This is a genomic window from Nonomuraea sp. WAC 01424 (genome assembly GCF_003947315.1).
GTDB lineage: Bacteria > Actinomycetota > Actinomycetes > Streptosporangiales > Streptosporangiaceae > Nonomuraea > Nonomuraea spiralis.
The window spans coordinates 56768-279573 of the sequence record NZ_QHHZ01000017.1 but is presented as its reverse complement, the minus strand read 5'-3'; the positions used below and the strand labels follow the sequence as shown (position 1 = coordinate 279573).

General features: G+C 69.9%; 226 protein-coding genes, 1 tRNA gene and 1 pseudogene (2 of these 228 running past the window's edge). 143 read left to right on the top strand and 85 right to left on the bottom strand.

The annotated features are described in order from the left end of the window. Together DMB42_RS40105 and DMB42_RS40100 are read left to right on the top strand one after the other, a co-directional pair. A protein-coding gene (locus DMB42_RS40105; protein ID WP_125644163.1) for a flotillin family protein crosses the window boundary here: on the top strand, nucleotides 1-159 show its 3' end. The gene continues 1308 nt to the left of window position 1, outside the view; 159 of the gene's 1467 nt are visible here — the last part of the coding sequence; its start codon lies beyond the left edge, outside the window; the stop codon is at nucleotides 157-159. A gap of 116 nt (nucleotides 160-275) precedes the next feature. Next, entirely contained in the window at nucleotides 276-917 is a 642-nt protein-coding gene (locus DMB42_RS40100; protein ID WP_125644161.1) for a hypothetical protein, read from the top strand. A 6-nt stretch (nucleotides 918-923) separates the two neighbouring features. Here the strand turns inward: DMB42_RS40100 and DMB42_RS40095 are convergent, their stop codons facing one another. Both DMB42_RS40095 and wecB read right to left on the bottom strand, forming a co-directional pair. Continuing rightward, nucleotides 924-2960, bottom strand: a complete 2037-nt coding sequence (locus DMB42_RS40095; protein WP_125644159.1) for a glycosyltransferase — start codon at nucleotides 2958-2960, stop codon at nucleotides 924-926. Nucleotides 2961-3014: 54 nt separating this feature from the next. Continuing rightward, nucleotides 3015-4145, bottom strand: coding sequence for a non-hydrolyzing UDP-N-acetylglucosamine 2-epimerase (gene wecB, locus DMB42_RS40090; RefSeq protein WP_185845115.1), 1131 nt, complete (start codon nucleotides 4143-4145; stop codon nucleotides 3015-3017). 56 nt (nucleotides 4146-4201) lie between these two features. Between wecB and DMB42_RS40085 the strand changes: the two genes are divergently transcribed. The 7 genes from DMB42_RS40085 to hisC all read left to right on the top strand — a co-directional run bounded on the left by DMB42_RS40085 (nucleotide 4202) and on the right by hisC (nucleotide 12487). After that, a complete protein-coding gene (locus DMB42_RS40085; protein ID WP_125644157.1) occupies nucleotides 4202-5872 on the top strand; it encodes a glycosyltransferase family 4 protein in 1671 nt (556 codons plus the stop codon). 133 nt (nucleotides 5873-6005) lie between these two features. Continuing rightward, nucleotides 6006-7253, top strand: coding sequence for a nucleotide sugar dehydrogenase (locus DMB42_RS40080; protein WP_260478214.1), 1248 nt, complete (start codon nucleotides 6006-6008; stop codon nucleotides 7251-7253). A gap of 19 nt (nucleotides 7254-7272) precedes the next feature. Then, a complete protein-coding gene (locus DMB42_RS40075; protein ID WP_125644153.1) occupies nucleotides 7273-8361 on the top strand; it encodes a glycosyltransferase in 1089 nt (362 codons plus the stop codon). Between the two features lie 43 nt (nucleotides 8362-8404). Beyond that, nucleotides 8405-10201, top strand: coding sequence for a DUF4434 domain-containing protein (locus DMB42_RS40070; protein ID WP_125644152.1), 1797 nt, complete (start codon nucleotides 8405-8407; stop codon nucleotides 10199-10201). Between the two features lie 30 nt (nucleotides 10202-10231). Then, nucleotides 10232-10888: an NrtR DNA-binding winged helix domain-containing protein gene (locus DMB42_RS40065; protein ID WP_125644150.1), complete on the top strand. Its 657-nt coding sequence runs from the start codon at nucleotides 10232-10234 to the stop codon at nucleotides 10886-10888. Between the two features lie 4 nt (nucleotides 10889-10892). Further along, nucleotides 10893-11369, top strand: a complete 477-nt coding sequence (locus DMB42_RS40060) for a GNAT family N-acetyltransferase (RefSeq protein ID WP_125644148.1) — start codon at nucleotides 10893-10895, stop codon at nucleotides 11367-11369. A gap of 59 nt (nucleotides 11370-11428) precedes the next feature. Then, the gene (gene hisC / locus DMB42_RS40055; protein ID WP_185845114.1) at nucleotides 11429-12487 is read left to right on the top strand and encodes a histidinol-phosphate transaminase; all 1059 of its coding nucleotides are present in this window, start codon (nucleotides 11429-11431) and stop codon (nucleotides 12485-12487) included. Here the strand turns inward: hisC and DMB42_RS40050 are convergent. Further along, nucleotides 12484-13422, bottom strand: coding sequence for an EamA family transporter (locus tag DMB42_RS40050; RefSeq protein ID WP_125644146.1), 939 nt, complete (start codon nucleotides 13420-13422; stop codon nucleotides 12484-12486). The two genes, hisC and DMB42_RS40050, sit on opposite strands and share 4 nt — an antisense overlap. Before the next feature lie 159 nt (nucleotides 13423-13581). Here DMB42_RS40050 and DMB42_RS40045 point away from each other — a divergent pair, with 159 nt between their 5' ends. Further along, the gene (locus DMB42_RS40045) at nucleotides 13582-14088 is read left to right on the top strand and encodes a rhodanese-like domain-containing protein (protein WP_125644144.1); all 507 of its coding nucleotides are present in this window, start codon (nucleotides 13582-13584) and stop codon (nucleotides 14086-14088) included. Between the two features lie 315 nt (nucleotides 14089-14403). On the opposite strand, the gene DMB42_RS40040 is transcribed toward DMB42_RS40045, so the two are convergent. From DMB42_RS40040 to purD, 4 genes are all read right to left on the bottom strand, one after another. After that, nucleotides 14404-15693, bottom strand: a complete 1290-nt coding sequence (locus DMB42_RS40040) for a GTP cyclohydrolase IIa (protein ID WP_125644142.1) — start codon at nucleotides 15691-15693, stop codon at nucleotides 14404-14406. Between the two features lie 201 nt (nucleotides 15694-15894). After that, on the bottom strand, nucleotides 15895-17160 hold the full coding sequence (gene murA, locus DMB42_RS40035) for a UDP-N-acetylglucosamine 1-carboxyvinyltransferase (RefSeq protein WP_125644140.1): 1266 nt from the start codon (nucleotides 17158-17160) through the stop codon (nucleotides 15895-15897). A gap of 77 nt (nucleotides 17161-17237) precedes the next feature. After that, nucleotides 17238-18074 (bottom strand): phosphoribosylaminoimidazolesuccinocarboxamide synthase, encoded by an 837-nt coding sequence (locus DMB42_RS40030; protein WP_125644138.1) that lies wholly within the window; start codon nucleotides 18072-18074, stop codon nucleotides 17238-17240. Then, on the bottom strand, nucleotides 18071-19288 hold the full coding sequence (purD, locus tag DMB42_RS40025; RefSeq protein WP_125644136.1) for a phosphoribosylamine--glycine ligase: 1218 nt from the start codon (nucleotides 19286-19288) through the stop codon (nucleotides 18071-18073). Before purD ends, DMB42_RS40030 begins: the two co-directional genes overlap by 4 nt. Nucleotides 19289-19738: 450 nt before the next feature. On the opposite strand from purD, the gene corA reads away from it, so the two are divergent. Continuing rightward, nucleotides 19739-20755: a magnesium/cobalt transporter CorA gene (gene corA, locus DMB42_RS40020; RefSeq protein ID WP_260478213.1), complete on the top strand. Its 1017-nt coding sequence runs from the start codon at nucleotides 19739-19741 to the stop codon at nucleotides 20753-20755. 7 nt (nucleotides 20756-20762) lie between these two features. On the opposite strand, the gene DMB42_RS40015 is transcribed toward corA, so the two are convergent. Continuing rightward, nucleotides 20763-21671, bottom strand: coding sequence for a glycerophosphodiester phosphodiesterase family protein (locus DMB42_RS40015; protein ID WP_125644132.1), 909 nt, complete (start codon nucleotides 21669-21671; stop codon nucleotides 20763-20765). Between the two features lie 267 nt (nucleotides 21672-21938). Here DMB42_RS40015 and DMB42_RS40010 point away from each other — a divergent pair, with 267 nt between their 5' ends. Beyond that, complete coding sequence (locus tag DMB42_RS40010; protein ID WP_125644130.1) at nucleotides 21939-22487, top strand: GNAT family N-acetyltransferase; 549 nt, start codon at nucleotides 21939-21941, stop codon at nucleotides 22485-22487. Nucleotides 22488-22569: 82 nt separating this feature from the next. Here the strand turns inward: DMB42_RS40010 and DMB42_RS40005 are convergent, their stop codons facing one another. The 3 genes from DMB42_RS40005 to fbaA all read right to left on the bottom strand — a co-directional run bounded on the left by DMB42_RS40005 (nucleotide 22570) and on the right by fbaA (nucleotide 25439). Next, nucleotides 22570-23853, bottom strand: a complete 1284-nt coding sequence (locus DMB42_RS40005; RefSeq protein WP_125644128.1) for an adenylosuccinate synthase — start codon at nucleotides 23851-23853, stop codon at nucleotides 22570-22572. A 118-nt stretch (nucleotides 23854-23971) separates the two neighbouring features. Continuing rightward, nucleotides 23972-24382 carry a DUF3151 domain-containing protein gene (locus DMB42_RS40000; RefSeq protein WP_221762553.1) on the bottom strand — a complete coding sequence of 137 codons (411 nt, stop codon included), beginning with the start codon at nucleotides 24380-24382 and terminating at the stop codon, nucleotides 23972-23974. Nucleotides 24383-24416: 34 nt separating this feature from the next. After that, a complete protein-coding gene (gene fbaA, locus DMB42_RS39995; protein ID WP_125644124.1) occupies nucleotides 24417-25439 on the bottom strand; it encodes a class II fructose-bisphosphate aldolase in 1023 nt (340 codons plus the stop codon). Between the two features lie 126 nt (nucleotides 25440-25565). Here fbaA and DMB42_RS39990 point away from each other — a divergent pair, with 126 nt between their 5' ends. Continuing rightward, on the top strand, nucleotides 25566-26276 hold the full coding sequence (locus tag DMB42_RS39990; RefSeq protein ID WP_125644122.1) for a DedA family protein: 711 nt from the start codon (nucleotides 25566-25568) through the stop codon (nucleotides 26274-26276). Between the two features lie 50 nt (nucleotides 26277-26326). Further along, the gene (locus DMB42_RS39985; RefSeq protein WP_125644120.1) at nucleotides 26327-26755 is read left to right on the top strand and encodes a hypothetical protein; all 429 of its coding nucleotides are present in this window, start codon (nucleotides 26327-26329) and stop codon (nucleotides 26753-26755) included. On the opposite strand, the gene pyrE is transcribed toward DMB42_RS39985, so the two are convergent. Then, nucleotides 26730-27263 (bottom strand): orotate phosphoribosyltransferase, encoded by a 534-nt coding sequence (pyrE, locus tag DMB42_RS39980; protein WP_125644118.1) that lies wholly within the window; start codon nucleotides 27261-27263, stop codon nucleotides 26730-26732. The genes DMB42_RS39985 and pyrE overlap by 26 nt on opposite strands. A 192-nt stretch (nucleotides 27264-27455) precedes the next feature. Between pyrE and DMB42_RS39975 the strand changes: the two genes are divergently transcribed. Then, nucleotides 27456-29792 (top strand): sigma-70 family RNA polymerase sigma factor, encoded by a 2337-nt coding sequence (locus tag DMB42_RS39975; RefSeq protein ID WP_260478212.1) that lies wholly within the window; start codon nucleotides 27456-27458, stop codon nucleotides 29790-29792. A gap of 186 nt (nucleotides 29793-29978) precedes the next feature. Then, nucleotides 29979-31226, top strand: a complete 1248-nt coding sequence (locus DMB42_RS39970) for an NYN domain-containing protein (protein ID WP_125644114.1) — start codon at nucleotides 29979-29981, stop codon at nucleotides 31224-31226. 123 nt (nucleotides 31227-31349) lie between these two features. On the opposite strand, the gene DMB42_RS39965 is transcribed toward DMB42_RS39970, so the two are convergent. Both DMB42_RS39965 and DMB42_RS39960 read right to left on the bottom strand, forming a co-directional pair. After that, nucleotides 31350-31979 carry a two-component system response regulator gene (locus tag DMB42_RS39965; protein WP_125644112.1) on the bottom strand — a complete coding sequence of 210 codons (630 nt, stop codon included), beginning with the start codon at nucleotides 31977-31979 and terminating at the stop codon, nucleotides 31350-31352. A gap of 3 nt (nucleotides 31980-31982) precedes the next feature. Continuing rightward, nucleotides 31983-36176: a HAMP domain-containing protein gene (locus DMB42_RS39960; protein ID WP_125644110.1), complete on the bottom strand. Its 4194-nt coding sequence runs from the start codon at nucleotides 36174-36176 to the stop codon at nucleotides 31983-31985. A 384-nt stretch (nucleotides 36177-36560) separates the two neighbouring features. Here DMB42_RS39960 and DMB42_RS39955 point away from each other — a divergent pair, with 384 nt between their 5' ends. Continuing rightward, complete coding sequence (locus tag DMB42_RS39955) at nucleotides 36561-37841, top strand: PP2C family protein-serine/threonine phosphatase (RefSeq protein ID WP_260478211.1); 1281 nt, start codon at nucleotides 36561-36563, stop codon at nucleotides 37839-37841. A gap of 49 nt (nucleotides 37842-37890) precedes the next feature. Here DMB42_RS39955 and DMB42_RS39950 read toward each other — a convergent pair whose 3' ends face one another. From DMB42_RS39950 to rho, 3 genes are all read right to left on the bottom strand, one after another. After that, complete coding sequence (locus tag DMB42_RS39950) at nucleotides 37891-39657, bottom strand: prolyl oligopeptidase family serine peptidase (protein ID WP_125644265.1); 1767 nt, start codon at nucleotides 39655-39657, stop codon at nucleotides 37891-37893. A gap of 145 nt (nucleotides 39658-39802) precedes the next feature. Continuing rightward, entirely contained in the window at nucleotides 39803-40822 is a 1020-nt protein-coding gene (locus tag DMB42_RS53725) for a putative RNA methyltransferase (protein ID WP_185845113.1), read from the bottom strand. Between the two features lie 20 nt (nucleotides 40823-40842). Then, nucleotides 40843-41955, bottom strand: a complete 1113-nt coding sequence (rho, locus tag DMB42_RS39940) for a transcription termination factor Rho (protein ID WP_125644108.1) — start codon at nucleotides 41953-41955, stop codon at nucleotides 40843-40845. A 391-nt stretch (nucleotides 41956-42346) separates the two neighbouring features. On the opposite strand from rho, the gene DMB42_RS53720 reads away from it, so the two are divergent. Genes DMB42_RS53720 through DMB42_RS39925 form a run of 4 tightly spaced genes read left to right on the top strand, consistent with a single transcriptional unit; the run spans nucleotide 42347 to nucleotide 44618 of the window. Beyond that, the gene (locus tag DMB42_RS53720) at nucleotides 42347-42487 is read left to right on the top strand and encodes a hypothetical protein (RefSeq protein ID WP_185845112.1); all 141 of its coding nucleotides are present in this window, start codon (nucleotides 42347-42349) and stop codon (nucleotides 42485-42487) included. A gap of 9 nt (nucleotides 42488-42496) precedes the next feature. Beyond that, entirely contained in the window at nucleotides 42497-43237 is a 741-nt protein-coding gene (locus DMB42_RS39935; RefSeq protein WP_260478210.1) for an MBL fold metallo-hydrolase, read from the top strand. A 24-nt stretch (nucleotides 43238-43261) separates the two neighbouring features. Further along, nucleotides 43262-44125 carry a PD40 domain-containing protein gene (locus tag DMB42_RS39930; RefSeq protein WP_125644106.1) on the top strand — a complete coding sequence of 288 codons (864 nt, stop codon included), beginning with the start codon at nucleotides 43262-43264 and terminating at the stop codon, nucleotides 44123-44125. A gap of 10 nt (nucleotides 44126-44135) precedes the next feature. Continuing rightward, on the top strand, nucleotides 44136-44618 hold the full coding sequence (locus DMB42_RS39925; RefSeq protein ID WP_125644104.1) for an NUDIX hydrolase: 483 nt from the start codon (nucleotides 44136-44138) through the stop codon (nucleotides 44616-44618). On the opposite strand, the gene DMB42_RS39920 is transcribed toward DMB42_RS39925, so the two are convergent. Then, nucleotides 44577-46478, bottom strand: a complete 1902-nt coding sequence (locus DMB42_RS39920) for a nitrate- and nitrite sensing domain-containing protein (protein ID WP_125644102.1) — start codon at nucleotides 46476-46478, stop codon at nucleotides 44577-44579. The genes DMB42_RS39925 and DMB42_RS39920 overlap by 42 nt on opposite strands. A gap of 62 nt (nucleotides 46479-46540) precedes the next feature. On the opposite strand from DMB42_RS39920, the gene DMB42_RS39915 reads away from it, so the two are divergent. Beyond that, nucleotides 46541-46954, top strand: a complete 414-nt coding sequence (locus DMB42_RS39915; RefSeq protein ID WP_185845111.1) for a hypothetical protein — start codon at nucleotides 46541-46543, stop codon at nucleotides 46952-46954. A 2-nt stretch (nucleotides 46955-46956) separates the two neighbouring features. On the opposite strand, the gene DMB42_RS39910 is transcribed toward DMB42_RS39915, so the two are convergent. Continuing rightward, nucleotides 46957-47358: a hypothetical protein gene (locus DMB42_RS39910; RefSeq protein WP_125644100.1), complete on the bottom strand. Its 402-nt coding sequence runs from the start codon at nucleotides 47356-47358 to the stop codon at nucleotides 46957-46959. Nucleotides 47359-47432: 74 nt separating this feature from the next. On the opposite strand from DMB42_RS39910, the gene DMB42_RS39905 reads away from it, so the two are divergent. Continuing rightward, nucleotides 47433-47960 (top strand): DUF6886 family protein, encoded by a 528-nt coding sequence (locus DMB42_RS39905; protein ID WP_125644098.1) that lies wholly within the window; start codon nucleotides 47433-47435, stop codon nucleotides 47958-47960. Here DMB42_RS39905 and DMB42_RS39900 read toward each other — a convergent pair. Genes DMB42_RS39900 through lysS form a run of 4 tightly spaced genes read right to left on the bottom strand, consistent with a single transcriptional unit; the run spans nucleotide 47926 to nucleotide 51855 of the window. Beyond that, on the bottom strand, nucleotides 47926-48897 hold the full coding sequence (locus DMB42_RS39900; protein WP_125644096.1) for a ketopantoate reductase family protein: 972 nt from the start codon (nucleotides 48895-48897) through the stop codon (nucleotides 47926-47928). The genes DMB42_RS39905 and DMB42_RS39900 overlap by 35 nt on opposite strands. A 19-nt stretch (nucleotides 48898-48916) precedes the next feature. Further along, nucleotides 48917-49645: a glycosyltransferase family 2 protein gene (locus DMB42_RS39895; RefSeq protein WP_125644094.1), complete on the bottom strand. Its 729-nt coding sequence runs from the start codon at nucleotides 49643-49645 to the stop codon at nucleotides 48917-48919. A 60-nt stretch (nucleotides 49646-49705) separates the two neighbouring features. Then, nucleotides 49706-50245 (bottom strand): AAA family ATPase, encoded by a 540-nt coding sequence (locus tag DMB42_RS39890; RefSeq protein WP_125644092.1) that lies wholly within the window; start codon nucleotides 50243-50245, stop codon nucleotides 49706-49708. Continuing rightward, nucleotides 50242-51855, bottom strand: coding sequence for a lysine--tRNA ligase (lysS, locus tag DMB42_RS39885; protein ID WP_125644090.1), 1614 nt, complete (start codon nucleotides 51853-51855; stop codon nucleotides 50242-50244). The genes DMB42_RS39890 and lysS overlap by 4 nt, the downstream gene beginning before the upstream one ends. Nucleotides 51856-51945: 90 nt before the next feature. Between lysS and DMB42_RS39880 the strand changes: the two genes are divergently transcribed. Then, nucleotides 51946-52461 (top strand): DinB family protein, encoded by a 516-nt coding sequence (locus DMB42_RS39880; protein WP_125644088.1) that lies wholly within the window; start codon nucleotides 51946-51948, stop codon nucleotides 52459-52461. A gap of 3 nt (nucleotides 52462-52464) precedes the next feature. On the opposite strand, the gene DMB42_RS39875 is transcribed toward DMB42_RS39880, so the two are convergent. Beyond that, on the bottom strand, nucleotides 52465-53577 hold the full coding sequence (locus DMB42_RS39875; protein WP_260478208.1) for an ROK family transcriptional regulator: 1113 nt from the start codon (nucleotides 53575-53577) through the stop codon (nucleotides 52465-52467). Nucleotides 53578-53666: 89 nt separating this feature from the next. Between DMB42_RS39875 and xylA the strand changes: the two genes are divergently transcribed. From xylA to DMB42_RS39860, 3 genes are read left to right on the top strand one after another with little or no spacing between them, the layout of a single operon-like run. Beyond that, nucleotides 53667-54818 carry a xylose isomerase gene (gene xylA / locus DMB42_RS39870; RefSeq protein WP_125644084.1) on the top strand — a complete coding sequence of 384 codons (1152 nt, stop codon included), beginning with the start codon at nucleotides 53667-53669 and terminating at the stop codon, nucleotides 54816-54818. Further along, complete coding sequence (locus DMB42_RS39865) at nucleotides 54815-55558, top strand: sugar phosphate isomerase/epimerase (protein WP_125644082.1); 744 nt, start codon at nucleotides 54815-54817, stop codon at nucleotides 55556-55558. Before xylA ends, DMB42_RS39865 begins: the two co-directional genes overlap by 4 nt. Further along, on the top strand, nucleotides 55555-56658 hold the full coding sequence (locus DMB42_RS39860) for a Gfo/Idh/MocA family protein (RefSeq protein WP_125644080.1): 1104 nt from the start codon (nucleotides 55555-55557) through the stop codon (nucleotides 56656-56658). Before DMB42_RS39865 ends, DMB42_RS39860 begins: the two co-directional genes overlap by 4 nt. A 28-nt stretch (nucleotides 56659-56686) precedes the next feature. Here the strand turns inward: DMB42_RS39860 and DMB42_RS39855 are convergent, their stop codons facing one another. Then, the gene (locus DMB42_RS39855; protein ID WP_125644078.1) at nucleotides 56687-57967 is read right to left on the bottom strand and encodes an esterase-like activity of phytase family protein; all 1281 of its coding nucleotides are present in this window, start codon (nucleotides 57965-57967) and stop codon (nucleotides 56687-56689) included. Nucleotides 57968-58168: 201 nt separating this feature from the next. Here DMB42_RS39855 and DMB42_RS39850 point away from each other — a divergent pair, with 201 nt between their 5' ends. The 4 genes from DMB42_RS39850 to DMB42_RS39835 all read left to right on the top strand — a co-directional run bounded on the left by DMB42_RS39850 (nucleotide 58169) and on the right by DMB42_RS39835 (nucleotide 59692). Beyond that, a complete protein-coding gene (locus tag DMB42_RS39850) occupies nucleotides 58169-58429 on the top strand; it encodes a hypothetical protein (RefSeq protein ID WP_125644076.1) in 261 nt (86 codons plus the stop codon). 71 nt (nucleotides 58430-58500) lie between these two features. Continuing rightward, nucleotides 58501-58863, top strand: a complete 363-nt coding sequence (locus tag DMB42_RS39845; protein ID WP_185845110.1) for a nuclear transport factor 2 family protein — start codon at nucleotides 58501-58503, stop codon at nucleotides 58861-58863. 74 nt (nucleotides 58864-58937) lie between these two features. Further along, a complete protein-coding gene (locus tag DMB42_RS39840) occupies nucleotides 58938-59321 on the top strand; it encodes a hypothetical protein (RefSeq protein WP_125644072.1) in 384 nt (127 codons plus the stop codon). A 17-nt stretch (nucleotides 59322-59338) separates the two neighbouring features. Further along, nucleotides 59339-59692, top strand: coding sequence for a YbaB/EbfC family nucleoid-associated protein (locus DMB42_RS39835; RefSeq protein WP_125644070.1), 354 nt, complete (start codon nucleotides 59339-59341; stop codon nucleotides 59690-59692). 22 nt (nucleotides 59693-59714) lie between these two features. On the opposite strand, the gene DMB42_RS39830 is transcribed toward DMB42_RS39835, so the two are convergent. Both DMB42_RS39830 and DMB42_RS54445 read right to left on the bottom strand, forming a co-directional pair. Continuing rightward, entirely contained in the window at nucleotides 59715-60596 is an 882-nt protein-coding gene (locus DMB42_RS39830; protein ID WP_125644068.1) for a hypothetical protein, read from the bottom strand. Between the two features lie 78 nt (nucleotides 60597-60674). After that, on the bottom strand, nucleotides 60675-61157 hold the full coding sequence (locus tag DMB42_RS54445; RefSeq protein ID WP_221762552.1) for a hypothetical protein: 483 nt from the start codon (nucleotides 61155-61157) through the stop codon (nucleotides 60675-60677). Between DMB42_RS54445 and DMB42_RS39820 the strand changes: the two genes are divergently transcribed. The 6 genes from DMB42_RS39820 to DMB42_RS39800 all read left to right on the top strand — a co-directional run bounded on the left by DMB42_RS39820 (nucleotide 61146) and on the right by DMB42_RS39800 (nucleotide 66470). Further along, nucleotides 61146-61628, top strand: a complete 483-nt coding sequence (locus DMB42_RS39820) for a hypothetical protein (RefSeq protein WP_221762549.1) — start codon at nucleotides 61146-61148, stop codon at nucleotides 61626-61628. The genes DMB42_RS54445 and DMB42_RS39820 overlap by 12 nt on opposite strands. A gap of 65 nt (nucleotides 61629-61693) precedes the next feature. Next, nucleotides 61694-62830 carry a ring-hydroxylating oxygenase subunit alpha gene (locus tag DMB42_RS39815; RefSeq protein ID WP_260478207.1) on the top strand — a complete coding sequence of 379 codons (1137 nt, stop codon included), beginning with the start codon at nucleotides 61694-61696 and terminating at the stop codon, nucleotides 62828-62830. Between the two features lie 76 nt (nucleotides 62831-62906). Further along, nucleotides 62907-63320 (top strand): RNA polymerase sigma factor, encoded by a 414-nt coding sequence (locus DMB42_RS39810; protein WP_125644062.1) that lies wholly within the window; start codon nucleotides 62907-62909, stop codon nucleotides 63318-63320. After that, complete coding sequence (locus DMB42_RS39805; RefSeq protein WP_125644060.1) at nucleotides 63317-64168, top strand: hypothetical protein; 852 nt, start codon at nucleotides 63317-63319, stop codon at nucleotides 64166-64168. Before DMB42_RS39810 ends, DMB42_RS39805 begins: the two co-directional genes overlap by 4 nt. Then, nucleotides 64165-64602 (top strand): hypothetical protein, encoded by a 438-nt coding sequence (locus tag DMB42_RS55475; protein ID WP_260478206.1) that lies wholly within the window; start codon nucleotides 64165-64167, stop codon nucleotides 64600-64602. The genes DMB42_RS39805 and DMB42_RS55475 overlap by 4 nt, the downstream gene beginning before the upstream one ends. Further along, entirely contained in the window at nucleotides 64599-66470 is a 1872-nt protein-coding gene (locus DMB42_RS39800) for a S8 family serine peptidase (protein WP_260478224.1), read from the top strand. Before DMB42_RS55475 ends, DMB42_RS39800 begins: the two co-directional genes overlap by 4 nt. 38 nt (nucleotides 66471-66508) lie before the next feature. Here the strand turns inward: DMB42_RS39800 and DMB42_RS39795 are convergent, their stop codons facing one another. Next, entirely contained in the window at nucleotides 66509-67516 is a 1008-nt protein-coding gene (locus tag DMB42_RS39795) for a YafY family protein (RefSeq protein ID WP_125644056.1), read from the bottom strand. Nucleotides 67517-67620: 104 nt separating this feature from the next. On the opposite strand from DMB42_RS39795, the gene DMB42_RS39790 reads away from it, so the two are divergent. Continuing rightward, complete coding sequence (locus tag DMB42_RS39790) at nucleotides 67621-68466, top strand: SDR family oxidoreductase (protein WP_125644054.1); 846 nt, start codon at nucleotides 67621-67623, stop codon at nucleotides 68464-68466. A gap of 13 nt (nucleotides 68467-68479) precedes the next feature. On the opposite strand, the gene DMB42_RS39785 is transcribed toward DMB42_RS39790, so the two are convergent. Then, nucleotides 68480-69058, bottom strand: a complete 579-nt coding sequence (locus tag DMB42_RS39785; protein ID WP_125644052.1) for a LysR substrate-binding domain-containing protein — start codon at nucleotides 69056-69058, stop codon at nucleotides 68480-68482. Nucleotides 69059-69072: 14 nt separating this feature from the next. Here DMB42_RS39785 and DMB42_RS39780 point away from each other — a divergent pair, with 14 nt between their 5' ends. Together DMB42_RS39780 and DMB42_RS39775 are read left to right on the top strand one after the other, a co-directional pair. Next, complete coding sequence (locus DMB42_RS39780; RefSeq protein WP_125644050.1) at nucleotides 69073-69609, top strand: erythromycin esterase family protein; 537 nt, start codon at nucleotides 69073-69075, stop codon at nucleotides 69607-69609. A 980-nt stretch (nucleotides 69610-70589) separates the two neighbouring features. Continuing rightward, entirely contained in the window at nucleotides 70590-71336 is a 747-nt protein-coding gene (locus tag DMB42_RS39775) for a hypothetical protein (RefSeq protein WP_125644048.1), read from the top strand. Between the two features lie 257 nt (nucleotides 71337-71593). Here DMB42_RS39775 and DMB42_RS39770 read toward each other — a convergent pair whose 3' ends face one another. The 3 genes from DMB42_RS39770 to DMB42_RS39760 form a co-directional block, all read right to left on the bottom strand. Continuing rightward, nucleotides 71594-72046, bottom strand: coding sequence for a hypothetical protein (locus DMB42_RS39770; RefSeq protein WP_125644046.1), 453 nt, complete (start codon nucleotides 72044-72046; stop codon nucleotides 71594-71596). Nucleotides 72047-72193: 147 nt separating this feature from the next. Further along, nucleotides 72194-72267: transfer RNA gene (locus tag DMB42_RS39765), tRNA-Pro, on the bottom strand. Between the two features lie 64 nt (nucleotides 72268-72331). After that, on the bottom strand, nucleotides 72332-73195 hold the full coding sequence (locus DMB42_RS39760; RefSeq protein WP_125644257.1) for a metallophosphoesterase: 864 nt from the start codon (nucleotides 73193-73195) through the stop codon (nucleotides 72332-72334). Between the two features lie 89 nt (nucleotides 73196-73284). Here DMB42_RS39760 and DMB42_RS39755 point away from each other — a divergent pair, with 89 nt between their 5' ends. Beyond that, on the top strand, nucleotides 73285-73740 hold the full coding sequence (locus DMB42_RS39755) for a GatB/YqeY domain-containing protein (protein ID WP_125644045.1): 456 nt from the start codon (nucleotides 73285-73287) through the stop codon (nucleotides 73738-73740). Nucleotides 73741-73999: 259 nt separating this feature from the next. On the opposite strand, the gene DMB42_RS39750 is transcribed toward DMB42_RS39755, so the two are convergent. Continuing rightward, nucleotides 74000-76270: a transglycosylase domain-containing protein gene (locus DMB42_RS39750; protein ID WP_229823859.1), complete on the bottom strand. Its 2271-nt coding sequence runs from the start codon at nucleotides 76268-76270 to the stop codon at nucleotides 74000-74002. Between the two features lie 244 nt (nucleotides 76271-76514). Between DMB42_RS39750 and DMB42_RS39745 the strand changes: the two genes are divergently transcribed. Further along, entirely contained in the window at nucleotides 76515-76811 is a 297-nt protein-coding gene (locus DMB42_RS39745) for a WhiB family transcriptional regulator (RefSeq protein WP_090771382.1), read from the top strand. Between the two features lie 53 nt (nucleotides 76812-76864). Here the strand turns inward: DMB42_RS39745 and DMB42_RS39740 are convergent, their stop codons facing one another. Together DMB42_RS39740 and DMB42_RS39735 are read right to left on the bottom strand one after the other, a co-directional pair. Next, nucleotides 76865-77992: an ArsA family ATPase gene (locus DMB42_RS39740; protein ID WP_125644041.1), complete on the bottom strand. Its 1128-nt coding sequence runs from the start codon at nucleotides 77990-77992 to the stop codon at nucleotides 76865-76867. Beyond that, nucleotides 77989-78993, bottom strand: coding sequence for an ArsA-related P-loop ATPase (locus DMB42_RS39735; protein ID WP_221762547.1), 1005 nt, complete (start codon nucleotides 78991-78993; stop codon nucleotides 77989-77991). The genes DMB42_RS39740 and DMB42_RS39735 overlap by 4 nt, the downstream gene beginning before the upstream one ends. Nucleotides 78994-79126: 133 nt before the next feature. Here DMB42_RS39735 and DMB42_RS53715 point away from each other — a divergent pair, with 133 nt between their 5' ends. Genes DMB42_RS53715 through DMB42_RS39720 form a run of 4 tightly spaced genes read left to right on the top strand, consistent with a single transcriptional unit; the run spans nucleotide 79127 to nucleotide 81390 of the window. Continuing rightward, a complete protein-coding gene (locus DMB42_RS53715) occupies nucleotides 79127-79282 on the top strand; it encodes a DUF4177 domain-containing protein (protein WP_157549052.1) in 156 nt (51 codons plus the stop codon). Next, complete coding sequence (locus DMB42_RS39730; protein ID WP_185845108.1) at nucleotides 79279-79737, top strand: RidA family protein; 459 nt, start codon at nucleotides 79279-79281, stop codon at nucleotides 79735-79737. Before DMB42_RS53715 ends, DMB42_RS39730 begins: the two co-directional genes overlap by 4 nt. 49 nt (nucleotides 79738-79786) lie before the next feature. Continuing rightward, complete coding sequence (locus DMB42_RS39725) at nucleotides 79787-80605, top strand: NUDIX hydrolase (protein WP_125644037.1); 819 nt, start codon at nucleotides 79787-79789, stop codon at nucleotides 80603-80605. Next, on the top strand, nucleotides 80602-81390 hold the full coding sequence (locus DMB42_RS39720; protein WP_125644035.1) for an MBL fold metallo-hydrolase: 789 nt from the start codon (nucleotides 80602-80604) through the stop codon (nucleotides 81388-81390). Before DMB42_RS39725 ends, DMB42_RS39720 begins: the two co-directional genes overlap by 4 nt. Here DMB42_RS39720 and DMB42_RS39715 read toward each other — a convergent pair. Together DMB42_RS39715 and DMB42_RS39710 are read right to left on the bottom strand one after the other, a co-directional pair. Next, nucleotides 81372-82052, bottom strand: coding sequence for a Crp/Fnr family transcriptional regulator (locus DMB42_RS39715; protein ID WP_125644033.1), 681 nt, complete (start codon nucleotides 82050-82052; stop codon nucleotides 81372-81374). The two genes, DMB42_RS39720 and DMB42_RS39715, sit on opposite strands and share 19 nt — an antisense overlap. 133 nt (nucleotides 82053-82185) lie before the next feature. After that, the gene (locus tag DMB42_RS39710; protein ID WP_125644031.1) at nucleotides 82186-82614 is read right to left on the bottom strand and encodes a hypothetical protein; all 429 of its coding nucleotides are present in this window, start codon (nucleotides 82612-82614) and stop codon (nucleotides 82186-82188) included. Nucleotides 82615-82689: 75 nt separating this feature from the next. Between DMB42_RS39710 and nth the strand changes: the two genes are divergently transcribed. Further along, a complete protein-coding gene (gene nth / locus DMB42_RS39705; protein WP_125644029.1) occupies nucleotides 82690-83412 on the top strand; it encodes an endonuclease III in 723 nt (240 codons plus the stop codon). Between the two features lie 48 nt (nucleotides 83413-83460). Then, complete coding sequence (locus DMB42_RS39700; protein WP_185845107.1) at nucleotides 83461-84147, top strand: CoA pyrophosphatase; 687 nt, start codon at nucleotides 83461-83463, stop codon at nucleotides 84145-84147. On the opposite strand, the gene DMB42_RS39695 is transcribed toward DMB42_RS39700, so the two are convergent. After that, the gene (locus DMB42_RS39695) at nucleotides 84131-84643 is read right to left on the bottom strand and encodes a HEAT repeat domain-containing protein (RefSeq protein ID WP_125644027.1); all 513 of its coding nucleotides are present in this window, start codon (nucleotides 84641-84643) and stop codon (nucleotides 84131-84133) included. The genes DMB42_RS39700 and DMB42_RS39695 overlap by 17 nt on opposite strands. 82 nt (nucleotides 84644-84725) lie before the next feature. Here DMB42_RS39695 and DMB42_RS39690 point away from each other — a divergent pair, with 82 nt between their 5' ends. After that, on the top strand, nucleotides 84726-85916 hold the full coding sequence (locus DMB42_RS39690) for a MarP family serine protease (protein WP_125644025.1): 1191 nt from the start codon (nucleotides 84726-84728) through the stop codon (nucleotides 85914-85916). Here the strand turns inward: DMB42_RS39690 and DMB42_RS39685 are convergent. From DMB42_RS39685 to acs, 4 genes are all read right to left on the bottom strand, one after another. Beyond that, a complete protein-coding gene (locus DMB42_RS39685; protein WP_125644023.1) occupies nucleotides 85913-86356 on the bottom strand; it encodes a DUF309 domain-containing protein in 444 nt (147 codons plus the stop codon). The two genes, DMB42_RS39690 and DMB42_RS39685, sit on opposite strands and share 4 nt — an antisense overlap. 16 nt (nucleotides 86357-86372) lie before the next feature. After that, nucleotides 86373-87290 (bottom strand): alpha/beta fold hydrolase, encoded by a 918-nt coding sequence (locus tag DMB42_RS39680; protein ID WP_125644021.1) that lies wholly within the window; start codon nucleotides 87288-87290, stop codon nucleotides 86373-86375. Next, on the bottom strand, nucleotides 87280-87720 hold the full coding sequence (locus DMB42_RS39675; protein ID WP_125644019.1) for a phage holin family protein: 441 nt from the start codon (nucleotides 87718-87720) through the stop codon (nucleotides 87280-87282). Before DMB42_RS39675 ends, DMB42_RS39680 begins: the two co-directional genes overlap by 11 nt. Before the next feature lie 189 nt (nucleotides 87721-87909). Continuing rightward, a complete protein-coding gene (gene acs, locus DMB42_RS39670) occupies nucleotides 87910-89883 on the bottom strand; it encodes an acetate--CoA ligase (RefSeq protein ID WP_125644017.1) in 1974 nt (657 codons plus the stop codon). Nucleotides 89884-90163: 280 nt separating this feature from the next. On the opposite strand from acs, the gene DMB42_RS39665 reads away from it, so the two are divergent. From DMB42_RS39665 to DMB42_RS39615, 11 genes are all read left to right on the top strand, one after another. Continuing rightward, entirely contained in the window at nucleotides 90164-90943 is a 780-nt protein-coding gene (locus DMB42_RS39665) for an oxidoreductase (RefSeq protein WP_185845106.1), read from the top strand. Nucleotides 90944-91716: 773 nt separating this feature from the next. After that, complete coding sequence (ssd, locus tag DMB42_RS39660; RefSeq protein ID WP_125644015.1) at nucleotides 91717-92757, top strand: septum site-determining protein Ssd; 1041 nt, start codon at nucleotides 91717-91719, stop codon at nucleotides 92755-92757. After that, nucleotides 92754-93917 carry a TadA family conjugal transfer-associated ATPase gene (locus DMB42_RS39655; RefSeq protein WP_125644013.1) on the top strand — a complete coding sequence of 388 codons (1164 nt, stop codon included), beginning with the start codon at nucleotides 92754-92756 and terminating at the stop codon, nucleotides 93915-93917. Before ssd ends, DMB42_RS39655 begins: the two co-directional genes overlap by 4 nt. Before the next feature lie 10 nt (nucleotides 93918-93927). Further along, nucleotides 93928-94641, top strand: a complete 714-nt coding sequence (locus DMB42_RS39650) for a type II secretion system F family protein (RefSeq protein WP_125644011.1) — start codon at nucleotides 93928-93930, stop codon at nucleotides 94639-94641. A 164-nt stretch (nucleotides 94642-94805) separates the two neighbouring features. Further along, nucleotides 94806-95585 carry a type II secretion system F family protein gene (locus DMB42_RS39645; RefSeq protein ID WP_125644009.1) on the top strand — a complete coding sequence of 260 codons (780 nt, stop codon included), beginning with the start codon at nucleotides 94806-94808 and terminating at the stop codon, nucleotides 95583-95585. 301 nt (nucleotides 95586-95886) lie between these two features. After that, nucleotides 95887-96381, top strand: coding sequence for a DUF4244 domain-containing protein (locus DMB42_RS56140; RefSeq protein WP_312024790.1), 495 nt, complete (start codon nucleotides 95887-95889; stop codon nucleotides 96379-96381). Continuing rightward, nucleotides 96378-96758: a TadE family type IV pilus minor pilin gene (locus tag DMB42_RS56135; protein WP_125644007.1), complete on the top strand. Its 381-nt coding sequence runs from the start codon at nucleotides 96378-96380 to the stop codon at nucleotides 96756-96758. The genes DMB42_RS56140 and DMB42_RS56135 overlap by 4 nt, the downstream gene beginning before the upstream one ends. A gap of 646 nt (nucleotides 96759-97404) precedes the next feature. Beyond that, the gene (locus DMB42_RS39630; protein WP_125644005.1) at nucleotides 97405-97776 is read left to right on the top strand and encodes an Rv3654c family TadE-like protein; all 372 of its coding nucleotides are present in this window, start codon (nucleotides 97405-97407) and stop codon (nucleotides 97774-97776) included. Between the two features lie 172 nt (nucleotides 97777-97948). Continuing rightward, the gene (locus tag DMB42_RS39625) at nucleotides 97949-98443 is read left to right on the top strand and encodes an AAA family ATPase (protein WP_125644003.1); all 495 of its coding nucleotides are present in this window, start codon (nucleotides 97949-97951) and stop codon (nucleotides 98441-98443) included. Nucleotides 98444-98768: 325 nt separating this feature from the next. Then, nucleotides 98769-99737, top strand: a complete 969-nt coding sequence (locus tag DMB42_RS39620) for a LysR family transcriptional regulator (protein ID WP_125644001.1) — start codon at nucleotides 98769-98771, stop codon at nucleotides 99735-99737. A 270-nt stretch (nucleotides 99738-100007) separates the two neighbouring features. Further along, a complete protein-coding gene (locus tag DMB42_RS39615) occupies nucleotides 100008-101834 on the top strand; it encodes a hypothetical protein (RefSeq protein ID WP_125643999.1) in 1827 nt (608 codons plus the stop codon). Here DMB42_RS39615 and DMB42_RS54440 read toward each other — a convergent pair. Then, the gene (locus DMB42_RS54440) at nucleotides 101831-104221 is read right to left on the bottom strand and encodes a DEAD/DEAH box helicase (RefSeq protein ID WP_396985161.1); all 2391 of its coding nucleotides are present in this window, start codon (nucleotides 104219-104221) and stop codon (nucleotides 101831-101833) included. The genes DMB42_RS39615 and DMB42_RS54440 overlap by 4 nt on opposite strands. Before the next feature lie 220 nt (nucleotides 104222-104441). On the opposite strand from DMB42_RS54440, the gene DMB42_RS39600 reads away from it, so the two are divergent. The 5 genes from DMB42_RS39600 (at nucleotide 104442) to DMB42_RS39580 (ending at nucleotide 111371) form a co-directional block, all read left to right on the top strand. Beyond that, the gene (locus tag DMB42_RS39600; protein WP_043629845.1) at nucleotides 104442-104792 is read left to right on the top strand and encodes an STAS domain-containing protein; all 351 of its coding nucleotides are present in this window, start codon (nucleotides 104442-104444) and stop codon (nucleotides 104790-104792) included. Nucleotide 104793: 1 nt separating this feature from the next. Further along, a complete protein-coding gene (locus tag DMB42_RS39595; protein ID WP_125643997.1) occupies nucleotides 104794-105219 on the top strand; it encodes an ATP-binding protein in 426 nt (141 codons plus the stop codon). A gap of 1097 nt (nucleotides 105220-106316) precedes the next feature. Continuing rightward, complete coding sequence (locus DMB42_RS39590; protein ID WP_260478203.1) at nucleotides 106317-108632, top strand: sodium-translocating pyrophosphatase; 2316 nt, start codon at nucleotides 106317-106319, stop codon at nucleotides 108630-108632. 219 nt (nucleotides 108633-108851) lie between these two features. Beyond that, nucleotides 108852-109319 (top strand): histidine phosphatase family protein, encoded by a 468-nt coding sequence (locus tag DMB42_RS39585; protein WP_260478202.1) that lies wholly within the window; start codon nucleotides 108852-108854, stop codon nucleotides 109317-109319. Between the two features lie 15 nt (nucleotides 109320-109334). Continuing rightward, entirely contained in the window at nucleotides 109335-111371 is a 2037-nt protein-coding gene (locus DMB42_RS39580; protein WP_125643995.1) for an FUSC family protein, read from the top strand. On the opposite strand, the gene serB is transcribed toward DMB42_RS39580, so the two are convergent. The 4 genes from serB to DMB42_RS39560 form a co-directional block, all read right to left on the bottom strand. Continuing rightward, the gene (serB, locus tag DMB42_RS39575; RefSeq protein WP_125643993.1) at nucleotides 111361-112578 is read right to left on the bottom strand and encodes a phosphoserine phosphatase SerB; all 1218 of its coding nucleotides are present in this window, start codon (nucleotides 112576-112578) and stop codon (nucleotides 111361-111363) included. The two genes, DMB42_RS39580 and serB, sit on opposite strands and share 11 nt — an antisense overlap. A 79-nt stretch (nucleotides 112579-112657) precedes the next feature. Next, nucleotides 112658-113233: a DUF11 domain-containing protein gene (locus tag DMB42_RS39570; protein WP_125643991.1), complete on the bottom strand. Its 576-nt coding sequence runs from the start codon at nucleotides 113231-113233 to the stop codon at nucleotides 112658-112660. A 95-nt stretch (nucleotides 113234-113328) separates the two neighbouring features. Then, nucleotides 113329-114339, bottom strand: a complete 1011-nt coding sequence (locus DMB42_RS39565; RefSeq protein WP_125643989.1) for an S-adenosylmethionine:tRNA ribosyltransferase-isomerase — start codon at nucleotides 114337-114339, stop codon at nucleotides 113329-113331. Beyond that, complete coding sequence (locus tag DMB42_RS39560; RefSeq protein WP_125643988.1) at nucleotides 114336-114992, bottom strand: SDR family oxidoreductase; 657 nt, start codon at nucleotides 114990-114992, stop codon at nucleotides 114336-114338. Before DMB42_RS39560 ends, DMB42_RS39565 begins: the two co-directional genes overlap by 4 nt. Before the next feature lie 99 nt (nucleotides 114993-115091). On the opposite strand from DMB42_RS39560, the gene DMB42_RS39555 reads away from it, so the two are divergent. Beyond that, nucleotides 115092-116210 carry a GAF domain-containing sensor histidine kinase gene (locus tag DMB42_RS39555; RefSeq protein WP_221762546.1) on the top strand — a complete coding sequence of 373 codons (1119 nt, stop codon included), beginning with the start codon at nucleotides 115092-115094 and terminating at the stop codon, nucleotides 116208-116210. Continuing rightward, nucleotides 116207-116830: a response regulator transcription factor gene (locus tag DMB42_RS39550; protein WP_125643986.1), complete on the top strand. Its 624-nt coding sequence runs from the start codon at nucleotides 116207-116209 to the stop codon at nucleotides 116828-116830. The genes DMB42_RS39555 and DMB42_RS39550 overlap by 4 nt, the downstream gene beginning before the upstream one ends. A gap of 8 nt (nucleotides 116831-116838) precedes the next feature. Here the strand turns inward: DMB42_RS39550 and DMB42_RS39545 are convergent, their stop codons facing one another. Further along, a complete protein-coding gene (locus DMB42_RS39545; protein WP_125643984.1) occupies nucleotides 116839-117519 on the bottom strand; it encodes a hypothetical protein in 681 nt (226 codons plus the stop codon). A gap of 169 nt (nucleotides 117520-117688) precedes the next feature. On the opposite strand from DMB42_RS39545, the gene DMB42_RS39540 reads away from it, so the two are divergent. Continuing rightward, nucleotides 117689-120208, top strand: a complete 2520-nt coding sequence (locus DMB42_RS39540; protein WP_185845104.1) for a serine/threonine-protein kinase — start codon at nucleotides 117689-117691, stop codon at nucleotides 120206-120208. A 3-nt stretch (nucleotides 120209-120211) separates the two neighbouring features. Here DMB42_RS39540 and DMB42_RS39535 read toward each other — a convergent pair whose 3' ends face one another. Continuing rightward, a complete protein-coding gene (locus tag DMB42_RS39535) occupies nucleotides 120212-120931 on the bottom strand; it encodes a hypothetical protein (RefSeq protein WP_185845103.1) in 720 nt (239 codons plus the stop codon). 69 nt (nucleotides 120932-121000) lie between these two features. Between DMB42_RS39535 and DMB42_RS39530 the strand changes: the two genes are divergently transcribed. The 3 genes from DMB42_RS39530 (at nucleotide 121001) to DMB42_RS39520 (ending at nucleotide 123095) form a co-directional block, all read left to right on the top strand. Beyond that, the gene (locus DMB42_RS39530; RefSeq protein WP_125643980.1) at nucleotides 121001-121789 is read left to right on the top strand and encodes an ABC transporter ATP-binding protein; all 789 of its coding nucleotides are present in this window, start codon (nucleotides 121001-121003) and stop codon (nucleotides 121787-121789) included. 95 nt (nucleotides 121790-121884) lie between these two features. Continuing rightward, nucleotides 121885-122811, top strand: coding sequence for an SPFH domain-containing protein (locus DMB42_RS39525; RefSeq protein ID WP_125643978.1), 927 nt, complete (start codon nucleotides 121885-121887; stop codon nucleotides 122809-122811). A gap of 53 nt (nucleotides 122812-122864) precedes the next feature. Next, on the top strand, nucleotides 122865-123095 hold the full coding sequence (locus tag DMB42_RS39520) for a hypothetical protein (RefSeq protein ID WP_125643976.1): 231 nt from the start codon (nucleotides 122865-122867) through the stop codon (nucleotides 123093-123095). A gap of 50 nt (nucleotides 123096-123145) precedes the next feature. Here DMB42_RS39520 and DMB42_RS39515 read toward each other — a convergent pair whose 3' ends face one another. The 6 genes from DMB42_RS39515 to DMB42_RS39490 all read right to left on the bottom strand — a co-directional run bounded on the left by DMB42_RS39515 (nucleotide 123146) and on the right by DMB42_RS39490 (nucleotide 128748). Continuing rightward, a complete protein-coding gene (locus DMB42_RS39515; RefSeq protein ID WP_125643974.1) occupies nucleotides 123146-123985 on the bottom strand; it encodes an SDR family oxidoreductase in 840 nt (279 codons plus the stop codon). A gap of 29 nt (nucleotides 123986-124014) precedes the next feature. Beyond that, the gene (locus DMB42_RS39510; RefSeq protein WP_260478201.1) at nucleotides 124015-124836 is read right to left on the bottom strand and encodes a Rieske (2Fe-2S) protein; all 822 of its coding nucleotides are present in this window, start codon (nucleotides 124834-124836) and stop codon (nucleotides 124015-124017) included. Between the two features lie 120 nt (nucleotides 124837-124956). Beyond that, the gene (locus DMB42_RS39505) at nucleotides 124957-125568 is read right to left on the bottom strand and encodes an HD family hydrolase (protein WP_125643970.1); all 612 of its coding nucleotides are present in this window, start codon (nucleotides 125566-125568) and stop codon (nucleotides 124957-124959) included. Nucleotide 125569: 1 nt separating this feature from the next. After that, complete coding sequence (locus tag DMB42_RS39500) at nucleotides 125570-127759, bottom strand: molybdopterin-dependent oxidoreductase (RefSeq protein ID WP_125643968.1); 2190 nt, start codon at nucleotides 127757-127759, stop codon at nucleotides 125570-125572. A gap of 124 nt (nucleotides 127760-127883) precedes the next feature. Beyond that, nucleotides 127884-128531, bottom strand: coding sequence for a hypothetical protein (locus DMB42_RS39495; RefSeq protein ID WP_125643966.1), 648 nt, complete (start codon nucleotides 128529-128531; stop codon nucleotides 127884-127886). A 1-nt stretch (nucleotide 128532) separates the two neighbouring features. Then, nucleotides 128533-128748, bottom strand: a complete 216-nt coding sequence (locus tag DMB42_RS39490; RefSeq protein WP_125643964.1) for a hypothetical protein — start codon at nucleotides 128746-128748, stop codon at nucleotides 128533-128535. 672 nt (nucleotides 128749-129420) lie between these two features. On the opposite strand from DMB42_RS39490, the gene DMB42_RS39485 reads away from it, so the two are divergent. Together DMB42_RS39485 and DMB42_RS39480 are read left to right on the top strand one after the other, a co-directional pair. Continuing rightward, nucleotides 129421-130284, top strand: coding sequence for a helix-turn-helix transcriptional regulator (locus DMB42_RS39485; RefSeq protein WP_125643961.1), 864 nt, complete (start codon nucleotides 129421-129423; stop codon nucleotides 130282-130284). A gap of 55 nt (nucleotides 130285-130339) precedes the next feature. Beyond that, on the top strand, nucleotides 130340-130564 hold the full coding sequence (locus DMB42_RS39480) for a DUF397 domain-containing protein (RefSeq protein ID WP_125643959.1): 225 nt from the start codon (nucleotides 130340-130342) through the stop codon (nucleotides 130562-130564). A gap of 233 nt (nucleotides 130565-130797) precedes the next feature. Here DMB42_RS39480 and DMB42_RS39475 read toward each other — a convergent pair whose 3' ends face one another. Together DMB42_RS39475 and DMB42_RS39470 are read right to left on the bottom strand one after the other, a co-directional pair. After that, nucleotides 130798-132249, bottom strand: a complete 1452-nt coding sequence (locus tag DMB42_RS39475) for a catalase (protein ID WP_125643957.1) — start codon at nucleotides 132247-132249, stop codon at nucleotides 130798-130800. A gap of 91 nt (nucleotides 132250-132340) precedes the next feature. After that, complete coding sequence (locus DMB42_RS39470) at nucleotides 132341-133741, bottom strand: MFS transporter (RefSeq protein WP_125643955.1); 1401 nt, start codon at nucleotides 133739-133741, stop codon at nucleotides 132341-132343. Between the two features lie 109 nt (nucleotides 133742-133850). Between DMB42_RS39470 and DMB42_RS39465 the strand changes: the two genes are divergently transcribed. The 5 genes from DMB42_RS39465 to DMB42_RS39445 all read left to right on the top strand — a co-directional run bounded on the left by DMB42_RS39465 (nucleotide 133851) and on the right by DMB42_RS39445 (nucleotide 138954). After that, nucleotides 133851-134687 (top strand): helix-turn-helix transcriptional regulator, encoded by an 837-nt coding sequence (locus DMB42_RS39465; protein WP_125643953.1) that lies wholly within the window; start codon nucleotides 133851-133853, stop codon nucleotides 134685-134687. Between the two features lie 59 nt (nucleotides 134688-134746). Continuing rightward, nucleotides 134747-135820 carry a CapA family protein gene (locus DMB42_RS39460; protein ID WP_125643951.1) on the top strand — a complete coding sequence of 358 codons (1074 nt, stop codon included), beginning with the start codon at nucleotides 134747-134749 and terminating at the stop codon, nucleotides 135818-135820. 41 nt (nucleotides 135821-135861) lie between these two features. Beyond that, entirely contained in the window at nucleotides 135862-137556 is a 1695-nt protein-coding gene (locus DMB42_RS39455) for an SDR family NAD(P)-dependent oxidoreductase (RefSeq protein WP_125643949.1), read from the top strand. A 122-nt stretch (nucleotides 137557-137678) separates the two neighbouring features. Beyond that, nucleotides 137679-138269 (top strand): TetR/AcrR family transcriptional regulator, encoded by a 591-nt coding sequence (locus tag DMB42_RS39450; RefSeq protein ID WP_125644240.1) that lies wholly within the window; start codon nucleotides 137679-137681, stop codon nucleotides 138267-138269. A 70-nt stretch (nucleotides 138270-138339) separates the two neighbouring features. Further along, entirely contained in the window at nucleotides 138340-138954 is a 615-nt protein-coding gene (locus tag DMB42_RS39445; RefSeq protein ID WP_125643947.1) for a hypothetical protein, read from the top strand. Here the strand turns inward: DMB42_RS39445 and DMB42_RS39440 are convergent. After that, entirely contained in the window at nucleotides 138932-139297 is a 366-nt protein-coding gene (locus DMB42_RS39440; protein WP_125643945.1) for a hypothetical protein, read from the bottom strand. The genes DMB42_RS39445 and DMB42_RS39440 overlap by 23 nt on opposite strands. Before the next feature lie 238 nt (nucleotides 139298-139535). On the opposite strand from DMB42_RS39440, the gene DMB42_RS39435 reads away from it, so the two are divergent. Then, nucleotides 139536-139994: a tetratricopeptide repeat protein gene (locus DMB42_RS39435; RefSeq protein WP_260478200.1), complete on the top strand. Its 459-nt coding sequence runs from the start codon at nucleotides 139536-139538 to the stop codon at nucleotides 139992-139994. Nucleotides 139995-140149: 155 nt separating this feature from the next. On the opposite strand, the gene DMB42_RS39430 is transcribed toward DMB42_RS39435, so the two are convergent. From DMB42_RS39430 to DMB42_RS39400, 7 genes and pseudogenes are all read right to left on the bottom strand, one after another. Then, nucleotides 140150-140803 carry a hypothetical protein gene (locus DMB42_RS39430; protein ID WP_125643943.1) on the bottom strand — a complete coding sequence of 218 codons (654 nt, stop codon included), beginning with the start codon at nucleotides 140801-140803 and terminating at the stop codon, nucleotides 140150-140152. A gap of 219 nt (nucleotides 140804-141022) precedes the next feature. Next, complete coding sequence (gene clpB, locus DMB42_RS39425; RefSeq protein ID WP_125643941.1) at nucleotides 141023-143593, bottom strand: ATP-dependent chaperone ClpB; 2571 nt, start codon at nucleotides 143591-143593, stop codon at nucleotides 141023-141025. 32 nt (nucleotides 143594-143625) lie between these two features. Further along, a pseudogene (locus DMB42_RS39420) lies at nucleotides 143626-143949 on the bottom strand (heat shock protein transcriptional repressor HspR); the annotation flags it as partial. 3 nt (nucleotides 143950-143952) lie between these two features. Beyond that, entirely contained in the window at nucleotides 143953-145140 is a 1188-nt protein-coding gene (gene dnaJ, locus DMB42_RS39415; protein WP_125643939.1) for a molecular chaperone DnaJ, read from the bottom strand. 20 nt (nucleotides 145141-145160) lie between these two features. Further along, nucleotides 145161-145763: a nucleotide exchange factor GrpE gene (gene grpE, locus DMB42_RS39410; protein WP_125643937.1), complete on the bottom strand. Its 603-nt coding sequence runs from the start codon at nucleotides 145761-145763 to the stop codon at nucleotides 145161-145163. Next, complete coding sequence (gene dnaK, locus DMB42_RS39405) at nucleotides 145763-147634, bottom strand: molecular chaperone DnaK (RefSeq protein WP_125643935.1); 1872 nt, start codon at nucleotides 147632-147634, stop codon at nucleotides 145763-145765. Before dnaK ends, grpE begins: the two co-directional genes overlap by 1 nt. A gap of 203 nt (nucleotides 147635-147837) precedes the next feature. After that, nucleotides 147838-148293, bottom strand: coding sequence for a hypothetical protein (locus DMB42_RS39400; protein ID WP_260478199.1), 456 nt, complete (start codon nucleotides 148291-148293; stop codon nucleotides 147838-147840). A gap of 81 nt (nucleotides 148294-148374) precedes the next feature. Here DMB42_RS39400 and DMB42_RS39395 point away from each other — a divergent pair, with 81 nt between their 5' ends. The 5 genes from DMB42_RS39395 to DMB42_RS39375 are packed head-to-tail and all read left to right on the top strand — an operon-like array spanning nucleotide 148375 to nucleotide 153435. Continuing rightward, nucleotides 148375-149256 (top strand): proline dehydrogenase family protein, encoded by an 882-nt coding sequence (locus tag DMB42_RS39395; RefSeq protein ID WP_125643933.1) that lies wholly within the window; start codon nucleotides 148375-148377, stop codon nucleotides 149254-149256. Nucleotides 149257-149305: 49 nt separating this feature from the next. Continuing rightward, complete coding sequence (gene proC, locus DMB42_RS39390; RefSeq protein ID WP_125643932.1) at nucleotides 149306-150100, top strand: pyrroline-5-carboxylate reductase; 795 nt, start codon at nucleotides 149306-149308, stop codon at nucleotides 150098-150100. Between the two features lie 38 nt (nucleotides 150101-150138). After that, the gene (locus DMB42_RS39385; RefSeq protein WP_185845101.1) at nucleotides 150139-151485 is read left to right on the top strand and encodes an efflux RND transporter periplasmic adaptor subunit; all 1347 of its coding nucleotides are present in this window, start codon (nucleotides 150139-150141) and stop codon (nucleotides 151483-151485) included. Further along, nucleotides 151482-152198, top strand: a complete 717-nt coding sequence (locus tag DMB42_RS39380; protein WP_125643928.1) for an ABC transporter ATP-binding protein — start codon at nucleotides 151482-151484, stop codon at nucleotides 152196-152198. The genes DMB42_RS39385 and DMB42_RS39380 overlap by 4 nt, the downstream gene beginning before the upstream one ends. Before the next feature lie 52 nt (nucleotides 152199-152250). Further along, nucleotides 152251-153435, top strand: a complete 1185-nt coding sequence (locus tag DMB42_RS39375; RefSeq protein ID WP_125643926.1) for an ABC transporter permease — start codon at nucleotides 152251-152253, stop codon at nucleotides 153433-153435. A gap of 4 nt (nucleotides 153436-153439) precedes the next feature. On the opposite strand, the gene DMB42_RS39370 is transcribed toward DMB42_RS39375, so the two are convergent. The 4 genes from DMB42_RS39370 to DMB42_RS39355 all read right to left on the bottom strand — a co-directional run bounded on the left by DMB42_RS39370 (nucleotide 153440) and on the right by DMB42_RS39355 (nucleotide 156857). Continuing rightward, nucleotides 153440-154183, bottom strand: a complete 744-nt coding sequence (locus DMB42_RS39370) for an ABC transporter permease subunit (RefSeq protein ID WP_125643925.1) — start codon at nucleotides 154181-154183, stop codon at nucleotides 153440-153442. After that, the gene (locus tag DMB42_RS39365) at nucleotides 154180-155070 is read right to left on the bottom strand and encodes an ABC transporter ATP-binding protein (RefSeq protein WP_125643923.1); all 891 of its coding nucleotides are present in this window, start codon (nucleotides 155068-155070) and stop codon (nucleotides 154180-154182) included. The genes DMB42_RS39370 and DMB42_RS39365 overlap by 4 nt, the downstream gene beginning before the upstream one ends. Before the next feature lie 81 nt (nucleotides 155071-155151). After that, nucleotides 155152-155811 carry a response regulator transcription factor gene (locus tag DMB42_RS39360; RefSeq protein ID WP_125643921.1) on the bottom strand — a complete coding sequence of 220 codons (660 nt, stop codon included), beginning with the start codon at nucleotides 155809-155811 and terminating at the stop codon, nucleotides 155152-155154. Beyond that, nucleotides 155808-156857: a sensor histidine kinase gene (locus DMB42_RS39355; RefSeq protein WP_125643919.1), complete on the bottom strand. Its 1050-nt coding sequence runs from the start codon at nucleotides 156855-156857 to the stop codon at nucleotides 155808-155810. The genes DMB42_RS39360 and DMB42_RS39355 overlap by 4 nt, the downstream gene beginning before the upstream one ends. Before the next feature lie 205 nt (nucleotides 156858-157062). Between DMB42_RS39355 and DMB42_RS39350 the strand changes: the two genes are divergently transcribed. From DMB42_RS39350 to DMB42_RS39310, 9 genes are all read left to right on the top strand, one after another. Continuing rightward, complete coding sequence (locus DMB42_RS39350; protein ID WP_125643917.1) at nucleotides 157063-158226, top strand: acetoin utilization protein AcuC; 1164 nt, start codon at nucleotides 157063-157065, stop codon at nucleotides 158224-158226. 40 nt (nucleotides 158227-158266) lie between these two features. Continuing rightward, nucleotides 158267-159058: a phosphatase gene (locus DMB42_RS39345; RefSeq protein ID WP_125643915.1), complete on the top strand. Its 792-nt coding sequence runs from the start codon at nucleotides 158267-158269 to the stop codon at nucleotides 159056-159058. A gap of 312 nt (nucleotides 159059-159370) precedes the next feature. Continuing rightward, nucleotides 159371-159574 (top strand): helix-turn-helix domain-containing protein, encoded by a 204-nt coding sequence (locus DMB42_RS39340; RefSeq protein WP_026214222.1) that lies wholly within the window; start codon nucleotides 159371-159373, stop codon nucleotides 159572-159574. 175 nt (nucleotides 159575-159749) lie between these two features. Continuing rightward, on the top strand, nucleotides 159750-159848 hold the full coding sequence (locus DMB42_RS39335) for a 30S ribosomal protein bS22 (RefSeq protein ID WP_018654693.1): 99 nt from the start codon (nucleotides 159750-159752) through the stop codon (nucleotides 159846-159848). A gap of 22 nt (nucleotides 159849-159870) precedes the next feature. Next, nucleotides 159871-160866 (top strand): NAD-dependent epimerase/dehydratase family protein, encoded by a 996-nt coding sequence (locus tag DMB42_RS39330; protein ID WP_125643913.1) that lies wholly within the window; start codon nucleotides 159871-159873, stop codon nucleotides 160864-160866. Next, nucleotides 160863-161765 carry a lysophospholipid acyltransferase family protein gene (locus DMB42_RS39325; RefSeq protein ID WP_125643911.1) on the top strand — a complete coding sequence of 301 codons (903 nt, stop codon included), beginning with the start codon at nucleotides 160863-160865 and terminating at the stop codon, nucleotides 161763-161765. Before DMB42_RS39330 ends, DMB42_RS39325 begins: the two co-directional genes overlap by 4 nt. A gap of 69 nt (nucleotides 161766-161834) precedes the next feature. Then, the gene (locus tag DMB42_RS39320) at nucleotides 161835-162620 is read left to right on the top strand and encodes an SDR family NAD(P)-dependent oxidoreductase (protein ID WP_125643909.1); all 786 of its coding nucleotides are present in this window, start codon (nucleotides 161835-161837) and stop codon (nucleotides 162618-162620) included. Between the two features lie 58 nt (nucleotides 162621-162678). Beyond that, entirely contained in the window at nucleotides 162679-163260 is a 582-nt protein-coding gene (locus tag DMB42_RS39315; RefSeq protein ID WP_125643907.1) for an RNA polymerase sigma factor, read from the top strand. Between the two features lie 2 nt (nucleotides 163261-163262). Beyond that, nucleotides 163263-164276: an LCP family protein gene (locus DMB42_RS39310; RefSeq protein WP_125643905.1), complete on the top strand. Its 1014-nt coding sequence runs from the start codon at nucleotides 163263-163265 to the stop codon at nucleotides 164274-164276. 39 nt (nucleotides 164277-164315) lie between these two features. Here the strand turns inward: DMB42_RS39310 and DMB42_RS53710 are convergent, their stop codons facing one another. Further along, nucleotides 164316-164456 (bottom strand): hypothetical protein, encoded by a 141-nt coding sequence (locus DMB42_RS53710; protein ID WP_185845100.1) that lies wholly within the window; start codon nucleotides 164454-164456, stop codon nucleotides 164316-164318. A gap of 41 nt (nucleotides 164457-164497) precedes the next feature. Between DMB42_RS53710 and DMB42_RS39305 the strand changes: the two genes are divergently transcribed. After that, entirely contained in the window at nucleotides 164498-165208 is a 711-nt protein-coding gene (locus DMB42_RS39305) for an alpha/beta fold hydrolase (protein WP_396985051.1), read from the top strand. Between the two features lie 22 nt (nucleotides 165209-165230). On the opposite strand, the gene DMB42_RS39300 is transcribed toward DMB42_RS39305, so the two are convergent. Genes DMB42_RS39300 through DMB42_RS39290 form a run of 3 tightly spaced genes read right to left on the bottom strand, consistent with a single transcriptional unit; the run spans nucleotide 165231 to nucleotide 167467 of the window. Next, on the bottom strand, nucleotides 165231-166091 hold the full coding sequence (locus tag DMB42_RS39300; RefSeq protein WP_260478198.1) for an HAD family phosphatase: 861 nt from the start codon (nucleotides 166089-166091) through the stop codon (nucleotides 165231-165233). A gap of 26 nt (nucleotides 166092-166117) precedes the next feature. Then, a complete protein-coding gene (locus DMB42_RS39295; RefSeq protein WP_125643899.1) occupies nucleotides 166118-166768 on the bottom strand; it encodes a DUF5667 domain-containing protein in 651 nt (216 codons plus the stop codon). Nucleotides 166769-166828: 60 nt separating this feature from the next. Beyond that, nucleotides 166829-167467, bottom strand: coding sequence for a sigma-70 family RNA polymerase sigma factor (locus DMB42_RS39290; RefSeq protein WP_125643897.1), 639 nt, complete (start codon nucleotides 167465-167467; stop codon nucleotides 166829-166831). Between the two features lie 214 nt (nucleotides 167468-167681). On the opposite strand from DMB42_RS39290, the gene DMB42_RS39285 reads away from it, so the two are divergent. Beyond that, nucleotides 167682-169067, top strand: a complete 1386-nt coding sequence (locus DMB42_RS39285; protein WP_125643895.1) for a putative quinol monooxygenase — start codon at nucleotides 167682-167684, stop codon at nucleotides 169065-169067. Here DMB42_RS39285 and DMB42_RS39280 read toward each other — a convergent pair. Next, entirely contained in the window at nucleotides 169064-169300 is a 237-nt protein-coding gene (locus DMB42_RS39280) for a glutaredoxin family protein (RefSeq protein ID WP_125643893.1), read from the bottom strand. The two genes, DMB42_RS39285 and DMB42_RS39280, sit on opposite strands and share 4 nt — an antisense overlap. A gap of 117 nt (nucleotides 169301-169417) precedes the next feature. Between DMB42_RS39280 and DMB42_RS39275 the strand changes: the two genes are divergently transcribed. From DMB42_RS39275 to hemL, 7 genes are all read left to right on the top strand, one after another. Beyond that, the gene (locus tag DMB42_RS39275; protein WP_185845099.1) at nucleotides 169418-170095 is read left to right on the top strand and encodes a redox-sensing transcriptional repressor Rex; all 678 of its coding nucleotides are present in this window, start codon (nucleotides 169418-169420) and stop codon (nucleotides 170093-170095) included. Beyond that, on the top strand, nucleotides 170092-171348 hold the full coding sequence (locus DMB42_RS39270) for a glutamyl-tRNA reductase (RefSeq protein WP_125643889.1): 1257 nt from the start codon (nucleotides 170092-170094) through the stop codon (nucleotides 171346-171348). The genes DMB42_RS39275 and DMB42_RS39270 overlap by 4 nt, the downstream gene beginning before the upstream one ends. Next, entirely contained in the window at nucleotides 171345-172250 is a 906-nt protein-coding gene (hemC, locus tag DMB42_RS39265; RefSeq protein ID WP_125643887.1) for a hydroxymethylbilane synthase, read from the top strand. Before DMB42_RS39270 ends, hemC begins: the two co-directional genes overlap by 4 nt. A gap of 35 nt (nucleotides 172251-172285) precedes the next feature. After that, nucleotides 172286-173791, top strand: a complete 1506-nt coding sequence (locus DMB42_RS39260) for a bifunctional uroporphyrinogen-III C-methyltransferase/uroporphyrinogen-III synthase (RefSeq protein ID WP_125643885.1) — start codon at nucleotides 172286-172288, stop codon at nucleotides 173789-173791. Beyond that, the gene (gene hemB / locus DMB42_RS39255; protein WP_125643883.1) at nucleotides 173788-174771 is read left to right on the top strand and encodes a porphobilinogen synthase; all 984 of its coding nucleotides are present in this window, start codon (nucleotides 173788-173790) and stop codon (nucleotides 174769-174771) included. The genes DMB42_RS39260 and hemB overlap by 4 nt, the downstream gene beginning before the upstream one ends. Nucleotides 174772-174900: 129 nt before the next feature. Next, nucleotides 174901-175530 carry a bifunctional DNA primase/polymerase gene (locus DMB42_RS39250; RefSeq protein WP_125643881.1) on the top strand — a complete coding sequence of 210 codons (630 nt, stop codon included), beginning with the start codon at nucleotides 174901-174903 and terminating at the stop codon, nucleotides 175528-175530. A 48-nt stretch (nucleotides 175531-175578) separates the two neighbouring features. Further along, nucleotides 175579-176868 (top strand): glutamate-1-semialdehyde 2,1-aminomutase, encoded by a 1290-nt coding sequence (hemL, locus tag DMB42_RS39245; protein ID WP_125643879.1) that lies wholly within the window; start codon nucleotides 175579-175581, stop codon nucleotides 176866-176868. Here the strand turns inward: hemL and DMB42_RS39240 are convergent. Beyond that, a complete protein-coding gene (locus DMB42_RS39240) occupies nucleotides 176810-177709 on the bottom strand; it encodes an EamA family transporter (RefSeq protein WP_125643877.1) in 900 nt (299 codons plus the stop codon). The two genes, hemL and DMB42_RS39240, sit on opposite strands and share 59 nt — an antisense overlap. A gap of 183 nt (nucleotides 177710-177892) precedes the next feature. Here DMB42_RS39240 and DMB42_RS39235 point away from each other — a divergent pair, with 183 nt between their 5' ends. Further along, nucleotides 177893-178813 (top strand): LysR family transcriptional regulator, encoded by a 921-nt coding sequence (locus DMB42_RS39235; protein ID WP_125643875.1) that lies wholly within the window; start codon nucleotides 177893-177895, stop codon nucleotides 178811-178813. Between the two features lie 68 nt (nucleotides 178814-178881). On the opposite strand, the gene DMB42_RS39230 is transcribed toward DMB42_RS39235, so the two are convergent. After that, a complete protein-coding gene (locus DMB42_RS39230; protein ID WP_125643873.1) occupies nucleotides 178882-179742 on the bottom strand; it encodes a DMT family transporter in 861 nt (286 codons plus the stop codon). Nucleotides 179743-179983: 241 nt separating this feature from the next. Here DMB42_RS39230 and DMB42_RS39225 point away from each other — a divergent pair, with 241 nt between their 5' ends. From DMB42_RS39225 to ccsA, 5 genes are all read left to right on the top strand, one after another. Beyond that, entirely contained in the window at nucleotides 179984-180622 is a 639-nt protein-coding gene (locus DMB42_RS39225) for a histidine phosphatase family protein (protein WP_125643871.1), read from the top strand. 72 nt (nucleotides 180623-180694) lie between these two features. Further along, entirely contained in the window at nucleotides 180695-181258 is a 564-nt protein-coding gene (locus DMB42_RS39220) for a TlpA disulfide reductase family protein (protein ID WP_125643869.1), read from the top strand. Next, the gene (locus tag DMB42_RS39215) at nucleotides 181251-181973 is read left to right on the top strand and encodes a cytochrome c biogenesis CcdA family protein (RefSeq protein ID WP_125643867.1); all 723 of its coding nucleotides are present in this window, start codon (nucleotides 181251-181253) and stop codon (nucleotides 181971-181973) included. The genes DMB42_RS39220 and DMB42_RS39215 overlap by 8 nt, the downstream gene beginning before the upstream one ends. Then, nucleotides 181973-183535: a cytochrome c biogenesis protein ResB gene (locus DMB42_RS39210; RefSeq protein WP_125643865.1), complete on the top strand. Its 1563-nt coding sequence runs from the start codon at nucleotides 181973-181975 to the stop codon at nucleotides 183533-183535. The genes DMB42_RS39215 and DMB42_RS39210 overlap by 1 nt, the downstream gene beginning before the upstream one ends. After that, entirely contained in the window at nucleotides 183525-184487 is a 963-nt protein-coding gene (ccsA, locus tag DMB42_RS39205) for a cytochrome c biogenesis protein CcsA (protein ID WP_125643863.1), read from the top strand. The genes DMB42_RS39210 and ccsA overlap by 11 nt, the downstream gene beginning before the upstream one ends. Here the strand turns inward: ccsA and DMB42_RS39200 are convergent. Next, nucleotides 184484-184771: a PLD nuclease N-terminal domain-containing protein gene (locus DMB42_RS39200; RefSeq protein ID WP_125643861.1), complete on the bottom strand. Its 288-nt coding sequence runs from the start codon at nucleotides 184769-184771 to the stop codon at nucleotides 184484-184486. The two genes, ccsA and DMB42_RS39200, sit on opposite strands and share 4 nt — an antisense overlap. 124 nt (nucleotides 184772-184895) lie before the next feature. On the opposite strand from DMB42_RS39200, the gene DMB42_RS39195 reads away from it, so the two are divergent. Then, on the top strand, nucleotides 184896-185897 hold the full coding sequence (locus DMB42_RS39195; protein WP_125643859.1) for a hypothetical protein: 1002 nt from the start codon (nucleotides 184896-184898) through the stop codon (nucleotides 185895-185897). A 10-nt stretch (nucleotides 185898-185907) separates the two neighbouring features. Beyond that, nucleotides 185908-186150 (top strand): hypothetical protein, encoded by a 243-nt coding sequence (locus tag DMB42_RS39190; RefSeq protein ID WP_125643857.1) that lies wholly within the window; start codon nucleotides 185908-185910, stop codon nucleotides 186148-186150. 180 nt (nucleotides 186151-186330) lie between these two features. Here the strand turns inward: DMB42_RS39190 and DMB42_RS39185 are convergent, their stop codons facing one another. Continuing rightward, on the bottom strand, nucleotides 186331-186552 hold the full coding sequence (locus DMB42_RS39185; RefSeq protein WP_026214226.1) for a BldC family transcriptional regulator: 222 nt from the start codon (nucleotides 186550-186552) through the stop codon (nucleotides 186331-186333). Nucleotides 186553-186809: 257 nt separating this feature from the next. Here DMB42_RS39185 and DMB42_RS39180 point away from each other — a divergent pair, with 257 nt between their 5' ends. After that, the gene (locus tag DMB42_RS39180) at nucleotides 186810-187028 is read left to right on the top strand and encodes a DUF4229 domain-containing protein (RefSeq protein ID WP_125643856.1); all 219 of its coding nucleotides are present in this window, start codon (nucleotides 186810-186812) and stop codon (nucleotides 187026-187028) included. Here the strand turns inward: DMB42_RS39180 and DMB42_RS39175 are convergent. Continuing rightward, a complete protein-coding gene (locus tag DMB42_RS39175) occupies nucleotides 187025-188230 on the bottom strand; it encodes a hypothetical protein (protein WP_125643854.1) in 1206 nt (401 codons plus the stop codon). The two genes, DMB42_RS39180 and DMB42_RS39175, sit on opposite strands and share 4 nt — an antisense overlap. Nucleotides 188231-188402: 172 nt before the next feature. Here DMB42_RS39175 and DMB42_RS39170 point away from each other — a divergent pair, with 172 nt between their 5' ends. From DMB42_RS39170 to DMB42_RS39080, 19 genes are all read left to right on the top strand, one after another. Then, entirely contained in the window at nucleotides 188403-189119 is a 717-nt protein-coding gene (locus tag DMB42_RS39170) for a demethylmenaquinone methyltransferase (protein ID WP_125643852.1), read from the top strand. Between the two features lie 227 nt (nucleotides 189120-189346). Further along, nucleotides 189347-190225, top strand: coding sequence for a helix-turn-helix transcriptional regulator (locus DMB42_RS39165; protein WP_125643850.1), 879 nt, complete (start codon nucleotides 189347-189349; stop codon nucleotides 190223-190225). Between the two features lie 98 nt (nucleotides 190226-190323). Then, entirely contained in the window at nucleotides 190324-190530 is a 207-nt protein-coding gene (locus DMB42_RS39160) for a DUF397 domain-containing protein (RefSeq protein ID WP_125643848.1), read from the top strand. 188 nt (nucleotides 190531-190718) lie between these two features. Then, nucleotides 190719-191972 carry a geranylgeranyl reductase family protein gene (locus tag DMB42_RS39155; RefSeq protein WP_125643846.1) on the top strand — a complete coding sequence of 418 codons (1254 nt, stop codon included), beginning with the start codon at nucleotides 190719-190721 and terminating at the stop codon, nucleotides 191970-191972. A gap of 64 nt (nucleotides 191973-192036) precedes the next feature. After that, nucleotides 192037-192432 carry an NADH-quinone oxidoreductase subunit A gene (locus DMB42_RS39150; protein ID WP_125643844.1) on the top strand — a complete coding sequence of 132 codons (396 nt, stop codon included), beginning with the start codon at nucleotides 192037-192039 and terminating at the stop codon, nucleotides 192430-192432. A gap of 2 nt (nucleotides 192433-192434) precedes the next feature. After that, the gene (locus tag DMB42_RS39145; protein WP_125643842.1) at nucleotides 192435-192986 is read left to right on the top strand and encodes an NADH-quinone oxidoreductase subunit B family protein; all 552 of its coding nucleotides are present in this window, start codon (nucleotides 192435-192437) and stop codon (nucleotides 192984-192986) included. After that, nucleotides 192983-193690 (top strand): NADH-quinone oxidoreductase subunit C, encoded by a 708-nt coding sequence (locus DMB42_RS39140; RefSeq protein ID WP_125643840.1) that lies wholly within the window; start codon nucleotides 192983-192985, stop codon nucleotides 193688-193690. Before DMB42_RS39145 ends, DMB42_RS39140 begins: the two co-directional genes overlap by 4 nt. Beyond that, complete coding sequence (locus tag DMB42_RS39135) at nucleotides 193687-195012, top strand: NADH-quinone oxidoreductase subunit D (protein ID WP_125643838.1); 1326 nt, start codon at nucleotides 193687-193689, stop codon at nucleotides 195010-195012. The genes DMB42_RS39140 and DMB42_RS39135 overlap by 4 nt, the downstream gene beginning before the upstream one ends. After that, a complete protein-coding gene (nuoE, locus tag DMB42_RS39130) occupies nucleotides 195009-195665 on the top strand; it encodes an NADH-quinone oxidoreductase subunit NuoE (RefSeq protein WP_125643836.1) in 657 nt (218 codons plus the stop codon). Before DMB42_RS39135 ends, nuoE begins: the two co-directional genes overlap by 4 nt. After that, complete coding sequence (gene nuoF, locus DMB42_RS39125) at nucleotides 195662-196954, top strand: NADH-quinone oxidoreductase subunit NuoF (RefSeq protein WP_125643834.1); 1293 nt, start codon at nucleotides 195662-195664, stop codon at nucleotides 196952-196954. The genes nuoE and nuoF overlap by 4 nt, the downstream gene beginning before the upstream one ends. Beyond that, nucleotides 196951-199338, top strand: a complete 2388-nt coding sequence (locus DMB42_RS39120) for an NADH-quinone oxidoreductase subunit G (RefSeq protein ID WP_125643833.1) — start codon at nucleotides 196951-196953, stop codon at nucleotides 199336-199338. Before nuoF ends, DMB42_RS39120 begins: the two co-directional genes overlap by 4 nt. Continuing rightward, nucleotides 199335-200639 carry an NADH-quinone oxidoreductase subunit NuoH gene (nuoH, locus tag DMB42_RS39115; RefSeq protein ID WP_125643831.1) on the top strand — a complete coding sequence of 435 codons (1305 nt, stop codon included), beginning with the start codon at nucleotides 199335-199337 and terminating at the stop codon, nucleotides 200637-200639. The genes DMB42_RS39120 and nuoH overlap by 4 nt, the downstream gene beginning before the upstream one ends. Then, the gene (gene nuoI, locus DMB42_RS39110; protein WP_125643829.1) at nucleotides 200626-201141 is read left to right on the top strand and encodes an NADH-quinone oxidoreductase subunit NuoI; all 516 of its coding nucleotides are present in this window, start codon (nucleotides 200626-200628) and stop codon (nucleotides 201139-201141) included. The genes nuoH and nuoI overlap by 14 nt, the downstream gene beginning before the upstream one ends. Continuing rightward, a complete protein-coding gene (locus DMB42_RS39105) occupies nucleotides 201134-201919 on the top strand; it encodes an NADH-quinone oxidoreductase subunit J (RefSeq protein ID WP_125643827.1) in 786 nt (261 codons plus the stop codon). The genes nuoI and DMB42_RS39105 overlap by 8 nt, the downstream gene beginning before the upstream one ends. After that, entirely contained in the window at nucleotides 201916-202212 is a 297-nt protein-coding gene (nuoK, locus tag DMB42_RS39100; RefSeq protein WP_125643825.1) for an NADH-quinone oxidoreductase subunit NuoK, read from the top strand. Before DMB42_RS39105 ends, nuoK begins: the two co-directional genes overlap by 4 nt. Before the next feature lie 10 nt (nucleotides 202213-202222). Further along, entirely contained in the window at nucleotides 202223-204136 is a 1914-nt protein-coding gene (nuoL, locus tag DMB42_RS39095; RefSeq protein ID WP_185845098.1) for an NADH-quinone oxidoreductase subunit L, read from the top strand. Then, nucleotides 204136-205695, top strand: coding sequence for an NADH-quinone oxidoreductase subunit M (locus DMB42_RS39090; protein WP_125643823.1), 1560 nt, complete (start codon nucleotides 204136-204138; stop codon nucleotides 205693-205695). The genes nuoL and DMB42_RS39090 overlap by 1 nt, the downstream gene beginning before the upstream one ends. Beyond that, nucleotides 205692-207281 carry an NADH-quinone oxidoreductase subunit NuoN gene (gene nuoN / locus DMB42_RS39085; RefSeq protein ID WP_125643821.1) on the top strand — a complete coding sequence of 530 codons (1590 nt, stop codon included), beginning with the start codon at nucleotides 205692-205694 and terminating at the stop codon, nucleotides 207279-207281. Before DMB42_RS39090 ends, nuoN begins: the two co-directional genes overlap by 4 nt. Before the next feature lie 11 nt (nucleotides 207282-207292). Further along, nucleotides 207293-208282, top strand: coding sequence for a polyprenyl synthetase family protein (locus tag DMB42_RS39080; protein ID WP_125643819.1), 990 nt, complete (start codon nucleotides 207293-207295; stop codon nucleotides 208280-208282). On the opposite strand, the gene rarD is transcribed toward DMB42_RS39080, so the two are convergent. After that, on the bottom strand, nucleotides 208244-209173 hold the full coding sequence (rarD, locus tag DMB42_RS39075) for an EamA family transporter RarD (RefSeq protein WP_125643817.1): 930 nt from the start codon (nucleotides 209171-209173) through the stop codon (nucleotides 208244-208246). The genes DMB42_RS39080 and rarD overlap by 39 nt on opposite strands. Nucleotides 209174-209342: 169 nt before the next feature. Between rarD and msrA the strand changes: the two genes are divergently transcribed. Further along, nucleotides 209343-210005: a peptide-methionine (S)-S-oxide reductase MsrA gene (gene msrA, locus DMB42_RS39070; protein WP_125643815.1), complete on the top strand. Its 663-nt coding sequence runs from the start codon at nucleotides 209343-209345 to the stop codon at nucleotides 210003-210005. 873 nt (nucleotides 210006-210878) lie between these two features. Here msrA and DMB42_RS39065 read toward each other — a convergent pair. Next, nucleotides 210879-211094, bottom strand: a complete 216-nt coding sequence (locus DMB42_RS39065) for a hypothetical protein (RefSeq protein ID WP_125643813.1) — start codon at nucleotides 211092-211094, stop codon at nucleotides 210879-210881. A 113-nt stretch (nucleotides 211095-211207) separates the two neighbouring features. Between DMB42_RS39065 and DMB42_RS39060 the strand changes: the two genes are divergently transcribed. The 3 genes from DMB42_RS39060 to DMB42_RS39050 all read left to right on the top strand — a co-directional run bounded on the left by DMB42_RS39060 (nucleotide 211208) and on the right by DMB42_RS39050 (nucleotide 213856). Continuing rightward, nucleotides 211208-211984 (top strand): hypothetical protein, encoded by a 777-nt coding sequence (locus DMB42_RS39060; protein ID WP_125643811.1) that lies wholly within the window; start codon nucleotides 211208-211210, stop codon nucleotides 211982-211984. Nucleotides 211985-212232: 248 nt separating this feature from the next. Next, entirely contained in the window at nucleotides 212233-212709 is a 477-nt protein-coding gene (locus DMB42_RS39055; protein ID WP_125643810.1) for a hypothetical protein, read from the top strand. Nucleotides 212710-213460: 751 nt separating this feature from the next. Next, nucleotides 213461-213856: a DUF5655 domain-containing protein gene (locus DMB42_RS39050; protein WP_125643808.1), complete on the top strand. Its 396-nt coding sequence runs from the start codon at nucleotides 213461-213463 to the stop codon at nucleotides 213854-213856. Between the two features lie 75 nt (nucleotides 213857-213931). On the opposite strand, the gene DMB42_RS39045 is transcribed toward DMB42_RS39050, so the two are convergent. Beyond that, nucleotides 213932-214618, bottom strand: coding sequence for a hypothetical protein (locus DMB42_RS39045; RefSeq protein WP_125643806.1), 687 nt, complete (start codon nucleotides 214616-214618; stop codon nucleotides 213932-213934). Between the two features lie 224 nt (nucleotides 214619-214842). Between DMB42_RS39045 and DMB42_RS39040 the strand changes: the two genes are divergently transcribed. Further along, nucleotides 214843-215994 (top strand): sensor histidine kinase, encoded by a 1152-nt coding sequence (locus DMB42_RS39040; protein WP_185845097.1) that lies wholly within the window; start codon nucleotides 214843-214845, stop codon nucleotides 215992-215994. Continuing rightward, nucleotides 215991-216647, top strand: a complete 657-nt coding sequence (locus DMB42_RS39035) for a response regulator transcription factor (RefSeq protein ID WP_125643803.1) — start codon at nucleotides 215991-215993, stop codon at nucleotides 216645-216647. The genes DMB42_RS39040 and DMB42_RS39035 overlap by 4 nt, the downstream gene beginning before the upstream one ends. Before the next feature lie 407 nt (nucleotides 216648-217054). Here DMB42_RS39035 and DMB42_RS39030 read toward each other — a convergent pair whose 3' ends face one another. After that, nucleotides 217055-217282, bottom strand: coding sequence for a hypothetical protein (locus tag DMB42_RS39030; protein WP_125643801.1), 228 nt, complete (start codon nucleotides 217280-217282; stop codon nucleotides 217055-217057). 323 nt (nucleotides 217283-217605) lie between these two features. Here DMB42_RS39030 and DMB42_RS39025 point away from each other — a divergent pair, with 323 nt between their 5' ends. The 3 genes from DMB42_RS39025 to DMB42_RS39010 all read left to right on the top strand — a co-directional run bounded on the left by DMB42_RS39025 (nucleotide 217606) and on the right by DMB42_RS39010 (nucleotide 219432). After that, the gene (locus DMB42_RS39025) at nucleotides 217606-218205 is read left to right on the top strand and encodes a GNAT family N-acetyltransferase (RefSeq protein WP_260478197.1); all 600 of its coding nucleotides are present in this window, start codon (nucleotides 217606-217608) and stop codon (nucleotides 218203-218205) included. A 162-nt stretch (nucleotides 218206-218367) separates the two neighbouring features. Further along, complete coding sequence (locus tag DMB42_RS39015; protein WP_125643797.1) at nucleotides 218368-218676, top strand: hypothetical protein; 309 nt, start codon at nucleotides 218368-218370, stop codon at nucleotides 218674-218676. A gap of 321 nt (nucleotides 218677-218997) precedes the next feature. Continuing rightward, on the top strand, nucleotides 218998-219432 hold the full coding sequence (locus DMB42_RS39010; RefSeq protein ID WP_221762544.1) for a nuclear transport factor 2 family protein: 435 nt from the start codon (nucleotides 218998-219000) through the stop codon (nucleotides 219430-219432). Between the two features lie 64 nt (nucleotides 219433-219496). On the opposite strand, the gene DMB42_RS39005 is transcribed toward DMB42_RS39010, so the two are convergent. Continuing rightward, nucleotides 219497-219931, bottom strand: a complete 435-nt coding sequence (locus DMB42_RS39005; RefSeq protein WP_221762543.1) for a MarR family winged helix-turn-helix transcriptional regulator — start codon at nucleotides 219929-219931, stop codon at nucleotides 219497-219499. A 69-nt stretch (nucleotides 219932-220000) separates the two neighbouring features. Here DMB42_RS39005 and DMB42_RS39000 point away from each other — a divergent pair, with 69 nt between their 5' ends. Next, nucleotides 220001-220390 carry a PPOX class F420-dependent oxidoreductase gene (locus DMB42_RS39000; RefSeq protein WP_125643793.1) on the top strand — a complete coding sequence of 130 codons (390 nt, stop codon included), beginning with the start codon at nucleotides 220001-220003 and terminating at the stop codon, nucleotides 220388-220390. A gap of 15 nt (nucleotides 220391-220405) precedes the next feature. On the opposite strand, the gene DMB42_RS38995 is transcribed toward DMB42_RS39000, so the two are convergent. Then, nucleotides 220406-220987, bottom strand: a complete 582-nt coding sequence (locus DMB42_RS38995) for a helix-turn-helix domain-containing protein (RefSeq protein ID WP_125643790.1) — start codon at nucleotides 220985-220987, stop codon at nucleotides 220406-220408. Between the two features lie 104 nt (nucleotides 220988-221091). Between DMB42_RS38995 and DMB42_RS38990 the strand changes: the two genes are divergently transcribed. The 3 genes in view from DMB42_RS38990 to DMB42_RS38980 are tightly spaced (at most 26 nt apart) and all read left to right on the top strand, a layout consistent with a single transcriptional unit that may run on beyond the window. Then, nucleotides 221092-222033: an NAD(P)/FAD-dependent oxidoreductase gene (locus DMB42_RS38990; protein WP_260478196.1), complete on the top strand. Its 942-nt coding sequence runs from the start codon at nucleotides 221092-221094 to the stop codon at nucleotides 222031-222033. 26 nt (nucleotides 222034-222059) lie between these two features. Further along, nucleotides 222060-222419 carry a co-chaperone YbbN gene (locus DMB42_RS38985; RefSeq protein WP_125643786.1) on the top strand — a complete coding sequence of 120 codons (360 nt, stop codon included), beginning with the start codon at nucleotides 222060-222062 and terminating at the stop codon, nucleotides 222417-222419. Beyond that, nucleotides 222416-222806: the beginning of an MFS transporter gene (locus DMB42_RS38980; protein ID WP_125643784.1), read on the top strand. Its footprint extends 818 nt past the window's final position; only the first 391 of its 1209 coding nucleotides appear in the window; the start codon lies at nucleotides 222416-222418; the stop codon falls past the right edge of the window. Before DMB42_RS38985 ends, DMB42_RS38980 begins: the two co-directional genes overlap by 4 nt.

Here is a 222806-nt window from a genome sequence, read left to right as displayed (position 1 = left end):
GCCCAGGGCGTGGAGGAGTTGCTGGCCAAGGCGCTCACGCTCGGCGGCACCGGGCTCGGCCTGGCCAGGGCGCTGCTCAACGGCGGATCTCCGAACGGCGGAACTCCGAACGGCGCCGAACCCGAAATTATCCGCGAATCAGCTCAATCCCGCGAATAGCGACGTTACTCGGCTCCTTACTTCCCGCGTCCTCTAGCGTTTTCAAAAATGCCGCTAGAGCAAGGGGAGAATTCGTGCTTAAGGCAATTTCGGGGGCATGTCTGAGCATGATGGTCTTGGCCGGATGTTCCTCCGGCGAGTCCGCGGACCAGGCCGCCGGATCGGCCACGCAGCCAGCCGCGTCCGCCTCGTCCGCGGAGTCGGCCAGGTTGCGTGCCGCCCTGCTGCCCGTGCCCAAGGGCATGCGCATCGCGTACGGGCCGGAGCTGGGGGCGTACGGCTCGCTCAAGTCCACCCAGCAAGGGCTGGAGGCCATGCGCCAGGCCAAGCTGGAACGTCCGGAGTGCGCCGGGGCCGCCCAGCTCGACGCCACCGAGCCGGAGGTCGCCCGGGCGCCCGCCGCCGTGATCGCCTTCTCGGCCGCCCGCGGTTCGATCACACAGGCCGTCATGTCGATGCCGTCGGCGTCCCTGCCCGCGCCGCTGCCGCCGCAGTGCTCCCTGTACAAGGCGACCGTCGGCGGCTCGGAGGTGACCTACCGCACCCAGACGCTGACCATGCCGACCAAGGGGCAGGAGTCGCGGGCGTACCTGACGACGGCCTCCGGCGGCGACAAGCACGCGCAGATCGGCACGGTGATCATGCGGCGCGAACACCTGATCATGAGCATGCTCGTGGTCGGCGAGAAGGTGAAGCCGGCCGGCATGTTCGAACTCGCCCGCCTCGCCGACCAGAACCTGGCCAGGGTCACCCGCTGAGGCGGTTCAGATGAGGACGTGCGCGTCCGGGCGGCCGACGAAGGAGAACTGGGCGTTGCGGGTCAGCTTGATGTGGTCGGCCTGCCAGGTGTGCATGGAGGCGTCGGCGCTGCGCCAGTAGACGAAGTTGAAGCGGTCCGCCGAGTAGATCTTGACGGAGTCCTCCTTCAGCCGGCGTACGAGGTGCGTGTCCTCTCCCCGCGTGATGTCGGCGAAGCCGTACGAGCGGAACATGTCCGCCTTGCCGAGGAACGTGCCGCCCTGGACGAGGAAGGAGTACCGGTGCTCCAGGCCGGGCAGGCGGAGCATGGTGGTGTTGCTCCCCTCGAAGTACGCGTAGTGCGCCCCCTTGCCGACCAGTTCGGCGTCGGAGTAGTCGAACGCGCGCACCAGGTCCGACAGATAGTGCTCGCCGTAGAGGTTGTCGTCGTCCATCTTGGCGATCAGGTCGCCCTCGGCGGCCGCGATGCCCAGGTTCATGCAGGCGCCGAGCGAGAGCTCCGGGGCGGCGGGCAGGACGACGACGTCCGTGATGCCGGCCATGCGGGCCTTGTCGGCGACGACCACCGGGTCGATGTCCAGCCCGTGCAGGACCATGATCAGCTGGAGCGGCCGGTGGAGCTGCCGGGCCACCGACGAGATCGCGTGCTCGATCTGCGAGGCGCGGTTGGTCGGCAGCACGACCGAGATCGACCGTGACCGGGGCTGGGTGGCCTGGCCGAGGTTCTGCAGGATCTGGTCCACCCGGTGCGAGAACAGGTGTTTGTCGAAGACCTCGCGCATGGCCAGGTGTCCCATCCTGGCCCGCAGCTCGGGGCTGTTGATCAGGTGCAGCACCTGGTTGTACGACTCGATCGGCTCCCGCGCGATCGGGATCAGCTCGCCGAACGTCTCCTCGATCGCCCGCGACCACCCCGTCACCACCGGGGTCGCGCACGCCGACAACTCGAAGACGCGGCGGGCGCACATGGTCGGCGAGTCGAGCACCGAGTTGACGTTGAGGAAGACCTTGTACATCCGGTACGCGGCCAGCATCTGGTCGTAGGGCAGCTCGCCCACGATGTGCGGCCGGTACTTCTCCGGCCAGGCGTACTTCTCGTCCACCTCGCCGTTGCGGGCGAAGATGTGCAGGCCCAGCTCGCGTACCGGGTCGAGCACGGTCTCCATCTGCTCGCGGCGCTCGGGGTGCTTGTCGCGGAAGTACATGCCGGCGAACACGACGTCGTGCAGGCGGCCCTGCTTCTGCTGGATCGGGTTGTGCACACGCGGCTGGGCGGCGAACTGCAGCACGTCCACCCGGTCGTGTCCCAATACTTCGCGATATTTCGGCACCATGTCGCCGTCGCAGGTGAACACGTAGTCGAACAGCTTGGCCGTGTCGATGAAGAAGTCGAAGTTCGGCGGGTCCTCCTTGTTCCAGAAGACCGTCGGGATGCCCTCTGCGCGACACCAGGCGACCAGGTCGCGCAGGGGGTCCTTGGGGGCGTTCGTGCCGGTCATCTGGTAGCGCCAGCGGCCCTGGTTGCCGTGCCAGGCGGACTCGCAGAACAGCAGGTCGGGGCGCTTCTCGGCGAAGATCTCCGGCCAGTCCTTGAGGCCGAACTCGATCTGGTCCCACTCGTACCTGAAGGCCATCCTGGAGAAGTCGTCCAGGATCACCGCGACCTTGAGGTCGGGGCGGTTGACCGGGCCGAGCGGCCACTTCGCCGTGGGCACCTCGACCAGCGGGGGCCGGTGGTTGGCGACCTCCGCGGCCTCGGCGACCGGCATGGGCGGCTTGGGCGCCTTGTCCTTCGACCTGACCGCCTCGACGATCTTCCCCGGGCTCTTCGAGCCCAGGGCCTCGCCGAGCTTGAACGTACGCTTGGCCTGCGTCGCCTCCAGCTTCCAGCCCGCGTACGCGGCCTTCGCCTCGGCGATCTCCAGCCGCCGCCGCAGTTCCTTGACCTCGGCCTCGTACCGCTCGACGAGCTTGCGCTCCTCGGGCAGCCAGTTGACGGGACCCAGTCGCTGGAATGCGGGGGGCTCGGGATTTTCGGCCATGGTGATACGCCTATCGCTCAGCGGAGGTATGTCATAGTACGGCGGATTCAGCCGCTATTCGGGGCGTTTGGCCTGGGAAGCAGGCGCCAGGTTGTCGCCCTTCAGCCACGCCGCGATCACCGTCGCGATGCGCGGCCCGGCCTTGCCGTCCCACATCACCGGCAGCTCGCCGGCCGGCGTCGCGGCGCCGTCGGCGAGGGCCTTCTCCGCGGCGGCGGGCAGCAGCGCCGGCGTGACCAGGCGGTTCGTGCCGTGCGTGATCGTGATCGGCCGCTCGGTGTTGGGCCGCAGCGTCAGGCAGGGGACGCCCAGCATCGTCGTCTCCTCCTGCACGCCGCCCGAGTCGGTGATGACCAGGGCCGCGCCCCGGACGAGTGAGAGGAAGTCCACATAGCCCAGCGGTTCGATCACCTTGATCGTCTCGCCGTCGACCAGGCCCGCCTCGGCCAGCCGCGCCTTGCCGCGCGGATGCACCGGCACCACGACCGGGGTCCGCCGCGACACCTCCAGCACGGCCTCGACCAGTTCCCTCGCGGCCTCGGCGGTGTCCACGTTGGCCGGGCGGTGCAGGGTCGCCACGGCGTACCGGGAGGGCAGGCCCAGCCGCGCCACCACCGGCGCCGGGTCCAGCGCCGGGAGCGCGGCGAACAGGCTGTCGATCATCGGGTTGCCCACCAGGTGCACCTTCGCCGGCGGCACGCCCTCCGACGCCAGGTACGCAAGGGCCTCGGGCGAGGTGACGAACAGCAGGTCGGCCAGCGCGTCGGTGACGACCCGGTTGACCTCCTCGGGCATCCCGCGGTCGAACGAGCGCAGCCCGGCCTCGACGTGCGCCGTACGGATGCCGAGCTTGGCGGCGACCAGGATCGCGGCCAGCGTCGAGTTCACGTCGCCGTAGACCACGACCAGGTCGGGCTCCTGGGCGAGGAAGACGTCCTCCAGGCCCACGAGCAGGGCCGCGGTCTGCCTGGCGTGCGTGCCGGAGCCCACCGCCAGGTTGGCCACCGGCTCGGGCAGCCCGAGGTCGGCGAAGAAGACGTCCGACATCAGCGCGTCGTAGTGCTGACCGGTGTGGATGATGCCCTGCCGCACGCCGAGTTCACCGAGTGCACGCACCACCGGAGCCGCTTTCACGAAATTGGGACGAGCACCCAAAACGTGCAGGACCAGGGGGTTCTCCCTCATTGACCTCGCCTTTCGGAGCGGAAGGGAAAAAACGCTGCCTATGGTACGGTCCCAGCGTGGCATCCGACGCCAGTCGTCAAGACTCCTCCAAGGTTTCCGCGAAGTCCGCCCGGGCCGGCGTCGGGGGACTTCTCAAAGGCTTCGTCCAGCACCCCGTCATCGTTTCCCGCGTCGTCGTGACGAAGGTCAAGTCCGACCCCGTCCGCGTGGCGCAGGCAGCCGCCGACGCGCTCCCGCCCAAGCTCCGCCCGTTCGTCGGCAGTGTGGCCTGGCCCGCCGCCCGTGGCGCCCGGCGCATGGTCCGCAAGCTCGGCATGCGCATGATCAAGGCGCCGTGGAACGAGGCGAAGGAACACTGGGACGCCGGCCGGGTCTCGCAGGCCGCCGACGTGCTCGAAGCCCACACGAAGTACCCCTTCGTCAAGCGCAGGGCCGCCTACTACCGCGGCGAGCTGGCCGCCATCAGCCCCGACCCGATCCCGCCCGCGCCGAAGATCGCCATCGGCGAGCGCGTCGCGGGCCGCGTGCTGCACCTGGTGACCAACGCGCTGCCGTACACGCAGGCCGGTTACACCGTGCGCACGCATCGGATCGTCTCCTCCCAGAAGGCGGCCGGGCTCGACCCGCACGTGGTGACGAGCTGGGGCTGGCCGATGCTCCAGGGCCACGCCGACGCGCCTCCGCACGAGGAGATCGACGGCATCCCGTACTACCGCCTGCTGCCCGACGGGCACGGCGAGGTGCCGTTCGAGATGCGCGGCCGCATGGTCAAGGGCGCCGAGGGCGTCACCAGGCTGGCCGAGAAGCTGCGGCCGCAGGTCCTGCACGCCGCCACCGACCACCGCAACGGCTCGGTCGCCCACGCCGTCCGCGACAGGACGGGCACCCCCTTCGTCTACGAGGTACGCGGCTTCCTGGAGGAGACGTGGGCCTCCCGCGACCCGATCCGGGTCGGCAGCCAGCGGCACGTGCTCCAGCGTGAGCGCGAGGCGTTCCTCATGCGCGAGGCCGACGCCGTGGTCACGCTGGCCGAGACGATGGCCACGGAGATCGTCGAGCGGGGCGTGCCCAGGGAACGCATCCACCTGGCCCCCAACGCCGTGGACGACACCCTGCTGTCGGCCCAATACGACGGCGCCTCGTTCCGCAGCACGTACGACATCGCCCCCGGCGAGATCGTGGTCGGATCCGTGTCCAGCATCGTGGCGTACGAGGGTTTCGCGACCCTGCTGCGCGCGGCGGCGCTGCTGCGCGACGACGGCACGCCGGTCCGGGTGCTCATCGTGGGCGACGGCGCCGAGCGGGAGAATCTGCTCGCGCTGGTCGAGGAGCTGGGCCTGCGCGACGCCGTGCTGCCCGGACGGGTCGGCCCCGACGAGGCGCTCCAGGCCCAGGACGCGATCGACATCTTCGCCTGCCCGCGCGAGGACCTCCGGGTCTGCCGGCTCGTCACGCCTTTGAAGCCCGTCGAGGCGATGGCGCTCGGCAAGCCGGTCGTGCTCAGCGACCTGCCCGCGCTGTCCGAGCTCGTCGGCTCCGACGGGGCCGGTCTGCTGGTGCCGCCCGGCGACCCGGCCGACCTGGCCAAGGCGATCGCCGGACTGCGCGAGGACCCGGCCAGGAGGGCGGAGATGGGTGAGGCCGGACGTGCGGAAGTGGCGGCGAAGCGGACCTGGAGCCGTGTTGCCGAGACTTATCAAGCCCTATACCGATCGCTTGCCGAATGATGACCTCCGGATTGGCTGTCTGTTGCGACCGGTTCGGTCGCATTAGGCGTGAGCTAGGTGGACTTGAGATAACCTTTGCGACCATGAAGTGTTGTTTCCGGCTCTCGAAGGCACTGCTGTGACAGAAATCGACTTGGCTGTCATCGGCCTCGGCTACGTCGGCATGCCGCTCGCGAAGGAAGCGGTGGCCGCCGGGCTGCGGGTCGTCGGCGTGGACGTCGACCCCCGGAAGGTCGACGCGCTCAACGCCGGGCAGTCCTACATCGATGACCTGACCGACGCTGACCTCGATCACATGCTGGCGAACGGATTCAGCGCGACGCTGGACGAGTCCGTGCTGGCCAGAAGCAACACGATCGTCATCTGCGTTCCCACCCCGCTGGACGAGGACCACCGTCCCGACCTGTCCGCGGTCGAGGGCGCGACCCAGACCGTCGCCCGCAACCTCAGCAAGGGCACGCTCGTCGTCCTTGAGTCGACCACCTGGCCCGGCACCACCGACGAGGTGGCCCGCCCGCTGCTGGAGCAGTCGGGCCTGACGGCCGGCGTGGACTTCCACCTGGCCTTCTCGCCCGAGCGCATCGACCCGGGCAACCCGAAGTTCGGGCTCAAGAACACCCCCAAGGTCGTGGGCGGCTACACGCCGGTCTGCCGCGACCGGGCGACGGTGTTCTACAAGCAGTTCATCGAGCAGGTGGTGCCGGTCAGCGGCACCCGCGAGGCCGAGATGGCCAAGCTGCTGGAGAACACCTACCGGCACGTCAACATCGCCCTCGTCAACGAGATGGCGATCTTCTGCGACGAGCTCGGCATCAACCTGTGGGAGTCGATCGAGGCCGCGGCCACCAAGCCGTTCGGCTTCCAGAAGTTCCTGCCGGGGCCGGGTGTCGGCGGTCACTGCATCCCCGTGGACCCCTCGTACCTGTCGTACACCGTGCGCAAGCTCGGTTACCCGTTCAGGTTCGTGGAGCTGGCCCAGGAGATCAACGAACGCATGCCGTCCTACGTGGTGGCCCGCGTCCAGCGACTGCTGAACAGACATAAGAAGGCTGTAAACGGCGCAAGAGTGGTTATGCTCGGCGTCACGTACAAACCGGATATCGCTGACGAGCGGGAGACTCCGGCTCTACCTGTGGCGCGTGCGCTGCTGGAGCTGGGGGCCGAACTCTCGTTCGCCGATCCGTACGTCAAGGAATGGTCGGTCGACGGCACTCCGGTGCCGCGCGAAGAGGATCTGGCCACGGCCGTGGTCAACGCGGACGTCACGCTGCTGCTGCAGCAGCACGCCGCGTTCGACTTGGCCATGGTCGAGGCTAAGGCCAGGCTCGTGCTGGACACCCGCGGTGTGCTCACCGAGGGTGAACGCGTCGAGCGGCTGTAGCGACGGAGGGCTGCGCGCAGTGCACGTGCTCGTCATGACGGTGGTGCATAACCCCGAGGACGCGAGAATTCTGCATAGGCAGATCCGTGCCCTCGTGGATGCCGGTCATGAGGTCACGTATGCCGCCTCTTTCACGGCTCACGGGGTCGTACCGCGTCCATGGGTCACCGGCGTCGATCTGCCCAGGGCCGCCCAGCGGAAACGCATGGCGGCTGTCTGGGCTGCCCGGCGGCTGTTCAAACGTATGCGGAACAAGGTCGACCTGGTCCTGATCCACGACCCGGAGCTGCTGTTCGCGGTCTGGGGCGTGCGCAACCGGCCGCCGGTGGTCTGGGACGTGCACGAGGACACCCCGGCGACGCTCTCGCTCAAGCCGTGGCTGCCTTCGTTGCTGCGCCCGCCGGTACGCTTCTTCGCCCGCATGCTGGAGGGCACCGCCGAGCGGCACATGCACCTGCTGCTGGCCGAGACCGCGTACGCGGGCCGGTTCAAGCACGCCCACCTGATCGTGCCGAACGAGACCTGGGTGCCGGACTCGGTGACGCCGCCGGGCGACGACCGGGTGGTCTACCTCGGATGGTTGTCACGGGCGCGCGGGGTGTTCGAGGCCGTCGAGGTGGCCAAGCTGCTGCAGCCGTACCGGGTGGCGGTGGAGCTGATCGGGTACGCCGACCCGCAGAGCCGTCCCATCCTCAACCAGGCCGTCACCGACGGCCTGCTGGAGTGGCGCGACTTCATGCCCAACGACGAGGCGCTCAAGCGGCTCGACGGGGCGCTGGCCGGGTTGTCGCTGCTGCACGACGAGCCCAACTACCGGCACTCGATGCCCACCAAGATCGTGGAGTACATGGCGCACGGCATCCCCGTCATCACGACGCCGTCGCCGCGCGCGGTCGAGCTGGTGGAGCGGTACGACAGCGGGATCGTGGTGCCCTGGGAGGACCCCAAGGCCGTCGCGCAGGCGGTGCTGACGCTGCGGGACGACGTACGCGAGCGGCGGGCGCAGGGCGCGCGCGGTTACGCGTCGGCCCGTGCGAACCATCACTGGCCGAACTCGGCCAAGCGGTTCGTGACCCAGCTTGAGGCATGGGCCGGGATCACGCGATAGCGGTTTATCTCCGGCAGATCACGAGAGCGGTAGGTTCCTGAACGTGCGATGGCTCTTCCTGCTCGTGGGCGCAGCCGTCCTGGCCATGGTCGCGGTCGCGATCATCCTCTTCCCGTCGTCGTCCGAGCGGCCCGTCGCGTCCTTGTCGAGCAAGCCCAAGCCGTCCAGGACCGCCACCTCGCCGGCGCCGCCGAAGGTCAAAGAGTTCACCGACCCCTGTGGAACGTTCGACACCACCACCAAGAACTTCTACGCCGTCACCGGCTACTGGATCACGCCCAAGTCGAACCCCTGCACCTGGCGCCACCAGCTCCAGGAGATCCACCGCGCGGGCGGCGACACGATCATCAGGATCGGGTACGGCCTGCAGTACCGCGGCGTGTCCGACTCGGGCGAGGTCCTGTCGAAGGACGGGACGCTCGACCCGCTCTACAAGGCGTGCGAAGAGGACGGCCTGAGCTGCCACGACGCCGCCGAGCGGGACCTGAGGAAGGCCAACCCCGGCAACCGGATCGGCCGCACGTACGTCTACAGGACCGACGAGGCGTTCGGCGACGACCTGTTCCGCTGCCCCGGCATGGAACACCGCGTGAAGGTCGGCGACCGGATCTACTACCGGATGGTCGCCCCTCCCGACGGCTCCGACGACGCCACCTGCGACTTCGCGAAGAAGGCCACGTCGTACGACATGATCCTGGTGGCCGGCTCGGCCAAGGACAGCCTGAAGGAACTGCTCGACCTGGCCGACCAGTTCAGCATGCAGGTGTTCCCCGCGCTGCCGCTGGCGCCGCGCGACCCCGAGACGCCGACCAGGGCGAACAGGAAGCACATCGGCACCCTCACCACCCTGACCCGCCGCATCCTCCAGGACTACGGCGTGCGTTTCGCCGACAGGAGGGCGCTGGGCGGCGTCTACCAGCCGTTCGAGGTGCAGATGGGCTCGACGCTGGCCACCAACCCCACCCTTGAGGTCTACGCCGACCAGCACCGGATCGTCGAACAGGAGCTGAGCAAGCCGATCCTGATCAGCCCGTACCTGGACGCGCGCAAGCGGGTCGGCTTCGGCCAGACGCCGGCGCAGGTCGCCGAGGCGTTCAAGGCGCTGGCCCGTACCGGCGTCGGCATCATCGCCCCCCAGGACAGCCGGGGCACCGGCAAGGTCGGCCTGTTCTGGCCGGACGAACGCGAGACCGAGGTGGACGAGCGGCTGCGGTCGGTCGTGGGCGAGGCCGCGTACGGCACGGCCTACCACGGCTCGACCCGCGACTACTACCGGGAGATGGCCAAGGCCCGCGAGGAGATGATCCAGGCCGGTCACCAGGTGGAGTTGTGGGCGAACGTGGAGGCGTTCGAGCCGTCCGGCAAGGAGCCGTGCGCGCCGCAGGGCACCCGGGGCCAGACGGACAAGAAGCGCCTGGACCAGGCCGTGACGATGGCCGGCCGGTACGTCCAGAAGATCGTCTCCTACATGTGGAGCGACTTCATGACCTGCGGCGACCCCTCGCTCCAGGACGAAATCGCCTCCGACTGGCAGCGCCCGATCGCCGTGGACGCCATCAGGCGGGCCCGTGACCCCCAGGACGGCGTCGAGGTGCGCGGCTACAACCTGGACGGCAGCACCGTCCTCGTCGAGTGGTCCGGCGGGACGAAGGAGCTGGTGGTCGCGGCCGTCGGCTGGCTGGACAAGGACCCGCTGGACGAGCACCCGGCCCGGATGTCGACGGCCTGGGTGCCGTTCGACTGGAACCAGGTGCCGCCAGGGGAGTGGGTCAGGATCCGGGTCAAGGGCGAGTCGGGCAAGCAGACGACGACGCCGCTCCACGTACGCGTGTCCGCCTAGGCAGACGGGACTCCGTGTAACGTGCCGTCCATGGTCCCGAGCATCCCGGTCAGCGTCGACCTGGTCGTGCTCACCGTACGCAACCACGCGCTCAGCGCCCTGGTGTGGCGCCGCGACAACCCGCCGTTCCTGCGGCGCTGGTCGCTGCCCGGCGGCTTCATCCAGCTCGACGAGGACCTGCCGGCCGCCGCCCACCGCATCCTGGCCGAACGGGCCGGCCTGCCGGGCGCCCCCGTGCACCTGGAGCAGCTCCAGACGTACGGCTACCCCGACCGCGACCCGCGTCAGCGGGTCCTGAGCGTCGCCTACCTGGGTCTGGCCCCCGACCTGCCGGCCTCGGAGAAGGCCCACATGAGCTGGCAGCCGGTCGAGGCGTTGGCCGTGATGGCCTTCGACCACCGCCGCATCATGTTCGACGGGGTCGAACGCGCGCGGGCCAAGCTGGAGTACACCTCGCTGGGCGCGGCCTTCTGCCCGCCGGAGTTCACGGTGGCGGACCTGCGGCGGGTGTACGAGATCGTCTGGGGCCGCGTCCTCGACCCGCGCAACTTCCACCGGAAGGTCACCAAGGCCGAGGGTTTCCTGGTGGAGACAGGCGCCACGACCACCCGGGACGGCGGCCGCCCCGCCAAGCTCTACCGCCGGGGCCCGGCCGAGCTGCTCCACCCGCCCATGCTCCAGGAATGAGCCCATGGACATCGTCGAGACCTCTCGCCTGAGCCTGCTTCCCCTGCGGGTCGAGCACGCCGAGGAGATGGCCGCCGTTCTGGGCGACCCGCGCCTGCACACGTTCACCGGGGGTGTCCCCCTCACCGCCCCCGAGCTGCGCGCCCGCTACGAACGCCTGGTCGTGGGCCCGCCGAACTGGCACAACTGGGTGCTCAGGCTGCGTGCGGACGGGTGCCTGACCGGCTACGTGCAGGCGACCGTCGAGGAGGACACCGCCGAGATCGCCTGGGTGGTCGGCGTTCGCTGGCAGGGACGCGGCCTGGCCGCCGAGGCCGCCCGCGCCCTGGTCGGCTGGTGCGACGACCGGGGCATCGGCACGGTCGTCGCCCACGTCCACCCGGACCACGCCGCCTCCGGAGCGGTGGCCGCCCACGCCGGCCTGCGTCCCACCACGCACGTCCACGACGGCGAGCTCCGCTGGGAACGAACCCGTCCATAGGGCGGTGGACAGGCCACCTGTGTGATGCTTCACGAGGTCCGGCCTCTTAAGGTGGTCTCATGCCTCGTTTCCGCCACATCCTGGACACCATGCCCCCCTACAAGCCGGGCAAGGCAGTGGTCTCCGCCGACGGCCGGTCGTACAAGCTCTCCTCGAACGAATCCCCCTATGACCCGCTGCCCTCCGTGGTCGAGGCCGTCGCCGAAGGCGCCCGGCAGATCAACCGCTATCCCGACCCGGGCGCGGTCAAGCTGACCGAGGCCATCGCCGAGCGGTACGACGTGCCGTTCGAGCACATCGCACTCGGCGCGGGCTCGGTCACGGTCGCCCAGCAGCTCTTCGAGTCGGTCGGTGAGCCCGGCGTCGAGGTGGTCTACGCGTGGCGGTCGTTCGAGGCGTACCCGCTGCTCGCCGACCTGGCCGGGGTCACCTCGGTACGGGTGCCGCTCGCGGGCGAGGATCACGACCTGGACGCCATGGCGGAGGCGATCAACGACCGGACCCGCATGGTCTTCGTCTGCAACCCCAACAACCCCACCGGCACCTCGATCCGCCGCGACGCGCTCGTGCCCTTCCTCGACCGGGTGCCGGAGAACGTGCTGGTGGTGCTGGACGAGGCCTACCGCGAGTACGTCCGCGACGAGGACGTCCCCGACGGCCTGACGCTCTACCGCGACCGGCCGAACGTCTGCGTCCTGCGTACGTTCTCCAAGGCGTACGGGCTGGCGGGCCTGCGGGTCGGCTACCTGATCGGCCAGGAGCCGGTGGCGGCGGCCATCCGCAAGACGATCATCCCGTTCGCCGTCAACCACCTCGCGCAGATCGCCGCCGTCGCCTCCCTCAAGGCCGAGGACGAGCTGCTGGAGCGGGTCGAGCCGGTGGTCAAGGAGCGCAGCCGGGTGCGCGAGGCGCTGATCGAGCAGGGTTGGACGGTCCCGCCGACCGAGGCGAACTTCGTCTGGCTGCGGCTCGGCGAGCGCACCCTCGACTTCGCCGCCGCCTGCGCCGTGGAGGGCGTGGCCGTACGGCCGTTCGCGGGTGAGGGGGCCCGGGTCTCCATCGGCGACCCCGAGGCCAACGACGCCTTCCTCGCCGCGGCCAAGGAGTTCCGCGGCTAGGCGGTGACCTCTTCGCCCAGGGCGGCCGGTCTGGTCCTGGCGCGTCGCTCGGTGGAGACCACCAGGGCGACGCCCACCAGGATCACCGCGCCGCCGGCGATGATCTGCGGGGTCACGTGCTCGTTCACGACCAGCACGCCGAGGAGCACGGCGACGACCGGGTTGACGTAGGCGTACGTGGAGACCAGCGAGATCGGCGCGTTCCCCAGCAGCCAGGTGTAGGCGGTGAAGCCCACCAGCGAGCCGATCAGCACCAGATACGCCAGCGCCGCCCAGGAACGTCCGGAGATCGCCGTCAGGTCGAGCCGTTCGCCGAGGGACACGCCGGTCACGGCCAGGCCCGCGCCGCCGACCAGCATCTCGATCGTGCTGGCCGCGAACGGGTTGGCGGGCATCGGGATGCGCGCCGACAGGAACGAGCCGACCGACCACGAGAACGAGGCCACCAGGATCACCACGATCCCGCTGGTGTCGACCGACTGGCCGCCGGTCAGCGACAACGCCGCCACCCCGGCGAACCCGACGAGCACGCCCGCCGTCGTCAGCACGGCCGGCCGGTCCCTGACCACGAGCCTGAACACGACCAGCCAGAGCGGCACCGAGGCCACGAGCAGCGCGGCCAGGCCGCTGGAGATGTGCTGCTCGGCGACGGCGACCAGGCCGTTTCCGCTGGTCAGCAGCAGCAGGCCGACGAGCGCCGCGCCGCCGAACTGCCGCCACGACATCCGGAACGGCTCCAGGCCCTTCCTGATCACCAGGAACCCGCCGAGGAGCAGCGCGGCCGTCACGAACCGCAGCGCGCCGCTGAGCATCGGGGGCATGGTCTCGATGGCGATCCTGATGCCGAGGTAGGTCGAGCCCCACACCACGTACACGATCGCCAGGGCGCTCCAGACCAGGACGGGAGCGCGGCTGTCAGTGGTGTTTGCACTCATGGGTCATGACCCTACCGGGGGAGTCCGACATAACGCCTGCGGGTATCGGACTCCGGACTTGGCGGGATATTAGCGGTCAGCGGCTTTTGCGCCACTGTCGTGGCGGCCGGGCCGCTGGGACGATCGTGGCTGTCCGGAAAAGAAGGGATAAAGCCGCAAATGTCCACCAGCGCCAGCCCCGCCGCCAGCCCTGCCGTCACCCCTGCCCTCGCTGCTGTCACCGCTGTGCCCGCGGCGGCGAGTGCCGTCGCGGTCGCGCACTTCGCCGGGCGGCTCGCGTTCGAGACCGACGTCTCCGACGTGGCCGCCGACCTGGCCGCCGGCTCGCCGGGCGTCGTGGTCGTCGACTCCCGCAGCCGGGAGAGCTGGGACCAGGGCCACATCCAGGGCGCCGTCCACCTGCCCACCGCCGAGATCCCCGCGCGGGCGACCGCCCTCGTCCCGGAGGGCGTCACCGTCGTCACCTACTGCTGGGGCCCCGGCTGCAACGGCGCCACGCGCGCCGCCCTGGAGTTCGCCAAGCTCGGTTACCCGGTCAAGGAGATGCTCGGCGGCTTCGAATATTGGGCCAGGGAGGGTTTCCCGGTCGAGACCGCCTCCGGCATCACCCGCCACCCGGTCGACGCGCTGACCGCTCCGGTGTCCGGAATCGCATGTGCGTGCTGAGAGCGTCCCTAGATCGAGCGAAGTGACCGGCTATATCAGGACTTGTCCGCTGCCCCATTGGTGCCGCCACGTGGCCCACAGCCCCTCGCAGAGCCCTTCCCGTACGCGTGGCCCGGCTGAGAAGTCGGAAAGGGCGGAAAGTTTGGCGCCCCCGTCCGAATCCCGTCGATCGGGGGCGTGGGTGAACATACCCGTATCTACTCGGGTCAACCAATAAGTTCCCAAGAGTCAAGGGGATTGTCCGTAACCTTTGACTTCCCAGGTCAAGTACCGGGCACCCGTCGCCCCTGGAATGGGACGACGGGCCCCGTACGGTCATCGTGGCCCGAGCTTCTCCACGATGAGCCGGTAGAGCTGACGCGGGCGCCCCGGCTGCGGGGTGCGGTTCGGCGGGAGCGGCCACGCGAGTCCCTCGTCAACCAACGTGCGCAGCAACCGCCGAGCCGTGCGTGGCGTCACCCCGAGCATCTTGCCCGCGCCCTCGGCGTCGACCACCGTGTCGCCGCCTTCGAGCTTGGCCGCCAGCCTGGCCAGTACCTCCACGCCCTTGGGTTTGAGCGCGGTCGACCCGGTAGGTGGCATCCGGGGGGCCGGGATGAGGGCCCGGCCCTCGCGGTCCACCGCGAACCCTTGTGCCTGTTTGCCCGCCTGCGTACGGGCCAACGCGGCCCGTGCGTGCGACTCCGCGTCGTGCGTCGTACGCCCCATCCCGACGCCCACCTCGACCGCCAGCCCCAGCTCGTCCCGGATCCTCGCCGCGAAGGGCAACACCCTGAACCCGTCGGTGGCCGCGGCGATCGAGCCCCTGGTCGCGGTGACCAGGTAGCTGTGATCGTCGATCGGCCAGACGGTCGCGTTGATCCGGTTCGCCTCCTGGACCAGCAGCCGGTGCAGCGACAGCCGCAACTCGTCGCGCCAGTAGCGTGGTGCCGCGCGCCGCACGGGTTCGCGCAGCGTCGGCACCTCCACCAGCACAACAGTGAGCTGCGACTCCTCCAGCCGGTGATGCGCCCCGAGCAGCGCCGCGGTGTGCAGCGCCGTCCGGACCGCCGCGGAGGTCGGCCTGATCCTGATGACCGGGACGCCCGCGGCATGCAGGCGTTCGGCCACCGCGGGCAGGCACGTCAGTGCTCCCGAGGTGGCGCCCTGTCGGGCCAGCCGTTCGTGGTAGGCCGCGATCGTGCCCGTGGCTCCGGGCTCGTCGCGGCTGTGCACGTCCGTGGCCGGTATGCCGAGGTCTGTGTACGCCTCCTCGACATCCGCCCTGCTGACCACGTCCACGCTGACCCGTTGCGGGTCCATCCGAGTGTCCAGTGCGGCCTTGGCCAACGCCGCCACCAATGCAGCTCCACCGAGTTGCACGTAGGTCGCGGGCATCGTCAGCACACCGGATCGCCTGGCCAGGTCATAAGGGACCGGGCTGGCGAACAGGCATGCGTCGACACCGGGACCGAGCCGCGTCACCTTGTCGGGCGCCTCCTGCTCATCGCGGTAAGCGGCCGCGACCAGGCGACACGGCAGCGGAGCCGCGGCGTGACCCATCAGCATGACTCGCTCGACCAAGTCGTGTGGTCCGACCACGCCGATGGTGAGGTCCGGTGTCATAGCGCCCGGGCGTGACACTCGGGGAGTTTCTTCGGCCCTCTCGACCAATGTTCGTCCCATCCTGCCGTCCGTTGCAGTGCTCTCTTTTGGAACGATCGCTCGCGGGGGCCGTAATGTCACGCCCGACTTTTCCGGAAAGTCGTTCTGGTTGACCGCCCGACAAGATGTCTCAGCAGCTCAACGAGGTTTTTCTCGCGTTTTTTAGCGCTCGGAAATCTCTCGTGTAATGTCCGCGCCGAGCGCGCGCATTCGTGCCGCGAGATGTGCGTGGCCGCGATCGATGAGGTATCCCGACTCGATCACGGTCTCTCCTTCGGCGGCCAGACCGGCGAGTACGAGTGCGATACCGGAGCGCAGATCGTGGGCCGTCACCCGGGCGCCCGTCAGCGGCGTGCGGCCGTGTACGACGGCCCGATTGCCGTCGACCTCGACGTTGGCGCCCATCTTGTTGAGCTCGCCGGCCAGGGCGAAACGGCCGTCGAAGATGCGCTCGTGGATGTAGCTGGTGCCGTCGGCCAGGGCGGCCACGGTCATCATCGGCGACTGCAGGTCGGTCGCGAACCCGGGATAGGTGTCGGTGATGATGTTGATGGGCCGCAGCGGGCGGTCGCAGCGTACGTGCAGCACCGCGCCCTGCCGGGCGAAGTCGACGCCCATCTGCTCCAGCTTGTAGCGGACGACGCCCAGGTCGAGGCCGGTGCCCACGAGGCTCAGCTCGCCCCCGGTGATCGCCGCGGCCATCGCGAACACGCCCGCGTCGAGCCGGTCGGGCATCACGGTGTGCTCGACGGCGTGCAGCTCGTCCACGCCCTCGACGGTGATGAACCCGGTGCCGCCGCCGCTGATGCGCGCGCCCATCTTGGTGAGCATGTCGATGACGTCGAGCACCTCGGGCTCAAGGGCGGCGTTCTCGATCACCGTGGTGCCCTTGGCCAGGGCGGCGGCCATGATCAGGTTCTCGGTGCCGGTGTGGGAGGGCGTGTCGAGGTAGAGCGTGGCGCCGGTCAGGCCGCTGGCCTTGACGTGGATGACGGTCTCGCCCTCGTCGACGACCGCGCCGAGCCGCTTGTAGCCCAGGTAGTGGAAGTCGAGGTTGCGGCTGCCGAGGTTGCAGCCGCCGACGCCTTCCACGATCGCCTCGCCCAGCCGGTGGAGCAGCGCCGGGGTGAACAACACCGAGCCGCGGAACCGGCGTGCGATCTCGGCGGGCAGCACGGGGCTGCTCAGCCGGGAGGCGTCGATGACCAGCGTGCGCTCGGACTCGTGCAGCTCCACGTACGCGCCGATGGTCTCGGCCAGTTCGACCGCGCGCCGGACGTCCTCGATGATCGGTACGTTCCGCAGGACCGTACGACCCCTGGCGGCCAGCAGAGCCGCGCCGATCATGGGAAGCACGGCGTTCTTCGCGCCCTGGATGAACGCGGTTCCACGCAGTGCGTTGCCACCGCGCACGCGGTAACGGACCATTTCGTGCGGCTCCTTGAATCAACGGTGAGGCTCGATCGGGCCAACAGTAGTCGCTAACACCACATGGCCCAGCCGAATCATCCGCTAAAGGAAGCCCCCGTGACGCGCTCATACGCTTCTAGGTATCGCTGTCTGGTGCGCTCGACCACGTGGTCGGGAAGTCGAGGTGGGGGGTTTCCGGAGGATTTGTCCCATCCAGATTCGGGCGAGAGTAGCCAATCACGTACATATTGCTTGTCAAAAGAGGGTTGTGCCCGGCCCGGTTTCCACTCATCGGCCGGCCAGAATCTGGACGAGTCCGGCGTCAGCACCTCGTCGCCCAGCGTCAGGACACCCTCGGAGTCCCAGCCCAGCTCGATCTTGGTGTCGGCCAGGATGATGCCGCGCTCGCGGGCGATCTCGGCGCCGCGCGTGTAGACCTCCAGCGTGATGCGCCGCAGCTCCTCGGCCGTCTCCGCGCCGACCTCAGCGACCACCCGCTCGAAGGGGATCGGCTCGTCGTGCTCGCCCAGGGGGGCCTTCGTGGAGGGGGTGAAGATCGGCTCCGGCAACCGCGAGCCGTCCTCCAGCCCTTCGGGCAGCGGCACCCCGGAGACCGCGCCGGTCGCGCGGTATTCGGACAGGCCGCCGCCCGCGAGGTAGCCCCGGGCCACGCACTCCACCTGGACCATGCGCAGCGGCTTGCACAACACGCTGCGCGCGTCGTCGCCCCTGGCCAGGATGTGGTTGGGCACGACGTCCTTGAGCTGGTCGAACCACCACAGGGACATCTGCGTGAGGATGGCCCCCTTGTCGGGGATGTCGGGCTCCAGCACGTAGTCGAAGGCGGAGAGCCGGTCGGAGGCGACCATCAGCAGCCGGCCGTCGCCGGTCTCGTAGAGGTCGCGGACCTTGCCGGAGTGCAGGTGTCTCATCGGGCGATGTCCGTCCTGTGGTGCGAGCCGCGCAGCTCGACGCGGCCGACGAGGTCGTAGGCGTTGCGGCGGGCGATCTCCTGGTCGGGGCCGTTGCCGACGACGGTCAGCACGCGGCCGCCGTTGGAGACGACCTCGCCGCCGGGGCCGCGCCGGGTGCCGGCGTGGATCACGTACGCGTGCTCGGTCTCGGCCAGGCCCGTGATCACGTCGCCCTTCACCGGCGCGTCGGGGTAGTTCTCCGCGGCGATCACCACGGTCACCGCCGAGCCGTCCTTGAACACCGGGTCGAGGCCGAGCTCGCCGGTCGCGCACGCCATCAGCAGCCCGCCGAGCGGCGTCTCCAGCCGGTCGAGCAGCACCTGCGTCTCGGGGTCGCCGAAGCGCGCGTTGAACTCGACCACCTTCGGCCCCTTCTGGGTCAGGGCCAGCCCCACGTAGAGCACCCCCTGGTACGGCAGCCCGCGCCGGGCCAGCTCCCCGATCGTCGGGTGCACGACCTCGCGCATGACCTGCTCGGTGAGCCCCTCGGGAGCCCAGGGGAGCGGCGTGTACGCCCCCATGCCGCCGGTGTTGGGCCCCTCGTCGCCGTCGTAGGCCCGCTTGAAGTCCTGGGCGAGCTGCAACGGGACCGCCGTGCTGCCGTCGCAGAGCGCGAACAGCGAGACCTCGGGCCCGTCGAGGTACTCCTCGATCACCACCCGCTCGCAGGCCCGCGCGTGCTCCAGCGCCTGGTCGCGGTCGCGGGTGACGACCACGCCCTTGCCCGCCGCCAGCCCGTCGTCCTTGACGACGTAGGGGGCGCCGAACTCGTCGAGCGCCGCCGCGGCCTCCGCCTCGGTCTCGCACGTATGCGCCCGGGCGGTCGGTACGTCGGCGGCCTTCATGATCTCCTTGGCGAACGCCTTGGAGCCTTCGAGCATGGCCGCCTCGCGGGTCGGCCCGAAGCAGGCGATGCCGGCCTCGCGTACGGCGTCGGCCACGCCCGCGACGAGCGGCGCCTCCGGCCCGACCACGACGAGGTCGGCCCCCAGCCGCCCGGCCAGCGCGGCCACCTGGGCGGGATCGACGGGATCGACGGGATGGACGGTCGCGACGTCCTCGATGCCCGCATTGCCGGGGGCACAGTGGAGCTCGCTGACCTGGGGATCGAGTTTGAGCGAACGGCACAGGGCGTGTTCACGCCCGCCGGAACCGATGACTAGAACGCGCACGTGCCCCATTGTCGCAGGCCCCCCGCCCTGGCCCGGCGCGGGTCTCCGGCACATCCATGCCGGAACGGGCCCGCATCTTTGTGTGGTTCTACCTGATCCGAGGGCCCTCCGGCGGGTATCGTCGTTTGGGTTCACCCGCCTGTGGTAGGTTAAGGCGGCTTTGCGGCGTCTCTTGTGATTGGAGGTGGTCCGGGATGAATCCTGGTGATCCCAGCAGTACGTGCTCTTCCACGTACGCCCCAGCAACCCCCGACCACTCCAATCCGGCAGCCTGATCGTGCCTCCACGCATTTGTGTCGATTGAGGTGACTTTTCATCGCGCGTGGAGCGTGCCAGGTCGGGCGGAAAGGGACTGCCATGCGCTCGTCCACGCTTTTCCGTCGTATCAACCGTCACCCTGTTCAGCCGCGCGCCGCGCACTCGCTCACCAAGCCGGTGCGTGAGGTCTGCGTGCCCCCTGTCGACTCCATCGTCGAGTACGGCGCCTACATCCAGGGCAAGAAGGTCTGCGCCCCGGGCATCGTCGAGTCCCTCGAACTCGTACGTGAGCACAACAAGAACTCCGACGGCGTGAACGCGTTCGTCTGGGTCGGGCTGCACGAGCCCGAGGCGCCCGAGGTGGAGTGGCTGTCCGAGGTCTTCGGCCTGCACCCCCTGGCCGTCGAGGACGCGGTCAAGGCCCACCAGCGTCCCAAGGTGGAGCGCTACGGCGAGTCCCTGTTCATGGTGCTGAAGACGGTCGCCTACCTCGACCACGACGAGCTGACCGCCAACAGCGAGATCATCGCGACCGGCGAGATCATGGTGTTCCTCGGCGTCGACTTCGTGGTGACCGTGCGCCACGGCGAGCACTGCCCGCTCACCCTGGTCCGCGAGCGCCTTGAGGACAAGCCCAAGCTGATGAACCGCGGCCCGGCCGGCGTGCTGCACGCCATCGCCGACCACGTCGTCGACCAGTACCTCCAGGTGGCCGACCTGATGCAGCTCGAACTCGAAGAGGTCGAGGCGACCGTCTTCGCCGACGTCAGCTCCCGCGACATCAACCGGATCTACCAGCTCAAGCGGGAGATGCTCGAGATGAAGCGGGCGGTCACGCCGCTGCAGTCACCGCTGTCGGCGCTGCCGCAGCGCCGCGTCATCCCCTCGGAGATGCGCGAGTACTTCCGCGACGTCGGCGACCACCTGTCCCGCGTCTGCGAGCAGGTCGAGGCCTCCAACGAACTGTGCAGCTCGATCCTGCAGGCCGCGCTGGCCCGCTCGAACGCGCTGGCCAACGAGGACATGCGCAAGATCTCCTCGTGGGTAGCCATCCTGGCCGTCCCGACGATGATCGCCGGAATCTACGGCATGAACTTCGACTTCATGCCCGAGACCAAGCAGGTCTGGGGTTACCCCGCGGTGCTGGCCGTCATGATCACGGCCTGTGTGCTGCTGCACCGCGGCTTCCGCCGTAACGGCTGGCTCTGAACCGCGCTCAGACGCTCACGGGCCTGAGCGGCCGGACGCCCTCCGGCAGCTCGTGGCCGCGTTCGCGCCACAACTCCCGCATGCGGTCGGGGTAGTCGGTCACGATCCCGGCCACGCCGAGGTCGAGCATCCGCCCGGCCAGGGCCTGGTCGTTGACCGTCCACACCGCCACGTCGAGGTCCGCCGCGGCGGCCTGGGACATCAGCTTCTCGTCGACCATCACGTGCTCGGGCGAGAGCGTGGTGGCTCCGGCCTCGCGGGCCGCGGCGGGGATGTCGTCGCCCAGCCCGCCCTCGTGCCAGTGGAGGGTGTCGAGCTCGATCAGCGCGAACCGCCGGGCCGCCGGCGCGAGCCGGGCCGCGTGCGTGATGACGCGCCAGTCGAAGCTGAGCACGGCGGCGTTGGTGAGCCTGCCGTGGCGGTCGAGCTCCTCGACGACCAGCTCGGTGAACATCTCGGGGTCGGCGGTCAGCTCCGGCCTGGTCGGGTCGGACTTCAGCTCGACGTGCAGCCGTACGTTCTCGGCCTCGTAGGCGTTGACCAGCCCGAGCACCGCGCCGAGCGTCGGCATCCGGGTCTCCGGCATGGCGACCTGGGTGAGCGCGAACGGGTCGTCGAGGTGACGCGGCAGGCGCACGCCCACGTCGAGGGTGCGCAACTGGGCGAGGCTGAGCACGTTGATCGGCTTGCCGACGTACGGGAAGAGCGGATCGCCCTGGCGCAGCGGCCGGCGGTCGGCACTGGTGACGGCCGAGACCGTGAGGTCGTGCGTGAGCACGAGGCGGCGATCGGCGGTGAGGGCGACGTCGAACTCGAGCGCGTGGACGCCGAGCTCCATCGTGCGGCTCAGCCCTGGCAGGGTGTTCTCCGGCCACAGGCCCCGCGCTCCCCGGTGACCATGAATCTCAACGCGCACACGGGGGACACTACCTGGCGGAAGGCCCGCTGAGGCAGTGCCACGCCGTGTCCTTTTTATCCTGCTACGCCCTGGTCGAAGGTCGATGGTCGCCGGGGGGCTCTCCGACCGCTTTATTGCTGATAAATGCAACTACCTTGCAATAAGCTGGAACTCATGACGGAGGTTCGCAAACTAGCCCATACGGCAACAGTCCGGGCATGGGCGGACGGCTGGGCGATCTCCCGCAACGCCCCTCGGCCCGTACCCGAACCGTGGGGCCTCAGAGTGGACGTCGGCCTCCCCGGCCACGTGACGCGGCACATCGTCCCCGCCCCCACCCCGGAGCTCGTGGCCGGTCTGACCGGCGCCCTCACCGCCCCCGGCACCTGGCTCAAGCTCTGCGCCGCCGCCGAGGAGGTCGCACCCGTACTGTCCCCGAGCTGGACCGTGCAGGAGCAGGAGTTCATGATGACCACCGCCACCCTGCCCCGCATCACGCCGAAGGCCCCTTCCGGCTACACCCTGGCGATCACCACAAGGGCCGGCGTCACCGTGGCCCGGCTGCTCACGGACTCGGGCGAGGTGGCCGCCCGCGGCCAGTTCGCCCTCGCGGGCGGCGCCGCCGTGGTCGACCAGGTGGAGACGGCCGCCGGGCACCGCAGGCGCGGCCTCGGCACGGTCGTCATGACCGCGATCGCCGCCCCGGCCGTCTCCCGGGGGGCCCGGAGCGGCGTCCTGGTCGCCACCGCCGAAGGCCAGGCCCTTTACGAAACCCTCGGCTGGACCTTGCACACCCCGATGACGGCCGCCGTTCTCGCCGCGGCGGACAACTGAAGCCCCCACCAGACCTGCGTCGTCGCACGACGAGGGGCCCGGCGCGTGTCGCGCCGGGCCCCTCGTCCGCTTGACGTGCCGGTCAGACCAGCGAGCGAACCACCACGGTCTGGTCACGCCCCGGGCCGACGCCGATCGCCGAGATGGGCGCCCCGCTCATCTCCTCCAGCGCCCGCACGTACGACTGCGCGTTGGGCGGCAGGTCGTCGAACGACTTGGCGTTGGAGATGTCCTCCTTCCAGCCCGGCAGCTCCTCGTAGACCGGGACCGCGTGGTGGAAGTCGGTCTGGGTCATCGGGATCTCGTCGTGCCGCACCCCGTCGACCTCGTACGCCACGCACACCGGGATGCTCTCCAGCCCCGACAGGATGTCGAGCTTGGTGAGGAAGTAGTCGGTGATCCCGTTGATCCGGGTCGCGTAGCGGGCGATCACCGCGTCGAACCAGCCGCAACGCCGGTCGCGGCCGGTGGTGACGCCGTACTCGCCGCCGGTCCGGCGCAGCCACTCGCCCGTCTCGTCGGTCAGCTCCGTCGGGAACGGCCCCGAGCCCACACGGGTCGTGTACGCCTTCAGAATCCCGATGATCTTCGTGAGCCGGTTCGGCGGGATGCCCGCCCCGGCGCACGCGCCGCCCGACGTCGGCGACGAGGAGGTGACGAACGGGTACGTGCCGTGGTCGATGTCCAGCAGCGTGCCCTGACCGCCCTCCAGCAGGACGAACTTGCCCTCGTCCAGCGCCTTGGACAACACGAGCGAGGTGTCGGCGATGTGCGGCTTGAGCCGTTCGGCGTAGGCCAGGTACTCCTCCAGCACGGCGGCCGGATCGATGCCGCGCCGGTTGTAGACCTTGGTCAGCACCTGGTTCTTCTCGGTCAGGGCGACCTCGATCTTCTTGGCCAGGATGCCCGGGTCGAGCAGGTCCTGGACGCGTACGCCCATCCGGGCGATCTTGTCGCCGTACGCCGGGCCGATCCCGCGCCCGGTGGTGCCGATCTTGGCCTTGCCCAGATAGCGCTCGGTGACCTTGTCCAGCGCCTTGTGGTGAGGCATGATCAGGTGCGCGTTCGACGAGATCAGCAGGCGCTCGGCGGAGATCCCCCGCTTGGCCAGCCCGTCGATCTCGCTCAGCAGCACCCCCGGGTCGATCACCACGCCGTTGCCGATCACCGGTACGACCTCCGGCGACAGGATCCCCGTAGGCAAGAGATGCAGCGCGTATTTCTGGTCACCGATGACGACGGTGTGTCCCGCGTTGTTGCCACCCTGATAACGGACGACGTAGTCGACGTCGCCACCGAGCAGGTCGGTGGCCTTGCCCTTGCCCTCATCGCCCCACTGGGCCCCAACGAGAACGGCAGCCGGCATTGTTCAGTCTCCCGAGCACAAAACGAAAACCCCTGGCGCAAGTGCGACAGGGGCTCTTGCGTAGAGAGACTACCCGAGTCTGCCCATTCGTCCCAAGACGCGTGGCCCGAATGAGCTGCTAACCCTTGGCCAGCGCCTCGTATCCGGCCTCGGTGCTGTCCTTGAGGAACTGCAGACAGCGCTCGGCTTCGTCCTTCTCACCGATGGACTGCGCCGCCCTGGACAGGGCGTACAGGCAGCGCAGGAAGCCGCGGTTGGGCTCGTGCTCCCACGGGACCGGGCCGTGGCCCTTCCAGCCGCTCCGGCGGAGCTGGTCGAGGCCGCGGTGGTAGCCGGTGCGGGCGAAGGCGTAGGAGGTGACGGCATGGCCCTGCGCGAAGTATTCCTCCGCGAGCGCGGCCCATGCCCCCGGATAGGCGGGGAAGCGGGCGGCCACGTCGGCGGCCTTGGCTCCTGATTCGAGCGCCTCCCTGGCCTCGGGCAGGTCCGGCAGGTGAGTCGGGGGCGGCCCGGCGAGAAGGTTATCCATAGGACAAGTCATACCCGCCGTGCCGCCCAAGTGGCTAGGAGATCTTCGTCCCAGTCGACTTGAGGTTGTGGCAGGCCTCGACCACGCGGGCCGCCATGCCGGTCTCGGCGCTCTTGCCGTAGGCGCGCGGGTCGTACGCCTTCTTGTTGCCGACCTCGCCGTCGACCTTCAGGACGCCGTCGTAGTTGCGGAACATGTGGTCGGCGATCGGCCTGGTGAAGGCGTACTGGGTGTCGGTGTCGACGTTCATCTTGATCACGCCGTAGGAGATGGCCTCGTGGATCTCCTCCAGCAGCGAGCCGGAGCCGCCGTGGAAGACCAGGTCGAACGGCTTGTCCTTGCCGTACTTGGCGCCGACGGCCTCCTGGATGTCCTTCAGCACGCTCGGGCGCAGCTTCACGTGGCCCGGCTTGTAGACGCCGTGCACGTTGCCGAACGTGGCGGCCAGCATGTAGCGGCCCTGGTCGCCGACGCCCACGGCCTCGGCCGTGGCCAGCGCGTCCTCGGGGGTGGTGTAGAGCTTCTCGTTGATCTCGCCGACGACGCCGTCCTCCTCGCCGCCGACCACGCCGATCTCCATCTCCATGATGATCCGGGCGCGGGCGCACTTCTCCAGGAGCTCCTTGGCGATCTCCAGGTTCTCCTCCAGCGGCACGGCCGAGCCGTCCCACATGTGGGACTGGAAGAGCGGGTCGAGGCCCTTCGCCACTCGTTCGAGCGAGATGTCGATCAGCGGCCGCATGTAGCCGTCGAGCTTGTCCTTCGGGCAGTGGTCGGTGTGCAGCGCCACCGTGACCGGGTATTTGGCGGCCACCACGCGGGCGTACTCGGCCAGGGCGGTCGCGCCCGTCACCATGTCCTTGACCGTGGTGCCGGACAGGAACTCCGCGCCGCCCGTCGAGACCTGCACGATGCCGTCGCTCTCGGCTTCGGCGAACCCGCGCAGCGCGGCGTTCAAGGTCTGGGACGAGGTCACGTTGATCGCCGGATAGGCGAACCCGCCCGCCTTGGCACGGTCGAGCATCTCGGCGTAGACCTCTGGAGTCGCGATGGGCATAAGTCATCTCCCTGAGAAGTACGGCTTCGCGCTTGCCCAGTATCCCGGCTCGCAACCGCAACTGGTAGTGACAACGCCAGCCGGATGGCCACATCCGATCGGCTCCGCTCCGGGTAGGCTCACGGGGTGGACTGGCTCTGGAATCTCCTCGACCCGACGTGGTGGCTCACGATCCTCGGCGCCTTCGCCACGATCGGCGTCCTGGCCATCATCTTCGCCGAGACGGGTCTGCTGCTCGGTTTCTTCCTGCCGGGCGACTCGCTGCTGGTGGCCGCGGGGATCTTCAGTTCCGCGTCGCTGGTCGTGGGCGAGGCGCCGCCGATCTCCTTCCCCGTCCTGGTCATCGGCACACCGCTGTGCGCCATCGCGGGCGCCCAGCTCGGCCATTTCCTGGGGGCCAGGTTCGGCAGGAGGATGTTCGACAAGCCGGACTCACGGCTGTTCAAGCGCGAACACGTGATGCGGGCCGAGGAGTTCTTCCAGAAGTTCGGGCCGGCCAGGGCGGTCGTGCTGGCGCGGTTCGTGCCGATCGTCCGCACGTTCATGAACCCCGTGGCCGGCGTGCTGGAGATGCCGGCCAGGCGCTTCTTCCTGTGGAACGTCATCGGTGGCGTGGTGTGGGTCGAGGGCCTGGTGCTGCTCGGCTACTTCCTCGGCAGCAAGGTCGATCCCAAGCAGATCGACAAGTACATCCTGCCGGGCGTGTTCATCATCGTCTTCATCTCGCTGATCCCGATCATCATCGAGTTCGTCAAGAAGCGCCGCGAGCGCAAGCGGCTGCCCGTGCCCAACGGCAAGCACCACCGCGTGCCCTCCAGCACCGACCCCCAGCCCTGACCCCTCGGCGCTGACCGGGCCCGGGGTTACCGCCGGGTACAGTGCCCCCTGTGGGACGCCACAGGTCAGCTCCGCTGGGAAGAATCGTCCGGTCAGCCCTCATCGTCCTGGCGGTGGGGGCCGTGGCGACACTGCTGGTCGTCGGCGTACGCGCGCTGATCGGCTCGCCCGGCGCGCAACCGGAGCGGCCCGCGTCCACCGCCACCGCCCTCGCCCGGCCGAGCGAGGCCCGGGTGCCCACCGTACGCATCGAGTGCGTGGCCGACGTCTGCCCGACGGTCACCGTACGCGTCCCCGGCGGCGACGTGCTCCAGCACCGGGAGATGAGCGGCGGCGAGGAGGTCAGCTACTTCGAGCCCGAGCTCGACGTCGTGCTCGGCGGCGCGGGCACCGTCCGCGTCACCGAGAACGGCAGCCCCCGCGCCCCGAAGGAGAAGGGCACGAGGGAGTCCTTCACAGTCCGAGGTCCTGGAGGCTGAAGGCGGTGCGGTAGTCGAGCCCTTCCTCCGCCATCCGCGCGCCCGCGCCCCGGTCGACGATCGTGGCCACGGCCACCACCTCCGCGCCCGCCTCCCGCAGCGCCTCGACGGCGGTCAGCGGCGAGCCGCCGGTCGTCGAGGTGTCCTCCACGACCAGCACCCGGCGACCCTTGACCTCGGGGCCCTCGATCCTGCGCTGCATCCCGTGCGCCTTCTGCGTCTTGCGCACCACGAACGCGTCGAGCGTGCGCCCGCGCGCCGCCGCCGCGTGCAGCATCGCGCAGGCCACCGGGTCGGCTCCCATCGTGAGGCCGCCCACGGCGTCGAAGTCGAGATCGTCGGTCAGGTCGAGCATCACCCCGCCGACGAGCGGCGCGGCCACCCCGTCGAGCGTGATGCGCCGCAGGTCGAGGTAGAAGTCGGCCTCCTTGCCCGAGGAGAGCGTGACCTTGCCGTGGATGACGGCCTTGCGCTTGATCTCGGCCAGCAGGTTGTCGCGGTCTGTCATGCGCCCAAGCTTAGGGTCCCGGGCTCGGCGCGGGCGGCGCGGCGTCTCGTCCCGGTGAACGCCCGGCACGTCCTCGTCCATGCGTCTCCCGAAGGTCCCCGGAGGTAAAGGCGGAGCTTCGGTTTAGTCATGACGGTAGATGCGGAATGATTGCGCGGGGCAACCCGGCGTAATCGTGAGGTCACAATGAGTGTGGAATCGCCGCTAAGCGATGCTGACCTGCTGAAGGAGGTCAGGGCGGGAGACGCGGCCGCCTACGGACGGCTCTACGAGCGTCACGTCGCCGCCGCGCGTGCCCTGGCCAGGCAGTTGGTCAGGGGCGAGTCCGAGGTCGAGGACGTCATGGCGGAGTCGTTCACGAAGATCCTCGACCTGGTGGGCCGGGGCGGCGGGCCGGAGTCGGGCTTCCGCACCTACCTGCTGACCGTCGTGCGCCGTACGGTCTACGACCGCCACAGGGTCGAGAGCCGCCAGGTGACCACGGGCGAGATCGAGCAGTACGACCCGGGCGTGCCCTTCGTCGACCCCGCGCTCGTCGGCCTTGAGCGGTCGATGATCTCCCGGGCGTTCCTGTCGCTGCCCGAGCGGTGGCGGGCGGTGCTCTGGCACACCGAGGTGGAGAAGTGCAAGCCGGCCGAGGTCGCGTCGCTGCTCGGGCTGTCGGCCAACGGCGTGGCGGCGCTCGCCTACCGGGCGCGCGAGGGGCTGCGGCAGGCGTACCTCCAGATGCATCTGCGCGCGGCGCCGGCGCACGAGTGCCGTCCGGTGATCGGCAAGATGGGCGCCTACGTCCGGGGTGGGCTGGCCAGGCGCGACTCCCGCACGGTCGACGAACACGTCAACGACTGCGAGGAGTGCCACGGTGTGCTGCTCGAACTGGCCGACGTCAACCGCGGCCTGCGCGTCATCGTCGGCCCGCTCGTCGCCGGTCCGGTCTTCGCGGGCTACGCCGCGGCGCTGGCCAAGGCGGGTTCGGCCGCCGGCGGCGCGGGCTGGTTGTCGCGGTTGTCCGGCCGGTTGCGGCGCACGCCGTCCCGGCAGCAGGTCTTGACGGCGGGCGGCGTCGCGGTCGCGTCGGCGGCGGTGGCGGCGTTCGTGCTGGTGTCGGGGGAGGAGCCGGCGACCAGGCCGCCCGCCGCCGCCGCGCCCCTGGCCCAGCCGGCGGCGTCGGTGCAGCCGGTGCCGATGCCCGTGCCGAGCGAGCCGCCGGCGCGGGTCCCGCCGCCCAGGAGGGAGCCGCCGGGCAGGCCCCGGCTGCGCGCCACGATCGACGCGCTCGGCGCCCTCGTACGCGCCCAGCCCGGCATCGTCGGCCTGCGCCTGCGCAACGACGGCGACGGCCCGAGCGGCGAGCTGGCCGCGACCGTGGAGCTGCCGCCCGGCGTGACCCTCCTCCCACCCGCCAGGCGCGGCCACGGCGTCGCGCTGCTCGCTCCCGTGGGTACCGTCGACGGCTGGTCCTGCCGCCAGGCCGGTCTGGGCGCGCGGTGCGTCAGGCAGCCGCTGGCGGCCGGGCAGGGCACGGCGGTGTTCCTGCGCGTGCTGGTGTCCGAGCAGGCCCCTGAGGGCGCCGGTCCCGCCGTGCTCGTGGACGGCGGCGGGCCGCGCGTCAGGGCCAGGGCCGAGCAGGGGGTCCGTACGGTGGGGGCGTCGGCCAGGTTCGCCACCGAGGGCAGGGTGGCCGTCCGGGCCGTCGGCAACACGCTGCTGAGCTGTTCCGAGGAGCACGACGGCTGCGCGGAGGCCAGGCGCCGCCAGGGCGACCGGCGTGACAACGATCTTTGGCCGATGACCGCACTCGACCAGGACTCCAGCCCGGCCACCACCGCCTCCAGCGCGGCCAGGCTCACTCTGCCCAAGGACAGCCGGGTCGTGTGGGCCGGCCTCTACTGGTCGGCGAGCGGCACGGAGGCGGGGCCGATCAAGGTCAGGGCGCCGGGCCGCCGCACGTACGTGTCGGTCCGTCCCGACCACGTCACGACCCTCGCCATGCCGCTCGGCCCGGCCTACCAGGCCTTCGCCGACGTCACCGCGCTGGCCGGGCAGGCACGTCCGAACGGCTTCTGGTGGGCGGCCGACGCGCCGATGGCCGAGGGGGCCTCCAACCATGCCGGGTGGAGCCTGGTGATGATCGTGACCGGGCCGCGGCAGCCGTACAGCCAGGCCGTGGTGCTCGACACGGCCACTGTCGTCGGCGGGCCGACCAGGATGATCCACCTGCCGCTCGGCGGCCTGAGCCCGGTCGCCGCGCCCGCCAGGGCCGAGCTGGTGACCTGGGAGGGCGACGCCGACCTCGGGGGCGACAAGGTCTCGCTGGGCACCGGCGCGATCAGGCCCGGGAGCGGCGACCGCGACCGCGACAACGTCTTCGACGGCTCCGCCAACGGCGCCGCGGGCATGACCTTCGGCGTGGACGTCGACACGGTGGCCGCCGAGCTGGGCCGCCGCGATCCGGGGCTGACGATCGCGGCCGACAGGGACGTCGTGCTGTTCGGGGTCGCCGCACTGAGCGTCAGGGCGCGCTCGTGACCACGAACGGGACAAACTGGTACGGTCTGCCTAAATGGTCCGGCTGGACGGCGGCCTGCGGTCGAATCGTCGGGATTAACCCTCGCACGATCACCAGCTTTCATTACCCTGAGAGAGGGCCGCCGAGTCCGGTCTCTGACGGTGCAGAGCCAGCAAGGTCGGACCACCATGAAAGGGGCGGTGTCAGTGGATCGCTGTGCGCTGTTCGTGGACGCTGGCTATCTGCTGGCAGACGGAGCGATGGCCGTGCACGGCACTCGCCATCGAGAAGCCGTCGCCTGGGACTATCCCGGGTTGCTCCAGCTGATGACCAACCTGTCGCGCGAGCGCACGGGCCTGCCGCTGCTGCGGTGCTACTGGTACGAGGCGACCGTCGAAGGCCGCCGCACCCCGGAGCACGACGCACTGGCCGACATCCCGGGCCTCAAGCTCAGACTCTCGCGCATCCGGCCGGGCCGCCGCGAAGGCGTCGACGCCCAGGTCCACCGCGACCTCATGACCCTCGCCCGCAACACCGCCATCTGCGACGCCGTCGTCGTCAGCGGCGACGAGGACCTCGCCCAGGTGGTGTGCGACGCGCAAGACCTCGGCATCAGGGTCACCGTCATCCACATCGCCGCCGACGGCGGGTGGGCCGTGTCCCGGTCGTTGCGGCAGGAGTGCGACGACCTGGTCGAGCTGGGCGGCGTCCACCTGCGGCCCTACGTCACCATGGTGTCCGGCGCCACCGAGTCCTCCAACGGCCACCACCAGCCGCTCAGCAACGGGCACGCCGCCCACTCGCTGCCGCCCGCCCCGGTGTCCGCGCCGCCGTCCTCGCCGGCCTCGCTACCGCCGGCGCAGTCCACGGGCAGCCATGCGGCCAGCCCGTCCTCCTCCGGCAGCCACGCGGCCTCGGGGCAGCCGTCCGCCAACGGGCCGGTGTCGTCGCGGGGGCAGTCGTCCTCGCCGCCGGTGTTGCCCTCGTACTCGGGGTACCAGGAGCAGCCGCCGTCCATCCCGCCGTCCGTGCCGCCGTCCGCCACGCCGGCGACCGGGCCGCTGCAGCAGCCGCAGTCGGCCTCGCCAAGCACCGGTCAGTTCGCGACGCCGTCCTCGGGGGGCACGTACCAGGCGGCGCAGCTCGGGCCGTACACCGGGCCGCAGCCCGCGCCGGTCTCACCGCCGCCCGCCGCGACCGCCGGCGCCACCACGCTGGCCGACGCCGTGAAGGCCGCCCACCGCGAGGGGCACGACTTCGGGGAGTCCGTGGCCCGCGACGCGCCCGCGCTGTGGCTGGAGGCGGTGCTCGCCCGCAAGCCGCGCATGCCCTCCGACCTGGAGGCCCGCCTCTTGCAGGGCTCCTCGCTGCCGATCGACTTCCTCCTGCACGACGAGGTCCGCCACGCCCTGCGCCGCGGCTTCTGGGACGCCCTCGAACGCGCCCGCCACTGACCCCGCCCCGCCGTCTTCCGCCGCCTCTCGCGGCCCATCCCCGTGCCCCCGCGCTGCCCGCGGGAAAAGAGGGACGCCCGGGCGCCGATGGGCGGTCCGGGCGTCGGGTGGTGCGGGGGGAAGTCAGGAGAGCGCGTCGAAGCCGGCGCGCAGGTGGGTGAGCCGGTCCGTCAGGTCGGCCAGCGGTACGGCGAGCGCCGGATCCTGCGACTTGCGGGCCAGCTCCCGAACCCGGGCCAGCTCGTCCTCCACGGCCGTGAGCCGCCGGGACAACTCCGGCAGGACGGAGGCGTGATCCCCGGCTCCGGGCGGCAACTCGCCGGTCAGCCGCTCCCGGAGCAACGACGCCTGCTCGGCCAGGCGCTTGTTCATGTTGTAGAGCTCGGTGAACACCGACACCTTCGCGCGCAACACCCACGGGTCGAACGGCTTGGTGAGGTAGTCGACCGCGCCCGCCGCGTAGCCGCGGAAGGCGTAGTCGGGAGCGCTGTCGACCACGGTCAGGAAGATGATCGGGATGTTCCTGGTCCGCTCCCGCCGCTTGATGTGCGCGGCCGTCTCGAACCCGTCCATGCCCGGCATCCGGACATCGAGCAGGATCAACGCGAACTCGGTGTTGAGCAGCGCCTTGAGCGCCTCCTCACCCGACCTGGCGCGTACGGGCACCAGGTCGAGCGAGCTGAGGATCGCCTCCAGGGCGATCAGATTCTCCTCGCGGTCGTCGACCAGGAGGATCTTGGCACGGTCCGGCATCGATCACGACCCTTCGGCAGATGAGGGCGACGAGTCGGTCGTGGCCCCTCGCCCACGGCTGAGCCATCCGCGCAGCCGTTCGAGCAGGCGATCGACATCGACCGGCTTGGGCACGTAGTCGGACGCGCCCGAGGCGATGCTCTTCTCGCGATCACCTCGCATGACCTTAGCGGTCAGCGCGATGATCGGCAGGTCGGCGAACTGCGGCATGCGCCGGATGGCCGAGGTCGTGGCCCAGCCGTCCATCTCCGGCATCATGATGTCCATCAGCACGAGCGCGACGTCCTCGTTGCGTTCGAGCTGCTCGATGCCCTCGCGGCCGTTCTCGGCGTAGACGACCGTGGAGCCGTGTCGTTCCAGCACGCTGGTGAGGGCGAACACGTTGCGGATGTCGTCGTCCACGATGAGGATCTTGGCGCCGTTGAGCGGGTCGTCGCCCTGCCACTGGGCGGGCGTCTCCACCGGCGCGTCGACCAGCTCGGGCATCGGCAGGTCGAGCGGCATCGGCGGCTCCGGCATGGTCGCGGCGGCGGCCTGTTCCTCGGCGGGCGAGGTCATGAGCTGCCGGCGCGGGGCCGTGCTGCCGTCGGTGGCCGCGAGCGGGCCGGTGTAGGAGGCGGGCAGGTAGAGCGTGAACGTGCTGCCCCTGCCCAGCTCGCTCTCGACGTGGATCTCGCCGCCGAGCAGGCGGGCGATGTCGCGGCAGATGGCCAGGCCGAGGCCGGTGCCGCCGTACTTGCGGCTGGTGGTGCCGTCGGCCTGCCTGAACGCCTCGAAGATGACCTCGCGTTTGTCGGGCGCGATGCCGATGCCGGTGTCGATCACCTGGAAGGCCAGCAGGTCGCTGGCGTCGTGCAGAGTGTCGTCGTCGAAGTCGACGCCCCGGGGCGCCGCCGCGACCCGCAGCTTGACCTCGCCCTTCGGGGTGAACTTCACCGCGTTGGACAGCAGGTTGCGCAGCACCTGCTGCAGGCGCTGCTCGTCGGCCCGCAGCTCGCTTGGCACGTCGGAGGCCACCTCGACGCTGAACGACAACCCCTTGTCCTGGGCCAGCGGCGCGAAGGCCGCCTCCAGCAGGTCGACCATCTTGGGCAACGACACCTGGATCGGATGGATGTCCATCCGGCCCGCCTCGACCTTCGACAGGTCGAGCATGTCGTTGATCAGCTGGAGCAGCGCCGACCCCGCGCTGTGGATCGTACGGGCGAACTCGACCTGCTGGGAGGTCAGGTTGCCCTCGGCGTTCTCGGTCAGCAGCTTGGCCAGCACCAGCAGGCTGTTGAGCGGGGTGCGCAGCTCGTGGGACATGTTCGCGAGGAACTCGGACTTGTACCGCGAGGAGACCGCGAGCTGCTCGGCGCGCTCCTCCAGGGTGCGGCGGGCCTGCTCGATCTGGAAGTTCTGGATCTCGATCGCGCGGTTCTGCTTGGCCAGCAGCGCCGCCTTGTCCTCCAGCTCGGCGTTGGACCTGCGCAGCTCCTCCTGCTGCCGCTGCAGCTCGTCGGAGCGCTCCTGCAGCTCGCGGGTGAGCCGCTGGGACTCGGTCAGCAGGTCTTCGGTACGGGAGTTGGCGATGATCGTGTTCATCGTGACGCCGATGGTCTCGACCAGCTGCGTCAGGAAGTCGAGGTGCACCTCGCCGAACGGCGTGAACGAGGCCAGCTCCAGCACGCCGAGCACGCGGTTCTCGAACAGGATCGGCAGCACCACGATCTGCGCGGGCGTGGACTGGCTGAGCCCGCTGTCGATGGTGATGAACTGCGGCGGCACGTCGTCGAGGATGATGTGCCGGCCCTCGGCCGCCGCCTGGCCGACGATGCCCTCGCCGATCGCGAAGCGCCGGCGCGGCCCCCGGTCGGGACGTACGCCGTAGCCGCCGATCAGCGTCAGCTCGTGGTCGCCCTCGGGGTCGATGCCGTAGAAGGCGCCGTAGCGGGCCGAGACCAGCGGCGTCAGCTCGCTCATCGTCAGCTTGGCCACCTCGAACAGGTCGCGGTGACCCTGCATGAGCCGGGAGATGCGGGCCAGGTTGGACTTGAGCCAGTCCTGCTCCTGGTTGGCCTGGGTGGTCTCGCGGAGGTTGGCCACCATCGAGTTGATGTTGTCCTTCAGCTCCGCCAGCTCGCCCTGGGCCTCGACGGCGATCGACCTGGTCAGGTCGCCCCGGGCCACGGCGCTGGTCACGGTCGCGATGGCGCGCACCTGCGTGGTCAGGTTGCCGGCCAGCTCGTTGACGCTCTCGGTGAGCCGCTTCCAGGTGCCCTCGACGCCCTCGACCCGGGCCTGGCCGCCGAGCTGGCCCTCCGAGCCCACCTCGCGGGCCACCCGGGTGACCTCGGAGGCGAACGAGGAGAGCTGGTCGACCATCCGGTTGATGGTGGTCTTCAGCGCCAGGATCTCGCCTTGGGCGTCGACGTCGATCTTGCGGGTCAGGTCGCCGTTGGCGACGGCCGTGGTGACCTCGGCGATGTTGCGCACCTGATAGGTCAGGTTGTTCGCCATGAAGTTGACGTTGTCGGTGAGGTCCTTCCAGACGCCCGACACGCCCTGCACCCGCGCCTGGCCGCCGAGCTGCCCCTGCGTGCCCACCTCGCGGGCCACCCGGGTGACCTCGTCGGCGAACGACGAGAGCTGGTCGACCATGGTGTTGAGGGTGTCCTTGAGCTGGAGGATCTCGCCCTGGGCATCGACGGTGATCTTCCTGGACAGGTTGCCCTGCGCCACCGCGGACGAGACGGCCGCGATCTGGCGCACCTGCGAGGTCAGGTTGTTGGCCATCGAGTTGACGTTGTCCGTGAGGTCCTTCCAGACCCCGGACACACCGCGTACCTGTGCCTGGCCGCCGAGCTGGCCCTCGGTGCCCACCTCGCGGGCCACGCGGGTGACCTCGGAGGCGAACGAGGACAGCTGCTCGACCATCGTGTTCATGGTCGACTTGAGCTCCAGGATCTCGCCCTGTGCGTCGACGTCGATCTTGCGGGTCAGGTCGCCGTTGGCCACGGCCGTGGTCACCTGGGCGATGTTGCGCACCTGATAGGTCAGGTTGTTGGCCATCGAGTTGACGTTGTCGGTGAGGTCCTTCCAGACGCCCGACACGCCCTTCACCTCGGCGCGCCCGCCGAGCTTGCCTTCGGTGCCGACCTCGCGGGCCACGCGGGTGACCTCGTCGGCGAACGATGAGAGCTGGTCGACCATGGTGTTGAGGGTGTCCTTGAGCTGAAGGATCTCGCCCTCGGCGTCAACCGTGATCTTCTTCGACAGGTTGCCCTGGGCGACCGCCGTGGCCACGGTCGCGATCGAACGCACCTGTGAGGTCAGGTTGTTGGCCATGAAGTTGACGTTGTCGGTGAGGTCCTTCCAGACGCCCGACACGCCCGTCACCTGCGCCTGGCCGCCGAGCTGGCCTTCCGTGCCGACCTCGCGGGCGACCCTGGTGACCTCCTCGGCGAAGCCCGAGAGCTGGTCGACCATCGTGTTGACGGTGTTCTTCAGCTCGAACATCTCGCCCACGGCGTCGACCGTGACCTTGCGGCTCAGGTCGCCCTTGGCGACCGCCGTGGTCACCACGGCGATGTCGCGGACCTGCGCGGCCACGCGCGAGGACATCGTGTTGACGGCCTCGGTGAGGTCGCGCCAGCTTCCCGACATGCCGCGCAGGTTGGCGCTGCCGCCCAGCCTGCCCTCGGTGCCCGCCTCGCGGGCCACGCGGGTGACCTCGGAGTTGAACAGGGCGAGCTGGTCGACCATGCCGTTGATGGCCTTGCCCAGGCGGCGTACCTCGCCGCGGGCCGAGCGGTCGAGGTCGATGCGCCGCGACAGGTCGCCCTTGGCCACCGCGTCGATCACGTCGGCCGTCCCGCTGACCGGGCTCACCAGCGCGTCGATCAGCATGTTGACCGACTCGACGCTCTCCGACCACGCCCCGACCCCGGGGCCGGGCGTCAGCCGTTCGCCGAAGCGGCCTTCCTTGACGACCTCCTTGCGAACTCGTGCCAGCTCGTTCGCGAGGTGTTCGCGGCGGTCGGCCACTTCGTTGAGCAACAGACGCACTTCGCTGAGGATGCCGGGGGGCGCATGCGGGACCCGACGCCGGAAATCGCCATCACGCCAAGAGAAAAGAGTCTCCAGGACGGGAACGAGATCCGATTCTGTATAGGTCCTCTCCTCCGGACTTGTTACGGCCTTGGCCGTGGTCATGTGGCCTCCTTCACTCGCGGCGGGTCCCGGCGAGTGATTCAAGTCTGTCACGATGAGTAGCTCGCAGTCCTGCCCTTGGATTTACCCCAAGTCAGCGAGAAGTGTGGTAGGCACGTTGGGATGACTGCATCTCCCCATGCGGTGCTGGCTGCGACCTTCGCGCCGGGCGAGACCGCTGTGACGGCTGCGATGAGGTTCACGCGTGAGGTGATGACCGCGTGGGCCACCGTCGGCGTGCTCCACACCGCCGAACAGGTGGCCGGTGATCTCGCGGAGCAGGTCTCTGACGAGCCGTTTGAGGTGATTTGGAAGCATTACGGCGATGCCGTCCAGGTCGAACTGCGACAACGGATCAACTCCCACGGCGATCCGAAAGCTCCCTCCGTGAACGTGGAAGAGTGGGGAGTCACCTTCGCGGGCGATTCCCGTGTCCATTGGGCAAGGCTCACGCTACCCGGCTCGGCCGACCGCGTGGCCGCCGAATGGCTGGAGGAGAGCGCCAGGGGCCCCCACTGGCTGGGTTTCCTGGCCGACGCGAGCGACCTGCTGGCCGGCACCCTCGACCCCGACATGGTTCCGGCGATCATCGCGCAGATCGTCGTGCCCCGCCTGTCGAGCTGGTGCGCCGTCTACACCGCCGACAGCTCGATGGGGCCGTTGCGGCTGGTCTACCTGTGGCACGCCGACGAGGCCCGCATCGCCGGCCTGCGCGAGCAGCTCGCCGGCATGGACGTGGGCGCGGCCGACACCAGGGTCACCTCCACCATCCACCTGACCGACTCCCAGGTGCTGGCCGTGCCGCTCACGGCGCGCGGCCGAGGGCTCGGCATGATGTGCCTGGGCCGCTCCGACCGGTTCCCCGACGAGGTCATCCAGTTCGCCGAGGACATCGGCCGGCGTGCCGCGCTCGCCATGGACAACGCCCGGCTCTACGCCCAGCAGGCCGCGGCCAACCGGGCGTTGCAGCGCAGCCTCCTGCCGCCCAACGAGCCCGAGGTGCCCGGCCTCGACTACGGCGTCATCTACGAGCCCGCCGGCGAGGCCAACGAGGTCGGCGGCGACTTCTACGACCTGTACAAGGCGGGCGACGACTCCTGGCGCTTCGCGATCGGCGACGTCTGCGGCACGGGCCCCGAGGCCGCCGCGGTGACCGGCCTGGCCCGCCACACGCTGCGCCTGCTGGCCCGCGAGGGCTACGGCGTGGCCGCCGTGCTCGGCCGGCTCAACCAGGCGATCCTGGAGGAGGGCGAGCGGGCCAGGTTCCTCACGCTGCTCCACGGCGACATCACCCCCGTGAAGTCCGGCCTGGAGGTGCGGCTGGTGTCGGCGGGCCATCCCGAGGCCCTGCGGCTCAAACCGAGCGGCAAGGTGGAGGCGGTGACCACGCCCCAATCGCTGCTCGGCGTCTTCCACGAGGTCGTCTTCGAGGCCGACACCATCCACCTCGACCACGGCGACGTGCTGCTCGCGGTGACCGACGGCGTGACCGAGCGGCGCTCGGGCGGGCGGCTGCTCGACGACGACGGCGGCCTGGCCAAGCTGCTGGCCGAGTGCGCCGGGTTGTCGGCCAGGGCAGTGGCCGAGCGCATCCGCAGGGGCGCGGCGGAGTTCGCCTCCGAGCCGAGCGCCGACGACCTCGCGATCGTGGTCCTGCGCGCCCGCTGACCGCGCGGGAGCGCCCCGCAGGAGCGCTCCCAAAACGTGCGCGAGTCAGTCAGCCGATGTGTACGTGCTTGCGGGCGAACTCCAGTTGCAGGGCCGTCTGCGCGATGCGTTCGGCGACCACGAGCGAGCCGCGGATGGCGCCGTAGGTGTAGAGCTCGTGCTCGCGTCCGTGCTCGGCCAGTTTGGCCACGTACTTCTCGATCTGGCGCAGCGGGCAGCGGGTGTCGTTCTCGCCGGCGAGGATCAGCAGCGGGCTCTTGATCTGGTCCACGTACGTGATCGGCGAGCAGAAGGCGTAACGCTCGGGCTGCTCGTCGGGGGAGCCGCCGAGCAGGGCGCGCTGGTAGGCGCGCAGGCTCTCGGCCTCGTCCTCGTAGCAGGTCTGGTGGCAGGCGATGGGCACCGCGGCGATGCCCGCGGCCCACAGGCCGGGCTGGACGCCGAGGCCGAGCAGCGCGAGGTAGCCGCCCCAGGCGGTGCCGGCCAGGACGAGCCGGGCGGGGTCGATCGTGCCCCGGTCCACCAGCAACTGGCGTACGGCGTCGATGTCGGCCAGCTCGATGTGCCCCACGTCGCCGTGCAGCGCGTCCCGCCAGGCCGAGCCGTAGCCGGTCGAGCCGCGGTAGTTGACGCGGACGACGGCGAAGCCCGCGTCCACCCAGGCGGCGACCTCGGGGGAGAAGGAGTCGGTGTCGTGGGCGGTCGGGCCGCCGTGCATGAGGAAGATCGCCGGGTACGGCGCCGCGCCGGTCTCGGGCTTGGACACCAGGGCGTGGATGCGGCCGCCTGGGCCCTCGACGTCGACGTCCTCGACGGGGACGCTGGGCGGCGCGGACGGCCCGCCGGGGTTGAGCACGACCTGGCCGTTGCTCGACCGGATGACCGGCGGGCGCGAGCCGCTGGACCAGGAGTACTCGATGTGGCCGCCGGGGCGCGGCGCGGCCTCGTCGATCACGCCGTGCGGGGTGTCGATGAGCGTCAGGACGCCGCCCGCCAGGTCGTAGCGGTGCAGGTAGCTGCGGGCGCGGTGGTCGCGCACGATGAGCAGGCCGCGGCCGTCGTCGAACCATTCGGCCGCCAGGTCGCCGGGGTCCTTCAGCCAGATCTCGCGCTGCTCGCCGGTGACCGGGTCCCAGACGAGGGGCTCGTGGCGCTGGCGGCGTTCGTGCAGGGTCAGCAGGCGGCGGTCGCCGACGACCGGGGCGAAGCTGAGGCCGTGCACGCCCTTGTCGGGGCCGTCGTAGAGCTCGCCGACGGTCTCGCCGTTCTGGTCGACGACGCGGAGCGCCGGGCGGCGGAAGTCGCCGTACTCGCCGTGGTTGATGGCGATGAGGGAGCCGTCGAGGGACATGTCGGTCACCCAGGCGGCCTCGGCGTGCTCGTACAGCAGCTTGGCCGGTGCTCCCGGGCGTACCAGGTGGATCCGGAACGTGCCCTCGCTGGCCAGGCTGATGGCGGCCATGCCGGTCGCCGACAGCGCGATGCCGCCCGGCTGGCCCGGCGGCAGGCCGGGGGCGGCCAGCTCGCTCGGCCCGCCGTTGAACGGCTGACGCCACCAGCTCCCGAACTCGTCGCCGTCGGTGTCGGCGAACCAGTAGATCCACTGTCCCGCCGGGTCGATCGCCGCGTGCGCGGTGCCCTTGGGCCGGTCGGTGACCTGGCGTACGGCGCCCGTCACCCGGTCCCAGGCGTAGACCTCCCACGTCCCTGTGGCGTTGGAGCGGTAGATGGAGCGGTTCGGGGCCTGGCGTGCCCAGGTCGGCAACGTCATGCGCGACGCACGGAACCTGGCCTGCCAGCGTTCCTCCGCCTTCATCCGGCGCGCCCCCTCCCATCGATGGCCCACGCCCTCTGGGTGCGGGATGCCGTCCAGTATTGCGCCTGAGTCGGGGAAATACTCGGGGAATGTGGGGGAATTTCGGACTAAATGCCCCATCAGTAACACCAGTCGCAGACGCCCGTCAAGGAACAGGTCTTGATTCGGGCTCAGGCTCGAAGATAGACAGATGAAACGCGGCTCTGACCGTAACTTTATTCTGGCCATTCTCGGCACGTCGGCTGAAATATCCGGATATGCGGGCTTCTAGCTCGGCGGGATCAGTGTGCCACGCGCTCGGGCCCATTCCCACGACCTGGACCATCTCGTCCTGTCCGAGTCTCATGTCGAACTCGATCGTGTGCCGCCCGGTCTGTGCGAACCCCTCCATGCTGCGGGCCACGCGGCGATCCTTCTCCTCGTCCACCGAGAGCAGCCCCAGCTCCTCGACCAGCGGGCTCAGATGAGCCGCGGCCGGCGTCGCGACGATCGCCGCACCGCCCGGGCGCAGGATCCTGCGGAACTCGGGCCCGTTCCTGGGCGCGAACACATCGATCACCACATCGGCCACCCCATGCCGGATCGGGAGCGGCCGCCACACGTCCGCCACGAACGCCCCCAGCCTCGGATGCGCCCGCGCTGCCCGCCGTACGGCGTGCTTGGACACGTCGAACGCCATCCCGATGCCACCGTTCACCGCATTCAGCACGGCCGCCAGGTAGTGCCCGGTGCCCGTACCGGCGTCGACGATCACTGGTGCGACCCTGCCCGCCGCGCCACGACCTTCGACGATCACCGGTCCAACTCCTGGACCGGCCTCCACACCCGCCCCACGGTACGCTCTCGGCCCGGTTCCGTCATTCGATTCAGTAGAAGATTCACGTTTTTCTGGGGCGCTCCCGGCATCCGTACGCGCCCGCACGGCCTCCGCCAGCGCCGCGGCCAGCGGATCGTAGTGGCCGGCCTCCAGGAACGCGGCCCGCGCGGCCACCATCGCGGGGCTGTCGGCGGTGCCGGGCGGTCGTGAGCCGGTGAGCAGGCTGACGTATCCCTGCTTGGCCACGTCGAAGGAGTGCCCGCGCGCGCACCTCAGGGTGCCGTCGGCGAGCTCCACGTCCGCACGGCAGACGGGGCAGATCAGGTGTTCGACGATGTCGGCCAGCATGCGCCCATTCTCCAGGGGCCTCAGGCGGCCGCGCGCAGCGCCTCCAGCAGGAAGGCGGCGTTGGACGGTGTCGTACGCAGCTTGCCCATGAGCGTCTCCAGGGCCTGCCGGCGGTCGAGGCCCGCCAGGGTGCGGCGCAGCCGCCAGATCACCTGCCGCTCCTCGGGGTGCAGGAGGATCTCCTCGCGCCTGGTGCCGGACGCCTCCAGGTCGACCGCGGGGAACAGGCGGTGCTCGGCCAGGTCGCGGGCGAGGTGGAGTTCCATGTTGCCGGTGCCCTTGAACTCCTCGTACAGGCTGTTGTCCATGCGGGAGCCGGTGTCGACGAGGGCGCTGGCGAGGATGGTCAGCGAGCCGCCGCCCTCGACGTTGCGCGCGGCGCCGAAGAAACGCTTGGGCGGGTAGAGGGCACGGGCGTCGATGCCGACGGTGAGCACCCGGCCGCCGCCGGGCGCGAGGTTGTTGTAGGCCCGGCCGAGCCGGGTCAGCGAGTCGAGCAGCAGCACGACGTCGCGGCCGGTCTCCACCAGGCGCTTGGCGCGCTCGACGGCCAGTTCGGCGACGGCGGCGTGGTCACGGTCGGGGTGGTCGAAGGTGGAGGCGAAGATCTCGCCCTGGATGGAGGCGCGCATCTCGGTCACCTCCTCGGGCCGCTCGCCCACGAGCACGACCATGAGGTGGACCTCGGGATGGTTGCGGCTGATCCCGGCGGCCAGCGCCTGGAGGACCATCGTCTTGCCGGCCTTGGGCGGCGCCACGACGAGTCCGCGCTGTCCCTTGCCGATCGGCGCGACCAGGTCGATGACCCGGGTGCTGAGCGACTCGGTCTCGGTGACGAGCCGTTCGTCCGGATGTACGGGCGTCAGCTCTTCGAAGTGCGGCCGGTGCCGCCAGTCGGTCAGTCCGTTGACGGACACGACGGCGGCGAGCTTGCCCCCGGCCGCGGAGGCGACGACGTGGTCGCCGCGCCGCAGGCCGATCTGCTTGACCTTCTCGGGCGGCACCCGGACGTCACCGGGCCCCGGAAGGTGTTCCGCGCGGATGTGGGCGGACTTCTCGTGCACGTCGAGGAGGCCGCTCACCTGCCGTACGGGCGTTTCCGCGCGTTGTTGCGGAATGGTGTGAACAGTCATGATGAGCCCCTTTGGGGGAGATACGCCGAGCAGAGATCGGCGAGTTCGATGAGAAGCCGGGCCCGGAGAACCTGGGCGGGGCTTGATGAGGAAGACCAGCGGAGCTGAAGCTCAACGCTTGTGGGGAAGATACCACACGTTCCGCCCCATCAAACGCCTAGCCCTCTTGGACTATTCCCGGACGGTTCTGGTGTGTTCTCCCGCGCGTCCCGGCCCGTACGCGTGACAATGTTCTTCATCGCACCGAGCCGTGAGGAAAACTACCGGCCACCGGTGTAGCGAAAGGCACAGAACCCCCAGAAAAGCAGCGGCATCGTGTCAAGTGACATGCAGGACCCCTGCAACTCGACGGGGGTTCCATAGAGACATCCGAACTCCTTGGGGGATCACCATGCAGACCGTCCACTGCCCGCAGTGCCACCACACACTCGACGAGGGCCCGATCATGTACCGCTGCGCCCACTGCCGCCGCGCGGTCTTCGCCGCCGATGTCGAGAACGAGTACGTTCCGCGCCAGCCCGTGGCCGCCTAGCCTGGCGGGATGAAGCACAGCCCCATCACCGTCTCGGGCGTCGAGGTGACGCCCCTCTGCGACGCGGTGGGCCCGATGGGCCCCGCGATCCGCCTTCCGCTCGCCGAGATGTTCCCCGGCTCCAGCCCCGATGACGATCAGTGGGTCCTGCACTTCCACTGCTACCTGCTGCGCGACGGCGCAGGCCGCCTCACCCTCGTCGACACCGGCATCGGCGGGGAGGACTCCCCGGCGGCCGGCTGGGCGCCCGTTCCCGGCGTACTGATCGGTGAGCTGGCGGCGGCGGGCGTCGTGCCCGCCGACATCGACACCGTCATCCTCACCCACCTGCACAGCGACCACGCGAGCGGCGCGGTCGCGGACGGCGGGCCCGTGTTCGAGAACGCCCGCCACGTGCTCCAGCGGGCCGAGGTCGACGGCGCCTCCGGCGTCGCGCTCGACCGGCTCCTGACGCCGCTCAAGGGCCTGCTCCACGTCGTGGACGGCCAGGCCGAGGTCGCGCCGGGCATCCACGTCCAGCACACGCCCGGACACACCCCCGGCCACCAGATCGCCCGGGTCGGCGACCTCGCGATCACTGGCGACCTCGTGCTCCACCCGGTGCAACTGGCCGATCCGGGCGTCCACTACGTCTACGACGACGACCAGGAGACCGCCGCGCGCACCCGCGCCGACGTCCTGGCGGCGCTGCGCGCCGAGCGCGCGACGATCGCGACCGCGCATTTCAGCGAGCCGTTCATGCGTCTTTGATCTGCTACGGCACCATAGGCTGTCATGAAGATTCGTGTTGTGGCCGGTGTCGCTCTCGGCGCCGTACTGGTGGCCCCCGCCGTGGCGTCGGCGGCCACCGCGCCCGAGCTCACGGGCGCCGCCGTCTACGCAAGCGCCGGCCACCAGCTCACCCGCTACGAAGCAGGGGAGTGGAGCACCCTCGCCAAGATCGGCGCGCTGCCGCAGTTCGCGGCCTCGCCGGACGGCAGGAAGGCCGCCTGGGTGACCGACGGCGGCAACCTCCAGGTCAAGGACGGCGCCAAGACCGTCACCGCGGCCACCAAGCTCCAGGGCGGCACGCCGTGCCTGACCCCCGTCTGGTCCCCCGACTCCACCCAGATCGCCTACGCCAAGGGCGAGACCATCATGGCCGTCAGGGCCGACGGCACCGGCGCGCGCCGGCTCGGCACCTCCAAGGGCGTGTGCCACCTGGCCTGGGCGGCGGGCGGGCGCTACCTCGCGGGGTACACCGGCGAGGCCGACGCCGTCTACCGGCTCGACGTCAAGACCGGTAAGTCCGTCAAGGCCAAGGGCGTCAAGCTCGTCACCCACGTGCAGAGCCTGTCGCCGAACGGCCGCAACGCGGTCGTGGAGTTCCCCGCCAACCCCGAAGCCCTGGGCGACGGGAGCTGGCCCGCGGCCTTCAAGCCGGCCGTCGTCGACCTGGTGACCGGCAAGCAGCTCACCCCGGCCGTCAAGGGCAGGCTGATCGGCGCGTTCTACCTCGCCGACGGGCGGCTGGTCGTGCGGGTGGCGGGCAGCGCGCACAACACCCTGGTCGTGCTGGACGCGGCGGGCAAGGAGGCCCAGCGGGTCGAGGAGCCGGCCAAGGCCAGGACCCAGGCCCTGCTCCAGGTGCTGCCGTAACGTTGACCCGGTGAACGATTTCTGGTCCACGGTCAACCGGGTCGTCACCGGGGCCGCAGCGTACATCACGGACGAGCGGGGCCGGGCCCTGCTCGTCAAGCCCAACTACCGCGACCACTGGTCCTTCCCCGGCGGCATCATCGACGCCGGCGAGCACCCGGCGCAGGCGTGTGCCAGGGAGGTCGCCGAAGAGCTCGGCCTGGTGCTGGAGGTCGGCAGGCTGCTCGCCGTGAGCTGGGTCGACGGGCTGGCGTACGTGCCGTACGCGATGGTCAACTTCATGTTCGACTGCGGCGTGATCCCGTCGGGCACGGCGATCACGTTGCAGGCCGAGGAACTGGACGAGTACGGCTTCCACACCCACGAGGAGGCCGCCCGCCTGCTGCCGCCCCACGCCCACAGGCGGCTGCTGGCCGCCGCGCGGGCGCGGGAGTCGGGTGGGATGGCGTACCTAGCTCCCGGCGAGGACCGGCTGGTCGGCCAGGAGGGCTGAGGGCAGGAAGGCCATCGCCGTCAGGCCGCCGTAGGGCGAGGCCGTCAGGGTGACCTTGATGTCGTGCCGGGCGGCCAGGCGGCCGACCACGAACAGGCCCAGCCGGTCGCTCTGGGCCAGGTCGAACTCCGGCATCTTGGCCAGCCGGTCGTTGAGCTCGTCCAGCTCGACCCGTGGCAGCCCGAGGCCGCGGTCCTCGATCTCGATCATCAGGCCGTTCGGGGTGCCCGCGGTGCGTACGTCCACCCTGGTCTGCGGGGGTGAGAAGAGCGTGGCGTTCTCGACCAGCTCGGCCAGCAGGTGGGCCACGTCCGTGACCGTCGCGCCGAGCAGCGCGGCCTGCGGCGGCTGGTGGATCTCGACGCGCTCGTACTCCTCGACCTCGGCGACCGCGGCGCGCAGCACGTCGAGGATCGGCACCGGGTTGCGCCAGCCGCGTCCGGGGGCCTGGTCGGACAGGATGATCAGGCTCTCCGCGTGCCTGCGCATGCGGGTGGTCAGGTGGTCCAGCTTGAACAGGTCGGCCAGGATCTCGGGCTCCTCGGTGGCCCGCTCCATGCTGTCGAGCTGGAGCAACTGCCGGTGCAGCAGCGACTGGTTGCGCCTGGCCAGGTTGACGAAGACCTGGCTGACGCCGTGCCGGAGCCTGGCCTGGTCGACGGCGGCCTCGACGGCCGTGGACTGCACGTGGTTGAAGGCCCGTACGATGTCGGCGACCTCGGAGGTCTCCGTCCTGACCTCCAGCGGCGCGATCTCGGCGGTCGTGGGCGGGCGCGTGTTCGTACGCAGCCGCTCGACCAGCCCGGACAGCCGCACTTCGGCCAGTTCGGCGGCCGCGTCGCGCAGCCCGGCCAGCTCGCGGACCAGGCGCTTGCGGAACCGCAGCGACAACAGGATCGAGGCGAGCACGGCGAGCAGCCCCACGCCGCCGGCCACGCCGATCTTGATGAGGATGGTCGAGGCCGCCGGGTTCACCCGGTCCACGATGCCCTCGACGATCCCGGCCTGGTTGCGTTCGAGCGCGGTCCACAGGTTCTGGCCGTCCACCTCCCAGGTGGCGGCGGTGGCGGGCAGGCCGTTCATCGCGGCCTGGCCTCTGATGGCGTCCTCGGCGTCGAGGAACTCCTTGTAGACGGGCGAGCCGGCCAGCGCCTCGTACGGGCCGCGCAGGCTGCTGTCCAGGTGCGAGAGCGCCTGCGCGTACAGCAGCCGCCGGGTCGCCACCATCCCGGTGAACGCCTCGCGCTCGACGGCCTCCACCCGCCCTCTGGCCAGCACCACGACGACCATGGCGCGCTCGCGCGAGAGCAGGTCCTTGGCCTCGCCGAGCATGGTGACGGCCCTGGCCTGCCGGTAGAGCGACATGTCGGGCACCAGGACCATGGCGTCGTACATGCGGAAGGAGGCGTCCACGATCTGGCTGTAGCCGTCGATCACGGCGAGCGGGGCGACCGTCCGGTCGTCCACCTCGGCGCGGATGCCGCCCAGCAGGTCGAGCTTGCCGTTCAGGGCGTCGAGCTGCGAGCTCATCTCGGGTGACATGCCGCGCTGGTCCTTGGCCAGCTTGCGGAAGGCCGCCACGGTCCGGTCGGTCTGCCCGCGCTGCCTGGCCAGCTTGTCCCCGCCCCGCCGCGTGACCAGGAACTCGACCGAGGCCAGCCGCTCGTTCTGAAGCTGGACGTTGACCCGCTCCGACGGGGTGGCCAGGTGCGAGGCCAGCTTGTTGATCTCCAGCAGGCGCAGGCCGTCGCCGCCGGTCAGACCCGCCGCGAAGGCCCACAGCCCGACCAGGGACAGCAGCGGCACGAGCAGGAGGATGAGGAGTTTCAGAGCAATGGGACGGCCACGCGTGGGGGGCATGCGACCTCCGGGTGCATGATGAGAGCGCCTCGCAGATTACACCCCCCTTTGGAAGGATTTCTGTGCGTCTTCCGCGTTCTTCCGCCGGTTGGACCATCGGCGTCTTCGGCCTGCTCGCCTTCGTACTCGGGCTCTTCGGGTTGCTCTCGCCGAACTCTCTGCTGGTCCTACTGGGTTTCGAGGTGCTCGACGTACGCCCGTCCGGTGACTACACGCTGGTCTACATGGCTGCTTCGTCCATGGCAGCGGTGAACATGGGCGTCTATTACGTTTTCGCGGCTTCCGCCGACTACACGCCGTTCTTTCGATGGACCGTGCCATTCAGGCTCGTGACGTTCGCGGTGTTCACCACGCTGGTGCTGACGGGGGCGGCGCCGGGCAAGTTCTTCGGCGTGGGGCTCTGGGAAGGGGTGGGGGCGCTGGTCACCGGGTTCGCGCTCTGGCGCGAGGGCAAGTTGCTGCCCTCGCGCCCCTGAGCTCACGGTCTGGTGTCGTCGGTACGGCCCGCCACGAGCCGGTCCCCGTCGACCGGTTCGCCCGCGGTCCGGTCGTTCGCGGCCCGGTCGCCCGTCACGCGGTCGCGTTCGAGTTGCCGTTCCAGGTTGCGCTTCTCATCCTCCAGCCGGGAGACCCGGTCGGAGGCCTCGGCCCGTGCGGTACGCAGCCTGCGACGCTTCCTGGCGGTCCTGCGCGACCCGGAGCCGATCATCCAGAGTCCCGCCAGCAGTGCGGCCGCGGTGACCGCTCCGGCGAGGAACATCTGCACGTGATCGAGCTGGTACGTGTTGCCGAACAGGATGTACCTGGAAGTCTCCTCGGTCGCCACCAGGGCGACGGCGCCGCCGGCGAGCAGGACCAGGATCAGACCCAATAAGACCATCCGAACTCACCCCTTGTCGTCAGAGCGCGTTTCTTCTGCCCTGACGCGGGCGGGGTATGCGCATGATGGCGGTTATGAGACCCGAGCCTGGCCAGGTGCTGCATTTCTCCGAGGACCCGACCATCGAGCGGTTCGTGCCCCACGTCGCGGTGACGTCGGCGCTGGGGGAGCCGTACGTGTGGGCCGTGGGCCACGACCGCTGTCCCGACTACTGGTTCCCGCGCGCCTGCCCCCGGGCGATGGCGTGGCGGGGGCCGGACACCTCGGACGAGGACGTCGCCCGGATCGCCGGCGCGGGCTGCGGCGAGCGCGTCCACGCCGTCGAGTACGGCTGGCTCAGGGCCATCATGGACGTCCGGCTGTACGCCTACCGCCTGCCCGCGGCCGAGTTCGCGCCGATCGGTGACCCGCCGCACGCGGTGGTGTCGAAGGCCCCGGTCGTCCCGATCGGCCCGCCCGAACCGGTGGGCGACCTGTTCGAGCTGCACGAGCAGGCGGGCATTCAGCTACGCCTGCTGGACAACCTGTGGTCGTTCTGGCACGAGGTGACGGGCAGCAGCATGCAGTTCAGCGGGATTCGGCTGCGCAACGCGCGTCGATGAGCGCGGCCAGCTTCTCCACCGGCATCGAGCCGGGCGGCAGCTTCTCGCGGGCGTGCCGGTCGGCCTCGCGGCGCAGCACCTCGTTGACCGGCGTCGGCACGCCGTGCTCGCGGCCGAGCAGGACGATCTCGCCGTTGAGGTAGTCGGCCTCGATCGAGCCGCTGCCTCTGGCCAGGCTCTGCCACGACGATCCGCCGCCGCGTTCGACGCCTTCGACGGGGACGACGTCCACCTGGTGGCCGCGGACCCGCTGCTCGTCCTCGGCGGTGGAGTAGGGGATGCCCACGTGGTCGAACACGCGGACGGCCTCGGCGCGGGCCCGTTCGATGAGCGCGTACATGCCGTCGGCGTGCCCGGCGAGGGCTTCGACGGCGTTGCCGAGGTTGTTGAGGAGTTTGCCGTGCTTCCAGCGCATGACGTCGGGGGTGGCGCGGGCGAGCAGGCCGTACTTGCCGAGGTCGTCGGCGATCTGCCCGGCGAGGTCGTCCACACCCTGGGGATAACGCCCGACGTGCAGCAACCCGGAGTACGGGCGGGCGTAGGCGACCACGACGCCGGGTTCGAGGTGCTCGGCGGGCAGCCACACGCACATGCCGTAGACCCGCTCGAACCTACGCAGGACAGTACGTTCGTTGGCCACGCCGTTCTGGGCACACACGACCGGGACGTCCACCGGCCAGGGGGCGAGTGCGGCGAGGGTGTCCTGCGACTTGGTGGCCAGGATCAGCACGTCGTCGTCGCGGGTGGGGATGGGGCCGGGAGCCGCGGGGATGTGCAGGGTCTCGTCGGATTCGGGGGTGATCAGGCGGAGTCCGTCACGTTTGAGCGCCTCGTAGTGCGCCCCTCTCGCGACGAGCACGACGTCGTGCCCGCCTTGATGAAGGCGGGCGCCGATGGTGCCGCCGACTGCTCCTGCTCCGATCACTATGTAGCGCATTGTCCGAGAATGTCACTTCTTACTTCGCGAGCGCCACTTCGGTCTGCGGGATCAGGGCGGTCCCGCGCGTACGCTCCCGCATGATCGTCTTGAGCACGCGCCAGCCGTCGCGTACGGCGTGCAGGTTGCTCGCGCCGTGGATCCTGGAGCGCTCGTGGCTGGGCACCTCGTGGATGACCAGGCCGGCCTGGGCGGCCCGGACGTTCATGAGGGTCTCGATCTCGAAGCCGTCGCAGTCGAGGTCCATCGCGTCCAGGTGGTCGCGCCAGAAGGCGTTGTAGCCGTAGCACAGGTCGGTGAAGCGGGTGCCGTACAGCAGGTTGGTCAGGCCCGTGAGGAACTTGTTGCCGAGCGAGCGGATGGGGCTGAGGTCGTCGGAGCCGCCGCCGGGGGCGTACCGGGAGCCCTTGGCGAAGTCAGCGCCGTCAATGAGGGTCTCGACGAAGGAGTGGATCTCCTTGCCGTCGGTGGAGCCGTCGGCGTCGATCATGACGATGATGTCGCCTCGGGCCGCCTGGAAACCCTCGATGAGAGCGTTGCCCTTGCCGCGCCGGCTCTGCACGACGACCCGCAGGTCGGGGCGCAGCCTGCGCGCCACGGCGACGGTGTCGTCGGTCGAGTTGCCGTCGACCAGGATGACCTCGTCGATCCAGGCGGGCAGCGTGGCGAAGACGTGGGGAAGGTTCTCGGCTTCGTTCATCGCGGGGACGATGACACTGACACTGGCGGCGAAGGGCTGCTTGTTCATGGCTACAAGGTGCACCTGCACACATGCAGCCCACTTGACACTGCCTTGCAGTGATCCTACTTATATGCGATCTCCACCGACCAATGCCTCGTCCGAGCGTGCGACGATCTCGTCGACGGTCTCCTCGGGGGTCTGTCCGGAGGTGTCCAGCCACAGGCCGATCCTCGGCGTCTCGGCCCGCAGAGCGGCGTCGAGCTGGGAGATCGTCCAGGTGCCGTAGCCGGTTTTGGCGCGTTCGCGTTCGCGGCGCTCGACGGCGGCGGCGTCGGGGGCGAGTACGACCACCCGGAGCGGACGGCTTCGGACCCACTTGGTGAACCGCTCCAAGTCAGCCCCAAGAACCACATCTTGCACAATAGACGTGAATCCGGCTTCGAAATACAAGTCCGCCGTCTGGGCCGCGAGCCGGTAGCGGAGGTGGAGCTGGCGCACCGCCTCCTCCTCCGAACCGGGCGCCATCTCGGCCCGCCCGCCCACCACCATCCGGCGGAAGGCGTCGCCCCGGACGTGCGCCGAGCGCGGCAGGCGTTCGGCCAGGGCCTGGGCGACCGTGGACTTGCCCGAGGCCGAGATGCCGGTGATCAGGACGACGCCCTTCACCCGCCGACCAGCTTCCGTACCCTTTCCGCGCCCACGGCCATGAGCAGCGTCGGCAGCCGCGGCCCGGTGTCGCGGCCCACCAGCAGCCGGTAGAGCAGGACGAAGAACGCGCGCTGGGCCGCCTTGAGCTCCGGCGTGGGCTTGGCGTCGGCGGCCAGGCCGACCTGGAGCTTCGGCACGCCGTAGACCAGGCTGGTCAGGCCGTCGAGCGTCCAGTCGTCGAGGCCCTCGGCCAGCAGCCGCAGCGACTCCCGTTCGGTCTGGCCGAGCGAGTCGAGCAGCTCCTGGTCGGGTGTCTCGCGTACGTGGGTGCGCTGGTCGGCGGGCAGGTGGTCGGCCACCCAGCGCTGCGCGCGGTCGAGCCGGGGGCGGGCCTGGGCGAGCTCCTCGACGGCGTCGAGGTCGCGCAGGATGCGTAGCGCCTGCTCGTCGTGGCCGGTGGTGATGTCGACGATCGAGGCCAGCGTCCGGTAGGGCACCGGGTGCGGCGTGGCCGGCAGCGGCCCGGCGGCGGTGCTCACGGCGCGGTTGTGGGCGGCCAGCTCGGCGGGCTGCGCCTGGCCGAGGCCGACCTTGCGGCCCAGGGCGTCCCATTCGTCGTAGAGGCGCTGGATCTCCTGGTCGAAGGCGATCTTGAAGGACTGGGCCGGCTTGCGGCGGGCGTACAGCCAGCGCAACACCGGCGCCTCCATGATCTCCAGCGCGTCGGCCGGGGTCGGCACGTCGCCCTTGGAGCTGCTCATCTTGGCCATGCCGGTGATGCCGACGAAGGCGTACATCGGGCCGATCGGCTGCTCGCCGCCGAACACCTCGCCCACGATCTGGCCGCCGACGATCCAGGCCGAGCCGGGGGAGTGGTGGTCGACGCCCGACGGCTCGAAGACCACGCCCTCGTACGCCCACCGCATCGGCCAATCGACCTTCCACACCAGCTTGCCGCGGTCGTGCTCGGCCAGGCGCACGGTCTCGCCGAACCCGCACTCGCAGGTGTAGGCCAGCTCGGTCGTCTCGTCGTCGTACGCGGTGACCCGCGTGAGGTCGCGCTCGCACAACTCGCAGTACGGCTTGTACGGGAAGTAGTCCTCCACCTCCCGCACGCCCTCCTTGGTCCGGTACCGGTCGAGGATCGCGTCGATCCTGGACCGCTCGCGCACGGCCAGCAGGATCTGCTCGCGGTAGGCGCCGGAGGTGTACTGCTCGGTCTGGCTGATGCCCCGGTAGTCGATCCCCAGCTCGGCCAGGGCGGCGACCATCGGGGCCTTGAAGTGCTCGGCCCAGTTGGCGTGCGGGCTGCCGGGCGGGGCGGGCACGGAGGTCAGCGGCTTGCCGATGTGCTCGGCCCAGGCCGGGTCGACGCCCGCGGGCACCCTGCGGAAACGGTCGTAGTCGTCCCAGGACAGCAGGTGGACGCAGTCGAGGCCGCGCCGCCTGATCTCGTCGGCGACCAGGTGGGGGGTCATGATCTCGCGCAGGTTGCCGAGGTGGATGGGGCCCGAGGGGCTGAGCCCGGAGGCGCAGACGATCGGTTTGCCCGGGGCACGACGCTCCGCCTCGGAGATCACCTCGTCCGCGAACCTGGAGACCCAGTCGGCCTCTGCACTTTCCGCCATCGCGCCATTGTCGTGGCTCGCCGGGCTTCTGCGCCAACCAGCGGAAAATACGGTGCGTTGCCGGACGGGCCTGAAGTAGTCTCGGCGCCCATGACGCCTTCTCGTGTACGTCCGCCTTTCGTGGCCGACGAACGTACCCAGCTCGTCGGCTGGCTGGACATGCAGCGCGCGATCGTCCACTGGAAGTGCGAGGGCCTGTCCGAGGCGGACGCCCACCGTGTCGTCCTGCCCAGCTCGCCGCTGATGACGATGGCCGGGCTGGTCTCCCACATGCGCTGGACCGAGCACTGCTGGTTCGAGGTGCTCTTCCTGGGCGGCAGCTCAGAGGGCAACCCGCAGTTCCTGGAGGAGCCCGAGGACGCCGACATGCTGGTCGAGGGCGTCACGCTGGCCCAGCTCCTCGACGACTACGCCAAGCAGTGCGAGCGCTCCAACGAGATCGTGGCCGCCCACTCGCTCGACGACGTCGGCAAGCACCCCGACTTCCGGTCGGCGGCGTCCTCGCTGCGCTGGGTGCTGATCCACATGGTCGAGGAGACCGCCAGGCACGCCGGCCACCTCGACATCGTCAGAGAGCTGGTCGACGGGAACAAGGGCTACTACTGACCCTCACAGGCCCAGCACGTCCGCGGGGTCGGCGACGATCCGCTGGATGATCAGACCGGCGGCCCCGAGCACGGCCGCGTCGGCGCCGTTGGCCGAGACCGCCAGGGCGGGCGGCGTGCCGCGCATCTGCCGCAGCCTGGCCGCCAGGGCGCCGCGTACGGATGACTCCAGCCACGGGAACAGCGGCGCGAAGATCCCGCCCAGCACGATCCTGCCGGGGTCGAGCAGGTGCACCGCCGAGGTGAGCGCCACCCCCAGCGCGTCCCCGGCCCGTCCGCAGGCGTCCAGTGCGCGCCGGTCGCCCTCGGCCAGCGCGGTCACCAGGGCGGCGACCGAGTCCAGCTCGCCGAGCAGGGCGTCCTGGCCCGCGTACACCTCCAGGCAACCCCGGCCGCCGCAGCGGCAGGCGGGGCCGTCCGGGGTGACGACGACGTGGCCGAGCTCGCCGGCCAGCCCGTACGTGCCCCTGAACACCGTCCCGTCCACGACCAGCCCGGCGCCGACGCCGATCTCGCCGGAGACGTAGAGGAAGTCGGCCGCCCCCGAGCCGAACCACAGTTCGCCGAGCGCCGCCAGGTTCGCTTCATTGTCGACCGCGCACGGCAGGTCGAGCAGGTCGGCCACCCGTACGTCCCGCCAGCCCAGGTGGGGGGCGTTGCGCAGCAGGTCGCCCTCGACCGTGCCGGGCACGGCCAGGGCGGCGCCGATGATCCGCAGCCCGGCCCCCTCTGCTTCGGCGGTGACCTCCTTCACCAGGTCGCGCAGCCTCTGGAGCACTTCTGCCGGGTCGGAGCCGCGGTTGTCGGCCGGGCGGGTGCGGCGCAGGCGTACGGACCGGGTGAGGTCGACCACGCAGGCGGCCAGGTAGTCGATGTTGACCTCCAGCCCGAGCGCCGCCACGCGATGCCCGCTCAGCGCCACGGCGACCCCGGGCCGCCCGCGCTCGCCGTCGCGCACGGCGCCCGACTCGCTCACCGCCCCGGCCTCCAGCAGGGCCCCGACCAGGCTGGACACGGTGGTCTTGGTCAGCCCGGTGAGCTCGGCCAGCCCGGCCCTGGTGAGCGGCCCGTCACGGTGGACGGCCTGGAGTACCACGGCCAGATTTCGGGCACGCATGGAATCATGCCGGACCCCCCTTGACGCCGCCATGCGTGCCTCCTCAGGATTATGTGCAGATTATGGACTAAAGGTAGGGGACGCCCACAATGCCATCCTTCACTCCCACACCTGCCGATCGCTTCACCTTCGGACTCTGGACGGTGGGCTGGCAGGCCCGCGACCCGTTCGGCGACGCGAGCCGTCCTCCGCTCGACCCGGTCGAGAGCGTGCACCGGCTGGCCGAGCTCGGCGCGTACGGCGTCACCTTCCACGACGACGACCTGCTGGCCGTCGAGCCCGACCGGGACAAGGCGATCGCCGCCTTCCGCAAGGCGCTGGACGAGACCGGGATGAAGGTCCCGATGGCCACCACGAACCTGTTCACCCACCCGGTCTTCAAGGACGGCGCCTTCACCAGCAACGACCGCGACGTCCGCCGGTACGCCCTGCGCAAGGTCATCCGCAACATCGACCTGGCCGCCTCGCTCGGCGCGACCACGTACGTGTGCTGGGGCGGCCGCGAGGGCGCCGAGTCCGACGCCGCGAAGGACGTCAAGGCGGCCCTCGACCGCTACAAGGAGGGCCTGGACCTGCTCTGCCAGTACGTCCTCGACCGCGGCTACGACCTGCGCTTCGCCCTGGAGCCCAAGCCCAACGAGCCGCGCGGCGACATCCTGCTGCCCACCATCGGCCACGCCCTGGCGCTCATCAATGATCTGGAACACCCCGAGATGGTGGGCCTCAACCCCGAGGTCGGCCACGAGCAGATGGCCGGGCTGAACTTCGTCCACGGCATCGCCCAGGCCCTCTGGCACGGCAAGCTGTTCCACATCGACCTCAACGGCCAGCACGGCCCCAAGTACGACCAGGACCTGATCTTCGGCCACGGCGACCTCAAGAGCGCCTTCTTCCTGGTCGACCTGCTGGAGAACGGCGGCTACGACGGCCCGCGGCACTTCGACTACAAGCCGCTGCGCACCGAGGACCCCGACGACGTGTGGGACTCGGCCGCCGCGAACATGCGCACGTACCTGATCCTGAAGGACAGGTCGCGCGCCTTCCGCGCCGACCCCGAGGTCCAGGAGGCGCTGCGCGCCTCCCGTGTGGACGAACTGGCACAACCCACGCTCGCTCCGGGCGAGACCTGGCAGGACCTGGCGGGCGACGACTTCGACCCCGAGGCGGCGGCCCGGCGCGGCTTCCACTTCACCCGGCTCAACCAGCTCGCGCTGGAGCACCTCATGGGGGTCCGTGGATGACCCGGCCCATCAGCGTCCAGCTCTACACCGTCCGGGACCAGCTCGCCGCCGACCGCGACGGCACGCTGGAGCGCATCGCCGGTATCGGCTACGGCGCCGTCGAGCCCTTCGACCCGACCGCCGACCCCGAGGGGTTCCGCCGGGTGATCGACGACCTGGGCCTCGCGGTGTCCAGCACGCACGCGTACGCGCTGCTCGACCGGGAGCCCGCGGAGGTCCTCGACGCCGTCGCCACGGTCGGCGCCGACCTGGTGATCATCCCCGGCGGCATCCCGGAGGCCGAGTTCACCACCCGCGACGGCCTCGCGCGCACCGCCGACCTGCTGAACGGCCTGGCCGAACAGGCGGCCGGGCACGGCATGCGCCTCGGCTACCACAACCACTGGTGGGAGATCGAGCCCAGGATCGACGGCCGCCACGCCATCGAGGCGCTGGCCGATCTGCTCGCCCCCGAGGTGTTCCTGGAGATCGACACGTACTGGGCGGCCGTGGGCGGTGCGGACGTGCCCGCCCTGCTCGGCCGCCTGGCCGGTCGTACGCGGGCGCTGCACGTCAAGGACGGGCCGGTCGTCAAGGGCGAGCCGCACACGGCGGTCGGGGCGGGGGCGATGCCCGTGCCCGAGATCCTGGCCGCCGCGCCGGACGCCTGGCGCATCGTCGAGCTCGACACGTGCGCGACAGACCTGTTCACCGCCCTCGCCGACAGCCACGCCCACCTCACCCGTCTGGAGGGCTCATGAACGGCGGACCCGTCGGCGTCGCCGTCGTCGGCGCCGGGGTGATCAGCGGCCAGTACCTGCGCAACCTCACCGCCTTCCCTGACGTGCGGGTGCTCGGCGTCGCCGACCTCGACGCCGGCCGGGCCGCCGCCGCGGCCCGCGAGCACGGCGTGCCCGCCTCGGGCAGCCTGGCCGAGATCCTCGCCCTGCCCGAGGTCGAGATCGTGGTCAACCTGACGGTCCCGGCCGCGCACGCGGCCGTCGCGCTGGAGTCCCTGCGCGCCGGCAAACACGTGTACGGCGAGAAGCCGCTCACCCTGAACCTGGACGAAGCGGCCAAGGTCATGGCCGAGGCCGCGAACCGCGGACTGCGCGTCGGCGGCGCCCCCGACACCTTCCTCGGCCCCGGCCTCCAGACCGCCGCGCACACCCTGCGCTCCGGCCTGATCGGCGAGCCGGTGGCGGTCACCGTCGCGTTCCAGAACCTGGGCCCGGAGTCCTGGCACCCCGATCCCGAGTTCTACTACCGGCCCGGCGGCGGCCCGCTGTTCGACATGGGCCCCTACTACCTGACCGCGCTCGTCTCCCTGCTCGGCCCCGTCGCCCGGGTCGCGGGCAGTACGCGCAGGGCGCGCGCCGAGCGGGTCGTCGGCTCGGGGCCCAAGGCCGGCACGCTGTTCCCCGTGGACGTCCCCACCCACGTCAACGCCCTGCTGGACTTCCCCGGCACGGCCACCGCCACCGCGACCTTCAGCTTCGACTCGCCCGTCGGCCGCAAGTTGATCGAGGTCATCGGCACCGAAGGCGCCCTGCTGCTGCCCGACCCCAACACCTTCGGCGGCCCGCTGCTCGTCCGCGGCCCGCACGACGCCGACTGGCGGGAGGTGCCCGTCGCCGAGAGCACCGCCGGGCGCGGCGTCGGCGTGCTCGACCTGGCCAGGTCGCTGCGCGCGGGCACGCCGCACCGGGCCTCGGGCGAGCTGACGCTGCACGTGCTGGAGCTCATGGAGGCCATCACCGAGTCGGGCGAAAGCGCCGAGTTCCGTACGGTCACCTCGGCCGTGACGGCTCCTGAGCTCCTGCCCGGCGGCTGGGACCCGTACGCGAGCACGTTGTCCTGACGCCGGGGCCCGTCCCGTCGAGGAGGGTTCAGAAGAGCGGCTTGGCCAGGCGGATCGTCAGGATCCGGCTGGTCACGCCGGAGTCGACCAGGCGGCCGTCGGCGTCGAAGGTGCCGAGGCCGAAGTCGTTGTCGTTGGCGATGGCGAGCGTCACCGGGTCGAGCAGCGCCACGCCCTCGATCTTGCCGGGCAGGCCGGGGATCGCCGCCAGGTCCACGGCGAGCGTCTTGGGCGCGACGGTGACGTTCGCCGGCAGCGACGCCTCCAGCGAGGGCGTGGTGGCCGGGTCGTCGTGCGGGCCGCCGAGCAGGTTGGTCGCCCTGCGCAGGTCTACGGTGTAGAGGCGGGCCACGGCGTCGGTGCGCTCCTGGAGCAGCAGGCGGCCGGGGCTCAGCACGTTCAGGGCGGAGATCTTCATGTCGCCCTGCTCGGCCGCCGGGTCGAAGGTGGCCACGTTCTCCATGGTGTAGGCCCACTCGCCGGTCGGGCGGCCGGTACGCAGGTCCACGCGCAGGATGCGGGCGGTGTTCGAGGCCTTGCCGGTCTTCTTGTCAGGGTTGGCGAGCGGGCTCTGCACGGCCAGGTACAGGGCGCGTTCGGACTGGGAGACGCCGAGCGCCTCGATGCCGCGGTTCTGCTGCCGGGTGGCGAAGATCGCGGGCAGCGTCTCGTGGACCGGGTAGCCGGTGCCCGTGAGGTTCAGGCCCTTGGGGACGTACCTGGCGAGGACGCGGCCGTCGCCCGCCACGTGGAGCAGCGACGGGGAGTACTCCTCGACCAGCCAGAAGCCGCCGCGGCCGTCGGTGACGATGTCCTCGGTGTCCAGGCCGTTCGGGTCGTACGGGAGCTGCGTCAGGCCGTCCCAGGTGTAGGGGGTCTCGTCGTGGCCGGGCTGGTTGGACAGGCCGGTGATCGGGGTGCCGTCGGAGGTCTTCAGCGGGATGCTCTCCACGATGCGCGCCGTGTCGTGCCGTACGGCGACGCGGACGATCGCGGGCGCGAACTCGGGCAGCGGGAACGTGCGCCGCTTCTCCCCGTTGACCTTGGGCTCGCCGTTCGGGCCGCGGTCGGTGACCATCCAGTACTCGCCGGAACGACGGGCCGGGAACAGGCCGCTGCCGACGCCGCCCAGCTTGACGCCGCGCGAGTCCTTGACGATGCCCGGCTCGAAGGCGGCCAGGTCGGGGGCGGGCAGCGTCACGTCGGACAGGATGCGCGGCTGACGCCCCGAGGCGGCGTCGGCGGGTGCGGCGACGGTGGTGGCGAGGGCCACGGCGACGGCCAGCACGGCGATGAACGAACGAGACATGACGCTTCCCTTGGCAGCAAACTTCCAGATAGGGGTCGAAAGGTATCGACGCTTGATGACGGGCTGCTGAAGCGCACATGACTTCACACGAAATTTCGTGCCGATGGGTGACATTTCGTGATGCGCGTGGGTGCTCCTTGCCTGCCGGTGAGGTCGCCGATCCGGCCGTTCCCTCCCTCCCGTGTCGGGCAGGAAAGAACTATGGCCCAAGACCCATTCGAACCACCCGGAACCGGACTCACCACCTCCTGGATCGCCCTTCTCGACAACGCCCGCCACGAGAACCGGGTCATCTCGGTACACCTGCTGAGCGGCGACTCCTTCACCGGCCACGTCACCCGTAGAGGCGACGCCCTGGTCACCGTCGAGTCCTCGGACCCGGCGACCGGCGGCGCCCGAGAGCACAACCTCGCCATCCACGCGATCGTCTCGATCTCCTACGAGTCCCCGGCCGCCGGCTGACCCATCGTCAGGGAACGCGTCGTCCCGTATCGTCCCCAGCAGCGACCCCGTACACGTGAGGAATGATCGACATGTCCCACGAGGTGGTACGACGCGTTTTCAGCACGGTCGACTCGTTCGACCCCGACAAGTTCGCGCAACTCCTGGCCGAGGACGCCTCCTTTGTGTTCGGCAACGCCGAGCCCGTGGTGGGGCGCGAGGCCGTGGCCGCCGGGCTGCGGACGTTCTACTCGACCATCGGCGGCCTGCGGCACCGGATCGTCAGGGGCTGGCAGGTCGAGGGCGACACCATCGCCGAGACCGAGGTGACGTACCAGCGGCTCGACGGGAAGGAGGCCGCCGTCGTGGCCGTGTCGATCTGGCGTACCCGTGACGACGGCCTGATCTCCGACTACCGCATCTTCGCCGACCTCGCCCCCGTCTACACCCCATAGTCGAACCCAGTAATCCTGTCGGTATTGTAGGAAACTCGCCTTTCCGGCGACGGCGTACCGACAGGAGGAAAGCCATGCCCACTCCGGATCCCCCCGCACCGCCCGGCCTGCCGATCACCGATGTCCGCGGCGGCACCTTCACCAAGGCGGCGGGCGCGTTCCTCGCGGAACACAACGAACTGAACACGGACACCCGCCGGATCCTCGACGCCCTGGCCGCGCTCGGCGACTTCGCCGGCACCGACGAGACCGGGAACACGTTCAGGAAGAACTACTCCACGGCCCTGGAGAAGGCCGAGACCTACGTCAACGCCCTGCGTGACGTCTATCCCGCGGTGGCCGACCGCCTGGCCGACATGAAGACCAGCTTCGACATCGCGAACTGGGCAACCATCGAATCCCTGCCGAAAGTGTCCGACCCGCCCAAGCTCGTCCCGCAGACCGCAAAGCCCACCTGACACCCCGGAGCCAGCCGATGACCGCCCAGGAAGACCCCACCCCCTACCTCGACGAGGAGATGCGCGGCCTGCTCGCCCAGTTCCAGGCCGACGTGCGCCCGCTGGAAGAGCTGCAGGAGAGCCTGGACGCCGTCCGCGGCCGGGGCGAGGCCGCCGACGGCCAGGTGCGGGCCGAGGTGTTGCCGACCGGCGCGCTCGGCGGCCTGCGCATCGACCCGCGGGCCATGCGGCTCGGCGCCGACGCCGTGGCGGAGGCCGTACTCGCCGCCGCGGGCGCCGCCGCCGAGGACCTCGCCGCCCAGATGGCCGGCCTGATGACGACCGGTCTGACGCCCTTCGCCGACGAGGTCCGGCGCTTCACCCGGGACTGACCGACTTCGTGATCGCCCTTCCTCAGTACCTGCGCCAGCGCCTGAACTGGTCCTGGCCCGCGGCCACCCCCAGCTTGGCGAGCATCTGCTGCCAGGTCGGCAACAGGCTGACCGGATCGTCCGCCACGTCGCCGGGCCTGTTGAGCGCGTTCGCGGTGGTGGTGAAGATGCTGGATCCGGTCAGGAACACGACCGCGTTCCGGGCCGCCGGGTTCTTCGGCAAGACGTTCGCGGCCTTGCCGAAGTTGGCGGGATCGACATGGTAGAAGACCATGGCCGCGGCGAAGTTCTTCAGCATGTACTCGCCGCGGTCCCCCCAGGAACCGGTGTCCTCGCCCCTTGCCAGCTTGAGCCCGTCGACGACCGCCTGGTCGAGCACGGTGTAGGCGAGGCTGCCGCCCAGGGCGTAGATGAACCGCTTGCCCACCGCGTTCTCGAACATCTTGAGCAGCAGGCGTGCCTGCGACCTGCGGATCGCCCAGTTGATCATCACCTGGACCTTCTTGTCGATCGCCGGCCAGCAGAAGAACATCAGCAGTTCCAGCCACTGGATCATGGCCATCGTCCGCAGCGTGTGCTGCGTCTGCTCCAGCAGGTTCGCGTAGTCGTCGACAGCGTCCGCCAGCCCCCGGATGTAGGCCGACACCCGGGGCGGATAGGGCGCCACCTCCTTGGTGAAGTACGTCCTGAAGGCGTCGATGCCCACACCGGAGCTCGGCGGACGCCAGACCCGGGCCGCCACCTCCTCCACGTCGTCCAGGCTCACGTCCACCCGTCCGGCGAGCTGCCGCAACAACTCCGCGGCGGCCAGGTCCTTGGCCGGGTCGCCATCGGGATAGGCCACGCTCAACATCTGCAGAACCACGCCACCCACCCCGGCGGCCGAGAACATGAATCCCGCCATCGGAAGCGCCTTGGAAGACGGACTCACCCGACACCTCTTTTCTCGTCGATCAATTGTCCGATCATCCCACCAATTTACTCAAAAACACCACCCCGATTTCTGCTCACCCCCGAATGTCGGCATGGATAAAGCTGCCCTTCGCCCATCGCGTACCCGTCGCAGTTCGGCGCGCTCGCGCTGAAATTCACCGCGTCGGTCGGCGCGATAATCACCAAGGCCGAGCAGACCGCCGTGTCGCAGCTCGACGACATCGACATGGCCCTGAAGGACATCGAGATCAGCGAGCGAAATGGAGAATGCGCTGGTCGTTCCTTGAACGAGAACCGGTGGCCATCCTCCTCCGGCGCACGAGCGAACGGCAATCAATCCCATAAGCCACTCCGGACGCCCCCCGAGATAGCGACACCCGCCGTATCTTGGGGCAGCATGGCGGAGAACGAGCGGGTTTTCGAGAATCTGTGGAAGGACGCGGTCGGGCCCGGCGGAAAGGCCGACCGTGATCGGTGTGACTGTTTCGACCAGCACAGGCGGCAGCGGCAGCCGAAGGACGTGCGATTCCATGCCGAGCGACAGGACACCTCGGCGCATCTCGTGCTCTACGGGAGCAATCTCGTACGGATCCCGCCGGAGATCGGCGCGATGGCCGGCCTGGAGGAGTTCACCCCGTACACCTCCCACCGCCTGCACTGGTTCCCGTACGAGCTGACCAGGTGTGGCGGGCTGCGGCGCAGTACGGTCAGCACCCGCTCGCTCTACGGGAACTTCAAGCTGCGCCCGCCGTTCCCCGAACTGCGGCCACGCCCGGACGCGACCGGCGAGCCAGATCCCGGGGTCTGGGGTGCCACGGTCATCCGTACGTGCAGCGTCTGCGACCGGCCGATCGGCGAGGCCGGTCCCTCGCAGCTGTGGATCTCTCTGCGGGTCGCCACGGACGTCCTGCCGCTGCTGGTCAACGCCTGTTCGCCGGCCTGCATTCAGGCACTTCCTCCGGCTGCTGAGGGGTATGGCGCTGGGCCCTTGAATCCTCCCTGAAAGGATCATTAGCCTCGATGCCGGTAGCGCGGTCTTTCGCGCTTGTGCTCTGCATCGGAGGTACGGTGACCTCGACCCCCGCATTCGATCACATCTCCGCCGGATACCACCCCGATCCCGCCCTGTCGATGTCCCTGCACGCCGACGCCTACACCGACCCGAAGTGGTACGACATCGACCAGCGGGCCGTCTTCGCCCGTACGTGGCAGTGGTTGTGTCACGTGGAACGGCTGCGGCAGCCGGGCGGGTACGTGACGGGCACGGTGGCCGGTATGCCCGTCGTCGCCGTCCGGGACGAGGCCGGCACGCTGCGCGCGTTCTACAACGTGTGCAAGCACCGGGCACACGAACTGCTGTCCGGTTCCGGCGTCCGGCGCAGCATCGTGTGCCCGTACCACGCCTGGAACTTCGACCTGACCGGCCGCCTCAGGCGCGCGCGCAACACCGGCGGAATGCCGGGCTTCGACCCCTCCGCGGTGTGTCTGGACCAGGTCGAGGTCGCCGAGTTCGGCGGCATGGTCTACGTGAACCTCGACCCCGGCGCGGCCTCCCTGTCCGAGCAGGCCGGGGATCTGGAGGCGGACATCGCGGCGCGGGCGCCGGACGTGGCCGAGCTGACCCTTGCCCGCCGGCTCACCTACGACATCGCCTCCAACTGGAAGAACGTCGTGGACAACTTCCTGGAGTGCTACCACTGTCACGTGGCCCACAAGGACTTCGTGTCCCTGGTCGACATGAGCACCTACAAGGTCACCACGTACGGGATCCACTCCAGCCACATGGCCCAGGCGGGGAAGGCGGAGAACTCCGCGTACGACGTGTCGGGCGCGACGGTCACCGAGCACGCGGTCTGGTGGTTGTGGCCCAACACGTGCCTGCTCCGCTACCCCGGCCGCGGGAACTTCATGGTGCTCCAGATCATCCCGGACGGTCCGGAGTGTACCCGTGAGATCTGGGACTTCTACCTGGAGACCGCCGAGCCCGACGAGGCCGAGCTGGACAGCATCCGGTACATCGACGAGGTGCTCCAGGTGGAGGACATCGCCCTGGTGGAGAGCGTCCAGCGCGGCATGCGCACACCCGCGTTCAGCCAAGGAAAGATCGTTTACGACCCGGACGGCTCGGGGTTGTCGGAGCACGCCGTCCATCACTTCCACGGCCTGGTCCTGGACGCCTACCGCCGGCACCTGAACCAGGGGTGACAGGAGGGGCTGTCACGCTCGGAGGCGTCCGGACACCTTCCATGATGTGACACACCCCTACGGAAGGGACGACCGCGTGGGCCCTCCGAACCCCAGGCAACGCTTCGAGGAGCTCTACACCGAGCACTACGCGGCCGTCTCCGGCTATGTCCGGCGTCGTACCGACGACCCCCACGACACCGCGGACGTGATCGCCGAGACCTTCACCACCGCGTGGCGGCGGCGCGGCTGCTGGCCCGCCGGCGACCGCGCCCGGCTCTGGCTGTACGGCGTGGCGCGGCGCACCCTGGCCAACCACCGCCGCGGCGAGTCGCGCAGGGAGGGGCTCGGCAACGCCGAACTGGCGCAGGTGCTGGGCTGCTCGCGCATCGCCGTACGTCAGCGGCTGCACCGCGCCCGCAAGCGCCTGGCCACCGAACTCGCCGCCGACGACCCCGACCTCGCCCGGTACGGCTCGCGCGCCGTCAGCCTCGCCAAGGAGACCTCATGAACCGACAGGTCGACGACGTCGTCAGGCGTCTCGCCCCGGCGCCCGGGCCCGGTCTGACGGCCGGAGCGCGGGAGACGATGTACCAGATCATGGAGGAGGAGCCGGATACGGCCCTGCCCGTACGCGGGAGGCGGCGACGCGGCCTGATCGCGTTGCCGATCGCCGCGGGCGCCATCGCGGCGTCCCTGGCCGCCTTCCTGGCCCTCGCGCCCGCCGCCGCCTCGGCCCTCGACATCAAGGAGGAGGACGGCTACTACCTCGTCGAGGTCAAGGACGTGTTCGCCGATCCGGAGGCGTATCAGCGGCAGTTGCGCGAGGCCGGACTCGACATCACGCTGCGGATGTTGCCCGCACCGCCCAGCCAGGTCGGGACGTTCGACCCGACCGCGAGCGAGCCGGACGGGATCGAGGTGATCAGACAGGACGGATGCGAGCGACGGGAGGGCTGCCCGATCCGGATGAAGGTCCGGCGGGACTTCGCGGGCTCGGCCGAGATCATCCTCGGGCGGCAGGCCCGCCCCGGCGAGGAGTACGAGATCAACATCGGCTTCGACTCGCCCGGCGAACCCATGCACTGCGTGCCGTTCCACAACAGCCCCGTCAGCGAGGTGCGCGGCCTGCTGAAGGCACGCGGCCTGGACGTCCAGGCGTTCGACGTCCTTGGTCCCGCCTTCTGGACGAAGGGGGGCAAGGACACCCCGCCGGAGACCAAGACGTCGGTGCCTGAGTCCACGCACGTCGTAGGCGGCTACCTGACGATGCCCGGCAAGGCGACGCTCCAGGTCAGCGACTCGGACCTGCCCGACGACCTGGTACGGACCCTGAAGGCGAAGGCCGGCTGCCCGTGATCGCGAACAAGGCAATGGCCGCCGTCCTGGTGGCCACGACGGTCGGCGTCGTGCCCGTACCGGGCAGTCAGGCCGATCTCAGGCAGGGGCCGGACGCGGCGGGCGTCACGTTGATCACCGGGGACCGGGTCGTGGTCACGGGCCGCGGATTCCGTGTGCTGCCGGGGCCGGGCAGGCGGGTCGGGTTCACCCACCAGGTCCAGGACGGGCACCTGTACGTGATCCCGTCCGACGCCCGGCCGCTGGTCGCGGCGAACACGTTGGACCGGCGGCTGTTCGACGTCACCCAGCTGCTGGCGTGGCGGTACGGCGACGCAGCGCCCGCACGCTCAAGGCCGGCGCCACCAAGCTCTGGCTGGACGGCCGCCGCTCGTACACCCTCGACCGGAGTGCCCGGCAGATCGGCGCCACCGAGGCGTGGAAGCAGGGCATGACGGGCAAGGGCGTCACGGTGGCCGTCCTGGACAGCGGGTACGACCCTGACCACCCCGACCTGAAAGGCGTGGTGGCCCAGGAACGGAACTTCACCGACGATCCCGACATCCGCGACCGGACCGGGCACGGCACCCACGTGGCCTCGATCATCGCGGGGGCCGACGTGAACTACCGCGGGATCGCGTCCGGCGCGAGACTCGCCGTCGGCAAGGTCGGCACCGAGCTGGGCCTGACGGAATCGGCCATCCTCGCCGGTATGACGTGGGCCGCCACCGAGGTCAAGGCCAAGATCGTCAACCTGAGCTTCGGCGCGCCAGACACCCTTGACCTCGACCCGGTCGAGCAGGCGGTGAACACGTTGTCGGAACGTACGGGCACGCTGTTCGTCGTGGCCGCGGGCAACGCCGGCACCGAGGTCTTCAGCCCCGGCAGCGCCGACGCCGCGCTCACCGTCGGCTCCGTCGACCGGCAGGACGGGGTCGCCGTCTCCTCCGGCAGCGGACCCCGTACGGGCGACCACGCGATCAAGCCGGACATCACCGCGCCCGGCGTCGGGATCGTGGCCGCGAAGGCGGGCGGGACCGGGGGCGACGCGCACGTGGCGATGTCCGGGACCTCCATGGCGGCGCCGCACGTGGCGGGCGCCGCCGCGATCCTCGCCCAGCTGCACCCGGACTGGACCGGGCAACGGCTCAAGGCCGCGCTGACCGGCGCCGCCGCGGCCACGCCCGGTGTGACGCCGGACCGGCAGGGGACCGGGCGGGTGGACGTCGTGCGTGCGCTCGCCCAGCAGGTCGTCGCCGTACCGGATCGTCTGTGGGCGTACTTCCCCTGGGACGGCCCGGACGGGCGGGTGACCACCGGGACCGTCAGCTACGAGAACGCCGGTGACACGCCCGTCGACCTCGACCTGACCGCCGACGGCGACGTGCTGCGGCTCTCCGCCCAGCAGCTCCGCGTGCCCGCCGGGGGCCGGGCGACGGTCACCGTGACGATCGACGGCAAGGACAGGGCGACGGGCGAACACGTGGGGACGATCGTCGCCCGCTCGGGCGCGACGGTGATCCGTACGCTCGCCGGCGCGTTCGTCGAGCCCGAGTCCCACGACGTGACCATCAGGGCCGTGGACCGGAACGGCGGACCCGCCGAAGCCGCCTTCGCCCAGCTGTACGACCCGCGGACCGGCGACACCCGCGAAGTCCGCTTCACCGACGGCGTGGCCCGGCTCAGGCTGCCGAAGAGCGAATGGAGGTTGTACACCGAGATCGAGGACGGCACGTCGGGCACCACCATGGCCCACCTCCGGCTGGACCTCGGCGCGGACCGGCAGGTGACGATCGACGCCCGCGAAGGCAGGCGAGCCGCCTTCAGCGTGGACGATCCGGACGCCACACAGCGCGACCTCGTCGACGTCGGGCTCGCCGACGGCGTCTGGCAGTACGGGTACACCTCGTGGAAACGGCCGGGCCTCGGGACGTTCGTCATCCCGGCGCGCGCGCCGGGCCTGCGGTACATGATGCGGACATTGTGGGACAGCCGGACCCGCACCCCGAGCCCGTACGTCTACGACCTGGTGAAGACGTACGCCGACGGCCTGCCGGGCGACCCCGCCTACGCCGCCAGGCGTGCGGATCTCGCCAAGGTGACGGCGACCTACCGGGCCTCGGCCACGGCGGCGACGGGCACACCGTTCTTCGGCGCCAGGTTCGCCGAGGACAAGGCCGTGTTCATGGAGTCCCCGGCCCAGGACGTGCGGCTCCCGGGCACGCTCGTCCACTACCGGACGCCGGGATTCGTCTCCCTGCGCGCGACACTCCCCGGCGACCGCCTCACGCAGACGATCATCCGGGCGTACGCGGTGAGCTGACCGGCCCTTCGAGGTGGCGGGCCCCTTTGCCAGGACCTTCAGCGGGGGCCGGCGGCGAAGGCGAAAGCCGCGGCCCGGTCCCGCAGCAGGGCGGCGAGCTCGGGGGAGTCGACCACCTCGAAGGGCCATCGCACCCAGAGCAGTCCACCGGCCAGGACCTCAAGGCGTACGTCGGCGATGCGCCAATGTGTCGCCGTCTGGCCGGTGGCGGTGGTCGTCGGGGCGAAGTCCGCGGCGAACCCACCCATGTACGCCTGTACCTGTTCGATCGGGGCGTGGATCAGGATCGTCGCCGTGTGTTCGCGGGGCGGAGCGCCGAGCCGGCTGGTGACGAACGCGACCGGGTCGCCTCCGGGGACCTCCTGCGGCTCGAAGCGCACGCCCGTCGCCGACGCCCACGTGATCCGATCGACGCGCAACACCCGCCAGCCGTGGTCGAGGTCGCGGCACACGAGGAACCACCGGGTCTCCCGAGGTACCAGGGCGGCGGGCTCGACGTGGCGCGCGGACTCCCGTCCGGCGTCGGTGCCCTCGGTGTTCATCACGCGCAGCCGGACCTGCTCCGCGTCCCGGCACGCCAGCGCCAGGACCGCCAGCACGTCGGCGTTCAGCGGAGCCGGATACGCCCCTGCCACCGCGTTCGGGGTGTCGCCCAGGGCGACCGAGGAACGTAGTGCGCGTACCCGCCGGCGTACCGCCGAGGGCATCACCTGTTCCATCTTGGCCAGGGCGGTGAGCGCGACCTCACCCCCGCCGGCGGCGCCGTTGGCAGCCGAGGAGGCGAGGGCGGCGGCCACGGCGAGCGCCTCGTCCGGGGTGAACACCAGCGGCGGCAGGTCGCTGCCCGTGGACAGCCGGTAGCCGCCGTCGGGGCCGCGACGTGCCTCGATGTGATAGCCGAGGCTGCGCAGCCGTTCCACGTCCCGCCGGAAGGTGCGGCCGTCGACGCCGAGTCGGTCGGCGAGCTCGCCGCCGCTCCAGGACCGGCGGGCCTGCAACAGCTCCAGCAGGCGCAGCGCCCGCTCGGTCGTGGTCTGTTCCGACATGGTCGCCGAGTCTAGGAGAAATAGGGACAGTAATTGCCCTAAACCCTTCCTAGGTTGGAGTTCGAGCCGGACAGACCGGCATCGAATTCCCTGAGGTGAGCATTTTGATCATTCTTGTCACCGGCGCGACCGGAGCCGTCGGCCGTCACCTTGTCACGACCCTGCTCGCCCGCGGCGCCACCGTACGCGCGCTGACCCGCAAGCCCGAGGACGCCGACCTGCTGGCCGGGGTCGAGGTCGTCGCCGGTGACCTGGCCGACGCCGCCACGCTCGGGTCGCGGGTGTTCGACGGTGTCGATCGCGCCTTCGTCTTCCCCGCGGAGGGGGTCGAGGCGTTCGTCACCGCGGCCGTCGCGCACGGCGTACACCGTTTCACCGTGTTGTCCTCGCTGGCCGCCGCGAAGGAGTTCCGGCGTGACCACGGCTCGGCGAGCCAGCTCCACCACACCGCGGTCGAGGCCGCCGTGACGGACCATACCGATGCCTGGACGATCCTGCGGCCCGGCACCTTCGCCGGCAACCTGCTCTCCTGGGCCTGGCAGATCCGCTCCGGCGCGCCGATCAGGGCGCCGTACCTGGCCTCGGCCCAGGCTCCCGTCCACGAGTACGACGTCGCCGAGGCCGCCGCCGAGACCCTCCTCTCCGACGAGCACCTGGGTACGGCGATCCCGCTCACCGGCCCGGAGGCCCTGACCCGCGCCGAGCAGGTGGCGATCATCGGCGAGGCCCTGGGACGGGAGATCCCGCTGCTGGAGATCACGCCCGAGGAGTTCCGCGCCGAGACCGCGCAGTTCATCCCCGAGCCCGTGATGAGGATGTTGCTCGACTACTGGCACGACACCCTCACCGTCCCCGACGTCCCGCGTCCTGTCACGGTGGTGACCGGGCGGCCGGGCCGCACCCTGGCGGAGTGGGCCGCCGACCACCGCTGCGACTTCGGCGCCGCCTGACGCTGCGGTCGCTTCAGATGCTGAGCAGGTCGAGAGGGCCGAGGTCGCGGACGGTCTGCGCGAGGGCGCGGATCATGTCGTTCTCCGCCCCGGCCGACCACACCAGCGCGTACTTCAGCGGATCGTCGTCCCGCAGAGGCAGGTAGGTGATGTCGGGCCGGAGGTAGTAACGCCGCATGTGGTGGGCGACGAGGCTGACGGCCTCCCCGGTGGTGACCAGGGAAAGGATCTCCTCGGTGTTTCGCGCCAGAGGGCCGCGCTCGATCCGATGGCCCGCGGGGGTCCGGGACGGGAGGAAGCCGTCCGCCCAGTAGTCGGGTCTGGACGGAGCGTCCACGTGCGGGAAGTCGGCGAGCATCTCCAGCAGGCCGGTCGTGTGCCGGGTGAGTTCGTGATCGGTGGCCACGGCCAGCAGGCGCGGGTCCGTGAACAGGACCGGCCCCGTGATCAGGTCGGGCTCTTCGACGGGCAGCCACGCGACCAGTACGTCGATGTCATCGCGGCGCAACCCGGCGAACGGGTCGGCGAAGGGGGAGATCCGGATCTGCAGCTTCCACTCGGGATGTCGGTTGCGGAAGGCGTCAACTCCCACGACCTGCGGCGCTTCTGGAGGCCACCGCGGACGGCCGCCGCCAGGCCCAGGAGTACCGCGACATCGTGCTGGCCGACAACGTGGCCTGGTGGAACGCCACCACCGGAGCCGAGATCCAGATGTCCGGACTGAACGCGCACCTGAGCTACACCCCGATCGACACCGCGTACGTGCCGGCCCCGATGGGCGGCGTACTGCGCAAGCGGCTCGGCGACCGCTTCGTCACCGTCGGCACCAGCTTCGACCAGGGCGGCTACAACTTCAGCGCCGAAGGCGCCTGCCCGGACGACGCCAAGCCCGCCGAACGGCCGATGACGTGCAAGGGCCAGGTCCCGGCCGCGGGCGCCGACTACAACGAGTACGTGCTGGACCAGGTCCGCTACCGCGACTTCATGCTCGACACCCGCACCGCGCCGGCCGCCGCCAAGGCGTGGTTGTCGCAGGCCCGGAACACCCGCCTGATCGGCGGCGGGTTCTGGTCACCCTCTCAGGCCGTACAGGCCGCCCTGGGACGCTCCTTCGACGTGGTCATCCACCTCCACCAGGTCTAGGCCGCCCAACTCCTCCCCTGACCTCCAACCGCACGACCGACCGGCGTTCTTCTCCAGCTCCTTCACCCACCACCGCAAGGAGTGCCCGTCCGGCCTTCGTAGTGGTGGGCGGCACCCGACCGGCCCACCACAAGCAAGTCGGCCATGGACAAGCAAGCCCGAGTCGTGCCGCGAGGCAGGGCTGTTCCTCATCCGTCACCACAGCAAGGAGCACGGATAAGAGGAGACCACCCAAGGACGCCACTGCTCGCCTTGGGGCCGCGCTGATCGCCACGCACAAGCACGTCGGCGCGCCGGCCGCAACGATGCTCTTGACAGGGACCCTGCGCGAACCCGGGCGCTGCCAGCGATACGTGGTCCCGTGGGGTACCGAAGGCGTACTCACGCAGACAATCGCTCAGGAACAAGAGAGGCCGCTTCCGATCTGCGGAAGCGGCCTTCTGCGTGCGGCAATACTGTCGGGGTGGCGGGATTTGAACCCGCGACCTCTTCGTCCGCTCAATTACTTATCGAGTCTAAACGGTCAAGAAATCTATGTATTGTTCCAAAGCGCCACAAGATGCACAGAGAGAGTGGGGCTGATGTATAAGGTCGACTTACAATCCGTAGAGAACGATGATTGCTTCGGCTTCAAGAGTGGAGATATGATTTCTGTAAGATTCCGGAAAATCTCATTAGCGCTGCCGGCGAAGCAGGAACCGAATTTAGTGAACCTTTTATGGGGCAACTAGGTTTGCCGGGCAACTGGTCATATTCCCGTCTTCCGGGACCGGGGTTATCGTATACACGGACGGTGTCTTTCATCGGCTCTGCGAAGGCGTCCACCAAATACCCCTCCCCTAAGGTGGGGAATACCCTCAGTAGGCGAGGTTGTGAGGTGTTTACGATCGAAGGGAATGTCATACAGTACAGGGTGCATGCTCCCCGTAGTTTCGGTGGGTCACCGCTCACGCCGCTGCCCGCACTCCAAGAAGACGACGATGATTAGACTCTTCGAAGGCTTCGACAAATATAACCTCCAGGCAAGGATCTACCCTGCGTTGATCACTTTCCTGCCGGTGATGGCTTCAGTCTTTTTGCTGTGGTCTAAGACATTTCCTCAGCAGACGGTGGCCGCCTTCGTCACCGCTGGCGGAGCATTTTTGGTGGCCAATGTCGTTCGCGGACTTGGCAAGAGCCTGGAGAAGCGCCTGGTTGTGCGGTGGGACGGTCTTCCGACCACGCACATGTTGAGATACAGGAATAACTCTAATATTCCTCTTCTTAAGAGAAGAAGAGAGGCGCTCCAGAAAATTACGCACCTCAGATTCCCCGCAGAATCCAAGGAGCGGCTCGACCCTCAACGGGCGGATCAAATTTATATTGCAGCTACACGCGTACTGATTATCCATGTCCGCGATAAGAAAGGGCGTTACGATCTCGTTCATGACGAGAACATCAACTACGGCTTCCGGCGCAACCTCCTCGCTCTGAAACCTCTGGGGATAGCCGTCGCCTTGCTGTGCGTGATTTCCGACGCGGCCTGGTGGCAGCTTAATAAGGTAGCGGCCTATCCTCTCATCATAAGTGTTCTTCTGAACGCCGCCTTGCTCGCCGCATGGATCCTTCTCATAAGGCCGCAATGGGTGTGGCAAGCTGGGGAGGCGTACGCGGAACGGCTTTTCGACACGCTGGAAGATCCCACCCTTCTTCCTGGCGACAGCGAGCCTTCGGAGACTCAGACGTGAGCAGGAACACCAGAGGGACCGTACCGCTCGTGATCGATGTTCCAGCCCCCTTGGGGGACCGCACGGATATCGCGTCCCCGCTGGTTTCGAGGATTCCGCAGTTCAATGAAGGATGAGGGACAGCGAGGACAGCAGGGACTGGCTACGGCCTTGAGCGTCTCAAGGAGTCTTTGACGGACTGAGCGCCCGGGAGCGCTCGCCGAGGCCGAGGCCCTGGGCGGTGCTGTGGAGTTCGGTCACGGCGTAAGTGTTGAACGCTATGGCGTCTCCGGGGCGACGTTCAGAGCTGTGGCGACTGCGGCTTCGGCGTCGCCTTGGAGAGCCTGGGCGCGGGCGAGGCAGGCTCCGAACCAGGCCCTGTCGCGGCGGTAGCGGTCGGGCAGGGTGGACAGGCCGCGTTCGAGGTAGTCGGTGGCGCGGCGGCCGTCGCCGAGTTCAAGTTCGGCCATGCCGCGTTGCATGAGGAACCAGCCTTCGTCGTAGAAGTACATCCAGGGTGGTTCGTTCTCGGGGTGTTCGGCGGCGCGGATGAGGTCTTCGGCTTCGGCCAGGCGGATGCAGCGCTGGGCGTCGCCGAGACTCCACGCTTGGTGGGCACGCATGTTCAGGGTGGTGGAGGCGAGGCAGGCGTCTCCGGCCTCGACGGCCCAGGCGTGGGAGCGGTCGTACCAGGCCAGGGCGGCGGCGTGCTGGCGGGAGTCCTGGCACATCCAGGCGAGGAGTTGGGCGTACTGGGCCAGGGCGGCTACGGCGAGGGAGGTAGGGCACCGAAGGCGTAGTCACGCAGTCAATCGCTCAGAAAACAAGAGAGGCCGCTTCCGATCTGCGGAAGCGGCCTTCTACCTGCGGCAATACTGTCGGGGTGGCGGGATTTGAACCCACGACCTCTTCGTCCCGAACGAAGCGCGCTGCCAAGCTGCGCTACACCCCGGTGCACGCCCGTCTTGCGCGTGCTTGAGAAAGTCTAGCGGACTTCGCGGGTACTCGTGACAGTCTCAGCGTCGCGGAACCAGCGTGAGCAACGACGCCTCCGGGAAGCACGCGAAACGGGCCGGTGCGTACGGCGAGGTGCCGAGGCCGGCGGACACGTGCAGCCAGGCGCTCTCGTGGCGGTTCAGGCCCTTCACGCGGGCACGGTCGATGCCGCAGTTGGTGACCAGGGCGCCGTAGAACGGGATGCAGAGCTGGCCGCCGTGGGTGTGGCCGGCGAGCAGGAGCTGGTAGCCGTCATCGGCGAAGCGGGTCATGTTGCGGGGCTCGGGGGAGTGCATGACGCCGAGGCGGAGGTCGTGCTCGGCGGGGGCCGGGCCGGCGACCAGGTCGTAGCGGTCGCGGGAGATGTGGGAGTCGTGGATGCCCGCCACCGCGACGTCGAGGTCGCCGATCTTGACGCGGGCGGTGGTGTTGTTCATGTCCAGCCAGCCTTCGGCGGCCATGCCGGCGCCCAGTTCCTCCCAGGGGAGGTTGGGGATGTGCTGGCGGCGGTCGTTCTTGGACGTACGCCAGAGGTAGCGGGCCGGGTTCTTGGGCTGGGGGGCGTAGAGGTCGTTGGAACCGTAGACGAACAGGCCGGGACGGGACAGCAGGGGCTCCAGGGCGTGCAGGAGCGCCGGGACCGCTTCCGGGTGGGCGATCGAGTCGCCGGTGTTGACCACGAGGTCGGGCTCCAGGGCGCCCAGGGAGCGCACCCAGTTGATGAGCATGGTGCGCCTGGGGGTCAGGTGCAGGTCGGACAGGTGCAGCACGCGGACGGGACGCTGACCGCGCTCCAGCACCGGCACGTCGAAGCGGCGCAGGCGGAACCAGTTGCGCTCCACGACGGAGGCGTAGCCCAGCCCGGCCAGGCCGAGACCGATCATGGACAGGGGCACTGCGACGGCTTTCCTCACGTACTCATGATGCCTGACAACGGGCACGAGGCGTCCCGGCAGACGGCAAGATGGACCGCATGAGCGCAATGAAGGACAAGCTGAAGGCCGATCTCACGGCCTCGATGAAGAGCCGGGACGAGGTCCGTCTCCGGACGATTCGGATGGCTCTGGCGGCCGTCAACGTCGAGGAGGTCGCGGGCAAGGAGGCCAGGCAGCTCAGCGATGACGAGGTCATCAAGGTGCTGACCAAGGAGGCCAAGAAGCGGCGCGAGGCCGCCGAGGCGTTCCAGAACGCGGGACGCGCCGAGCAGGCCCAGGCGGAGCTGGACGAGCAGGCGGTGCTGGAGGAGTACCTGCCGGCGCAGCTCTCCGACGAGGAGCTGGCCCAGATCGTCGACGCGGCCGTGGCCGAGACCGGCGCGTCGGGACCGCAGGCCATGGGGCAGGTCATGAAGGTGGTCAACCCCAAGGTGGCGGGCAAGGCCGAGGGCGGCCGCGTCGCCGCCGTCGTACGCGCCCGCCTGACGGCCTGAGGTCACGGCGCCCGCTCGTCCCGGGCCATGGACGCGGGACGGTTCCTGAGGGGGCCGTACGGGCTTGGAAGGGCCGTTGGAGGGCCTGCGCGTTGAAACGCGGGCAATCGCAGGCGTAGGCCCTCCGAAGCCGCGTAGCGCCGCCAGGCGGCCGCCGTGCACGGCCCACGCCCGCTCGGGGCGAGGGCCGACACGCCGAAGGTCGACACGCCGAAGGTCAGTACGCCAAGGTCAGTACGCCGAAGGCAGCGGGCCGGGGTCAGCGGGCTCGGGTGGCCGGGGTGGTGAGGCCGGTGGTGCCCTGGCCGCCGGGGCCGTCCCCGTGCGAGTCGTCGGGCCCAGGCCCGTCGCCCTGGTCGTTGTTGTCGCCGAAGAAGTCCTCGAACGGGTCGCCGCCTCCCCGCCGCTCGTCGTCGTGCTTCTTCTTCTTGGGCTTGGGCGCGCACTTGTCGGAGCAGCCGCCGAACCGCGAGTGGTCCACCGGCGTGAACTCCGCCGGCTCCACCCCCTTGAGCGCCTGCATCATCGCCTGCTTCCAGATGGGCCCGGAGATGGACGCGCCGTACACGTACGGGAAGTAGTTCCCGCCGATCGTGACCCCGATCAGCTTGTGGGTGGAGGCGCCGCGCGGGTCCCCGAGGCTCACGGCGGAGGCCAGGTTCGGGGTGTACCCGGCGAACCAGGCGGACATGTAGTCGTCGGTCGTGCCGGTCTTGCCCGCCGCGTCCCGTCCGATGCCGCCCACCTCGCGCATCGTGCCCTTGGTGAACACGCCCGAGAGGATCCCGCTGACCGCGTCGGCGACCTCCTCCTCCATGACCTGCGAGCACTTCGGCTTGTACTGCTTGGCGTTGCCGTTGCGGTCCTTGATCTCGGTGATGGCCAGCGGCTTGCAGTACTGGCCGCGCGAGGCGAACACCGCGTAGGAGTTGGCGATCGTCACCGGGTCGACCTCGTTCACGCCGAGCGTGAACGTCTCGACCTCGCGCAGCTTGCCGCCGTCGGCCCGCTTGACGCCGAGGCGCTTGGCCAGCTTGACGACCTTGCAGAGCCCGACGTCCTGCTCCAGCTTGAGGAAGAACGTGTTCACCGAGCCCCACGTGCCGGACTGCAGGGTCTTGAAACCGCCGCCGCCCTCGCTGGAGTTGTGCGCGGTGTGCGAGGGGTCGCCGACGTTCTCGCCCTTGCAGTTCTTGAACGAGTTGTAGCCGCTCGCGGTGAACCCGGCCGGGGCCGGGAAGCCGTCCTCGTACTTCAGGCCCTCCTCGAGCGCCGTGGCCAGCGTGTACGCCTTGGCCGTCGAGCCCTGCTGCAACCCGCGTCCGCCGCCGTGCTCGGCGTCGGCGACGATGTTGTAGCTCATCTCGTTCTTCTTCTTGCTGCCGCCGAACTTGCGCGAGGCCGCCATCGCCTTGATCTCGCCGGTGCCGGGCACGACCATGGCCTGCGAGGCCACCGGCTTGTCCTTGGGGCTGACGTACTTCTTGATGGCCTTCTCGGCGGCCTTCTGCATCTTGGGGTCGAGCGTGGTCTTGATCGTCAGGCCGCCGCGCTGGAGCAGCTTCCTGCGCTCGTCCTGGTTCTTGCCGAAGTCCTCGTTGCCGAGGATCTCGTACTGGACGTAGAGGCAGAAGTACGGGACCTTGCTGGCCTCGCAGCCGCCGGGGAACTTGACGTCCTTGTAGCCGAGCTTCTTGGCCTTGGCCTCGGTGGCCTGCGGCCAAGTGATCTTGCCGATCTCGGCCATCCGGTCGAGCACGGTGTTGCGGCGCATGAGCAGCCGCTCGCGCGCCTCGGGGCCGACGTTGGGGTCGGTGCGCGCCGGGTTCTGCACGGCGCCGGCCAGCGTGGCGGCCTCCCAGAGGCTGAGCTCGGAGGCGGGCTTGTCGAAGAAGCGCCTGGCCGCCGCCTGGACGCCGTGCGCCCCCGCGCCGAAGTAGGCGATGTTGAGGTACTTCTCCAGGATCTGCTGCTTGCTGTACTTCTGCTCGATCGCCATGGCGTACCGCAGCTCCTGGAGCTTGCGGGAGAGCGTCGGGGCGATGGCCGCCTGCTGCTCCTCGGGCGTCTCCGCCTTGTTGACCAGCACCTGCTTGACGTACTGCTGGGTGATCGAGGAGCCGCCCTGCATGACGCCGCCGCCGGTGAAGTTCTTCACCAGGGCGCGGGCGGTGCCCTCGACGTCGATCGGGCCGTGGTCGAAGAAGCGGAAGTCCTCGATCGCGATCAGCGCGTTCTGCATGATGGGCGCGACCTTGTCGAGGGTCACGGACTGCCGGTTCTCGTAGTAGAACTGGGCGATCTGCTTGCCGTTGGCGTCGACCAGCTTCGTGCGTTCGGGCAACGGAGGCTCGTCGAGATCTCTAGGCTTGAGTTCGAGTCCGTCCATGGCGGTCTTGGCCGAGACCCCGGCCCCGCCGACCGCGGGCAGCGCCACCGCTGCCGCCAGAACACCCGCCGCCGTCCCGGCGATGATCAGACGCAGGACGCTGAGGAGCGGGTGGGAGCGGTCTTTGCCCTTCGCTTGCACGCTCCCAAGGGTACGTCGAAACACTGTCCTTATCGGTAACACGACACCATTTCGCCTTGACTGGGAGGGGTGACTAGTCATTCCCGGTCAACAGTCCGGCGAGAAATTGGTCCTCTGGGGTCTGTCGGCCCGAACGTGAAGTTGCGTACGTTCTTCCTCTGCGGCAACTGAATACGGAGGCTCGGCGCCCGCGCCCGTCGGCCCCAAATGACGACTGACCACCTAAGGGGAGTGGGGTCGAAAAATGTGGATCACGGATTGGACCTCCCGTGCCGCCTGTAAGGGTGCGGACCCGGACGCGCTGTTCGTCCAGGGCGCCGCACAGAACAGGGCGAAGTTGATCTGTCGAGGGTGCCCGGTCCGTACCGAATGCCTCGCCGATGCGCTGGACAACCGCATCGAGTTCGGGGTGTGGGGCGGTATGACCGAACGCGAACGACGTGCGCTGCTCAGGCGCCGGCCCGACGTGGACTCGTGGCGCGACCTGCTCGAGTCCGCGAAGGAAGAGTACGAACGGACCAATGAGCTGATCGCGGGCTGACCTGGCCCGCGGCGGGAGAGCACGGCCGGCGCCGCCCGTCGGCCGTGCTCTCTCTACGCGCTCGCCAACAAGTTCCCGATCTGCCGAAGTCCGGCCAGATCGTGGACGTCCCCGGACATCGCACGCACCTGTGCCATGGGCACCGTGGGATGAGCCGAGACGAAATGCTCCTGCTCGCGGCTCTCGCGGGCGGCGAGCTGCATCCGGCCGGTGTGCAGCCGCAGCACAGCGGCCGTCAGCTCGTGTTCGCCCTTGGACTCCAGGTCCTCGGCCGCGGCGGCGCTACGTGCCGCTGAGAGCGCCGAGCCGGGCGACACGTGCACCCGGTTCACCACCAGCCCGGCGAGGGGCATGCGCTCCTCGGCGAGCCGTTCGACGAAGTACGAGGCCTCCCGCATCGCGTCGCGCTCCGGCGCGGCCACGACGAGGAAGGCCGTGCCCGGCGCCTGCAACAGCTTGTACGTCATCTCGGCCCGCTGCCTGAACCCGCCGAACACGGCGTCCAGCGCGGACACGAACGTCTGCAGGTCCTTGATCACCTGTGCGCCGAGCAACTTGGTCATCGCTCCGGCCACCAACCCGAACCCGGCGTTGAGCAGCCGGAAAGCGCTGCGTCCGCCCGCCTTGGCGGGTGCGGTCAGCAGCCGGATGAACCGTCCGTCGAGGAAGCGGCCGAGCCGCTCCGGCGCGTCGAGGAAGTCCAGCGCCGACCGCGAGGGCGGCGTGTCCACGATGATCAGGTCCCACTCGTCGGAGCGGCGGAGCTGGCCGAGCTTCTCCATCGCCATGTACTCCTGCGTGCCCGAGAAGCTGGAGGACAGCGACTGGTAGAAGGGGTTCGACAGGATCTGGCGGGCCCGCTCGGGATCGGCGTGCGCCTCGATGATCTCGTCGAACGTGCGCTTCATGTCGAGCATCATGGCGTAGAGCTGGCCGTCGCCCTCGGGCGAGCTGACCAGGCGTGGCGTGTTGTCCAGCTCGGTCAGGCCCATCGACTGGGCCAGGCGGCGCGCCGGGTCGACGGTCAGCACGACCGCGCACCGGCCGCGTTCGGCGGCGCGCAGGCCGAGGGCCGCGGCGGTCGTGGTCTTGCCGACGCCGCCGGAGCCGCAGCAGACGATGATCCGGGTGCCCTTGTCGTCGAGGATCGCGTCGATGTCGAGGGGGATGTGCTTCTTCACGCTGCTCCCCGGTGGGTGCGGATGGTTTCGGCCAGCTCGTACAGGCCGGCCAGGTCGACGCCGTCGGCCAGCAGCGGCAGCTCGAGGCGCGGCAGGCCGGCATCGGCCAGGGACTCGCGTTCGGCGCGCTCCAGCTCGGTGCGGCGGGCGTGCTCGACGACCTCCTCGGCGAGCGCCTCGGCCATGGCGGCGGCGTCGGAGGTGTCGGCGAGCCCGGCGGCCTTGAGCCCGAGCGCGAGGTCGCCCACGTCGAAGCGGCCCTTGACAGCCATGTCAAGAGCGGCCTGTGGAAGCAGTGATTCACGCATCATGTTGATGAAAACGCAACCTGGGGGCAGCCCGGCAGAACGCAATTCGGCGACCCCGTCGAGGGTCTCCTGCACCGGCATCTCCTCCAGGAGGGTCACGAAGTGGACCATCGTCTCCCTGGATTTCACGACACCGTTCACCAGTTCGGAGTGGTTCTTGATCGGCCCGACCTTGGCCAGGCCGGCGACCTCCTGGGTGACGTTCAGGAAGCGGGCGATGCGGCCGGTGGGCGGCGCGTCGAGGACGACGGCGTCGTAGACGCGGCGGCCGTTCCTGCCCCGCCTGCGTACGGCCTCGGTCGTCTTGCCGGTGACCAGGACGTCGCGGAAACCGGGGGCCACGGTGGTGGCGAAGTCGACGATGCCCATCTTGGTCAGCGCGCGGCCGGCCCTGCGCATGCCGTAGAACATCTCCATGTATTCGAGCATGGCCTCTTCGGGATCGATGGCCAGCGCGTACACGTCGCCGCCGGAGGGCGCCACGGCGATCTTGCGCTCCTCGTAGGGCAGCGGGGGCAGGTCGAAGATCTGGGCTATGCCCTGCCTGCCCTCCACCTCCACGAGCAGCACCTTGCGCCCGCCCGCGGCCAGCGCGAGGGCGAGGGCGGCGGCGACGGTCGTCTTGCCGGTGCCGCCCTTGCCGGTGACGACGTGCAGGCGCACGTCGTCCCATTCCGTGTCCGGAGAGTCCACGTTTCGAGGCTACCGAACGGTTACTTGTCGAAACCCGACGGCCACCGTTTGAGATTGCTCACATTGCGGTCACCGCCGCTCAGATGGGTGGGGTAACAGGCCGTGGAGCGGGTTTCCATGAGATCGTCATGCCATGAAGAAATGGGAGTACCTCACCGCTCCGGTGCTGATCCACAACACGAAGATGATCCTCGACAACTTCGGGGCCGACGGCTGGGAGCTGGTCCAGATCGTCCAGGGCGCCACGCCCGAGCAGCTTGTCGCCTACTTCAAGCGGGAGAAGCCGTGACCCCCGAGGAACGCATCGCCGAGCTCGGGTTCGAGCTGCCCCAGCCCGTGACGCCGCTGGCCGCGTACGTGCCGACCGCGCGCACCGGCGATCTCGTCTACACCTCCGGCCAGGTGCCCATGCTGGAGGGCAAGCTGCACCAGACCGGCAAGCTCGGCGTCGACCTCGGCGTCGACGAGGGCAAGGCGCAGGCCCGCATCTGCGTGCTCAACGCGCTGGCCGCGCTGAAGGCCGAGCTGGGCGAGCTGTCCAGGGTGCGCAGGATCGTCAAGGTCGTGGTCTTCGTGGCCAGCGCGCCGAGCTTTACCGAGCAGCCCCAGGTGGCCAACGGCGCCAGCGACTTCCTGGCCGAGGTGTTCGGCGACGCCGGCAAGCACGCCCGCAGCGCCGTGGGCGTGGCCGCGCTGCCGCTGGACGCTCCCGTGGAAGTGGAGCTGATCGCGGAGGTCTCCTGACCGCGGGGATGTGTCACCATGACCGAGTGATGTTCTAGTAGGAGGTCAGGTGGCCGGTCTTCCCCTTCCCGACGAGCTCGCCGCGCGAGCCAGAGAGATCATCGCCGGGCGGGTCGAACCCGTCCCGGCGCGTGACGCCGCCACGGTGGTGATCCTGCGCGGCTCGGGTCCGCGTGGCGGGCCCGAGGTCTACCTGCTCAGGCGCAAGTCCACGATGGCCTTCGCGGCGGGCGCGTACGTCTTCCCCGGCGGCTCGGTCGACCCCCGTGACACCGACCAGGCGGTCGCCTGGGCCGGGCCGTCGCCCAAGGAGTGGGGCGAGGTCTTCCACGCCGATGAGAACCTCGCGCGCGGGCTGGTGTGCGCGGCCGTGCGGGAGACGTTCGAGGAGTCCGGGGTGCTGCTGGCCGGGCCGGGGCCGGACAGCGTGGTCGAGGACACGACGGGCGACGACTGGGAGGCCGACCGGCTGGCGCTGATCGACCGGAGCCTGGCCTTCGCCGACTTCCTGGCCGGGCGCGGCCTGGTGCTCCGGTCCGACCTGCTCAAGCCGTGGGCCCACTGGATCACGCCGGTGATCGAGCAGCGCAGGTTCGACACCCGGTTCTTCGTGGCGGTGCTGCCCGAGGGGCAGCGTACGCGCGATGTCGGGGGCGAGGCCGACCACGTGGTGTGGCGGCGACCCGTCGAGGCGGTCGAGCTGGCGCGCAGGGGAGAGATCTTCCTGATGCCGCCCACCTACCGCACGCTCGACGAGCTGGCCGGGCACGACAGCGTGGCCTCCGTGCTGGCCGAGGAGCGGCACATCACCGCCATCCTGCCGGAGGCCGTGGAGGTCGAGGGAGAGATGAGGTTGATGACGCCGTGAGCGGCCTGCACATCCCGCTCGACACGCCTGACGGATCCCGTACCGAACACGCCGAGAACCTGCTCGCGCCCAACCCGTCCGCCATGACGCTGGACGGCACCAACACCTGGGTCATCGGCACCCGCGACGCGGTCGTCGTCGATCCCGGGCCCGACGACGAGGCTCATCTGCTCCGCGTACGCGACCATCTGGGCGGGCGGCGGGTCACCCAGATCCTGCTCACGCACGGTCATCACGATCACAGCGGCGGCGCCAAGCGCTTCGCCGAGCTGGTCGGCGCCCCCGTACGCGCCCTCGACCCGCGCCACCGGCTGGGCGACGAAGGGCTCGGCGACGGGGACGTGATCACCGTGGACGGCCTGGAGCTGCACGTGTACGGCACGCCCGGCCACTCGTTCGACTCGCTCTGCTTCTGGCTGCCGCAGGACCGGGCCATGCTGACCGGCGACACGATCCTGGGCAGGGGCACCACGATCATCGCCCAGGACGGCGGCCTGGGCGACTACCTGCGCAGCCTCGACCGGCTCAGGGCGGCGGCCGAGGGCCTGGGGGCGCGGGCGCTGCTGCCCGGCCACGGCCCGGTGCTGCCCGACCCGATCGGGGTCCTCGACGCCTACATCGCCCACCGGCGGCAGCGGCTCGACCAGATCAGGGCGGCGCGGGCGCGGGGCGCGCGCACGCCGCGCGAGATCGTCGAGGACGTGTACGCCGGCGTCGACAGGTCGCTCTGGCCCGCCGCGGAGGTGTCCGTGCGGGCCCAGCTCGACTACCTGGAACGGTTGTAGAGCCGGTCCATGTCGAGGATGACCACGGCCTTGGCCTCGATGCGCAGCCAGCCGCGCTGGGCGAAGTCGGCCAGGGCCTTGTTCACCGTCTCGCGCGAGGCCCCGACGAGCTGGGCCAGCTCCTCCTGGGTGAGGTCGTGGTGCACGCGCATGCCGTCGTCGGTCTTGGTGCCGAACCGCTCGGCCAGGTCGAGGAGCTGCTTGGCGACCCGTCCGGGCACGTCGGTGAAGACCAGGTCGGCCAGCACGTCGTTGGTCCGGCGCAGCCGCTGGGCCAGGGCGCGCAGCAGGTGCAGCGCCACCTCGGGGCGGCCGGTCAGCCACGGGCGCAGGTCGTCGTGGCCCAGCCCGGCCAGGCGCACGTCGGTCAGCGCGGTCGCGGTGGCCGTGCGCGGACGCGGGTCGAACAGCGACAACTCGCCGAACATCTCGCTCGGGCCGAGCACGCTCAACAGGTTCTCGCGGCCGTCGGGCGAGGTGCGGGAAAGCTTGATCTTGCCTTCGAGCACGACGTAGAGCCGGTCGCCGGTCTCGTTCTCGTGGAAGAGGGTCTGCCCCTTGGACAGCTGGACCTCGGTGATGCTCGTACGCAGCGCCGCGGCGCTCTCGCGGTCGAGCGCGGCGAACAGGGGGGCCTTGCCCAGCACATCTTCGGTGTTCACTCTGCCTCCTCTGCTGCCATTGTGACTCACCCCACTCCGGGCGGCACACACAGGCTATGGGAATGCCCGCATTAGGTGGGGAATGCCCTGGTGTGTGGCGCACTGAAGTGTATGAACAAATCGGGTGACCTGCTTACTTCCGCAGGAGGTCGTCCACTGAGGCGACCGCCGTCGCCATCGTGTGGTCCAGCAGGACGCGTACGACATGGGCCGCCGAAGGGCGGGCGGCGGGCTCGGGACGGCGGCAGCGCTCGACCACTCCGCGCAGCGGATGCGGCAGCGTGCCGGGGCCGCTCGCGTACCTCACCAGCTCGGCCCAGTCCCGTACGTCACCCGCCGGGCCGCCGCGGCCGGGCGAGCCCTGAACGCCCACCAGCACCTGGCCGCGCGTGCCGAGCGCGACGTTGTCCGGGGTGAGCCGCAGGCCGGTCACGCCATGGGCGTGCATCCTGGCCATGGCCGCGGCGCTGCCCAACGCCAGCCGGTGCAGCGCGGCGCCGCTCAACGGGCCGCCCGCGCGTACGAACTCGGTCAGTGTCTCGCCCTTGTGCTGATCGCCCATGATCGCCGCCCTCCACGCGCCAGGTTGTACGCGAACGCGGCGGAGAAGGTTCAACCGTTCCCATAGTCTTGCGGCATGGCCACGAACGCGGCGGGCCGCAAGCCGGAGACCCAGCTCGCACTGGTACGGCGGGCGCGCAAGATGAACCGCATCCTCGCCGAGACCTACCCCGACGCCCACTGTGAGCTCGACTTCCGCAACCCGCTGGAGCTCCTGGTCGCCACCATCCTCTCGGCCCAGTGCACCGACAAGCGGGTGAACATGGTGACCCCCACCCTGTTCGCCAAATACCCCACGGTCGAGGACTACGCCGCCGCCGACCGGGCCGAGATGGAAGACATCATCCGCTCGACCGGCTTCTTCCGCGCCAAGACCAACAGCATCATCGGCATGGCCCAGGCCGTGTGCGAGCGCTACCGCGGCGAGGTGCCCGGCCGGCTGAAGGACCTGGTCACGCTGCCCGGTGTGGGCCGCAAGACCGCGAACGTGGTGCTCGGCAACGCGTTCGGCGTGCCTGGGCTGACCGTCGACACCCACTTCCAGAGGCTCGTGCGCCGCTTCGGCTGGACCGAGGAGACCGATCCCGTCAAGATCGAGCACGTCGTGGCCGAGCTACTGCCCAGGCGCGAGTGGACGATCTTCTCCCACCGGGTGATCTGGCACGGCCGCCGCATCTGCCACGCCCGCCGTCCGGCCTGCGGCGTGTGCCCGCTGGCGAGCCTGTGCCCCTCCTTCGGCACCGGGCCCACGGGCGAGGCGGAGGCGGAGAAGCTGGTCAGGCCCGGTCCCTTCTCCTGAGCGCCACGCGCGGGAAGTGAACGGGGCCGTACCGTGTTGGAGGTTGGCGTGACAGAAGTGCCCGACTGGCTCGAACGGCTGGCGGCGCAGGCCGCCGGGATCACAGTGCCCCGCTACCTGCGGCCCCCGGCCGACGGCGGGCGCCTGGCCGCGGTGCTGATGTTGTTCGGCGAGGGGCCGTTCGGTCCCGACGTGCTGCTGATCCAGCGCAGCTCACGCGGTCGCCGGCACGCCGGCCAGCCCGCCTTCCCCGGCGGCGGCGTCGATCCCGGCGACGGCGGCCCGGTAGGCGCGGCCCTGCGCGAGGCGGAGGAGGAGACCGGCGTCGACCCGCGCGGCGTACGCGTCCTCGGCACCATGCCCGAGCTCTACCTCGACCACAGCGACAACCGGGTCACGCCGGTGTTCGGCTGGTGGCACACGCCTTCGGCGGTGCACGCCGCCTCGCCCGACGAGGTCGAGTCCGTCGAACGGGTGCCGATCGTGGAGCTGGTCGACCCGGGCAACCGGGTCATGCTGCGGCATCCCAGCGGCCTCGCCGGTCCGGCCTTCCACGTACGGGGCATGCTGGTGTGGGGGTTCACCGCGATGGTGCTCGACACCGTGCTGCGCGAGGGCGGCCTCGAACGCCCGTGGGACCCCGCGCGGATCGAGGACCTGCCGGCCGAGGTCGTCAGGATGGGCCTGCGCGAGCGGATCACCCCGACGCCTCGAATCGTTACTCCGCAGCCCTGAGCGAGACGCCGAGCGAGGCCCAGTTGGCCACGTCGGCGTCGGCGTCGGCGGCCAGGGTGCGCAACATCTCCAGGCCCGCCCGGTCCGGCGGCTCGCCGAGCACGTGCTGCAGCGCGTACGCGGCGCCGTACCTGACTCTGGCGTCGTCGTGACAGGCCAGGTCGATCACCGAGGGCAGCGAACGTGGGTCGGCCAGATGGCCGAACGCGATCAGGATCGAGTACAGGACCATGGCGTCGTCCTCGCTGGCCGCGAGGTAGCGCAGCACCGGCAGCGTACGGTCCACGAACGGCCGGAGCATGCCCATGATGTCCACCCCGAGCAGGCGCTCGGCCACGTTGTCCGCGGCGCACAGGCGGCGTGCCTCGATGAACGACTCAAGGTCGGCCCGCTGGCGCAGCAGGCAGATCACGTGCCAGCGCAGTGGGCCGTCCGGGTCGGTGTCGCTGAGGGCTGCCTGGATGAGATCGCGCACTGTTCCCTCGGCCGGCGGCATAGCGCCCAAGATAGCCAGGCGGGTGACGTCGTCCTGGCGGAAGACGTGCACACTTGACCGTATCGCTGGCTACCTTTGAAGCGTGCGCGGTGATCTGCTTGACCTCATATTGATCGGCCTCGTGATCGCCTTCGGCGTATCCGGGTACCGGCAGGGCTTCATCATCGGCGCGATGAGTTTCGTGGGGTTCGTGGGCGGCGCCGTCCTGGGCATCTTCATCGCCCCGCCGATCGCCAAGGCGGTCGTCGACGGCGACACCCCGCAGGCGCTGCTCGCCATCGTGATCGTGTTCCTGGCCGCGACGATCGGCCAGTTCGCCTCCTCCACGGTCGGCGCGGTCGTACGCAGCCACGTGACGTGGGAGCCGGCCAAGATGGCCGACGCCGTGGGCGGCACGTTCGCGAGCGCGCTGTCGGTGCTGGTGATCGCCTGGCTGATCGGGTCGCTGATCGTCTCGACGACGTTCACGCCGCTGGTCGACCAGGTCAAGAACTCCGCGCTGCTGACCACGGTCGACGACGCGATCCCGCAGGCCGCGCGCAACTGGCAGCAGCCGTTCAAGAAGTTCGTCGACAGGTCGGAGTTCCCGCCCGTCTTCGACGCGATCGGCGCCGACACGCTGATCGACGTACCGCCGCCCGCGCAGAGCATCCTCCAGGGCGCCAAGCTGGGTCGCGCCCAGCGGGCCATCGTCAAGGTCCAGGGCAACGCCGAGAGCTGCAACAAGCACATCGAGGGCACCGGCTTCGTCTACGCCGGCAACCGGATCATGACGAACGCCCACGTCGTCGCGGGCGTCACCCGCGACCTTGAGGTCATCGACTACCGCAACGTGCGCCACGCGGCCACGGTCGTGCGCTACAACCCCCAGCGCGACATCGCGGTCCTCTACGTGCCCGGCCTCAATCTGCCGCAGCTCAGCTTCGAGGCCGACGGCGAGCGCGGCGCCAACGCCATCATCGCCGGCTTCCCGCGCGGCAAGGGCTTCACCGCCGAGCCGGCCCGCATCGGCGGCCGCCTCGACGCCGAGGGCCCCGACATCTACCACGGCCCCAACGTCAGGCGGAAGGTCTACGCGATCCGCGGGAAGGTGTTGCCGGGCAACTCCGGCGGCCCGCTGCTCACCGTCGACGGCCGCGTCTACGGCGTGATCTTCGCCGCCGCCGTCAGCGAGAAGGACACCGGTTACGTGCTGACCGCCGAGGAGGTCGCGCCCGACGCCGGCCAGGGCCGGAACGACACCACTCCGGCCAGCACCCAGGAGTGCGACTAGTCCGGCAGCTCGCCCAGGATCAGGGCGACGGCCTCGCCGGGGTCGCTGTCCTGGGTCAGGCCGGTGGCCGCCCTGCCGACGGCGTCGTAGTCGCCGCCGTACGCCTGCGCCCTGGCCGCGCCGCGGCTGAGGAGGGTCACCGCGCCGCGGCCGTTGCCGCGTTGCAGGTGCGTCAGCCCGACGCAGATCTGCGCGAGCCCCTGCCACAGCTCGCGCTCGTCCTCGGGAGCGCACTTCCAGCGGCCCTCGAAGACCTCGTGGGCGTTGAACGGCAACCCTTCCCGCAGGAAGCGCCGCGCGTCGGCGAGCGCCTGCGCGGCGGTGGGGGCGTAGTCGTCGGGGACCCGGTCGACGCCGGACGAGCCGTAGGGGAGCGGCCTGCCGTACGCGTCGCGTGGCCTGGCGTTGCGCGGCTTGCCCTGGGGGTCGCGGTCTCTCATCGCTCGAGGGGCTCTCTCATCGGTCGGGTTCGGGGTCGGCCAGCCAGCCGAGCAGCTCGGTGTCGAACACGTCGGGGATCTCTTCGTGCGGGAAGTGGCCCGCGCTTTCGAGCAGCCGCCAGCGGTAGGGGGCCGCGACGTACCGGCTGGAGCCCTGGGCGGTGCGGGGCAGCACCCACGGGTCGAGCGCGCCGTGCAGGTGCAGCGTCGGCGCCTCGATCTCGGTACGCATGACCCTGGCGTAACGTCGCCCGTCGGGCCGGAGCTGGGAACGGCCGAACCAGCGGTGGTACTCCAGCGCGGAATGGGCCACGGCGGGGATGCCGAACGCCTCCCGGTAGGTGCGCGCGGTCTCCGCGTCCGGCCAGCCGGGGGCCGACCACTCCGCCAGCAGCCTGCCGACCTGGGCGGCGTCGTGGCGGGTGAGCCGGCGTTCGGGCAGCAGGGGGAGCTGGTAGCCGAGCCCCCGCCGGGCGGCCCTGAGCTGGCCGAGGTCGGTCACCAGCGAGTGGCGCAGCCGCAGCGGATGCGGCGCGGACACCACGACCAGCCGGCGTACGCACTTGGGGTCGAGCACGGCCATCGTCCAGGCCAGCAGGCCGCCCCAGTCGTGGCCGACGACGACCGCGCCGGTCTCGCCGAGCGCGCGGATCAGCCCTGTCGCGTCGGCGGCGAGGGTGGGCAGGTCGTAGCCGCGCGGCGGCTTGTCGCTGCCGCCGTAGCCGCGCAGGTCGGCGGCCACCGCGCGGAAGCCGGCCGCGGCGAGCGAGGTGAGCTGGTTGCGCCAGGTCCACCAGAACTGCGGGAACCCGTGCAGCAGCAGCACCAGCGGACCCTCACCGGCCTCCACGACGTGGAAGCGGGTGCCGCCGGCGTGCACGGCCCGGTGTGTCCACGGGCCGTCGATCTGGACGACCGTCTCGTCAGGTGCCATCACGGCTCACCGGCCGGCTGTCGGAACTGGGCACCGGAAGCGTCTGCTCCTCGGGGGCGGCGATCTCCTTGAGCCCCTTGATCGACCTGGCCGTACGCTTCATCCCGGCCAGCCCCTTCAGCCTGCGTACGCCGACCAGCACCAGCAGGCCCGCGGCCACCAGGTAGAAGACGGTCACGATGAGGAAGGCCGCCCAGTTGGGCAACCACTGGGCCAGCACGTACGCGATGGTGAACGAGGCGAGGATCAGGCACAGGTGGGCCATGAACGCGGCGGCGGCGAACAGGCCGGCGGCGGTGCCCACCCGCTTGGCGTCGAACTTGAACTCGGCCTTGGCCAGCTCGATCTCCGAGCGGACGAGGTCGGAGATGTGGCTGCTGGCCTGGGCGACCAGCGAGCCCAGGGATTCTTCCTCGGGAGTCTGCGGCATGAACGTCTCCTATCGAGGCCTGGTGGCCGTGTCAAACATCCCGTACTGACGGCTGGGCGCCACCGAACACGCGGAGGACGCTGCTACCCACAGAACTACCCGATCACCCACGATAACGCCGTCCACCGCAGACGCATGAGGCGCATGCCCCAAAAGGGGGGCATGCGCCTCATGTGGTGTTACGCCTGATCAGTCCTCGGACTTGGCCGAAGGCAGTTTCTCGGAGATGAGGTTCATCACCGTGCTGTCGGCGAGCGTGGTGACGTCGCCGATGCTGCGGTTCTCGGCCACGTCGCGCAGGAGGCGGCGCATGATCTTGCCGGAGCGCGTCTTCGGCAGCTCGGGCACGACCAGGATCTGCCGCGGCTTGGCGATCGGGCCGAGCGTCTTGGCCACGTGGTCACGCAGCTCGGCGGCGATGTCGTCGCTCTCCTCGACGCTGCCGCGCAGGATCACGAACGACACGATGGCCTGGCCGGTCACCGGGTCGGTCGCGCCGACCACGGCCGCCTCGGCGACCTTGGGGTGGCTGACCAGCGCGCTCTCCACCTCGGTGGTGGAGATGTTGTGGCCGGAGACGAGCATGACGTCGTCGACGCGGCCGAGCAGCCACAGGTCGCCGTCCTCGTCCTTCTTCGCGCCGTCGCCGGGGAAGTACATGCCCTCGAACCGCGACCAGTACGTGTCGATGTAGCGCTGGTCGTCGCCCCAGATCGTGCGCAGCATCGACGGCCACGGGTCGCGCACCACGAGGAAGCCGCCGCCCCCGTCGGGCACGCTGTTGCCCTGGTCGTCGACCACGTCGGCGGTGATGCCCGGCAACGGCCGCATCGCGGCGCCCGGCTTGGCCGAGGTGACGCCCGGCAGCGGGCTGATCATGATGGCGCCGGTCTCCGTCTGCCACCAGGTGTCCACGACCGGGCAGCGGTCGTGGCCGATGTGCTCGCGGTACCAGACGTACGCCTCGGGGTTGATCGGCTCGCCGACCGAGCCCAGGACGCGCAGGCTGGACATGTCGAACTTGGCGGGGATGTCGTCACCCCACTTCATGAACGTCCGGATCGCCGTGGGGGCGGTGTAGAGGATCGTGACCTTGTACTTCTGCACGATCTCCCAGAACCGCCCGCGGTGCGGGGTGTCCGGGGTGCCCTCGTAGATGACGCTGGTCGCGCCGTTGGCGAGGGGGCCGTAGACGATGTAGGAGTGGCCGGTGACCCAGCCGATGTCGGCCGTGCACCAGTAGATGTCGGTCTCGGGCTTGAGGTCGAAGACCGCGTGGTGCGTCCAGGCCGTCTGGGTGAGGTAGCCGCCGGTCGTGTGCAGGATGCCCTTGGGCTTGCCGGTGGTGCCGCTGGTGTACAGGATGTACAGCGGGTCCTCGGCGTCGTGCGCCTCGGGGGTGTGCTGGTCGCTCTGGCGCTCGACCAGGTCGTGCCACCACACGTCCTTGTCGCCCACCGCGACGTCCTGGCCGGTACGCCGTACGACGAGGACGTTCTCGACCTGCGGGCACTCGGCGACGGCCTCGTCCACGGTCGGCTTGAGGGCGCTCGGCTTGCCGCGCCGGTAGCCGCCGTCGGCCGTGATGACGAGCTTGGCGTCGGCGTCGTCGATGCGGCTCTTCAGGGCGGCGGAGGAGAAGCCGCCGAACACCACCGAGTGGATCGCGCCGAGGCGGGCGCAGGCCAGCATCGCGATCGGCAGCTCGGGGATCATCGGCATGTAGATGGCGACCCGGTCGCCCTTGCGCACGCCGAGCTCCAGGAGGGCGTTGGCGGCCTTGCTGACCTCGGTCTTGAGGTCGTTGTAGGTCAGCGTGCGGCTGTCGCCCTCGGGCTCGCCCTCCCAGTGGTAGGCGATCTTGTCGCCGCGTCCCTCTTCGACGTGCCGGTCGACGCAGTTGTAGGCGACGTTGAGCTCGCCGCCGATGAACCACTTGGCGAACGGCGCGTTCCACTCCAGCGTCGTGTCCCACCGCCTGGCCCAGGTCAGCCGCTCGGCCGCGCGCTCCCAGAAGGCGAGACGGTCGGCATTGGCCTCGGTGTACGCGGCGGCGGTCACGTTCGCGGCCGCCGCCAGCTCAGCCGGTGGTGCGAACCGGCGCTTTTCCTGTAGCAGGTTGGACAGCGCCTGGGTCTCGTTGCCAGGGGTCTCCGGGGCCACTTCGTGCTCCTTCTATGGCCAGGTTGGACAGGTCGTGTCCCACTTCACCAGCTCACGGCCTCCCCACACAAGAGGTCTAGACAGGTCTGTACCGATTCGCGTGGGTGGCCGTTCGATTATCAGCTCGCATGACAAACGCAATTGAACTGTTGTCATCCTGAAATCAGGAGAATATGCGGCCCGGCGTGGCGGGAAAAAGCGGGGGGTGCCGTAGCGCCTTATACGGCGGCGGTCCGGTCCATGGCGGGGCATGGCGTACCCGCCGGTAAGGTCGGTTTTCGTGAGTGACCCATTGGCCGTCATCGCGCGGTTCCCAGGCGTGTCCGAGGCTGTGGACGAGGCGCGGCAGGCCGTCGACAGGCTCTATCGGCATCGTGTCCTGCGGCGGGCGAGCCCGGCGGTGTCCACCGAGTCGTCCCTGCGCGGCGCGCGGGCCTCGGCCGCGATCGAGGGCGCGGACGTGTCCCTCGACGCGCTGCGCCGCGACGAGGTGCACGACCCGCTCGTCCAGGGGGCGCTGCGGGCGTCGGCGGAGATGGGCCGGCTCGGGCCCACCTGGCGGAAGGCGCCCAGGCAGGTGCTCGCCCGCCTGCACACCGTGGCCGCCGCCGGGCTCGCCGAGGAGGACGCGCTGGGCCGGCCTCGTACCGAGGACACGGCTCCCGACCCGCTCGGGCTCGGTCCGGCGCCGGGCGCCGCGGAGACCGCGACGCGCATGGACGCCCTGTTCCGGCTGCTGGAAGGTGCGGGCAAGGCGCCCGCGATCGTGCTGGCCGCCGTCGTCCACGCCGAGCTGGCGGTGCTGCGGCCGTTCGGTACGTGCGATGGCGTCGTGGCCCGTTCCGCCGGACGATTGACGCTGGTCGAGTACGGGCTGGACCCGAAGTCGCTGGTCGCGGTCGAGGTGGGGCACCGGGAGCTGCCGTACGCGGAGGCGCTGAGGGCGTACCTGAGCGGCACCCCGGAGGGGGTCGGCCAGTGGGTACAACACTGTGCCTCGGCGGTAAGCCTGGGGGTCCGGGAGACGGCCGCCATCTGTGAAGCGATGCAGCGGGGCTGACGGACGGGCTGGTCACATAGCTGACGGCGTCTCGGTCGAGACGCCGTCCGCCGGTGCATCACACCGGGTTACCAAGCGTGCACCTCAATTTCGTCGGTACGGGTCAAGCCCGCCACGACGCGCCTCCCGCGGCTGGTCGCGCGTGGGTGCCCGGCTGATGCACCCGGACAAGTGGTCCGTAACACCTTTCTACGTCGGATTCGTCCTGATGGGAACCCCTCGTACCAAGACCTTTGCCGAGGCGTGGGACGGGCGGGAGGGTGCCGTTGCGATCACGATCTGCCGCAACCCGTTACCTACCTGTGATGATTACGGAACGTGACGGTCTTTATGTGATCGTTATGGGACGGCGAAAAAACTTGGCGAAAATGGCAGATTACTGCTCGACGAAACTCGAGTGGATCGGGCAGCATACGGAGGTATCGCCCGAAACTGGAGCGTCTGTGCGAGGGATTGCTTTGCAAGTCTCTTGCCTGCTCTGGTGAAGTGATGAAAGCTTTCTTCTGAAACGGGACCGGCTCTACCCCCCCGGAGCCGGACCGATCAGGCGACCCCCGCTCTCCCCCCCGGCGGGGGTCGCCCCTTTTCCACCCCAATCTCGCGCCCGCGGACCCTCCCCGCCCTCGCGCACCCCCCGCCACTCGTCTGCGTGCTGGTTGTCCACAGGCGGCCCGTGGTCCGAGCCCGTGCTCCACAGAATCTCGTTCGCCCCCTCCCGCTCGCCTCCTCCCCAGCAGGGTTGACCTCCCACGTCCCCGCAGGAGGAGAACCCCGTGCACCGCCCCCTGGTCATCACCGAGGACCACGACCTCCTCGACGACCTCGTCCGCATCGCAGCCGTGCCCGGCGGCCAGCTCGACGTGGCCCACACTCCGGCCCACGCCCGCCCGTACTGGAACCTCGCCCCCATGGTCGCCATCGGCCCCGACCAGGCCGACGCCGTCTCCGCCACCTCACCGCCCACCCGAGACCAGGTCCTCCTGGTGACCCGCGACCCCGACGACCCCGACGCCTGGCGCAAATGCGTGGCGGTGGGAGCCCAAGCCGTGGTCCGCCTCCCCGGCGACGAACGCCACCTCGTCGAACGCTTCGCCGACGCCATGGAACCCGAGCCCCGCTCCGGCGCGGTGACCTGCGTGATCGGCGGCCATGGCGGAGCGGGCGCGAGCGTGGTGTCCGCCTGCCTGGCCCTGCGCGCCTCGGGCGACCGTCTCCGTACGCTCCTGGTCGACGCCGATCCCCTCGGCGGCGGCATTGACGCCCTGCTCGGCCACGAGGAGGCGGCAGGCGCCCGCTGGGGCGACCTCGTGGCGAGGGAGGGAAGGATCAGCTCCAGCGCACTGCGGGCGGCGCTCCCGTCGTTCGGCGACCTCGCGGTCCTGTCCTTCCACCGCGGCGAGGTGGCGGCGATCCCGCCCCAGGCCATGCGTTCGGTCCTGGAAGCGGGCAGACGCGGCTTCGACCTGATCGTCGTCGACCTCCCGCGCCACCTCGACCCGGCCGCCGTCGAAGCCCTCACCAGGGCGAACACCACCCTGACGGTCACCACGGCAGACCTGCGCGGCATCCTGTCCACCGTCCAGGTCCTGGGCGAGCTCGGCAAACACGCCTCTGACCTGCGTGCCATCCTGCGTCCCGGAGTTCTCGACGAGGAGACGGCGGCGCAATCCCTCGGCATCCCCGTCGCCGCCCGCCTGCCCGACCATCCGGGGCTCACCGCCACCCTCAACCGCGGCGAGCTGCCCAAACTCGGCCCACGCACGGTTCTCGGCACCCTGTGCGTCTCCCTGCTCCAAGACCTCCTCCCGGCATGAGCGCCGCAGAGGAGGTCTCCCCGGAGCTGGTGGAGGCCGTACGCGTCCGCCTGGCCAGGGCGGGAGTGGAACCGACGGCGGCCCAGGTGGCAGTCGCCCTGAGAGCCGAACGTTCGGTCTACGGAGACGCCGAGATCCTCGCGGTGGCCCGTGCCCTGTGCGCCGACCTGATCGGGGCGGGCCCGCTCGAACCGCTCCTGGCCCGCTCCGACGTCACCGACGTCCTGGTCAACGGCCCACGGGAGGTGTGGATCGACGACGGCGTCGGCCTGCGCCGCACCTCCGTCACGTTCACCGACGACGGGGCGGTCCGCAGGCTGGCCCAACGCCTCGCGGCCGCCGCCGGTCGCCGGCTCGACGACGCCTCGCCGTACGTCGACGCGAGGCTGGCCGGTGGCGTCCGGCTGCACGCCGTACTGCCGCCGATCGCGTCCGGCGGCACGTGCGTGTCGCTCCGCCTGCCGCCGCGCCGCACCTTCACCCTGTCCGACCTGGTGTCGGCCGGCACGATCGCCCCGGCGGCCGTCACGGTGCTGACGGCGATGGTCGAGGCCAGGCTCGCCTTCCTCGTCACGGGAGGCACCGGCACCGGCAAGACCACCCTCCTGTCGGCGCTCCTGTCGCAGGCCGACCCCGCCGAACGCCTCCTCCTGGTGGAGGACTCCGCCGAGCTACGCCCGCTGCATCCACACGTCGTCCGTCTGGAGACCCGACCGGCCAACCTGGAGGGCGCGGGCGGAGTGGGCCTGCGCGACCTGGTACGCCAGGCGCTGCGCATGCGTCCCGACCGCCTGGTGGTGGGCGAGGTCAGGGGAGCGGAGGTCGTCGACCTGCTCGCCGCCCTGAACACCGGCCACGAAGGCGGTTGCGGCACCTTGCACGCCAATGCCGCGGCCGACGTACCGCCCCGGCTGGAGGCCCTGGGCTGCGCGGCCGGCCTGAGCCGGGAGGCCGTGCACAGCCAGCTCGCGGCGGCCCTCGACGTGGTCGTCCACCTGACCCGCGCCCGCGCCGACGGCCGAAGGCGGGTCGCCGAGATCTGCCTGCTCTCGCGCACCCCGAGCGGCCTCGTCGAATCGGTCCCCGCCCTCACCTTCGCCCCGAACGGCACCTCCCACGCCGGCCCCGGCTACGAAACCCTCCTGCGAAGAACGTCCTGAAGGCCCCACGATGACCGCCGCACTCATCGCAGCCCTGTCCACAGCCTGCGCCATCTGGCTGTGGACAGGCCCGAGCACGCCCGCGATCCGCCTGCACACCCTCCTGACCGCCACCCAGCGCCGGCTCCCATGGCACCACCTCCTCCGTACGTCCCTCACCCGCCCCAGCTCCACCCGCCGCGCCGAGGCCTGGCGACGCGCCTGCATAGAGCTGTGCCAGTCGCTCTCGGCCGAACTCGCCGCAGGCCGCACCCCCGGCGAAGCCCTGACCCGGGCCATCACGGCAGTCGACTTCCCCGACCCCGAAGCCCTGCGTCCCGCCCTGGCCGCGGCAAGAGACGGCGGCGACGTCTCCGCGGCCCTCATAGCAGCGGCCCCCGCCCAGGGCGGCGAGGGCCTGCGCCGCCTCGCGGCCTGCTGGGACGTCAGCGTCACCGTAGGCGCAGGCATGTCAGCCCTGGTCGAACGAGTCGCCGGCACATTACGTGCCGCCCAGACCCACCGCCAGGAGGTCGCCGCCCAGCTGGCCGGCCCCCGCACCACAGCCCGAATGCTCGCCGCCCTCCCGGCCCTCGGCCTCCTCATGGCCGGAGCACTCAACATGCACCCGCTGAGTTTCCTGTTCGGCACGTTCCCCGGCCTGCTCTGCCTCCTGTCCGGCACAGCCCTGGACGCCTGCGGCCTGTGGTGGACCCACCGCATGGCCACCAAAGCCCAATCCTGACCCCACCACTGCCCGTCACCTCGCCTGGCACCTCCCGCCCGATCCCGCCACCCACCGCTCACCCGATCCCGCCACCTGGCGTCCCCCCGATCCCACCCCCACCCGATCGGGCCAGCCCCCGCCCACTCTCGCCCTCACTCCCACTCCCCACGGGATACCGCCCGATGCTCCCCTTGCTCGCCGCCCTTTGCGCCGCCCTCGCCACCTGGCTGTGGCCGTCCCCACGCACCCCCGCAGACCGCCTCACCCACCTCCTCCCGCCGGCTCCCACCACGTCCGCCCCTTCGAACGACGCCCCCACCCAGCCGGACTGGCTCAACAAGAAGGACACCCCCCAACGCCGCCCGACCAGCAAGACCGTCGCCACCGCCGTGGGCGCCGGCCTGATCATCGCCCTCCTGCTCGGCGGCCCCGCAGGAATCGCGGCGGCCCTCCTGCTGACCCCCGCGGTCGGCCTGTTCCTGCACAGAAAGGAACCTCTTCACTCCCGGCAGGAACGCGAACAGATCACCGCCGACCTCCCCTTCGCCGCCGACCTGATGACCGCCTGCCTCCTCGCCGGACAACCGGCGGGCGCCGCCACAGACCTTGCCGCGACCACGATCGGCGGCCCTCTCGGTCAGCGTCTGGCATGGGTGAGCAGCCAGCTCCGCCTCGGCGCCGATCCGGAGCCCACCTGGGCAACCCTGGCCAGAGACCCCGCCCTGAGCCAACTGTCGAGAGCGATGAGCCGAGCCGCGCAGAGCGGCGCGCCGCTGGCAGACGTCCTGACCCGCCTGGCCGACGACGCAAGAGACACAGCCAGAGCCGCCTCACTCGCCGCCGCCCGTACTGTGGGCGTCAAAGCAGTGGCCCCTCTGGGCCTGTGCTTCCTCCCGGCGTTCGTCCTCCTGGGCATCATCCCGGTGATCGCCGGCCTCGCCTCCACCATCGTCCTGCCATGACCCACGCCCGTCCTGGACCTCCATGGGCCTGAACGACACCGCCCGCCTAACGCCTTCGCCCTCAGCCGACCCTTCCGCACTCAACGCGGGCTCATGCGGACACTCACCCCTCAGCGACCTGCGCGACGCCTCCTCAACAGACGATCACAGGGACGAGACGAGCCGAGGGACTTATCCACAGCCTGAGGATCGGCTTCGATGACGTCCCCAGAACGCCGTTCGGCCTGACGGTGGCTGCGCCTTCTCGGCGAATCTTGGACTCCCGCCGGACAAGACCCGGCTCCGAGCACCTGGAGGCACGATGCAAAGTCCCGCCACCATGCCAGGCACCATCAGGCCGACCCCGGACACCAGCCCATATGCCACCTCGCCCCGGCCCAGCACCTACAACAACACCTCAGCCGAACAAGCCGTCCCGATGCCGACACCAGTCGCCCTCGCGCCACCTTCCGACACAGCCACCACCACCCCCTTGAACCGAGCTGCGACCAAAGCCTTCATCCCGACTGCCGCCAAAGCCCCACTCCCCGAAACGAACCAGCCCCTGACGACAACCCTCGCCTCAGCCCCAGGTGTCCCGACCAGGCCGAGCCCACGCAACACCCGATGGCACCTCAGTAGGTGGATCACCTGCGCTGTCGCCAACCGAGAGCGAGGCATGTCCACAGCCGAGTACGCAGTAGGAACCATCGCAGCCTGCGCCTTCGCCGCAATTCTCTTCAAAGTCGTCAGCAGCCCAGAAGTTCAGGAAATGCTCAAGTCCCTCATCGACCGAGCGCTCAAGACGACCGGATGACCCTTCTCCAGAGGCGGATCGCCACGGTCAGGCGACGGTCAGCATCGCGAGGCTCGGTGACGGCCGAGACCGCCGCCATGCTGCCGGCGCTGATGATCGTCCTGGCAGCCGCGCTCTGGGCCGTACAAGCGGTGAACGTCCAACTGGAATGCGTAGACGCAGCCAGCGCGGCAGCGCGCGCCGCAGCCCGAGGCGAGCCGCTGGACCAGGTCCGCGACCTCGCCCGCTCAGCCACCCGCCCAGACGCACACGTAAAGATCGCCCGTGACGCGGAAACCTCGAACGTAGAGATCGCAGTAGATGTACGACCAGCTTGGGGTTCCTCATTACCGGCCGTCCGCGTATCGGCCTCGGCTTCGGCCGCCACAGAACCATGACGTCGCGGACACCTGCGGGGAGAGGAGAGGAGATCTGCCAGGAGGACATGAGCCCTCGTGTCCTCCTGGCAGCCGGGGGGCGAAATCTCCAACCCCTACGCCGACTCCTACCCACAAGAAGAGACGACGACGCCGCAACCCAGCACGGAGAGTGGAGAAGTCGAGGGCGGGAAGCGTCCACGGCCGCCCAACCAGGACGTGGCGGTACAGCCGAGAAGCCAGGCAAAGCAGAACGAACACTGTCCAACCCTCAAGGTGTATCGACCACTTTGTGCAGCAGGAAGGGCCAGAGCCTTGAAAGAAGGCGTGCCACGAGGAGGCGAAAGATTCTTGCCCTCCGTCGAAGCTCTCTGTTACGGACAGTGAACACTTCACGACAGAGGCCCAAGTCGGGCAGGAACCTCATGTGGACGTGCGAAGGGTGCGAAGGGTTCGCGCGGGCTTGAAGTGCCTGGAAACAGGCAAGCGTCGGAGCAGCGAGACGAAGATCCTTTGGGAGGCCGCCGCCCGCGCAGGATTGGCTGCCCCTTGCCAAGAATCCGAGGCATGCGGTGCCCGTCGGTGTCATTGAGCGATCGGTGTCATTGAGCGAATCGTCGGCTCTCACGACACTTCGTCAGTCATTCACTCTTCTTCAGGGACGACGATGATCAATTGCAGGGAGCGAGGGTCGGCGTCCTTGTGGGGCGTGGCTCTCATGGGACTTCTGCTGGCGATCGCCACAGGGCTGGCCATTGTGGGCGCGGTTCGTGTGGCCCGCCATCGCGTCAACAGCGCGGCCGATCTGAGCGCTCTGGCCGCCGCCAAGCTGGCGATTCTCGATCCCGAGGGCGCCTGCGACAGAGCGTCCACACTGGCCGGGAAGAATGGCGTCAGGCTGGTCGCATGTGAGATCACAGGGGCGGTCGCCGACGTCCGAACCTCCTTATCGATCACCTTGCCAATCGCGGGCGCACACACTCTCCTGGGCAGGGCTCGTGCGGGTCCGGCCATGTTGTCACCCGGCAAGAACGGCTAGAAGCCCTGTCTGCTGACAACGAGCTGGAAGGCGGGGGCGCATCGTGACATCCGTAATCGGAGGGCAGTCGCCGGCTCGCGTCTTCTCTCGCGGCAAGAAACCATTTCCATCAGCTGTAGGCGCTGGGCGAGCATGCCGGAGTGACTTTGCCGCGGTGTCGTGGAGGCATCTGATGGATTCGATCGTCAAGCCCAGATTGATCTTGCTGTGCGGGCTGCCCGGGGCAGGAAAGACGACGCTGGCCAAGCGCCTGGCACGCGAGATCCCAGCGGTACGGCTGTGCCCGGATGAATGGATGGCTGATCTGGGCATCGACCTGTTCGACGAACCGACGCGCGACCGGCTTGAGAGGCGCTTTTGGAAGCACGCGCAGGAGTTGTTGAGGTTGGGACAGACCGTGATCTTGGAGTTCGGCTTCTGGGCGCTGTCGGAACGCGAGGAGAAACGTGTCAGAGCGCGCGCACTCGGCGTTCCTGTCGAACTGCACTACCTTGCCGCGCCGATCGACGAGCTCTGTCGTCGGCTCGAAGCCCGTCACGCGAAGGGAGAACCAGGAACAGTCTCGATCAGTCGTGAGTTGCTGGAGGAGTACACGAAGCTCTTTCAGGCCCCCGATGCTGACGAACTTGCTCTTTTCGATGCACCACCACCGGGGCGACGCAGGTGACGGGCCCTCGGAGCGCGGGCGTTGCGGGGAGGCCGTACCTTGATGCACGCCTTCGCTGAGCACGATGTGCGCAGTGCGGGGAGGTAGCAGGTGGTCAATCAGCAGGTGGTCTGTCAGTAGGTGTCTGTCAGCGGTTGGTCTGCTGCACTTCGATGTGCCGCCAGCAGGGCTGGACGGGAGTTCAGGCATGGCGTCGCGAGGGCGGAACCTCGTCCCCGGAAAGGGCGAGTGGCGGATCGGTCGAGATGGCCGTCCGAATCGCTGACCTGACGTTTGCCTGCTCGTCCACGGCCAGCCGACCTCCTGTTCGCCGACCAAGCCGGAGATGCGCACGACCAGCGGTTTTGCGGTTAACATCCCCGGCGTGGATCTCGATGCTGTGCGCACCTTCGTGGTCGCCGTGGAGGTGGGGCGGTTCCAGGATGTCGCCGCGGAGTTGTCGATCAGCCAGCAGGCGGTGTCCAAGCGCATCGCCACTCTGGAAGGGAACCTGGGGGTGAGACTGTTCACGCGTACCGCGCGCGGGACGCAGCTCACGATCGACGGGCAGGCGTTCCTGGTCCATGCTCGCGAACTCCTCCGTGCCGAGGAGCGCGCGATCGCCAGTGTCCGGCCCGGCCGTCGTGCGCTGCGCGTCGACGTGGTCGGGCGGAAGCTCGCCCCGGCCGCGCTGCTGGGGGACTTCCACCGTGCGCATCCCGAGTTCGAGCTGGATGTCGTGACCCTGCTCGACGCGGGCGCGGCCATCGACGCCGTTCGTTCCGGGACGATCGACGCGGCCGTTCGCGCCGTCACCGCGCCTGGAGGGCAGCTTCCGGATGTCGGGGTTGTCCGGGTCCTTGATGAGCCCGTGCAGCTTCTCGTCGGGGTGGATCACGAGCTCGCCGGTGCTCGTACGGTCGCGCCTGCGCAGCTCGCCGGGCATCGGATCTGGCTGCCCGGTCTCGTCCCAGGGACCGAGTGGGCCGCCTATTACGACGATCTCGCTGCCGCGTTCGGGCTCACCATTGAGATCAACAGCCCGGACTTCGGTACTGAGCCCCTGTTGGAGACCATCGCCGGATCCCGGTCGTTGGTGACCTTCATCGGGGAGCAGACCCGTCTTGGCTGGCCCGCCGACCATGGCCTCAGGCGTATCGCCCTGCGTGACCCGATGCCCGTACACCCGTACTCACTGATCTGCTACCGCGACAACCCGCACCCCGCCCTCGCCGCACTTTGCGACTTCCTCGGTTCCAGGCGGGTCGGCCTCTCCGACGGCGAAGCCTGGACGCCGGCATGGGCCCAGCGGTAGGAGATTTTCTGGGGGTTGGCGCGAGCTGGTGGGCTTGTGGGGGCAATGTCGCGATCGAGTCACGACTTCTTGGACGCGGTGTCCAAGAGTCGGCTACGTCGCATAAGGTTCCGCTTACCCTCGGTTCATGTCGTCTTCAATCGCCTTCTGAAGGACGGACTTCGGGGCGGTCGGGTGACCGCGTCGGCCGGGCGGACCGCACTTCCGGTCGTCGCGTGAGCGCCCTCTGGACGGTCATGCGGCGCGAGGCTCTCTATGGAGGGAAGCGTCGTGACGGTGGTTGGCAGGGTGGTGGCCGCTGTGGCGGTCGTGGCGGGTTCGATCGTGATCGGCGGGTCGGCGCAGGCGGCCGTGGTGACACGGCAGGCCGGATCCGCCGGAGAGATCACCTCGCCTTCCGACGGTCAGGTGGTCACGGGGTCGTCCGTCACGGTTTCCGCTCGTACCGGGTTGATGCAGCTCAAGATGGGTCTGTACGTCGAGGGCCCGTCCACGCCGAGCCTGCGGGTCGCCGGAGGCGGAGCGAACCAGACAATCTCCGGTACGTTCGACGCCGGCAGCGCGCCCAACGGCACCTTCACCGTGACGCTCAAGGGCGAGATCACCGGATCCAAGTACGCGAGCACCACCTTCAAACTGCGGCGGCCCCCCGAGGCGCCGGGGAACGTGAACGCGCGGCTGGAGGGCACCGGCAAGATCGAGGTGACCTGGAGCAAGGGCTCGGAGCCTGACCTGCAGTCCTACGAGGTTTCCACCAGTCAGTCCGGCGTCGTGGGCCGGTTGCCCGCGGACAGCGCCTGCTCGGGCTCCTCGTGCAAGGCCGTGCTGGCCGTGCCCGCCAAGGCGGCGGGGCAGCGGGTGGGCATCATGGTCAAGGCGTTCCGGGGTGATGGGGACGGCGGTTCGGTCGGGTCCGGCAAATCGGGCGCCGCGTACGTCACGGTTCCCGCGGCGGCCACGTCCCAGGCCAAGAAGCAGAAGACCGGCACGCGTCAGGCGCCGAAGACGGACGGCAGGAAGGGTGTCGAAGCGCTGCCGACCCTGCCCGCAAAGAAGCAGGTCAGGCCCACGACCGTACCCACCCGCAAGCCGACGGCGAGCCACAGGAAGACCTCCGCCCTGCCCCCGCTGCCCGAGGCGGACACCAAGGGCAACCTTCCGATCCCGACCACGGCCGACGGCACGGCTGAGGACGACGGCGGGACGGACGGACACCGGGCGTCCGGGACAGACAAGGGTGCGAAAGGTGACACCGAAGCCGTTCCGGTCCGGGCCGGCGGGGTCGAGGCGCAGTCGGACGAGTCGACGATGGGGGACATCGGACAGTACGGGATTTACGTCGTGATCGGCCTGCTGCTGCTCCTGCTCGCCGCACAGGCCGGGGCATGGGCACGGCGACGCGCCCTCGCCGCCGCGGCCAATGGCAGCGGCAGCGGCAGCGGCGGCGGCGTAGGCAGTCGCGCTGCGGTGCACACCACCGCCACCGCAGCCGCGCCGATGGGAAGCGGTGGGGATACGTCGGTTCGGTCGGGCGCGGGCAACGTTCCGACTGGTGGGACGGCCCGCCGTCGGCCAGCCGTGGTGCTCGCCGTCGCCAGGACCCGCATGCCGGAGCCCCCGCAGGACCAGCCGAGAACACCCCAGCCCACGCAGCCGAACGCCCACTTGAACACGCAGATGAACGCTCAGGCGAACGCTCAGGCGACCGGACAGGCGACCGGACAGACGACTGGGCAGACGAATGGGCAAGCGCTGGGGGCGGGGTCGGCGCACGTTCCGGCCGCTCTGCCGATGCACTTAGGCGTGCATGACCTGCGCGCGGCCCAGGAGGCCCGCCCAGAGCCCGTACGCATCACCCTGCCCAGCTCGGCCGTCACCGACGTCCCCCACCAGCCCGCGCCCCCCGCCGTCCCACCCGCCACCCGCATCGAGGACCGCTGGGACGACTACCTCCCCCCGTCCCCCAGGTCCATGGAGGACAGCGGCTTCTGGGAACGCCCCCAGCCCGGCGCGGACGACTTCTGGGCCCCCGACCACAACGAAGAAGACAGCGAGCGAGCCTTTGCGGGCCGCCGTCCGAAGGAGGGCGACAGCTAGTCCGGAGGGCGGGCCGGGTCAGGGGTGAGGAGGATGTCCAGGAGTTGGAGTGCGCCGCGTTTGTGCAGGGGCTCGTTCCCGTTGCCGCACTTCGGGGACTGGATGCAGGACGGGCACCCGCGATCGCACTCGCAGGAGGCGATCGCCTCGCGTGTGGCCGTCAGCCAGTCGGTGGCCCGGCCGTAGCCGCGTTCGGCGAAGCCCGCGCCGCCTTCGTGGCCGTCGTACACGAAGACGGTGAGCAGGCCCGTGTCGGCGTGCAGTTCGGTGGAGACGCCGCCGATGTCCCAGCGGTCGCAGGTGGCGAACAGCGGGAGCAGGCCGATCGAGGCGTGCTCGGCGGCGTGGGCCGCGCCGCCGAGGTCGATGTCCGCCGCCGCGAGCGGGGCCAGCGCGGAGGCGGGGAGGGTCCACCCGACCGCGCGGGTGCGGAGGGTGCGGGGTGGCAGGTCGAGGGGTTCGTCGCCGAGCATCTCGCCTGACTGCATCCGCCTTTTGAGGTACGAGACCACCTGCCGGGTCACCTCCACCTCGCCGAAGTGCAGCGTTCCCGGGCCGAACGGGCGGGAACGCTGGGTGCCGAGGATGGAGATGTCCGTGATGTCGCGGGCGAACGTCGAATAGTCGGGGGTGGCGGCCTCGACCAGCGCGACTCCGGAGTCCAGGTCGAGGGCCTCCACCAGGAACGTCTCGCCCTGGTGGAGGTAGACCGCGCCGGTGTGGACGGTGGTGTGGGCGGACGGCTCGTCCACGCTGCCGAGCAGGCGGCCGGTCGACGACTCGACGACCTGGATCGGGGCGCCCCCGCCGCCTCTGATGTCGGCGAGGTCGGTGGCGCGTTCGCGCCGGGTCCAGAACCAGCCGGCCGGACGGCGTCGCAGGAGGTTGCGGGCTACCAGGTCTTCCAGGACGTCAGGGGCGGTGGCGCCGAAGACGGGCAGATCGTCGTCGGTCAGCGGGATCTCGGCGGCCGCGGCGCACAGATGGGGGCCCAGGACGTACGGGTTGTCGGGATCGAGGACGATCGCCTCCACCGGCTGGCCGAAGAGGGCCTGCGGGTGGTGGACCAGGTAGGTGTCCAGGGGGTCGTCCCGGGCGATGAGCACGGCGAGGGCGTCCTGGCCGTCGCGGCCCGCCCGTCCGGCCTGCTGCCAGAGGGAGGCGCGGGTGCCCGGCCATCCGGCGATCAGTACGGCGTCGAGGCCCGAGACGTCCACGCCGAGTTCGAGGGCGTTCGTGGTGGCCAGGCCCATGAGGGTGCCGGCGCGCAGGGCCTTCTCCAGGAGGCGGCGGTCCTCGGCGAGGTAGCCGGCGCGGTAGGCGGCGACCTTGTCGGGGAGGGTGGCCAGGTCCTCGGCGTGGTCGGGGATGGCCCAGGCGAGGGGGCTCGACGTGTCGGGTTCCGGGTCGGTGGCCTCGGTGGTCGCCGGGTCCTGGTCCGGTGGCCAGGGGGCGGAGACGGAGAAGGCCACGTCGGCCAGTTTGGCGCGGGCGGTCAGGGCGACCGTCTCCGCGCCGCGCCGCGAACGTACGAACGCGAGCGTCCGTACGTTCGCCAGGACCAGATCCGCCAGGAGGTCCGCCGCCTCTGCGGTCGCCGTGCGGCGTACAGGAGCCCCGCCCTCGCCCCGCAGATCCGTCAGGGGCGGCTCCCAGAGGGCAACGGTGGTCGAACCCTTCGGAGAGGTATCTGTAGTCACCTCGGCCATCTCAAGCCCCGTCAGCCTCATGGCGAACACGCCGGGCTCGCTCGCCGTGGCCGAAGCGAGCACGAACGTGGGGCGCGAGCCGTACCGGGCGCAGACGCGGCGCAGGCGGCGCAGGATCTGGGCCACGTGCGAGCCGAAGACGCCGCGGTATCCATGGCACTCGTCGACGACCACCATGCGGAGCCGGCGGAAGAACGAGGACCATTGGGCGTGGCGGGGCAGGACGCCGCGATGCAGCATGTCCGGATTGGTCAGGACGTAGTTGGCGTGCTGGCGGACCCACGTACGTTCCTCGAAAGGAGTGTCGCCGTCGAAGCAGGCGGCGCGCACCTGCGTGATGCGCAACTCGCGCAGCCCGCGGAGCTGGTCGGCGGCCAGCGCCTTGGTCGGCGTCAGGTACAGGACCGTGCCGCCGTCGAGGCAGGAGGCGACCGCCGGAGTCAGGTACGCCAGGGACTTGCCGGACGCCGTGCCCGTGCTGATGATCACGTTTCGGCCACGGAATGCCAGGTCGGCGGCTTCGTACTGGTGAGGCCAGAGTCCTGTAACCCCGCGGTTCGCCAAGCGCGTAACGAGCACGTCCGGAGCCCATTCGGGCCAGCGGGCCTGACCCGGCTGACGTGCTGGAACATGCTCCACATGGGTGACACGCTCGTGACGTGCGGGAACTCCGAGCAGGTGGGCGAGGAGTGGACCTGCCTGTTGTGGGGAGGATGCCGAGGAAGTCACTGTTTCCAGTCTTGCATCGATGGGCAAAGTCGCCGGGAATCGTGATTTCGTATAGACACAAGCCGGACGCGTGGTTGAATGCCGCGCGTCAGGGTCGGACAGTCTGGGGCCACGCTCCAGATTGCCAGGCCCGCAAGAGTACTTTCGCAGGCGAGGCGCTGGAGGATCTGTGGATCTGAAGTTGGATCACCGCACCGAAGACCGACTCACCATCGTGGAGGTCGAGGGTGAGATCGATGTCTACACGGCGCCGAGATTGCGTGAGCTCCTCATCGACCTGGTGAACAAGGGCAACTTCCACCTTCTGGTGAACATGGAGAAGGTCGACTTCCTCGACTCCACGGGGTTGGGAGTGCTCGTCGGCGGGCTCAAGAGGGTCCGGGCGCATGACGGCTCGCTCGAGCTGGTGTGCACCCAGGAGCGCATCCTCAAGATCTTCCGCATCACTGGTCTGACCAAGGTCTTCGGGATCTACGCTTCCGTCGACGAGGCCAAGGAAGCTCACGGCAAAGACAAGTAGCATGGCTACCGTCGAGCTGACGTTCAGCGCCCTCCCCGCGCATGTGCGGACCGCCCGGCTCGTGGCCACGGCGATCGCCCGTCGTACCGGCGTGGAGGAATCGCTGCTGGACGAAGTCAGGCTCGCCGTGGGTGAGGCATGCTCCCGGGCGGTCGAGGCGCATCGACTTCACTGCCCGGGCGAGCCCATCCGCATCGAGCTACGTGACGACTCCGGACGTTTCGAGGTCACGGTCAGCGATCTGGCCCCCAGCGACGAGATCAAGCAGGAGCAGCCGCTCGACCTGGGCATGCTCTCTGACTCGTTCATGTCAGGCTTCGGCATCGCCGTCATCTCGGGCCTGGCCGATGACGTCGAGGTCTTCCCCAGCCCCAAGGGGACGAACATCCGGATGAGCTGGCCCGCCTCGAACGCGGCGGTCTCCTGATCGGACTGCTCTTGGATCGGTCCCTCACTCTCTGAGGGGCCGTTTCAGGGTGTTCTGGTGTGGTCGGGCGTCTTTGAGATGGGGATGAGGGTGTGCCTGGGGTGTGGCATGCCTTCGTCTCTGTCAGGGCGGGCCGGGTCTTGCTTTTTGCGTGCCTTGAGGTTTGTGCGGCCTTTGGGGCGCGCGTGGCGGAGGTTGGGCGCGATGGTCCGGGGTTACGGCGTCGGCGTCGTACCGGATTCCTGACCGCCGAGGTGGCGTCGGGGTGTTGTGGGCTGTTGACGCGCGCGCAGGCTCCGAACTTCGGTGTTCCGGGGGCGTAGGTGTGTTCCAGGGCGGGGTGTCGGTTGTGGGGTGCGCTGTCTCGCTTGCCCCGGTGATGATGCCGGCTCCTGTGGAAGGTGACCCCCAGGCGTTGTCCACAGGCTGTGGATGAGCGGGGGATGGACGGCTGACGGCAAGCGGCCCGCCGGCGCGCGGTCCTGGGGATGTGGCGGTCCTAGGGGACGGTCCTGGGGTGGCGGCCCTGGACGTGCGGCGGGGTGGCGGATGCCCCCTGGAAGGGCCGTGCAGCTGCGTCCTTGCCCTTGCGGGAAGGGCTGCGGATGCGCGCTCCGGAAGGACCATAGGCGGCAGGGGCCGGAAGGTCGGGGTTGCTCCGGTGGGGCGTAGGGGTTGGTGTGCCGGGCGCGATTGCAGGCGGGCCGCGGAGCGGTGGCGCGGCGGTGGGTCGAGGCAAGGCCGGAGCTGGACCTTGGGATGGGTGGGCTCGGGGCGGCGTGTCGTGCGGGATTAAAAGTTGGTTTCGGTCGGTCCGATTTGTGGGCTTGTCATGCCCGTAAACGCGAGGAAATTTCGCCTGTCAGATCCCAAACCGGCCTGCTGTCAGGGGATTACTGGACGCCCCCGCAAATAGCCGCCCCGAGAGCCTTCATATCCGTTCAGTGCCTGCGTAGACTCCCGGCACCGGCCAAGGTGATCCGGCGGAACCGCGGATTCAACCGGAAGCGGCACCCACAACCCGGATGGTGCCGCACCGCCCGCCGAGAGATCCGCAGCACCGTTCGGGCAGACGACCGGTCTTGCCGAGGAGAACGATGAGCAGGCACATGCTGGCATTGGAGCCAGCGCCCAATCTGTCCCTGAGCGGTAACAACCTCACCATCGTGATCGTGGTCGCCGCGGTCGCGCTGATCGCGCTAGCCGTCGCCGGCGGCCTCGTACGCGAGGTGCTGTCCGCCGGCCAGGGCACCGAACGCATGCAGAACATCGCGCGAGCCGTACAAGAAGGCGCAGCCGCCTATCTCGCGCGCCAATTCCGCACATTGGCGATCTTCGTGGTCGTCATTCCCTTCCTGTTGCTTTTGCTACCGGGCGAAACAGACGTTGTCGTCGGTCGCTCGATCTTCTTCGTGGTCGGTGCGGTGTTCTCCGCATTGACCGGTTTCATGGGCATGTGGCTGGCGGTACGCGGCAACGTACGCGTCGCCGCCGCGGCCAACGAGGCGGGCGAGAAGCGCGCCATGCGCGTCGCGTTCCGCACCGGCGGCGTCGCCGGCATGTTCACCGTCGGCCTCGGGCTGTTCGGTGCGGCCGTGGTCGTCTTCATCTACCAGGGCGAGGCGCCGCACGTACTCGAAGGGTTCGGGTTCGGGGCGGCGCTGCTGGCGATGTTCATGCGAGTCGGCGGCGGCATCTTCACCAAGGCCGCCGACGTCGGCGCCGACCTGGTGGGCAAGGTCGAGCAGGGCATCCCCGAGGACGACCCGCGCAACGCCGCGACGATCGCCGACAACGTGGGCGACAACGTCGGCGACTGCGCGGGCATGGCGGCCGACCTGTTCGAGTCGTACGCGGTCATGCTGGTCGCCAGCCTCATCCTGGGCAAGGTGGCCTTCGGCGAGCAGGGGCTGATCTTCCCGCTGATCGTGCCCATGATCGGCGTGCTCACCGCGATCATCGGCATCTTCGTCACCGGGCTGCGCGACCGCGACCGCAACGGCATGTCGGCGATCAACCGCAGCTTCTTCATCTCGGCCGGGATCTCCGCGGTACTGGTCGCCGGAGCGGCCTTCTGGTACCTGCCGAGCAGCTTCAGCGGACTGTCGGGCTCGACGGTCAGCTCCGACGCCGACCCGCGCCTGATCGCGGTGGGCGCGGTGCTCATCGGCCTGGTGCTGGCCAGCGCGATCCAGTTGCTGACCGGCTACTTCACCGAGACCAACCGCCGCCCAGTGCGCGAGATCGGCGAGAGCTCGGCGACCGGCCCGGCGACCGTCATCCTGGCCGGCATCAGCGTCGGCCTCGAATCGGCCGTCTACTCGGCGCTGATCATCGGTGGCGCGGTCTACGGCGCGTTCCTGCTCGGGTTCGGGAACGTGACGATCGCGCTGTTCGCGGTGGCCCTGGCCGGCACCGGCCTGCTGACCACGGTCGGCGTCATCGTCTCCATGGACACCTTCGGCCCGGTCTCCGACAACGCCCAGGGCATCGCCGAGATGTCGGGCGACGTCGAGGGCGAGGGCGCGCGGGTGCTGACCAGCCTCGACGCCGTCGGCAACACCACCAAGGCCATCACCAAGGGCATCGCCATCGCCACGGCCGTGCTCGCGGCCACGGCGCTGTTCGGCGCGTTCCGTACGGCGGTGGAGGACCAGCTCTCCAAGGCCGGGCCGGACATCAAGGCGGCGCTGGGCGTCTTCTCCACCTTCAGCCTCGGCATCGACCAGCCCAACGTCCTCGTCGGCCTGATCGTCGGCGCGGCGGTGGTGTTCCTGTTCTCCGGCCTCGCGATCTCGGCGGTCGGGCGCGCGGCCATGCGGGTGGTCTTCGAGGTACGTGACCAGTTCCGCAACAAGCCGGGCATCATGGACGGCACCGAGAAGCCCGAGTACGGCCGCGTCGTGGACATCTGCACCCGCGACTCGCTCCGCGAGCTGGCCACGCCCGGCCTGCTGGCGGTGATGACCCCGATCGCGGTCGGGTTCGCGCTCGGCTACGCGCCGCTGGGCGCCTTCCTGGCCGGCGCGATCGCCTGCGGCACCCTGATGGCCGTCTTCCTGGCCAACTCCGGTGGCGCATGGGACAACGCCAAGAAGCTGGTCGAGGACGGCCACTACGGCGGCAAGGGCTCCGAGGCGCACGCGGCGACGGTCATCGGCGACACGGTCGGCGACCCGTTCAAGGACACCGCGGGGCCGGCCATCAACCCGCTGATCAAGGTGATGAACCTGGTGGCGCTGCTGGTCGCCCCGGCCGTCGTCATGTACGCGGGCAACGCGACCCTGCGGATCGGCATCACGGTGCTGGCCGTGGCGGTCGTGGTCGTGGCCATCGTCGTCTCCAAGCGGAGGTCGGTGACCAGCGAGCCGGCCAGCAACAACGACCGCGAGCACGAGCCCGTGGCGTCGTAACAAGCGCTCCGCGAGACGCCCGCCCCGGCCAGGGGCGGGCGTCTTCGTGTCCGGGGGCGGGCGGACGTGGGAGGGCGGGGTGGTGATGGGAAACTGGGCGGGTGGAAGACGACAACCGGCCCTCGGGTGGGAAGACGCTGGGCCTGATTCTGCTGGCGATGCTGGTCATCCTGGGCGTGATCGTGGGGCTCGGGATCTGGGCGTCGAGGGGATGAGGCGATGCGCACCCTGATACTGCTCCGCCATGCCAAGGCCGCGCAGGTGCCCGGCCTGGCCGATCACGAACGTCCGCTGACCGACCGCGGCGAACGGGACGCCGCGCGGGCCGGCGACGAGATCAGGACGGCCGGGCTGAGTCCCGACGTGGTGCTCTGCTCCCCGGCGCTGCGGACCAGGCGTACCGCCGAGCTGGCCTTCCCCGGTACGGAGATCAGCTACGAACGCGACATCTACCAGGCGTATCCGGATGAACTGCTCGAACTGCTCCGCAGGACCGATCCGGAGCTGAGCACGGTCGTGTTGTGCGGGCACAATCCCGCGGTGCACGAACTGGCCCTGGAGCTGGGCGGTGGCGACTACGGGTTCCGGCCGGGGGCGTACGCGGTGATCCAGGTGGAGGCCGCGTGGGTAGACCTGTCGCCGGGAGAGGGACGCCTGGTCGCGCACTGGGATCCCAAGGAGCACTGACCGGGGACGACGCCTATGCGGGGGGCCGCCAGAGCGCTGCGTGACGGCTTCTCGCTGCCCGCCCGGCCGCCCTGGGGCTACGGGCTGCTGTGCGGGTTCGCGGTGGCCGGGCCGCTGCTGGCCGGGGTGCTGGCGGGCCGGCCGCAGTCGGGCGCGTTCCTGGCTCTGGGGGCGTACCTGACGGCGTTCGGGGACACGTACGGGCAGCCGTACGCGTCGCGGGCCAGGTTCATGGCGGTCAAGATCGTGCTCATCGCCGCCGGGTGCTGGCTGGGCCTGTTCCTGGCGCACCGGCCCTGGTTGGCCGTACTGGCGCTGGGGCTGGTCGCGGCGGCGGGCGGCCGGTGGCGGACCGTGGGCACGCCGCCCGCGTTCGCCCTGGTCACCGGCTTCTACCTGGCGGTTCCCGCGGGTTTCGGGCCGCCCGAGCTGATGGTTCTCGGCGGCCTCCTGTACGCCGTGGCCGCCCTGTCCCTGTGGCCGCTGCGCCGGTTCGACCCGCTCGCCACCGCGCTCGACGAGGCCGTACACGCCACGGCCGCGCTGCTCGACGGGCCGGCCGGCGACGACTGGGCCGGCCGCCGGGAACGCGCGTCGAAGGCCCTGGGCGCCGCCGCCACAGCCTCGGCGGCGTTCCGGAACATGGACGCGACCGGCGGTTCCGCCGACGCGTACGTGCAGGCGCTGGTCCGGATCTTCCACGAGACGGTGGCGCTGCGCGGCCTGCGCGCCGCGGCCCCGGACGAGCAGGACGGGATCGACGAGGTGGCCGTGACGCTGGCCGCGGACCTGCGCGTGGCCGCGGCCGGGCACCGGGCCGGGGTGGTGGAGGCGCTGGCCGTCACCGCCGACTACGCCGAACGCCTCGATGCGCGCGAGCCGGGCGACGGTCTCGCGGCGCTGCGCAGCGGCGCGGTGCTCGGGCAGGCCCGGCGCTGTCTCGACCGGATCGCGGTCGGGGTGCGCACGGTGGGCCTGCTGTCCGCCGAGCACGTTCCTCCGGCGGGCCCGCGGTTGTTGCCGCGGCTGCCGTGGAAGCCGCCGCCGAAGGGCGCCGGGCCCGAGCACGCCGGTCGGCTCGGGCTCGCCGCCGCCGTCGCGCTGGCGCTGATGCTGGGGGTGCACGAGCAGTACGGCAAATGGTTCGTGTTCACCGTGCTGCTGGCGGTGCGGCCCACGTACGGGGACACGGTCGAGCGGGTGGTGCTGCGGGTGGCGGGCACCGTGCTGGGGGCGGCGGGGGCGGCGCTGATCCTGGCGGCGGTGCCGGGGCCGTACACGATCGTGGGGACGGTGCTGGTCTTCGCCACGCTCGGGTTCGCGCTGCGCGAGGTGAGCTACGGCTACTGGTCGATCTTCGCGACGCCGCTGGCCATGACGCTCACCGACTTCTCGACCCGGCTCGACTGGGAGGCGGCGGGGATCAGGCTGGCGCTCACCGTGGGCGGCGGCGTGCTGGCGCTGGTGGCGGTGCGGCTGCTGTGGCCGCGCGGCCAGGCGGGACGGCTGCGCGGCCTGGCCGCCGAGCTGCTGCGCGAGCACGCCGACCTCATCCGTACGCTCGCCGAACGCGACCTGGACCGGCTGCCGGACCGTACGGAGTCGGCCGGGACGGCGGCCGAGCGGCTGGGCCAGTCGCTGGACAAGCTGGACAAGGAGCCGGGCGGCCGCGCGCCGGACGAGCTGCGCGCCGCGGTGACGTCGGCCAGGAAGCTCAGGGACGACACGATCCTGCTCGGCGCCGTGATGCGCGGTGCCGAGCCGGGTTCGGACGCCACGGTGGCCGTGCTCGACGCGGTGGCCGACCGGCTGGCCGCCGTGGGGCAGGCCGTACGGGAGGGTGAGCGGCCGCCCGAGGCCGACGCGTTCGAGTCGGAGCTGGACGAGGTGGCGCGGGAGGTCAGCTCGCTGATGGAGGAGGCGGCGGCGGGCGAGGGCACGGCGGTACGCCGGAGGCTGCGGCACGCGGTGACCGCGCACCCGGCGCTCCGGTCGCTCTGCAAGGACGCACTCGACCTGGCCGCCCAGGTCACCGCGCGGTTCAGGACGTGAGGACGCCGTCCTCGGCGTCGGCGGCCTCGACCTCGTCCCTGGAGATGCCCAGCAGGTAGAGGATCGAGTCGAGGTAGGGCGTGTTGACCGCGGTGTCGGCGGCCTGCCGGACGACCGGCTTGGCGTTGAAGGCGATGCCGAGCCCGGCCGCGGCGATCATGTCGAGGTCGTTGGCGCCGTCGCCGATGGCCACCGTCTGGGAGATGGGCAGCCTGGCCTCCTTGGCGAACCGCTCCAGCGCGCGGGCCTTGCCCGGCCGGTCGACGATCTCACCGACGACGCGGCCGGTCAGCTTGCCGTCGATGACCTCCAGCACGTTGGCCGCCGAGTAGTCGATGCCGAGCTCCTCGACCAGGGTGTCGGTGATCTGGGTGAAGCCGCCGCTGACGATGGCGAAGCGGTAGTCGAGCCGCTTGAGCGTACGGACGAGGGTGCGGGCGCCGGGGGTGAGGACGACCTCCTGGCGTACCTGCTCGAAGACCTCGGCGGGCAGCCCTTCGAGGAGGGCCACCCGGCGGCGCAGCGACTCGGCGAAGCCGAGCTCGCCGCGCATGGCCTGCTCGGTGACCGTGGCCACCTCGTCGAGGCAGCCGGCGTGCGCGGCCAGCAGCTCGATGACCTCGCCCTGGATCAGGGTGGAGTCGACGTCCATGACGATGAGCCGCTTGGCCCGGCGCGACAGGCCGGTGCGCTGGACGGCGACGTCGACCTCCTGGGCGGCGGCCTCGGCGGGCAGCTCGATGCGCAGGGCGGTCGGGTTGGCGCCGGAGACGGACAGCTCGATGCAGGTGACGGGCCACTGGGCGAGGCGTTCGATGCGGTCGATGTTGGCGCCGGCGGCGGCGATGCGGCCGGCGATGCCCGCGATGGCGGCGGGCTGGAGGGTGGCGCCCAGAACGCTGACCGACAGGCGGCCTCGGCGGCGCTGTTCCTTGGCCTGGGAGCCGGTCGAGAGCTCGACCTCCATGCCGAGGTCTTCGGCCACGCGTTCGACGGCGGTCCACATCGCGCCGAGGGTGGTGCCCGTGCCGGTGGAAGGGCCGCCGGCGTACGCGACGAGCACGCCGAGCGTGAGCCTGCCTCGGATGACGACCTGCTCGATGTCCGCGACCGTCACCGGGAACCCGGACAGCACGGAGAAGAGCCTGGAGGTGACACCGGGCCGGTCGGGGCCGGTCAGAGTGATCAGGAGGGTGCGCTGGTCCACATCCAGCCACGGTACTGCGCCCGGTCCGGTGCCCGCGCAGCAGGCTCGCCATTCGGACACGGGCGCAGCGGTCTGCGGGCTAGCGGACGATCCGGGTCGTCGCGGACTTGGCGTAGCCGTGCTCGGGGATGCCGAGGCGCTCAAGCTCCTCCTGCGCCAGCGACCAGTTGCCCTTCTCCTGGTCCCACATGCCCTGCTGGACGTCGTAGGTGATCACGCCGAGGGTCGCCTTCTGCGCGCCCTTGGCGTTCTTCTTCAGCTTCGCGTCGAACACGAGACGGACCCAGTCGTCCTTCTCCAGGACGTAGGGCACGCTGCAGTACAGGGCGCGGCCGTCGAGGGCGCAGATGGTGCCCTTGGGGGCGCTGTAGCGGATCTTCCTGAGGTCCACGCCCTTCGGGAACTGGCCGCCCACGAACCAGGCGTCCGCGGAGTACGGGCCCGTGTTGGTCGCCGTGAGGCTGTACTTGATGTGTCCACCGGCCTTGGCCGTCTTGGACGCCTTCAGGTTGATCTTGAAGACCGCGAACGGGTCGTCGGCGACCTTGGCCGTGTGGGCGGCGGTCGTCGTCGTGGCGGAGGCGGGCACCGCCGGAACAATCAATGCACCGGCCAGCAAAGCCAGCGAGGCGACCTTGGTGAGGGAGTTGCGCATTACGTCTCCGGTGAGGAAGTGGCACGGGGACGTACACGAACAAGCCCCCGTAAATGTCGGCTGTTCCTATCACGAGGGCAAAATCCGTGTAAAGCTTATTTATCCAGAATCAAGTGCGTGTCGCCAAACTCGTGCCACAGATATCCCTTCCGCAGCGCCTCTTCGTACGCGCGTCCCAGCGCTTTCTCGCCGGCGAGGGCCGTCAGCATGAGCAGATGACTGGAACGCGGTTCGTGCAAACCGGTGATGAGCCCGGTCACGGCCCGTACGCCGGCGGCCGGGGTGACGACGTGCGAGGTCCAGCCGGCCGACGCCGTGACCTGGCCGTCCGGGGTGACCGCGGTCTCCAGGGCGCGTACGACGGTCGTGCCGGCGGCGATGACCCGGTTGCCGTTCTCCCTGGCCAGGTTCACCAGGCGGGCGGTGGCGGCGGGCACGTCGTAGCGTTCGGCGTAGGGCGGCTCGTCCTTCTCCGGCGAGGCCACGCCGGTGTGCAGCGTGATCGGCGCGATCGCCACGCCCCGCGAGACCAGCGCGGTGACCAGCTCCGGGGTGAACGGCCGGGCCGCGCTCGGCATCTCCGCGCTGCCCGGCACGGTGGCGAACACGGTCTGATAGGCGTCGATGGGCCAGTCGGCCGGCACGTACGAGTAACGGATCGGCCGGCCGTGCGCGCGCAGGTACGGCACCACGTCCCGGTCGAGCCGGGCCCGCCACAACCGCGGCGTCTCCCGCTCGATCAGCCGCAGGGTGGCCCGGCCCGGCAACGGCAGCCATTCGCCCGGCTCGCCGCCCCCGTAGGGCTCGGACGCCTTGGCGGTCCTGCGGCGCAGCTCGACCAGCCAGGTGCCGTCCTCGCGGGCGGTCGAGAAGTGCACCGCGAGCCGGTCGAGCCGGACGGCCGCGGGCAGCGTCGCGGAGTTGTTGACCACGATCAGGTCGCCGGGGTCGAGCAGGCCCGGCAGATCGCCGAACCGGTGGTGGGCGGGCTCGGCCGCGCCCCGCGAGACCATCAGGCGCACCGCGTCCCTGGCCAGCCCCCGCGCCTCCGGCGGCTCGTGGGCCGACAGGTCGGCGGGCAGCGCGAAGTCCAGCAGCGCCGTCATTGCAGACTCACCTTCCCGCTGGCCGGCCGGGACCGGACCAGGTCGCGCAGGGCCGCGGCCACCTTGGCGGGATCTGCCGCCGACGACGCCTCCTCGGCGCCGACGGCGTCGGCGAGCATGCGGGTGTTCATCTCGCCCGGATCGGCCCACCAGACCCGTACGGCGGGCTCCTCGGCGGACAACACGTTCGAGAGCTGCTCCAGGGCGGCCTTGGTCGCGCCGTAGCCGCCCCAGCCCTCGTACGCGCCGGTCGCGGCGTCGGAGGTGATGTTGACCACCGCCCCGCCGGCCGCGCGCAGGGCGGGCAGCGTGGCCTGGACCAGCGCGAGCGGCGCGGTCACGTTCGTCTCCAGCAGGACCCTGAACGCCTCCAGCGGGTAGCCCGCCAGCGGCGGCAGCGGCGTCACCCCGAGGTCGCTGGCGTTGTTGACCAGGAGGTCCAGCTCGGGCACGGCCCGTGCCAGCCGGGCGACGTGCGCGGGGTCGGTCACGTCGCCGGGGATCGCGGTGGCGCCCAGCTCGTCCGCGGCCTGTCGCAGTTCCTGCGCGCCGCGGGCGGTGAGCACGAGGTTCCAGCCCGCTTCCGCCAGGGACCTCGCCAGAGCGAGGCCGAGGCCGCGGGAGGCGCCGGTGATGAGAGCGGTGTTCGTCATGACATCGACGCTAGGATCGCCGCGTCGCGCGGGCATCGGGCGCAGGGCCCGCTCCGGCCTGGGCACATCGTCCTAGGACCGGGACCCTAGAGTAGGTCCGTGAGCTCTCCGGACCGAGACGAGATCCTTCAGGCGGTGAGCTCCGCCGTGCTCGCGGTCACCCGCCACCTGTCGGTGCGCGAGGTGCTCCAGGTCATCGTACGGTCGGCGCAACGCCTCCTCGACGCCCGCTACGCCGCCCTGGGCGTGCCCGCCGACGACGGCTCGTTCGCCGAGTTCGTCGCCGAGGGCATCACCGACAAGCAGTGGGACGCCATCGGCCCGCTGCCCAGGCAGCACGGCATGCTCGGCGCGATGTTGCGCGAGGGCACCCCGGCCCGCCTGCCCGATCTGCGCGAGGACCCGCGGTTCGAGTGGTGGCCGAAGGCCCACCCGGTGATGAAGGACTTCCTCGGCGTCCCGATCCGCGACGCCGACCAGGTGATCGGCATCATCTTCCTGGCCAACAAGCGCACGCCCGGCGGGTTCACGCAGGAGGACCAGGACCTGCTGACGCTGTTCGCCGCGCATGCCGCCATCGCCCTCACCAACGCCAGGCTCTACGAGCGCGGGCGCGAGCTGGCCATGCTCGAAGAGCGCAACCGGGTGGCCCGCGAGCTGCACGACGCGGTGACCCAGAAGTTGTTCTCGCTCCGGCTGACCGCCGAGGAGGCCGCGGCCATGCTGGACAAGGCGCCCGAGAAGGCGCGCGCCGAGTTGGAGCGCGTCCAGCGCCTGGCCGGGGAGGCGCTGTCGGAGCTGCGTGCGGTGATCGTCGAGCTGCGCCCGGCCGAGCTCGACCACCACGGGCTCGCCGAGACGCTGCGCAAGCACGTACGCATGCTCGACCGGCTGCATCCCTCGCTGGTCACGTTCGAGTGCGACGAGCTGCCGCCGCTCGACTCGGCCGTGGAGGTGGCCGTGTTGCGGGTGGCCCAGGAGGCGTTGCACAACGCGCTGCGCCACTCGGGGGCCGAGCGGGTCTCCGTACGCCTGGTCTTCGAGGGCGGGCGGCTGGCGCTGACCGTCCACGACGACGGCGACGGCTTCGAGCAGGGCGAGTCGCGCGGCCTCGGCCTGGTGTCGATGCGGGACCGGGCGGAGTCGGTCGGCGGTGTCATGACGGTCTCCTCGGCGCCCGGCCAGGGGACCACCGTACGTGTGGAGGTGGGCCTGTGATCCGGGTGCTGATCGCCGACGACCATCCGGTGGTCCGGCAGGGCCTGCGGACGTTCCTCGATCTCCAGGACGACATCACGGTCGTCGGCGAGGCGGCCGACGGCGCGCAGGCCGTCGAGCTGGTCGGCGAGCTGACGCCCGACGTGCTGCTGCTCGACCTGAAGATGCCGGTGCTCGACGGGCTCGGCGCGCTGGAGCGCCTGACGGGGGCGGCCACGCGGGTGGTCGTGCTGACGTCGGTGAGCGACCGCTCCGACGTCGGCCCGGCGATGCGGGCGGGCGCCTCGGGGTTCCTCTACAAGGACGTCGACCCGTCCGCGCTGGTCCAGGCCGTGCGCGCGGTGCACAACGGCCAGGTGCTGCTCGCGCCGGAGGCGGCCGAGGCGATGTTGTCCGCCCCCGCGCCGGCGGGCGTCGTGCCGGGGCCGGCGCCGCTGCCCGAGCGCGAGCGCGAGGTGCTCGCGCTGATCGCGGCCGGGCGGTCCAACAGGGAGATCGCGCGCAGCCTCGCCGTCGCGGAGAAGACGGTCAAGACCCACGTCTCGAACGTGCTGATGAAGCTGGGCGTCCAGGACCGGACCCAGGCCGCGCTGTACGCCGTACGGCACGGCCTGGCCTGATCAGCCGATCAGGTGTCCTTCTTCTTGTTCGACTCCTCGTGGCTGGCCGGCGGGTTGTACTCCTTGACGGGCGGCGGCGGCGTCCAGCGCTTGGTGGGCTTGCGCGGCGGGGTCACGATCGTCGTCTTGGCGCTCTTGAGCCAGTAGTAGCCCTTGACGCCGAGGCGCTTGAGCTCTTCCTTGTCGATGTTCTCCATGCCCTGGTCGACGTCGTACGCGATGACGCCGAGCTTGGCGACGGCCACGCCCTTGGTGCCCTTCTTCATGGTGACCTGGAAGTTGAGCCAGTCGGTCTTGCCCTTCTGCAGGACGTACTTGCCCCAGCACCAGAACCAGCGGCCCTCCCAGGTGCACTTCGTGCCCTTCGGCGCCCCCCAGCGCAGCGTCGGCACGGTGCCCTTCGGCACCTGGCCGCCGATCCAGTAATAGTCGGCGTAGTACGGCCCCAGGTTCTTCGCCTTGAGGTAGTACGTGATCTTCCCGCCGCGGCGGGTGCGATTGTTGTACTTGACCGAGATCTTGAAGCTTGAGAACGGCTTGGCCTGTGTCGCGACGGCCCGCGTCGTCACCACGGAGGTGGTCGCGGCCGTGGTCGTGGCGGTGGTCGTGGTGGCGTTCGCCTGGGCCGGGGCCACCAAGGGCACTGCGGCCAGACCGCCGACTAAGAACAGGCTGAAGCTCTTGCGCATGAGACGGCTCCCCGTACGGTGCTGGAAATCCCCGATCTTCTCCGTGATTATTGCGTAGGGCAAATTTTTCGCAAAGAACGATGATCTTTCGTGACTTGGGGTGGCTTGCGCGTGTTCGCACGGGCTCATCACGCTTGCGATCGGGGGTCTTGGCGCAAGGGGAGGACAGGTGCCTGAGACGCACCCATTACAGCCCGGTGACCCGCGGTCACTGGGTGCGTACCGGCTGCTGGAGCGCCTCGGCAAGGGGGCCCAGGGGATCGTCTTCAAGGCGGAGGGGCCCGACGGGCGGCTCGTCGCGATCAAGCTGCTGAACACGCTGCTCGACAAGCCGGGGCTCGACGGGGAACGTTTCCTGCGCGAGGTGGCCGCCGCGCGCCGGGTCGCCCAGTTCTGCACCGCGCAGGTGCTGGGGGCGAACATGGACGGCGAGCAGCCGTACATCGTGAGCGAGCTGGTCGACGGGGTGTCGCTCCAGGTCGTGGTGCAGCGGGAGGGGCCGCGGCAGGGCGGGGCGCTGTACCGGCTGGCCGTCGGCACGGTCACCGCGCTGGCCGCCATCCACCGGGCCGGGATCGTCCACAGGGACTTCAAGCCGAGCAACGTGCTGCTGGGGAACGACGGGCCGCGGGTGATCGACTTCGGCATCGCCAGGGCGCTGGACTCGGCGATGACGATCAGCAGCGGGGTGGTGGGGACGCCGGCGTACATGTCGCCGGAGCAGATCTCGGCCGAGCGCGTGGGGCCGCCCAGCGACATGTTCAGCTGGGCGCTCACCATGTTGTACGCCGCCACCGGCCGGCCCGCGTTCGGCCAGGACAGCCTGCCCGCGGTCATCTACCGGGTGATGAACGAGGAGCCGGACCTGTCGGCGCTGCCCGACGAACTGCGGCCGCTGGTGCAGTCGTGCCTGAGCAAGCGGGCCGAGGAGCGGCCGACGGCGGCGCAGGCGCTGTTCGCGCTGCTGGAGAACCAGGGGGCCGGGTCCGAGCTGGACGACGAGGTCGCACTCAACACCGGCTCCCAGCTCGCCGCCGACCACCCCGTTCCCGCCGCCGACCGTCCCGTTCCCGGGCCGGCGGCCCCCGAGCGTCCCGTTCCCGGGCCGGCGGCCTCCGGTCCCGCGCCTCTCGGCTCCGCCGCCGGTGACAGGCCCGAGGGTGGGACGCCGCAGGCCGCCCGGCCGCCGACCGGATGGGCCAACCCCTCGGGCGTGTCCTACGCCCCGCCGCCGCCCGTCCAACCGCCCGTCCCGCGCCCGCCGGCCGAGGGCTTCCGGGCGCCTTCGCCGGACGTACGGCCGCCGCAGGCCGGGCAGCACGCGCCGGAGGGACCCACGCGGTACGTGCGGCAACCCCCCGCCGCGCCCTACGCGCCGCATCAGCAGTTGCCGCCGCCCTACCCCATGGGCCCGCCGCCCGCCGCCCCCGGCAACGGCAACGACGCGTTCTTCAGGCACGCCCCCGCCGTCGAGCCGGCCGCCGAGGCCAGGGCCAGGCGCAGACGCGCGATCATGGTGTCCGGCACGCTCGTCGCGGCACTGGCGCTGGCGGGCGGCGTGTTGTTCCTGGGCCCGAAGATGTTCGCCGCCGAGCCCCCGCCGAGCCGGAACGTGGCCGAGGCGACCTCGTCGATCGCCCCGACCCCCACGCCCACCCCCACCCCCACCCCCACGGTCACGGTCACCCCCACTCCCACTCCCACGCCCACCCAGACGGTCCCGCCGGTGCGGACCGTCACCGCGCTCGGCAAGCAGGACGGCAAGTCGCTCAAGGGCCACGCCAAGGGCGTCCAGACGATCTCGGCCCTGCCCATGGGCGACGGCCGGACCTGGCTGGTCTCCGGCGGCCAGGACGGCCGCGTACGCCTGTGGGACCTCGGCAAGCACAAGCCGCTGGCCACCATGAAGGGCCACAGCGAAGAGGTGTACGCCGTGGCCGCCGTCATGGTCGGCAAGACCCCCATGGCGGTGTCCGGCGGCTACGACGGCAGCGTGCGCCTGTGGAACCTCAAGACCCACAAGGGCAAGGTGCTCGGCTGGCACGGCGACGCCGTCTACTCGGTCGCGCTGACGAAGGTGGGCGGCAAGTGGATCGCCGTGACCGGGGACGCCAAGGGCTGGCTGCGGTTCTGGGACCTGAAGAAGCGCAAGGCGACCGGCAGGATCGTCAAGGCCCACAGCAGGTCGGTGAACTGGCTCAACGCCACCCGCATCGGTGACCGCGCGATCGTCGTCTCGGCCAGCGAGGACTCCACCTTGCGGATGTGGGACGTGGCCCGGCACAAGGCGTACGGGAAGGCGTACAAGGGGCACTCGAAGGGCGTGTACGCGGTCGCGGTCGGCAGGATCGGCGACCGGATCGTCGTCGCGTCCGGCGGCAAGGACCGGAAGATCCGCATCTGGGACCCGAAGACCGGCAAGGCCGTCGGCTCACCCCTGTCGGGTCACAAGAACATCATCTACTCCCTGTCCTTCGGCACGGTGGACGGCCGGGCGGTCCTGCTGTCCGGCTCGACCGACGGCACCATCCGCCTCTGGGACCCGGAGAGCCGCAAGCCCCTGGGCAAACCGGTCAAGGCCCACAAACGCGGCGTGTACGCGGTCGGGATCGTCCCCTTGGGCGGCGGGACGGCCATCGTCTCGGCCGGAAAGGACAAGGTCATCCGCGTCTGGAAGCCGGTGGAGTGACGCCTACGGGTGGCGTACCGGCTCGAAGATGGCGTGGTGGGCGGCCACGAGCGCGCGGCGGACGGCCCGGTCGAGGTCGCGCAGCGCCGCGGCCCTGGCCGCGACCTGGGGCGAGGTGAGCCCGCGGTCGTCGGCCAGGGCGAGGACGGCGGCCAGGCGGGTGGCCAGCGTGGAGACGCGGTGGGCGCGCGCCGGATAGCCGGGGGCCAGCTCGCCCCCGTGCTCGGCCGGACGGCCGGGGCGCGACTGCGCCGGGCCCTCGACGCCGGTCAGCGCCTCCGTGGCCGCGCGCATCGCGCCCGACAACTCGTGCTCGGCCTCGGCCAGCGACGGCAGGTCCTGGCGTACGGGACCGGCGTCGTGCACCTCCAGCCGGATCCCCACGTACGACGACCCGCGCCGGTCGGGGAAGGGCACCAGCCCGAGCCGCCGGTCGCGGAGCACGGCGACGGCGGCCTGCCCGGCGTCGACCGCGGAGGAGTTGAACGTCGCGGGCCCCGACAAGCCCAGCGGGTCGCCGGGCGCGGGAAGGGCGAGCCGGAACTCGTGCAGACCGTCGGAACGGAGGTTTGCGAGGTATTTACGCAGCGGGACGTCACCGGCCACGACGGGTCCGGCGACGGCTTCCACGTGGTCAGCCGCCTCGTCGAGGCCGACATGACCCGAGAGCCACGCGTTGCCCCAGGCGACCAGTGAGGGGCAGACAGATGATTCAGGGCGCACCGATCCACGATAAGCGCTCGCCCTGCAATAGGTTTGTCCCGAGGGTGACTCCCAAAGGAGGGATCGGGGATGGGTGGTCAGGTGCTGCGGCTCCAGGACGTCGCCGTCAGGCGCGACGGAGCGGCCCTGCTGCGCGGCATCGACTGGACGGTCAACGAGGACGAGCGTTGGGTCGTCATCGGTCCCAACGGTGCGGGTAAGACCACGTTGTTGCAGGTCGCGGCCACGTTGCTCTATCCGACCGAGGGCGTGGTCGAGGTGCTGGGGGAGCGGCTGGGGCAGACCGACGTGTTCGACCTGCGCCCGCGTATCGGGCTGGCGAGCGCCGCGCTGGCCGAGCGCATCCCGCCGGAGGAGAAGGTCATCGACCTCGTCCTCACCGCCTCGTACGCCATCATGGGCCGCTGGACCGAGGAGTACGACTCCAACGACGTGACCAGGGCCGTCGAGTTGATCGACATGATGGGCGCGGCCCACCTGATCAGGCGGCGGTTCGGCACGCTGTCGGAGGGCGAGCGCAAACGGGTGCAGATCGCCCGCGCGCTCATGCCCGACCCCGAGATGCTCCTGCTCGACGAGCCGGCCGCCGGCCTCGACCTGGGCGGCCGGGAAGACCTCGTGCGCCGTCTGTCGTCGCTGGCGGGCGACTACCGCTCGCCGACGCTGGTGCTGGTGACGCACCACGTCGAGGAGGTGCCGAGCGGGTTCACCCACGGGCTGCTGCTGCGCCACGGTTCCGTGGTGGCTCAGGGGCCGCTCGAACACGTGATGACGGCCGACAACCTCTCCCAGACGTTCGGGGTGCCGCTGACGCTCGACAGGAGTGCCGAAGGACGCTGGTACGCCAGGGCGCACTGACCTCGTCAGATCGCCATTTATGCGGATATCGGTCGCCTGATGGTGAAACGAAATATCATGCACCGAGTCGGTCCCCTCGACTCCGGAGCTTCGCCATGTCGACCGAGCAGCTCGTCGTCGCCCTCGTCGTGGTCGCGGCGGTGGGCCTCGTGGTGGCCCGCAGCATCCGCATCATCCCGCAGGCCACGGCCGCGATCATCGAACGACTGGGCCGCTACCACCGCACGCTGAAGCCCGGCCTCAACCTGGTGGTGCCGTTCATCGACCGCATCAAGGACCTGATCGACCTGCGGGAACAGGTGGTCTCGTTCCCGCCGCAGCCGGTGATCACGTCCGACAACCTGGTCGTGTCCATCGACACCGTGATCTACTTCCAGGTCACGAACCCGAAGGCGGCCACGTACGAGATCGCGAACTTCCTGATCGGCGTCGAGCAGCTCACGGTCACCACGCTGCGCAACGTGGTCGGCGGCATGGACCTGGAACGTACGCTGACCTCTCGCGAGGAGATCAACACCGAGTTGCGCGGGAGCCTCGACGAGGCCACCGGCAAGTGGGGCATCCGGGTCAACAGGGTCGAACTGAAGGCCATCGACCCACCCGCCTCCATCCAGGACTCGATGGAGAAGCAGATGCGTGCCGACCGGGACAAACGCGCCGCCGTGCTGACCGCCGAGGGGCAGCGTCAGGCGGCGATCCTGGCGGCCGAGGGCGACAAGCAGGCGGCCGTGCTGCGCGCGAGGGGCGAGGCCGAGGCCGCCGTGCTGCGGGCGCAGGCCGACGCCGAGGCCCAGGCGATGCGCGCCAAGGGCCAGGCGGACGCGATCGGCATGGTGTTCAAGGCCATCCACGACGGCAATCCCGACCAGCGGCTGCTGGCCTACCAGTACCTCCAGACCCTGCCGGAGATCGCCAAGGGCGACGCCAACAAGCTCTGGATCGTGCCCTCGGAGATGGGCAAGGTGCTGGAGGGCCTGGGCGGGCTGTTCGCCCCGCCCGGCCCGAAGGACCGCGAAGGGTAAGACTCAAACACGTGTGCGGATAAATACCCGACTATGTGGGTATAAATCAGTACATGAAGGGTGATCGGGTGGAGATCGTCATCGACGCGGGCGGCACCCCGCGAACCTACGAGGTCACGGCCACCCGCGCGGGCCGCCGGGTCGAGGTGGCCAACCGGCGCGGGCTCGTGGAGGTCAGCGAGGTCACCCGAAGCGGCACGCCCGTACGCACGGCCCGCTTCATGTCCAGCCGGATCCTCGCCCTCGTGGAGCACCCGGCGGACGAGTCGGGCCCGGACGACTGACGGAGGTCCGCCGACTGACGGAGGTCCGCCGACTAACGGAAGTCCGCCGACTAACGGAAGTCCGCCACGTGGTCCTCGGCCCACTGGCGGAAGGTCAGCGGGGGCCGGCCGAGCAGCCTGCGCACGGTGTCGGTCATCCGCTCGGGACTGTCCACCGCCGCCCCCCAGCTCTTCAGCGCGGTCTCCACGAACCCCGGGTCGCCCCAGAGGGCCGTCAGGTGCTCGCGGGCCTCGTCGAGCGGCTGCTCCTCCCAGCGCACCTCGTGCCCGGCCACCTCGCCGATGATCCGTACCTGCTCGGCCTGGGTGAGCTGCTCGGGGCCGGAGAGCACGTACCGGCCGCCCGAGTGCCCGGCGGAGGTGAGCACGTGCACCGCCACCGCGGCGATGTCCTTCTCGTGGATCAGCGACCTGACCGCCTGCCCGAACGGCCAGCGTACGACGCCCTGCCTGATCTGGTCGGCCCAGCCCAGCGTGTTGGCCGCGAAGCCCCCGGGCCGCAGGAACGTCCAGGAGAGCCCGGAATGCCGGATAAACCGCTCGACGCTCTGGTGGAACAGCGTCGGCTCCTCGCCGTCGGCCAGATCCTCGACGTCGGCCGACAGGTAGACCACACGGCGGGCGTGCCTGGCGACGGCCGTCACGGCGGCCGCGGTGGCCGCCTCCGAGTAGCCGGGCCACAACAGAAAGACGCTCTCGACGTCCCGCAGGGCCGGTTCAAGAGACTCGGGCACGGTCAGGTCGCCGCGCGCCGCCTCGACGCCGTCGGGCAGCCGGGCCGTACGGGGGTTCCTGACCAGCGCTCGCACCTCCAGGCCCGCCTCCGCGAGCTGGGAGACCACATGCCTGCCGACGTTCCCGGTCGCGCCGGTCACCAGAATTTTGCTCATGGGCCCGACGGTAGGACCTCAAGTTAAGTTCAGGTCAACCCCGGACGTACCTGGATCGTGCCGTCGCGGCGGACGCGGGTCTCGAACATGGGCGCGGGAGCGGTCGCGGGGCCGTGTTTCACCGAGCCGTCCGCCAGCCTGAACGTGCTGCTGTGCCAGGGGCAGACCACGCACGCCTCGCCGTCCTCCATGACCAGCCGGCCCTGGTGCAGCGGGCCCGCGAGGTGCGGGCAGCGGTCGGCCAGCACGGTGACCGCGTCGCCCTGGCGCAGCACGAAGAGCTGGATGTAGCCGAGCCGGCGGGCGACCGGTCTGCCGTCGGGCAGGTCCTTGAGCGGGCACAGGTCGTGCCAGCCCAGCGGTACGAGATGGGCGACCTGCGGCGCGTGGTTGGCCCCCGCGGCCTGGCGGTAGGCCATGTGCCCGCCGAGATAGCCGCCGAGCGTCCCCAGCCCGAGCCCCGCGTACGACAACACCCGCCCGGCCCGCTCGGCGCCGCGCAGCCGGGCCACCAGCGAGGCGGACATCAGGCCCAGGGCGGCCACGTTCGCAGCCATGTGAACGAAACCCACGCGCTGCTGCTCGCGGTGCAGCGAGGACCAGTCGGTCAGCCCGGCCGCGGCGGTGGGCAGCGCGTTGCCGATGCCCGTGGCCAGCAGCAGCCGGGTCGCCCGGGGATCGGCCCTGGCCAGGTCGAGCACGGCGGCCGACAACCAGCAGCCGAGGGTGACCGTGGCCAGCGGCGGGTGCAGCGGTTTGCCCGTGGGCACGCCGTGCAGCAGGTCGCGTACGGCGCCCTGGCGCAGGCGCTGCCGTACGAACCTGGCCAGCCCGCGGATCGGCCTGTCCATGGCCTTCGACTTCTCAAGCCGATCGGCCAGGTCAACCGGACCGACGAAACCCCGCAATTGCCGACGTCTCGCTCGCACTGTCTCTTTCACGACAAGTCCCCTACCCCGGCCTTCATGGGATCACTCGGCGAGGTGTCCCCTGGCCACGGAGAGTTCTACCAGCTCCAACGCGTACGCGCCGAGCGAGGGCGACCCTTCCTCGATGATCCGCACCTTCTCCCGTACCTCGCCGGCCGTCACCTTGAACAGCGGCCAGGTGCCACCCTCGGTGTGGTGGTTGGCCAGGATCGGCGCGAACCGGTCGAGCGCCTTGGCGAACCTCGCCTCCGGCGTCACGCGGGCCTCGAACTCGTCCCAGAGCTCCCGGAGCCCGGCGCCCTGCTCGCCCGGGAGCAGGCCGAAGATGCGGTCGGCCGCGGCGGTCTCGGCGGCGGCCTGCGCGGCGACCGCCACCTGGTCGTAGACGAAGGTGTCGCCGGCGTCGATCTCGACCAGGTCGTGCACGAGCAACATGGCCACCACCCGCTGGAGGTCCGTACCCGGTGGGGCGTGCTCGCCGAGGATCATCGCCAGCGTGCCCACGTACCAGGAGTGCTCGGCGGTGTTCTCCCGCCGCGAACCGTCGATGAGATGGTTGCGGCGGATGACCCGCTTCAACTTGTCGATCTCGACGGCGAAGGCGATCTGGGCGTTCAGGCGGTCCTCTTCTGGCGCGATAGTCACGCGCGACACCCTAATGTGCGGTGATCACCCCGGTTGGTGAAATCGTGACCGGAACTCCGTTGAACACTGCGTTACCACTTGGGATATCCAGGGCGGATTCGTCCGTCAGCACGTTCGCGTTGACCCCGGCGTGTTCGGCCGCGACCTGCTGTGTGCTGCCCTCGTGCCCCCAGCCGTGCGGCAGGCTGACCACGCCGGGCATGATCGTGTCGGTGGGCTCCAGCGTCACCGTGAGCGTGCCCGTGGCCGAGGTGACCACGGCCTGGCCGGTCAGGCCCAGCCGGTCCACGTCGGCGGGGTTGATCTGCAGCGTGCAGGTGTTGCTGCCGCCGACCAGCGGGCCGACGTTGTGCAGCCAGCTGTTGTTGGAACGCAGGTGCCGCCGCCCGATCAGGACGATCTCCGGCGGCTCCTCCTCCAGCCGCCCGCGCAGGCGTTCCACGTCCTCGACGAGCTGCGGCGGGGCCAGCTCGATCAGGCCCGAGGCGGTCTTCAGCACCTCGGGCAGCCGGGGCTCCAGCGCGCCGAGGTCGAGGCCGTGCGGGTGGTCGAGCAGCTTGCGCAGCGACAGGTCGCCCTTGCCGGCCCACTCGCCGTACGGGCCGAGCCGCAGCATGAGGTCGAGCCTGCGCTCGCCGCCCGTCTCGCCCTCCAGCCCGGCCCGCAGCTCGGCCACGTCCTGCCCCTCGACGCCGGAGCCGGGGGTCTGCGCGGCCTTGCGCAGCATCTCGCCGATCAGGAACTCGTCCAGGTCCCCTTCCAGCCCGGAAGCGATCATGGCCAGCCTGGCGAGGATCTGGGCCTCGCTGGGCCGCCCGTCCAGCGGCAGCGCGGGACGCGAGTAGCGGGTGTAGTTGCGTACGGCGAACCCGAGCAGCGCGAAGTCGTAGTGGCCCGACTGGAGGACGCGCGGCGGCGGCAGGACGACGTCGGCGTGCCGGGTGGTCTCGTTCAGGTACGGGTCGACGCTCACCATGAAGTCGAGCCCGCCGAAGGCCGCGTCCAGCCGGTCACCGTGGGGCGCCGACAACACAGGGTTGCCCGCGACCGTGACCAGCATCCTGACCTGGCCCTCGCCCGGCGTCTCGATCTCGTCGGCCAGCGTGGCCACGGGCAGCTCCCCGTTGGCCTCGGGCAGCCCCCTGACCCGGCTGCGCCACCGGCCCACCGTGTACGGCCGGCGCCGCGCCCCGAACTCGGTCGCCGGCTTGGGGAACATGGCACCGCCCGGCCGGTCGAGGTTGCCGGTGAGCACGTTGAGCACGTCCACGAGCCATTGGGCCAGCGTGCCGAACTCGGTCGTGCACGTGCCGATCCTGGCGTACACGGCGGCCGTACGCGCGCCGGCCAGCTCCCTGGCCAGCCGGACGATCGTCCCGGCCGGTACGCCGGTGCGCCGGGCGACGGCCTCGGGCGGGAAGTGCTTGGCCGCCTCGCGCACCTCGGCCAGCCCGTTGACCTCGTGCCAGGGCCGGGCCAGGTCCTCGGCGAACAGCGTGTGGACCATCGCGAACAGCAGGTAGGCATCGGTGCCCGGCCGGACGAAGACGTGCTCGTCGGCCAGCGCGGCCGTCCTGGTCCTGCGCGGGTCCACCACGACGACCTTGCCGCCGCGCCCGCGCAGGGCCTTCAGGCGGCCGGGGAAATCAGGGGCGGTACACAGCGAGCCGTTCGACTCCAGCGGGTTGGCTCCCAGCATCAGCAGGAAGTCGGTCCGGTCCAGGTCGGGGACCGGGACGGCAAGCGGGTGGCCGAACATCAGGCCGCTGGCGACGTGCTTGGGCATCTGGTCGGCGGTGGCGGCGGTGAAGACGTTCCGGGTGCCGAGTGCCTTGATCAGCGGCGCGGCGTACAGCGCGCCCGCCATGGTGTGGGCGTTGGGGTTGCCCAGGTAGATCGCGACCGCCTGGCGCCCGTACCGCTCGGTGACGCGGCCGAGGCCGCGCTCGACGGCCGCGAACGCCTCGTCCCAGCCGGCCTCGCGCCACAGGTCGCCCTCCCGGATCAGCGGCCTGCGCAGGCGGTCGGGGTCCTCGTCGAGCCGGCCCAGGCTGGCGCCCTTGGGGCAGATGAACCCCTTGCTGAACGGGTCGTCCTTGTCGCCGCGCACGCCGGTCACGTGGCCGCCCTCGTCGAGCGTGAGGGTCAGGCCGCAGACGGCCTCGCAGAGGGGACAGGTGCGGTGGACGGTCGCCGTCATCACGACTCCTGAGTTCGTCGACTGAACTCATCTTGGACCGTCCCGGCGGCATGGGGAAGCCCCGGGAGCCCCCGCGGTCCCCGGGGCGTGCTCCTAGGGGAGATGTGCCGTTTCCCCTAGGTCTTCAGCCGATCTGCGGCAGCAGCAGCGGCGTGCGCAGATCGGGCGGCTCCTCAAGGTCGTGCCTGAGCGGCATCCAGGAGCGGCGGCCGTACAGGCGCTCCAGCCCGGGAGCGGTGACGCCGGGCAGCTCGTCCCGCCGGACGATCTCCACGAGCAGCAGATGGGCCCGCCTGCGGTGTCTGTGGACGGTGGCGCTCCTGGCCCAGCAGGCCGCCGCGATCTCCTCGGCGTACGCCTCGAACTCCTCGGCGGAGATGCCCGCCCGGGTCATGACCAGCGCCTTCTCGCCCTTGGCCGACGGCGTGATCCAGAGCACCAGCGGGATCCGGCCCGCCCTCGTGTGCATGGTGGTCTCCAGGCAGACCCGCTGCAGGCGGTGTCTGGAGACGACGCACCAGAAGTGGGACACCGCCCAGTTACGGCCGGTCCTGGTGGCGGCGGGTACGGAGACGGCGCTGCTCAGCAGGACGAACGGCACCCAGTGCCCCTCCCGCGTGGCGCCCAGCAGGGCCAGGCCGACCAGCGCGAGCAGGGCCAGCACCATGAGCTCGCTGCGGACGCGCCAGAGCCGGACCAGCGGCCCGCCGCCGCCCGCGCCCGGGAGGTCCTCGTTGGCCGGGTAGATCTGGTTGCGTGGGTTCCTCGACACGTCAGGACACCTCCTCCGGCACCCGTGACGTCAGCGTGAGCTGGTCGAAGCGTGGGTCGCGGTACGTGCGGGCGCCGAATCCCGCCCTGGCGACGGTCCAGCCCCGGTAGATGGCGAACTCGTCCGGCTCCATGCAGATCTCGCGGTCTGCCCACGAGACCAGTTCCCGGATACGGGACTTGATTCGGCCGATCCCCTTGGTACCTTGTGAGTACATAGAAGACCCCTTTCGCGGCATTTCCAGAGGTGGCTTCTTCGCCGGGCCGCAGGTCCGGGTCCCGTTCCGCCGCAGGGTGGCAGCCCATATGCGGCGAACGCGGATTCGGTCTCGGCCCGGCATTTTTCTTGTGCTCCGATGAGCGACTGTTGCGACGTTGTTCAGGCGATGGGGCGGTCCTTCCGGCAATCGGCCTCCCTGAAGCGGACATTCGTATCCGGGACGGCTTCGTTGCCGGTGAGGCGGCCCTCGTACGGGCGCCCGATCGTGAGCGGAGAGCCCGACGCGCGAGGCCGTGTCGTCATCGCGGCCTCCCCTCGTCGGTCGAGAACCCTCCTGGATCGATCGTCCTCCGTGAGTCTTGATGCTGCAATACATCGAGCAAGGGAAGATTTAAGTTTCTTCGCAGATTGCTGTTGGAGTTGCCGTGCAAGTTGCACGCGATCTTTCGAGGTTCCAGGACGGCGGAAGAGCCGGAGATTCGCCGTCCAACCTCGATACCTACAGGAATCCTTGTCTTGCTCCCACGCTCTCCCCGTGAAAGCCTTCGGGCAACCCCATGCGGCAGTGTTCGTGCAAGTTGCAGTGTAAGATTGTGTGAACGGCCCACAAACCGGGTTGCCAAACGAACCGTTCCCGCCACACCTTCATTCCCGACAAGGAGAGTGGACGGTGCCATCGCAACAGGGCAGTCCGACAGTGCGCAGGCTCCGCCTCGGTCAGGAGTTGCGCCTCCTTCGCGAACGACGGAAGTTCACCGGGGCCAGGGCGGCCAGAGAGCTCGGCTGGTCGGCCAGCAAGGTCAGCCGTATCGAAGCCGCGAAGACCATGCCGAGCGCCGACGACATCAAGGCGCTGGGCGAGCTCTATCATCTCGACGGCCACAGACTTGATGAACTCTTCGGCCTTCTGCGAGATGCGGAGCAGCGTGGGTGGTGGGAAGATTATGAAGACTCCCTGCCCGAGGAGTACATCAGGCTTCTCGGGCTGGAGGCGGAGGCGACGGTTCAGCGCAACTGGGAACCCCAGTTGGTGTCCGGTCTCCTCCAGACCGAGGACTACGCGCGAGAGGTCATCCTCTCCGTGCGCGGAATCGTACGCATCACGCACAGCGGCGTGCGCAGCCGCGTCGAGGCCCGCCTCGACCGGCAGCAACGGGTTCTGCAGCGACCGGACCCCTGCCGCCTGAACGTGGTGCTCGACGAGGCGGCGCTGATGCGGCGCTTCGGCGAGCCCTCGGTCATGCGGGAGCAGATGGAGCATCTCATCGAGGTCTCCCTGTTGCCGCATGTCAACGTCCGGGTGTTGCCGCTGGAGTCTCTCCATCCGGTCAATACCGGGGCGTTCATTCATTTGAAGTTCACCGGGTTCGACGATGTCGTCTATCTGGAGCACTTGTACACTGCTCACTTCGTAGAGGACCTTGAGCGAGTCGCCGGTTACGAGAACGCTTTTGACCATATGTGGACAGAAGCCCTCGACGAGGACGAATCCCGCGTGCTCATCCAACGCAAAGCCATGTTGTGGCGACGCTGAGTACGCGGTCCCAGTAGGCGGGCAAAGGGGCCTGCCTATACCTTTTGGGGAGAAAATGCACACCACCACTACGGTCCGGGCCTGGCGGAAGAGCAGCTTCTGCAACGGAGCGTCTTCTTGCGTCGAGGTTGCCCCTCTGGGTGACGGCAACGTCGCCCTGCGGGACAGCAAGGTGCAGGACGGCCCGGTGCTCGTCTTCACGCCGTCCGAATGGGCCGCATTCACGGCCGGCGTGCGCGACGGGGAGTTCGACCTGGACTCTCTGGCCGCCAGCGCGTGAAAAGCGGCCCTGGCGAGTTGGTGGCACAACCTATCAGGGCCGCTCGGGACGAGGCCGGCGCGGCCACGACCGTACTTCGGTCGCTCAGCTTGTGAGCAGTGAAGACTTGCACATCATCGCACGACGACCACCCGGGTGATCAAGGTCCGTACCCATCCGAGGTGAAGAACGGCCCTGGCCCCTCATCGACGAGGCAACCAGGGCCACCCTCCCCAAAGGGCTCGAAGCGCGGATCAGTCGCCGACGCCCAGCCCCTCGGCGACGCCCCGGCCGAGGTCCTTGTGGACGTTCTCCCAGTACTCCACGACCCGCTTCCGCATGTCGGACGTGACCTCGGGGGCCGAGGCATGGCCGACGATGTTGGAGACCAGGTGCGCGCGGTCGGTGCCGGACAACACGTTCTCCCACAGGGCGCGCGGCTGCGCGTAGTCGTCGTCCTCGGCGTGCCGGGTGTACGCCGAGCGCAGGATCTCGCCGGTGACGTGGTAGTGCTCGCCCTCGTACAGGGAGGGGTCGGCGGCGGGTCCGGCGGCCGAGTTGGGCGCGTAGACCGGGTCCTGCGTGTTCCTGAAGGCCATCGGGCCGTCGGCGTTGTAGGAGTTGACCGGCGACTTCGGCGCGTTGATCGGGAGTTGCAGGTAGTTCGGGCCGATGCGGTAGCGGTGGGCGTCGGGGTAGGAGAACAGGCGGCCCTGGAGCATCTTGTCGGGTGAGGCGCCGATGCCGGGCACCAGGTTCGACGGCTCGAAGCCGGCCTGCTCGACCTCGGCGAAGTAGTTGCCGGGGTTCCTGTTCAGGGTGAACGTGCCGATCGTGATCTCGGGGTAGTCGCTGTGCGGCCACACCTTGGTCAGGTCGAACGGGTTGAACCGGTAGTCGGCGGCGGCCTCGAACGGCATGATCTGCACGTTCACCGTCCAGGACGGGTGATCGCCGCGCCTGATGGCCTCGTACAGGTCGCGGGTGTGGTGGTCGGGGTCGGTGGCCTGGAGGGCGGCGCCCTCGGCGGCCGTGTAGTTCTGGATGCCCTGGTCGGTCTTGAAGTGGTACTTGACCCAGAACTTCTCGCCCGAGGCGCTGTACCAGAGGAAGGTGTGCGAGCCGAAGCCGTGCATGTGCCGCCAGCTCGCGGGGGTGCCCCGATCGGTCATCAGGAAGGTGACCTGGTGGGCCGACTCCGGTGAGAGCGTCCAGAAGTCCCACTGCATGTTGTGGTCGTGCAGGTGGTTGTCGGCACGCCGCTTCTGGCTGTGGATGAAGTCGGAGAACTTCTGCGGGTCGCGGATGAAGAAGATCGGCGTGTTGTTGCCGACGATGTCGTAGTTGCCCTCTTCGGTGTAGAACTTGATCGCGAAACCGCGCGGGTCGCGCGCGGTGTCCGCGCTGCCCAGCTCGCCGGCCACGGTGGAGAAGCGCAGGAAGAGCGGGGTCTCCGTGCCTTTCTGGAACAGCTTGGCCTTGGTGAACTGGCTGACGTCCTCGGTGATCCGGAGGATGCCGTGGGCGCCGCCGCCCTTGGCGTGCACGACGCGCTCGGGGACCCGCTCCCGGTTGAAGTGGGCCATCTTCTGGATCAGGTAGTGATCCTGCAGGAGCAGGGGACCGTTCGGGCCGACGGAGAGCGAGTGCTCGTCGCTCGGGGCGGGGATGCCCGCGTCGTCGGTGGTACGTGGCCTGGTCGTCATCGCGTCATCCTCCGAGGTCGTCAACAGCTCAGGTCGCATATACCACCATATGCACTAAACCTGAACGATTCAACTTTATGAGGCATTCAGGTCAACGGTGGCGTACCAGGAAGAGGCTGCTGAGGCCGGCGAGCACGGCCAGACCGGCCATCGCGACGGAGGCCATGAGGGAGGCCGAGACGGTGCCGTGGCCCTGGCTCAGCGAGATGAACAGCGTGCCCACGGTCGAGACGCCGATGACCTGGCCGAGCTGCATCACGGTGAGCAGCGCGCCGCTCGCGTCCGCCGCGTACGCGCCGTCCACCTGCTCGGTCGCCATGTTGGTCACCGCGACCTGCACGCCGAGCCCGGCGCCGATGAGGGCGCTCATGACCGCGTACAGGACGCCGCCGCCGGCGGCGAGGCCGAGGCCGAGGTAGGCGGGCGCGGCGACGACGTAGCCGACCGGTACGAGCGGGCGCTGCAACCCGGCGGGCAGGCGCGGCCACAACAGGCCCACCACGCCGAAGGCGAGCGCGCACGGGACCATCATCATGCCCGAGGCGAACGGGGTGAGGTGCAGATCGCCCTGGAGGTGCAGCGCCGAGGTGAACAGGAACGCCCCCCAGGTCGCCGGCCCGAACAGCAGGATCGCCAGACCGGGACGCATGCCCGGCGCGGCCAGCACCTTGGCGTCCACCAGCGGACGCCCGCCACGACCGGTCACCCAGCGCTCGACGCGGACGAACACCACGAACATCACCACGCTGAGCCCCATGGAGACCCAGCCCCAGACGGGCCAGCCCAGGTCACGCCCGAGCACCAGGGGCACCACGAACAACAACACGGCCGCCGACAGGGTCACCAGACCCCAGGGGTCGAGCCCGGTCCTGCCGCCGCCCTCGTCGGCGGGCAACGTGCGGAACCCGACGACCAGCAACACGACGGCGACCGGTACGAGCACCAGGAACACCACCCGCCACCCGGCGCCGAAACCGAGCATGATGCCGCCGAGCGCCTGGCCCACGACGATGCCGCCGCTGATCACCAGCGACCACAGGCCGATCGCCCGGCCTCGCGCCGCGCCCTGGTAGTTGCGCTGGATCAAGGTCAGGACCTGCGGCATCATCATCGCCGCGCCCGCACCCTGGGCGAGGCGGAAGCCGATCAGCCAGCCCGTCGAGGGCGCGAGCCCGGCGCCGAGCGTGGTGACGGTGAACACGGCCAGCCCGCCGAGAAAGGCGTTGCGGTAACCGAAGAGGTCGCCGATCCGAGCGCCGGTGATCAAGAGGACGGCATAGACGATGGTGTAACCGGCGACGATCATCTGCAGCCCCGCGCCGGAGGAGTGCAGGTCCGACTCGATGGTCGGGGTGGCCACGTTGACGATGTTGACGTTGAGGATGGCCAGGAACTGCCCGACGAGGATCACTGCGAGGAGCAGACCGTTGGCCTTGGCCCTGTCCGGTGGGGTTACTTGGACAGGAGTGGAAACAGTGGCGGATTCGGTCATGTGTTTCATTATCGTGCGAACCCGATACCAGTAACGAGAGTCCCTTTATCCTGGTATTAACGGCACCTGGATAAGTGTCGGCGAACGCACCCATAGTGGAGGTGTGACCATGACTGAGCCTAGACGTACGGATCTGGCGGCGTTCCTCCGCACCCGGCGGGCGCGTATCACCCCGGAGATGGTGGACCTCGCGCCGGGGCCGCGACGGCGTACGCCGGGGTTGCGCCGCGAGGAGGTCGCCCAGCTCGCCGGGGTGGGCGTCACCTGGTACACGTGGCTGGAGCAGGGCCGTCCGATCAACGTCAGCGGCCAGGTGCTCGACGCCGTCGCCCGTACGCTCATGCTCGACAACGCCGAGCGGCAACACCTCTACCGGCTCACCGGCCGTGCCGAGGCTCCCGCCCTCGCCGACGTCAGCCGCATGCCGCACGAGCTCCAGGACATCCTCGACCAGCTCCGCGAGCTGCCCGCGGTCGTCTGCAACGGTCTCGCGGACCTGCTGGCCTGGAACTCCTCCTACGCCACGCTGTTCCCGCACATCGTCGAGGCCCCGGCGGGCGAGCGGAACACGCTGTGGCAGACGTTCGTCAGCGCGGAGGCCGAGGTCAGCCTGGTCAACCGCGAGTCGGAGCTGCCGAGGGCCGTCGCCGTCTTCAGGGGCGCCTACAGCAGGCACGCCGACGATCCCTGCTGGCAGGACTTCGTCCGGCGGCTGTGCGCGGAGAGCGCCGAGTTCGCCCGCATGTGGGCCAGGCAGGACGTGGCCGAGCCGGGCCCCCGCGTGAAGGTCTTCAAGCACGAGGTCGCCGGCGCCCTCCGCTTCAGCACGACCAGCCTGAACGTCGCCGCCGCCCCCGAGATGCGGCTGATCGTCTATACCCCCCAGGACGACGCCACTAGGTCCGCTTTGACCTGGTTGATGGGAGCTGGTGATACCAAGTCCTAATCCACCGCCAATAGAATGCTCGATCCGTAAGAGTCTGGATCGAGCGGAAATGGCGGTAGATGAGACTCCCCCGTGTCCTACCGGTGCTGGCCGTCGCCGCCTCCCTCGCGGCATGTTCGTCGGCACCCGACAAGGAACCCCTGAGCAAGCAGGCCGACCAGAAGGCGATCGAGTCGCCGAGCGCGAAGCCGAAGCCGCAACGGCGGCCCTTCACCATCTCCTTCGGCGGCGACGTGCACTTCGAGGGCGGCCTGCGCAACCGGCTGGCCGACCCGCGCACCGCCCTCGGACCCATCGCGAACGTGTTGCGCAAGGCCGACCTGTCGATGGTCAACCTGGAGACCGCGATCACGACGGCCGGGACGCCCGCGCCGGGCAAGCAGTTCACCTTCCGCGCGCCGGCGACCGCGTTCGCCGCGCTCAAGGCGGCCGGCGTGGACGTCGCCTCCATGGCCAACAACCACGGCATGGACTACATGGAGAGCGGCCTGACCGACTCGCTGGCGGCCATCAAGCGCAGCAAGTTCCCGATCGTGGGGATCGGGGGGAACGCGGCGGAGGCGTACAAACCGTTCCGCCGGACGGTGAACGGGAACCGGGTGTCGATCATCGGCGCGACGCAGGTGCTCGACGCCGAGTTCATCCAGTCGTGGACGGCCACGGCCGACAAGGGCGGGCTGGCCTCGGCCAAGGACGAGGCGAGCCTGCTGCGGGCCGTACGCCAGGCGCGCAAGAACTCCGACACCGTGATCGTGCACCTGCACTGGGGCACCGAGATGCAGAAGTGCCCCAACGAGGCACAACTCTCGCTCGCCCCCAAGCTGGTCAAGGCGGGCGCCGACGTGGTGGTCGGCGGGCACGCGCACATCCTGCTCGGCGCCGGATACCTGGACGACGCCTACGTCAGCTACGGCATGGGCAACTTCGTCTTCTACAACTCCACCCCGGGCACCACGGGCCGGACCGGCGTGCTGACACTGACGATCAACGGCCGCAAGGTGCTCAAGGACCAGTGGACCCCGGCCACGATCCAGGGCGGCATCCCGATCCCCATGACGGGCGCGTCCAGGACCCAGGCCGTGACCGACTGGAAGGCCCTGCGCTCGTGCTCGGGGCTGGCCGCGCGGCCTTGATCGTTCTATTCTCTGGACAAATCGTCCAGTAGGGGGCCGCCATGCGGTGGGTCGAGTCCGGCGACGTACGACTGGCGGTCTTCGAGGAGGGCGACCCGGCGGCCCCCACGATCGTGTTGCTGCACGGCTACCCGGACACCCACCGCGTGTGGGACGAGGTGGCCGCGCTCCTGCGCGACCGCTTCCACCTGGTCCGGTACGACGTGCGCGGCGCCGGGGCCTCCTCCGCCCCGCGCGACCGCCGGCACTACGCCTTCGACCACCTCATGGCCGACCTGGCCGCGGTGATCGACTCCGTCGGGAAGCCGCGGGTGCACCTCGCCGGCCACGACTGGGGTTCGTTGCAGGGGTGGGAGGCCGCCGCCAGGCCCGGCCTGCGGGACCGGCTGGCCTCCTTCACCAGCCTCGGCGGCCCCGGGCTGCGGCAGGCGGCTCAGTTCATGCGGCACGGGCGGCGGCGTGACGTGCTCAGGCAGCTCGCCCGTTCCTGGTACATCGGCGCGTTCCAGGTGCCGGTGCTGCCCGAGCTGGCCTGGCGTACGGTCGTGCCGCGCCTCCTTCGGCGCACGCTGCGGAACGGCGAGGGCGTCGAGCCGCGGCCGGGACATCCGGCGGACACCCTGGTCAAGGACGCGCGCAACGGGCTGGAGCTCTACCGGCGCAACATGCTCACCGGCGACGACGGCTCCGCCGGTGGTGGCGGCCTCATGAGGGGTGGCGGCTTCGCCGGTGGTGGCGGCCTTGCCGGGCGTGGGGGTGAGCCGCGTGTGGGGGTGCCCGTGCAGCTCGTCGAGGCGCGCGGGGACCGGTTCGTCACGCCCGCGCTGCTGGCCTCGACCGGCCGATGGGCCGACCGCCTGTGGCACCGCCGGATCGAGGCGGGTCACTGGGCCCAGCGCGGCCGTCCCGCGACGGTCGCCGAAATGATCGCGGACTTCGTCACGCACATGGAGGGCGGCCCCGCGAGCAGGGGCCTGCGGCGGGCGCGGGCCGGGGAGCGGCGCAAGGCGTTCGGTGACCGGCTGGTGCTGGTGACGGGCGCGGGATCCGGCGTCGGACTCGCCGCCGCGCGGGCGTTCGCGGCGCACGGGGCCGAGGTGGTGTGCGCGGACCTCGACCCGGCCGCCGCCGCGCGGGCGGCCGCGGCCATCGCGAAGGATCTCGGCGGTACGGCGCATCCGGCGCAGGTCGATGTATCGGATATCAATAAATTCGAAGATTTCTCGCGAAATATCATCGCCCAATATGGCGTCCCGGACATTGTGCTGAACAATACGGAGATCGCGGCCGCCGGGCCATTTCTCGAACACACCGTCGGCGACTGGCGCACGACCCTGGACGCCGGCCTGCAGGCCGTGATCAACGGCTGCCGCCTGTTCGGCGCGGCCATGGCGGCCCGCGGCGAGGGCGGCCACCTCGTGAACGTCGTCACGCCCGCCGCCTCCGTACCCTCCCACCTGTCACCTGCGTATTCGATCTCGAAGGCAGCCGTACGGGCGCTCGGCGACGGCCTGCGCGCCGAGTTGGCCGGGTACGGGATCGGGGTCAGCACGATCTTCCCGGGGCCGGTGTCCACGTCGGCCGCGGGCCGGGCGCGGCGGGGTTGCCCGCCCGAACGGGTGGCCGCCCGCATTCTGCGTGCCGTACATCTGAATCAGGCCGTCATTTCGCCCCGAACGATCCGCGCGCCGAACAGGATGGGTGTGGGCCTGAGAAATCCGCAAATTAGTAGGTAACGATCGCGCCGACGAGAGAAGATGAATCCGTGTCCTCGCCGCAAATGGATGATGACTGCGTCCACCCCAAAGCTCTCCGGCGGCAGCCGGCCCAACGCCGCAGCGCGCGGCGCGTCGAGCGCATGCTCGACGCCTGCGCCGAACTCCTCGACGAGACCGGCTACGAGGCCCTGTCCACCACCCGCATCGCCGAACGGGCGGGCGTCGCGATCGGCTCGGTCTACCAGTTCTTCCCCGACAAACGGGCCATCACCCAGGAGCTCACCCGGCGCAACGTCGAGCAGTTCGTGGCGCGGGTGGGCCGCCGGTTCATGGAGGAGGAGTACCGAGGCTGGTGGGAGGCCGTGGACGCGATCATCGACGAGTACGTCGACATGCATCGCACCGTCCCCGGCTTCAGGAGCCTGCACTTCGGCGACGTCGTCGACCTCAACCTGCTCGACTCCGACTCCGAGAACAACACGGTGATCGCGGGCAGGCTGCGCGGCCTGCTGCTGAAGGAGTTCGGGCTGGCCGACAGCGAGACGCTCGACCTGGCCGTGCTCGACGGGGTCGAGGCCGGCGACGCGGTGCTCAAGCTGGCCTTCCGCCGTGACCCCGACGGCGCGCCCGACATCATCGAGGCCGCCAAGCACCTGGTGCGGGGGTTCCTGTCGCGCCAGCTGAAATCGTGGTCGCCGCACGTACTGACCGAGGGTGACGTGGGACGCTGACCGAGATCTGGGAATGACAGCAGTGAGCGATCGCCCGTTCACTGTCCGTCACAGGTCTCGGGAGGTGAAGATGTCCGATCTTCCACCGTCCGCCTTCCTTCGCAGCGCCCCCTCCGATCCCCGCCGCAGGCGCGGCCCGGTCTACGCGACGCTGGGGCTCGTCCTGGCCGTGGGCGCGAGCGGGATGATCGGCTACTCGGCGGGGTACGCGGCCGACGACACGGAGGTGGTGGCGCCGCTGACCGTGCGGCCGGTCGTCGCCTGTCACGCCGTCCCGCCCGAGCCGGACCCGGTGGCCGTGCCTCAGGGGGCGGCGGTGACCGTACCGCAGAACAGGGCGGCGGAGTCGACGGCCCGTACGGTCGCCAAGGTCGAGGCGCGCGCCCACCGGAAGCGGGCCCACCTGAGGACGGCCGCCCGGCCCGCGCGCCGCGTCGTCACCCGGGCGGCCGTGATCCCGGCGGCGGCCCGGACCGCGACCTCGGCGGCCGCGAAAGCAGCGGCCCGAGCCCGAACCCAGGCCCGAGCGCAAGCCCGAGCCCAGGCGCGAGCGCGGGCGGCGGCCCGCAGGGTCGCCAGCCCGGCGCGCTCACCGCTGGAAGCGCTCATGGAGCAGGTCCAGAAGGTACGGAACGACCTCTACACGCAGGTGCTCGACCGGATCACCGGGCGGTCCCGGCCATGACCGGCCGCTGACCACCCGGCACGATCGGCTGCCGGAGCTCGGGCGGCGCGGACGCCGGCTCCCGGTGCCGCCACCTGGCGAGCCGCCGGTCGCCCAGCGCCGCCGCCGGCACCTGCTGGATGTGCGGCGTCGGGGGAGTGCGCAGGCAGGGCATGGGATACGACACCGGGCGGGCATCCCTGGCCTGCCTGACGTCGAGCCTGGTCTCCAGCGCCCGCAGGTTGCGCTCCGCCGTCTCGATGGCCTCCAGCCGCCCCGACAGATACCCGGCCACGCCGGGCCCGAGAGCCGAGAGAACGACCGCACAAGCCAGCGTGAAGGTCATCTGCCTGGACAAGCCCATTACAGCCCCCTCCGCTCGCAGGACGCAAAGCAAGGGGTACATGCCCGCCGGCCTGCACAGACACGCGGAGCGTAACCAGCCTTGAACAAGACGTTGCCGAATTTGCATGTGACCGGCCATGCGCATTGACCGGGCAAACCGCCGTACGGCTCGGTAGTCTCGCGGTGTGGCGCATGTGACCCGTGAGCACCTTGATCGTCTGCTAGAGCAGGCCCTGCTGGCCGACGACCACAGTTCCTTGGCCAGTCGGCTTTACGACGTCGCGCTCGACTATTCCTCCGGCGACGTCTCCAGGGCGTCCATCCTGGTCCTCGCCGCCGAGGAATGGCGAGCTGCGGGCCAGCCCGCACGCGCGATGGAGTGTTTCCAGCGCGCCGTAGAAGACGGTGGCGACGCGGGTTTCGACCCGCGGGCCGGCATCGCCGACACCCTCTTCGAGCTCGAACGGCCCAACGAGGCCCGGGAGGTGATCGAGACCATCCGCGCCGAGGGCGACGTCTCCACGGCGACGGCCCACACCATCGCGGAGACCCTGGTCGCCTACGGCGATCTCCGGGGCGGTCTCGAATGGGCCACGCAGGCCGTTCTGGGCTGTGATGAGGGCGACCCCGAACAGGTGGCGCTGCTGCGGACGCGCTACCGGATCAGGGTCGACCTCGGCCTTCCGGAGGACGAGCTCGACGAGCTCGTCTCCTAGCCGCCGGGGCCGGACCGGCTGACCCTGCGCGAGGCCCTGCTTGTCGCGCGCCCGCGAAACCGGGCCGGAGGAGCCGCGTCAGTGCGCGATCACGGCCCCTCCGGCTGCGGAAGCCCGGGCGCGGCAGGCACGACCCGCGCCCGGACGTCTTCGGCTCAGCCCAGGCCGAGACCGGGCAGCAGGCGGCTGAAGCCGTCGACGGCCTGCGGGCCGCCGGGCAACGTCGAGGCGCCCTCGACGCTCTGCACGGCCTTGGGCAGCAGATTCGCCAGGAGCCGGCCGCCGAGCTCGTGCACCGGCTGCCGCAGGTCCATCGGCGCCTGCGCGGACTGACCCTTCGCGGGGGAGGTCGGCTTCCCGCCGACCGCCGTCTCGGCGGGCACGCGGGCCATGATGGGCGTCTGCGGCAACGCGGGGAGAGCGGGCAGCGCGGGCACCTGGAGCGTCGTCGCGAGGTCCCGCATCCCCCTGTCGCCCGGGACCATCGGGAACAGCGCGGGCGACGCGCTGGTCAGCGAGGGCATGCCCCACGTGGCACCCACCCCGCCGAGGTCGGCCAGCGGGCCCATGGCGGACCTGGCGGTCGTCAGGCCGGTCAGGCCGAGCCTCCTCGCCATGTCGCCGGCGGCGACCGCCAGCTTGCTGATCTCTTCGGTGACGACCCGGTGGCCGTTCGTCTTGCCTTCGTTGAGGCGCAGCATGGTCTTGCCGTTGCAGTACGAGGCCACCGACTCGTTCTGCGCCCGGCAGGTGTCGGCCGTCGACGGGCCGGCGACCGGCCAGGTGACGGCCGCGGTCAGAGTGGCCACCGCGAGGATTCTTCGGATCTTCTGCGACACCGTACGTTCCCCTGATCGGATTCGGTGATCTGACGAACGCCGAAGCTAGTCACGCGATCGGCCGGTGGTGCGCGGCTTGTCCGAAGGGTGGCGGGAACCTTACCGCCGCACGGAGGGAGATGACCCTGCCATGACACGCCGAGGCCCGGAGATCCGCGTGGATCTCCGGGCCCTGTGTGTACGGCGGCGTCAGCCGCGCTGGATGACCAGCTCGTCGTCGCCGAGCTCCACCCTGACCTTGTCGCCGTCGACGATCTCGCCGGACAGCACGGCCTTGGCCAGCTTGTCGCCGATGGCCGACTGGACCAGGCGGCGCAGCGGGCGGGCGCCGTACATGGGGTCGTAGCCGGTCAGCGCCAGCCATTCGCGGGCGGCCGGGGTGACCTCCAGCGTCAGCCGGCGGTCGGCCAGGCGGCGGGCCAGGCGGTCGACCTGGAGGTCGACGATCTGGGCCAGCTCCTCGGAGCCGAGCGCGTCGAACAGGATGACGTCGTCGAGCCGGTTGAGGAACTCCGGCTTGAACGCGGCCCGTACCGCGCCCATGACGGCCTCGCGCTTGGCGCCGTTGTCCAGCTTGGGATCGACCAGGAACTGCGAGCCCATGTTGGAGGTCAGGATCAGGATCGTGTTGCGGAAGTCGACCGTGCGGCCCTGGCCGTCGGTCAGCCGTCCGTCGTCGAGCACCTGGAGGAGGATGTCGAACACCTCCGGGTGCGCCTTCTCCACCTCGTCCAGCAGCACCACCGTGTACGGCCGTCGCCTGACGGCCTCGGTGAGCTGGCCGCCCTCCTCGTAGCCGACGTAGCCGGGAGGCGCTCCGACGAGCCTGGCCACGCTGTGCTTCTCGGAGTACTCGCTCATGTCGATGCGGGTCATCGCCCGCTCGTCGTCGAACAGGAACTCCGCCAGCGCCTTGGCCAGCTCGGTCTTGCCCACACCCGTGGGCCCGAGGAACAGGAACGAGCCCGTGGGACGGTCGGGGTCGGCGATGCCGGCCCGGCTCCGGCGTACGGCGTCCGAGACGGCCTGTACGGCCTGCTGCTGGCCGATGAGCCGCCGGCCCAGGTCCTGCTCCATCCGCAGCAGCTTGGCCGTCTCAGCCTCGAGCAGGCGCCCGGCGGGGATGCCCGTCCAGGAGGAGATGACCTCGGCGATGTCGTCGGCGCCGACCTCCTCCTTGACCATGGCGTTCTCCGGCGGTGCGGCGTCGGAGGCGACCTGGAGCGCCTGCTCCAGGCGGGGCACGTCGGCGTACATGAGCCGGGAGGCGGCCTCGAAGTCGCCGTCGCGCTGGGCCCGCTCGGCGGCGCTCCTGGCCTCGTCGAGCTGCTTCTTCAGCTCGCCGACCTTGTTGAGCCCGGCCTTCTCGTGCTCCCAGCGGCCGACGAGGGCGTTGAGCTCCTCCTGATGGTCGGCCAGCTCCTTGCGCAGGCGTTCGAGCCGCTGGACCGACGCCTCGTCGGTCTCCTTCGTCAGGGCCAGCTCCTCCATCTTCATGCGGTCGACGTTCCGCTGGAGCTGGTCGATCTCCACGGGACGGGAGTCGATCTCCATGCGCAGCCGCGAGGCGGCCTCGTCGACCAGGTCGATGGCCTTGTCGGGGAGGAAGCGGTTGGTGATGTAGCGGTCGGACAGGGCGGCGGCGGCGACCAGGGCGCCGTCGGCGATCTGCACCTGGTGGTGGGCCTCGTAGCGGCCCTTGAGCCCGCGCAGGATCGCGATCGTGTCCTCGACCGTGGGCTCGCCCACGTAGACCTGCTGGAAGCGGCGCTCCAGGGCAGGGTCCTTCTCGATGCGCTCGCGGTATTCGTCGAGCGTGGTCGCGCCGATCATGCGCAGCTCGCCGCGGGCCAGCATGGGCTTGAGCATGTTGCCCGCGTCCATGGCGCCCTCGGCGGCCCCCGCGCCGACGACGGTGTGCAGCTCGTCGATGAACGTCACGATCTGCCCGTTGCTCTCCTTGATCTCGGAGAGCACGGCCTTGAGGCGTTCCTCGAACTCGCCGCGGTACTTCGCGCCGGCCACCATCGCGCCCAGGTCGAGCGAGATCAGCCGCTTGTTGCGCAGCGACTCGGGCACGTCACCGGCCACGATGCGCTGGGCCAGGCCCTCGACGACGGCGGTCTTGCCGACGCCGGGCTCGCCGATCAGCACCGGGTTGTTCTTGGTACGGCGGCTGAGCACCTGGACCACGCGGCGGATCTCCGAGTCGCGGCCGATCACCGGGTCGAGGCCGCCGCCGCGGGCCCGCTCGGTCAGGTCGACGCCGTACTTCTCCAGCGCCTGGTAGGTGTCCTCAGGGGTCTCGCTGGTGACGCGGGCGTGGCCGCGTACCTTCTCGAAGGCGTCGAGCAGCGCCTGCGAAGTCGCCCCCTGCGACTTCAGCAGCTCGGCCATCGGGCCGCCGTCGGCCGCCAGGCCGACGAGCAGGTGCTCGGTCGAGACGTAGAGGTCTTCGAGGCGGTTGGCGTGCTGGGCGGCGGTGTGCATGACGGTGAGGAGCTGCCGGGAGCTCGAAGGCGCGCCCACGGTCGCGCCCTGGGCCTTCGGCAGCGCGGCGAGCTGCTCCTCGACGCGCGCCCGCAGCGTGCGCCAGTCGGCGCCGACCGCTTCGAGCAGCGGCACGGCCGTGCCGCCCGTCTGGGAGAGCAGCGTGGAGAGCAGATGGGCCGGCGCGATCTCCGGGTTGCCCTCCGCGGCGGCACGCCGCATGGCACCCGAGAGAGCTTCCTGGCTCTTCTGGGTGAGCTTGTAGTCCATAACCTTCAGGCCCCCGGTGGCAGCTCGTAGCGGATCAGCGCCCTGACCATCCGCATCTCGGCGCGCAGGCGGTGAACCTCCTCACGCAGCCGCAGTGCTTCGTTCTCGAGCTCAAGGATCCGCTTGATGCCCGCGAGGTTGATGCCCTCCTCCTGGGAGAGCCGCTGGACCTCGCGGAGCTGGATGATGTCCCTTGTGGAGTAGAGGCGGCCGCGCCCGGCGGTGCGGCCCGGGCTGACCAGGCCGAGCCGGTCGTACTGGCGCAGCGTCTGCGGGTGGAGCCCGGAGAGCTGCGCGGCCACCGAAATCACATAAACAGGCGTGTCGTCGGACAGGTCGAAATAGTTGGCGTCCATCGGCTACTCGCTTCTGGCTCGCTGAATGAGATCAGCGCGCGGGTCGTCGCCCGCGGTCGCGGTGTTGAACTCGGTGAGGAGCTCGCGCGACTTGTCGTCGAGCGTCTGCGGCACGACCACCTCGACGCTGGCGAGCAGGTCGCCCTTGGTGCCGTCCTTGCGGGTGACGCCCCTGCCGCGGACGCGGAACGTGCGGCCGTTGGGCGTGCCCGCCGGGATGCGCAGCGTCACCGGCATGCCCTTGAGGATCGGCACCTTGATCTCGGCGCCCAGTGCGGCCTCCGTGAACGTCACCGGAACCGTGATCGTGAGGTTTTCGCCCGTCCGGCCGAACACGGCGTGCGGCTTGACGTGCGTCAGGATGTACAGGTCGCCGGCCGGGCCGCCGTTCTCGCCCGGCGCGCCCTTGGCCTTGAGCTTGACCCGCTGCCCGTCGGCCACGCCGGCGGGGATCCTGGCCTGGATCGTACGGGTGCTCTTGGCCCGGCCACTGCCCTCGCACACGGGGCAGGGGTCGTCCACGATCAGCCCGCGGCCCTTGCAGTCGCGGCAGGGCTCGGAGAAGGCGAAGTTGCCCAGGTTGCGGCTGGCCGCGCCGGTGCCCTCGCAGGTGGGACAGACCCTGGGGGTCGTGCCCGCCTTCGCGCCGGTGCCGGTGCACGCGGCGCAGGCCGCCGAGCTGGTCAGCCTGAGCGACACCGTGGTGCCCTCGACGGCCTCGGTGAACGAGAGCGTGACCTCGGACTCGACGTCCTGGCCGCGGCGCGGCCTGGTCGCGCTCGTCGTGCGGGTGGTGCCGCCGCCGCCCCCGCCACGGTTGAACAGCCCGCCGAACAGGTCGCCGAGCCGCTCGCCCGCGCCCCCGCTGTCCTGCTGGCCGGCGGTGCCGCCGAACAGGTCGCCGAAGTCGAACGGGAAACCGCCACCGCCGGGGCGCTGACCGCCCACCCCGGACCCGAACAGCGTGCGCGCCTCGTCGTACTCCTTGCGGCGCTTGCTGTCGGACAGGACGTCGTACGCCTCCGAGACCTCCTTGAACTTGGTCTCCTTGGCGGCGTCGCCCTGGTTGGTGTCCGGGTGGTACTGCCTGGCCAGCTTCCGGTACGCCTTCTTGATCTCATCGGGGGTGGCGGTCTTGGGCACACCAAGGACGGCGTAGTAGTCCTTTTCCAGGTAGTCCTTGGTGCTCATCTACGGCCCTTCGTCCTTTGTCAGTTTGCTTCGTCGTCATTGGACGCGGGAGGAGCGTCCTCGGGCTCGGCCACCGCCACCAGCGCGGGGCGCAGCACCCGCTCACCCATCCGGTAGCCGGGCTGGAACACCTCGACCGCGGTGGGCTCGGTGACGTCGGGCGAGTAGCTGTGCATCAGCGCCTCGTGGATCGTCGGGTCGAACGGGTCGCCCTTCTGACCGTAGGGGCTGAGGCCCAGCTTGGTGAGCGCGGACTCCAGGGACTCCGCCACCTTCGCGAAGCCACCGGTCAGCTCGCCGTGGTCACGGGCTCTTCCGATGTCGTCGAGCACGGGGAGCAGCTCGGTCAGCGCGCCGGCGACAGCCTGCTCGCGAACCGCGATCCGGTCACGCTCGACCCTTCTGCGGTAGTTCGTGTACTCCGCCTGGAGACGCTGGAGGTCGGCGGTCCGCTCGGCGAGCTGGGCCGCCAGCTCGCCGTCGTGGGCCGTCACCGTCGGCGTCTGCTCGGCGGGCGCCTCGGACTGCTCGCCCGAGGGCTCCCGAACCTCACCCGTCTCCGGGTCGATCTTGCGCTTGTCGCGGATCACCGGCTCCTCATGCCCGTTGTCACGCGCCGGCATCACTGGTCCTTCTTCGGCTGGTCTTCGTCGACGATCTCGGCTTCGACCACGTCGTCGTCGGCCTTGGCGCCCTGACCGGCGGAGGCGTCCTGCGGAGCGCCCTCGGGACCGGCCTGCTGGCCCTGGCTCGCGGCGTAGATCGCCGAGCCCATCTTCTGGCTGACGGTGGCGAGCTTCTCCGCAGAGGTGCGGATGACGTCGGTGTCGGTGCCCTCAAGAGCCTTCTTCAGCTCGGACAGGGCGTCGTTGACCTCGGTCTTGATGTCGCCGGGGACCTTGTCGTCGTTCTCGCGGAGGAACTTCTCCGTCTGGTAGGCCAGACCGTCCGCGTTGTTGCGGACCTCGGCCTCCTCGCGGCGCTTCTTGTCCTCCTCGGCGTACGACTCCGCCTCGCGCATCATGCGCTGGATGTCGTCCTTCGGCAGCGCGGAGCCGCCGGTGATCGTCATCGTCTGCTCCTTGCCCGTGCCCAGGTCCTTGGCGGAGACGTTGACGATGCCGTTGGCGTCGATGTCGAAGGTGACCTCGATCTGCGGGATGCCGCGCGGCGCCGGCGCGATGCCGGTCAGCTCGAAGGTGGCCAGCTTCTTGTTGTACGAGGCGATCTCGCGCTCGCCCTGGTAGACCTGGATCTGCACCGACGGCTGGTTGTCCTCGGCCGTGGTGAAGACCTCGGAGCGCTTGGTCGGGATCGTCGTGTTGCGCTCGATGATCTTGGTGAAGATGCCGCCCTTGGTCTCGATGCCCAGCGACAGCGGGGTCACGTCGAGCAGCAGGACGTCCTTGACCTCACCCTTGAGCACGCCGGCCTGGAGGGCGGCGCCGATGGCGACGACCTCGTCGGGGTTGACGCCCTTGTTGGGCTCCTTGCCGCCGGTCAGCTCGCGGACGAGCTCGGTGACGGCGGGCATGCGGGTCGAGCCGCCGACGAGCACCACGTGGGCGATGTCGGAGACCTTGATGCCGGCGTCCTTGATGACCTGGTGGAACGGGCCCTTGGTCCGCTCGAGCAGATCGGCCGTCAGGCGCTGGAACTCGGCCCTGGTCAGCTTCTCGTCGAGGTGCAGAGGGCCCTCGGAGGAAGCGGTGATGTAGGGCAGGTTGATGTTGGTCTCGGCCTGGCTGGACAGCTCGATCTTGGCCTTCTCCGCGGCCTCACGCAGGCGCTGGAGGGCCATCTTGTCCTTGGCGAGGTCGACGCCGTGGGCGTTCTGGAAGCGCTTGACGAGCTCGTCGACCACGCGCTGGTCCCAGTCGTCGCCACCGAGGTGGTTGTCACCGGAGGTGGCCTTGACCTCGACGAAGCCGTGGCCGTCCTCCTGGCCGACGTCGAGCAGCGACACGTCGAAGGTGCCGCCGCCGAGGTCGAAGACCAGGATCGTCTGGTCCTGCTCCTTGTCGAGCCCGTACGCGAGGGCCGCGGCGGTCGGCTCGTTGATGATGCGCAGAACGTTGAGGCCCGCGACCGTGCCGGCCTCCTTGGTGGCCTGGCGCTGGGCGTCGTTGAAGTAGGCCGGGACGGTGACCACCGCGTCGGTGATCTTCTCGCCCAGGTACGCCTCGGCGTCCTGCTTCAGCTTCTGCAGCACGAAGGCGCTGATCTGCTGGGGGGAGAACTTCTTGCCGTCGATCTCCTGGGACCAGTTGGTGCCCATCTCGCGCTTGACCGAGCGGATCGTCCGGTCCACGTTGGTGACGGCCTGCCGCTTGGCGACCTCGCCCACCAGGACCTCGCCGTTCTTCGCGAAGGCGACCACGGACGGCGTGGTCCGCGAGCCCTGCGCGTTGGCGATGACGGTGGGCTCACCGCCCTCGAGGATCGAGACGACGGAGTTGGTCGTCCCAAGGTCGATACCTACCGCACGTGCCATGAGTACGTCCTTGTAGTCAAAGTTGAGTCGGTTGGACTCAAGCTACGGATTCGTGTCGTCTTTGTCAAACGACTTGAGCCTACTCGACTCAACCCCTATGAGTGCGGCAGCATTCCCGGCAATCGGGCAAGAACCTGCGTGATTCCACACAACAGGCGTAACGGGGGCGACCGGCCATGGGTTCCGGTACGCCGGTGTGACGGCTAGGGCTTGGCGCCGTCCACGAGCTTGCGCTTGCCGAGGGCGTGCTTGAGCTTGACGGTCGTGGTCTTCTCCACGGCCAGCAGGATGCAGGAGACGTTCCTGGCCTTGGGGGAGGCGCCCTCGTACAGGGTGATCGTGACCTTCTTGGCGGTCTCCTTGACCTTGACCTTGTCCAGCACCGTGCACGGCGCCACGCCCGACCACCACGTGAGTCTGACCTGCTTGCCGCGCGCGACGGGCGTGGCCTTGGTCCAGCGGACCTTGTGCACGTTGATGGCGTCGCCCGTGGGCTTGACCGGCTCGGGGCCCTTGGAGGGGCCGGTGGTGGGGGCGGTGGTGACCGGCGTCACGGCTTGCTCGGCGGGCGCCTGCGGCGCCGGCCGGGCGGCCGGCGGCGATGTGGCACAACTCGTGGCGAGCACCAGAGATCCGGCGAGCAGAGTCGCTGTCGTCATTGTGCGCATATCCATAAGACGAAAAGGGCAGGTCCGCGGTTCATTGATATACCCAGGAAGCGGGCGGTTAGTGTGGTTCACGTGCTCCGTCAGGCAATGCTCGCCGTCTCCAAGAGCGAACGCGCCGAACGCGTCATCACCACATCGCCGCTGACCAGAGACGTGGTCAAGCGATACGTCGCCGACGACGTCGTCGGCGTCATCGACGGGCTGACCCGCGAGGGCCTGCTCGTGACCGTCGACCACCTCGGCGAGGAGGTGACCGACAGGGCGCAGGCCGAGAGGGCCGTACGCGAGTACCTGGCGCTCCTCGACCGGCTGCCGCCCGGCGGCGACGCATCGGTCAAGCTGACCGCGCTCGGCCTGCGGCTGTCGGAGCAGACCGCGCTGGACAACGCGGCCACCATCTGCGAGGCGGCCGCCGTCCGGGGGCTCACGGTCACGCTCGACGCCGAGGAGCACGACACGATCGGCGGGCTGCACTTCGTGCACGCCACGCTGCGCAAGGAGCATCCCGACGTCGGGATCGTGGTCCAGGCCTACCTCCCCGACGCGATCGAACGCTGCGAGAAGCTGGTCGGCGCCCGCGTACGGCTCTGCAAGGGCGCCTACACCGCCCCCGGCGCGTACACCAGGCCGGCCGACATCGACCGCTCGTTCGTCCGCTGCCTCAGGATCCTCATGGCGGGCACCGGCTACCCCATGATCGCCACGCACGACCCCAGGCTGATCCAGATCGCCTCCACTCTGGCCGTGCTCGACGGCCGCGACGTCAACGGCTTCGAGTACCAGATGTTGTACGGCGTGCGCCCCGGCGAGCAGCACCGCCTGGCCGGTCTCGGCGGCCAGGTGCGCGTGTACGTCCCGTACGGCGCCGACTGGTACGCCTACCTCATGCGCCGCCTGGCCGAACGCCCGCGCAACCTGGCCTTCTTCCTCAGATCGCTGCTGTCGAGAGGCTAGTAGGCTGGGCCGGCGTCCGTTCCCCTGCGAGAGGTTTCGAGAGGCCGAGATGATCGCGATCCTGGGCACCGGCAAGATGGGCGAGGCCCTGCTGTCCGGGCTGCTGCGCGCCGGGTTCAAACCGGGCGACATCATGGCGACCAGCCGCCGGCCCGAGCGGGCCCAGGCGCTGCGCGAGACCTACGGCGTGCGCACGGTCACCAACGCCGAGGCGGCCAAGGCGGCCGACACCCTGATCCTGGCCGTCAAGCCCCAGGACATGGCGGCCCTGCTGGCCGAGATCGCCCCCTACGTCCCGGCCGACCGCCTGGTCATCACGGCGGCGGCCGGCATCACCACCGCGTTCGTGGAGCAGCGGCTCGGGGCCGACGTGCCCGTGGTCCGGGTCATGTCCAACACGCCGATCAGGTTCGACGAGGCGATGAGCGTGATCTCGGCGGGCGCGCACGCCGGCGAGGAGCACCTGAAGCACACCGAGGGCCTGCTCAAGCCGGTCGGCAAGGTGCTGCGCATCCCGGAGTCCCAGCAGGACGCCGCGACCGCGCTGTCCGGCAGCGGTCCCGCCTACTTCTTCTACCTGGTCGAGGCCATGGTCGACGCGGGCATCCTGCTCGGCATGCCGCGGGCCGCCGCGCTCGACATGGTCACCCAGTCGATCGTCGGCGCGGCCGTGATGCTGCGCGACTCCGGCGAGCACCCGGTGATCCTGCGCGAGGCCGTCACCTCGCCGGGCGGCACCACGATCGCGGCCATCGCCGAGCTGGAGCGCCACAGCGTGCGCGCCGCGTTCCTGGCCGCCATCGAGGCCGCCCGCGACCGGGGGCGCGAGCTCGCGTCGGGTTGACCGGCGGACCGGGAGGCCCTGCTCCTACGATGGGTCGGGTGACGATCCGTCGTGGCATCCCCCCGCTGCTCGTCCTCTTAGCCCTGGCCGGCTGCTCGTCGGAGGAGCCGGCGAACGTCCAGCTCGGTGAGGTCCGGCGGGCCCCGGTCACCGAGGTCGTCGAGGCCCCCGCCACGATCGGCGCGCGGGCGACGGCGACACTGCGCTCGCCCGCCCAGGGCACGATCGCCAGACTCTACGTACGCGACGGCGACCGCGTGCGCAAGGGCGAGACACTGGCAAGGATCAGCTCCCCGCAGGCCGAGGACCAGCTCGACCAGGCCCGCAAGGCGGCCAAGGGCATCCGGCCCGCGAGCCTCGCCCCCGTACGCCTGCCCTCCCTGGACACCGGGGTGTTCGACCGCCAGGTGGCCGCCCACTTCGCCAAGGCGCGCAAGGAGGCGCGCAAGGTCAAGGACGCCACCGCCCGCAGACAACTGCTGAACGCCATCGACCTCGCAGAGGCCCAGCACCGGGCGCAGTCCAGGGCCCTGGCCTCGATCACCGCCCAGCTCAACCGCTCGATCACCGGCGTGCTGTCGGGCATGACGAACGGGTTGTCCACGTCCATGGCCTCGCTCCAGGCGGCCTCGCGGACCCAGGCCAGGGCGGCGGTCAGAGCCGCGAAGGGCACGGTCGACTCCCTCACCATCAAGGCGCCGTTCGGCGGCGTGGTCACGCTGGGCAGGGCGTCCGGGGGCGGCGGCGGCACGGGCGGGCTCGGCGGCCTGCTCAGCCAGTTGCCCGGAGGGGCCCAGCAGCAGCCGTCGGTGCCGTCGGCGGGGTCGGGTGCGGGCGGGCCGGTGGCGAAGGGTGTGCCGGTGTCGGCGGGCGACTCGATCGTCACCGTCACCGACGTCTCCGAGCTGACCCTCTCCGCCGACGTGGACGAGACGGACGTGCTCCTGGTCGAGAAGGGCACCAAGGCCGCGGTCGAGCTGGACGCGGTGCCGGGGGCGACGTACACGGCCCGGGTGACGGGCGTCGGCGTCACGCCCATGGAGGCCGGCACGGGCGGCGTCAGCTACCCGGTGAGCCTCACGCTGGGTCCCGGCGCCTTCGACGACGGCTCCGCGGCGCCCACTCCCAAGCCGGGCATGAGCGCCGTGACCAGGCTGACCGTGCGCGAGTCGCCCTCCGCCGTCGCGGCCCCCGCCTCGGCCATCGTCACCAGCGGGCGCGACAGCGTGGTCTGGCTGGTCAGGAACGGCGTCGCCGAGCGCCGTACGGTCAAGCTCGGCGCGCAGGGCGACACGGTGGTGGAGGTGCTGAACGGGCTGTCCGTCGGCGACCGCATCGTCGTCAAGGGCGCCGACGCCGTACGGCCTGGGCAGTCACTCCCATGACGGCCCCCACGACGCCTCACGTGACGGCCGCCGTCGAGGCCGTGGACGTCGTACGGCGCTACCAGCTCGACGGCGTGGCCGTGGAGGCGCTGCGCGGCGTGTCGCTGCGGATCGAGCACGGCGAGTTCGCCGCCGTCGTCGGGCCGTCGGGGTCGGGCAAGTCCACCCTCATGCACCTGCTGGGCTGCCTCGACCGGCCGACCTCCGGCGTGCTCAGGGTGGGCGGCGTGGAGGTGTCGCGGTTGTCGGAGTCGGAGCTGGCCGGGCTGCGGAACCGGACCATCGGGTTCGTCTTCCAGTCCTTCCACCTGATGGGACGTACGTCGGCGCTGGACAACGTGGCGCTGCCGCTGGTCTACCGCGGCGTCGGCCGGGCCGAGCGGCGTTCACGGGCCGCCGCCGCGCTGGAGTCGGTGGGGCTCGGCCACCGCATGCGGCACCGGCCCTCCCAGATGTCGGGCGGCGAGCAGCAGCGGGTGGCCATCGCCAGGGCGCTCGTGGGGGAGCCCGAGGTGCTGCTGGCCGACGAGCCCACGGGCAACCTCGACACCCGCAACGGGGTCGAGGTCATGGCCATGCTCGACCGGCTCAACGAGGAGCGCGGGGTCGCCGTCGTCCTGGTCACCCACGAACCGGAGATCGCCGCCCACGCCCGCCGCCAGATCCACGTCCGCGACGGCCTCATCGAACAGGACACGGTGTCGAAGCCATGAACGCGACGGAGTGGCGGCGTCTGGCGACCGAGCCGCCTCGCGGAGCGAGGCCATGAACACGGTCGAGGCGTTGTGGATGGCGATCGACGCGTTGCGGGTCAACCGGATGCGGAGTGTGCTGACCATGCTTGGCGTGATCATCGGCGTGCTGGCCGTGGTCATCCTGGTGGCGGTCGGCACGGGCGCCAAGGACGCGGTGGAGAAGGAGATCTCCGGCCTCGGCACGAACATCATCCTGGTCGTCCCCGGCCGGCTCAGCCTGGGCGCGGCCCCGACGCAGAGCAAGCTCGGCCTCGACGACGTCGCCTACGTACGCCGCGTCGTCGGCGACCCCGGCAGGGTGACCGTCTCGCTCCAGTCGGGCGAGACCGTACGGGTGGGCCGGGTGGAGTCGTTCGTCACCGTCGTGGGCACCGACCAGAACCTGGTCAACATCTTCGACCGCCCTCTGGAGAAGGGCCGCCCGCTCAGCGAGACCGACGTGGTCACCCGCCGCCGGGTGGCCGTCCTGGGCTCGGAGGTGGCCGACAAGCTGTTCGGCGACCTCGACCCCATCGGGCGGCAGGTGACGATCTCCGGCGCCAGGTTCCGGGTGGTGGGCGTCTACGGCACGCTCGGCCAGACGTTCGGGCTCTCCCGCGACCAGGAGGTGCACATCCCGGTCACGACGGCCCAGCGCCTGCTGGGCATCGAGCGGATCAACGGGCTCGCGATCGGCGCGTCCGGCCCCGACGAGATCGACGCGCTGTCGGACAAGGTGACGGCCGCGCTGCGGGACAGGTACCCGGGCGAGCAGTTCTCCGGCGTCACCCAGACCGCGCTGCTCGGCACGATCGGGAACGTGCTGGGCATGCTCACCGGCGTGCTGGCCGCCATCGCGGGCATCTCGCTGCTGGTCGGCGGCGTCGGTGTGTCGAACATCATGCTGGTCAGCGTGCGCGAGCGCACCCGCGAGATCGGGCTGCGCAAGGCGCTGGGCGCCAGGCAGCGGGACGTCCTGGCGCAGTTCCTCATCGAGGCGGTGTTGCTGACCACGGTCGGCGGGGTGGCCGGCATCGTGCTCGGGGTGGGCGGCGCGCTCGCCATCAGGACGTTCACGCAGGTGCCCGCCTCGATCACGTGGTGGTCGATCGTGCTGGCCTTCGGGGTGTCGGCGGCGGTCGGGGTGTTCTTCGGCGTGGCGCCGGCGCGGAGGGCGGGCCGGCTCGATCCGGTCGTCGCGCTCCGCGCCGAGTGAGGGGTCAGGCGTCCCGCCGCTGCATGAGCACGCCGCCCGCGACCACCGCGACGGCGACCCAGAGCGCGTAGACACCGAGCCCGCTCCACGGTCCCAGCGGGTTGCCGGGCTGGTCCAGTACGACTTCCATGCCGGCGTTGGTGGTGAAGTGGTCGGCGATGGTCTTGCCCCACTGGCCGGGCAGCACGCCGGTGAGCTGCGGCAGCACCAGCATCAGCGCGATGGCCGAGACGAGCGCGCCGGGCGTGTGCCGTACGAGGGTGCCGAGCCCCAGCCCGAACAGGCCGCAGACGGTGAGGTAGAGCCCGGCCCCGAGCACCGACTGGACCGCCCCGCCCATGTCGACCGAGGCCGGCCGGAGGATCGCCAGGCCGACGGCCACGGCGGCGGCCGCGGCGACCGTGCAGGCGACCAGCGCCGTCACGGTGAACACCACGATCTTGCCGGCGAGCAGGCTCATCCGCCGCGGCACCGCCATCAGCGAGGTACGGATGCCGCCGGTGCGGTACTCGCTGGAGATCACCAGTACGCCCAGCGTGGCGATGGACAACGAGGCGAGCATCATGCCGGTGAGGCTGGTCATGACGGCGTCGTCACCGGGAATGGGCTGCCCGTCGGCCGTGGCCTTGGACGCGGCCGAGATGGCACCGCCGAGGCCGACCATGAGCAGGAAGGTGATGGTCAGCGTCCACACCGTCGAACGCACCGAACGGATCTTGGTCCACTCGGACCTCAGGATGTCTGTCATGACGAGTACTCCACACTGTCCTTGGTGAGCTCCATGTACGCCGCCTCCAGCGAGGGCTGCACGAACGTCAGCTCCTCCAGGGGGATCCCGGCCCGCGCGGTCAGGGTGCCGATCTCCAGCGTGCTCATCGCGGTGACCCGCAGGTGGTCATCCAGCAGGTCGCCCACCTTGACCAGGTCGGCGACCTCGGCCAGGCGCGGCGAGCGCACTCGTACGTAGCCCTGCGAGCTGCGCCCGATGAACTCCTGCACACTCGTGTCGGCGATCAGCCGTCCCCTGCCGATCACGATCAGGTGGTCGGCCGTCTGCGCCATCTCGCTCATGAGGTGGCTGGAGACGAACACCGTGCGCCCCTCGGCGGCCAGTTTGCGCATGAACGTACGGATCCACAGGATCCCTTCGGGGTCGAGCCCGTTGACCGGCTCGTCGAAGAGCAGGATCTCGGGGTCGCCGAGCAGCGCGGCCGCGATGCCGAGACGCTGCGACATGCCGAGCGAGAAACCGCCGACCCGCCGCCGGGCCACCTCCCGCAGGCCGACGGCCTCCAGCACCTCGTTCACCCGGCTCGACGGGATGCCGTTGCTCTGGGCGATGGCCAGCAGGTGGTTGCGGGCGCTGCGGCCGCCGTGCACGGCCTTGGCGTCCAGCAGCGCGCCCACCTTGCGCAGCGGGTGCCGATGCTCCCGGTACGGCCGCCCGTCCACCACCACGGACCCGCCGGAGGGCCGGTCGAGCCCGAGGATCATTCGCATGGTCGTGGACTTGCCGGCGCCGTTGGGCCCGAGGAACCCCGTCACCTGACCGGGAAGGACGTCGAACGACAGGTCCGCGACGGCATGGGTCTCGCCGTAGCGCTTGCTCAGGTTGGTTGCGCGAATCGCCGTCATGCACTCAAGCGTGCCGTCGGGGGGCCGCGTTCTCTTCGGCCATGAGGACGTTCTTGCCGGACGCGGCCTGGGAGCGTGGTCCTAGTCTCCAGGTTTGATCAGCGCCGCCTCGTACGCGACGATCACCGCCTGCGCCCGGTCCCGGACGCCGATCTTGGCGAACAGGCTGGTCACGTGGTTCTTCACGGTCGAGGGGGAGACGGTCAGCTCGCCGGCGATCTCGGTGTTCGACCGGCCTCTGGCGATCAGCACGAGGATCTCCCGCTCGCGCTCGGTCAGCGCGTCCAGCACAGGCGGCGCGGGCGCGGCCGGGGGCCTCGCGGCGCGGACGAACGTGCCGATCAGCCGGGTCAGCAGGCGCGGCGCGACCGCCGACTCGCCCCGGTGCACGACACGTACGCCCTCGATCAGCTCCTCGGGGGAGACATCCTTGGGCAGGAAACCGTCGGCGCCCGCCCTGAGCGCCGCGACCACGTTCTCGTCCAGGTCGAACGTGCTCAACGCGAGCACCCGCACACCCGGCAGCTCCGAGGTGATCAGCTCGGTCGCCCGTACGCCGTCGAGCCCCGGCATGTGCAGGTCCATCAGCACCACGTCGGGCCGCAGCCGCCGGCTCAGCTCGACGGCCTGCTCGCCGTCGGCGGCCTCGCCCACCACCGACAGGTCGGGCTGCGCGTCGAGCATCAGCCTGAACCCCTTGCGCACCAGCTCGTGGTCGTCGACCAGCAGCACTGTGATCATGATGCCTCCAAGGGGATGCGGGCGTGCACCCGGAATCCTCCCCCGGGACGCGGGCCGGTCGAAAGCTGGCCGCCGCACAGCGCGACCCGTTCGGCCATGCCGCCCAGCCCGAACCCGGGCGCGCCTCCCGGCTGCGGCACCCCGTCGTCGAGCACCTCGACCTCGACCGCCTCGGGCTCGTAGGCCAGGCGCACGCTGGCGCGGGCGCCGGCCGCGTGCTTGCGGGTGTTGGTGAGCGCCTCCTGCACGATCCGGTAGACGGCGTGGTCCACGGCCGAGGGCAGCGGCACGGGCTCGCCCGTCACGGTCAGGCCGGCGGGCAGCCCGGCGCTCCTGGCCTCGCCGATGAGCGCGGGCAGCCGGTCGGCCCCCACGCCGGTCGCCGCGTCCGGGCCGTCGTTGCCGTCGGCCCGCAGCACGTGCAGCAGCCGGCGCATCTCCGACATCGCCTGGCGGGCGGTCTGCTGGGCGCTCTCCAATGCCTCGCGGGGGACCTCCTGCTCGGGCGCGAGCGTGGCCCGCGCGCCGCCGACCAGGGCGTTGATCACCGTGATGTGGTGTGCGACGACGTCGTGCAGCTCCCGCGCGATGCGCCGCCGCTCGGCCTGTACGGCGGCGTCGGCGGCCTCGCGCCTGCCGCGTTCGTTCAGCTCGGCCCTGGCCTTGACCAGCGCGCCGACCCCCACGGGAACCGCCACGACGAACCCGCCGGCCAGGAACTGGCCGTAGCCCGGCCCGGTGAACTCCATGACCGTGCCGTAGGCGGCGATCCCGGCGACCGCCATGAACAGCGTGGGACGGCCGGAGGAGTAGCGGATCAGGCTGTAGAAGGCGATGGCCTCCGGGAGAGTGGGCGATGTCACAAGGCCGGCCGCGATGCCGGCCACGTCGAGCACCATGACGGCCCCGGCCACGAGCAGCGGCCGACTCCTGCGGACCAGCAGCAGCGAACTGGTCAGCAGGAAATGCGCGGAGCCCAGCGCATCGGAGACCCCGGTCTGGAGGAACGTCAGGACCATTCCGAGGGCCGAGAACAGGGCGAGCACGACGACGATCGTGGTGTCGAAAACCCGGGGGCGTCGGAAGAAATGCCAGAGTCTGCGAAAGGGTCGCGCCAAGCGCACGCTAAAACACTAAGTCACGAAAATTCTGAAATGGTCGAGACCGCCGTGTCGATCACCCGGGCTACAGCCGGACGAGGGCGCTGCGGTAACGTCGGCGCAAGGTGAGGGAGCGCGCGGAGGGCGGGGCATGAGCCGAACGGCACGGGTCATCTGGGACGACGCTCTCACCTCCTACAATTTCGGCCCAAGTCACCCACTGGCGCCCATCAGGGTCGAGCTGACCATCGCGCTCGCCCGCGCGCTCGGCGTGCTCGACGCGGTCGAGCTGACCGGCTGCGCGCCCGCCGGCGACGACGAGCTGGCCTTGGTGCACGACCGCGGCTACATCGAGGCGGTCAAGGGCGTCTCGGTCGCCGGGGCCCCCGATCTGCGGGCCGGGCTCGGCACCACCGACAATCCCGCCTTCAAGGGCGTGCACGAGGCGTCCGCGCTGATCGCCGGGGCGTCCCTGGCGGCGGCGCGCGCGGTCTGGGAGGGCGCGGCCGAGCACGCGGTCAACGTCGCGGGCGGGCTCCACCACGCCATGCCGGCCGCGGCCAGCGGCTTCTGCGTCTACAACGACCCCGCCCTGGCCATCGCCTGGCTGCTGGAGCAGGGGGCCCGGCGGGTGGCGTACGTGGACGTCGACGTGCACCACGGCGACGGCGTGCAGGCCGTCTTCTACGACGACCCCCGCGTGCTGACGATCAGCCTGCACGAGAGCCCGCGCACGTTGTTCCCCGGCACCGGCTTCCCGCACGAGACCGGCGCCGAGGGCACGGCCGTCAACGTGGCGCTGCCGGCCGGCTGCGGCGACTCCGGCTGGCTGCGCGCCTTCCACGCGGTCGTGCCGCCGCTGCTGCGCGAGTTCGACCCGGAGATCCTGGTCACCCAGCACGGCTGCGACAGCCACGCGCTCGACCCGCTCGCCAACCTGATGCTCAGCATCGACGGCCAGCGCACCGCGTACGCCGCCCTGCACGAGCTCGCGCACGAGACGGCGGGCGGCCGGTGGATCGCGACCGGCGGCGGCGGTTACGAGCTGGTCCAGGTCGTGCCGCGCATCTGGACGCACCTCATCGCCGAGCTCTCCGGCCATCCCGTCGACCCGGCCACACCCACCCCCGAAGGCTGGCGCCAGTACGTCAGGGAACGTACGGGCGAGGCGCCCCCGCTGACCATGACCGACGGCCGCAATCCGGAATTTCGCGACATCTCCGGCGGTTATGACCCAGCGGATCCCATCGACCGTGCGATCATGGCGACCCGGAACGCGGTGTTCCCCCTCCACGGCCTCGATCCCATGCCCTGACGACGCTTGCCGTCCTCCACGCCCCTGATGAGGAAGACCTGTGCTGAGCCGTGACGAACTCCGCCGACACCTGATCCAGACCCGCATCGCCGGTGACGTCGCGACCTCCCGCGAGAACAACCTCGACCACTACAGCTCGCTGGCCAACCGCGACCCCCACTACATGCTCGGCCTGACGTTCGAGCAGCCGTGGTCGTACCGGGACGTCCTCGACCTGATGGCCAAGTCGGCGGGCGTGGTCGCAGACCCCGGCCACCGCCGGGGCCAGGACACCATCGACCCCGACCTGACCATCGACGCGATCGACGCCATGGCCGAGCGCGTCGCGGCCGTGTTGTCGCGGCCGGCCCCGCGTGTGTTGTTCGCCACCGGGCACCCGACCGGACTGCTCGCCGTGCACCTGCCGCTGGCCAGGTTCGCCGTCGAGCGCGGCGCGACCCTGCTCACCCCGGCCGAGGGCTGGACGTACGCCGGATCGGGCTTCGGCCGCCCGCGCCGCGTCCGCTACCTCCAGGACGTCGCCATGCTCGACGACCGCGGCGGTTTCGTGCACACCCACGACCCGGCCCCGATGCGGCACATGCTCGACGAGCTCGACGAGGCCGACGGCGGCCTGCCCGACCTCGTGGTCGCCGACCACGGCTGGGCGGGAGCGGCGGGCGAGGCCGGCGTGCCGACGGTGGCTTTCGCCGACAGCAACGACCCCGGGCTGTTCCTCGGCGAGGCCGAAGGAAAGATCGACGTGGTCGTGCCATTGGACGACAATGTGCTACCCCGCTATTACGCTCCGCTCACCGAGCGTTTGGTCACTCTGGTCTCACGAGCCCTTTGAGTCGAATACGGCCCTCCGCATACCGTCTTTTCGCGCCTGCATTCCAAGGGGCTCGCTGTCCCTTTGCCAACTTTTGACTGGGCTTGGGCGACTCTTATGTGTGGCAACTTGGACAGTTCCAACGTCCAGGCGAGGTGCTCAGCCCGGCTGCTAACCAGCGATTTCGTTGGTTCGGCTGACAGGTGGCTCCGCGGACTGAGAAAATAGGGGGTTTGCGCACCCGGAGTCCCGACTTACGCTGACGGCAGTACACGTGCGTGAGCAATGGCACCAGTGGGGATAACCCGGAAACACGTGCGGAAGAGGCGTCCGATGGGTGCAGGCGAAAGACCTCTCAGCGAGGTGAAGTTCCTGACCGTGGCCGAAGTGGCGACGGTCATGAGGGTGTCCAAGATGACGGTGTACCGGCTCGTCCACTCAGGTGAGCTGCCGGCCATCCGAGTAGGCCGGTCGTTCAGAGTGCCCGAGCAGGCGGTCCACGACTATCTGCGGGAGGCCTACATCGAGGCAGGTTGAAGTAGCGGCGCGCCCGAACGCGCCGTGAATTCAGTCGCGGGAGATGCCCGGCCGGCGCACCAAACGGCCGGGCTCTCACCCCCCAAGGGGCGATCTACCTCGGATCGCCGGTAGTCTGTCACCCGGTGTGCGCTCGCACATCGATTCAGACTTGCTATCAGTACCTGGGGGTCCCGTGGGCTCTGTGATCAAGAAGCGCCGCAAGCGGATGGCCAAGAAGAAGCACCGCAAGCTGCTCAAGAAGACGCGCATCCAGCGGCGCAACAAGAAGTAACCGACGCAGCTGCGAGGCGCTGATGACCCACACCGTGCTTGTCACCGGGGTCTCGCGCCACATAGGCGCCCGGCTGGCGAGCGTCCTCGCGGCTGACCCGGAGATCAGCCGCGTCATTGGAGTGGACACCGTGCCGCCCCCCTCGATGACGCGGGACGGCGGCATCACTCTGGGCCGGACGGAGTTCGTCCGGGTCGATCTGCGCAGTCCCGACATCGCCGAGGTGATCGCGGCTGCGGACATCGACACCGTTGTGCACATGAGTCTGGTCAGCGCTCCGTCCAAGAGCGACGGCAGGGCTGCCATGAAGGAGCACAACGTCATAGGCACCATGCAACTGCTCGGTGCCTGCCAGCGGTCGGCGACCGTGCGGCGCGTGGTGGTGCGCTCCACCACCGCCGTCTACGGCTCGTCCGCACGCGATCCCGCGGTGTTCACCGAGGACCTGGAGGCGCACGAGGGCCCCAGCCACGGCTACGCCAAGGACGCGGCCGAGGTCGAGGGCTATGTGCGTGGTTTCGCGCGCCGCCGGCCCGACGTGACGGTGTCGCTGCTGCGCTTCGCCAACTTCATGGGTCCGGGCGTCGACTCGCCGCTCACCCGATACTTCATCCAGCCCGTCCTGCCGACCGTGTTCGGCTTCGACCCGCGGCTGCAGTTCGTCCACGAGGACGACGCGGTCGAGGTGTTGCGCAGGATGGCGACCGAAGACCACCCCGGCACGTTCAACGTGGCCGGGGCAGGCGTGTTGCTGCTCTCGCAGTGCGCGCGCCGGGCCGGTCGGGCGTCGCTGCCGCTGTTCTCGCCGGTCTTCCGCGCGCTCGGCAACACCGTGCGCCGCGCCGGTCTCGTCGAGTACTCACCCGAGCAGCTGCGGCTGATGAGCCACGGCCGGGTCGTCGACACCGGCAGGCTGGAGGCCGAGCTCGGCTGGAAACCCAAGTTCACCACCGCGGCGGCCTTCGACGACTTCCTGCGTGCGCGGGGTATGCACCCTCTCGGAGGTACGCGTCCATGAGCGTCCCGTATGAAGAGGAGGAGGGCCGGGTGATCCCCATCAGCGCCGCGCCCTCGTACGAGGAGCCCGACCCGCTGGCCCGGCTGCTGGCCTTCGTCCGCCGGCGCATCACCGGCGACTACGAGGTCGACGAGTTCGGCTACGACCCCGAGCTGACCGACAAGGTGCTCCTTGAGTTGATCAGGCCGCTCTACCACCGCTGGTTCAGGGTGGAGACGGCCGAGCTGAAGAACGTGCCCGCCGACGGCGGCGCGCTGGTGGTGGCCAACCACTCCGGCACCCTGCCGATCGACGCGCTCATGATGCAGGTCGCGCTGCACGACGAGGCGGGCCGGGCCGTCCGCCGCGGCGGGGCCGACCTGGTCTACCAGCTTCCGCTGCTCGGCCACCTGTCCCGCAAGACCGGCCACACGCTGGCCTGCCCCGAGGACGCAGACCGGCTGCTGCGCAAGGGCGAGCTGGTCGGCGTGTTCCCCGAGGGGTTCAAGGGCGTCGGCAAGCCGTTCTCCGAGCGCTACAAGCTCCAGCGGTTCGGCCGGGGCGGGTTCGTGGCCTCCGCGATCCGCGCGGGTGTGCCGATCGTGCCCACGGCCATCGTCGGGGCCGAGGAGATCTATCCGAAGATCGGCGACCTGAAGTTCCTGGCCCGCATCCTCGGTGTCCCCTACCTGCCGATCACGCCGTTCTTCCCGCTGCTCGGGCCGCTCGGGCTGGTGCCGCTGCCGTCCAAGTGGATGATCGAGTTCGGCGAGCCGATCCGCACCGACGAGTACGAGCCCTCGGCGGCCGACGACCCCATGCTGGTGTTCAACCTGACCGACCACGTGCGCGAGGTCATCCAGCAGATGCTCAACGAGTTGCGGCTGCGCAGGGGGCCGGCGTTCCCGCCGTTCCTGTGAGTGCAACCGGGTGGGCGGGGCCGGTGTTCTCCGGGTGTCATCACTGAACACCCGAGAGGAACCTCTTCGATGGATCTCCAGCTTTCCGGCCGCGTGGCGGTCGTCACCGGCGCGTCCAAGGGCATCGGCCTGGCCGTCGCGCGCACCCTGGCGGAGGAGGGCGCGCACGTCGTGGCGGCCTCGCGTACCGCGCCGGACGCCAAGGTGACGCACGTCGCGGTCGACCTGATGGACCCGCAGGCGCCCGAACGGGTGATCGCCCGCGCCGTCGAGGAGTTCGGCGGAGTGGACATCCTGGTCAACAACGCCGGCGGCCCGCCGCCCGGGGTGACGCTGCCGCGGGTCGGGTTCATGGCCCCTGGCGACGACGACTGGCAGGCCATGTTCGAGTTCAACCTGTTCGCGGCCGTACGGATGATCCGCGCGGCGGTGCCCGTCATGCTGGGACGCGGCGGCGGCTCGATCGTGAACATCTCCTCGGGCTCGGCCCGCCAGCCCGGCGCCATGAACGTCGACTACGGCGCCGCCAAGGCCGCCATGAACCACGTGAGCAAGGCCGTCTCCGAGGAGTACGGCCCACAGGGCGTCCGGGTGAACACGATCTCGCCCGGCCCGGTGCTCACCGACTGGTGGACCAAGGACGGCGGCGCCGCCGACGTCATCGCCGGGATGGCCGGGGCGTCGAAGGCGGACGTCATCGCCCAGGTCGCGCCCGGCATGATGAAGCTTGCCACCGGCCGCCTGGTCGACCCGCAGGAGATCGCCGACATGGTCGCCCTGCTGGTCTCGCCGCGCTCCGGCAGCACGACCGGTGCCGACATCGCCGTTGACGGAGGCTTCCTCAAGGAGATCTGAACCCTCCCGGCGGGTTGTGGCAAGACATCCGTGACCGATTCTCCACAGAAGGGCGGAGATGATCACGCAACCCGCCACCAGGGGCGCGGACTCGGAGCTGGTGAACGCCTCCTGGACGGATCCGGAGGCGTTCGCCGTGCTGTTCGACCGCTACTCCGCCATGCTCTACAGGTACGTCTCCAAGCGCCTCGGCCCCGAGCCCGCCGAGGACCTCGTGGGCGAGACGTTCCTCGTCGCCTTCTCCCGCAGGAAGAGCTACGACCTGGCCTACCCTGACGCCAGGCCGTGGCTCTTCGGCATTCTCACCAAGCTCATCTCCCGCCACCACCGCAAGGAGGCGGCGCGTTACCGGGCGCTCCTGCGTGCCCCCGTCGACCATGACGTGGAGTCGCCCGCCGACCGGCTGGCGGCCGGGGTCACCGCGCAGGCCGCCCGTCCCCGGCTGGCGGGCGCCCTGGCCGCGCTGCCCGCCAAGGACCGGGACGTCCTGCTGCTGATCGCCTGGGGCGACCTCACGTACGAAGAGGTCGCCCAGGCACTCGGCATCCCGATCGGAACCGTGCGCTCCCGCCTCAACAGGGGCAGGCGGAAAGTACGGGCCGCGCTCGGCGACACCAACCCCATGCTGGAGGAGGAGTGACCATGGACGACCTGAGGATGCTCCGCGACCTCGGCGGGGCACTGGAGCACGAGCCGCCCGCGACGCTCGTCCGTCAGCGCGAGCGCCTGCTGCGGGACCGCCCGCGCCGCAGGTGGACGGGCTGGTGGATGGCCGGCCTGGTCGCCGTGGGCACGGCCGCGGCCGTCGCCGTACCGACTCTGCTGGTCAACGGCAACACCGTTGCCGCACCGTCGGCGGGCGCCCGGCCGGTCGACATGAGCGGCGCCCGCAACATCCTGGTGATCGGCTCGGACACCCGCGGCGGCCCCGGGAACGCCCGGTACGGCCCCGCCACGGCCAGGAGCGCCGACAAGGGCGGCAAGCGGTCCGACACCATCTTGCTCGTGCACGTCCCGGCCGACCGCGGCCAGGCCGTCGGAGTCAGCGTGCCGCGCGACTCGCTCGTGGAGATCCCGTCGTGCGGGTCGTCCCCGGCGAGACAGGACATGATCAACTCGGCGTACAACACCGGGGGCGCGTCCTGCCTGCGGAAGACGCTGGAGAAGCTGACCGACGTACGCATCGACCACACGGTCGAGGTCGACTTCGCCGGCTTCAAGGGCATGGTGGACGCGCTCGGCGGCGTGGAGATCACGCTCAGGACGCCCGTGAACGACGAGAAGTCGAAGCTGAAGCTGCCTGCGGGCAAGAGCATGCTCAACGGCGAGAGCGCCCTCGGCTACGCGCGCCTGCGCCGCTACGGCGACGGCTCGGACGTCCAGCGGATCAAGCGGCAGCAGATCCTGCTGATGGCCATGCTGAAGAAGGCGAAGAGCGTCGCCGCCGACCCGGTCAAGGTACGCGGCTTCCTCCGCGCGGTCAGCGCGTCGGTCAAGACGGACCTGAGTCTGGAGTCGATGGTCGAGCTGGCCGTCGGCATGTCCAAGACGCGGGTGTCGTTCGTCACCGTGCCGTGGCAGCCGGACCGGGAGGATCCGAACCGGCTCACCTGGAAGCAGCCGGAGGCCCGGAAGTTGTTCGAACGCCTGCGATAGCACTATTGGACGATTCGTCCTATAGTCGGCGGCATGGGCTCACGTCGTCATGCGTTCGCGCTCGGCCTGCTCGCCGGGGCCGCCGCCGGGCTGGCCAGGCGCCGGGCGCGGGTCGCCGGGCGCGGGGCTGAGGGCAGGGCTGAGGGCGGGGTGCAGTCCGTCGAGCGCCTGGGTGGCCACCGTGCGCCGCCTCCCTGGCCGTCGTCCTCGCGCACGGATGGGTGCTCAACCGGCATTCCTGGCACTACCAGCGGGCCGCCCTGAGCGGGGAGGCCCTGGTGGTCGCCTATGACCAGCGCGGCCACGGTGCCTCCACAGCCGGGCCGTACGCCGCGTGCACGATCGACCGGCTCGGCGCGGACCTGCACGCCGTCATCGAGGCCGCCGTGCCGCCCGGCCTGCCCGTGGTGCTCGCCGGGCATTCGATGGGCGGCATGACGGTGATGGCGCTGGCCGCGTCCAGGCCCGAGCTGTTCGGCACGAGGATCGCGGGCGTCGCGCTGCTCGGCACGTCGGCGGGGCGGCTGGCGGAGGGCACGTTCGGGTTGCCGGGGGCACTCGGGCGGGCCGTGCCCAGGGTCACGCCGCTGGTGCTGGACCGACTGAGGGCCCGGGCGGCGCCGGCGGACCACGTGCGCTTCGTCAACGCGATGGTCGCCGCCACGCCGGCCGAGGTGATGGCCGGCTTCTTCCACGGCATGATGGCCCACGACAAGCTCGCCGCGCTGGAGGCGTTGCGCGAGGTGGAGACGGTGGTGCTGGTGGGGGCGCGCGACCGGCTCATACCGGTGGCGCACGCCCGCAGGATCGCCGGGGCGCTGCCGGGGGCCCGGCTCGTGGTGATCCCGGGAGCCGGTCACATGATCGGCCTGGAACGCCCGGAGACGGTCAACCGCGAACTGCTCGGCCTGCTCCGCCGCGCCGTACCGTGACCCGGTGGCGCAGGCGTAGGGCTCATTGGGAGCGGTAGTGCCTGCGCAGGGCGATGCCCGCGGCGACGCCGCCCGCGATCGCGCCGACCCCGGCCGCGATCGGCAGGGCCGTCATCGTGGCCTTGCGGCCGGTACGGAAGTCCTTGATCGGCCAGTCGTGTTTCCTGGCGTGCTCACGCAGCTCGCTGTCGGGGTTGATCGCCACCGCCTGCCCGACCAGCGACAACATCGGCAGGTCGTTGGCCGAGTCGCTGTAGGCCGTGCAGCGGGTCAGGTCGAGCCCCTCGCGACGGGCCAACGCGCGCACGGCCTCGGCCTTGGCCGGGCCGTGGAGCAGGTCGCCCACCAGGTGGCCGGTGTAGACGCCCTCGGCGGTCTCGGCGACCGTGCCGAGCGCGCCGGTGAGGCCGAGCCGCTGGGCGATGACCCGGGCCAGCTCGACGGGCGTGGCGGTGACGAGCCAGACCCGCTGGCCGGCGTCGAGGTGGCTCTGCGCGAGCGCGCGCGTGCCGCCCCAGATGCGGTCGGCCATCACCTCGTCGTAGATCTCCTCGCCGAGGCGTACGACGTCGTCGACCTTGGCGCCCGCGACGAAGGCGAGCGCGGTCTCCCTGGCCACCGCGATGTGCTCGGGGTTCTCGTTGCCGCGCAGCCGGAACACGGCCTGGCCCACGGCGAACTTCAGCAGGTCGGACGTGGTGAACATGCCGCGCGTGGCCAGGCCCCTGGCGAAGTGGTAGATGGACGCGCCGCGCATCATGGTGTTGTCGACGTCGAAGAAGGCCGCCGCCTCCGGATCCGGCTCGACCGGCGCGACGGTGGCCGCCGCCCGCGCCGCGGCCTCGCCGGCGGCCTCGGCCTCAATCCCGTGTCGTCGTCGCATTAGCCGCCACATGCGCCTCAGCTTACCTAGCCCGGTGCCACGAGCCCTTCGATGTAGTCGAGGTAGCCGGCGGCCTGTCCCTTCTGGGCCTCGTTGAGCTGTTCCAACATCGGCTCGACCACGTCCCGCTGCTTCTGGGCGAACTTCTTGATCTTCGAGGAGCGGGGCTGCGTACGGGTCAGCCGGCTGATGCCGGAGCGGGTGGAGTCCTCCATGTCCTTGAGCGTCTCGCTGACCAGCGGGCTGTCCGTGGACGAGCCCAGCAGGCTGGCGACCTCCTTGGCGCGTGTCTCGGCCGAGGCCAGCTCGCGCTCGCCGCGTTCGGCGTCGTCGGTGCTCAGGTGCACGAGGGTGCTCTCCGCGGCCCGCTTGAGCGGGTACAGCGTGTCGCCCGGGACCGCCCGGTAGGTGGCGAAGGCCGAGATCATCATGGCCCCCGCCAGCCCGAGCGTGGCGAGCTGGGACAGCAGCGGACGGCGACGGCGGCGTACGGCGGGCCGGGCGTGCCGCGGCGCGCTCTCCTGCTCGTCGGGGGCCTCCAGCAGCAGGCGGCCGGAGACGAGGTCCTCGCGCAGGCGCTCGCGGAAGGCCGGCTCGGGGCCGCGGCCCATGGGCAGGCTCCGCAGCTCCGTGAGACGCTCGATGACGAGCTCTCGCCGCCTGCGCGCCCTACTCATGACAGCTCCCTGAGGGATCCACACGTGACAACTGGCCTAACGAGGTGCGGATGGGGGAGGTTACGCCAGGTCGTGCTTGAGCGCCCTGGCGAGCGTTCGAATGGCCCGAAACTGCAGCGCTTTGATCGCTCCACTCTTCTTCCCCATGATCAACGCGGTTTCCGCGAGCGAGAGGCCGTGCAGGAAGCGCAGCACCACGCATTCCTGCTGGTCGGGATTGAGATCGCGGACGGCGCGCAGCACCCGGTCGTTGATGATGGCCGTGACCACCGCGTTCTCGGGGATGTGCGAGCCTTCGAGCGGAACGTCGATCAGCTCTCCCGTCGGGACCTCCAAACGGTAGCGGCCGGACTTGAAGTGGTCGGCGACCAGGTTCCGGGCGATGGTGACGAGCCAGGCGCCGAAGTCGCGGCCCTGCCAGGTGAAGTCGCCGATCCGGCGCAGGGCGCGCAGGAAGGTCTCGCTGGTGAGGTCCTCGGCGAGCTGGTGGGAGCCGACGCGGAAGTAGATGTAGCGGTAGACCAGATCCACATAACGGTCATAGAGCGTGCCAAAGGAGTCCGTGCATCCGTTCTTGGCGTGCAGCACCAGCGTACGGATGTCGTCCGGCACTTCTTCGCGCACGGCAAGCTCGCCCGTCCGGGCAGGTCCAGCGACCGCTGGAGCAAGCAGCCCGGCGAACGGCCACGAATCAGGCATCCGGTATCCCTAGGGGTAAGGGGTGCGGCGTGCTCGAATACTCTAGAAATCAACTCGAATTTTCACAATCCGCAGCCTGCTGGCATGGCTACGAGTAATCGCCCTATACCGTATAGGCGCATACCCCACAGCCTGCGGCGAAGCCCCTCGTGGAGCGCCTGTTTTCTCTTCGGCTACCGGCCGGGAGGCATCGTCCGGCAGCATTGGAGTCACCATGGAGATCCTCGTTGCTGTCATAGCTCTTGCCGGTGCGCTCCTCGCCGCCGTCGCGACCGGCGCCCTGATCCGGCGCCTGCGCGACGAGCCAGAGGGGTGGTTGATCGCCTGGACCGTTTCAGCAGGGGCGCTGTGCCTGTCGCTGGTCGTGATCGGCATCGGCCACTTCCTGGGCTTCGGGCCGGTCACGTTCCGGATCTACCAGGTGACCGGATCGCTGCTCGCGCCGCTCTGGCTGGCCGTGGGCCTGGTCCAGCTCCTGGCGGACAAGGTGCCGCCGAGGTTCCTCGCATGGTTGTTCGGCATCGCGCTCACCATCGTCTCCGGCGCGATCCTGTTCTTCGACCCGCTCAGGTCCACCGACCTGGGCAAGACGCTGCCGTCCGGGTCCGCCCTCTGGGGGCTCATCCCCGACTACCTGCTGATCGGCGTGCACGCGATCGACGTGCTCGTCCTGCTGGCGTGCGTGGTGGTGGCCGCGCTGAAGTGGCGCAGCGGCGACGAGTACGACACCGACAACCTGCACGCGGTCCTCGTCATCGCGCCGTCGAGCGTCGCCCTGGTGGGCGCCATGCGGTTCGCGGTGCCGCCGCTGTTCACCACGGCGCTGCTCGCGGTGGCGGCGGCGGCGATCTGGTACACCGTGCTGCGCCCGCTGGCGCCGTACGAGGACGACGACGAGGACGAGATGGAGGCGCCGGAGGAGGACCGGGAGCGCCGGCCGGGGCGCAGGGCCGCGCCTGAGCCCGTACCGGCCGCCGAGCCGCCTCCCGTGGCGCCGCCGCGCCGCTCGCCCGGCCTGGGCGATCTGGTGGCCGAGTACCGGGCGGGCGACCAGCAGGTCGACTACGCCGCCCGCATGACGGGCCCGCCCGAGTCCGGCCCCGCGACCGGCTACATCATGAACGGCGCCCCGCCCCCGCGCATGGACACCTCCCCGCGCATGGAGGCCGCGCCCCAGCGGCCCGACTACTCGATGCCCGGCACCGGCGTGGCCTACCCGGGCGCCGAGCTGTTCAGCCCGTCCCAGCCGCAGCAGGCCGGCGGCAGGCCCTCACCCAACATCTACGGCCTGCTCACCGTCTTCACGATCATGGACGGCGCGGGCGAGGCGTTCGACCGCCTGGCCGAGGCCACGGTCGAGGCCGTGCGCCGCGGCGAGCCCGACACGCTCGTCTACGCCTGCCACGCCGTCAAGTCGGCCCCCCTGCAGCGCATCGTCTACGAGCTCTACCGGGACGAGGTGGCCTACCGCGACCACCAGCGCCAGCCGCACGTCGAACGTTTCCTCAACGAGCGTCAGGCGATGGTCCTGGCCACCAACGTCATCGAGCTCAACGTCAACGCCGCGAAGGTGGTGCCCCTGCCCACGGTGATGTTCTAGGAGGCCAGCGCGGCGCGCAGGCGGGTCTCGTCGACCCGCCAGAAGTCGTGCTGCACGCCGTTGATCAGCGTCACCGGGATCATCTCCCAGTACTTCTCCTTGAGCTCCTCGGAGGAGTCGATGCTGAGCTCCTCCCACGGCACCCCCAGCTCTCCGGCCACCCGGGCGATGACCGTACGGGCGTCGTCGCAGAGGTGGCAGCCGGGCTTGCCGAGCAAGGTGATGCGATGCATACCCCCCACGGTAGCGCCCCCTACTTTGTGCATCGGTTCACAAAGGGATTAACCTGAAAGACGGTTCTAATCCGTTCACGCGGCCCCCAAGCCGCCCGTTCCCTGGAGCTCCGGCACGTGAAGAGCCCGTCCCAGTCCCGTGACCGCGGCATCCCCGAGGCGACGGTCGCCAGGCTTCCGTTGTACCTGCGGGCGCTGCACGGGATGGCGGAGCGCGGCATCGCGACCGTGAGCTCGGAGGACCTGGCCGTGGCCGCCGGCGTGAACTCGGCCAAGCTCCGCAAGGACCTTTCGCACCTCGGCTCGTACGGCACCCGCGGCGTAGGCTACGAGGTGGAGTACCTCGTCTACCAGATCTCCCGCGAACTCGGCCTGACCCAGGACTGGGCGGTCGCGATCGTCGGAGTCGGCAACCTCGGCCGCGCCCTCGCCAACTACGGCGGTTTCGTCTCCAGGGGCTTTCGCGTGGCCGCCCTCGTGGATGCCGACCCCGAAGTCGTGGGCGACACCATTGCGGGGTTGAATGTTGAGCACATCGACGAACTGGAAGCCGTCATCAAGCGGCGTGGAGTCTCGATCGTGGTTCTGGCGACACCGGCGGCAGCGGCACAGGAAGTGTGCGATCGTGTTGTCGCCGTGGGCGTGACCAGCATCCTGAACTTCGCCCCAGTCGTCCTCTCCGTTCCGGACACGGTCGACGTCCGGAAGGTCGACCTTTCAATCGAACTGCAGATTCTCGCGTTCCACGAGCAACGCAAAGCTGGGGGGCCACTCATGGCGGTGGACGGTCAATGAGTGTTCTGGCGATCGGACTCAGCCACCGGACCGCTCCAGTGGCTCTTCTAGAACGTGTCTCGGTGACCGGTGACGCACTCGTCAAGCTGCTGCACGACGTGCAGCAGGACGCCAGCGTCGCGGAGGCCATGGTGATCTCGACCTGCAACAGGGTCGAGATCTACGTCACGGTCGACCGCTTCCACGCCGCGGTCACCTCGATCAGCGGGCTGCTGGCCGTTCACTCCGGCGTGCCGGTCGACGAGCTGACCCCGCATCTCTACCTGCACTACGAGGAGCGGGCCGTCGAGCACCTGTTCTCGATGGTGTGCGGCCTCGACTCCATGGTCGTCGGCGAGGGCCAGATCCTGGGCCAGGTGCGCCAGGCGCTCAAGCTCGCCCAGAAGCACGGCACGGTCGGCGCGACCCTCAACGAGCTGACGCAGCAGGCGCTGCGCGTCGGCAAGCGCGCCCACACCGACACCGGCATCGACCAGGCCGGCGCCTCGCTCGTCTCGGCGGGCCTCGCGCTGGCCGGCGAGCTGGCCGGGCGGCGGGCGCTGGTGGTGGGCGCGGGCTCGATGAGCTCGCTGGCCGCCGTCACGCTCCAGCGCGCCGGGGTCACCGACATCGTCGTTGCCAACCGCACGTACGAGCGGGGGGCGCGGCTGCACGCGTCCGTCGGCGGGCGCGCGGTCGGGTTCTCCGCCGTACGCGAGGAACTGGCCGGCGCCGACATCGTGATCACCTGCACCGGCGCGGGACGGCACGTCATCACCCCGGATATGCTGGGCGGGCCCGCGTTCCTGCTGGACCTGGCGCTGCCGCACGACATCGACCCGGCCGTGCGCCAGGTGCCCGGTGTCACGCTGGTCGACCTGGAGACGATCCAGGAGTCCGGCATCGGCTCGCGCGGCGGCGACGCCGTCGAGTCCGTACGCGCGCTCGTCGCCGAGGAGCTCAACGCCTGCCTCGACGCCGCGCGCGCAGCCCGCGTCACCCCGACGGTGGTGGCGTTGCGCAGCAAGGCGGCGGGTGTGGTCGAGTCCGAGCTCGGCCGCCTGATGATGCGTATGCCCGATCTCGACGACAAGGCCAGGGACGAAGTCGCCATGACCGTGCAGAGGGTCGTTGACAAACTGCTTCACGAGCCGACTGTGCGTGTCAAGCAGCTCGCCGCAGGTCCAGGGGGCGATCATTATGCGGAAGCCCTGCGTGAGTTGTTCAATCTGGATCCGAAGATGCCCGCGGCCGTGAGGGAGGTGGAGCTGTGAACCTGCGGTTGGGCACCCGCCGCAGCACCCTGGCGACCACGCAGTCCCAGATGGTGGCCGACGCCTGCACCGAGCGCACCGGGCGTACGGTCGAGCTGGTGGGCGTGACGACCTTCGGCGACGTCACGAAGGCGCACCTGGCGCAGCTCGGCGGCACGGGCGTGTTCGTCAGCGCGCTGCGCGACAAGCTCGTCGAGGGCGAGATCGACTTCGCCGTCCACTCGCTGAAGGACCTGCCGACCAAGCAGGATCCGCGCTTCACGCTGGCCGCGCTCCCCGAGCGCCACGACCACCGCGACGCGCTGGTCGGGCCGCACAAGTTCGCCGACCTGCCCCCCGGGGCCAGGGTCGGCACGGGCTCGCCGCGCCGCGTCGCCATGCTGAGCGCACTCCGTCCCGACCTTGAGTACGTCCCGATCCGCGGCAACGCCGACACGCGCATCGGCAAGATCGCCGCCGGCGAGCTCGACGCGGTCGTGCTGGCCACCGCCGGGCTGACCAGGCTCGGCCGCAGCGGCGAGATCGCCCAGATCTTCGAGGTCGAGGAGCTGCTGCCGGCCCCCGGCCAGGGCGCCCTCGCCGTGGAGTGCCTGGCCGGGCGTACCGACCTGGTCGAGCTCCTCGGCGTCCTCGACGACCCGCGCACCCGCAGCGCGGTGACCGCCGAACGTGCCGTTCTGTCCGCTCTTGAGGCCGGCTGCGCCGCTCCGGTGGGTGCTTTCGCCGCCGATGACGGGCACACTCTGAACCTGACCGCCGTGGTCGTCTCCGTCGACGGCCGCGAAGCGGTCCGCAAGTCCGCCGCCGGCTCTCCTTCGGAGGCTGCACAGCTGGGCCGCCTCCTGGCGGCCGAGATGATCGCCGAAGGGGCCGACAGATTGATGGGGGAGCAATCCCATTGAGCTCCGATAGTCCAACCTCCGGTTTCGTCGCCTTCGTGGGGGCGGGTCCCGGTGACCCCAACCTGCTGACGCTCCGCGCCGCCGAACTTCTCGGCAAGGCGGACGCCGTCGTGCTCGACGACGAGCAGTTCGGCCCGCTGCTCAAGTACTGCCGCGAGGGCGTCGAGGTCGCCGAGGGCGACTACGTCCAGCGGGCCAAGGCCGGGCAGCTCGTGGTGCGCCTGTGCGCGGGCGACCCCATGTTGTTCTCCTCGATCGACGACGAGGTCGCGGCCTGCGTGGCGGCGGAGGTGGACTTCGAGATCGTGCCGGGCGTGCCGCCCGCGACCGCGGTGCTCACCTACGCCGGCATCCCGGCGGCCACCGCCGTGCCCGAGTTCCGCGTCGTCGACGCCGCGCAGGAGCAGGACTGGACGTCCCACGCCGCCACCCGCGGCACGCTGGTGATCTACAACGGCATCACCGAGGCCGTCGCCATCGGCAAGGCGCTGATCGCGGGCGGCAAGCCCGACACCACGCCGGTGGCGGTGAGCAGCGGCGGCACGACCACCGAGCAGTACACCGTCGTGTCCTCGCTCGGCCGGCTCCAGGCCGACCTGAAGCATGCCGGGTTCACCGAGCCCGCGCTGATCGTGGTCGGCGAGGCCGTCGGGCAGCGCGACAGGCTGTCGTGGTTCGAGACCAAGCCGCTGTTCGGCTGGCGGGTGCTGGTTCCCCGTACCAAGGAGCAGTCGCGCAGCCTGTCCGAGCAGCTCACGGCCTACGGCGCGGTGCCCGAGGAGGTCCCGACCATCTCGGTCGAGCCGCCGCGCACGCCGCAGCAGATGGACCGCGCCATCAAGGGCCTGGTCACCGGCCGCTACGAGTGGGTGGCCTTCACCAGCGCCAACGCCGTCAAAGCCGTACGCGAGAAGTTCGAGGAGTACGGCCTCGACGCGCGGGCCTTCGCCGGCCTCAAGGTGGCCGCCGTGGGCGAGGCCACCTCGCAGGCCCTGGTCGAGTTCGGCGTCAAGCCCGACCTGCTGCCCTCGGGCGAGCAGTCCTCCGAGGGGCTGGTGGCCGAGTGGCCGCCGTACGACTCGATGCTCGACCCGATCAACCGGGTGCTGCTGCCGCGGGCCGACATCTCGACCGACACGCTGGTGGCCGGGCTGACCGAGCTGGGCTGGGAGTGCGACGACGTGACGGCGTACCGGACGGTGCGCGCCGCGCCGCCGCCCGCGCCCATCCGCGAGGCGATCAAGGGCGGCGGGTTCGACGCCGTGCTGTTCACCTCGTCCTCCACCGTGCGCAACCTCGTGGGCATCGCCGGCAAGCCCCACAACGTCACCGTGATCGCGGTGATCGGGCCGCAGACGGCCAAGACGGCCGAGGAGTTCGGGCTCCGGGTCGACGTCATGTCCGACAAGCCATCCGCATCCGCCTTGGCCGCAGCGCTGGCCGAGTTCGGTGCCAAGCAGCGTCAGGCGGCCGTGGCCGCGGGTGACAGCCCGCGCAAGCCCTCCCAGAACCGCCGTGGCGCCAGGAGGAGAGCCAAGTGAGCGCCCAGTACCCCATCGCTCGTCCCCGGCGCCTGCGCCGCAGCCCGGCGCTGCGGCGGATGGTGTCGGACACCCGGCTGCACGCCGCTGACCTGATCCTGCCGATGTTCGTCAAGGAGGGCATCGACGAGCCGCGGCCGGTGGCCTCCATGCCGGGCGTGTTCCAGCACACCCGCGACTCGCTGCGCAAGGCCGCGCACGACGCGGCCGAGGCGGGCGTGGGCGGGCTGATCCTGTTCGGCGTCCCGGAGGTGAAGGACGCCGCCGGATCGGCGGCCGACGACCCCGACGGCATCCTCCAGGTCGCGCTGCGCGAGGTGAACGCCGAGGTCGGCGACGCCCTCGTGGTCATCGCCGACACCTGCCTCGACGAGTTCACCGACAACGGTCACTGCGGGATCCTCACCCCGTCCGGCGACGTCGACAACGACGCCACGCTGGAGCGCTACGCCTCGGTCGCGGTGGCCCAGGCCACCGCCGGCGCGCAGATGATCGCGCCGAGCGGCATGATGGACGGCCAGGTCGGCGCCATCCGCGCCGCGCTCGACGGCGCCGGTTTCGGCGACATCCCGATCCTGGCCTACTCCGTCAAGTACGCCTCCGCCTTCTACGGCCCGTTCCGCGACGCGGCCGAGTGCGCGCCGCAGTTCGGCGACCGCAGCACCTACCAGCAGGACCCGGCCGGTCTGCCGGAGGAGGCGCTGCGCGAGGTCAGGCTCGACCTGGCCGAGGGCGCCGACGCCGTCATGGTCAAGCCGGCGCTGGCCTACCTCGACGTCATCACCCGCGTACGCGACGCCGTGGACGTTCCGGTGGCGGCGTACCAGGTGAGCGGCGAGTACGCGATGGTCGAGGCCGCCGCGGCCAACGGCTGGATCGACCGCGACCGGGTGATCATGGAATCGCTGGTCGCCATCAAGCGCGCCGGCGCCGACCTGATCCTCACCTACTGGGCCACGGAAGTGGCACGAGGGCTCTAACCAAGGGGTTTCCCGTCAACTCCTGTGGCCTGTGCGTTAGAGTGCGATAACAAGTGCTGGTGTGTCCCGCGTGTGCGAACGGCCCGGAGCCGGGACCTCCTCAGGCGCTGGACTTCGACGGGAGACACCATGGTGGGGGTACCACTGGCTCGGCGTACCAAAAAGCGGTCGCGCCCGACGCGCATCGATTCTGTGCTGGAGTACGCCTCGCTGGGCTGGCCCGTCGTACCGGGTGCCTTTCCGCTGCGTCAGGGGCCCCGCGCGTGTTCGTGCGACCGGATCGGCTGTCCCGATCCCGGTGCCCATCCGCTCTCGCCCGCCTGGCACATGCAGGCCACGACGGACACGGCGCTGCTGACCCGCTGGTGGGAGAGCGAGCCCGAGGCCAACGTGATTTTGCCCACCGGACGCGTGTTCGACGTGTTCGACGTACCGCTCGCCGCCGGCCTGTCCGCCCTCACGAGGATTGACGCCGCAGGAGCCCACTCAGGCCCGGTCGCCGCTCAAGGCGACCGGGTCTTGTTTTATGTGGCCACCCGCGGCAACCCCGAGGACGAGGACGAATGGTGGTCCTGCCAGCTCGACTGCGACCCGGCCACCATCGACGACACACCGGGCCTGCGCTGGCACTGCCGCGACAGCTACGTGCTCGCGCCGCCCTCGACGCTGCCCTCGGGCCAGCAGGTCTCCTGGCTCCGGCCGCCGGACGGCCGTCCGCTGCCCGACCCGCTGCGCATCCTGGAGTGGCTGGCCGACTGACCACGCCCTGCTGCGAGGGCACGGGTGACCGGGGCTAACCTGGGTCGGGTGAGCCGTACACAGAACTCCGAGGACCTGTTCGCCCGCGCCCGAGAGGTGGTGCCCGGCGGCGTCAACTCGCCCGTGCGCGCGTTCGGCGCGGTGGGCGGCACTCCGCGTTTCATGGCCTCGGGCCAGGGGCCCTACATCACCGACGTCGACGGCAACCGCTACGTCGACCTGGTCTGCTCCTGGGGGCCGATGATCCTCGGCCACCGTGCGCCCGCGGTCGTCGAGGCCGTCACCGGCGCGGTCGCCCACGGTTTCTCCTACGGCACGGCCACGCCCGGCGAGGTCGAGCTGGCTGAAGAGATCGTCTCCCGGATGGCGCCGGTCGAGAAGGTGCGCCTGGTCAGCTCCGGCACCGAGGCGACGATGAGCGCGGTACGCCTGGCGCGCGGCTTCACCGGGCGGTCCAAGGTGATCAAGTTCGCCGGCTGCTACCACGGGCACGTCGACGCCCTGCTGGCCTCGGCCGGGTCGGGTGTGGTGACGTTCGGGCTGCCGGACACGCCGGGGGTGACCGGGGCGTCGGCCGCCGACACGATCGTGTTGCCGTACAACGACATCCAGGCGGTGGCGGAGGCGTTCGCCGCGGCCGACGTGGCCTGCGTGATCACCGAGGCGTGCCCGGCCAACATGGGTGTCGTCCCGCCGCTCGACGGTTTCAACGCCCGCCTGCGCGAGTTGTGCACGGCCAACGGCGCGCTGCTCATCGTCGACGAGGTGCTGACCGGTTTCCGCGTCTCACCCGCCGGCTGGTACGGCCTCGACCCGGTCGACGCCGACCTCATGACGTTCGGCAAGGTCATGGGCGGCGGCCTGCCGGCCGCGGCGTTCGGCGGCCGGGCCGACGTGATGGCCTATCTGGCCCCGGAGGGCCCGGTCTACCAGGCGGGCACCCTGTCCGGCAATCCGCTGGCGTGCGCCGCCGGTCTGGCCACCCTGCGTGCCCTCGACGCCGACGCCTACGCGCGCGTCGACGCCGCCGCGCTCGCGGTGGGCGACGCGGCGGCCGAGGCGCTGGCGAAGGCGGGCGTGCCCCACCGGTTGCAGCGGGCGGGCAGCCTGTTCTCGATCTTCTTCACCGACGCGGAGGTGCGCGACTTCGACCAGGCGAGGAGCCAGAACACCGCGGCGTTCACCGCGTTCTTCCACGCGATGCTCGACCAGGGGGTCTATCTGCCGCCGTCGGCGTACGAGGCGTGGTTCCTGTCGGCCTCCCACGACGACGAGGCGCTCAACCGGATCGCCGACGCCCTGCCGGCAGCGGCGAAGGCGGCAGCGGCGGTGTCGTAGCCCGGCGCGGTCTGGAGCCGGCGTAGAGCACGCCGGAGACGATGAGGGCCGCGGCCAGGATCTCGGTCCAGGCGAGCGACTCGCCGGTCACGAGGGCGGCCGACGACATGCCGAACACCGGCACGAGCAGCGTGTACGGCGCCACGGTCGAGGCGTCGTACCGGCGCAGCAGCCAGCCCCACACGCCGAACCCGCCGAGCGTCGAGACGAAGGCCACGTAGGCCAGCGACAACCACCCCTCGGCGGGCGCGGCCAGCACGGGCGGCCCTTCGAGCAGCAGCGACAGCAGCAACAGCGGCGGCGCGGAGAAGGCGCTCACCCAGACCATGAACCGCAGCGAGTCCGGCGGCGCGGCCCTGCGCTGCACCACGTTGCCGAGTCCCCAGGCGGCCGCGGCGGCCACGCACAGGGCGAAGGCGCCCAGCGGCCCCGACACCCCGAAGTCGAACGCGACCAGGGCCAGGCCGCTGAAGGCGACCGCCAGACCCAGGACGCGGCGGGCGGTGAGCCGCTCACCGAGCAGCGTCACCGCGAACAGCACGGTGAACAACGCCTGCATCTGCAGGACGAGGGAGGTCAGCCCGGCCGGCATGCCCGCTCGCATGCCCACGAGCAACAGGCCGAACTGGCCCACTCCGATGGTGGCCGCCACCCCGGCGACCCAGCGCCACGGGACTCCGGGCCGCCCCGCGAGCAGCAGGGCGGGGAACGCCGCCAGGGTGAACCTGATCCCCGCGTAGAGCAGGGGAGGGAAGTACTTCAGGCCGACCTGCATGACGACGAAGTTGAAGCCCCACACGGCCGCGAGGCCGACGGCGAGGGCGAGGTGGCGGGGGCTCACGCAGAGCGGGTCTTCTGGTACCGGTTGCGCTGCTCGCGGGCCTGCTCGGCCAGCACCTTCAGGTACGAGGTGGAACGGGTCTCGGGCTTCCTGCTCTTAATGATTCGCATGCATATATTTTCATCTGCTTCAGATACAGGGACAAGCGAGACTTTCTACGCTAAACCCTTTAGTCTGGCTTACATGTTGGACCTGAACCGGCTCAAGGCACTTCACGCCGTGCACGTCTACGGGTCCGTCGGGGCGGCGGCCGACGCACTCATGGTCACGCCCTCGGCCGTCAGCCAGCAGATCGCCAAGCTGGAACGGGAGACCGGCGCCCGGCTCATGGAACGCAGCGGCCGCGGCGTACGGCTGACCGACGCCGCCGGCCTGCTCGCCGAGCACGCCGAACGCATCCTCGCCCTGGTCGAGACCGCGGAGGCGGACTTCGAGGCCCTGCGCGGCGAGGTCGTCGGCCGGCTGAACATCGCCTCCTTCGCCACCGCCACCCGCGGCCTGATGCCCGGCGCGATCGTCTCCCTCAAGAAACGCCACCCCGACCTGCACGTCCAGCTCTTCGAACGGGAGCCGGAACGGGTGCTGCGCGAAGTGTCCAGGGGCGAGCTGGACCTGGGCGTGATCCAGGACTGGCTCAACCGGCCCATGGCCATGCCCGAGGGCCTGACCAGGGCCACGCTGCTCGACGACGTGGCCGACGTCGCGATCCCGGCCGACCACCCGCTGGCCGGACGCATGGAGCTGGGGCTGGCCGAGCTGCACGGCGAGCGGTGGATCAGCTCCTCGCCCGGCACCGTCTGCCACGACTGGCTGGTCTTCACGCTGCGCAACGCCTCGCTGGAGCCGGAGATCGCGTGCATGGCCGACGAGTACCCGACCCAGCTCGCGCTGGTCGCCGCCGGGCTCGGCTGCGCGATCGTGCCGCGCCTGGGCCGTGACTGCGTGCCCGACGGGGTGCGGCTGATCCCGATCGCGCCGCGCCAGTCGCGCCGCCTCTACGCCGTGTGGCGGACCGACGCGGCCCGCCGGCCCGCGATCAGGGCCACGGTCGAGGCCCTGCTCGGCGTCAGCCGCCAGAAGGAGAACGCCTGGGCGCTCAACTGAGCGCGATCGCCACCACGCCGCCAACGGGGCTCAACTGAGCGCGATCGCCACCACGCCGCCAACGGGGCTCAACTGAGGGCGATCGCCACCACGCCGCCGAGGATCACGCCCGCCGCCAGCAGCCTGCGCCGCAGGTCGCCCTCGGCCAGCAGTCGCCCGCCGAGCACCACCGCGATCAGCACGCTCACCTCCCGCGCCGGCGCCACCACGCTCACCGGCGCCATCGTGAACGCGACCAGCACCAGCAGGTACGACAGGAAGATCAGGAACGCCGCGCCCACCACCCGCGACCGGTGCTCCCGCCACACGGCCCCGATCAGCCGCCGCCTGCGCCCGACGACGAACGGCGTGAGCGCCAGCGCCCGGCCGACCTCCCCGAGGTAGTTGAGCATGATCGGCGCCACCGCGAACGCGCTGACCACCTGCGAGTCCCACACCGTGTACCCGGCGATGAACAGCCCCACGACCAGCCCGGACAGCAGCCCCCGCAGGTCGCCGCTCCCGGCCGCGCCGCCGCTCATCATGAACACCCCGACCCCGACGAGCACGATCCCGGCCACGCCGGCCGGCGCCGGATGCTCGCCCAGGAACAACACGGCGACCAGGCTGGCCAGCATCGGTCCCGTACCGCGGGCGACCGGGTAGACGAGCGACAGGTCGCCGGTGCCGTACCCGCGCTGGAGCAGGACGAAGTAGCCCAGGTGCAGCGCCGTGCTGCCACTGATCACGGCGAGGTCGCCCCACGTCAGGCGGGTGCCGGTGACCACCAGGAACCCGGCGAACAATGGGCTCCACACCACCGTGGCCACGACCCCGATCAGCCAGAGGAAGACGATGCCGTCGGCCTGGGACGCCTTCTTGCTCAGCAGGTTCCAGGTGGCGTGCGCGACGGCGGCGACGAGGATGAGGGCCAGCGCCCAAGGACTCATCCGGGCGACTCCTTCCAGACAGAGCGGAGAGGAGCCTCCAGGCTTTTGTCCCGTCAGCTGTACGGCCCGGCAGGCCGCGGCGCCGCTCGGACCTGTCCTCCGGCTCTGGTTGTGGGGTGGGGGAGGCGAGCCGGACGCGGAACCCTAGGCGCAGTCAGTTCGACTTTACCTTTACGCGAAATGCCGGACCAGGCGGGCCCTGACTATGCCCGGCATCGAAACGGATAGGCTGTGCCACACCATGGCTGAAACGACCGTCGTCCACCTTTTGCGCCACGGTGAGGTGCACAACCCCGGAGGCGTCCTGTACGGCAGGCTGCCCGGCTACCACCTGTCCGACACCGGCAGGCTCATGGCCGAGACGGTCGCGAAGGCCGTCGAGGGCCGCGACATCGTCGCCCTCCACAGCTCGCCGCTCGAACGCGCGCTGGAGACCGCGGCCCCGCTCGCCGACAAGCTCGGCCTCGACGTGATCGAGGACGACCGCCTGCTCGAAGCGGCGAACATGCTGCAGGGCCGCCAGGTCGGCCAGGGGCTGGCCATCCTCCGCAACCCGCGCAACTACCGCTATTTCTGGAACCCGCTGCGCCCGTCGTGGGGGGAGGCGTACCCGGCGATCGTGACGCGCATGAAGTCGGTGATCGACGACGCCAGGGCGGGCGCGCGCGGGCACGAGACCGTGCTGGTCAGCCACCAGCTCCCCATCTGGACCATCAGGATGGCCGCCGAGGGCCGCCGGTTGTGGCACGACCCGCGCCGCAGGCAGTGCGCGCTGGCCAGCCTCACCACGTTCACCTTCGAGGGCGATCGCCTGGTCAGCGTCGGCTACAGCGAACCGGCCGGATCGCTCAGTTCGGGGCCTTCCATACCCGGGGCCTGATGTCGGGGCCATCCGGCCCCGCCGGTAGAGTTGCAAGCTCTACCGGTTGTAGTACAAGGAGATCTTTCCTCCGTGCGCGCGACGTCCATCTCCCTCGTTCTTCTGGCCGCGCTGGCCGCGGGTTGCGCGGGCAACCAGAGCGGGCAACCCCAGGTCGGTGACACCCGGTTCGTCGCGGGCGACGGCAAGATCCAGATCTTCGAGGCCGCCGACCGTAAACCGGCCCCGCCGGTGGAGGGCCCCACGCTCGACGGCGGCACCGCCTCGCTGGCCGCCCACAAGGGCAAGGTCGTGGTGCTCAACTTCTGGGCGTCGTGGTGCGGCCCGTGCCGGGCCGAGGCGCCGGTGCTGAAGGAGGTCGCCGGCAAGACCAAGGGCGACGTGCAGTTCATCGGCATCGACTTCAAGGACCGCAAGGCCGACGCCATCGCCTTCGAGCGCACCGAGCAGACGGGCTACTCCCACATCTTCGACCAGCCGGGCAAGGTCGCGCTGTCCTTCCAGGGCACCGTGCCGCCCGCGGCGATCCCGTCCACGCTGATCATCGACAGGCAGGGGCGCGTCGCGGCCAGGGCGCTCGGCGCGGTCAAGTACACCGACCTGATGGACACGGTGACCAAGGTGCGCGATGAGTGACGTCGTCGCCTCGGGCTCGCTGCTGCTCGCGGTGCCGATCGCGGTGCTGGCCGGGGTGGTGTCGTTCCTGTCGCCGTGCGTGTTGCCGCTGGTTCCGGGTTATCTGTCGTACGTGACGGGCATGAGCGCCGATCCCAAGCGGGGGCGGCTGGTGCTCGGCACGGTGTTGTTCGTGGCCGGGTTCGCGCTGGTGTTCGTGCTCGGCGGCGCGCTGTTCGGCGGGCTCGGGTCGGTCATGATGGGCAACGCGGAGATCATCACGCGGGTGCTGGGCGTCCTGACCATCCTGCTCGGGCTGGCCTTCCTGGGTGTGCTGCCCGGCCTGATGCGCGACGTGCGCATCCACAAGCTGCCGGCCGCGGGCCTGCCCGGCGCGCCGCTGCTCGGCGTGGTGTTCGGGCTCGGCTGGACGCCGTGCATCGGCCCCACGCTGGCCGTCGTGCTCACGCTCGGGCTCAACGAGGGCAGCGCCTCGCGCGGCGCGCTGCTCGCCGTCGCGTACGCGCTCGGCCTCGGCCTGCCCTTCGTGGCCGCCGCCCTGGCCTACAGCAAGGCCCTGCGCACGTTCCAGGCCGTACGCAAGCACAGCCGGCTGATCACCAGGATCGGCGGGGGAATGATGGTGGCCGTCGGGCTGCTGCTCGTGACCGGGCTCTGGGGAGCCATGATCGCGGCCATGCAGGGGCTCATCGGCGGATTCGAGCCGGTGATCTGATGAGCGTCGACGAGCTGGTACGCGAGAACCACGAGCCCAAGCAGATCCGGCTGGGGCCGGTCGGCTGGGTCAGATGGGGCTGGCGCACTCTCACCTCGATGAAGACCGCGCTCATCCTGCTCTTCCTGCTCGCGCTCGGCTCGATCCCGGGCTCGCTGATCCCCCAGCGCGGCGTCGAGCCCGACAAAGTGGCGCTGATCTACCAGCAGAGCCCGACCCTGGCCGAGTGGTACGAGCGCTTCCAGCTCTTCGAGGTCTTCACCTCGGTCTGGTTCGCCGCGGTCTACCTGCTGCTGTTCGCCTCGCTCGTCGGCTGCATCATCCCGCGCACCACGACCTACCTGCGCGAGCTGCGCCGCAAGCCGCCGGCCGCCCCCAAGAACCTGTCCCGCCTGCCTCACTCCGACTCCTTCGACGGCGACCTGACCACGGAGGAGGCCGCCAGGCGGCTGCGCAAGCTGCGCTTCCGCGTCGTCACCGGCGACGGCTGGGTGGCCGCCGAGAAGGGCTACCTGCGCGAGACCGGCAACCTGTTCTTCCACATCGCGCTGCTCGGCATCCTGCTCGCGGTCGGCTTCGGCTCGCTGTACGGCTACCGCGGCAACGTCCTGGTCGTCGAGGGCGACGGCTTCGCCAACACCGTGGCCGCCTACGACAGGTTCATCCCCGGCAGCCGGGTCTCGGCCGAGTCGCTCCAGCCGTTCTCCTTCGAGTTGTCCGACTTCAAGGTCACCTACCAGGTCGCGGGCGACAAGAAGGGCCAGGAGCTCGACTACTCCGCCTTCCTGAAGGTGCACGACGAGCCGGGCGCGCCGGGCCGCGACTACGAGCTCAAGGTCAACGAGCCGCTGGAGGTCGACGGCACGCAGACGTACCTGCTCGGCCACGGCTACGCGCCGATCTTCAAGGTCACCGACGGCAAGGGACAGGTCGCCTACGAGGGGGCCGTGGCCTGCCTGATCGACCAGAAGGCCACATTGACCTCGTCGTGCGCCGTCAAGGTGCCCGACGCGCAGCCGTCCCAGCTCGGGTTCCTGCTGCGCTTCCTGCCGACCAGCGTGCCGCTCACCGACGGCACCTACGCCTCGGCCTTCCCTGCCGAGCTCCAGCCGCAGGTGCAGCTCATCGGCGGCTACGCGGGCGACCTCGGCATGCGCTCGGGCAAGCCGCAGTCGGTCTACGAGATCATCCCGAGCGAGCTCAAGGACAAGATCGTCCCGGTGGTGCGGGGATCGTTCTCGGCCAAGCCGATCTCGGTGGGCGGGTCGGTCGAGTTGCCCGGCGGGGCCGGGAAGCTGGAGTTCACCGGGGTCAAGGAATGGATCACCCTCCAGACCGCCTACGACCCCGGGCGCGTGCCCGCGCTGGTCGCGGCCGCGGTCGCGGTCATCGCCATCGCGCTGTCGCTGACGATCCGCCGCCGCCGTGTCTGGGTGCGGGTCAAGGAAGGCCGGGTCGACGTGGGCGGCCTGACCCGTACCGAGGGCTCCGCGGCGGGCTTCACCGAGGAGTTCGCCGACATCGTCAAGGCTCTATCAGCAGGAGAACAGGATGTCCGCTGAGCAACTCGCCGGGTTGAGCGACAATTTCGTCGTCGCCACCGTCCTGCTCTACATCATCGCCATGGTGGGCTTCGCGATGGAGCTGGCCTTCGGCAGGGCCGTTCTGGGCAAGGCCGCCGCGAAACGGGCCGCCCGGCAGCCCGTCATGGCCGGCGCTCCCTCGGGCGGCGACGCCGAGCCCGAGGCTGAAGAGGCCGTCGCCGTCCCCGAGCCGGTCAATGGGGGTGTCGCGGCCCTCGCGGGCCGGATCGCGCTCGTGCTGGCCTGGATCGGCTGGGTCGGCAACCTGGGCGCCATCATCACTCGCGGCCTCGCCGTCGACCGGTGGCCCTGGGGCAACATGTACGAGTTCGTGGTGGCCATCTGCTTCGCCGCCGTGACCGCGTTCCTGTTCACCCAGGTGCGCCAGAACGTGCGTTTCCTGGGCGCGTTCGTCATGGTCGCGGCCACCCTCGGGCTCGGGTTCGCGGTCAAGGTGCTCTACACGGCGGCCGGGCCCGTGGTGCCGGCGCTGAACTCGTACTGGATCGCGATCCACGTCAGCGCGGCGATCCTGGCCAGCGGGCTGTTCACGCTGGCCGGCGTGTCGGGTGTGCTCTTCCTGGTGCGCGGCGACGGGCTCTCGCGCCTGCCGAGCCGCGACGACCTGGAGCGGGTGGCCCACCGCGCGATCGTGTTGTCCTTCCCGCTGTGGACGTTCGCGGTCATCGCCGGCGCGCTCTGGGCCGACCGCGCCTGGGGCCGCTACTGGGGCTGGGACCCCAAGGAGGTCTGGTCGTTCATCACCTGGGTGGCGTACGCGGCCTACCTGCACGCCAGGGTGACGGTCGGCTGGCGGGGCAGGGCCGCCATGATCGTGCAGCTGCTGGCGTTCGGGTGTCTGATGTTCAACCTGATCGGCGTCAACATCTTCATCTCCGGCCTGCACAGCTACGCAGACGTCAGCGGTTAGTCCTCGCCGCGCATCCGCCGGTCGAGATCTCTCAGGAAGTCGGGGTCGTCGTCCGGGCCCTTCGGCATGCCCGGGCCCGGAGGCACCGGCCACGGGTCGCGTACGACCTTCGGCCGGCCGCGCAGCATCCAGATCAGGCCGCCGAGCAGCGGGATCAGCACCACGATGAGGACCCACAGGGCCTTTGGTACGTTCCGGACCTCTTCTTCCGGTGCGGTGATGACGTCGAAGAGCGAGAAGAGCCAGAAGGCCAGCAACGCCAGGCCGATCAGAACACCTGCCATGACCCGAACTGTAAGCCATTCGCGACGTGATCGTGCCGGGCGATGTCCCGTTTCGGATGACTCGGGAAGATCGGCGTCGTACCGTGGAACCCGGTTCGGCGTAGACGCGGCGTGAAGGGGTGCGATGGCCTTTTCTCACGACAAGGGCCGACATCGGCGCGGGCGTTGGTGGCGGCGCGGGTCGTACCTGTTCTCGCGGCGTGACGAGGCTCCTCCGGACGCGGACCGTTCCTTCTGGTCCCGGCCGAGGGAGAGCCGCCCCGAGGTCCCGAGCGGGCCGCTCAACGGCGCGGAGCGGCGCGGCGAGCGGCTTGGTGAGCGGCTTGGTGAGCGGCGGCCCGAACTGTTCGCCCGCCCCGGCGGCCCCCAGCGGCGCGAGGTGACGTGGGACGGCGTCTCGCTGCGCGAGCGCGGGGAACGTCTGCCCGCCGCCGTCGCCGAACGCCCCCGCTACACCTGGTACGACTTCGAGCTCGACGACACGCCACCCAGGGCCCAGCCCAACAGGCCGGAGGCCCCCTCCATCGGCGACGGCCTGCGCCACTGCGGCAAGCTGGAGAAGGTCCTCCACCGCCAGTGGGACGCCCGGCACGGCCCGCCCTCCAAGGACGCCGTACGCGCGGTGGAGAGCCTGGCCCGGCTGCCCGACCGGCTCAAGGAACTGCTGGCCACCGGCCTCGAAGGCATCTACGTCGGCAGCGGCGGCGTACCCGACCTCGACGACATGGGCTACTTACGCGGCGCCCCGCTCCCGTCGGGCCGCGCCACCTGGGACATCTGCGCCGGCGCGTACGGCGACCGCAAGATCGTGGTCGGCGACCGGCCCTCGCCCACGCCGGACGTGATGATGCATGAGGTCGGCCACGCCATCGACGACCTCGACTCCTTCCACGGCGAATGGGTGTCGGACTCGCCGGAGTTCGTCCGGCTCTACGAGAACGCGTTCCCCAAGCTGGCCTCGACCTTCCACCGCCAGGGCAACGGCCTGGGCCGCAAGGAGTTCTTCGCCGACGCCTTCGCCGCCATCGCCGCCCGCCAGCGTCCCGCCCTGGTGGACATGCTCGGCGGTGACACGCGGATGGCGCTCGACGTCATGCTCTTCTTCAACCGGCGCTACGGAATCTAGGTGATCAGCCATGTACGTCATCCGGCTCGCTGACGGGACCCTGCGCGTGCCGCAGAGCCTGACCAGCGAAGACGGGCGTCTGATCGGCAACGCGTACGTGGACGTGCAGCCCGGCGATCCCGACTACGACAAATGGCTGCCCGAGTCGCTGACCGAGGAGGAGGCGGCCGAGCGCCGTCGTCGCTGGGAAGAGGAGAACGACGATCTGGAACGCGAGTTCCTGGCGTTCAAGGCCAGCCAGGAGGACGCTTGAGGAGGACAGGCGCCAGCCACGGTCGGCGGTTGGCGCCGCCCGAGCCTGCCGTCCGGAAGTGTGCGCCGGGAAGCACGCGTGTGCTGTCGCCTCACGCACGGTGAGACGCATGGTGCGGCGGCATGAGGTCCCGCCAGCGGTGATCCTGGCGGATCGCAGGATCACCGACTAGACGGAACGTCAGACGCGCGGGGACTCACCTGCTGGCCTGTCGGCCGTGAGAACGTCCTCGCCTCGAAGAAGGGCGTGCACTTCCGACTCGCGGAAGCGCCGGTGCCCTCCGGGGGTGCGGATACTGCTGATGCGGCCTGCCGCTGCCCAGCGCGTAACCGTCTTTGGGTCTACCCGGAAGAGGGCGGCAACCTCTCCTGGGGTCAGCAGACGCTCGCTGCTACTCTCCACCAATCTCTCCCCCTCGCATCCCGCTTCCTGCCAGCGGGCGGACAGGTAACCAGTGTGTCGAGCGAAGCCTGATTTATCCGTGGTTTTCTACAAAGATCACGGGTTGTTATCAGCTGACTGCCCGATTGTTATATGATAGAGCCTCTTTGGGGCTCTCGTGGGTGTTTCTTTACGAAACACCCTAACTGGGAACAGTAGCAGCGCTCGCGTCCGATGCGAAGAGCGACCGCTACGCAGGGACGAGTAACCTCGAACCTGTGCATCCTGTTCTCGTTTACACCGCGTCGCGGATCGGCCTGTTTGTCGTGACCCTGGGTGTTCTCTACCTCGTCGGCCTGCAAAACCCACTGATCCTGCTCGCAGCCGCTTTCGTGATCAGCGGCGTGGCCAGCTACGTGCTGCTGTCTCGGCAGCGTGACGCCGTCAGCTCACGCCTCAGCGACAGGATCGGCCGACCGAAGCCGGAGGACGACTAGGGCAGGGGGAACATGCCAATCCGGGCATGGTACTCCCGTCCGAGTCGCGTTGTGTCACTACCGACAAGTAGACCTGTCTTGTGCGCCAGAAATGCCTTCACGCCGATGCCGCGCTCGCGGCCGGGATTCCAGGCGAGCGCCTTTCCCGTGATCGGATGAATGGCGCCGATGCCCTCCCGGGGCACCGCCCCCGGGCCGGCGGAGTCGCGGCCCTGCGGGTTGTTCAGCCATCGCTGGTGACCGCCGACGTAGACCGCTGAGCCGGTCACGGCGACCGCGTAGAGCGAGTCGCCGCCGGTGGCGTTTACCCAGGTGGGCCGGATGTCCACCCCCCTCGCGTACGTCTCGAACCGGGCGGCCGTGTCGCACATGCGGCCCTTGGGGCCGCCGGTCGTGACGACCACGAAGGAGCGGCCGTCGGGGGCGAAGTCCAGCCCGCGCACATAGGAGGGGAACGCCTGCGCGCAGCGCGGCTCGTACGTCGCGGTGCGCCAGTCGGCGACCCTCGCCACCGTCCCGCTGACGTCGATCAGCCCGAGCTGCGGCCTGGACTTCCCGTCGAGCGTGGTGAACGAGCCGTCGACCGCCAGCCGCCCGCCCGACCAGGCGAGGGACTGCACCTTCACCCGGGCTGTCAGCGGCTCGCCCGGCGTGACGGCGAACCCCCGGTCGGCCGCCCCCGTCGTGGCGTCCAGCCCGGCCAGGGCGACCCGCGGCCGGATGAAGTCGCCGCCGGCGTAGAGCTTTGTACCGTTCCTGACCAGGGACGTGACCATGCCGCCCTCGATGCCGGGGGAGAAGCCGCCGACCAGCCGCCCGTCGGGGACGCCGATCCGGGCCAGGGCGCGGGCACGGGTGTTGTCGATGCCCGGGAAGGCGCCGCCCACGTAGACCGTGTCGTGGTCGCCGGCGGCCAGCGCGTAGACCGGCCCGGCGACGGACGGCGCGAAGTCGCGCAGGATGCGGCCGGTCGCCAGGTCGTAGGCGAACAGGTTGGCGCGGCGCAGCGTGTACGTCCGCGCGGCATCGCCGACCTCGCTGAACGAGCCGCCGACGACGACGGTGCCGCCGACCAGCGCGATGGCGTTGACGATGCCGTCGAGGACGTGGGGGGTGTTGTCGACCGGGTCGGCCGAGACCACGCGGGGATGGGCGACGGGGGCCGAAGCGATGATCGCCGCAAGGGCGACACGGGCAAGCATTCACCAACAACTAGCAGACGTTCGGTAGCGGTGCCGTTACTTTGTGTTGATTGCCGCAAGGGTCTGGCTCTCCGCGAGCCTGCCCGCCGGTCCGGGCCCGATCCGTCATAGCTGGTCAAAGGCCGTAATGCCCGGCGCCGCCACCGCAGATCGCCTGGGTACTCTTGTCCGCATGACGCGCGCTCAGTTGGACAAGCAGCCGGACGAGGTCGCCGCGATGTTCGATCGCACCGCCCGGCGCTACGACCTGGTCAACGACGTGGCCTCGCTGTGGCAGGTCAGGCTCTGGCGCAAGGCCGTGGCCACGGCCGGCGACGCGGGTCCCGGTGAGGTCGTGCTCGACCTCGGGGCGGGCACCGGCACCTCCACCGACAGCTTCACCGCCCTCGGCGCCCGCGCGATCGCCTCCGACTTCTCCCTCGGCATGTTGCGCACGGGCGTGCAACGCCACGGCGGCAATTCGCTGACCGGGGCCGGCATCCCGTTCGTGGCCGGTGACGCGATGCGGCTGCCGTTCGCCGACGACGCCTTCGACGCGGTGACGATCTCCGTGGCGCTGCGCAACGTGCAGGACACCGGGCTGGCGCTGCGCGAGATGCTCCGGGTGACCAGGCCCGGCGGGCGGCTGGTGATCCTGGAGTTCTCGCACGTCACGTTCGCGCCGTTCGACCTGGTCTACCGCGAATACCTGATAAAGGCCCTGCCCAAGGTGGCCAAGGTGTTCGGCTCCAACGACGACTCCTACGACTACCTCGCGGAGTCGATCAGGGACTGGCCCGACCAGCCGACGCTGGCCCGGACGATCCTCGACGCCGGCTGGGAGCGGGTCGCCTGGCGCAACCTGTCACTGGGCATCGTCGCCGTACACAGGGGCTTCAAGCCCGCCTGAGTGCCTCGATCGTGGACGGGTGGCGAAAGTTCCAGGATTCGCCTTCCGCCTTTCTGCTCGATTCGGGCTTCGCGGACTACTGTGAGGATGTGTCGGGGGGAGGCCCTGTGCAATTCCCGCTGGGATGACCGCAGGGACTCTTTCCGGGACTAAACCAGGTCTTCCCGGCGAGGATTGCCCATCGCGCATTCCGCGCATATGTCCTCGAATTTTCGGAAGGAGCCCGGATGATCGGAGAAATCAATCCCACACTCCGTCGCCGGAAGCTCGCCGCCGAGCTGCGCCGGTTACGCGAGGACGCGGGGCTCAACGGCGTACAGGTGGCCAGGTCGCTCCGCTGGTCGACGTCCAAGATCTCCAGGATGGAGAACGGCCAGGTGGCGCCGTCCGCCAAGGACGTGGCCGAGCTGCTGCGCCACTACGGGATCGACGGCGAGCGCGGCGACCTGCTGCTCGCGCTGGCCGGCAACGACGGCGCCAAGGGCTGGTGGGAGTCCTACTCCGACGTCGTGACCGAGCCAGTGCTGGAACTGTTCGGCCTGGAGGACGGCGCCAGCCGGGTCAGGGCCTGGCACACCTTCTCGCTCCCCGGCCTGCTCCAGACCCGCGAGTACGCCACCCAGATCGGCCTGCTCCACCGCGCGGTCGAACTGGTGCCGCCGGGCAAGATCGAACGCCGGATCCGGGCCAGGATGCGCCGCCAGCACCTGCTGCGCAAGGAGCCGCCGCTGCGCTACTCGGCCGTGCTCGACGAGGCCGTGCTGCGCCGCCGCTTCGGCGACGGGGACGCCAAGCTGATGCGCGACCAGCTCCGCCATCTGGCCGAGCTGGGCGACCTGCCGAACATCACCGTCAGGGTGCTCAGGCTGGCCCGGCCGCACCCCACCGACATCACCAACTTCATGTTGCTCAGCTTCCCCGCGATGCCCGTGCTCGGCAGCGTCTCGGGGGAGGTCGTCTACTACGAGAACTTCCCGTCGTTCACCCTCACCGAGGACGAGGAGACGGCCTTCCAGTATTCACTCGTGTTCGACCTGCTGGAGGACGCCGCCATGGACGAGGAGGAATCACGCGATTTCATCACCTCGTTGGCAGATCAATTGTAATGACATGGTTATCGCGGCGTGTCTTGAAGGCCCGGCCGATCTTCAGTTGGCTACCGTCATTGGTCGAGACCAATGAGACTGGGGAGGTAGTCCGTCCGATGAGCGGCCTCACTGTCTCGCCGGACGGATGGCGCAAGAGCAGTCTCAGCGCGGCCGCCGGCGAGTGCGTAGAGTTTGCCCGGAGCGCGACCGGTGACGTGTTGTTGCGTGACTCCAAAGATCCCCGTGGTCCGGTCCTCACCTTCACGCCCGGGGAGTGGCGGGCGTTCATCGGTGGAGTGCGCAACGCCGAGTTCGAAGTCTGACGCTCCAGTGCCAGGCCCTTCGTTGACGACGGAGGGCCTTCTTGTGTCCGGGAACCGTACCCCGACTGCCACTATGTACAGGAAAAGCAGTAGACTGCGGGCCGACAAGTTTGTGAAGGGGTTCACAAAGGAACGAAGGCGCAAGACCCCGAGGCCTTCGATCGTGTAGGACAGGACAGGACAGTCCAGTGACCGTGCCACCAGCCATACAGGCTGACGCTGACGTCATCGTCGTCGGCGCCGGTCCCGCCGGTTCCGCAACCGCCTTTTACCTCGCTCAGGCCGGTCTCGACGTGCTGCTCCTGGAGAAGACCAGGTTCCCCCGCGAGAAGGTCTGCGGCGACGGCCTGACGCCGCGTGCCGTCAAGCAGTTGCTCAACATGGGTGTCGACATCGACGCGCCCGGCTGGATCAGGAACAAGGGTCTGCGCGTCGTCGGCGGCGGCCACCGCTTCGAGCTCGACTGGCCGCAGCTGGAGCGCTTCCCCGACTTCGGGCTCGTACGCACCCGCCAGGACTTCGACCAGATCGTCGCGGCCAACGCGGTCAAGAACGGCGTACGCCTCATGGAGGGCGTCACCGTGACCGGGCCGGTGCTCGACGACCGCAGCGGCCACATCGTGGGCGTACGGACCAAGGACGGCGCGACGTACCGCAGCCGGGTGGTCGTGGCGGCCGACGGCAACAGCACCCGCCTCGCGATCGGCATGGGCCTGCACAAGCGGGAGGACCGGCCCATGGGCGTGGCCGTCCGCACCTACTTCGAGAGCCCCCGCCACGACGACGACTACCTGGAGACCTGGCTGGAGCTGTGGGACGGCGACACGCTGCTGCCCGGCTACGGCTGGGTGTTCGGCGTCGGCGACGGCACCGCCAACGTCGGGCTCGGGCTGCTCAACACCAGCGCCCAGTTCGGCAACATCGACTACCGCGACCTGTTGAAGCGCTGGTGCAAGGCCATGCCGGCCGACTGGGGCTTCACCGAGGAGAACATGACGGCCCCCATCCGCGGCGCCGCTCTCCCGATGGCCTTCAACAGGCAACCGCACTACACGCGGGGTCTTATCCTCGTGGGTGACTCCGGCGGGTCAATCAACCCGTTCAACGGCGAGGGCATCGCCTACGCCATGGAGACCGGCGAGATCGCCGCCGAGATCATCGCGAAGGCCCTCAGGGACACCACCGCCGCCCAGCGGGAGCGGATCCTGAGGACCTACCCCCAAGTGATGAAGGACGCCTACGGCGGCTACTTCACCCTAGGGAGGTTGTTCGTCGAGGCGATTGGGAAACCGGGTGTGATGCGCTTCGGGACCAGGCACGGCCTGCCTCACCCGAGGCTGATGCGCTTCGCGCTCAAACTCCTTGGTAATCTCACCGACCGGCGAGGCGATGCGTCCGACATGATCATCAACGCACTCTCGAAGGTCGCCCCACCAGCATGATTCCCACGACAGACACATCAAGCTGCGCGCCCGCGCGCGCGGCGACTCCAGAGGAGGCGTAGCGATGGACCTTTACGTGCCCATCCTGGTGCTCGCCGTTCTCGCGGGGGGCTTCGCGATCTTCTCGGTCGCCATCGCTCCCTTCACCGGCCCCAAGCGCTGGAACCGCGCCAAGCTTGACGCCTATGAATGCGGCATCGAGCCGACGCCCCAGCCGGTCGGTGGCGGACGGTTCCCGCTCAAATACATGATCACCGCGATGCTCTTCATCGTGTTCGACATCGAGATCATCTTCCTCTACCCGTGGGCGGTCTCCTTCGCGCCGCTGAAGAACGACGCGGGCGACACCATCGCGTCCGGCCTCGGGCTGTTCGCGCTGGTCGAGATGCTGCTGTTCATCGTCACCGTGCTCGTCGCCTACGCGTACGTGTGGCGCCGCAAGGGTCTGGACTGGGACTGAAAATGGGACTTGAAGAGAAACTCCCCAGCGGGTTCATCCTCAGCACGGTCGAAGCGGCCGCCGGATGGGCGCGTAAGAGCTCCGTGTGGCCGGCCACGTTCGGTCTCGCGTGTTGCGCCATCGAGCTGATGGCCACCGGTGGCCCCCACTACGACCTGGCGCGCTTCGGCATGGAGCGCGCTTCGGCGTCTCCCCGCCAGGCCGACCTCATGATCGTCGCCGGTCGCGTGTCGCAGAAGATGGCGCCCGTCCTGCGGCAGATCTACGACCAGATGGCCGAGCCCAAGTGGGTCATCTCCATGGGCGTGTGCGCCTCCAGCGGCGGCATGTTCAACAACTACGCCATCGTGCAGGGCGTCGACCACGTCGTGCCGGTCGACATCTACCTGCCGGGCTGCCCGCCGCGGCCGGAGATGCTGATCGACGCGATCGTGAAGCTGCACGACAAGATCCAGAACATGAAGTTCGGCGCCCACCGCGCCAAGCAGATCGAGGACCTCGAACTGCAGGCGTTGCGCACGCTGCCGCTGATCGACCAGGGGAGCGGAAAGTGACCTCGCCCGACCACCTTCCCGGAAGCCCGGAGAGCGGGGAGGCCCCCGAGGCCGCCTCGGTCCCGGCCGTCCCCGAGGCGCCCGTCGCCCGTCACGGAATGTTCGGCGCGCACGACTCCGGTGACACCTCCGGCTACGGCGGCCTCGTCGTCCGCCGGGCGCCGCAGCTGGCCACGCCCCGCCCGTACGGCGGCGCCCTCGACGAGCTCGTCGACACCCTCGGCCTCGACGACGCCATCGAGCGCGTCGTCGTCGACCGCGGCGAGCTGACCCTGCACGTCCGCCGGGAGCGGCTGGTGGAGGTCTGCCAGAAGCTGCGCGACGACCCGGCCCTGCGTTTCGAGTTGTCGCTCGGCGTCTCCGGGGTGCACTACCCGCACCTGAAGGGCGAGGAGCTGCGCGCCGTCTACCACCTGTGCTCGATCACCCACAACAGGCGTGTACGCCTGGAGGTGAGCGCACCGGACACCGACCCGCACATTCCATCGACTGTGGGCGTTTACCCTGGTCATGACTGGCATGAGCGGGAGACGTACGACTTCTTCGGAATCGTCTTCGACGGCCATCCGGCACTCACCCGGATCATGATGCCGGATGACTGGGACGGCCACCCGCAGCGCAAGGACTACCCGCTCGGCGGCATCCCGGTCGAGTACCGGGGCGCCACCATCCCCTCGCCGGACCAGAGGAGGTCTTACTCATGAGCACCGGCTATGACGAGGCGACAGAGGGCAAGGTCTACTCGGTCACCGGCGGAGACTGGGACGAGGTCGTCGGCGAAGCCCGCGACACCGAGGAAGAGCGCCTGGTCGTCAACATGGGCCCGCAGCACCCGTCCACGCACGGCGTGCTCCGGCTGGTCCTGACGCTCGACGGTGAGACGGTCACCGAGGCGCGCAGCGTCATCGGCTACCTGCACACCGGCATCGAGAAGAACATGGAGTTCCGGACGTGGACCCAGGGGACCACGTTCGTGACGCGCATGGACTACCTCTCGCCGATCTTCAACGAGACCGCGTACTGCATGGGCGTGGAGAAGCTGCTCGGCATCACCGACCGCGTGCCCGAGCGGGCGCAGGCCATCCGCGTGATGATGATGGAGCTCAACCGCATCGCCTCGCACCTGGTCGCGATGGGCACGTTCGGCATGGAGCTGGGCGCGACCACGCCGTTCCTCTTCGGCTACCGCGACCGTGAAATGATCATGGACCTGTTCGAGTACATCACGGGTCTGCGCATGAACCACGCCTACGTCAGGCCGGGCGGCGTGAGCGTCGACCTGCCCGCGGGCGCGGTCGACAAGGTGGGCGAGTTCCTCAAGGAGATGCCCAAGCGGATCAAGGACATCCGCAAGCTGCTCGACGAGAACCCCGTCTACGTGCGCCGCACCAGGGACGTCGGCTACCTCGACCTGACCGGCTGCATGGCGCTGGGCATCACCGGCCCGATCCTGCGCGCCGCCGGCCTGCCCTGGGACCTGCGCAAGTCGCAGCCCTACAGCGGCTACGAGACGTACGAGTTCGAGGTCGCCACCGAGCGCGGTTGCGACGTCTACTCGCGTTACCTCGTGCGCATGCGGGAGATGGAGGAGTCGCTCAAGATCATCGAGCAGGCTCTCGACCGCATCGCCGGCCCGCTCAAGGGCGACCCGGTGATGATCGAGGACAAGAAGATCGGCTGGCCCGCGCAGCTCGCGCTCGGCCCTGACGGCTTCGGCAACTCGCCCGACCACATCGCGCACATCATGGGCAGCTCGATGGAGGCCCTGATCCACCACTTCAAGCTGGTGACCGAGGGCTTCCGGGTCCCGGCCGGGCAGGCGTACGCGAGCATCGAGTCGCCCAAGGGCGAGCTCGGCGCGCACGTCGTCAGCGACGGGGGCACCCGCCCGTACCGCGTGCACTTCCGCGAGCCTTCCTTCTGCAACCTGCAGGGCTTCCCCGCGATGGCGGAGGGCGGCCAGGTCGCCGACGTGATCGCCGCGGTGGCTTCTATCGACCCCGTCATGGGAGGTGTGGACCGGTGACTTTTTCACCGGAAGTCCGGGAGCGTCTCGAACAGGACGCCAAGGAGATCATCGGCCGCTACCCCAAGACGCGGTCCGCCCTGTTGCCGCTGCTCCACCTCGTGCAGTCGGCAGACGGCTACGTCTCCGACGACGGCAAGGAGTTCTGCGCCGAGATGCTGGGCCTGAGCAAGGCCGAGGTCACCGGCGTCGCGACCTTCTACACGATGTACAAGCGCAAGCCGGCCGGCGACTACCACGTGGGCGTCTGCATCAACGCGCTGTGCGCCGTCATGGGCGGCGACGAGATCTGGGACGAGCTGTCCGAGCACGTCGGCGTCGGCCACGAGGAGACCACCGGCGACGGCAAGATCTCGCTGGAGCGCCTCGAGTGCAACGCGGCCTGCGACTTCGCCCCGGTCATGATGGTCAACTGGGAGTTCTTCGACAACCAGACGCCCGCCTCGGCCAAGCAACTCGTCGACGACCTGCGTGACGGCAAGGACGTGCGGCCGACGCGCGGACCGAAGAAGCTCTGCACCTTCAAGGAGGCCTCGCGCGTGCTCGCGGGCCTGCCCGACGACCAGGCGGGCGACGGCCCGTCGGCCGCCGGCCCCTCGCTCGAGGGCCTGAAGGTGGCCAAGGCCAACGGATGGAAGGCCCCCGAGGCATGAGCACCACACTGACCCCGGTCCTGACGGCCAACTGGGACCAGGCCGACTCCTTCACCCTCGACGGCTACGGCGGTGACTACCAGGCGGCCAGGAAGGCGCTGGGCATGGACCCCGACGCCGTCATCCAGGCGGTCAAGGACTCCGGCCTGCGCGGCCGCGGCGGCGCCGGCTTCCCCACCGGCATGAAGTGGGGCTTCATCCCTCAGGGTGACGGCAAGCCCCACTACCTCGTCGTCAACGCCGACGAGTCGGAGCCGGGCACCTGCAAGGACATCCCGCTGATGATGGCCAACCCGCACTCGCTGGTCGAGGGCGTCATCATCACCGCGTTCGCGATCAGGGCCAACTACGCCTTCATCTACGTGCGCGGCGAGGTGCTGCACGTCATCCGGCGGCTGCACGCGGCCGTGCGCGAGGCGTACGAGAAGGGCTTCCTGGGCAAGGACGTCTTCGGGTCGGGCTACGACCTGGAACTCGTCGTGCACAGCGGCGCGGGCGCGTACATCTGCGGCGAGGAGACGGCGCTGCTCGACTCGCTGGAGGGCTTCAGGGGTCAACCGCGACTCAAGCCCCCGTTCCCGGCCGTGGCGGGCCTCTATGCCTCGCCGACTGTCGTGAACAACGTAGAGTCGATCGCCAGTGTTCCCTCGATCATCAGCAACGGCGCCGACTGGTTTGCCTCGATGGGCACCGAGAAGTCCAAGGGCTTCGGCATCTTCTCCCTCAGCGGCCACGTCACCAGGCCCGGCCAGTACGAGGCCCCGCTCGGCATCACCCTGCGCGAGCTGCTCGACATGGCCGGCGGCATCCGCGAGGGGCACCAGATCAAGTTCTGGACCCCGGGCGGCTCCTCCACGCCGATCTTCACCGACGAGCACCTCGACGTGCCGCTCGACTTCGAGGCCGTCGGCGCCAAGGGCTCCATGCTCGGCACCCGCGCGCTCCAGATCTTCGACGAGACCACCTGCGTGGTCCGCACAGTGCTGCGCTGGACCGAGTTCTACGCCCACGAGTCGTGCGGCAAGTGCACGCCGTGCCGCGAGGGCACGTACTGGCTCAAGCAGGTGCTCAAGCGCCTGGACAAGGGCCAGGGCACCGAGGAGGACCTGGCCACGATCACCGACATCGCGGACAACATCCTCGGCCGCTCGTTCTGCGCCCTCGGCGACGGTGCGACCAGCCCGATCCACTCCTCGGTGAAGTACTTCCGCGAGGAGTACCTCAAGCACTTCGAGATCGGCGGCTGCCCGTTCGACCCGAAGAAGTCCACTCTCTGGGGTGAGCAGTGACCGTCGTAGAAACAGAAATCACCCTGGTTACCCTCACCATCGACGGGTTCCAGGTCAGTGTCCCCAAGGGCACCCTGATCATCAGGGCCGCCGAGCTGCTGGGCATCCAGATCCCCCGGTTCTGCGACCACCCGCTGCTCGACCCGGCGGCCAACTGCCGCCAGTGCCTGGTCGACATCCCCGACGCGGGCAACGGCCGCGGCTTCCCCAAGCCGCAGCCGTCCTGCGCGATCGAGGTCGCCGAGGGCATGGTCGTGCAGACCCAGCTCACCTCGCCGGTCGCCGAGAAGGCACAGCGCGGGGCCATGGAGCTGCTGCTGATGAACCACCCGCTCGACTGCCCGGTCTGCGACAAGGGCGGCGAGTGCCCCCTGCAGAACCAGGCCATGTCGAACGGCCAGGGCGAGTCGCGGTTCCAGGAGCAGAAGCGTACGTTCCCCAAGCCGCTGCCGCTGTCCACGCAGGTGCTGCTCGACCGTGAGCGCTGCGTCCAGTGCGCCCGGTGCATCCGCTTCTCCGACCAGATCGCCGGCGACCCGCTCATCGAGTTCTTCGAGCGCGGCGCCAAGGAGCAGGTACGGGTCGCCGACGGCAAGCCGTTCAACTCCTACTTCTCCGGCAACACGGTGCAGATCTGCCCGGTCGGCGCGCTGACCGGCGCGGCCTACCGGTTCCGGGCGCGGCCGTTCGACCTGGTGTCCACGCCGAGCGCGTGCGAGCACTGCGCGTCGGGCTGCTCCATGCGCACCGACCACCGCCGCGGCCGGGTCACCCGCCGCCTGGCGGGCAACGACCCGCTGGTGAACGAGGAGTGGAACTGCGACAAGGGCCGCTGGGCCTTCTCCTACGCCACCCAGCCCGACCGGCTCAAGACGCCTCTGGTGCGCAACGAGGAAGGCGTGCTCGTGCCCGCCTCGTGGCCGGAGGCGCTGGAGGTCGCGGCCAAGGGCCTGGCCGCCGCCCGCGGCAAGGCCGGCGTTCTGGTCGGCGGCCGGGTGACGGTCGAGGACGCCTACGCCTACAGCAAGTTCGCCCGGGTCGCCCTGGGCAGCAACGACATCGACTTCCGCGCCCGCCCGCACTCCGCCGAGGAGGCGCAGTTCCTCGCGCACGCGGTCGCGGGCAAGGGCATCGAGATCAGCTACGCCGACCTTGAGAACGCCCCGGCCGTGCTGCTCGTCGGGTTCGAGCCCGAGGAGGAGTCGCCGATCGTCTTCCTGCGCCTGCGCAAGGCGTGGCAGAAGAAGGGCCTGAAGGTCACCGCGATCGCGCCGTTCGCCTCCGCCGGCCTGGCCAAGATGGGCGGCACGCTCATCACGGCCGCGCCCGGCACCGAGGCCGACGCGATCGGCGAGCTGGTCGGCACGCTGGCCGAGGGCACGATCGTGCTCGCCGGCGAGCGGCTGGCCACCGTGCCAGGCGCGCTGTCGGCCCTCGTCCGCCTCGGCGCCGGTTCCGGCGTCCGGCTGGCCTGGGTGCCGCGCAGGGCCGGTGAGCGCGGCGCGCTCGAAGCCGGCGCGCTGCCCAACCTGCTGCCGATCGGCCGTCCCGTGGACGACGAGGCCGCCAGGGCCGAGGTCGCCAGGGTGTGGAACGTGGGCTCGCTGCCCGCCACGCCCGGCCGCGACACCGACGGCATCCTCGCCGCCGCCCGTACCGGTGAGATCGACGCGCTGGTCGTGGCCGGCGTCGACCCGTACGACCTGGCAGACCCCGCCGCCGCGCTGGAGGCGCTGGAGAACACACCGTTCATCGTCAGCCTGGAGATCCGCGCCAGCGCCGTCACCGACCGCGCCGACGTGGTGCTGCCGGTCGCCGCGGTGCAGGAGAAGAGCGGCACGTTCGTCAACTGGGAGGGCAGGGGCCGCTCGTTCGAGGCGCCGCTGCGCGTGCCCGGCATCCAGAGCGACCTGGCCGTCATCGGCAACCTCGCCGACCGCATGGACGTGCACTTCGGCCTGCCGGACGCCAAGGCCGTCCGGCGCGAGCTGGGCAGCCTCGGCGCCTGGCGTGGCGCCCGCGTCGCCGCCCCGAGCACCCCCACCCGGCCCCAGGTCGCCCCGGCGGCCGGCGAGGCGCTGCTGGCGACCTGGCACCTGCTGCTCGACGAGGGCAGGCTCCAGGACGGCGAGCCGTACCTGGCCGGCACCGCCCGCGCCACCGAGGCGCTGGTGTCGGCGAGCACGGCGGCCGAGATCGGCGTCATCGACGGCGACAAGCTCGTCGTCGGCGGCCCCGGCCCCAACGCGGTCACGCTGCCGGTCCGCGTCGCGGACCTGCCCGACCGGGTGGTCTGGGTGCCGGCGAACTCCGGCGGCTGCTCGGTCACGCGCGACCTGCGCGCGCTGGCCGGCGACATCGTCACGATCGGGAGCGCCTCATGACCCACGTTCTCGCGGCCGATCCCACCCTTGCCGACTTCGGCAAGGACCCGCTGTGGATCACCATCATCAAGGCCGTGATGCTGTTCGTCTTCCTGATGCTGGGCGTTCTGTTCGGCGTCTGGTACGAGCGCAAGCTCATCTCGCGGATGCAGCACCGCTACGGCCCCAACCGGGCCGGCAAGTTCGGTCTGCTGCAGTCCGTGGCCGACGGCATCAAGATGGGCCTGAAGGAGGACCTCACTCCGCGGACCGTGGACAAGGTGCTCTACCTGCTGGCTCCCCTGATCATGGTGGTCCCGGCGTTCCTGGCCTTCTCGATCGTGCCGTTCGCGCCGATGGTCAACCTGTTCGGCGTGCAGACGCCGCTGCAGCTCGTGGACCTGCCGGTGGCGGTGCTGTTCATGCTGGCCATGGGCGCCGTCTCGGTCTACGGCGTGGTGCTGGCCGGCTGGTCGTCGCGCTCGCCGTACGCGCTGCTGGGCGGTCTGCGGTCGGCGGCGCAGGTGGTCTCGTACGAGATCGCGATGGGCCTGTCGTTCGTGGCGATCTTCCTGTTCGCCGGGACGCTGTCCACGTCCGAGATCGTCAAGGCGCAGGGTGAGCAGGGCTGGTTCGTCTTCCTGCTGATCCCGTCGTTCGTGATCTACGTGATCTGCATGTTCGGCGAGGCCGCCCGTATCCCGTTCGACCTGCCCGAGGGCGAGGGCGAGCTGGTCGGCGGCTTCCAGACCGAGTACTCCTCGTCCCTGAAGTTCGCCCTCATCATGATGGGCGAGTACCTGCACACCTTCACCGCCTCGGGCATCGCGGTCACCCTGTTCCTGGGCGGCTGGCGGGCGCCGTGGCCGATCTCCATGTGGGACGGCGCCAACACGGGCTGGTGGCCGGTGTTGTGGTTCTTCATCAAGTTCGTGCTGACCTTCAGCTTCATCGTGTGGGTGCGTGCCTCGCTGCCGCGCGTGCGCTACGACCAGCTCATGTCCCTGGGCTGGAAGGTGCTGATCCCGGTGAACCTGGCCTGGATCCTGCTCGTCGCCGCGGCTCGCAACGTGGTCGTCAACGAGGGCAACAAGACGGTCGGCATCGTGATCGGCGCGGTCATCGTGGTCGGCGCGCTGGCCATCTGGATGCGGTTCGACACCGTCAACCAGCGGCGCAAGGAGGCGCGCAAGGCCGAGGTGGAGGCCGAGTTCGAGCAACTGTCCGACGAGCCGACGGCCGGCGGCTTCCCTGTGCCGCCGCTCGATCTGCCGCACTACCACGGGGTGCAGCACAAGGAGATTCCCAGTGGGACTAACTGATTGGCTGAACCCCGTCAAGGGCTTCGGGGTCACCTTCCACACGATGTTCAAGAAGCCCGTCACGACGAACTACCCGGAGGTCAAGAAGCCGACGGCTCCTCGCTTCCACGGTCGTCACCAGCTCAACCGCTGGCCGGACGGGCTGGAGAAGTGCATCGGGTGTGAGCTGTGCGCGTGGGCGTGTCCGGCGGACGCGATCTACGTCGAGGGCGCGGACAACACCGACGAGGAACGTTTCTCGCCGGGTGAGCGGTACGGACGCACGTACCAGATCAACTATCTGCGGTGCATCCTGTGCGGCCTGTGCATCGAGGCCTGCCCGACCCGCGCGCTCACCATGACCAACGAGTACGAGCTCGCTGACAGCAGCCGCGAGAGCCTCATCTACACCAAGGAGATGCTCCTCGCGGACCTGACGCCGGGCATGGAGCAGCCGCCCCACCCGATGCGTCTCGGCGAGACCGAAGAGGACTACTACCGGCTGGGACGAACCAATGGGTGAGACCATCACATTCTGGGTTCTCGCCGTCGTATCCGTCGGCGCGGCGCTCGGCATGGTCTTCAATAGGAAGGCCGTCTACTCAGCGCTGATGCTCGGCACCGTGATGCTCAGCCTCGCGGTGCTGTACGCCGTCCAGGACGCGCCCTTCCTCGCCGCGGTGCAGATCATCGTCTACACCGGCGCCATCATGATGCTGTTCCTGTTCGTGCTCATGCTGGTGGGCGTCGACTCCTCCGACTCCTTCGTGGAGACGCTGAAGGGTCAGCGCTTCTGGGGCGCCCTCGCGGCCCTCGGCTTCGCCGTCCTGATCATCCTGGCGGTGGGCAACGCGATCTTCTCCGGTGAGGCGGGCCTGGCTCAGGCCACGGCGCAGGGCGGCTATGTCCGCTCGATCGCGCTGCTGCTGTTCACCAAGTACGTCTTCGCGTTCGAGGTCACCTCGGCCCTGCTGATCACCGCCGCCCTGGGCGCGATGGTCCTCGCCCACCGCGAGAGGGTCACCGAGAAGGTCACGCAGAAGGACCTCTCGCGCGCCAGGTTCCTGAGCGACAACCCCTCGGCCCTGCCCGGCCCCGGCACGTACGCCAGGAGCAACGCCATCGACATGCCGGCGCTGCTGCCCGACGGTTCGGTCGCGCCGTCGTCGGTCAACCGCTACATCGCCCGTTACGACGTCGAGCACGGCCACCTCCCCGAGGACGCGAAGCTCGCCGAGGCCATCAAGCACACGGCCGAGGATGACGCCGCCGAGGAGACGACCAACGAGGTGACCAAGTGACGACCCACTACCTGATCCTGTCGGGTGTGCTGTTCGCGATCGGCGCGCTGGGCGTACTGATCAGGCGCAACGCGATCGTGGTGTTCATGTGCGTCGAGCTCATGCTCAACGCCTGCAACCTCGCGTTCGTCACCTTCGCCAGGCAGAACGGCAACCTGGAGGGCCAGATCATCGCGTTCTTCGTGATGGTGGTGGCCGCGGCCGAGGTCGTCGTCGGCCTGGCCATCATCGTGACGATCTTCCGAACCCGCAGGTCCGCGTCCGTCGACGACGTCAACCTGCTGAAGTACTAAGAGGTGACTGATGCAATCTGAAATCGCTCAGATCACCCCTCATGTCGGCGGTGTGATCGGGAACGCCTGGCTGATGATCGCTCTTCCGCTCGTGGGGGCGTTCATCCTGCTGGTGTTCAACAAGTTCACGAACCGCTGGGGTCACCTGCTGGGCGTGGTCATGTCGCTGGCCTCGTTCGTGGTGGCGGTGCTCGCGTTCTTCGAGCTCATCGGGTTCGGGGACGAGGAGCGCCGCCGGGCGGTGCACCTCTACGAGTTCATCCCCGGCATGGTCGACATGGGGCTGCTGATCGACCCGCTGTCGATCAGCTTCGCGCTGCTCATCACGGGTGTCGGATCGTTGATCCACATCTACTCCATCGGGTACATGTCGCACGACGAACACCGGCGCAGGTTCTTCGCGTACCTGAACCTGTTCGTCGCCGCGATGCTCCTGCTGGTGCTGTCCGACAACTACGTGGGCCTGTTCATCGGCTGGGAGGGCGTGGGCCTGGCCTCGTACCTGCTGATCGGGTTCTGGCAGTTCAAGCCGTCCGCGGCGGTCGCGGCGAAGAAGGCGTTCGTCGTCAACCGCGTCGGTGACTTCGGCCTGCTGGTCGGCATGTTCATCATCTGGACGTCGTTCGGCACGCTGGCCTTCAAGGACCTCGGCGCGAAGATCGGCGCCAGTGGCGCCTCCGACGGCACGATGCTGGCCATCGGCCTGCTGCTGCTCCTCGGCGCCTGCGGCAAGTCGGCGCAGCTCCCGCTGCAGTCCTGGCTGCTCGACGCCATGGAGGGCCCGACGCCCGTCTCGGCCCTGATCCACGCGGCGACCATGGTCACCGCCGGCGTCTACCTGGTCGTGCGCTCGGGCGCGTTCTTCTTCCCCGAGGGCTCGGGGGCGGCGCTCGCCGTCGCCATCGTCGGCGCGGCCACGCTGCTCGCCGGTGCGATCATCGGTTGTGCGAAGGACGACATCAAGAAGGGCCTGGCCGGCTCGACGATGTCGCAGATCGGCTACATGATGCTCGGCGCGGGCCTCGGCCCCGCGGGCTACGCCTTCGCGATCGGCCACCTGATCACGCACGGCTTCTTCAAGGCCGACATGTTCCTCGGCGCCGGTTCGGTCATGCACGGCATGAACGACGAGGTGAACATGAGGAAGTACGGCGGCCTGCGCAAGTTCATGCCGATCACCTTCGTCACGTTCTTCATCGGCTACCTGGCGATCATCGGGTTCCCGCTGCTGTCCGGCTACTTCACCAAGGACGGCATCATCGAGACCGCGGTCCACCACCAGCCGATCCTGGGCTGGCTGGCCGTGCTCGGCGCGGGCATCACGGGCTTCTACATGTCGCGGATGGTCTTCATGACCTTCTTCGGCCAGAAGCGCTGGGCCGACGACGCGCACCCGCACGAGTCGCCGCTGGTCATGACCGTCCCGCTGATGATCCTGTCGCTGGGCGCGCTCGGCCTCGGTGCCTACCTGGTGCTGGGCGGCAGGCTGTACGACTTCCTGCGGCCCGCCGCGGGCGGCGAGGCGGAGGCGCCGAGCTTCCAGTTCGCCAGCACGCCCGGTCTGGCCACCCTCGCGCTCGTCGCCGTCGGTGTGGTCATCGCCTGGATGAAGTACGGCCGGGCAGAGGTGCCGTCGGTGCAGCCGCGCGGCTCCTTCCTCACCACGTTCGCCCGCCGTGACCTGTACGGCGACGCCATCAACGAGTCCCTGCTCATGCGCCCCGGCCAGTGGCTGACCCGCATCGCGGTGTTCTTCGACAACCGCGGCGTCGACGGGCTCGTCAACGGTCTGGCGGCAGGCATCGGCGGGAGCTCGGGGCGCCTGCGCAGGCTCCAGACGGGCTTCGCGCGAACGTACGCGCTGTCCATCCTGATCGGTGCCGCCCTGCTGACCGGCGCCCTGCTCCTCGTTGGGAACATCTGATGTCACCCTGGCTCCCGATAATCATGGCGGTGCCCGTAGTGGGCGCCATCGTGGTGGCCCTGCTTCCCAAGGGCGGCGACAAGCTGGCCAAGCAGGTCACGCTGGCGGTCTCGCTGCTGACGATGGTGCTGACGGGCGTCATGGCCGCCGGGTTCAAGCCCGGCGGTGAGCGCTTCCAGTTCAAGGCGGAGTACGACTGGATCCCGAGCTTCGGCGTGAAGTTCGGGGTCGGCGTGGACGGCGTCGCCCTGGTGCTGATCGCCCTGTCGGTCGTGCTGGTGCCGATCGTCGTCCTGGCCTCCTGGCACGACGCCGACGGCGTCCGGACCTCCGACGGCACGCTGATCACGCCCAAGCGGTCGGTCAAGACGTACTTCTCGCTGCTGCTCGTCCTGGAGACGATGATGATCGGCGTCTTCGCGGCGACCGACGTCTTCCTCTTCTACGTCTTCTTCGAAGCCATGCTGATCCCGATGTACTTCATGATCGGGTCGTACGGCGGCGCCCAGCGGTCCTACGCGGCCGTCAAGTTCCTGCTGTACTCGCTCTTCGGCGGCCTGCTCATGCTGGTCGCGGTCATCGGCCTGTACGTGCTGGCGAACAAGGGCACGTTCATGTTCGAGCCGCTCGTCGGGGCCATCAAGGATCCGACGACGCAGAAGTGGCTGTTCGGCGGCTTCTTCATCGCCTTCGCCATCAAGGCGCCGCTCTGGCCGGTGCACACCTGGCTGCCCGACGGCGCCGGCGAGGCCCCGGCCGGCGCCGCCGTGCTGCTCGTGGGCGTGCTCGACAAGGTCGGCACGTTCGGCATGCTGCGCTTCTGCCTGGAGCTGTTCCCGGACGCGGCCAAGGCGTTCACGATGCCGATCGTCGTCCTGGCGGTCATCAGCATCATCTACGGCGCGATCGTGGCCATCGGCCAGACCGACATGAAGCGGCTCATCGCCTACACGTCGATCTCGCACTTCGGCTTCATCGTGCTCGGCGTGTTCGCCATGTCGTCGGTCGCCCAGTCCGGCGCGGCCCTCTACATGGTCAACCACGGCTTCGCCACGGGCGCGCTGTTCCTCGCGGCCGGGTTCCTCATCGCCCGCCGCGGCTCGCCGTTCATCGCCGACTACGGAGGCGTGCAGAAGGTCGCCCCGGTTCTCGCGGGCTTCTTCCTGGTCGCCGGTCTGGCCGGTCTCTCGCTGCCCGGACTGTCGTCCTTCGTCAGCGAGTTCATGGTGATGATCGGCACGTACTCCAGCGTGGCGCACGGTTCCGGCGCGCTGACGGTGGCCGCGATCATCTCCGCGGTGGCCGTGATCCTCGCCGCCGTCTACATCCTGTGGATGGTGCAGCGCACCCTGAACGGCCCGACCGCCGAGCCGGTCAAGGCGTTCAAGGACCTGAACGCCCGGGAGATCTGGGTACTCGCGCCGCTGGTCGCACTGATCATCGGGTTCGGCTTCTTCCCCAAGCCGCTGCTCGACGTGATCAACCCGTCCGTCCAGCAGACGCTGACCAACGTGCAGGTACCCACTGCCACCATCGCTGAGAAGGGGACAGGTCAGTGAACGACGTCATCCAAGCGCCGACGATCGAGTACGGCACGCTGGCGCCGTTGCTGATCATCTTTGGCGCGGCCTGCATCGGCGTGCTCGTCGAGGCGTTCGCGCCGCGCTACCTGCGCAAGTCCATCCACGTCCCGCTCACGCTGCTCAGCCTGATCGGCGCGTTCGCCCTGGTGATCGTGCAGGTCATGCGCGGCGTGCCGACGCAGGCCGTCGCCATGGGCGCGGTCGCGGTGGACGGTCCCGCGCTGTTCATCTGGGGCGTGATCATCGTCCTGTCGTTCGTGTCCGTGCTGCTGATCAACGACGAGGGCCACTTCGTGGCCTCGGCGGCGGCCGTACCGGGCAGCGCCGACGAGGAGGAGGCCGAGGCGGCCGACAACGGCACCGGGCAGACCGAGGTCTACCCGTTGGTGTTGTTCGCGGTCGGCGGCATGCTGCTCTTCCCGGCCTCGCACGACCTGCTGACGATGTTCGTGGCCCTTGAGGTCATGTCGCTCCCGCTGTACCTGCTGTGCGGCCTGGCCCGCCGTCGCCGCCTGCTGTCGCAGGAGGCGTCGATGAAGTACTTCCTGCTCGGCGCGTTCTCCTCGGCGTTCTTCCTGTACGGCACCGCCATGATCTACGGCTACGCGGGCACCGTCTCGCTGCCCGGGATCAACGCCGCCCTGGCCAAGGGCGCGCTGCTCGACCCGCTGCTCATGATCGGGCTCGCGCTGCTCGGTGTCGGCCTGCTGTTCAAGATCGGCGCCGCGCCCTTCCAGTCCTGGAAGCCCGACGTCTACCAGGGCGCCCCGACCCCCATCACCGCGCTCATGGCCTCCGGCACGCTCGTCGCGGCCTTCGGCGCCGTGCTGCGGGTGTTCTGGGTCGGTCTGGGCAACCTCGACTGGAACTGGCGTCCGGTCATCTGGGGCGTCGCGGCCCTGACGATGATCGTCGGCTCGATCCTGGCGATCACGCAGACCAACATCAAGCGCATGCTGGCCTACTCCTCCATCGCGCACGCGGGCTTCCTGCTCGTCGGCGTGATGGCGACGTTCGGCGCGGCCGGGCAGAACGCCCAGTCGCTCAAGGCGATCCTGTTCTACCTGGCGGTCTACGGCATCACCACGGTCGGCGCGTTCGCGGTGGTCACGCTGATACGCGATCCGGGCGGCGAGGCTGGACACCTGTCCCGCTGGGCCGGGCTCGGCAAGCGTTCGCCGATCCTCGCCGGGGTGTTCGCCTTCTTCCTGCTCGCCTTCGCCGGAATCCCGCTGACCAGCGGCTTCTTCGGCAAGTACGCCGTGTTCGCGGCCGCGCTCAGCAGCGGCACGCAGCCCGGCGACTCCATGGGCGGCTGGATGGCCGGCCTGGTCGTGGTGGGCGTGGTGGCCTCGGCCATCGCCGCGTTCTTCTACGTCCGCGTGATCGTGCTGATGTTCTTCAGCGAGCCCGCGGCCGACGGCCCGGCGATCGCGGTGCCCAGTATGGGGACCGTGGCCGTCATCGCCGTCTCCCTGCTGGTTACCGTAGGAGTGGGGCTCTACCCGGAGTCCATCCTCGGTGTCGCCAACGACGCCGCTTCGGCACTGTTCATTAGATAAGGGGATCCCGTATGTCTGCGCCTCCCGTGGTTGACCTTCCCATTGAGGACGAACGGTTGGCGCAGGACGTGGCCACCGGATTGGCCGCGGTCGAGAAGCTCCTGCGCTCGTCGGTGGAGAGCGAGGACGCCTTCGTCACGGAGGCGTCCAAGCACCTCATCGAGGCGGGCGGCAAGCGGTTCCGTACGCTGATGGTGCTGCTCGCGGCCCAGTTCGGCGACCCATCCGCGCCGGGTGTCGTGCCCGGCGCGGTGGTGATCGAGCTGACCCACCTGGGCTCCCTGTACCACGACGACGTCATGGACGAGGCCCCGGTGCGCCGGGGCTCGCCCTCGGCCAACGCCCGGTGGGACAACACCGTGGCGATCCTCACCGGCGACTACCTGTTCGCCCAGGCCTCGGACCTCCTGGCCGACCTCGGCCCCGAGATGATCCGCATCCAGGCCCAGACGTTCTCCCGCCTCGTCCAGGGGCAGATCCGCGAGACGGTCGGCCCGCGCGACGGCGAGGACCCGGTGGGCCACTACCTGAGCGTCCTGTCCGACAAGACGGGCTCGCTCATCGCCGCCTCCGGCCGTTTCGGCGCACTGCTGTCCGGCGCGCCCGCCGACGTCGAGGAGCGCCTCAGCCGCGCCTGTGAGGCCGTCGGCGTGGCCTGGCAGCTCGGTGACGACCTGCTCGACGTCGCCTCCTCGGGCGCCCAGTCGGGCAAGACGCCCGGCACCGACCTGCGCGAGGGCGTTCCTACCCTCCCGGTCCTCTACGCGCTCACCAGCGGCGAGCAGTCCCGCATGACCGAGCTGCTGTCGGGCCCGGTGGCCGAGGAGGACGTCGAGGAGGCCCTGACCCTGCTGCGCGCCCACCCCGCGATGGCGCGGGCCCGCGCAGAGCTGACGGCGTGGGTGGACCGGGCCCGCGTGGACCTCTCCGCCCTGCCCGACATCCCGGCCAGGGCGGCCTTCCTAGCGCTCTGCGACTACGTGGTCGAGCGTTCGGGCTGATCGCCTGACCCGGGCGGCCGTCCGCGCCGCCCGGAAGCTGTCGTACGTGAAGATCGCCAGGGCCAGCCACACGATCGAGAACCCGATCCACCGGCTGGGCGGCATGACCTCCCCGGCGATCGTCACCCCCACCACGAACTGCAGGATCGGCGCGATGTACTGCAGCACCCCGACGGTGCTCAGCGGCACCCGGATCGCCGCCGCGCCGAAGCAGATGAGCGGCACGGCCGTGATGATCCCGGCCCCCACCAGCAGCAGCGAGTGCCCGACGCCCTGCTGCCCGAACGTCGCCTGCCCCGCGAACTGCAGGTAGACCAGGTATCCGAACGCCGGCACCAGCAGGACCAGCGTCTCGACGGCCAGGCTCTCGGTGGCCGCCACGTTCGCCTGCTTCTTGGCCAGGCCGTAGACGCCGAAGCTCACGGCCAGCGTCAGCGCGATCCACGGCAGCCGCCCGTAGTCGAGGGTCAGCACGATCACCGCCAGCGCCGCGAACCCCACGGCCACCCACTGCAGCGGACGCAGCCGCTCCCGCAGCACCAGCACCCCGAACAGCACGCTGACCAGGGGGTTGATGAAGTACCCGAGCGCGCTCTCGACGACGTGGCCGCTGTTGACCCCGTAGATGTAGGTGCCCCAGTTGACGGTGATGACGAGGGCGGCGACGGTGAGCAGGGCGAGCTTGCGCGGCTGCCGGAGCAGCTCACGGAACCAGCTCCAATGCCGCCGTACGGCGAGCACCGCGACGACGGCCACCAGTGACCAGACCATCCGATGGGCCAGGATCTCCACGGCTCCGGACGGTTTGAGCAGCGGCCAGTACAGGGGGAACAGTCCCCACATGGTGTAGGCGGCGATCCCGAACAGTACACCGCGCCGAAGGTCAGGCATGAACCTAATTTTCGGGCCTTACTAGCTTAAATACAAATGTGTGTCACTATACGGGAATGTTTAGTCATCCTTAAGTGTTCGGGCGTTGTGTAGGCGTAATCCCGCTACCCACGCCACGCCGCCGCCCGCGGCGCTGCGTAAGGTAGAGACACCTGATGGAGGTGGCACGATGGGCTGGCTGTTCGGCGGTAACAAGACATCGATGGTCCGTCCCGAGGACGCTCTGCCGGGCCGCTCGGAGGCGATGCCCGTACCCGCGCGGCACGCCGTCCTGCACGCGCCGCTCGCCCCGCCGTACCCCTCGGGCCTGGAGGTAGCCGACTTCGGCCTGGGCTGCTTCTGGGGGGCCGAGCGCAAGTTCTGGCAGACGCACGGGGTCGTGACGACGGCCGTCGGGTACCAGGGCGGGTACACCCCCAACCCGACGTACGAGGAGGTCTGCAGCGGCCTCACCGGACACACCGAGGTCGTACGGGTCGTGTTCGACCCGGCCCAGGTGTCGTACGAGGAGCTGCTGAAGGTCTTCTGGGAGGCCCACGACCCGACCCAGGGCATGCGCCAGGGCAACGACACCGGCACGCAGTACCGGTCGGCGATCTATCACCACTCGCCGGAGCAGGAGAAGGCGGCGGAGGCGTCGCGGGAGGCGTACCAGCAGGTCCTCACCCAGGCCGGCTACGGCACCATAACCACCGAAGTCACCCAAGCCCCACCTTTCTACTACGCCGAGGACTACCACCAGCAATATCTATACAAAGTCCCCAACGGGTACTGCGGCATCGGCGGCACCGGTGTGGCCTGTCCGGTGGGCCTGACCTCCGGCGAGGCGTAGACCTGCGGAGATAGCTAGATCCTGGCCCATGGTCGCCCGGCACGTCCGGCATCGATCATGGGCCAGAGCCGTTTTCGGCGACAACCTTCCTTACAGGTCCAAGGGCTCGCTGCGCTCGCCACGGTGCCGCTGGCCCGCCTTTAGCGGTCTGGCGGGCTTGCGCGTGCGGCCTGGGGGCCGTTCGCGCCCGCCACCGCACGCGGGCCGGCGGCCCCGACGATGAGCTTCAAGTTTCTGCCGCCCCGCGTCCGGTGCTCGGGCCTGGAGGCCCTGAGCTCCGGGTCGGGTTGCCATCGATTTACCCAGATTGCTCCCTGTGGTGGAGGCTGGCGTATTGAGGGGCCGTTTCAGACGCTTCGAAGGGACCTTTGCTCCCTCCTCCCCTGTCTGGTGTCCGCCTGCAGATTCACAGCCAGTTCATCCAACGTCCCCCCGCAACGAACGTTGGACAGCCCGCTTGCACAGGGAACGGGCTGCTTCCGAACGGCCACCCAGCCTGCGGCCATGTCCTGAACCTGCCATGCCGGGTACTGGGCGATCAGCTTCGCCAAGGTCATGGGCACGGGTGCACTCCGGCGACCGGCGTACAGATCGGCTGAGATTCCCGTAGTTGGGCGTAGCAGAGAGCGACTCGGTGAGCGGCCCGAGCGGGTTCCGTGGAGGGGTGCCAGGCGTAGATGACTCGCTGTCGTCTCGCATCCCATGCCGATCGCCACCAGTAGCGCCCGCCGTGACACCAGACGACCAATCCGACCCAGACGGACACCAGCGCCAGGCCGTAGCCATCGTGCACGTCTGCGGAGACTCCCCGAGTGGCGAGGGCGTTGGCCAGGGCAGCGGCGGCGTGGGTCTCTGGTGCGAGCGAAGGGCGGCTCACAACGCCTCCTCTGCTGTCTCCTGCTCCTTCAACTGCTCGGCGAGATTGACGATGTCGTCCGCGTCGACCGTCTGGGACAGTCCGTGATCCACTTCGCGCGGGGACAGGCGACGACCGTTCCGGGTGGCCCAGAGACGGCCCGCAGAACTACGCCAAATGCACCAGCCGGGAAATGCCGCTTGGAGGTCTTCGAGAATCACTGGAGTGGACATGCGATCAGCGTGCTTACCTGAGCGTGACAAACCCACCGCGTTATCAAGACGTCCAGGACGTTACAGCGTTACGCTCCGAACGTCCCTGACGTCCTCCAGTTCGAGGGTGTGCCGTGGCCAACGTCCCCCTACGCAGCGCCATGCTGAACGCCCAGGTCACGAACCAGCATTTGGCTGACCGATGTGGCGTGGACGTCAAGACGGTGGAACGCTGGCTGCAAGACGAAACGCGCGTTCCGCACATGCGACACCAATGGGCAGCCGCAGAGGCACTAGGAGTTGAGACAGCCGTGCTATGGCCGGATGCAATTCGCAAGACGGTGAAAACTGGGCCGGATAAGGAAGTCTTGACCGTCTATCCGTATCGCTCCGCATGTCCGAAATCAATCTGGCGCAATCTCATCAGCTCGGCGCGCAACGAGATCGTGTTCGCCGGTTACACCAACTACTTCCTGTGGCTGGAACACCCCAATCTCGCGAAGGTGCTCAAGCGGAAGGCGCAGCAGGGCTGCAAGATTCGGTTCCTCGTCGGCGATCCGGAGAGTGAGGTAACGCGCCACCGTGAGGACGTGGAGAACGTTCCGCTGACCGTCTCCACGCGCATCCGGATCACTCTGTCGGAGATCGAGCAGCTACGCGACGTTGCCAGTGTCGAGGCCCGGTTCGGTGACGAGCACATCGCCATGAGCGTGTTCCGGTTCGATTCGGAAATGCTCGTCACGCCGCACTTGGCGAAGCTCGTTGGTCACGACTCGCCCATGTTGCACTTGCGGCGGTTTCAGGATGACGGCCTGTTCGATCGGTTTGCTTACCATGCCTCTGAGCTGTGGGGCAACGGCCGCGACGTGTGGCAGCAGCCCCAGCCCGCAGGCCCGATCCTGGGTGACTAACTGGGTGACAACAGGCCCGGACGGCCCCGGAACCGAGGGGACCGTAGTACCAGGTGGGGGCGAATATCGAGCGTGGTCCCGCCCCCCTCGTGAGGTGTCTGGCGTCCAATGCGCTCACTGTGTCGAAGACCTTTGGCTCGGAGCGTTCCTGCACCGGGTCAAGAACTTCCGCCGATCGTATGCCGGGCCGTCCGGTGCTTTGCGCTGGTTCGATGCGCGTCTTCATGCCACTTTGAGCTGGGGGGATCATGGTTCGCATCGCTGTGTCCGGTCATCGGGGTTTGCCGGAGGAGACTGTCGTACTGATCGAGGGGGCGGTACGCCAGGCGCTCGAGGAGTACGGTCCTGGCGTCACCGGGTTGTCCTGTCTGGCGGACGGGGCTGATCAGATCTTCGCTCGCGCGGTACTCGATCTCGGTGGCGTGCTGGAGGTTGTGATCCCGGCCGAGGAGTATCGGGACGGGCTGCCGGGCGAATGTCGGGCAGCATACGACGAGTTGCTGGGCCGGGCGGTCCGGACTCACCGGCTGCGGTTTGGGGAGTCCACCTCGGAGTCGCACATGACAGCCAGTGCGCGGATGCTGGAGGACGCTGATGTGTTGTTCGCCGTCTGGGACGGGCAGCCGGCCCGAGGCTATGGCGGCACCGCTGACGTGGTGGCCGAGGCGCGGCGGCGGGAGGTGCCCGTTCGGGTGATCTGGCCTGATAGTGCACGGCGAGATTAGGAGCCTCTAGACGCTAGGTGCCTGGTCAGGAGGCTGATAAGCCTCTAGGTGTGCCTCTAGACCTAGAGGTGATCTCTCTAGGTCTAGAGGCGCAGGGTTCTATCGCTTCTCGCCTACTTGCTGCCGTGCGATCTTGCGAGCGGTGGCGATCCGTGGGCGTGCTACCTCGGCCCAGAAAGCCTCTCCGTGGCGGTGGCGGCTTCCGGCATGGTGCCATTCGCCTACCGTCACGGTCTTCTCTGGATCGGGAGGCGGAGTGCCGGTGACCAGCCGGGTTTGCTCGGCGCGGAAGTCGGCGCGGGCCTGTCGAATGTCCCCGAGTCTGATCGATGTGCTGGACGCAGTCCTTGCAGTGGGTGACGCGCAGCGAGGTGTTGCAGAGGGAACCGTCCGGCTTGGCGCGACCGCAGGAGGGGGAGGGGGGAACGAAGTGCCCAAATGTCGCTTCAACCTCCACGAAGGCACTGTCAAGAGTGCCGTCCGCTTCAGTCTTACACCACAGGACCCACCGGAGCCGTCCAGAGGGCGGTCTCCGTGGTGAGCGCCCGAGTGGGAGGCATTTGATGCTTGAGCTGAAGTGCGACCATCCGGCGAGGCGTAGACCTGCAGAAATAGCTAGATCCTGGCCCTTGAGCGCCCAGAAGGCGCCGCCGCGCCCCCGGCCCTCCGCCCGCCGGCCGGGTGTGCGGCCGGAAGGCGTACGGGTTCGTGGCCCGAAAACCGTCGTTGCCGCCTGCTACTTTCTCGGTTCATGAACCAGGAGACGTGGACGATCGACGATCACCTTGAAGGCAAGCCCGACACGTCGGTGGCCCTGTACCACGAGTTCGTCAGGCTGGTTGAGGGGTGCGGAGCCTTCACGTATGCGGTGTCCAAGAGCATGATCACCGTCAAGGGGACACGTCGAGGATTCGCCGGAGCAAAGCCGGACGCGCGGGGGCTTCGAGGGTACTTCGACATCCAGCGCACGATCGGCGACGACGCTCGCATCACCAGCGTGGCTCCGTACACGAAGCGGCTGTACGTTCATGCCTTCCGGATCTCTGATCTCGCCGAGCTTGATGAGGAATTCGCCGGCTGGCTCCGCGAGGCGTACGAAGTGGGTCAAGGCGGACACCTGGGAGCTTTCCGAGAAGGCGAGTCCTGACGCGAGGTGTGAAGTCCCTGGTCGTCAGCTGATCGTCGTGCAATTGGCGTTCAACTGGACAGAGGGAACGAGGGGTCACGTGGCCGGGGTCGATGTGGCCAGGGCCTCCGCGCGGAGCACGTCCTCGGCTGAGCGGCGCAGGAGGCGTACCCCCACGAGGACCAGCGGCGCGTAGCAGGCCAGGGCCACCACAGCACCCACGAACGCAGGCAGCGTCGCGGCCGCCACGAACGGCAGCAGGATCACCGGCACCGTCCACCAACCGACCACTCCCGCTCGGGCGAGCCCGGCCAGAAGCAGCGGGAGCATGGCGACGCCGCACAGGATTCCGGTGAGCCGCCACACGGCGAGGGTCGGGTCGGCCGTGACGGTGTCGAACACCTTCACCGCGTCGGCGAGCGGCACCGCGTTCGGCATGACGGTGGTGAACCAGTCGGACAGCAGCATGCCGGACATCTGGATGGCGCCGAACATGGACAGTGCCACGCCGGTCGCCGTCAGGCTCCGTCCCCTCCGGCCGCGCAGCAGCGTCAGGGTCGCCGGTACGCCGAGCGCGATGAGCACCCAGGCGTAGTGGAGCAGGTTCGCCGACAGCAGTGACAGTTCGTGGTCGGCGGCCAACGAGGCCAGATACCCTGCGGACGAGTCGTCCGCCTGCGGCGGCGAGGTGAGCATGCCGCCGAACATCAGGACGGGGGCGAGTACGAGCGCGACGCCGGAGAGGCGGCGCAGCGGAGCGGAGGCGGCGGACGTGGCGTCCATGAGGTGTCCTTTCGGATGTCTCTTGAGCTGCCGTAACGCTATGAGCGCGCACCAGCCGGCCGGATCGGCCAAGCGGGCCGTCCGAGATGCGATTCCGAGTCACTCGATCGGCCGCAGGGTCCTCTCCGGGTACGACCCGCGACCCTCTGCCGTCCTTCCCGGGTCTGATCCGCGGGTCGAACCCCTTCGTTACCGTCGGTGTGCCGACGACGAGGGGAGTGAGCGTGGGCACACCATGGAGCCGCCGGAGATGGCTGCTCGCGGGCGCCGTGGCCGGTGTGTTGTTCGCCGTCCTCGCGTCGATCGAGGTGTACGGCGACCCGCGCGGCGCCGGCGACCGGCTCGCCGTTGTCGGGCTCAGCCTGGTGTTGGCGCTCTGCTTCCCGCTCGCGGCGCGTCACCCGATCGTCGCGATGTCCGTGGCGATGTTGTCGTTCCCGTACGCGATGCTGACCGGTGCGGAAGGAGTGGGCGGGGCCCAGCTCATCGCCGAGCTGGTGCTCGTGGTTCATGCGGCTTACCGGACCGAACCTCGTCGTTCCCTCGCCGCGTCGGTGTGTGCCGCCGTGGTTCCGGCGGTCGCGCTCGTCTGGGGTGGCGAGGGGGTTTGGGAGTTCGTCTTCTTCGGCGCGTTGGTGGGGGCCGCCTGGGTTCTCGGTACGTTGTTGCGGCGGGAGCAGTCGCGCTCTCGCCAGCTGGCCGCGCTCGCCGCCGAGCTGGCCGCCGAGCGGGAGGCGCGGGCGCGGGCGGCGGTGGCCGAGGAGCGTGCCCGCATCTCGCGTGAGCTGCACGACGCGGTGGCGCACACGGTCAGCGTGATGACCATGCAGGCCGGGGTGGTACGGCGCCGGTTGGCCGACCGGCCGGTCGAACACGACGCGCTGACGCAGGTGGAGGAGCTCGGCCGGCGTTCGGTCACCGAGTTGCGCCAGGTGGTCGCCCTCCTGCGTCCTGACGAGGCCGACCGGCTGGCGCCGCCTCCGTCTCTGCGGCGGATCGACGACCTCGTCCAGGAGGTATGTTCGGCCGGGCTCCAGGCCATGTCCACGGTGTCCGGTACGCCGTTCTCGGTGCCGCTGGGTGTCGACATGTCCGCGTACCGGATCGTGCAGGAGGCGTTGACGAACGTGTTGCGTCACGCGCAGGCGGTGGCCGAGACGGAGACCGTGACGTACGAGGCGGCCGGAGTGAGCGTACGGATCGTGGACGACGGACGGGGCACCACCGCGCCCGGTCCGGGGCCGGGCGGCGGGCACGGCCTGGTGGGAATGCGCGAACGGGTGGGCATGTTCGGCGGGGAGTTGCGGGCCGGGCCGCGTGCCGAGGGCGGCTTCGAGGTGTATGCACGTTTCCCGCTCGCAGAGGGGACACGATGATCCGGGTGCTGCTGGCCGACGACGAGGCGATCATGCGGGCCGGACTGCGCATGCTGATCTCCGACGAGCCGGACATGGACGTCGTCGGGGAGGCGGCCGACGGCAACGAGGCGGTGCGGTTGGCCGCCGAGATCGGGCCCGACGTGGTGCTCATGGACGCCCGTATGCCGCGCCTCGACGGCATCTCGGCCGCCCGCGCGCTCGCCGGGACGCATCCCGAGATCAAGGTGCTGGTGCTGACCACGTTCGACGAGGAGACCATCGTGGACGGGGCGCTGCGCGCCGGTGTCGCGGGCTTCCTGCTCAAGGTGTCACCTCCCGAGCAGTTGCTGGAGGCGCTGCGCGAGGTGGCGGCCGGGCGCGGTCTGCTCGATCCGGCGGTGGTCCCGTCGGTGATCGGCAGGTACACGCGGGCACCGGAGCCGCAGCCCCGGCACCCGGCGCTGGACCGGCTCACCGGCCGGGAGGCCGAGGTGTTCGCCCTCGTCGGCAGGGGGTTGTCGAACTCGGAGATCGCCGCTCGGCTCTACCTCGGGGAGACCACCGTGAAGACGCATCTGGGCAGGGTGCTGGACAAACTCGGGCTGCGCGACCGGTCACAGGCCATCGCGTTCGCGTACGAGAGCGGACTCATCCGTCCCGGTGAGGACTGAGAATCGCGGGCCTGCGCATGGGTCATACACCCTCGTGGGGATGGGCGCGGCGCACCCTGCCGGCCGGCGAGTAGATCAGTCCCTTGGTGGAATTCGGCCTCGTCGGCGCAGAGCGCCGGGTCTGGGAGTTGAGGTCGGGCCCTCTGCGTGGTTTTCGGAGGGCTCAGACGTGAGGCTGTGGTCTGGCCTCCCTCAGTCTTCCCCAGCCTCCTCGGTGTTCGGGAAAATCCCATCTCCGTTGAAGGCGGAAGAGTGGGATTTCCCGAACGCTCGACCGGAGGCGATTGCCCGCGTGCCTGAAGAGGCGTACCGAGTCCCCGACGGCTGTTGCGGAAGCGGCGGCATGGGCGTGGCCTGCGGCGCTCCGCGTCGCATCGCGGCCCCATTCAGGCGACGAGGCCGCCTGACTACAGCTCGTCGGGCGCTTCCCTGTTCCGTCGAGCCTCGCGTTCCGCCCATTCGCGGCGCTGAGCTTCGCGTTCCGTCGTCACACGTTCGTGCAGACTCGGCATCCGTTGCCTTTCGTGCCTGATGGCCAGCCGTACCGCCCAATAGATGAGGAAGAAGAGCACCACTGCTGGAACGACCCAGATCATCAACAGAACCAGGGCCTCAGCTGGTCCGATCGCCAACATCTGATCCTCCGAATAGGGGGAGGACAAGTGTGCCCGAACCGTCGTTCAAGGTCTACGAACGAGCGGGGCATGGGTGAGAGGTCCTTCATGCCTTCGGCGGAGCGGCACTTGGGGCCGTAGGTGGTCGAGGTGGAAGCCTGACGTTTCTGATCCGGGGTGGTTGGCGGGATCATGGAGGGATGTCGCGGAGGGCGTTGGGGCGTGCTTGTCGGTTGTGGGAGAGCTTGGCTCGGGTTCCGGTGAAGTTTCCTGCTCGGGGTCGGGTGAGCGTGGTTGTTTCGCCCGGGTCGTGGTTGTGTCCGGCGGGGTGGACGGGGGTTGTCGTGTTGGGGGGTGCGGCGCTGGTCACGGTGCCGGACGGTGGGCTGGTCGAGCCGTTGCGTGGGGTTTTGGGGGACGCGCTCGACGGGGCCGCCGGTGTTGCGGGGCTTGCCGGGCGGCTGGGGGTCAGCGAGGTTCTGGGGCCGGCGACGTTGGCTTACCTCGATGTCGAGGATTTCGTTCCCGTCCATGAGGGGGGCGGTGTCGAACGGGTGCCCGCGGGTGATCGCGATGTCGAGGGGCTGCTGGAGGCGGCGGACGGGAAAGATGCCGAGGAGAGTGGGCTGGGGGAGGTCGGTTCGGCGGTCTGGGTGGTTCGCGATGGTGGTGGGGATGTGGTCGCTGCCGCTGGGTATCGGCCGTGGCTGGATTCGGCGGCGCATTTGTCGGTGTTGACCGCTGAGAGGTGTCGCGGGCGGGGACTGGCTCGGGCGGTGGCGTCGGCGGCGGTGGACGATGCGCTGGCCCAAGGGTTGCTGCCGCAGTGGAGGGCGCGTCCGGAGCCGTCGCGACGGGTGGCTCGTGCTCTCGGGTTCCGGGAGTACGGGGAGCAGGTGAGTCTTCTCGTGCGGCGTACGGACGGCTGGGTCAAGGGTGGTTGAGGTAGAGGAGGACGGCTTGGACGCGGCGGTGGTCCTCCTCTGAGTGGGGCAGGCCGAGTTTGGCCAGGATGGAGCTGACGTGGGTCTCCACCGTACGGCCGGTCGGCCAGAGGCGGCGGGCGCTACTTCGCGATCGCCTTCACCGGGATCACCGAGCTCGCCATGGCCGAGCGTGGCGGTCCCGTCGCGGATTACGCGGCCGTACTGGACGGTCGTCAGGGCGACGTGGCGGCGCTGTGGGTGTTCCTGCTCTTCGCGCTGGGCAATCTGGTCGGGACGCTGCTGCTCGGCGTGGCCCTGTTACGCAGCCGCGTGGTCCCGCTCGGGGCGGCCGCCGCGGTCCTCGCCTGGCCTCCGCTTCACGTGATCGGGCTGGTCACGGGGAGCGAGTGGTTCGAGGTCGCGGGCGCCGTACTGCAGGCGGCCGGCCTGGCGATCGTCGGCATCCGCCTGCTGAACGCCCCCCGGTGACCCTGGCGTTCCGTGGGCCTTCGGTGGTACATGTCATGGTTCGCGCGGCCGGGAGGCAAGGGTGTACGTGGACCGGCTGTTGCGAATGGCCGACCTGCTCCTCGACAGAAGAACCGCCGACGAGCGGGCGTCTGGCAGGTCGTCGTCCTCGGCTTGATCTTGCGAGGGAAGTGTGGCGGGCCAGGGGGTGTGGCTCGAAAGTGGATCTTGGTAGGCTGCTTGCTTTACTTCGGAGGTAATCGTCTTGGTGCGCCCGTGCTGACAGGATTGATGATCTTCTTGTCGGACGACGCCAATCAGGACGGAAGGTCAGCCATGTCCATGACCGCACCTAAGGACACGCGTACGGTGGTTGAGGAGTTGCTGCGCAGGATCGGCGAGGGCGACCCCGAACGCATCGCCGAACTGTACGCCGAGCCGGGCGACTGGAAACTTGACTGGCCGGAGGCCGAGCACGGCCGTACTGCCACGCCGTGGATCCGTCACCGGTCCACCCGGGCCGACGCGGCCGCCCACTATCGCGAGATCGCCGATCACCACGTGCCGGAACTGGTGGCGACCGAGGTCGAGCGCATCCTCGTCGACGGAGGCGACGCGGTCGTGCTCGGCGAGATCCGTCAGACCGCCCGGTCCACCGGACGTTCCTATCGGGCGCGGTTCGCCCTGCACCTCACCGTCGAGGACGGCCTTGTCACCCGGCACCACGTCTACGAGGACAGCCTGGCCGTCGCCCAGGCGTTCGAGGCGGAGAAGTGAGAACCTCCAGGTCGATCGCGTAGCCGTGGCCCGGCGCCGTCCGCCGGATTTCCGCGAACCGAGATCAGTGTGCTCCTTCGATCGCCTGGGCGAAGCGGGTGAGGAGGGCCTGGAGGGAGGCGCGTTCCTCGGGGGTGAAGGCGGCGGCGATCCGGCGTTCGATGATGACGGCGGCCTCGTCCGCCACCCGTAGCGCCTCGCGGCCCGCGTCCGTGAGGTGGGTCTCCAGCATCGTGCGGTGCCACTGGTGGGGGGAACGTTCGATCAGGCCGTGTTCCAGCAGGTTCTTCAGTACGACGTTCATGGCCTGCGGCGTGACCAGGCACTCCCTGGCCAGGGCGGCGGCGGAGATGCCCGGGTTGGCGTGGAGGGCGAGCAGGGCGGCGTACTGGGGGACGGTCACCCCGGCGGCCTTCACGGCCGCGTGCTTGGCCGCCATGAGTCGCTGCTCGGCGCGCTTCACGGCGAGGCCGAGCCGTTCCTCCGGGGGCATGTCCATGCAGGGAGCCTACAAGTCATCCCGTCCTAAAAACACTTACATGTATCAAAGCTTTGATACTGTGCCGCCATGTCTGTGATTCCCGAGAGCCACCTCGACCTGCTGACCCGTCCCTTGTACGCCCATCTGGCCACGTTGATGCCCGACGGCACCCCGCAGGTGACGCCGGTCTGGACGGTCTGGGACGGCGAGTTCCTGCGCTTCACCACCACGACCGACCGCCAGAAGGGCCGCAACGCGAGCGCCCGCCCGTACGTGGCCATCTCGATCAACGACCCCGACCGGCCGTACCGCTATCTGGAGGTGCGCGGGACCGTCGAGCGGGTCGAGCCCGACCCCCAGGGCGACGGCTTCGACCTGCTGGCCAGACGGTACGGCCTGGAGTACGACCGCCCGGTCGGCGACGCCGAGCGCCGGGTCGTCATCGTGGTACGGCCCACCCGCTGCACCAGCCAGTGACGGCGGGCCGGGCGCTCAGGAACTCGGCCGGGCACGCATGTGCATGCGTTCCCCCTGCCGCCCGAACAGGTTGAGCACCTCCACGGGATGGTCGCCCGCCGGGCCGAACCAGTGGGGCAGGTGGGTGTCGAACTCGGCGGCCTCGCCTGGCCCCATGACCAGGTCGTGGTCGGCCACGACGAGTCGGACGCGGCCGGAGAGCACGTACATCCACTCGTAGCCTTCGTGGGTGACCGGCTGCGGCTGGTTCTGGTCGGCGGGGATGATCGACTTCCACGCCTGCAGAGGGCCCGGGTGGGCGGTCAGGGGCAGCACGGTCCGCCCGTTGCGGACCACCGGCTTGAGGCGGATGCGCGGGTCGCCGACCTCCGGCGCGCCGACCAGCTCGTCCAGCGGCACCTGGTGCGCCTCCGCGATCGGCAGCAGCAGCTCCAGGCTGGGGCGGCGCTGGCCCGACTCCAGCCGGGAGAGCGTGCTCTTGGAGATGCCGGTGGCCTCGGCCAGGGCCGCGAGGGTCACGCCGCGCTGGGTGCGGACCCGTCTGAGGCGGGCGCCGACCTGAGCCAGCGTGATGTCTATCCGGGATTGCTGCTCCATGGGTCCATTTCACCTCCGCTGTTCCAGAAATGGCAACAGAAGTTGTCATCCTGGCCCGACCGGACGCACCATCGGGGCCGGAGGTGATCGTCATGATCAAGGCGATGAACAGCGAAAACGCCGAGTACGACGTGGTGGTGGTCGGCGCGGGAGCGGCCGGGCTGAACGCCGCCCTGCTTCTCGGACGCGCGCGGCGCAAGGTGCTCGTGGTCGACGCGGGCGGGCCGCGCAACGCCCCTGCCGCGCACATGCACGGCTTCCTGTCCCGCGACGGCCTGCCGCCGTCGACCCTGCTGGAGCTCGGACGGGCCGAGATCGCCCGGTACGGCGTGCGTCTCGTCCGCGGGCGCGTGGAGGAGATCGAGCACGGCTTCTCCGTACGGCTGGAGGGCGGCCCGGTGATCGGCGCCCGCCGCGTCCTGGTCGCCACCGGCCTGTACGACGAGCTGCCCGCCATCGTCGGCGTACGCGAGCAGTGGGGCAAGGACGTGCTGCACTGCCCCTACTGCCACGGCTACGAGGTCGCCGACCAGCCGCTCGCGGTGCTCGGCACGCATCCGGGCGCGGTGCACCAGGCCCTGCTCCTGCGGCAGTGGAGCGACGACGTCGTGTTCCTCCCGCACACCCTCGACCTGACGGCCGAGGACCGCGAACGCCTGGACGCCCGCGGCCTGCGCGTCGTCGAGGGGAAGATCGACCATCTCGTCGTCGAGGAAGGGCGGCTGCGCGGCGTCGAACTGGCCGACGGGCGGGTGCTCCCGAGGGCCGCGGTGTTCCTGTTCCCGCGCATGGTGCCGCACGACCAGCTCCTCACCCGGCTGGGCTGCGCCAAGGACGACGCGGGCCTGGTCGGCACCGACCGCACCGGACGTACGAGCGTGCCGGGCGTCTGGGCGGCCGGGAACGTCGTGGACCCGCGCGCCCAGGTCGTCACGGCGGCCGGGATGGGCTCGTCCGCCGCGTTCGCCCTCAACGCAGACCTGCTGGACGAGGACGTACGAACCGCCGTCGAACGCCACCGCGCCGCGTCCGCCCCGACCCGCTAGCCCCACACATGCAAGGAGACTTCGACATGCCCGCGCATGCTCCGGGCTCGGTGCGCAGCGTCACCGAGCAGACCTTCGCAGAACACGTCGTCCAGGCGGAACGGCCGGTCCTGGTCCAGTTCTGGGCGACTTGGTGCCGTCCGTGCCAGATGGTCACCCCCGTCGTGGAGAGCCTGGCCGCCGACCGCGCCGGCGAGGTGGACGTCGTCAAGGTCGACCTGGACGAGGAGCCCGGCCTGGCCACCCGGCACGGCGTCACCGCCGTCCCCGCCTTCGTCGTGTACGCCGGCGGCAACCCCGCCGGCTCGTGGACGGGCGCGGCTCCCCGGCACGTACTGGACCAGTACCTCGACGCGGCCCTGCGCGCGGCGGGGACGGGCCGGTGAGCGCCGAGGCCGCGGCGGCCCCGCGGGCGGCGGCCGCCCGCGGCAGGCTGCCTCTGGGCGTCTACCTGCTGTCCTTCAGCCTGTTCTCGATGGGCAGCGCCGAGTTCCTGCTGGCCGGGGTCCTGCCGGCGGTCGCCGCGGACCTGCGGATCACGTTGTCCTCGGCCGGTGGGCTGATCTCGGCGTTCGCGGCGGGGGTGGTCATCGGCGGGCCGCCGCTGGCCATCATGACCCTGCGCTGGCCGCGGCGGACCACGCTGGTGGCCGCCCAGGCGGCCTTCGCCGCCTGCGTGGCGGTCGGCATGCTCACCGACAGCTACCCGGTGCTCCTGGTCACCCGCTTTCTCTGCGGGCTGGCGTACGCGGGGTTCTGGGCGGTCGCCGCGG

Bases quoted from the DNA above. Each gene is read 5' to 3' on its own strand.
- DMB42_RS39450 (WP_125644240.1), top strand. From the start codon at position 137,679: ATGCTCGACGCCTGCGCCGAACTCCTCGACGAGACCGGCTACGAGGCC.
- DMB42_RS39135 (WP_125643838.1), top strand. From the start codon at position 193,687: ATGAGCACCGGCTATGACGAGGCGACAGAGGGCAAGGTCTACTCGGTC.
- DMB42_RS39710 (WP_125644031.1), bottom strand. From the start codon at position 82,614: ATGGGCGATCAGCACAAGGGCGAGACACTGACCGAGTTCGTACGCGCG.
- wecB (WP_185845115.1), bottom strand. From the start codon at position 4,145: ATGAGGGAGAACCCCCTGGTCCTGCACGTTTTGGGTGCTCGTCCCAAT.
- nth (WP_125644029.1), top strand. From the start codon at position 82,690: ATGGCCACGAACGCGGCGGGCCGCAAGCCGGAGACCCAGCTCGCACTG.
- DMB42_RS39375 (WP_125643926.1), top strand. From the start codon at position 152,251: ATGAACACGGTCGAGGCGTTGTGGATGGCGATCGACGCGTTGCGGGTC.
- DMB42_RS39455 (WP_125643949.1), top strand. From the start codon at position 135,862: ATGCGGTGGGTCGAGTCCGGCGACGTACGACTGGCGGTCTTCGAGGAG.
- DMB42_RS39675 (WP_125644019.1), bottom strand. From the start codon at position 87,720: ATGCCGCAGACTCCCGAGGAAGAATCCCTGGGCTCGCTGGTCGCCCAG.
- DMB42_RS40060 (WP_125644148.1), top strand. From the start codon at position 10,893: ATGGACATCGTCGAGACCTCTCGCCTGAGCCTGCTTCCCCTGCGGGTC.
- DMB42_RS39950 (WP_125644265.1), bottom strand. From the start codon at position 39,657: ATGAAGGCGGAGGAACGCTGGCAGGCCAGGTTCCGTGCGTCGCGCATG.
- DMB42_RS39065 (WP_125643813.1), bottom strand. From the start codon at position 211,094: ATGTCCACTCCAGTGATTCTCGAAGACCTCCAAGCGGCATTTCCCGGC.
- DMB42_RS39270 (WP_125643889.1), top strand. From the start codon at position 170,092: ATGAGTGTTCTGGCGATCGGACTCAGCCACCGGACCGCTCCAGTGGCT.
- DMB42_RS39145 (WP_125643842.1), top strand. From the start codon at position 192,435: ATGGGACTTGAAGAGAAACTCCCCAGCGGGTTCATCCTCAGCACGGTC.
- DMB42_RS39225 (WP_125643871.1), top strand. From the start codon at position 179,984: ATGGCTGAAACGACCGTCGTCCACCTTTTGCGCCACGGTGAGGTGCAC.
- DMB42_RS39510 (WP_260478201.1), bottom strand. From the start codon at position 124,836: ATGGACAGGCCGATCCGCGGGCTGGCCAGGTTCGTACGGCAGCGCCTG.
- msrA (WP_125643815.1), top strand. From the start codon at position 209,343: ATGGGCTGGCTGTTCGGCGGTAACAAGACATCGATGGTCCGTCCCGAG.
- DMB42_RS39045 (WP_125643806.1), bottom strand. From the start codon at position 214,618: ATGGACGCCACGTCCGCCGCCTCCGCTCCGCTGCGCCGCCTCTCCGGC.
- DMB42_RS39470 (WP_125643955.1), bottom strand. From the start codon at position 133,741: ATGACCGAATCCGCCACTGTTTCCACTCCTGTCCAAGTAACCCCACCG.
- DMB42_RS39775 (WP_125644048.1), top strand. From the start codon at position 70,590: ATGATTAGACTCTTCGAAGGCTTCGACAAATATAACCTCCAGGCAAGG.
- DMB42_RS39195 (WP_125643859.1), top strand. From the start codon at position 184,896: ATGGCCTTTTCTCACGACAAGGGCCGACATCGGCGCGGGCGTTGGTGG.
- dnaJ (WP_125643939.1), bottom strand. From the start codon at position 145,140: ATGAGCACCAAGGACTACCTGGAAAAGGACTACTACGCCGTCCTTGGT.
- DMB42_RS40065 (WP_125644150.1), top strand. From the start codon at position 10,232: ATGGTCCCGAGCATCCCGGTCAGCGTCGACCTGGTCGTGCTCACCGTA.
- DMB42_RS39310 (WP_125643905.1), top strand. From the start codon at position 163,263: ATGGACGACCTGAGGATGCTCCGCGACCTCGGCGGGGCACTGGAGCAC.
- DMB42_RS39340 (WP_026214222.1), top strand. From the start codon at position 159,371: ATGGGTGCAGGCGAAAGACCTCTCAGCGAGGTGAAGTTCCTGACCGTG.
- DMB42_RS40030 (WP_125644138.1), bottom strand. From the start codon at position 18,074: ATGAGACACCTGCACTCCGGCAAGGTCCGCGACCTCTACGAGACCGGC.
- DMB42_RS39895 (WP_125644094.1), bottom strand. From the start codon at position 49,645: ATGAACAAGCAGCCCTTCGCCGCCAGTGTCAGTGTCATCGTCCCCGCG.
- murA (WP_125644140.1), bottom strand. From the start codon at position 17,160: ATGGTCCGTTACCGCGTGCGCGGTGGCAACGCACTGCGTGGAACCGCG.
- DMB42_RS39015 (WP_125643797.1), top strand. From the start codon at position 218,368: ATGGCCGAGCGTGGCGGTCCCGTCGCGGATTACGCGGCCGTACTGGAC.
- DMB42_RS39905 (WP_125644098.1), top strand. From the start codon at position 47,433: ATGAGACCCGAGCCTGGCCAGGTGCTGCATTTCTCCGAGGACCCGACC.
- DMB42_RS39080 (WP_125643819.1), top strand. From the start codon at position 207,293: ATGTCTGCGCCTCCCGTGGTTGACCTTCCCATTGAGGACGAACGGTTG.
- DMB42_RS39200 (WP_125643861.1), bottom strand. From the start codon at position 184,771: ATGGCAGGTGTTCTGATCGGCCTGGCGTTGCTGGCCTTCTGGCTCTTC.
- DMB42_RS39250 (WP_125643881.1), top strand. From the start codon at position 174,901: ATGGTGGGGGTACCACTGGCTCGGCGTACCAAAAAGCGGTCGCGCCCG.
- DMB42_RS39005 (WP_221762543.1), bottom strand. From the start codon at position 219,931: ATGGACATGCCCCCGGAGGAACGGCTCGGCCTCGCCGTGAAGCGCGCC.
- DMB42_RS39480 (WP_125643959.1), top strand. From the start codon at position 130,340: ATGCACACCACCACTACGGTCCGGGCCTGGCGGAAGAGCAGCTTCTGC.
- DMB42_RS39620 (WP_125644001.1), top strand. From the start codon at position 98,769: ATGCGCACGACCAGCGGTTTTGCGGTTAACATCCCCGGCGTGGATCTC.
- DMB42_RS38990 (WP_260478196.1), top strand. From the start codon at position 221,092: ATGAACAGCGAAAACGCCGAGTACGACGTGGTGGTGGTCGGCGCGGGA.
- DMB42_RS39875 (WP_260478208.1), bottom strand. From the start codon at position 53,577: ATGCGTGCCCGAAATCTGGCCGTGGTACTCCAGGCCGTCCACCGTGAC.
- DMB42_RS39400 (WP_260478199.1), bottom strand. From the start codon at position 148,293: ATGACGACAGCGACTCTGCTCGCCGGATCTCTGGTGCTCGCCACGAGT.
- nuoH (WP_125643831.1), top strand. From the start codon at position 199,335: ATGACCCACGTTCTCGCGGCCGATCCCACCCTTGCCGACTTCGGCAAG.
- dnaK (WP_125643935.1), bottom strand. From the start codon at position 147,634: ATGGCACGTGCGGTAGGTATCGACCTTGGGACGACCAACTCCGTCGTC.
- DMB42_RS39380 (WP_125643928.1), top strand. From the start codon at position 151,482: ATGACGGCCCCCACGACGCCTCACGTGACGGCCGCCGTCGAGGCCGTG.
- DMB42_RS39035 (WP_125643803.1), top strand. From the start codon at position 215,991: ATGATCCGGGTGCTGCTGGCCGACGACGAGGCGATCATGCGGGCCGGA.
- DMB42_RS39545 (WP_125643984.1), bottom strand. From the start codon at position 117,519: ATGCGCAAGAGCTTCAGCCTGTTCTTAGTCGGCGGTCTGGCCGCAGTG.
- DMB42_RS39560 (WP_125643988.1), bottom strand. From the start codon at position 114,992: ATGACGAACACCGCTCTCATCACCGGCGCCTCCCGCGGCCTCGGCCTC.
- DMB42_RS39090 (WP_125643823.1), top strand. From the start codon at position 204,136: ATGTCACCCTGGCTCCCGATAATCATGGCGGTGCCCGTAGTGGGCGCC.
- DMB42_RS39000 (WP_125643793.1), top strand. From the start codon at position 220,001: ATGTCTGTGATTCCCGAGAGCCACCTCGACCTGCTGACCCGTCCCTTG.
- nuoL (WP_185845098.1), top strand. From the start codon at position 202,223: ATGCAATCTGAAATCGCTCAGATCACCCCTCATGTCGGCGGTGTGATC.
- xylA (WP_125644084.1), top strand. From the start codon at position 53,667: ATGCCATCCTTCACTCCCACACCTGCCGATCGCTTCACCTTCGGACTC.
- DMB42_RS39475 (WP_125643957.1), bottom strand. From the start codon at position 132,249: ATGACGACCAGGCCACGTACCACCGACGACGCGGGCATCCCCGCCCCG.
- DMB42_RS38985 (WP_125643786.1), top strand. From the start codon at position 222,060: ATGCCCGCGCATGCTCCGGGCTCGGTGCGCAGCGTCACCGAGCAGACC.
- fbaA (WP_125644124.1), bottom strand. From the start codon at position 25,439: ATGCCCATCGCGACTCCAGAGGTCTACGCCGAGATGCTCGACCGTGCC.
- DMB42_RS39755 (WP_125644045.1), top strand. From the start codon at position 73,285: ATGAGCGCAATGAAGGACAAGCTGAAGGCCGATCTCACGGCCTCGATG.
- DMB42_RS38995 (WP_125643790.1), bottom strand. From the start codon at position 220,987: ATGGAGCAGCAATCCCGGATAGACATCACGCTGGCTCAGGTCGGCGCC.
- DMB42_RS39760 (WP_125644257.1), bottom strand. From the start codon at position 73,195: ATGATCGGTCTCGGCCTGGCCGGGCTGGGCTACGCCTCCGTCGTGGAG.
- DMB42_RS39920 (WP_125644102.1), bottom strand. From the start codon at position 46,478: ATGCCCCCCACGCGTGGCCGTCCCATTGCTCTGAAACTCCTCATCCTC.
- DMB42_RS39835 (WP_125644070.1), top strand. From the start codon at position 59,339: ATGACCGCCCAGGAAGACCCCACCCCCTACCTCGACGAGGAGATGCGC.
- rho (WP_125644108.1), bottom strand. From the start codon at position 41,955: ATGACTGTTCACACCATTCCGCAACAACGCGCGGAAACGCCCGTACGG.
- DMB42_RS39565 (WP_125643989.1), bottom strand. From the start codon at position 114,339: ATGACGGCGCTGCTGGACTTCGCGCTGCCCGCCGACCTGTCGGCCCAC.
- DMB42_RS39595 (WP_125643997.1), top strand. From the start codon at position 104,794: ATGGCTACCGTCGAGCTGACGTTCAGCGCCCTCCCCGCGCATGTGCGG.
- DMB42_RS39460 (WP_125643951.1), top strand. From the start codon at position 134,747: ATGAGACTCCCCCGTGTCCTACCGGTGCTGGCCGTCGCCGCCTCCCTC.
- DMB42_RS39645 (WP_125644009.1), top strand. From the start codon at position 94,806: ATGCTCCCCTTGCTCGCCGCCCTTTGCGCCGCCCTCGCCACCTGGCTG.
- DMB42_RS39010 (WP_221762544.1), top strand. From the start codon at position 218,998: ATGACCGCACCTAAGGACACGCGTACGGTGGTTGAGGAGTTGCTGCGC.
- DMB42_RS39230 (WP_125643873.1), bottom strand. From the start codon at position 179,742: ATGAGTCCTTGGGCGCTGGCCCTCATCCTCGTCGCCGCCGTCGCGCAC.
- grpE (WP_125643937.1), bottom strand. From the start codon at position 145,763: ATGCCGGCGCGTGACAACGGGCATGAGGAGCCGGTGATCCGCGACAAG.
- nuoF (WP_125643834.1), top strand. From the start codon at position 195,662: ATGAGCACCACACTGACCCCGGTCCTGACGGCCAACTGGGACCAGGCC.
- DMB42_RS39935 (WP_260478210.1), top strand. From the start codon at position 42,497: ATGAAGCACAGCCCCATCACCGTCTCGGGCGTCGAGGTGACGCCCCTC.
- DMB42_RS39585 (WP_260478202.1), top strand. From the start codon at position 108,852: ATGCGCACCCTGATACTGCTCCGCCATGCCAAGGCCGCGCAGGTGCCC.
- DMB42_RS39325 (WP_125643911.1), top strand. From the start codon at position 160,863: ATGAGCGTCCCGTATGAAGAGGAGGAGGGCCGGGTGATCCCCATCAGC.
- clpB (WP_125643941.1), bottom strand. From the start codon at position 143,593: ATGGACTACAAGCTCACCCAGAAGAGCCAGGAAGCTCTCTCGGGTGCC.
- DMB42_RS39795 (WP_125644056.1), bottom strand. From the start codon at position 67,516: ATGTCGGAACAGACCACGACCGAGCGGGCGCTGCGCCTGCTGGAGCTG.
- DMB42_RS39315 (WP_125643907.1), top strand. From the start codon at position 162,679: ATGATCACGCAACCCGCCACCAGGGGCGCGGACTCGGAGCTGGTGAAC.
- DMB42_RS39160 (WP_125643848.1), top strand. From the start codon at position 190,324: ATGAGCGGCCTCACTGTCTCGCCGGACGGATGGCGCAAGAGCAGTCTC.
- DMB42_RS39525 (WP_125643978.1), top strand. From the start codon at position 121,885: ATGTCGACCGAGCAGCTCGTCGTCGCCCTCGTCGTGGTCGCGGCGGTG.
- DMB42_RS39880 (WP_125644088.1), top strand. From the start codon at position 51,946: ATGACGCCTTCTCGTGTACGTCCGCCTTTCGTGGCCGACGAACGTACC.
- DMB42_RS39840 (WP_125644072.1), top strand. From the start codon at position 58,938: ATGCCCACTCCGGATCCCCCCGCACCGCCCGGCCTGCCGATCACCGAT.
- DMB42_RS53725 (WP_185845113.1), bottom strand. From the start codon at position 40,822: ATGCTGGCCGACATCGTCGAACACCTGATCTGCCCCGTCTGCCGTGCG.
- DMB42_RS39490 (WP_125643964.1), bottom strand. From the start codon at position 128,748: ATGTACTCACAAGGTACCAAGGGGATCGGCCGAATCAAGTCCCGTATC.
- ccsA (WP_125643863.1), top strand. From the start codon at position 183,525: ATGTCCGCTGAGCAACTCGCCGGGTTGAGCGACAATTTCGTCGTCGCC.
- DMB42_RS39290 (WP_125643897.1), bottom strand. From the start codon at position 167,467: ATGCCTGATTCGTGGCCGTTCGCCGGGCTGCTTGCTCCAGCGGTCGCT.
- DMB42_RS40000 (WP_221762553.1), bottom strand. From the start codon at position 24,382: ATGGATAACCTTCTCGCCGGGCCGCCCCCGACTCACCTGCCGGACCTG.
- DMB42_RS39445 (WP_125643947.1), top strand. From the start codon at position 138,340: ATGTCCGATCTTCCACCGTCCGCCTTCCTTCGCAGCGCCCCCTCCGAT.
- DMB42_RS39805 (WP_125644060.1), top strand. From the start codon at position 63,317: ATGAACCGACAGGTCGACGACGTCGTCAGGCGTCTCGCCCCGGCGCCC.
- DMB42_RS39695 (WP_125644027.1), bottom strand. From the start codon at position 84,643: ATGCCGCCGGCCGAGGGAACAGTGCGCGATCTCATCCAGGCAGCCCTC.
- DMB42_RS56140 (WP_312024790.1), top strand. From the start codon at position 95,887: ATGCAAAGTCCCGCCACCATGCCAGGCACCATCAGGCCGACCCCGGAC.
- DMB42_RS40040 (WP_125644142.1), bottom strand. From the start codon at position 15,693: ATGACACCGGACCTCACCATCGGCGTGGTCGGACCACACGACTTGGTC.
- DMB42_RS39860 (WP_125644080.1), top strand. From the start codon at position 55,555: ATGAACGGCGGACCCGTCGGCGTCGCCGTCGTCGGCGCCGGGGTGATC.
- DMB42_RS40050 (WP_125644146.1), bottom strand. From the start codon at position 13,422: ATGAGTGCAAACACCACTGACAGCCGCGCTCCCGTCCTGGTCTGGAGC.
- DMB42_RS39515 (WP_125643974.1), bottom strand. From the start codon at position 123,985: ATGAGCAAAATTCTGGTGACCGGCGCGACCGGGAACGTCGGCAGGCAT.
- DMB42_RS56135 (WP_125644007.1), top strand. From the start codon at position 96,378: ATGACCCTTCTCCAGAGGCGGATCGCCACGGTCAGGCGACGGTCAGCA.
- DMB42_RS39900 (WP_125644096.1), bottom strand. From the start codon at position 48,897: ATGCGCTACATAGTGATCGGAGCAGGAGCAGTCGGCGGCACCATCGGC.
- pyrE (WP_125644118.1), bottom strand. From the start codon at position 27,263: ATGACAGACCGCGACAACCTGCTGGCCGAGATCAAGCGCAAGGCCGTC.
- DMB42_RS39440 (WP_125643945.1), bottom strand. From the start codon at position 139,297: ATGGGCTTGTCCAGGCAGATGACCTTCACGCTGGCTTGTGCGGTCGTT.
- DMB42_RS39655 (WP_125644013.1), top strand. From the start codon at position 92,754: ATGAGCGCCGCAGAGGAGGTCTCCCCGGAGCTGGTGGAGGCCGTACGC.
- DMB42_RS39370 (WP_125643925.1), bottom strand. From the start codon at position 154,183: ATGACAGACATCCTGAGGTCCGAGTGGACCAAGATCCGTTCGGTGCGT.
- DMB42_RS39650 (WP_125644011.1), top strand. From the start codon at position 93,928: ATGACCGCCGCACTCATCGCAGCCCTGTCCACAGCCTGCGCCATCTGG.
- DMB42_RS39500 (WP_125643968.1), bottom strand. From the start codon at position 127,759: ATGACGGCGACCGTCCACCGCACCTGTCCCCTCTGCGAGGCCGTCTGC.
- DMB42_RS39285 (WP_125643895.1), top strand. From the start codon at position 167,682: ATGGAGATCCTCGTTGCTGTCATAGCTCTTGCCGGTGCGCTCCTCGCC.
- DMB42_RS39350 (WP_125643917.1), top strand. From the start codon at position 157,063: ATGAGCCGAACGGCACGGGTCATCTGGGACGACGCTCTCACCTCCTAC.
- DMB42_RS39965 (WP_125644112.1), bottom strand. From the start codon at position 31,979: ATGCCGGACCGTGCCAAGATCCTCCTGGTCGACGACCGCGAGGAGAAT.
- DMB42_RS39150 (WP_125643844.1), top strand. From the start codon at position 192,037: ATGGACCTTTACGTGCCCATCCTGGTGCTCGCCGTTCTCGCGGGGGGC.
- DMB42_RS39295 (WP_125643899.1), bottom strand. From the start codon at position 166,768: ATGAGTAGGGCGCGCAGGCGGCGAGAGCTCGTCATCGAGCGTCTCACG.
- DMB42_RS39850 (WP_125644076.1), top strand. From the start codon at position 58,169: ATGGCCCAAGACCCATTCGAACCACCCGGAACCGGACTCACCACCTCC.
- DMB42_RS39320 (WP_125643909.1), top strand. From the start codon at position 161,835: ATGGATCTCCAGCTTTCCGGCCGCGTGGCGGTCGTCACCGGCGCGTCC.
- DMB42_RS39190 (WP_125643857.1), top strand. From the start codon at position 185,908: ATGTACGTCATCCGGCTCGCTGACGGGACCCTGCGCGTGCCGCAGAGC.
- lysS (WP_125644090.1), bottom strand. From the start codon at position 51,855: ATGGCGGAAAGTGCAGAGGCCGACTGGGTCTCCAGGTTCGCGGACGAG.
- DMB42_RS39685 (WP_125644023.1), bottom strand. From the start codon at position 86,356: ATGAGAGACCGCGACCCCCAGGGCAAGCCGCGCAACGCCAGGCCACGC.
- DMB42_RS39580 (WP_125643995.1), top strand. From the start codon at position 109,335: ATGCGGGGGGCCGCCAGAGCGCTGCGTGACGGCTTCTCGCTGCCCGCC.
- rarD (WP_125643817.1), bottom strand. From the start codon at position 209,173: ATGCCTGACCTTCGGCGCGGTGTACTGTTCGGGATCGCCGCCTACACC.
- proC (WP_125643932.1), top strand. From the start codon at position 149,306: ATGATCGCGATCCTGGGCACCGGCAAGATGGGCGAGGCCCTGCTGTCC.
- DMB42_RS39365 (WP_125643923.1), bottom strand. From the start codon at position 155,070: ATGACGGCGATTCGCGCAACCAACCTGAGCAAGCGCTACGGCGAGACC.
- DMB42_RS39170 (WP_125643852.1), top strand. From the start codon at position 188,403: ATGACGCGCGCTCAGTTGGACAAGCAGCCGGACGAGGTCGCCGCGATG.
- DMB42_RS39855 (WP_125644078.1), bottom strand. From the start codon at position 57,967: ATGTCTCGTTCGTTCATCGCCGTGCTGGCCGTCGCCGTGGCCCTCGCC.
- DMB42_RS39520 (WP_125643976.1), top strand. From the start codon at position 122,865: ATGAAGGGTGATCGGGTGGAGATCGTCATCGACGCGGGCGGCACCCCG.
- DMB42_RS39105 (WP_125643827.1), top strand. From the start codon at position 201,134: ATGGGTGAGACCATCACATTCTGGGTTCTCGCCGTCGTATCCGTCGGC.
- DMB42_RS39360 (WP_125643921.1), bottom strand. From the start codon at position 155,811: ATGATCACAGTGCTGCTGGTCGACGACCACGAGCTGGTGCGCAAGGGG.
- DMB42_RS39175 (WP_125643854.1), bottom strand. From the start codon at position 188,230: ATGCTTGCCCGTGTCGCCCTTGCGGCGATCATCGCTTCGGCCCCCGTC.
- DMB42_RS39570 (WP_125643991.1), bottom strand. From the start codon at position 113,233: ATGCGCAACTCCCTCACCAAGGTCGCCTCGCTGGCTTTGCTGGCCGGT.
- DMB42_RS39770 (WP_125644046.1), bottom strand. From the start codon at position 72,046: ATGTGCCAGGACTCCCGCCAGCACGCCGCCGCCCTGGCCTGGTACGAC.
- DMB42_RS39845 (WP_185845110.1), top strand. From the start codon at position 58,501: ATGTCCCACGAGGTGGTACGACGCGTTTTCAGCACGGTCGACTCGTTC.
- DMB42_RS39210 (WP_125643865.1), top strand. From the start codon at position 181,973: ATGAGCGTCGACGAGCTGGTACGCGAGAACCACGAGCCCAAGCAGATC.
- DMB42_RS39910 (WP_125644100.1), bottom strand. From the start codon at position 47,358: ATGGTCTTATTGGGTCTGATCCTGGTCCTGCTCGCCGGCGGCGCCGTC.
- DMB42_RS39055 (WP_125643810.1), top strand. From the start codon at position 212,233: ATGGTTCGCATCGCTGTGTCCGGTCATCGGGGTTTGCCGGAGGAGACT.
- DMB42_RS39630 (WP_125644005.1), top strand. From the start codon at position 97,405: ATGATCAATTGCAGGGAGCGAGGGTCGGCGTCCTTGTGGGGCGTGGCT.
- DMB42_RS54445 (WP_221762552.1), bottom strand. From the start codon at position 61,157: ATGGAATCGCACGTCCTTCGGCTGCCGCTGCCGCCTGTGCTGGTCGAA.
- hisC (WP_185845114.1), top strand. From the start codon at position 11,429: ATGCCTCGTTTCCGCCACATCCTGGACACCATGCCCCCCTACAAGCCG.
- DMB42_RS39030 (WP_125643801.1), bottom strand. From the start codon at position 217,282: ATGTTGGCGATCGGACCAGCTGAGGCCCTGGTTCTGTTGATGATCTGG.
- DMB42_RS39530 (WP_125643980.1), top strand. From the start codon at position 121,001: ATGGGTGGTCAGGTGCTGCGGCTCCAGGACGTCGCCGTCAGGCGCGAC.
- DMB42_RS53715 (WP_157549052.1), top strand. From the start codon at position 79,127: ATGAAGAAATGGGAGTACCTCACCGCTCCGGTGCTGATCCACAACACG.
- DMB42_RS39235 (WP_125643875.1), top strand. From the start codon at position 177,893: ATGTTGGACCTGAACCGGCTCAAGGCACTTCACGCCGTGCACGTCTAC.
- DMB42_RS39590 (WP_260478203.1), top strand. From the start codon at position 106,317: ATGAGCAGGCACATGCTGGCATTGGAGCCAGCGCCCAATCTGTCCCTG.
- DMB42_RS39745 (WP_090771382.1), top strand. From the start codon at position 76,515: ATGTGGATCACGGATTGGACCTCCCGTGCCGCCTGTAAGGGTGCGGAC.
- DMB42_RS39465 (WP_125643953.1), top strand. From the start codon at position 133,851: ATGACTGAGCCTAGACGTACGGATCTGGCGGCGTTCCTCCGCACCCGG.
- DMB42_RS39960 (WP_125644110.1), bottom strand. From the start codon at position 36,176: ATGACCACGGCCAAGGCCGTAACAAGTCCGGAGGAGAGGACCTATACA.
- DMB42_RS39800 (WP_260478224.1), top strand. From the start codon at position 64,599: ATGACGGGCAAGGGCGTCACGGTGGCCGTCCTGGACAGCGGGTACGAC.
- DMB42_RS39280 (WP_125643893.1), bottom strand. From the start codon at position 169,300: ATGCATCGCATCACCTTGCTCGGCAAGCCCGGCTGCCACCTCTGCGAC.
- DMB42_RS40095 (WP_125644159.1), bottom strand. From the start codon at position 2,960: ATGGCCGAAAATCCCGAGCCCCCCGCATTCCAGCGACTGGGTCCCGTC.
- DMB42_RS39680 (WP_125644021.1), bottom strand. From the start codon at position 87,290: ATGGCACCTGACGAGACGGTCGTCCAGATCGACGGCCCGTGGACACAC.
- DMB42_RS40045 (WP_125644144.1), top strand. From the start codon at position 13,582: ATGTCCACCAGCGCCAGCCCCGCCGCCAGCCCTGCCGTCACCCCTGCC.
- DMB42_RS39050 (WP_125643808.1), top strand. From the start codon at position 213,461: ATGAACCAGGAGACGTGGACGATCGACGATCACCTTGAAGGCAAGCCC.
- DMB42_RS39300 (WP_260478198.1), bottom strand. From the start codon at position 166,091: ATGCGACGACGACACGGGATTGAGGCCGAGGCCGCCGGCGAGGCCGCG.
- DMB42_RS39165 (WP_125643850.1), top strand. From the start codon at position 189,347: ATGATCGGAGAAATCAATCCCACACTCCGTCGCCGGAAGCTCGCCGCC.
- DMB42_RS39625 (WP_125644003.1), top strand. From the start codon at position 97,949: ATGGATTCGATCGTCAAGCCCAGATTGATCTTGCTGTGCGGGCTGCCC.
- DMB42_RS39930 (WP_125644106.1), top strand. From the start codon at position 43,262: ATGAAGATTCGTGTTGTGGCCGGTGTCGCTCTCGGCGCCGTACTGGTG.
- DMB42_RS39830 (WP_125644068.1), bottom strand. From the start codon at position 60,596: ATGGCGGGATTCATGTTCTCGGCCGCCGGGGTGGGTGGCGTGGTTCTG.
- DMB42_RS39330 (WP_125643913.1), top strand. From the start codon at position 159,871: ATGACCCACACCGTGCTTGTCACCGGGGTCTCGCGCCACATAGGCGCC.
- DMB42_RS39215 (WP_125643867.1), top strand. From the start codon at position 181,251: ATGAGTGACGTCGTCGCCTCGGGCTCGCTGCTGCTCGCGGTGCCGATC.
- DMB42_RS39865 (WP_125644082.1), top strand. From the start codon at position 54,815: ATGACCCGGCCCATCAGCGTCCAGCTCTACACCGTCCGGGACCAGCTC.
- DMB42_RS40005 (WP_125644128.1), bottom strand. From the start codon at position 23,853: ATGCCGGCTGCCGTTCTCGTTGGGGCCCAGTGGGGCGATGAGGGCAAG.
- DMB42_RS53720 (WP_185845112.1), top strand. From the start codon at position 42,347: ATGCAGACCGTCCACTGCCCGCAGTGCCACCACACACTCGACGAGGGC.